Genomic DNA, 164,376 nt, shown 5'->3' on the forward strand with positions numbered 1-164,376 from the left:
ATTCTTTTAATCCTTTGCGGATCATCTCTGCAACCATAATGGCGCAGGCTGCAGAATCTGCACCGCCGCTTAAAGAGAGTACAAAACCTTTGCTGTGACTTTTACGCATGTAGTCAAAAAGTCCCAACGACGTAGCTTCCCAGAATTCAAATTCTTTTTGCAGATCGTCGTGCGTGAGATCAACTTCAGGTGCGATGTCCGAATCTATGTCGATATCGACATAGATAAGATTGACATCTTTAAAAGACAGACGATCGTTGCGCTGCACAAGTTTTCCTCTGTGTGCGATCAGTACTTCACCATCGTATATCATTCGGCCTGCCTCATTGCCCAATAGATTTGAGTAGATGTAGGTACAATTGAAGCGTTCCGAACCACCGATAACCAGATCGTAACGGATGCTTGATTTACCAAATGCAAAATGACTTGCACTTGGATTTAATATTAGAGTAGCTCCTTTTTCGTAATTGCGAATACCTACACGATCTACACGCCAGGCATCTTCACAGATCTCAAATCCGATGCGCGCACCTTTGACATTGTAGAGCACATCACCTAATGGATAGGGTGTGTCATTGTATTTGAAGGTAGTAATGTGATTGCGCATCCAGGCGGTAAACCACCGTGTTTCGTAGTGGACGCCTTCATTAGCCAGGAATTGTTTTGCAGTAAATCCTTTTACTTCGCCATCTTCGATCAGACAGGCGCAGTTGTAGGTATTGCCATTAAGTCGAACGGGTAAGCCGATGGAGACAATAATATCGCTGCATTCTTCAGCAATTTTAAAACAATAATGTAAAGCAGTTTCGCAGACCCAATCCGTTAAAAATAGATCTTCACATCCGTAGCCCGTAATACATAATTCAGGCAAACATAAAATTTCTACGTTCGCATTTTTAGCGTCCTGTATTGCCTGTAAGATATTCTTAACATTGTTATCCCAGTCGATCGGGGTTTGATTGACCGCTGCGCCACCTATCCGTATAGTACCCATAGTGATAAAAAGAAGTAATTGAAAGGTAAGAAAAAAAGTTCAAAGTTTAAAGTTCTGTATTTTATGAAGGTTTATACACTTTCCAATAAAAAGGTGACTAAAGCGACAAGCTTAGAGCTTTTGGCTTTCGGCGTTAAGCTTTTTGCCTTTCGTTTTTTTCAACTACATTTACAAGATGTTATCAGTGAAAAATTTAAGCATGCGTTATCAGGAAGCTACTTTTGATGCCGTGCACGACATATCTTTTGATCTTCCCAAAGGTTCGAAATTGGCCATCGTAGGAGAGAGCGGCAGTGGCAAAACAACCTTGTTAAAATTGCTGGCTGGTTTATTTGATCCAAGTGCAGGAGAGATCTCTCTAAATGAATCGCTGGTACTGGGGCCTTCTCATAATTTAGTGGCAGGTCACGAACACATTCGTATTGTGCTGCAGGATTACGGCTTGAAAAAAAATCAGTCGTTGAAAGAAAATCTGGAATATCCGTTGCGCTATTTTACACCGGAAGAACAGCAACAGAAAATTGCAGTTTTGGCAAAAACGTTTCACATACAGAATTTGCTAGATCGTAAATCGTATCAATTGTCGGGCGGACAGCAACAGCGCGCTGCCATTGCTACCTGCTTTGCAGCGAACCCTCAGGTGATGCTGATGGATGAACCATTCAGTAATCTGGATGTATTGCTTGCGGATCATATACGTATGCATATGATGAAGGAAGTGAAGAAAAATAAAACAAGTCTGATCTTTGTTACACACCAAACAGATGATGCGCTTGCATTGGCAGATACCATATTGGTGATGCGCAATGGCGAACGGGTGCAGCTTGGTACAGTTGAAGAAATTTACGATCAGCCGGTATCGCCGTATGTTGCCGCATTATTCTCGGATATTAATTTCTTCCGTTTTTCTAAATTAGAAGATTTGAAGTTGAAAGGATATAAGCCCTGTGAAAAGGAATTGGGTAATAATTTTGTTGCCGGTATCCGTTCACACGATATAGAAGTAATCACAAAAGGAAGAGGTTTGACAAAAGCAGTTGTGATCCGCAAAGAATTTCACGGAGATCAATATAAATTATTTTTGCGCTTACCAAATAAATTGCAGCTGAAAGCTTTTACAACGGACATATCCATACAGGATGGAGATGTTGTAAAATTGAATTTCACCTTTGATGATGTGTTGCTGTTCCCGAATCAAACGAGTCTGGATGTTTAATTAATCGTAGAACAGGTGTATGAATATTCGCTGGAAAAAACATCGGTTGGATTTTACATTTCAGGCAGGAACTTCAAGAGGTGTATTGACGCACAAAGATACGTGGATCCTGATCGGTTCTGAAGGTGGAAAAGAATTTTACGGAGAATGCGGGCCATTAAAAGGTTTGAGTATAGATGACCGTCCGGATTTTGAAGCCAAGCTGGATGCTGTATGTGCGCATGCCAACACACGTTCTATACATGCCTGGAATACGTTAGGGTTCATTGATTCATTGGTACCTGAATTGGGATTGATCGGCTTTCCTTCTATTGTAATGGGATTGGAAACCTTACAGGCTGATTTTTTAAATGGGAGCAAACAGGAGATTTTCGAAAGCAGTTTTTATAATTTTGAATCACCGATTGCAATCAATGGTCTGGTGTGGATGAATGAACCTGAACACATGCTGACGCAGGCATTGCAGAAAATTGAATCCGGGTTTTCCTGTATTAAGCTGAAAGTTGGCGCCATTGATTTTGAAAAAGAATGTTGGGTGCTTGAAAAAATAAGAGAGCAGCATCCGGAAGATAAAGTAGTATTACGCGTAGATGCGAACGGTGCATTTACCGAAGAGAATGTATGGCAAAGGCTGGAAGCGCTTTCTGCATACGGTCTTCATTCCATCGAGCAGCCCATCAAAACCAAGCAGATCGAGTTGATGCGTCAACTCTGTAAAGACTCCGGTATTGATATTGCATTGGATGAAGAATTGATTGGTATTCATACGTTGGAAGAAAAAGAAAATCTGCTGGAGGAAATTGATCCGCCGTTTATTATTCTGAAACCAACCTTATTGGGAGGTTTCAGAGAAACGGATGAATGGATCAAAGCTGCGGAGTACAGAGGTATTGAATGGTGGATGACATCAGCGCTTGAATCCAACATTGGTCTGAATGCGATCTGTCAGTTTACTTCTACATATTCAATTTATATGCCGCAAGGCTTGGGTACAGGCAGCTTGTATCACAACAATATCCCTTCGCCATTAACTGTTTATCGTGGAGGCATTCATTACGACAAAGATAAAAGCTGGGATTTTACTGTTCTTAAATAATAATCCCCTAAACCTCCAAGGATTTTCAAAATAAAGCCAAATAGTTTAATAGAAATAAATCCTTGGAGGTTTTAAAATAATTGATTCCAATGAATACACAACAACCCAATATAAGCTCTATAAACTTTTTTGCACTAGCATTGCAAGCAGCTTTTCTATTTTTGCTATATATAGGTTTTGACTATTCCGGTTCGGATGAATCAGCATTGTGGGCGGGAATGATATACTTAGTGCTTGCGTATGGTTTGCGTTACTTCGTACCCATTCATCATCGTAAAGGTTTACGCGAATTGAAGCAAGGGAATTATGAAGAAGCGCTCAAGCATTTTGAAAAAAGTTATGAATACTTTTCAGCACATCCCTGGATCGATTTTTTCAGAGTGTTTACAATGTTTAGTGCGTCGAAATTATCGTACCGTGAAATGGCTATGATGAATAAATATATTTGTTTAGAAGCGTTAGGTCGGGTAGAGGAATTTTATAAAGAGTTTTGACGATCTGCTATCTAGCAAGTCTTTTATTTTCGATGATTTCAAATCAAAAACTACCCTATCGCTGTTGTTGGTGTTTCCGCAAGAACTAAGTTATTTTAATGAGTAGAGAATAACGCGGATCACCAACAACCAACTGCTCTCAGTATTGTCTGCCTAGATTGTTGGTGATCTGCGCAAATGCGCTTCCTCTAACGTCACATGTGCTCAGGCAGAAACACCAACAATAGCCAAGAAGAATTTTATAAAGAGTTTTGACAGTTATTATAGTTCTAATCAACATAGCCGTTATATACTATTCGTGATAGAATATTATTTTTAAGGATCAACATAACATCCGTATTGCCTTCAAAATCTGTAACGGTTAACGTATCTCTACTTGATTGTGCATTCAATGTTTTTAATAATTCATCTCTGGAAATTCCCACTTTAATTCCTTTGGAAAGAGAAATTTCAGCATTACGAATATCTGAACTGATTAAAATGTTTTTATCAGGTGTGCGATAAATTGTTATGTTTGATTCTTTGAAACTTAAACGTTCAATTGTATCTATTTGTCCGGCTACGAACCTATTTGCTTCAGTTGTTTTTTCAGAACTGAAATTGAAATCAACATCCGTAGTAACCTTAATTAAATCATCAGACCACGTCAATAGCAACGAATCATCTTGCAGCCAACCATCAATATCATTATCTATTGTGTCGTTCAAATCATTTTCTGGTAACGTAGTTATCGTATCAATCAGTGCATTTTCTTCAACATGTTGTTTGGAACAGCTGCAAAGGAGTGCTATTAAAATTAAAGTGATAATTTTTTTCATGATTTTAAACAAGTTTATTGTTCGTTCATATTAAAAATCATAAACCATCTGGATGATTTGAAAGCCAATCTTTGTATTTGGTTTTATACAGATCACGGGTTTTAGTATCCGGTAATATTATGTCCATTCCTCCATCGTATGGAACAACAATAATATTTCTTATTGTATTTATGAACATTGCCCTTGTTTCGCCATCTGCAATTTTTATTAGTAATTCATTAAAATTTCCAGATTTCCAGATTTCGTTTTTTATACATACTTCATAATACATTGTGTAATCGCTATATTCTAACGGTCTGATTTGATGTAATGCTAAGGTATCTACTTTTATAAAATCATTTAAATTAAAATAAGAATAATCATCGTTCACTTGTGCTGATAGATCAGATTTAAATAATCCTAGGGTAATAATAAAATCATCCGTATGAAATAAGTCTGTAATTAATGTGTTTTGTCTGTTTAATATACATTCATACTCCGCTTTATTTTCGGCATATCTTTTTGAGTCTGGTAAATAATGAATGCGAAACCACCTATCTTTAAAATAGGTTTTTAATTCATAATCTATTGGATATGAATCGGGATAAATTGTATTCCAGTATTTTATAAAATTAGCCGATGTCATATTTACACAATTCCATTATCCGCCAACTGCTGAAACATCTCTGTAATGGATTCTTCAATCGGTCTGTAATGCACACCAAGTTCCTGTATACTTTTGCTGTTATCTACTTTCCATTCATGACCAACATTCCGACTGATCATCTTACGCTTAAATCCTGCCAGCGGTGCCAGCAACCATACAAGTGGCTTTGGTAAATAACGGCTTGGAAAAGGATATGCCGTACCGTATTTTTTCTTTAAGATGTTTGCTAACGGAAGCAAGCCTGTATTTTCTGCAGATGTAATGTAACGGCCTTTTGCCTGCGGAGTAAAGCCTGCTTTGAAATGTACTTCTGCCACATCGCGGACATCTACTACACCAATATAAAATTCCGGAATACCGAATTTCATACTGCCATCACCGATCTGCCGTACAATGTTGAAACTTTCGGATGTTGCAAACGCATTCAAACCCGGACCGATCACCAAAGATGGATTGATCGTTACCAGATCCCATCGATCCTGTTTTTTATTGATCTCCCAGGCCGCACGTTCTGCGACAACTTTAGAATAATTATACGGTTGATGCGTTACGCTTGAAGTCGTATTCCAATAGGCTTCTGTTGCCAGTCCATTTGGAAACGATTCGCAATCTATGGCATCGCCTATGATGGCTACACTGCTGCTGGTTAATACCACACGTTGTACAGAAGCTGTTCTGTTTACAGCATCCAATACATTCTTCGTTCCTATTAAGGCTGGATCTACTAAATCGCGCTGTGGGTCTTTTACTTTATTGATAAACGGAGAAGCTGTATGAAACACCAATTCACAGTCTTTCATCGCTTCATCAAATGATCCCGCTTCTAACAGATCCGCCTTGAAGAATTTTAATGTGCCGGGTGCTTGTGCAGCAATGTTCTGAAGGTATTTTAATTTATCTGTATTGTGTGGATCCCTTACGGTAGCATGCACGGTTAGCCCTTCGTTCAGTAATTTTTTTACGATCCAGCCCGCTACATACCCTGTTGCACCTGTTACTAATACCGGTTTTTCTTTATCAATGACCCTCATCTATACGGTTTGTTAATTGTTAAAAATTATAGTTATAAAAGATATACGAAAACAATGAAGAAGCCGATTTATTCTATCTCAGAAATTTCAGCTTTTGTTTTTTTAGGTAAAGCATTATACACTAAGTTGTATGAATCATCGATCCATTCTTTGATAAGAGATTCCCGTACACTTCCATCGCATATAATTGTATTCCAATGCTTTTTGCTCATGTGATATCCCGGTACTACGCAGGAGTATCTTTCTCTCAGTTCAACCGCTTTTTCCGGATCACTTTTAACATTGAATTGTACCGGAGAACCGGTTAACGAAAGCAGTAAAAATATCTTACCTCCAACTTTAAAAACGAGTGTCGTATCATCAAACGGAAAACTTTCCTCCACTGCTTTTTTACTGATGCAATAATTTCGTAATACCTCAACATCCATATGATTCAGGATTTTATTAGACGTGTTTTCTATGTTAAAGGTAGTAACAGTTCAATCAAAATAGTAACAAAAAAATAATTTTATAAAATAATTGCTGATCGGGTCCATATTGTTTGGTTCTACGCCAGATTTGAACTAGTTTAGTTTAGTATTTATATTCATTATATGTCAACAATTTTAGTTACTGGCGGGGCTGGTTATATTGGTTCGCATGCTGTAAGAGCACTTGCCAATTTGAATTACGAAGTAATTGTCTTAGATAATTTGGTTTACGGACATAAAGAATCCATTCTTAATAAAGAAGTCCGGTTTATCGAAGGAGATATCGCAAATAAATCTTTGGTTGCGGACATTCTGAAAACATATAAAGTAGATGCGGTCATGCACTTTGCTGCCTATGCCTATGTTGGAGAGTCGGTGACCGATCCTGCAAAATATTATTCGAACAATTTAACATCTTCGATTGCATTATTGGATGCGATGCGTGAAGCAGGTTGTAAAAACATTATATTCTCATCTACCTGTGCATCCTATGGTGCACCGAAATACATTCCCATTGATGAATCGCATCCGCAGGATCCGATCAATCCGTATGGCGCCAGTAAATGGATGCTGGAGCGTGTGATAAAAGATTACCATCATGCCTATGGGATCAATTATGCATTCCTGCGTTACTTCAATGCTTCCGGTTGTTCTGCAGATGGTTTGATCGGTGAAGATCACGATCCGGAACCGCACTTGATTCCGTTGATACTAAAAGCGGTAAAAGGTGAGCGTGCTGCGATCACGGTATTTGGTACAGATTACGAAACGCCGGACGGTACGTGTGTGCGGGATTACATTCACGTTGAAGATTTAGCAGATGCACACATCAAAGCGTTTGCCTATTTATCGAGTGGTAAAGGTCCTGTTATTTGCAACCTCGGTACAGGCATCGGATATTCGGTGAAAGAAATGATCGATGCTGCCGAACGTGTTACAGGCAAACCGGTTCCTGTTATCTACGGAGATCGCAGAGAAGGTGATCCATCTTTCCTTGTAGGAAATCCTGCGAAGGCCTTAGCAGAGCTAGGCTGGAAGGCAAAATATACCAGCATTGAAGATATTATTGCTACTGCCTGGAAGTGGGAGAACGGCGAGCGTAAGGGGCGCTACTAGACATTCTATTGGCCAAATTATTTCACATCGTTTTAGCGATGTGCTTTATATCATATTAAAAGAAGGAGTCACTACATTTTATTTCAGTAAAGTGTAGTGACTCCTTCTTTAATAACCAAAGTACTCTAGGAATAAAGTGGATGTATTATTTTTGAAACATCTCAAGCAATGCACCTGCGCCTAAATATGTGCAGTATGGTATTGCTGTTAAGTCAACTTTAAAATCTCCATTATGATTGTAGTAAGGAAACATTTTACCAGCTTTGTTAGCATTAGCTACATCAGTTGGATTCGCTATGCCCACTAAAAAATAATCATATACTTGTTTTTTTGCAGGAATAACTAAATGTTGAAAATCTTCAGAGCCCATTACTGGAGGCATTCCCAATATGTTTTTTCCTGGTCCTGCCATATCTTTAAGAGCGATATTTATTTTATCAACCATAAAGGTGTCATTCTTTAAAGGGATAACCAATTGCTTCATTTTTATTGTTGGATATAATTCTTTTGGTAGATTATTTGCAACAGCAATACCAGTATTGATTTGATTTATGCCATCAAGCATGAGTTTTCTATCAGTTTCATTAAACCAACGTAAGTTTAATTTTAATGTAGCTGAAGCAGGAATTACATTGTTGTCAGTACCAGCTTGTACTGCACCAACTGTAAGTACCGCCGCTGCCTGGGGATCGATGTTGCGGCTTATAATTGTTTGATATTGTAAAATTGCATTTGCAGCCATAACTATAGGGTCAATCGCTCCTTGTGGAGTTGAACCATGTCCACCTACACCATGGAAGGTAACATCTAATTGATCAGCACCAGCCATTCGATAGCCTGGAGAATTTAAGTAATAGCCAACAGGTAAAGGGGCTGTATGCATACCGAGTAAATAATCTGGTTCAGGGACACCTTTTTTATACATTTCTGCTGCCATAGCATTAGCGCCACCACCTGGTTCTTCTGCAGGTTGTGCTACCATAACTAGCGTTCCTTTCCATTCGTTTTTGAGCGTAACCATAATTTTAGCAATACCCAGCATCCATGTAGTGTGCGCATCATGACCACAGGCATGCATAACTGGAACTTCTATGCCTTCATCATTTTTTGCATTTTTTGTGCTAGCATAAGGAAGGCCTGTCGTTTCTTTTACAGCGTTACAGTCCATATCTGCACGATACATTACAATCGGACCTTCACCATTTTTTAATATGCCCACAACACCTGTTTTCCCAATGCCTGTCATAACTTCATATCCTAATGCCTTCAATTCTTTAGCAACGATGGCTGAAGTTCTGAATTCCATAAAACCCAATTCAGGATTTTCATGGATGTCCTGAAATATTTTTACAAGCCTAGTAGAATCTGAATACGCTAATTGTTTGATTTTTCTAAAATCAATCTTGGAACTTTTAGATATATGAGAACTAGTTAAAAGTAGGGATATTAAAAGTAGAAATACAAAACGTATTGATGTATGTATCATAATACATAGTATATAGTGATGAAAAACTTGAGTAAAATATGAATGAATGAATGAATGAATTGATTTGGAATCAATAAATATAAATTATTTCTATGAAAAATGAAATATGATTATCGTCAATTGTTTTGTGAGATACTTTGTGTATATGAATGAATAATGTTAAGATTTATTAATGATGATTTTTTAAAAAGGTTTTAATTAAATAATGGAAATTTTAAAATATGATAATTATGATAAAAGTTAGTGGAAAGATGTAACAAGCTTAGTTTATATAAGCATACTTTTAGCATTGATATATAATTTATTCGAATTTCTTTTATTCTCTATTACATTTAAATATAGTACATATGCTAAACGGGATCATGATGCAATTTTTTCACTGGTATTCCTGGGAAGGTGGTAATTTGTGGAGTTATTTGAAAAATGAAGCACCACGGCTTGCAGACCTTGGTGTTACTGCAGTATGGCTCCCACCTGCATATAAGGGAACTGGCGGAGAAAATTCAAGAGGTTACGATGTATATGATTTATATGATTTGGGCGAGTTTGATCAGAAGGGTAGTGTTAAAACCCGCTTTGGGACGAAAGATGAATATTTAGATTGTATTAAAACCCTTCAAGAGCATGGTATAACTGCTATTGCAGACATTGTATTGAATCATAAAGGTGGTGGCGACGAAATTGAAAAGGTATGGGTTAAAAAAGTTAATCCCGAAAATCGAAATGAGTTTATAAGTGACCGTTATGAAATCGAAGCGTATACCAAGTTTACATTTCCAGGAAGAAATAAGCAGTATTCAGATTTTATCTGGACCTCACAATGTTTTTCAGGTGTAGATTATGATGCAGGAAATAAAGAGACTGCAATCTATAGCATTCAGAATGAATATGGCGATGGATGGGAAGAAGTGATTGATGTAGAAAAAGGAAACTTTGATTATTTGATGTGTTGCGATATTGAGTACAGAAATCAAGCAGTGCGTGATGAAATAAAAAACTGGGGTAAGTGGTATCTTGAAACAACTGGTTTTAATGGTATGCGCTTAGATGCAATCAAACATATCTCACCTAGATTTATTATTGAATTTATTGATTACATGCGTAGTCTTAAAAATGATTTGTTTGTTGTTGGTGAATATTGGGCTCCTGGAGATTTGCCTTTGTTGAAAAAATATATAGATGTTACTCAAGGTCGCATGACCATATTTGATGCATCCTTACATCATAATTTATACGCCGCTTCGGAACAAGGAAAGGCGTATAATATGTCAACTATTTTTAATGGAAGTTTGGTACAGGAAATTCCGGACCTGGCTGTAACCTTGATTGATAATCACGATACACAACCTTTGCAAGCGCTTGAAGCACCCGTAAATCCATGGTTTAAGGGGCTAGCGTACGCATTAATTTTGTTGAGAGAAAAAGGATATCCCTGTGTATTTTATCCAGACTTATATGGTTCATCTTATAAGGATAAAGGCAAAGATGGAAATGAGTATGAAATTTTTATGCCTAAGTGTGAACCTTTGGAAGGCTTGTTAAAAGCACGAAAAGAAATGGCTTACGGATACCAACGTGATTATTTTGATCACCCAAATTGTGTCGGCTGGACACGTGAAGGTAAACTGGACGACGATAAAACCGGCTGTGCTGTATTGATTTCGAATGGTGAAGATGGCTATAAACACATGGAGATCGGAAGCAGGCATGCAGGTAAAGCCTTCTATGATTATTTAGGAAACATTCAGGAAGAAGTTCATATCGCAGAAAATGGTTGGGCAGAATTCAAATGCAAAGGCGGAAGTGTTTCTGTTTGGGTGCAGAGAATGTAAAGGAATGGCTCTGTGTGATCAAGCTAAATACCGCTCTTTAATAATTTCGATGTGATGCACCTCATGACCGATCGTAGCTTTAAGAAAATCTTCTACCGTCATTTCAAATATCCATGCTTTTCCTGTAAGCTTTAATTGCTCCGAAGATAATGTATGAATAAAACTGATGCTGGCATTGCGTACATTTTCAAAGTCTGCAAGTAATTGTTTGTACGGCAGTTCATCAAAACGGCTGTTCTCCATAAAAACATTCTGATCATAACCGGGTAGGAGTGTAGGGTCTTTTTTGCTGAACCGTAAGATGCGGTATATCATGATGCGCTCGTGATCGGTGATGTGACCAAGGATCTGTTTAATGCTCCATTTACCGGGAGCATATCTGTACGTAGATTTTTCTTCGTTAATTGAATGGAGTAATTTCATGTTCTCTTTTGACAGGAAGAGATCCATGTAATTCTGATCGCCGGCGCATTCAATGTAATAGGGGAAGCCATCGTTAACGGAGTATTTCATCATACTTATGGTTTAATTTGAAAAATGATTACTAATCTTCAAGTGCAGCAAAGGGTTTGGGTATATCTTACAATAATGTATAATTGAATGCTTCAACTACATCTTTATCCAAATGCTGATTTATATATGCAATTTCCGTATCAGATAATTCAGTTCTCCAGTTTTCGTTTAGATAATAATCCTGATAAAATGAATGCGATTTGGCATCACTCTTTGTTGATTGGAAGAAGTTTTCAAAAGACTTCTGTTGATTCATCTTTAAAAAAATAAAAACTTTTTTTAATTCAGATTCATAATCTTCAAGTACTGCTTCGTACGTTAAGGTTAGTGTTTGATCGGGAAGCTCTTTTTTTAATTTTAAATACGAACGATTTTTTTCGTTCCATAAATGGATCGGATTTGTGTAAAAATCTTTACCACTCATATCTCTGCCTTGTGCTTGCCATTGCATCTTCAGGAAATCAATGAAGGTGTCCGGTTTTTCTTTTTTGTATTTATAATGATAGGGTCTTTTATATAACGAAAGTAAAAATGAGTAGGGGTTTTTGGAGATTGTTATAAAATGAATATCCGCTAAATGCCTATGATTTAATACGTGTTTCATTTTCACTTCTGCATGTTTCCATCCCAGGTTGTATCTGGCTGTAAAAAAGAAGAACAGATCTTTAGTAAATTCTGAAAACTTGAAAAGTTTGCGTCTGGGAACACCGCTTCGCATCCATTCGATCTTATCAGCAGCATTTATGGTTATTAATTTTGCTACGTAATTGGTGCCGGTATTTCTTTCTCCAAACAGTTTTATTTTATTCATTATTAAAAACAAATCAGTTCAATAAATGTACAAAAAAGCTTGTATCCTGTTTGCTTAAAGAGCAGGAAATTTTAGCTGAAAATACTGAAACAAAAAAAGGCCACGCGAATTCGCATGGCCTTTTAAAATCTATAAGAGTGTGTGTGAATTAACGATCACCTCTGCTGTTGCGTCCGTTTCCGCTTCCGCCGAAACCACGGCTGTTGCCGCCACCGCCACCGCCGTAACCACCGCCGCCACCATAGCCACCGCCACGGTTACCGCCGCCGTAGCCACCGCCACCGCTGTTTCCACCACCACTGAATCCACTTCTTCTTGGACCATCTTTTTTCTCTTCTGATTTGTTAACAACGATTGTACGTCCGTTAACTTCAGCACCGTTTAGTTCGTCGATTGCTTTTTGTGCTTTTGCATCATCCGGCATTTCAACAAAACCGAAGCCTTTGCTTCTTCCTGTGAATTTGTCAGAGATGATTTTCACTGAACTTACTTCACCATACTCTTCAAAAAATTCTCTTAATTCGTTTTCTTCTAAACTGAATGGAAGGCTTCCAACAAAGATGTTCATAATTATAAATTACCTAGTGTAAATTGATTGTACTTATTTATACAAAAATAACCTTATTTTATTCAAGTACTAGAAATTATACTTTTTAATTTTAATCCGCACCTCAAAATACGTCCAATAATATTAAAAATCTGATTCGGAGATTTGAAAAGAGGTATATTTAATTCTGATAGTGGGTATAAATGCCTTTTAATTAGCTTTTTATATTTTAAGAAATACCTGTTTAATCGGTACTTTTAGCAACCTTTTTGTTTTCTGAACTTTTGCTGACCAGATACACCCCCAGTAAAATAGCTACAGAACTGATCAATTTCTGTCCGTCCATTTTGTCTGACCCGAAATACAGGGCTACTAAAGTAGTAACGATGGGCTGTATATAGACATACATACTGGAAACTGCCGGACTCACATCTTTCAATACATCTACACCGATATAGTAATTTACGATCGTTGCAAACACCACGATAAAGCCCAATGAAAGCCATGCATACGTTGGGATGTGCAGCCAATCGGTATCGATATATCTTGAATAACAATAAGGGAAACTCAGGAAGGTTCCCATTAAAAAAATCCAGAAGATTACCGTAACGGAATCATAGGTCCGCATGAGCTGGCGCGCAAGAATTAAGAAGATGCCGTATGAAATTGCATTTACTAAAATAAATACATCGCCGATAAATAAACCTTCAAATTTCCCTTTCGAATCCAACAGCAGAATGACCGCGCCGGTTGCACTTAATAACAATCCCGCAACATTCCAGAAGGTCATTTTATCTTTCAGAAAAATAATAGACAATACAAATACCGTGATCGGTATACCTGCCATGATCAACGATGTATTAATGGGTGAAGTAAGATTCAATCCTTCAAAGAAAAAGATCTGATTGATGGTAATGCCAAAAACAGCACATAAAAAAAGTCGTAGATAATCCTTTTGTTCGATTTTAAAAGAACGTTTGCTCAGAAAAATAAACGCAAAAAAGAAAAGCGATGTACAACTCATCCGAATCCAGATGATGCTGGAAGGTTGAATGAACTCCGGCATTACTTTTTTTGCAATGGTATAATTGAAGCCTGAAATAATCGTAAGTATTGCTAAAAAAATATGTGCACGCAGTATTCGATTCATTGTTGATTTGTTGAAATATTGGGAATTCCCTAACTATTTAACCGTTGGCTTTAGCCAACGGCAATGAAAGCAAAACATCTCTTTGGGTAAGAGAAGTCCGGCTTTCATTGCCGACACATTTATGTGACGGATAAGTAATGATTATCTCTATTATTGATAGACAATTTTATGTAAATTTACTAAAGCTAGCTTGCAGTAGCTAAGAAAAGATTTAATTCCGGCTTTAATTCACAACACAACTATGCAATTGATTCCTTTGGCAGAACGCATGCGTCCTAAAAATATTGAGGATGTATATGGACAACAACACCTTATCGGTGAAGGTATGGTTTTCAGACGTTTTGTGGAAGAAGGGAAAATTCCATCGATGATCTTGTGGGGACCGCCCGGTGTGGGTAAAACCACGCTTGCACAATTGCTGGCTACAACGGTCGGACTACCATTCTATACACTTTCTGCCATCAGTTCGGGTGTGAAAGAAGTACGTGAAGTAATTGCCAATGCACAGCAGGAAGGTAAAGCTGTTCTTTTCATTGATGAAATTCACCGCTTCAGCAAATCGCAGCAGGACGCCTTGCTGGGTGCAGTTGAAAAAGGGATCATTCAGTTGATCGGTGCTACTACAGAGAATCCGTCCTTCGAAGTAATTCCCGCTTTGCTATCACGTTGTCAGGTGTATGTATTGCAGCCCTTGAGTGAAGAAGAGCTTGTAACTTTATTGCATCATGCATTGGCAACAGATGAATATTTAAAAACAAAAAAAGTTGCCATAAAAGAACACGAATCGCTGCTGCGTTTATCCGGTGGCGATGCACGAAAGCTCTTGAACTTACTGGAACTTGTGATCGATGCATCGGGCAAAGGAGACATAGTTATTACCGATGAATATGTACAGAAGATCGCGCAAAAGAAAGTAGCCTCTTACGATAAGAATGGAGAGATGCATTACGACATCATTTCGGCATTCATTAAATCCGTTCGCGGAAGTGATCCCAATGCAGCAGTATACTGGCTTGCACGTATGATCGAAGGGGGAGAAGAAGTGGAATTCATTGCACGCCGGTTGTTGATTTTAGCTTCCGAAGATATTGGTAATGCCAACCCTACAGCACTTGTGATGGCTACTACAGCCTTTGATGCCGTACGTTTTATCGGCTGGCCCGAATCCAGAATTATTTTATCTCAGGTTACAACATACCTTGCCTCTTCACCGAAAAGCAATGCCTCCTACATGGCCATCGGTGAAGCGCAGCAGTTGGTGCGATCTATGGGAGATCTTCCTGTGCCATTGCATCTACGCAATGCACCAACCAAACTCATGAAAAATCTGGATTACGGCAAAGAATATAAGTACGCACATTCCTACGATAATAATTTTGTAGAACAGGAATACATGCCCGACAAACTATCCGGCAAAAAAATCTACGAACCCGGCAACAACGCAAGAGAGCAGGAGCTGAGAACGTTTCTGCAAAAGAGATGGAAGGAGAAATACCGCTATTGAATTATGAGTTATGAATTCAATAATCTGCTAGCTATATTCTTGGGGCGATGCCCCAAGTTTTGTTATTACAGACTTACAGTCTGTGGCGACCAATAACGATCCGCTGTTTTGCGGGTAACATAATTCATATCATGACAAAATTTTTATAGTACAGATATAAAGTCATTGAATAATTTGTAACTGTATTTAAATAAAAATTGTCAGATTGTTTTTTCGTCGGATATAGGCTGTAAGCCTATCATATTATAACTTGGGGCATCGCCCCAAGGGTGACCGTGCGTAGGCTAGCGCAAGCATTCGCTTGTGCTTTTTATTGCACTTATCATTCCATAGTTTTCTAACTTTATATTTAACCGTTGGCTAAAGCCAACGGTAACGAAAGCCCAGCATCCCTTTGATTAAGAAATGCTAGGCTTTCGTTGCCGTCACATTTATGTGACGGTTTTATTTTATTTGCTTTAAGCAGTACGAATAACTAATTAACATTCCAGTTACTTTTTCGTTATATTTACCATATAAGTTTTAACTAGTATCTAACCGTAGCTGTGATAAAACGCCTGATTTTTCTTATTGGAATTCTTTGCATACAGTACCCTTCTTTCGCTCAAAAGAAAGGCAGGGGAGCAGACTATTATTCCTTTGGAGTAAATACCATGGGCACGTATTTTTTCGGAGATGTATCTTCCGGTATTCAGACAACCCGCTGGGGACTTGGCTTGCAGTACCTCAATAAACTTACCGCACACATTGCTTTTACTGCCGATATCAATTATATCCGTCTGGTTGCAGACGACGATCTGGTTGTTTCTCCCGGAGATAAATTGCATTCAAATGCCTATGTCCGCAATCTACACATGCGCAACGATGTGGTAGAACTGGGTGTGCACGGGCGCTATGAGTTTTTGCCTTGCAACGATTATTTTGCAAAACGCAAAAAGTTCAATGGCTTTGCAACATTTGGTGTGGGTTTGCTGTATTCCAATCCGCAGGCGAAAGACTCTGCCGGATATTGGCACAATCTTCAACCCATGCATACCGAAAACAAATCCTATTCATCCTTTACCGCATACATTCCGGTTTCGTTGGGGGTACAATATAAAATTAGCAACCACTTTGATGTTGAATTTGAATTGGGCTACCGGTTTACGTTTACCGATTATCTGGACGATGCCAAGGGAACCTATGTCGATCCTTCGACTTTGGAAAGCAAGGATGCTAAATACTTCTCAAACCGCTCTGCCGAAGCAACCGATTCATATACAGGGAAAAACAGAGACCTCAACTACATTCAAAACGAGCTCGGATATCCCATTTTAACCACTTCAGACGGGTATTCCTATGTTTCGTCCACTGCACCCGGTCAGCTTCGGGGAACCCGCTTCGGTCTGGATGGGTATTTTGTGGCCATGGTCCGGGTCGTCTATATTATCCCTAGAAGGCACTAAGTTGTCCACGAAAAGAAGATTCACAGTAATTTTAATCGGGTTCGGCTTTTTTTACCCCCAAAAAATTTTATTTTTGTAATACTTAATCCTTTAGCTATACAAAAAATGAGCGTTCTAGTTAATAAAAATTCAAAAGTTATCGTACAGGGTTTTACTGGTACGGAAGGAAGTTTCCATGCACAACAAATGATTGAGTATGGAACAAACTTAGTTGGTGGTGTGACTCCAGGTAAAGGCGGTTCTTTGCACTTAGATAAACCGGTATTCAATACAGTAGCAGATGCAGTTGCTAAAACAGGTGCAGATGTTTCGATCATCTTTGTTCCACCAGCTTTTGCTGCGGATGCAATCATGGAAGCAGCAGATGGCGGCATTAAAGTTATTATCTGTATCACGGAAGGTATTCCGGTGAGCGATATGATTGATGCAAAAGCATACGTTACAAAAAGAAAAGTAACATTGATCGGGCCAAACTGTCCGGGTGTTATTACTCCAGGCGAAGCGAAAGTTGGTATCATGCCGGGTTTCATTTTCAAGAAAGGCAGAATCGGTATCGTATCTAAATCAGGTACGTTGACATACGAAGCAGCAGATCAGATCGTGAAATCAGGTTACGGTATTTCTACTGCAATCGGTATTGGTGGTGATCCAATCATTGGTACTACTACGAAAGAAGCGGTTGAATTATTGATGAACGATCCGGAAACAGATGGTATCATCATGATCGGTGAAATTGGTGGTCAGTTGGAAGGCGACGCTGCGAAGTGGATCAAGGCACACGGTACAAAACCGGTAGTTGGTTTCATCGCAGGACAAACAGCTCCTCCGGGACGTCGTATGGGTCACGCAGGTGCAATCGTTGGTGGTGCAGACGATACAGCAGCAGCGAAGATGAAGATCATGGCTGAGTGCGGTATTCACGTTGTACAATCTCCGGCTGATATCGGTGAGACAATGGCAAACGTTATGAAGAAACAATTGGCGTAATTAGTAAACGCTTTTTAATATTAGAAACCCCGGTGTGTTAGAGCAGCGGGGTTTTTTGTTTTTAACATTGGTTGTTTATTTGGGGAAAGTTGGGGTATTTAGAGACTTAGAAATCATTATGAAGACATTAATAAAAAAATGCCCAACAAATAATTATAAAAATATTTTTGAATCATTAGAAATACTAAATGAACTGCGAAAAGATCATTACGTTTTTGCAGGAAAGCCCGATAGTCCATTAGATAAAGTTCTAGGTAACTTTTCAAAGGATAACAATAAAGGTTTTATTTTCTACTGTTGTTGGTGCTCCCCATTCTTACCTGAGCCACCACTCAACTCGTTGTTGTGCCTTTTCTGGCCAACAACCAACTGCTGTGTGATGTTAAGTCTTTTATTCAAATATTATTTAACTTTTGATAATTTGAATAAAATGAAGCAATAAGTAATTTTCTTATCCTATGGAAAAGATTATTTATTACCCAGTATTTTTTACTGCTACGGTTCGAGATTGGAAAAAATTATTAAAACCAGAAAAATATAAAGACATTGTTTTAGTACAATTAAAAGAGCAGGTAAACAAAAAACAATTGATTGTATACGCTTATTGTGTAATGGACAATCATATTCACATTATCTGGCAGGTGAAAGGAGATATTGATCCGTCAGAAGTTCAGAAACAATTTTTGGAAGGATGTAGCAAACAAATAAAAAGAGATTTAGAAATACATCATCCTAATGTATTATTAATTTTCAAATCTACTCAGAAGGACAGAGCATATCATTTTTGGAAACGGAATGGCAGGTCGATTGAATTGTATGATGATGTTATATTTCAACAAAAGTTAGATTATATCCATTTCAATCCAGTAAAAGCAGGTCTTTGTAACTTACCAGAAGAATATATATATATTCAAGCGCGATACATTATTTAGAGGATGATTTCAGTGATGATTTGTTAACTCATTATAGAGGATAGAGTAGTGGGCTGTTGGCCAGAAAAGGCACAACAGCGAGTTGATTTGTGGTTAGTTTAAAGTGATGGATACCATCAAGGAGTGAGAGTTAGTACAAACAGGGCGGAAATTAATACCTTGCAGTCGCTGGCCAAATGTTCACTCTCACACCAACAAATACGAAGTCGTAATATAAACGAGCTTTAAATCATAAAACATGAATAGATATTTCTTTATATGCATCGTATGTTTTCTTTCAATAAGTAGTTTAAAGGCGCAAACCGGAAAATATGTATATAAGGATAGTGCTGGATATATTAGCGGATGGATTGAACTCTTTGATAGCGGCAGGTTTGAAATAGTGTATGGTGATGCATGCTTTAATACCTGTACTTCGGCAGGTATGTATGAAATAATGAAAGATTCAGTTCAACTAAAATTCTTTCAGATATTTCCTTCACAAAAAGAAGTTATAGAGGAAAAAAAATCGGATAAAAAAGTACATGTGTCTGTACAAATATTTTGCCTTCAAGATAGTAGCATTGTTACATCGGCTACTATTTTTGCAAGAGATTCGTTAGGCAGAGCGTTTAAATTGGATCATAAGATTGATGCGGACGGTATGAAATCTTTAGCTATTCCAAAAGGAAAAACCATTCGATATGTCCGTGTATCTGCGCTGAATTATATAGATTGTGAGATAGTATTTCCAGAAAAATACGATACTGATTTTTCAATAAAAATTTATTTAAGTAAAAATCCTTTACTTGAAAAATCATATAGTGGTCCAATAGAAACTCAAGGTTGTCTGTATACAAATGGGACAAATGAAATACTATTTGGCGAAGCTTTATTGATAAAATATTAAATGATTCTTCGCCCTTTCCGCCGAGTTTGGTAACCATATCAGATTCCTTACCTCACAACCACGGCGAACTTAATGGGAAGTTTAGAGTTCGTACAAACAGGGCAGAAAATTATACAGGTAAGGCAGTTATTAGATAGGAAAAAATACTATTATATAAATTTTTGTGAATTTTGTGTTTATTGAAATAAAAATATATATTATTAGTTCACATACACTTTGTTCATTTATTCAAAGATTATAGTGGCATACTATTAATAACAACTGTTAAACCTGCAAAAAATGTTCGTTTATTTACCATCCAAGTCTTCTTTTTTTCTTTTTCTTTTTTCGCTTGTTACGTTATATTCTTTTGGACAAGGGTATATAAAAGACAATAAGAATAATTGTCAGGTTTATATGATGTCTGAACTTGATATCCGTACGTGTAGTTGGGATGGATCCTGTCAAGATGGATACGCAGAAGGCTCAGGAGAACTTGATGTGTATGAAAATGATACGCTAATTTTTCACTTTAAAGGGACACTACAAAAGGGGAAATATGTTAAAGAATGTGAATATTTTTATCCGAATGGTACTTACAGGAAATCATATTGTGATACTATTACACATAAGGCTGGAGCCACTTATATAAAGAATGAAGATGGCACTATTTTTATTGGAGAATTTGATGCCTGCATATCAGGCAATGGTGCATACACAATGATAGATACGGATGGTAATAAATATGAAGGATGGTTTGAGAAAAGTATTTTTGCTAATGTTAACAATCCCAGTATTATAAATTCAATCTATTATACAAACGGAACTATTTTTAAAGGCATTACTAAAAATGATGGATATTATTTTCTTCAATCAGGTGTAGTTTATTATCCAAATGGGGATTCTCTTGTTCTGGGAATGGTTGCCAATTCAATTGACAACATCAACAAAGGGACGTATTATTTTAAGAATGGGAATATGATTTCCTTTAATTCTAGGGATAAATATTATAACAATACTATCAGCGAATATTCAGGTATTGCGCAATTAAAAGATCGTTCTACGGTGATTGTTTTGGAGAAGAAGCAGGAGTTCTATTTTGGATGGAGAACATATCCGAATGGTACTAGGTATATAGGTTGTATGAAAAACTTGGAACCATTTTATTTGGGTATGATTATGAATCCAGATGGTACTTCTAAAATAGCATATTTTGATGGAATTAATAGCAGAAGTAACCTGCCGAATAAAATCTCAATTGCAGAGAAAGGATATATAAATGCAATCGATCATTTTGATTATTTGAAATTATTTCTGCAAATAATGAAAGAATCTAAGAATCCTTTTTTTGATGTGTTAATTACTCTTCAGAAAATAAAAGACGATAAAAAGTTTACGCATCAACTAGAAGATTCATTGGTTTCATTAACTACTCATTCGGGATTTGATTTTAATACTTATAAGAATTACTATTTTTTCAAATATCCTTTAGATACAACTGGATTTATACAGGCAATAGATTTTGAGTATTGCTTTGACGTTTATAAGAAACAAACGGAAGGTTACATTTTAGAATTAGTTTCTCAAAACAATAATCGTTTTTTTGAATTATTAATAGCTGCTCAAAAAGAAGGTTCTTCGAGTTGTCTGTTAGAATACTTGATTGGATTAACAGGAAAATCTAATTTTAGCATTTCGGATTTTGAACTATATTATAAATTAAAATATCCTACTAATACAACCGGATTCTCTAAGATATTGGCTAATCTGTATTTTAAAAATAAAGGTTTTTATAGTATGCATAAATATTATTATTTAAAAACTAAGGATAATGAAGTGAGGCATATTTTCAATAATCAGATAAGGGAGTATTTTTTTAATAATAAACTTCAAAATTCGAATTATTATTCAACACTTAATGATGATATTTTTTCTGATAGCATTTCTGGAATGTTAATCGATATGAGAAAGGATCTCAATAATATGAAAATGGATGGAATTCCAGAAAAAATTAATTTTGCCAAACAATTGACAACCAATTTTAAAGATCAAGATTTACGATTACAATACGACTACTTAATTCATATTTTCCATTCTGATTTCTATTTTGAAAATTATCAGTTTGAAGAATCAGAAAAATTATTGATTGAAATATATCCATTTAAAAATGATCATTTTATTATTGGAGGTAGGTTGTTACGAATCTATGCACTCATGAACATGTATGCTGCAGGTGATACTATTTTAACATCATTCAGAAAAACGTATTGGATTGATTTTAATGGAATACCTGAATTTATAGTGTTGCAAAATTTTGAATCATTATCGGGATTTATGTATTTTCTTAAACAGAAAGACCTTAGTTTTATTGGACTTGACCGTTATATTCTCTATCCAGAACCAACCAATGGAGAAATGACCACCAATTTTAATATATATACAATAAAAAATCTATTATTATCAATGGAACTTGATAACAATAGGAGAGATGATTCCAAATTTGTTCGACGCGTTTCGAATGTGTGTCAGGCAGAATTGGGCGTATATCATCCATTAAGTATTGTGGCGCTGGAAAATGTAATTTTTTACAACGGTGGAAATTATGCACCAGATGCTACTTATAGCCCAGAGGAGTGTCAGCAGCTTCTGGATACTACCTTGCAAATGCTACTTGATTATTATCCCATGTATTCTGAGCAACTGCAAAAATCGTTGTTTAAACGTGCCATGTATGCAAGTACTTCAGCTGAAACAAAAAAATGTTTTGATTTGTATTTTCAATCTAAACAAGCACAAATAGATAATGTATTTCCACATCTGAGTAGTTACTCGAAGCGGATGTATTTTTCGAAATATCAAAAACAAGCACAAGGATTTTATGCCAAGTGTTATACCTTTTCTCATGCCGGAAATAATCCCTATTCTTCTACATCTGAATATGAGGATCCGGAACCTATAAAAATAGATTTTCAATTTTTAGGAGATTTTTACAATGAAGTTATTCGCAATAAAGGTTTTTTACTTGGAAATGAAATTGCTTTAAAACGGAAAATAGTAGCGTCAAAAGATACTACTCTCATTTCTGATTACAAAAAACTTATTGCCCTTAAAAATGCATTTTCCAGGTATACACTATTTTCGCCTGAAGAGTTAACATTAAATAATATATCAATTGATCAGATTGAAAAAGAAATTAATGAAAAAGAACAACTGCTGGAACAGCATGTTGGAATGAATTCAATGTCTCCAATGATAAAAGCTACATGGAAAGACATTCAGAAAAAATTAAAAGGAGGACAGGCAGCGATTGAAATTGTTAAAGCAGATAGTGGTACAGATTTTTTATATTATGTATTGTATATGGATGCCAAAACCAAAGATCATCCTGTTGTACTTTATTTGAAAGATTCTATATATACGGAAAAGCATATATATGCTTTTTATAGAAATTCGATTACTGCGCGATTGAAAGATACCTTGAGTTATTCAATTATGTGGAATCGAATTGATAGTCTACTTACGAGTCGAAAAATAAAAACACTTTATTTTTCACCTGATGGAATTTATCATTTAATGAATGTACAGACCTTCCTTTCGAAGGATGCCTATATTGCAGATAAATACAAGGTTGTTTATCTGAATAATACAAAAGAAATTTTAGATTCGAAGCAGCAATCATCCAATACAAGGATTGCGTTATTTGGCAATCCAGATTATAGCGCTTTAGGTGAAGAAGTGATTCAGCAAAATTGGGAATCTGCACCAACAAGAAGTTTTCAAGGTGCATTACAAGATGCTACATTCACGCCACTTCCGGGTACTGCAGTTGAGATTAAAAATATTTGTGAAAATTTTCAATCACGAAATATTTCAGCCACAATTCTGGAGGAAGACTCCGCTACTGAATCAAACTTTAAGAAGACCACAAATGTATCTATTTTACATGTAGCAACACATGGATTCTTCATGCCTTCTACGAGCGGAAGTTTTGACGCTATGTTATATTCAGGTATTGCACTTGCAGGAGCAAATAATGCTTACAGAAATACCAATGGAGAAAATGGTATAGTGACAGCTTATGAGGTAAAAGATATGGATTTAGAAGGTACATCTATGGTAGTTTTATCAGCATGTGAAACTGGACTTGGAGAGAACGCTGGTTTTGAAGGTGTATATGGATTGAAACGTGCACTTCAAATAGCAGGTGCTCATTATGTAATATCTTCTCTATGGAAAGTAGATGATCATACCACTCAGTTGTTAATGTCGTATTTCTACAAAAATCTGGGGGAGGGCAAAACTATACATCAAGCATTCCTTCTTGCACAGAACATGGTTCGTAAAGAGTATCCTCATCCATATTATTGGGGAGCATTTGTAATTACAGGGTATTAACCTTTCTTGTTGTAATTTGTATTCATTGCGGTGAACTGTCAGCCGTTAGCGCAAGAGCAGATTGATTTGTTTAGAGGAAGGCCGCTCGGCAGCCCTGATATAAATCTATGAAGTTCTCCGTTATGTCTTTTCGGCCAACCACTATGTGCTCTATGATGTTGACATTTTTTGAATTAAGATTATTTAAATTTTGAAAAATAAATTATGAAGATATGTTACATATTTATGTACGTGCTTTATTGCAGCGGAACCTTTGCACAGACAGATAATGTCGTGAATAGTATTCGTAAGGCAGTGGAGCAAATAAATGCAGACAAATCGCTTACGACAAAGACTCTTGATAATGAGCAGTTTTTAGAACAAACAACTGATCGCGGCGGACAACTTACCGGATATTTTAAAAACGGCATTTTGGTTAAAATTGTTGAACGTATAGGTCTCTCAAGTTGCGTTGACATCAACGAATATTATATTCAAGACAATAAATTAATTTTCGTATACGCTCAGGGAAAAGAGTTTAAATATATTGACAGTTCCGCTACATTCAATTCAAGTTTTCAAACAGTGACAATGGAATGTCGGTTTTATTTTCAAGAGGATAAATTATTAAAATCTGTTTTAAGCGGTTCTACACGTTGTGAAGGAAAGCCATCAGAGAGTTGGTTCAAAAAATATCAGGATAAATATGTGCGCTATGTATTGTTGCTGACGAATGAATAAAAATTCAGATAAAAAGGATTTGTAAACCGCTTGAAGCATACTGTTGGCCGATGGCACAACAGCGGGTTGATTCGTGATTAGGTGAGAAATGTAAACACCAACGTAATTAAAAAACGATAATAGCTAGTAGACTTAAAGAATGAAAGGTACACTAAAATATGTATTTCTTGGACTTATAATGACAGGATTGTTTGTTTGGATGGTCATAGAACAGAAAAATATTTTTGCATGGTTTGGATTGATGTTGTTTGGTCTTATGTCTTTGGGATACCTGCTTAAACTTTTATTTCCCAATGCAACATTTCTAAAGGACTTAAAGACAACTTCAGTTGAGAACAAACCCTTTGATGAAATATATAACGACAATGGGTTTTTCGAATATAAGGAAAATGGTTTTAAACTTAATTCTGATGGCGGACAGGTGGAAATAAAGTGGGACGAGATACAAACCATTTTTGGTTACAAAGCTGATCTGTATACGACGGATTGTATATGCGCTGACATATTTTTAAGCAATGACAATAGTTTTAGAATAACTGAGGAAACAACAGGTTGGTTTCAGTTTCTAATTCACTTAAAGGAAAAATTTCCTGCTATTGATAGGTCCTGGGAAATCGAAATAATGTTGCCGGCATTTGACCCAAAGTTGACATTAGTTTACGATAGAGCAAACCGGACCTTAGATGAAGCAAGCAAACAGTACTACAAGGATTGATTAGATTAGAGAGGTAAGCTCCCAGATACGTTAAAATTTATAAATTCGTACAAAACAATATCAATTATGAAGCTATTTTTATACGCTATTTTATTTTTTATATTTTCAGGTTGTTGTTTAACCGAAAGTAAATGCAATAATGATTACACAACATTTAATTTAAAAATTGTGGATGCTACAAGTGGAAAGGATCTTGTATTTGGTTCAGCCAAAATCTATAATGCGGATTCAATTAAATTATTTTCTTTAATGGGTGTTGATACGATCAAATATTTTTGCCAGCCTACAATAGCCTCATATGGAACAGATAGTGCTTTATTTGTAGATGTTCATGTTCCGAGCAATTATCCTGTTTATTTACGTTTAAACAATTCTGATATAGATACGCTTCAAATTTTGTATTCAACGTATGATCAAGGAAGATGCTGTGCGGATTATAAAATAATGAATTCAATTATATACAACAATAACAATAGTCTGATTACGGGTAATGCTTTTGTGGTTATACCTAAAAATAATTAATATGAAGACTATTTACTTGCTGACTTGTATACTTATTGGGCTATACAGTTGTTCAAATGGACAAGCAAAAAATACAGACATTGATTCACCAGACTCTATTGTTAAAATTGAAATGAACCTGAGTGCATTTGGAGTGGAGTCTGACGACTTTCCTTCAATTGATGTGAAGATCGACTTTGTCAACGGTACAAGCACTTGTGTGAAGTCATTTTATGATCCTGCACATGAAGGTTCGACGTACTCCTTAACGAAAAGTGAAATGGATGCAATACTGAAATTGCTTAAGATTTCCGATCTTGAAAAACTTAAAAAAGAGTATACAACGAATAGGTCAGATCAGCCAAGATCAAAGACAAAGATTTATACTACTAAAAAAATATTTACTATTGACGATTACGGATTTGAAGGAGAGTATCCGTTACAGGAACTTTATAAAATTGTATATAGAATTGACTAATTACTAATTTAAAATACGTTAATTAAAATATGCTTTTAACTGAAAAACAAAAAAACAGAATTCATACAAACCTTGCATCCGGAAATTTTAATGTACCTGCTGAAGTTCAGCATTTGGTTGAACAAGGATTTTCTGAAGGTGAAGCAGCTCTGAAAATAAAAGAAGAAATAGGTGCGTACAGACAGAGACTTTTTGATCAAAAAATAGAAAAAGAAAAAGGAGAGGAATATGAAAAGCTTGCATATGCTCTTGTAGTAATGGTTGCAATTCTCGGTCCGATTATGGGCATTGGTTCTTTTGTGTGGTATTTAGCTGCGTGTGCCATTGCAGGTGGTATCGGCTATTGGGCGTTTAAAGATAAACCACTTGCCGGTTTGGCAGGATCTATATGTGCTGTTATTATGCTACCTCCAATTTATGAATGGTATGTGTCGGGTAGGGAAAGCATCATTAAAATAGAAATGTTAATCCCGGTTGGATTAGCATTAGTACCATCTTATTTGGTTGGTTACCTCGTTTATATAACTTTTTATTCAAATAAAAATTAAACAACACATGGCTACAAATCACATATTTAATGAAAAGCTTAAAAGATTCGAACCAATAGAAACCTCTTGTCAATTTTGTAATAAACGTTCTTCGGATAAAATGGACAGAAACTATTTTGTGCCCGTGTTTCGTGAAGAGGATCGGACAGATATCATCGTATACAGTTCGGTTAAGTTTAAAAAAGTTTTAATCGGAATTCCCAGATGTACCCAATGTTTTGTGATTCATCAAAAAAGTGTTTATAACAGCTGGATCATAAGCGTACTGACGGGTATTGTGTGTTCCGTTTTAGGGTTTGTATTTTTGGGTTTATATGGAGTTTTTGTTTTGATCCCGGCGTTTGTTTTGTCCATAGTAGCACCCATGCTTATAGATTCTGTATTGATTCGAAAGAAAGGCATATTGACACCGAAAGATGGCGCTATGAAAGATCCATTGGTTCAGGATTTGGTGATTTCAGGATGGTCCCTGAATCAGCCATCTCCGAGATAGAGTTGCATTTCCATGCACCCTTTTTCCTAAGCTCTGAAGTTCGCCGTGGTTATGCCTTTACGGCCAACCACCAATTATAATTCAAAAACATCGGACATGAAAAATAAAGTAGTATTCGTTCTTCTGATTCTCCCTCTGATCTTTAGCTCATGGACAACAGATACAAAAGATCATCTGAATGCGAATTCCTGGAACATCAGTATTGGTGAAAATGTATTGTTGGCTTCCTGGAAAAATAATAAGATGGGAGATGTTGCAATTTTTGATAAAACAAAATTTAAATCTACAGATACATTATTCGCAGGACGTTTTATCTGCGGTTCTCTTGGACAACCTACCGTGACAACAATGGAAATAAAAAATTATAAAAATGAAGTTATTAAAAAAGTTGTAAACAAGAATTATCGTCGCTGGGGAACAACAGCATATGTACCCCTGTCGCAGATTGTTAATTTAACTGACTTCAAATCCGGACAAACAATAAGCATCTTTTTAACAATTGATTTTCTGGACGGCGAAAGTGCTCAACCGATGTTGCTTGGGAGTCTGAAGGTAAAGTAAGCTTTATTTATAGTACTATGGGAGTTCAATCAGAAATAAATAATTAAAATGAAAATGTTGATTGAGAATTTCCTGAATGAGGATTCTGAATTGAAATAATTTTTGATAGTTAGTTGGTTAAGCGGTGTCAATCAGATTGAAAAATATAATACTATGAGATATTTATATACATTAATAATTATCATTTTAATTGGATGTGAAACGAAACAACAAGGATATTCGGACTTAGATTTATTATATTCGGATTTTGTGAAAGTGTTAAAATCAAATAACGAAGATGATTTGAAACAATATTGTTATAAGATTACTCCAGATGTAGGGACAATAGATTATATGAAAAAAAATAATTTTTCATATCGGGGTTTATTGGAACAAATAAATAATTCAAAAGATAGTATAGATAAAAAACAAGAAATATATTTCCAACAAATCTCTCAATACAAACAAAATCTAATACTTACGCATCAATTGAATGATCTAACATATATTGGTAGAGAAAGAGAAGATGAAGAAATGTTGTATAAAGATTTAAACATAATGATAACAGAAACATTTATAAAGATGCGTTCAGGAAATGATACAATACAATTTAAGTTAGGTGAAATGCTAAGGATTGATGGTGTTTGGAAAACTTTTACAGAACCTAGATAATGTTAATTATGTAATCAGCTCTTCGGAATTTGTAATTCCGAAGTCAGATATAAAGGATTTGTAATCCTGTTGCAGTGGGCTGTTGGCCGCTGGCACAACAGCGAGTTGAGTAGTGATTAGGGTAGATAGGTAATTACCAACATAAGTTAGAATTGTCATTAAGCACAGATAAACAATGGAAATAACATTACAGATCATTTTAAGTCTCGTTGCATTGATATGTTTCACAGTAGGTACAAACCAACTGCTAAAAGGTGCAGCAGGTTTTTTACCTGAAACTATTCCGCCTCAACCGGCTTTAGATAATCCATTTCGGTTTTTGAGTGCCATGTTTTTAAGTTTTTCTTTTTTATTGATCTGGGTTGTCATTCACATTCATGAAGTACACGATCTTATTTATTTTATAGGTATTGTTGTCAGTTTTGCCGGTTTAGGTAGATTGTATTCCAGAATAAAAATTGGTTCTGCAGGAACGTATTTGTATTATGTAATGTGGTTTGAAATTGTTCTGGGTATTGGTATTATGGTGCTGCAATATTTCAGATAAAGAATTGACTGTATATAATTGAAATATAAAATGAAAGACACAGATATTGAAAAAGTCATCCGTCAACTTATCAAAGCTCTAAACGCATTTGATGTAAAAACGGCACTTACATTATTCGCAGCAGATGCAGTGATTGATGACATTTCAGTAGGAGAAACATTTAGAAATAAATCCGGTGTGCGTCACTATCTCGAGAAGTTTTTTGTTGGTTACAATACGGTAACTAAATTGGAGTCTCTGGAAATTATTAGTAGTAAACAGGCCAATGCACAGGTTGATTTTACCGGCAATTTCGGACATGAGACCGGTGCCTTGAATGTACTCATTAATGCCGATGGACTTATTATAGGGATTGATGCACATTTAGATTAAGGCTAATGTATAACCTTTGAATATTATTGAACAACATATTAATAAATGAAACAATTATGAAAAAGTCAGCTTATCTAATTGTATCTATTTCATTGCTCATTTTTATTTCTTCCTTTCAACAGAAAAAAGAAATCATTCAAGGCGATCTGTATTTTGGTTTTTTTCGATTTGGAAGTTTTTATAACCAGCCGGACAGTGTAGTGAATGCCTTTAAAATATATGCAGATACCGTTGACCGAACGAATATACGAGACTTGGATAAATTGGTATTAGAAATGTATGATACCTTAAAGAAGGAGAATTTATTATTCAATCCTTTTATTGAGTTGTATATGGGCAATGACTCAATCATCAAATTATATCTTGCTAAATCAGATTACGATAAAATAAAAATATATAAACGAAAAGAATTACAAGATCATAATAAAAAAGTCAGAATAGAAGCGGAAGCCAGATACCTGGGCAATGGCATGTTTGTGTGTGAAAAACTTATTTCAGTTAAGAAGGTTCATGGAGATACATTTCAGACTCAAAGTAAATTTAAAATAGAAGACTATTATTAAATCATAAGATAAACAATACGAATGGAATTCTTTCCTATAAAATCATTGCTTATGGACAACCCTATGGAACTATTTTAAGAAGTAATCTGGGTCAACAATCATAAAATTGCAATCAAAACAAGTACAAGAGAGGATAATAAAATCACTAAAAAGATGGATGAAAAGATTCGTTATGAAGTTGCTGAAATTCCTCTGAAATAATAAAAAGCTTAATATTAATGGCTTTCGTTGCTATACTATGTTATTGAATTATTAAGAAATAAATTGCCCTGAGAAGTCTTTCGGATTATTTTTTACATTTGATTATTGAGTTAAATGATTCTTCATACATCAAAATCTAAAATCATGAAAAGAATATTTTTAGTACTGTTTATTTGTGTATTTTTTTCCTGCAAAAAAGAGGACGTTAAAGTTAATGAAGAGTCTCCTTTAATAGGCCAATGGGATAGCTATTATTACATTTGGGGCAACCAAAGTACTGGCACGAGTTCTCCAGCATACAATGTGTTATTCAATTACGAACAAGGTTTTGAAATTTTTACGGATAAAACCTATGTATCTCGATATATTTCAGCACATACTGATTTAAATCCAGGCACATGGCAAAGTGTAGGAGACTCAATTACCTTTACACATATTAATATTGATGGCAATAAGGAAGCGCTTACTTTTGCTATTACTAAGGTTGATAAAAGTGAGCTGATTATGAAAAGAAAGGATGGTTTGTCTATCTATTTAAAAAAGAATTAATACTTACTGTACCGTGCGATTTACCTTGCATACATCGTGTATAAACGATAATTTTTCTACAACTTTTTCAGAGATCACAAATGGATAGAAGTCTGGGTGACCCATACTGCGATTCAGATTATTCACCATAAAAGTTAAGGGAACCCACAGATCAAATAATTTCTTGAAATCGGCAACTGTATAAGGATCTACATTAATTGAAGTTGTAGTATTTGCTGTATTTAATCCGGCACCAAATGAATAAGCTGTTTCAAGTGTATCCATGATGTGCATGTAATGCGCCCAGGATTCGGCCCAGTCTTCCCATGGATGTGCAGATGAATACACGCTGATGAATTGATCTTGCCAATTGTTGTTCGGAGTTGAATTGTAATACTGCTCTAGTGCCTGATCGTAATCGACTGTTTCGTCACCAAATATTCTTCGGAACTGATTCAGCAGCGGACTGTTTTTGATCAGTTGATCCCAATAGTAATGTCCGATCTCATGACGGAAATGCCCAAGCAGTGTCCGGTATTTTTCTCCAAGATCAAGTTTATGTTTGGTGCGTTGGGCTTCATCCGCTTCATCAATATTTAAAGTAATAACACCCAGATCATGGCCGGTCATTATTTTTTCTTCCGGATTGGAAGAAAGATCAACCATGAAATCGAATGCAATACCATCAATACTTTCATTTATTTTTTTTCGAATCGGTAAATTCAATCGCAGTAAAGCATACACAAGTCGATGTTTTGCAGATTCTATTTTATCCCAGCGTTCTTTATTTTCTGGATTAATCAAAGGCGGGATGGTTCTGTTTAAATCACACGCAATGCAATAGGTGAAAATGCTATTTGCCGGAAGGAGCCAGTTACAATTTCCTTGTTGCGCATTCAAACAATATTTATAGGTGTTGTTTGTTTTTATATTGACATGTATAGGGCCGGTTGGTTTTTTTTGAAGTGTAATCATAGATAATTGAAGACTATCAAAACCAACGGACTGACTGCATTTCAAGCAAACCGTATTTTCAAAGTATAATGCGTTGTTGCAATTGCTGCAAAAATATAGTTTCATAAGATGTACAAAGGATATAGTATACTCATATTCGGGGGATAATAGTATATATGCAAAGTAGCAGTAAAACAAGGAATTATGTTTTACACAAAAAGTAAAAATGATTATATATTTATAAGATTTGGTTTATAATAAAAAACCTCGGTGAGTGCCGAGGTTTTAAATTGTATAGCTGTTGTTTACAACGATTATTTTTTACCAAATAGAGATGATAGTATTCCAGGTGTCTTTGATTCGTTGGCTTGTGTACCTCCTTGTGTTTGTGATTGTATTTGCTTTTGCGGTGCTTGGATCGCTTCTTCGGCAGCCTTTTGAATCTGGTCTGCAGCAATGGTTGCTTTTTCTTTATCTGTAAGAGTACCATCTGTACTTTCATCAACCATACGATGCTTTTTACAGATCTTATGGATAAAGGAAAGTTTTTCTATAATCTCTTCTGAAATTACAAAAGGATAAAACTCCGGATGCCCCATACTTCTGCTGAGTGCATTTACAGCGAATCCCAAAGGTACCCACATATTAAAAATGTCAACGAATTTTTTTATTTCGTAAGGGTTTGAAATTTTAGGAGCAGTAATATTTCTACCTTGCAACGAATCTGTATCCAGCTGAATACCAAAATTAAATGCCGTTTCAATGGTATCCATCAAGTGCATATAATGCGCCCACGATTCCGCCCAATCTTCCCAAGGGTGAGAAGTTGCATAAATGCTGATATAATGATTGCTGGTATTTTTATTCGGATTGCTGTAATAAGCCCGAAGCGATTGCTCGTAACTTACCATTTCATTTCCGAAAAGTTCACGGAATTTTTTTAGCTGTTTTGGATTATTTTTAATCAACACATCCCAATAGTAGTGACCGATCTCATGTCTGAAATGTCCCAATAAGGTTCTGTATTTTTCGTTTAGATCGTATTTGTGTTTTGCACGTTCAGCCTCATCCGCTTCTTTGATATTGATTGTGATCAAGCCGGATTGATGCCCTGTCATTACGCTTTTCGCATGATTGTCGGCCGTAAAGTCAAATGCAATACCTTCAATACCATTGCCGATTTTCTTTTTAATGGGTAATTGAAGTTTTAACAACGAATAAACCAAACGGTGCTTTGCGATTTCGATTTTGTGCCAACGTTCTCTGTTCTGTGCAGTTGCAAGAGGAGGGATGGTTCTGTTCAATTCACAAGCCACGCAGAATGCTGGAGTATGTGTCGAAGGAATTAGCCAGTTGCATGTTGCCTCTTGTGCATTCTGACAATACTTGTAAGTTTTTTTTGTATGAATATCTGTATAAAATGCATCGCTTTTATTTTTTTGAAGTGTAAGCATGCTTAATTGTGTGCTATCAAAACCGATGGGATTCTGACAGCTCAGGCAAACACTATTTTCAAAGTACAAGGTGTTGTTGCAGTTTTTACAGATAAACAATTTCATCTTGTTACAATCAAATAAATAAAATCAGTACAGTTATCTCAGTTAAATTGAAAAATATGCATTATACATTCTTTAAAAGTACCTTAATTCAGGTAAAAAGAAAAGTCAGAAAGCCATAGAAGCTTACATAGGACTTATAAAACATATAATTTATTGAATATTTTTATAAAATAGGATTGTTGCATAGGCACAATCATATCTGGTAGGGGAATTATCCTATGCTGCCAGCAATCCGGTTATACATTTTAGTGAAATCAATTTCTCTGAATTCTCCCAGACGCATACGTTTAGCTGTTTTGAAAGGTACATATCCATGAATGTTCATATATGCTGTAGCGGTAGTATTATTTATCGGGAATGCAGCATTTTCTTTTGATTGCAATCGCAGATGCATTAATTCAACTCCGGCTTTTGATGTGTTTGCTACAATGACTCCTTCATGAAAATCGGGAATATAATATCCTTCTATACGTGCATGTGATACATATACAAACGCAGTTGAAAGATACTTTTCAAAATGAAAAAATCTGTCCTCACCTGAAACAGATTGATCCAATTGCTTGATCTGTTCATTGTAGGTTTTATTATAAGGAACAATGTTGGAAGAAGGAGCAAAGGAAGAATCTTTTGTAAAGTTATGATAAAACAGATATTCGGTTTCAGTTTCGAAGCCCAGCTTTTCATAGACGGGTTCGCCAAGAGCCGTTGCTACCAGATAAATGGTTTTACATATTCTCGGATCAATGCTTTCGATCAATGAGTCTGTAATATGTTTGCCGATGCCTCTGTTTCTGTAATCCGGATGGACAATGATGTGTGCGAGCCAGGCTACATCATCGTGTATTATGGTTGTACCAATACCTATGAGTTCATTTGAAATTGTTATTTTAATCGGGTAACAAAAAGACGATGTAGTATAAAATTTATAAACAGGAATAACATCCGGCCAGCCTTCGGGTTGAAGGAGCGTGAGAAAGGGAATATCGCTTGATGTGAAGGGCTGGATCTGCATCATTCATAAATATATGAAATTTAATTAAATGCAAATGTGTGAGGTAGATTGAAAATTATTATAAATCCCATCGTTCGAAACCTTTGGAAATATGCGCAAATATTCATTTGATTTGATGGGCGATGCATGTTATTTTTCCCATGGATGAATCTATGAGCTATGCAGATCGTTTGTTAATGGTTTGCATAGCCCACGGTTTTAACCGCGGGAATGATGAAGAGTTATTGAAATGTGTTTGTGTGTGGAATTTATAATTAAAAATATTGTTGTATACGTATAAAATGTTTAATTAAAATTTTATAGAATTTGAATGCTTCACAAGCAGTTCATCTACGATCTTTTTTGCAATGTTAAATTCCAGTTCCAATGCAGTAGTTAAATAGGATGCAATCTCTTTTTCTTTTTGAAGGAGTTTTCCATCAGCAAGCAGGAGCTTCATGATCAGTTCGAACAACAATGCTTTTTGTTCTTCTTTAATTAGTGGTACACTGCCATCGATGAGATTGTAACTGCCGACTTTTCTATTGGCAAGCAGGGCAGGCTGATAATAATCGGCAATGTTTTTTCTTTTGAATAAGGGCAATTTTCCAACTACATCAAACATTTTCTGTATTTCAGCATCTGCGATGTGGCCATCGATGTGCATGCTTGCATACATGATCGCGATCCATGCTTCCTGTTCGCTTTGAGGAGTATAGGTTTTAGCAGATGCCGGAGCACCGAATAATTTGTTTAATATTTTCATTCGCGTTCATCCGAAATTGTTTCAGAATACCATACATACGTATTGTCAAACAACTTCGGATTTATTAGGTTATAAAATGCTATATATTCCTTCTGAAACGGGTTCAATTTGAAATATAAGATGTACGATTCGTATACTTCAACGCTCTGTAAACTACATTCACGGAGCTTAGTTAACAATAATAAAATTCCCTTTGTTTTTAAGCAGCATAACATCCACTATTTTTTTAGCAAGCTCGTCGCTGAGCTCAAGTGCAATAGATAGATATTCTGCAATTTTCTTTTCATTGTCGCCCAGGATACCATCTGCCAATAAGATTTCCATTGTTAATGCAAACAGGGTAGGTTTATTTGATACATCGATCTTTGAAACACTGTTGTCGATGATCGATCTGCTGCCTGAAAGATTATGTGCTTTCATTACCGGCTCATAATAATCAGCAATTTCTTTATTATTGAATAGTTTTTTTACAATAAGTAACTCACACATTTTATCAATCTCCGTATCCGATATTTCACCATCTACCGCCATACACGCATACATAATAGCAACCCATGCTTCCTGTTCGCTTTGCGGAGTGTAAAGAATTGCAGAAGTGTCTGATTGAACGTTTGTGTCGAAAATACTCATTTGTTGCTGTGGTTTATAAGATCCTACTCATATGGCTTTTCGGCATCGCCCCGTTTGTGGTTACTGGTCTCCAGTAGCCCTGTACGGTAAATGGTATGACTAAGTTGTAGCAGAATACATTTAAAATAACAAACATCCGGTAATCATACCTACAGCTAGTTCTGTTTTTTAATAACTCATCTCTACGATTTTATAAACATCCTCCGGCGTAATATCTTTGCGTTCGCCCAGTGCCACCCATCCGCGGCTCTTTAAACGTTCTGCAGCAAAGGCTGCACAGCTTTTATAATCGTTGGTGTATTCCGAAAGTTTTGTTTTAATATTCAAGGAGTGGAAGAATTCTTCCGTCTTTGCAATTGCTTGTTCTGCTTTTTCTTCAATGGTTCCTGTCTTAATGTTCCAGATCCGTTCGGCGTATTGAGCAAGTTTTTCTTTTTTGCTGTTGAACTTATAACGGTATACACTCGGAGCAATAATAGCAAGCGTGCGTGCGTGATCGATGTTGTATAGGGCTGTTAACTCGTGACCGATGGCATGCACCGACCAATCCGTAGGCACACCTTTTTGTATCAGTCCGTTTAGTGCCATGGTACAGCTCCACATAAAATCACAGGCTGCATCGTAATTTGATTTGTCTTTTAAAATAACCGGTGCAATTTCGATCAGCGTCTGCATGATGCTTTCTGCAATGCGGTCCTGCAACAGCGCATGGGCAGGATAGGTCATGTATTGTTCAAGTACGTGTGTGAATGCATCGGTGATGCCATTCGCAATCTGCCGATCGGGGATGGAGTGGATCACCTGCGGATCTAAGATGGAGAACTGCGGGAACAATCCAGGTCCGCCCATACCCAATTTTTGTTGGGTGGAACGACGTGTTATTACAGCACCTGAATTCATTTCAGATCCTGTTGCAGGTAAGGTTAGCACTGTTGCGAAGGGCATGCCTTTTTCAGTGCGAATGGGCTTCGCTAAGATATCCCAGGGCTCGGCGCCCTCATACAGTGCAGCCGAAGATAAAAACTTTGTACCGTCGATCACAGAGCCTCCGCCAACGGCCAGCAGATAGGTGATCTTTTCTTTTTTGATGATAGCCAATGCATCCATCAGTATTTCATATTCAGGATTGGCAGGAATACCTCCAAACTCAATCACATCAAAAGATGCTAAGGCTGCTTTTACCTGTTCGTATACACCATTTGTTTTTATACTGCCTCCGCCATACAGCATGAGTACTTTCGCATTCACAGGAATCTCTTTGGCAAGCTGTGCGATCTGTCCTTTACCAAAAAGGACCTTTGTTGGATTTTTATAGTCGAAGTTTAACATACGTTAGTGGTCAGTAAACAGTGGTCAGTTGTCAGTAAGAAAATAATTATGAATTATGTTGTATTGTTTTTTTGGGGCGATGCCCCAAGTTTTAACATGATAGGCTTTCAGCATATGTTTGACTAAAAATAATCAATGCATCTAAATAAAACCAAAGGGATGTGATTTATAAAATGAATCTGCATTAGTCGGTGTAAAAGGCTGAAAGCCTTAAATACCAGAACTTGGGGCGATGCCCCAAGAAAAAGATATGAATGGGTACAAATAAAAAAGTCACGCTGTGAGGCGTGACTTTTAAAATGCTTAAATGATTGGTATATATTAAAACTAAACTAGTTTAACATTTACTGCATTTAGTCCTTTTTTTCCTTTTTCAAGTTCGAAAGTTACTTCGTCATTTTCTCTGATCTCGTCAACAAGACCTGAAACGTGTACAAAATATTCTTTTCCTGATTCTTTTTCGATGATAAAACCAAAACCTTTGGCGTTATTAAAGAATTTAACTGTTCCGTTATTCATTATTGTGATGTTATTAATTTGTTCAAAAATACAGAAATTATTCCTAATAATACTGAACCGCTATAACTTTTTTTTCTATAGGTGTCCGGTCTTGTAATATTCCGTGAAATAGTCCAGTATGTATCGTCTTATTTGTACTTTTCAATTAATTCATCTACAATTCGTAGCGCTCCCGTACTCGCTTTTTCAGCAATTAAAGTTAATAATGGATGTTTCTTAACTGCCGGCAAGTTCGGATCGATCACAATTACTTCTGTATCTGCACCAACATAATCAATCAGACTGGCAGCCGGATATACCTGCAGCGATGTTCCGATCACAATGAAGATGTCAGCCTTTGCAGCCAATGCAGCTGCGGGTTCCATCATGGGTACTGCTTCGCCAAACCAGACAATGTTGGGGCGGAGCTGTGAACCTCTCGGACATTTATCTCCCAGATTCAATTCCCATCCTTCGATCGGATAGATGTGGCGTGGATTTAAGGTGCTTCTGCTTTCAAATAATTTTCCGTGTAAGTGCAGTATATTTTCTGAGCCGGCACGTTCGTGCAGGTCGTCTACATTTTGTGTAATGATCTCCACATGGAAATACGTACTCAATTTCACTAAGGCTTTATGCGCGTCATTGGGCTCAGCCTTCAAAGCATCCTTTCTGCGCATGTTATAAAAATCGAGCACCAGCTGCGGATTCTTTCTCCAGCCTTCCGGCGAAGCCACTTCCATTACATCATGACCTTCCCATAAACCACCGCTGTCGCGGAATGTATTGATACCACTTTCGGCAGAGATGCCGGCACCTGTTAGGACTACTATGTTTTTCATATGAGCTTAAAGCTTAAAGCTGAATGCCTAAAGCTTTTGTAAAATTAAGATACGATAAAATATTTATTACGAATGTTTGCTAAACTTTTTTACGTTAGGCCTTAAGCGTTCCGCCTTAGGCTTTATAAAAAACAAAAGGAGAGTACGAGACTCTCCTTTAAGTAAATATTTGCAAGAGCAACAACTGTTACCAATCGTTTCCTACGTTTACTGGTTTATCTTCCGGATTGCCCATCACTACTTTCATGTTTGCGATCAGCTTCTCCATTTCGGCTGCAGTTAATTTTTTGATGTCGCCCCAACCTTGCATAGACAATACATACTTGTTACACGCAGGTATAGATTTTTCAAGTTCACCACCGTTGCCTTTATCAGATGAGTGTACAAAACCAGTGATCACATATTTGTAACGACCGTCTTTACAAGCGATCACTACAGTATAAGTAACAGTTCCGTTGTGCATTAAACCCGGCTGTGGTGCATGATATGTAACCGGGAACTGACCTTTATAACTGTAATATCCGTCCGCCGGTTTGTCTGCAAGAATACCGCTTCCGGATACATTCAAACTATGTGTACGTTTAAATAACACAGCTTGTGTTGCGCCATCTACGGTAACAACGCCACTATATGTAATTTTTTTAGTCGTTGTATCAATAGGAGGTAATGTTTGCGCTTGAGATGCAAAAGCCATTGCCAGGCCTATAATGAATGAGAAAACAATTTTCATAATACGGTTAATTTAAATGAATACTCAATTTGATTATACGTGCTTTCAAAATCGTGCCAACTATTTTTTAGCGGCTGCTTTCTTGGCCGCTTTTTTAACGGTAGCCTTTTTAACAATAAGTTTCTTCTCAGCCGGTTTCTTCGCCGCTGCTTTTTTAGCTGCAGGCTTCTTCGTTGCAGCTTTTTTCGCTGCCGGTTTTTTTGCCGATGCTTTCTTAGCTGCCGGCTTTTTAGCTGCGGCAGTTGTTTTCTTCGCTGCTGCTTTACCTTTTTTCGCTTTTGCCAAACCAGCATCTACCTCGGTAGGGTCGTGATCTAAGCCTGCAATAGCAAGACATTCCGCGTATGTTAAGGAAGCAGGTTCTTTGTCTTTCGGTAATTTGAAATTGTTTTTACCGATTGCTAAATAAGGACCCCATCTGCCTTTCAATACTTTTACGTATTCGCTTTCCGGATATTCTGCAATGAGTTTTTCAGCATCCGATACACGTTTTGCTAAGATCAATTCAATCGCACGGTCTGTATCGATGGTCATTACATCATCGATCTTCGGTATTGAAATGAATTTGCTATTGTGGCGGATATACGGACCGAATCGGCCAATTGCTGCAACCATTGGCTTCTCTTCAAACACACCAATTTCTCTTGGCAGTTTAAATAATTCCAATGCTTCTTCCAGCGTAATGTTTTCGATCAGCTGACCTTTGCGCAAACTTGCGTATTTCGGTTTTATGTCTTTCTCTTCATCTGCTTCACCGATCTGTACAAACGGACCGTAGCGGCCCAGACGTGTACTGATCTGTTCACCAGTTTCCGGATGCACACCTAAAACACGTGATGTATTTACACTTGAACGTTCAATGTTTTCTGTTTTCAAAACCTGCTTATGGAAATCTCCATAGAAGTCTTTCAACATGGTTTGCCATTTGATCTTACCTTCAGCAATGTCATCAAATTCTTTTTCTACCATAGCGGTAAAATTAAAATCTGTTACACGCGGAAAATGTTCAACAAGGAAATCGTTGGTGATCATGGCAAGATCGGTCGGGAATAATTTCGACTTTTCCTGTCCTGTATTTTCAGTGATAACAGCTGTTTGCACAGCATTATCTTTTAATGTTAATTGAGTAAGCTTACGCTCTCTGCCATCGCGGTCTTCCTTGATCACATAACCTCTTTTCTGAATGGTAGAAATTGTCGGTGCATACGTAGATGGTCTACCAATGCCCATTTCTTCTAACTTCTTAACCAAACTTGCTTCGGTGTATCTCGACGGTGGACGAGTATAACGTTCAACCGCTACAATCTGATTCAAGCCTAATTTCTGATCTACTTTCAACGGAGGCAATGTTGCTGTACCGCCCGTTTTTGCTTCGATCTCTTCGTCGTCTTCATCTTCGTCGTCTTTCGATTCAAGATACACTTTTAAGAAACCTTCAAACGTAATTACTTCGCCAGATGCAATGAAATTTTCTGTAGACTTATTATTACCGATTGTTACAACCGTACGTTCCAGACGTGCATCGGCCATCTGCGAAGCGATTGCGCGCTTCCAGATCAGGTCGTATAAACGTTGTTCGTTGCGGTCTGCACTTGCCTGCTGCACATTGAAATCCGTTGGACGGATTGCTTCGTGGGCTTCCTGTGCATTTTCGTTTTTGCTTTTATATTTTCGGGTGAAAGAATATTCAGCTCCGTAGTTATTAGTGATGGTTGTTTTTGCTGCGTCAATAGCGAAGTCCGATAGGTTTACCGAATCCGTTCTCATATACGAGATCTTACCTGCTTCGTACAAACGCTGTGCAACCGTCATGGTTTGTGCAACTGAAAAACTTAATTTTCTGGAAGCTTCCTGCTGCAAGGTAGACGTAGTAAATGGGGCCGAAGGAGATTTTTTTGCCGGCTTCTTCTCCAGATCGCGAACAAAGAAATCTGCACCGATCAGTTTTGTTAAAAAGGCCTGAGCTTCCGCTTCGGTATCAAATCTTGAAGGCAGTTCCGCTTTAATGCTTTTGCTGCCATCTTTAAATTCTGCTGTTACCTTATATAAAGCAGTAGGATGGAACTGCAATACTTCGCGTTCTCTGTCTACTACAATACGCACGGCTACTGATTGTACGCGACCGGCAGATAAACCAGCTTTGATCTTTTTCCAAAGTACCGGAGACATTTCAAAACCTACCAGACGATCCAGAATACGACGTGCCTGCTGTGCATTTACCAGGTCAATATCGATGCCTCTTGGAGTTTGTACGGCATTTAATATAGCGTTCTTGGTAATTTCTCTGAAAACAATTCGACGTGTTTTTGCATCGTCCAGATCCAAAGATTCCTTTAAATGCCATGAAATAGCTTCTCCTTCGCGGTCATCATCGGTTGCTAACCACACAACATCTGCTTCTTTTGCTAACTTTTTTAACTCCTTTACAACCTCTTTTTTATCGGGAGAGATCTCGTATGTGGGCTTAAAACTATTCTCTATATCGATGGCCTTATCGCCTTTCTGTAAGTCTCTTACGTGACCGTAGCTGGATTTAACCGTAAAATCTTTTCCGAGATAACCTTCAATGGTTTTTGCCTTTGCAGGGGACTCAACTATGACTAAATTCTTGGGCATTTGCCTGTTTATTTTATAAATGAAGAAGACAAAGATGAATATTTTTTTTTCTAAAATGCAAGGAATGCAATTCAATCAATTGAATTTAAATGGGATTTATCAAAGTATTAATATGAATTCAATATTTTGAATGATTAATTCCCGTTTATTTTGCGTAATATGCTTCTTTTAAGACGATATGGCCAAAACACTTATATTAATACGTCACGCGAAGTCGGATTGGTCTGAAAGCGGACAACGGGATTTCGACCGGGAGTTGAACCACCGCGGGCATTCTGATGCACCCAGAATGGGCGCTAAGCTTTTTGAAATGGACCTAAAACCCGATCTGATCGTTTCTAGTCCCGCCAGAAGAACCACTCTTACGGCAGAATACATCTGCGAGCAGATTCATTACCCATTTGAGCAGGTACACTTTGAAGATGATATTTACGAAGCTTCTGTGCGCACCTTATTAAAGGTAGTGAACGAATTAAACGACACTTATAATACAGTTATTATTGTAGGACACAATCCCGGGTTTTCCTATCTGGCAGAATACCTTACGGGCAGCGAAATAGGAAATATTCCTACTTGCGGGATCGTGGAATTAAACATCGAACTGGATAAATGGGCGATGGTTTCTCAGAATACGGCACACCTGAAAAGTTTTATTTACCCGAAAATGTTTTTTGGCGGTGGTGGAGAAAAAGTAGAACAAGAGTAGATAATTATGAGTTATAAATTATGAATGCATAATAAAAAAAGACCTGTCCCGATAGCTATCGGGACAGGTCTTTTTTTATGGAATGAATATTGATAACTTATCAATCATGAAAAAGTTTTTTATAATCGCATTTTTATTCATTTCAATCTATGCATCCGCACAGCCTGGTCCGTATGGAGGCACGCTTGAATTTCAATTTACAGATGCAAACGGGAAAACGTTAAAAAAGAAATCGGGCTTAACTGTTTGGCCGGAGTTCACAACAGATTCGGATACGCGGTACTATATGGAGGGCTATCCATTAAAAAAAATAATCTGGGAAAACGATAGTATACTTTCATATGATTCGGCACCAACTCCTTCAGGAGGATTTTTACCACCTAACTTTACTGTCGTAGCAGTATACAAAAAGGATACCATGCGTATCAAAGGATTCCCTGAACCCCACTACCGTTTTACACCCATTGCCAGAATCACGTTCTTAAAAGGAGCATTCACTATTCCGAAAGAATCTTATCCATATTTAACGATTAAGTGCAAACCGGAACAAATTCCTGCAGCACTGGAGTGGAAAAATTTTGAAGGAAATAAATCATACCATCCATCATCTGCTGTTTTAGAAGCAGTCACAGCTGCACCAGTTTCGGGTGTAATAGCAAATGGATCGTATAAAGTTTTTTGTAATACGAAAGGTGTAAGTGCAGTTGCACGTTATGCTGAAAACAGTAATACATGGGATACAATTCTTTCAGGTATTACTCAATATCCTGTGAGGGTTACTGCTGACAAAGAACAGGTAATTGTAACACTGGGAAGTTCTGCTTTCCTGTATTCAACAGTCCCATTAAAAAAGTGGGAGCTTGTTTTTTTAAAAGATGTGGTTAGGTATCCATATACCAGAGGTAATGAGCTGCGGATCGATTCTATCTGGTTAAAAGATAAATCTTTTTTTATAAGAGGGAAAAAGACGTATGCATTCATGTATAGTAATTATGAATGCAAAGAGTCCATTTTTAAGGTGCATATAAATCTTTCGGATACGTCATCGTTATATCGAAAAATAAAAGCGGATTCGGAAAAGCAGGTAGAAACAGCATTGAAAGAATGGACGGTCATTTATATAAAGAAACAGGCGAATGCATCCAGAACGTACAACAAGGAACATTATCCGGAACGCTTGTCTCAGTATTTGCAGAAGGGAACGTTTTATGATCCGGATGGTGGAAGATTAAACCATTTACTGTTAACATTAATGAAAGGTAGGTTTGCCTATACAGGTCGTAATCAGATTGACCTTAGTGATAAGGATTTTGCTGATTATAATTCAGAAGGAACATATACATACACGGATTCTACAATCACCTTTTGGGAAGGATCTCAATATGCGCAAACGGTTTTTAATAAATATGGAATTGATTTTGTTCCCCGAGGAACGTACTACTGGTATTTTCATGACAATCTGCTAATCTTAACGCAACACGAAATAGATGAAACAGAGATGTCGTACCATATGTATAGTGTTGGATTATGGATTGATAAAAAGTAATGCGCTTATAGAGCTAGTAGTTGTAGGATTCCATAAATCATAATTCAAATTTATTTCTCCGCGGCGAATCATCATTCAAAAAGGTTATATTTGTATCGAATTATCGGAACAGATGCGTAGCACATTTACAGCTCTTATTTTTATTATTACTTTGGGAATCACTGTCCGCTCGCATGCTCAGCTGCTTGTGCCATTGAAACCCCGCCAATATGCATTCACCTATACCAATGGATTCTATGGCAATGTACCGGTGTTTTCTGTCAGCGTAGCCCGTACATTTCATATACATATCGGTAAATTGATAAATGAACATGCAACCTTGTTTCTGGATTTTGCAGACCGCACAAACTTTCACGACAATACCTTTCAGTTTATTTACGGCGGACAAGGTTATTTATTCCGTGTGCATAGTTTTAAATTCATGTTCCGCAAAACATTTACCTTGAACCGGTATGTTTCGGATGAATTTAAGGGAACATTTCTCGGCGGCGAACTGGATCTTTGTCCGGGTTTTTATAAGAAAAAATATTTTGTAGCTGCTGATTTGTATTTTGGAGATAGCTTCACCGGGCACGTCGTTGCGGATCCCAATGTACAACATGTATTAAAAGATGTTGAATCCGGATGGATCACACCACATTTTGCAACACTTAAAACAGGCATTAATCTGGGCTATTACATCAAAGAAAAATTCCTGATCCAGGGGCATGTGGATTATACCGTACTTAAACCGGAAAAGCTGGTGTATACACCTAGCGTATACTGGACGATCGGTTTTACATACATCATCAACAGAAAAAATGCTGTTGAAAAAGCGAAGACGCCGGCAGTGTTTGAGGACGTAGATTGATAGTTTGTCTGAACCACTGATTTATCTGATGTATATGATGAAAAATGATTTTTTTACAATTACAGACTTGCGTATATATTTACTTGTGCTTAACCAACAGTTTAAATAGAAATAGATATAAAATGAAAAGACCTGTCCCGATCCCGATAGCTATCGGGATCGGGACAGGTCTTTTCATTTTATAATCATCTACATCAGATGAATCAGTGGTTCAGACAATTTACTTCTTCTTATTCTTCGACTTTACGTAGCTCTTTTTCTTCTTCGTCGTCTTTTTCTTCGCACCGCTCAAACGTTTTGCTGCACGTTTATCTGCTTGTTTACGGGTAATCTTGTTCTTTTTATCTTTCTCCTTTTTCGCCTTTGCCATTTTCTTTTGATAGGCTATGGCTTCCGGAGTCATTTGATTTTTTGTGCCTTCTGCGTTTTCAGCATCCAGATCGGCCTGAGTTTGTCCTTTTTTGCCTTTTGCCTTTTTGACCTTAGCAGGTTTACCGCCGCCGCCGCCGTTATCACCACCACCACCGCCATTATCTGCCGGTGCAGGTGTAGAACCACCGTCTGTTTGTGCATAAGAAGTCTGTTGTGATGCTACTAAGCACCCCAGACTCAGGAGTATAATAAATGCAAGTTTTCTCATAGTATTTCATGCACAATATGCTAAAAAAGTAGTGGGAAAAAAAATCTTAATTTACTTCTCTATCCACTCAGGAATAAACATTTTTGTTTAAATGAAAAACCGTTCCCGTATCGTCCTTCTTTTTATTCTGTTCACAGGCTTTCTTACCGAAGCCCAGGCGCAGAATAATTCCTTATTGTGGGAGATCACAGGCAAGGGTTTAAAAGATACCTCTTACTTATTTGGCACCATCCACATCCGCGACAAACGTGTATTTGATCTGGGCGATTCAACCTATTATGCGATCCATCGTACAAAGGCATTATTCGGTGAATTGAATCTGCAGGATAAAGCTGTCATGAAGCAGCATGCATCCGAATTGCTGATGCCGGCGGGTAGTACACTTCAATCGCTTATTTCGGCTGAAGATTATGAGCTGGTGAAAAAATACTGCAAAAAACACATCGGTATGTATGCCTTATTGATCAATAAGATCAAACCGATTTACATCTCCGCGATCGTTTCAGAGGATCTCTTAAAGAAAGAAAAAAAGAAACCGTTGGATCTTTATCTGCAGGATTATGCAGCGAAGAGAGGGAATAGCATCGGTGGGATAGAAACCTTTGAAGAACAGCTTGCGGTGATCAATTTGTTGAGTGTGCAGGAGCAGGCTGATATGCTTGTGGAACAGATCAAACATATTGATGAAGAAAAAAAGTTGATGGAGTATATGCTGCAGCTGTATCTGTCGGAATCGCTGGATAGTCTGGAAATACTTGTTCAGGAAGATACACTTTCACAGGAATTTAATGAAGCCATTTTAGATTCGCGCAACATGGTTATGGTGCAGCGCATGGAAATACAAATGAAAAAACAGTCTACTTTTTTTGCAGTAGGTGCCGCACATCTTCCCGGAACTAAGGGCTTGATCGCGTTGCTGCGGAAACAAGGATATACCGTACGACCAGTTAAAAGAAAATAATAATCAGTATACAAAATGAGTAAAGTGGAAATTTCTGTACTGCATGTACATGTAGTGGCGGCTGAATTAAAAATCAGTACCAAGCAAGTAGAAGCAACGATCGAGTTGCTGGATGAAGGCGCTACCGTTCCATTCATTTCCCGTTATCGTAAAGAGATCACCGGAAGTATGGATGAGGTGCAGGTTGCAGCGATACGCGATCGTTTTGAGCAGTTGCGCGAATTAGACAAACGCAGAGAAAGCATTCTGAAGTCCATTCACGAACAAGGCAAACTTACTCCGGAACTGGAAGAGAAAATTAAAGTAGCTGGTACCATGACCGAGCTGGAAGATCTTTACCTTCCGTACAAACAAAAACGCAAAACACGCGCAAGCATTGCAAAGGAAAAAGGACTGGAGCCATTGGCGCTGCTTATTCTGGAACAAAGCATTTCAGACGTGGATGGCGAAGCAAGCAAGTTCATCGATACGGAAAAAGGGGTTGCTACCTTTGAAGAAGCCTTGTCCGGTGCACGCGACATCATTGCTGAATTGATCAACGAAGATCAGCAGGCACGTGCTTCGGTACGTAAACTGTTCAACGAAAAAGGAACCATTAAATCGAAAGTATTTCCGGGTAAAGAAAACGAAGGACAGAAATACAGAGATTATTTTGAATGGGAAGAACCGATCGGTAAAACACCGTCGCACCGTTTGCTTGCGATGCGTAGAGGCGAGAAGGAAGGTTTCTTAATGTTAGACATTGCACCGCTGGAAGAAGATGCGGTTGATATTATAGAACAGCAGTTTGTGCAGGGTAGAGGCGCTGCTGCAGATCAGGTGAAGCTTGCTTCGAAAGATGCCTACAAACGTCTGTTAAAACCTTCCATGGAAACAGAAGTGCGTATGGGTACAAAGAACAAAGCCGACGAAGAAGCGATCCGTGTATTCTCCGACAACTTAAAACAATTGCTTCTTTCTTCTCCGCTTGGACAAAAGAATGTACTTGCGCTGGATCCGGGCTTCCGTTCAGGTTGTAAGCTTGTATGTTTAGACCGCCAGGGAAAATTACTGGAAGAAACGGTTGTGTATCCGCATGAGCCGCAACGTCAGACACAACAGTCTGCAGCAGTAATCATGGCCCTGTGTCAGAAGCATTCGATCGAAGCCATCTCTATCGGGAATGGTACTGCCGGTCGTGAGACAGAAGCATTCGTAAAAGGCTTAGGCTTACCAACAGAGATCCTGATCGTAATGGTGAACGAAAGTGGTGCATCTGTGTACTCCGCATCGGACGTAGCGCGCGAAGAGTTTCCGGAATACGATGTTACGGTTAGAGGTGCGGTCTCTATCGGCCGTCGTTTGATGGATCCATTGGCAGAGCTTGTTAAGATCGACCCGAAAGCAATTGGTGTTGGACAATATCAGCACGACGTAGACCAGACTGCTTTGAAGAAAAGTCTGGATGAAGTAGTGATCAGTTCGGTAAACTTAGTAGGTGTGGAAGTAAACACCGCAAGCAAGCAGCTGTTGACCTACGTTTCCGGACTTGGTCCGCAGTTGGCACAGAATATTATTGATTACCGCAATACAAACGGTCCGTTCAAATCCCGTTCAGATATCAAGAAAGTTGCACGTATGGGTGACAAAGCATTTGAACAGTCGGCAGGTTTCTTGCGTGTACGCGATGCAGAAAATCCATTGGACAGAAGTGCGGTGCACCCCGAAAGTTATCCGGTGGTAGAGCGCATGGCGAAAGACCTTGGCGCTTCGGTAACGGATATCATGAAGAGCAAAGAACTGCGTCAGAAAATTGTATTGAAGAATTACGTAAGCGAAACCGTTGGTTTACCAACCCTGCAGGATATCTTCCAGGAATTGGATAAGCCGGGCCGCGATCCACGTCAGACCTTTGAAGTGTTTGAGTTTGCTGAAGGTGTGAAGGAAATGAAAGACCTTCGTCCGGGTATGAAACTACCGGGTATCATCACCAACGTAACCAAGTTTGGTGTGTTTGTAGACATCGGTGTGCACCAGGATGGCTTGATCCACATCAGTCACTTAGCGGACCGCTTTATTTCAGATCCGTCTGAGGTAGTTAAGGTACAGCAGAAGGTTCAGGTAACCGTATTGGAAGTAGACGAAGCACGCAAGCGTATAAGTCTTTCTATGAAAGGCGATGCAGGCGGAGTAACGAAACCGAAAGCAGGAGGCGCCGGTGGTGCGAAGAAAGAAAAAGAAGTAGAAGGCGACATGCAATCGAAACTGAATATGTTGATGTCGAAGTTCAAGTAAAACACGATTTGAACACGATTGCCAGGATTAAATAAGAGATAACAGGAGATTACTTGCAACTCTTTGTCTGAACCGCTGATTCAACTGATTTAAATGATGGATCTGATTGGTAGCGGATCGGTATCTAATTGAATGATTAAATGAATAGAGAACTCGTCAGACCACTTTTTGTGGTCCGACGAGTTTTTGTTTTTTGTCATGTCAGCTTCTTGGGACGCTGCCCCAAGTTAAGATATGTCAGGCTTACAGCCTGAAAGTTTGTTACGTGACGATAAAGCCTGAAAGGCTTTAATACCATAGCTTGGGGCATCGCCCCAAGAATAATCCCGTATCGTCCTGAATATCATGAATAATCATATAAATCTCTAAAATCATACGAATCATAGTTCAGACCACCTTCATCATTCATAATTCATATTTTATAATTAACTTTACCTCATGAACATTGATTTTCAAAAAGGCAACGGCTTAGTGCCCGTGATCATACAAGACGCAACAACCAGAAATGTGTTGATGTTGGGTTATATGAACGAAGAAGCCTATACCAAGACAAAAGCAGAAGGTAAAGTAACGTTCTTCAGCAGAACGAAAAACCGCTTATGGACAAAAGGTGAAACTACTGGTAATTTTTTAAATGTTGTTGATATTAAACTCGACTGTGATCAGGATACTTTATTGATAAAAGTTACTCCGGATGGTCCGACGTGCCATAAAGGCGATGATACCTGTTGGGCAGAAGTGAACAATGGTAGAACCTTCTTCATTGAAAAGCTTGCAAGCGTTATTAAAGACCGTAAGAACAATCCTACGGACGCGTCTTACACAGCATCGTTGTTTCGTAAGGGAATTAACAAGGTAGCGCAGAAAGTAGGCGAGGAAGCAGTTGAAATTGTAATTGAAGCAAAAGACAACAACGACGATTTATTCAAAGGCGAAGCAGCCGATCTTTTATACCATTACCTGATTCTGTTGGAAGCGAAAAACATTCCGCTGGATGATGTGATCAAGGTGCTGGAGTCAAGACAGAAATAATTATAAATTATGAGTTATAAATTATGAATTCATAATCATTAAGAAAGGCTCGTAGAATTTCGATCATAAAAGCGTTTTGCATGAAAATGTGAAGCGCTTTTTTTATGGTGAAACATAATTGTAGTTTACAAAGTAAATAATTACCTTCCTCATGTTTTTTAGGCAAGCAAGCTAATGTATTCCATAGTATTACTTTTATGTTATTTATATTGCTATATCTCTGATGGAAGAATTGGTCGTCTCTTTAATTATCTACCGGCTTATGGTCAATGGAAAGGAATCGTAACGGTAGTATTATTTCTTTGCCTGCAATTAATATTATACATGCTTTTGCCATAGATCATGAATTATTATATTCACTACAGAACGATATTGAATTTCTGTTTTTATTGATTGTTTGTGAAGGCCACAAAAAATCAATAGTTTTATCGGAGGCAACTACTTTAACAATGAAACAAATTCATCTTTTAATAATTCTCCTGCTTTTTTCGTCTTCATGTACTGATAAGGAGGTATCGACTGAAAGTAATGCTCAAGTAGCAGATTCAATAAAATCAGCAAAAAACAAAAGCTCCAATAATCATACGATGTTTGCTTTCGATAAGGTTCAGGATTTTTTTATTCATTCAAACATAAAAAACATTGACAGTTTGAATGATTTTGATCCGACTGTATGCAGACGTATGACTGAAGAAGAATATTACTCCGCTTTTCAGGATGAATCAGATGGTGCATATGACGCGGACTATAACGGTGCCTATTATTATTCCAATCAGGGTGTTTGGGATGGATTCAGCAGGTTTATTTTTGTAAAGAAAGATGAAACATGCTGCACCATGTATCATTACAAGGTGTATGATTCAAATGGAAAGCTGACGGGTACCTTTGTGGCTGCCGCAGAAGGTGGAGATGGCGGCTGGGTAATCAATAAAGAACCGGTGTTTCTAAATGATTCAACAATAAAAACCATTACTGTTGAATGTGAATATGGTATAGATGAGACACAAAAAGAAACGGGCGATTGTGATTCAACCATTACGTTGTATCATCTGTTAAAGGATGGTTCGATCAAAGAAGTGAAACAATCTACATATAAGATTACGAAGTGATTTTATATGTCAATACAGAAATTATAAAAGCAAAGCGCGTTTTTGCTTACTCAATAATCAGGCTACTTTTAATTGAACCCGTTACTTTTGCACAACTGTGTAAGCCATACAATAAGAACAACAACGTCGAATCTATTCATTAAATATACATACATGTCAAAATCATTTTTATCTAAAATCGGCAAACGAATCATTCAAATCATCGTTGTGAATGTTATTCTTTATTTCATCGTTTGTTTCGTTCTTGTTTATTGGCCTGCGCCAGAGAAAAAAGAAATTAAAAATTACGATTTCAGTTCAATTGATACATCCGCACAAGAAACCGGAACAGCTGAAGAACATTGGATCAGCATGCGGGATGGTAAAAAACTATTTATGCGATTGTATCCCGGAAGCAGCAAGGAAGTTATGATTCTGATTCACGGATCAGGGACGGAAAGCCGGTATTTAAAAGAGTTAGCGCAGAACTTAGCTGATTCTCAAATGATCACTGTTATTACGCCCGATTTGCGCGGACACGGCGCGAGTGAAGGACAAAGAGGTGATATCGATTACATTGGTCAACTCGAAGATGATATTGAAGACATCATTGCTTACAGCAAAGAAAAACTAGGTGCAGAAAAAATTATATTAGCCGGACATTCTTCCGGTGGAGGTTTTGTTTTGAGATTTATTGGCAATTCGACAAATACAAAAATAGATAGAGCTATTCTGCTCGCTCCCTATCTGGGTTACAAAGCACCTACCGTTAAAGCCAACAGCGGCAATTGGGTAACAGTTGCTGTGAAACGATGGGTTGGGATATCGATGCTGAATCGTATTGGAATAAAAACATGTGATGCGTTACCGGTTTTATTTTTTAATCTTCCGAAGGCTTACAGCGACAGCCTGCAGGTATCGTCGTATTCCTATCGTATGGCAGTAAATTTGGCACCGGAAGATTATAAGAAAGATATCGAGCAAATAACGATTCCCTGTTTGGTATTGGTAGGTGGAAAAGATGAAAGCTTTTATCCGGATCAATTTAAGGTAGTGTTTGAACCAGCGAAGAATTTTGTCAAAACGGATGTTTTATCGGATGTGAACCATCTGAATATTGTAAAACAAACAGAAACCATGGATCAAATCCGAAGATGGTTAATAAAATGAATTATTGTTTTTTATTGATATTTTTAAATTCGAACATAGTCAACAATATAGAACTATGAGAAAGATTGGTGCAATCATTCTTTATTATACACGTGCGTAAATAAAAACTGATCGGGAAAATTTCGTAAACTCCTAACAATCGGGAATGTTTGCTGTTACCTAAAAAACACATATGAAATACATATTCAACTTTGTTTTTGTTTCAACACTCTTTATCTGGAATAGTAGTCAAGCCTATTCTCAGGATAACGAAAATATAACGTGTATAAGGGAACATAAAATTAAGGCCAGAAAAAGTTATTATCTGTCAGGTTCTGCAGATTCTATTACTGCATTATATGTTTTAACCTATATGGAAGAATACGATCAGCAAGGCAGACAAATACGTTGGAGACAATATGAATATGCTGATTCCAATAAATACTCAGATCGGAATTTTACATATAAAATTTCTGGCAGAAAGGGAGCGCACAAAAGATTATTAGATTCCGTGGGTATAGACAAGAATGGTTTTGTAAACTACAGGGTATTGCATAAACTTTATTCAGAAATAGAACTGGAAGCATCACTAAAAACTGAAATAGCTGACAAAAGCCAACCTATAAAAGTTTGTTTTCCGAATAATAATAAGTTTCAGGTATATATGGTATTTTTTTACAACGATAAAAATAACATCACAGAAAAAAGATTTTGTTTTGATAATGACTCAATCTTTGAGGCAACCTTCTATTCGTATTATGATGATGGAGCGATAAAGGAAATTAAAAAAATAAAAGGCACGAATACAATCGAGGAAATAAAACTATTCAGCAGCACTGGACTTTTGCTGGAAGAAATTCATTATAGCGAAGAAGCTGAAAACGAGATCAGCTATAAAACAGTATATTCCTATAACAGCGCAGGATATGAAATTGAAAACATAACCTCTACAATGGTCATAGGTATGTTAAGGCCTTCCAGAAGAGAGACCTCTGAATATGATGGATGTTTAAAATCAAAAACCATTATTTATTCCATAGATTCATTTTCCGGTCAGGAAGACAATTATACGATTGTGAAATACAGATACGAATATTTTAGTAAATGAATCTAATCAATGGAATGTTATTAATACATAGATACAGTTATGGAGAAAAATAAATTACTACGCATGGACAACGTCAGCATCGTTGTGGAATCTCTCGATGATGCAATTACTTTTTTCTTGGAGATTGGGTTAAAGCTTGAAGGGCGTGCTGTGATCGAAGGAGAATGGTCCGGGCGGGTTACAGGAGTGCACGGACAACGTGTTGAGATCGCGATGATGGTTACACCGGATGGACATAGTAGAATCGAACTTTCTAAGTTTCTGACACCACCTGTAGTTTCAGATCATCGCAATGCACCTGTAAATGCGCTTGGGTATTTGCGCGTCATGTTCACGGTTGCTGACATTGACGAGCTGGTAGCGAGGCTTATTGAAAAACATGGAGCTCAACTTGTAGGTGAAGTAGTTCAGTACGAAAACTCCTATAAGCTTTGTTACATACGCGGCACCGAAGGGCTTCTGATCGGACTTGCAGAAGAACTTGGTAAAAAATAAGCGGTATCTATGAATATGCGACTGCAACATATTGAGCCACATCCTATGCTTAAAGCGTACATAGAAAAAATGTGGCTTTTTGAAAGCAGCGGAAAAATGCCTGTTGAAGATTTGAAATTGGTAGTACCTAATGGCAACATCAAATTATCTGTAGCGTTCCGGAACGGCATTGTTGCTGCAGTCAACGGACGACCATTTATTTCCAAAGAACAGAATATCAGTCTGACCGGATTGGTTGATGTTCCGGTAATATTAGATGCAGAGGACAATGTTGCCACAGGAACAATTGTAGTTGAATTTAATCCGCAAGGTGCGTATCGTTTTTTTCGTTTATCCCTTAACGATATTAAAAATCAAATTCATTCCCTTACAGATATTTTGGGAACGGTTGCTAAACAATTAGAAGAACAGATTTCCAATAGCGAGCGTGTAGAAGCTAAGGTTGCTTTGCTGCAACAATTCTTGCTCAAACAATTTGCGCTGCAGTCAGAAGATGCTGTTTTTGAATATTGCGTAGCCCAGATCACGGCATCCAAAGGTAGAATGACTATTCAGGAATTGGAGAAGAAAACAGGATACAGCAGCCGATGGTTAAATATGAAATTTAAAGAGAAGCTTGGTGTCAGTCCGAAGAATTTATCAACCATTATCCGTTTCAATCAATATTATAATGCTGTTGCGAACAATAGTGAAATGGATTTTATGCAGAATGCCTTCTACGATTACTATTACGATCAGTCGCATTTTTTGAAAGAATTCAAACGCTTTACCGGAATTTCTCATGCGGGTTTTCAATACACTACCAACGATTTTGGAAAACTATTTTATAAAGAATAGTACTTCCGATTTTTACAATACAAACCGTAAAACTCTTCCGTCCTTTACAGAATAATTTAAAAAGACAAAAACATGGAAAAGGAAAATTATACAGCAACGATTGACGTTGCTCAATCAGCAAAAGAAGTTTTTAATGCAATCTGTAATGTTACACACTGGTGGAGCAAGGATTTTCAAGGTAATAGTAATAAACAGGATGATGAATTTGTCATTAACCATCCCGGTCAGCATTATTCAAAACAGAAATTGGTTGAAGTTATTCCCGATAAAAAAATCGTCTGGCTCATTACAGAAAGTGAACTTAATTGGCTCAAAGGAAATACGGAAGAATGGACAAATACCCGAATGATTTTTGAAATAGATTCATCAGATAATAAAACTACGCTTCATTTTACTCACGACGGACTGATACCTGAAAAAGAATGCTATGCCATGTGTGCGAAAGGCTGGGATATTGTTATAAAGGATTGGCTACTTCACCGGATCACTTTTGGTGAGCCTTCAGATGGAATGTCTAAAGCTGCAGAAATCCGAAATAAAAGTCTGGAAAATAATGCTAAAAATTATCACAGAACAATTGCCGTGAATGCTTCTCCGCAAGATGCAATGAAAAAGATCTGTCAGATTGATCGCTGGTGGAAGCACGATGTTGCAGGTAGTACCGAAAAAATCAATGACACGTTTTGCGTTCCTTTCGGAGATCTTAATGGAGAGAATTCTTTTGTAGATTTTGTTGTCAGCGAATTTGTTGCAGACAAAAAAATAGTATGGAAAGTTACCGATTGTAATTTGCCCTGGTTCAAAGACAAAAAAGAATGGAACAATACCGAAGTTGTTTTTGAAATCGCATCAGAAAAAGATAAAACAAAAATTGATTTCACACATATTGGATTGGTTCCCGGAATTGAATGTTACGATGCTTGCGAAAAGGGTTGGGATGGACATGTTACAAAAAGTTTGTTGAGCTTCATGAATGAAGGAATGGGAAATCCGCAATGATCCGCACTGCAAATATTTCCGCATTCTGCCACCTGTATTGTCGCATTCGCACCCTACAGGTATGGTATTTTTAACGACCTTTGTATCGAAACAACAACACAGCTATGAGAAAAATAATTGTTATCTCCATGATTACCATAGATGGTGTGATGCAGGCGCCGGGCGGACCGGAGGAAGATTCATCCGGCGATTTTAAATACGGAGGCTGGGTGGCACCGTTTGACGGCGATGAAACATATGGCAAGGCGATGCAGATAAACATGCAGCCTGCTGATATTTTATTAGGCAGAAAAACATTTGATATATTTGAATCCTACTGGCCCGCGCATGCAGATGGCTGGCCGGGCATCAATGAGGTTACGAAATATGTATTGTCTGCTACGCGTAAAACATCCGACTGGAAGAACACGGTGTTTCTCCAAAACGTGGAAGATATTAAAAAGCACAAAAACACGGAAGGTATGGATATTGTCGTCTGGGGAAGTGCCAGGCTTGTACAGCTCCTGCTGCAGCATGACCTTGTAGACGAACTCAGACTTATCATTCATCCTCTGACGCTGGGTAAAGGAAAGAAACTGTTTACAGACAGCGCCAGTGCTGCAGGCTTTGTGCTGACACAAAGTACCGTCACATCTTACGGTGTGATCCTTGTGAATTACAAACGCGGAGGAGAAGTCAAGACCGGTACGGTTGGGGAATAATGAGCATACTCTTTACATGTATTATAAAATAATTTAACTAAAAAAATAAAAACCATGGCACGTATCGATCCACACATCAACTTTAACGGCAATGCCGAAGAAGCATTTACATTTTACAAATCCGTATTTGGCGGCGAGTTTACAAGCCTTGTACGCATGAAAGATATATCCACTGCGGAGCATCCGGTAGCAGAAGAAGATATAGACAAGATCATGCACATTGCTTTGTCTATTGGGCCAAACCTGTTAATGGGCAATGATGTTCCGTCGTTTTTGGGAAAAACAAATGAAAATGAAAACAGGTCCAAGATCTCTGTGTTTGCAGAAAGCAAGCAAGAAGCCGACAAGATCTTTAACGGACTTTCAGCAGGCGGAAGCGTTGAATATCCGATTGGTGATAGTCCGTGGGGCTCGTATTTCGGGATGTTCCGTGATAAGTACGGAATTGAATGGATGGTAGATTTTAATCCCGCAGCGAAGGGTTGATAAGTATATAAAAGCCCCATCGGGCGACATATCTGTAGCAAATATTATTTAATCTAAATATAAAACGTACGGAGCTCCGATTAGGAGCGACTAGCAGAAACATTATGAAACGCCTTTGGCGTTGTGCGTGTTTATTTATTGGGTTAAATATTCTACAGATATGTCGCCCCGATGGGGCTTTTATATGGTTGATTAAAAAACATATGAATCTGACGACTGTCGCTTTCATTCTATCCCAACAAATCCAATCACCGTATTTTTGTTGAAACTAAAACATACCACACATGAATAAGACATTACTTAAAAGCATCGGAGCAATTCTTTCAGGATTTTTATTGGGAGCGATCCTTTCTATCGGAACAGATTTCCTGATGGAACGGTCCGGTATGATGTCACAGGAACATTTCAAAGAATCTCCGTTATACATCATTCTGCTGGTGATCGCGTATCGCTTTGTTTTCAATGTGACAGGCTGCTACCTTACCGCGCGCCTGGCACCGAATAAGCCTATGAAACACGTGATCATCATCGGGATTATTGGTACGGTGCTGAGTATACTGGGTGCAATTGCCATGTGGGAATACGCCATTCCACTTTATAATATCAGCATCATTCTTATATCGCTGCCAAGTGCATGGCTTGGCGGGAAGTTGTTTTTGAAGACGCAAAAGAATGGGGAAGTAAATGGTTAAACTATTTGCACAGTCGTCAGACCACTTTTTTGTGGTCCGACGACTTGTTTGAGTAAGCTCTACTAAAAAAAACAAAAAGCGCTTTACATGGAAATGTAAAGCGCTTTTTGTTTATAGAAAGAAAAGATTGATCTTTAGGTGTCGCCCAATTTTGAATACATGCAGGAACCAAACGAAAAACCGAAGAGCTCACAGAAGGATACATTGAAGATTCAGATGAACTCAACGGACAATCCGTATCCATCTACGGATCTTCAGGAAAAGCTGCTTCAGCCTCGCAGGCTGAGTTCGTATTTTATTGTATTGATCGATAGCGGATCCATCACCTATAAACTGGACTTGCAAGATATTACTGTTTCTGATGGAGACGTACTTTTTGCAATGCCCAATCAGATTTTTGTACCTCCTGTTAAGGCAGATAATCTGAAATACTTTAAAATACTCTTTGATGAAAATACATTGGCTTTGCTGCCACAACGTTTTGCATTTTTGGTGAACCCATTAAATGCACAAACGATCACGTTAGACAATGCTGCAAGGGAAAGAGTACGGAAAGTTTTTGAGATTCTGAATCAACTGCTTCATACAGACAAACAATCGACCGACTCAGAAATACTATTGGCTTACCTGAATTTACTTTTATCCGAATTGAATAGTGCGTATTTTAAAAATGAACCGGTTGATCTTGTAAACACGAACTTGTCAAAGTTTGTTGAGTTTAAATTAATGGTGGAAACACAACTTACAGAGCAACCATCTATACATACCATTGCCGAAAAAATGGCATTAACGACCAATAGCTTATACCGGCTGGTAAAAGAGCATTCAGGTACATCGCCAAAAGATTTTTTCACGAATCGTCTGATGCTGGAAGCTCAGCGAAAATTGCGTCATTCCAATATTTCTGTAAAAGAATTGGCCTACGAATTGGGATTTAATGATGCGGACTATTTTTCAAGGCTGTTCAAAAAAAGTACAGGCAAAAGCGTAAGTGATTTTTTAGACAATCAGGATTTGTCGGGCAAATAAATCGATTTGTCCATCTCTTCTATTTTTTTACGCTCTACTTTTGTTTCATGAATTTAACAGAGCAAAAGATGAAGACAGCATTGGTAACAGGAGCAAATAAGAGCATTGGTTTTGAAGTAGCAAAGCAACTTGCGCAACAAGGAATGTATGTGTATCTCGGCAGTCGCACATTGGAGAACGGTATAGAAGCCGTGAACAAATTGAAAGCGGAAGGAATAACGAATGTTGAAGCCATTCAACTGGATGTAACAAATGATGCATCGGTAAAGCAAGCCCGCAGTGCAATAGGGAAAAAGACAACATCATTGGATATCCTCATCAACAATGCAGGAATTTACGGTGGCTATCCGCAAGCTGCATTGGACGCAACAGCAGAACAATTTAAAGTAGCATTTGATGCCAATGTCTTCGGAGTGGCACGGGTTACGCAAGCATTCATTGATCTGTTGAAAAAATCTTCTGAACCCCGTATCATCAACGTAAGCTCAAGTCAGGGTTCCATTACCTTGCACAGCGATCCATCTTACAAGTATTACGACTATAAAGGTGCTGTGTATCTTTCTTCAAAAGCAGCCTTGAATATGTACACCGTTGTATTGGCGTATGAATTGAAAGACACGTTATTTAAAGTAAATGCAGTTTGTCCCGGTTACACTAAAACAGATTTTAACGAACACCGTGGACCCGGCACGGTTGAGGAGGCCGGAAAACGAATTGTGAAATATGCACTGATCGATAAAGATGGTCCAACAGGAAAATTTTTCAGTGAAGAAAACAATCCTGAAACAGGAGAGATTCCGTGGTAATTTGCACAGTCGTCAGGCCACTTTTTTGTGGTCCGACGAGTTGTTTGAGGAGCCTTCCTATTTTATTCTTTGAGCGTCCCGCATTTTACGGGACGCTTTGTCTTTATGCGTTGTTGAAAAGATTTTAATATAAATTGGATACAGTAAACCGCTGTTTAATTTGAAATAAGCAGAAAATTTTAATAATTAATGGTTTGAAGTGTATGTGCAAACAATTATTTTATAACTATTCCGATGTAAATATTTTTTATAGTTGGGATTTTATGGTATAATGAAAGGAAATTTTAAGAATCAGTAAAAACATTAAATTTTTTAACTATGTCTCCAGCTATCACAACAGAACAAGAAAAACTTCAAAATATTCTTATTAATGAAAATGCTTATATTTTTTGTAATTCAGAAAATATAAATATTTCGAGGAGTAAAATTGAACAAGTTTTTAGAGATGTATCTACAGGGAAATCCAGTAATTTTTTATTAAAACAAGTGAAACAAATAGTCACAATAAATAATGAGCAAGTATTATATTCAATTTGTGTTTTTAAATACATCTCTCAGCCAACTTTTCTTGAAGAATCAGTAGATAATTGGATTGAGACAAAGTTAGCATATCTTTTGATTGTTGAAATTGATGATTATATAATTATAAGTAGGAAAAATATTTCTAAAATACAAGATTTTATAAAGCTGTTCGACCCTATTGACTATAAAATATTATCTACTCTTTTCATTAAAGATGAAACTCAATTTGAAAAATTTCATCTTAAAAATCTTAATGTTTCAAATAAGGCAGTACGTGAAAAAAGTATAGAAGCTATAAATTTAAAAGAAAATTTTTCTGCTTTAGGTGCAAATAATTACATGTTAAATTCATTAAGATTAAAAAATGCCAACGAAAAAGTTTCATTGATTTTGAATTCTTCTAGAGTAAATAAGTTTGGAAGGAAAAATTCTATTGAAGAATTTTGTCATTGGGCAGAAAAATTGGTTACTCAAATTAAACATCATACTGAAAAAGAAACATTTCTATCTATTTTCGCTGAACCTCAGGATTATGAAAGTCATAAAGATACTTTAGTACCAATTTCGATTCTTTTTACATTTAGTGAATTGTATACAGATTTTGAAAACGGAGTAATAGCTAATTGTGTTATTCGCTTTTTAGACGAGGACTTAGTATTAGAGAAGAATATTGATATAATAAAATATTTGGAAAATTTTGAAAGATTGTCCAAAGTTGTATATGATGAGGATAATGAAGTATTCAAAGTAGAAAATACGATTGTTAATGATATCGAATTAAGGTTCAATGAAAAATCAATTACTCTTAGATCTTCGAAATTAAAACATATTGTTTTGATAAAGGATAATGGAACAGAAGTTTCTATTATAGATTACATAAGTGTTGCTAGTAGTTTTATAATTAATTTTGATAATATTGATTTAGCTTATACAAATCGTAAGTTATTTAAGGATAGTAAATTATTAGGCAACATAGATCATTTTATGAAAATTTTTGTTGCTCATGAAAATTTAAGTTTGTGCGTAAGCGAGAAGGGGAGATTAACTTCTCTTCAAACTCAATTTGATGATTTATCAGTTTTTAATTTTGTTGAGCAGGAATTTTTAAATGATGCTGAATATTTTATTTGTGATGATCTAGAAAAAGAATGGGCAGATCATATAGCAATATTTGAAAGTAAAATAATTTTCTATCATTCGAAACACGATAATGCCCAGTTTTCAGCTTCTGCTTTTCAAGAAATTGTTGGTCAAGCACAAAAAAATTTAGGTAATCTCAGCCCTCAAAATTATCAATTAATTGAAAAAAGAAATTTCTGGAATTCTACTTATAATAATGATGGAGTTCGGAGTAGTATTAGTAGAATAAGGAAAGGGAATAATATAGATGATATAATTAATCAATATCAATCTGCAATTAATAATCCTCATTATAAAGGGGAAGTTCATTTGGTAATTGATTTTATTTCAAAAAATCTTTTAGAAGAAAATTTAAATAAATTAAAAAATGGAGACGCTTTTGCTAGAAGGAGTGAAGCAATTCAAATTCTATGGTTTATATCCTCTTTGATATCAAGTTGTCAAGAGGCAAATACTGATGTTTATGTACATTGTAAAAGATAATTAAATACTTAATATTAAGTTGAACTGTCTGTTTAGTTAAATGAAAGATAAGATGGCAAATACAAAAAAAAATCAAGTAGAAATAGATTTTGAAAAATGTGCAGATATTTTTGGGGATTTGATTTATCCAGAAGAAAATAATCTTGATGGGTTAATGTGTAAAATTCATGATGCATTTGGCTCAAATAAATCAAAACATCATAATTGTCTTGGATGTAATTTAGATAGATCTACACATCAGATATTTATGTTTTTATATAGGAAAGATAAACACGATGATTTAGAGCTTTCTGCTACAACATATTTGTTATTAATGTATTTAGTTATCGAAAGACTCGAAACAATTTTTGAAATAATTGGTTTGCCTGATGCCTATAGAGATAAGCACTTTCATATTTTTAAAATGATTAATAAATGGGCAAATTTTATAAAACATCCTAAGGCATTTGTCCTTTGTCATCATCCGACATTTGTAACTGAAAATGATAAAAAAATAATAGAACTTAAAAGGCAATCAAAAATTATTATAGATACACAATTCGTGTTTAAATATTATTCAACAGATAATAATAAAAAAGAACTTTTTAAAGAACTAGCTAATAAAAGTGATGTATTAGTATTATATCCTGACTTTAAACAAATAACTAAAGATTTTTGTGATGGGCTTATAAAATTTGTTAGACTTATAGAGAATAATGAAGTATATAGAGAAATTTTAAGTGACAAGACAACTATTCAGGATTATTTTACAGAAGAACTTGAAAATAGTGAAAAGTAAAATATTTGTTTTTTCGAATCATATATTCTAAAGAGCTCGTAAATAATTACAATTTGTATTGAAATTTATTAAACCATATGATAGATATTTTAGATAAAAAATGTTTTGTGATTATGCCAATAAGTGATCAATTAGGGTATAATGAAGGTCACTTTGATAGAGTTTATGAATACATTATTAAACCAGCTTGTTTAGCTGCAGGATTCAAACCAATACGTGCTGACGAGGTTATGACAACAAATCATATAGCTATTGATATAATTAGAAATATAATCAATTGTGAAATGGCTGTGTGCGATTTAAGTTCAAAAAACCCTAATGTTTTATATGAACTTGGGATAAGGCAAGCATTTAATTTACCTGTAACTCTATTAAAGGATCATAAAACTGAAAGAATTTTTGATATACAAGAATTTAGAGATGTAGGATATGATGAATCTTTAAGAATTGACAATGTACAAGATGCAATAGAAAATTTAACAGAAACAATTAAAAATACTTATAATAATAAGAACGAAGTAAATTCATTAGTATCATTACTTGGAATTGAATCTGCTAAAATTACTGAAAAGACTATAATAAGTGTTGATACTACTTTAATATTAAAGACCTTGGAAAGTCTTGATCAAAGGCTTTATAATATTGAAGGAAAAATTCCTGCTAGTCAAAACGTGATTATTACGAAGGAAATTTTACCAGCAAATCTTGGAGAATATATTAGGAAAGATGATGCAAAATCATTAAAAAAGGGTGATGAATTATATCATACTAAGTTTGGCATTGGTGTTGTAGATAAAATTCATATTAGAAATAACGGCGACGTTACTATAGAAATAGATTTTAGTGTTGGAAGAAAAACTTTAATTTTAGAATTTGCTAGACTTAGAAAAGTTATGCAATAATATTATTTTCAGTTCTTCTGGCTTTGTAATCCCCAAGCCCAAAAAAAGGAATTATAACCCTATATACAGGGATTATAAATAGCGAATCCAATTGCCTTCTAACATTTCCGCCGAGGTTGATAATACCTCTCTTTTATCCGCTCTTCGGGATTTGTAATCAGTATTATTATAAAGAGAATAAAAAGCCACAAATTCCACAGATGAAAAAAAGAAAAAACATAGTATTTACTTTGGGCGGATTGTTAACAATGCTTGTTGTTTATGTGATTGTTCGGCTTGTTATAAATGACAGTGAATATGTTGTTCGGGGTTGGCATACCACTATTTATCCACCAGAGATTATTTCGTTGGTTTTAACAATAATAATTATTGCGATATGCATTATGGTTTACTTTATTTTCAGAGGTGCCATAGAACTCTTGACATTACTATTGAAGAATAAATAATCTGCTCTAGCTGTTTGGGACTGCAAATCCCGAACGCTCAGAGCATACATATCCACCATCTTTTTCACAGCAACCAAAGCGAGAACAGGTTTTTAAAATCTACAAATAAAAAGATCATATGATAGTAGGAATCATTTTCGCCGTGTTGTTTTTTGGAGCAGCCATTTTTATATCCATTCACAAGCTATTGGAGATTCGTAAAATAGCCTCGATGCAGGGCTGGACAAAAATAAGCGGGAAGGTGCTTTCAAACGATTCGTCGCGGGAAACCGATGGGGATGGCGGAAGTAATCTCATGCAAACATTAACCTATAGCTATACCATCAAAACCCAGGATTATACAGGAGTGGTTACCTGGTGCGCAGACAATCATCCGGGCAATGAAAAGTTTACGAGGCATACAGCCGGACAACGTGTAGATGTGCTGTACAATCCGGTAAATACAAGTGAAAGTGTGCTTGGTAAATTCGATCAGAAAAAAGTTTTTAACAGCATGTGGTTTGCGGGATTTTTCCTTGTCATGGGAATCGTATTTTTGCTGTTTGATTTCTATGAAGTTTTATAAAAGATTTTATGGATTTGATTCCCAGTTCTTCCGAATGTATAATCAAAATTCGCACAGGTGCAACAAAAAACGTACATTGAAGTTCATACAAAGCAACTGAAACGGAATGTTTAGACATCAGGGGAAACGAAGAACCATCAAACATAACCTACGCATTGCAATGGTGCTGTCTTTTGTAGCAGGCATTGTAAATGTTGCCGGTTTTTTGTCCATCAAACAACTCACGACAAACGTAACCGGTCACTTCGCTTTATTCATCAATGATGTTGCTGATCTGGAATTTTGGAAAGGAACAATTTATTTTCTGTATATTCTTTCCTTTCTTGTAGGTTCGTTTTTGTCCGGCTTTTTGATTGAAAAATTCAGAGGCGAAGGCAAGCTGAATATTTTTGTGATTCCGATCATCATTGAAAGTCTGATTTTGTTATCCGTAGCACTGTTGGGAAACATTGTGGGCATCCAGTATCCGGACCTGATCGCCTGTTTATTGCTATTGGCAATGGGCATGCAAAATTCTTATGTAACCAAAATTTCAAATGCGGTAGTCCGTACCACGCACCTCACAGGGCTTTTTACGGATCTTGGAATTGATCTTTCTCAATTGCTGTTTCCGAAATTATATCCCGATAAAGCAACACTAAGGTCAACCATAAAATTAAGAAGCTCTATCATTCTGTTCTTTTTTTTCGGTGGACTGGCAGGCGGCTTTTTATATTCCAAACTGGATCTGAAATTAAACACGTTAATACTCGGTGCAGTGATCTTACTGACGAGTTTATTTTACGATGAAATCCGGTATCGCTTTATAAAAGCGAAAAGAAGAAGCAGCACGAAAAGGAGAACCGGTAACCAATCCGTATAAAGCGGGCACTGTTTTTTTTTTCTGCGTTCTAAAAAAAAAAACTATTTTTAGAAGGTGATACTTGCATCTCGAATTGCACTTATATAAAAAAGGATCGATATGACAGAAATTCTTGAAGCCCATTTCGTACAAGAGAAAGATGTTTTGTTAGGTGAAATCTATCAATCTGTTTTTCCACCGCTTTGTAAGTATATCAGCAAAAGAGGAGGTTCGTTGGAAGAAGCAAAAGACATCTTTCACGATGCGTTGATCATCTACGTTGAAAAGAATGTTACATCGATTGCTGTGAACGATGAAAAAGCCTATGTATTCGGAATTGCCAAACACCTTTGGAATAAAGAATTCAAAGAGAAACTGCGCTACGCAGCACTTGACTCCGATGCATTAACAATACCTTCCGAACGTACAGATACCATATCTTCCAGACTGCTGTTGTTTTTAAAACAAACGGGAAGTAAATGCATGGACATCTTGCAGGCCTTTTACTACGAGAACCAGAATGCTGAAAAGATTGCCGAACAGTTTGGCTATTCGAGTGTTCGCTCTGCTACCGTACAAAAATTCAAATGCCTGGAAAAAGTAAGAGACCTTGTAAAATCAAACGCACAGACCTATGAGGACTTCATTGAATAAGCTGTTTGAAACGGAACAATTCCTGAACAAGCAATTGGGTCCGGAAGACGAGCTGGTTTTTCAGGCCAGGCTGCTTGTTGAAGCCGATCTGAACGAACAGATGCTGTGGCAGCAACGAACGTATTCCGTAGTGCGTGCGTATGGACGTATGCAGCTCAGGGATAAACTTGAGCGCATGCACAATCAGTTCATGACAGCACCTGAACACACAAGTTTTAGAAATAACATTCTTCAATTCTTTTCCCGATAATCATATGATACCACAAGCACATGTTATTCCCATGGTGATCGATCAGAGCAGCCGTGGAGAGAGAGCCTATGATATTTATAGCCTGCTTCTGAAAGAACGTATTGTTTTTCTGGGTACAGCCATTGATGATCAAGTCGCTAATCTGATTGTGGCGCAGCTGCTCTATCTCAACAGCCAGAGTCCTACCAGTCAGATCGACTTATATATACAGAGTCCGGGTGGGAGTGTATATGCAGGACTGGCGATTTATGACGCCATCAACATGATCTCTGCTCCGGTGTCCACCGTTTGTGTAGGTTTCTCCGGAAGCATGGCTACTGCTTTATTAACCTGCGGACAAAAAGGAAAGCGCTATGCCTTGTCGCACGCTACGGTTCACATGCATCCTACCAGCAGCGGTTCTAAAGGGTATACAGAAGATGTACGCATTGCCACCCGAGAACAGGAGAGGATTCAAAGTCAATTGTTTCATATCATCGGTAAGAATACCGGACATAGCTGGAAGGAGATCGAAGAATTTTTCCTTCGCGACCGCTATCTGAATGCCGTGGAAGCAAAAGAATACGGACTGGTAGATGAAGTGTTGGGTGATACGACAGATCTGATCAAAGTAACGAATTTTGATCCTGAAATTTTATATCCTAATAAGTAAGAATTAACTGTTCGGGATTTTCAAATCCGGAAGAGCTCTAACGAACAACCACCTACAATATTTTCACTTTCCCACTCACATGTGAATCATGTAGTTCTTTTTAGAAAACGTGTAACCCTTCTACGACAATTCTTTTCCAATTTTGTTTTGTATTAAATGACACAGAACTGTTTTCTGATTCTATTACATCAAAACAAAAATGAAAATGAAAAAATATTTGATCATATTCGGCGCATTGGCACTTGTTGCCTGCAACAATACAAAACAAGCAGAAGAGCGTGGCCGTGAGGCTGCAAATCGTGAGAACGAGATTCGTGAGAGAGCAATCGATTCAATGGAAACGGTAAATGAAAATCGTCGTCAGCATCATGCTGCAAACACTTCTTACCAATCAACTGACAACAACAGTTCATCCAATAGCAATAACAATAATACCACTGAACCTGCTAAGAAAAAAGGAATGAATAATAAAACAAAAGGCGCCTTGATCGGAGCCGGATCCGGTATTGTAGGCGGAGCATTGACAGGTGCGGCCGTAAGTAAAGATAAAGACAAAGGAAAAGGAGCGTTGATCGGTGGTGCTGTTGGCGGAGCTGTGGGCACAGGCGTGGGTTATGGCATTGGCGCAAACGAAGATAAAAAGGCGAAAGCAAAACAGGATTCTATTAATAAAAGCAAGTAATTGTTTGGCTTTATGGCCGACATCATTCATCTTTCTTAAACACCAAACGGTTCGCTGTGATTGCATTTTGTCTAATCACAGCGAACCGTTTGATGTTTATTTTTTAGAATAGATTTTATAAGTACATGGATTTTTTTTGTAATATGCATTGTCATGTTGCTATTTGGAAAGACATACAATTTTCTGTCGATATAGATAAGACCAGGCCGTAGAAATACAAATTCCATATAATAATAATTTCACTACAAAAGCGTACACATTTATTAAAATAAGATAAATCATGTCAGAAAATGAATTCATAACCTATCAAAAATTTATAGATCTGGCAGAAGTGAAAGAGCTCTCAGATCTATTGAAGGAGCATAACATAGAATTCTTAGTTGAAGATGAATCTACAAGTTTAGATGCAACTTTTGGGAACAGTGCATTCAATAAAGAATACAGGATAAAATTAAAAAAAGAAGACTTTGAAAAAGTTAATAATCTGAAGTTACAGATTTCCGAAAATGAAATAGCAGCAATCGGTAAAGACTATTACTTATTTCAATTTACTGATTTGGAGCTTATCGAAGTAATTACACAAAATGATAAATGGAGCACCTTTGATTTTTTGTTGGCTCAACGAATTTTAAAAGAACGCGGGAAAGAAGTAAATGCAGAAGCACTGAATACGTTAAGAGCAGAACGGATAGAAGAACTTTCAAAACCTGAAAAAAATCAAACAGTTTGGATCGTTGTAGGTTATGTAACTGCTTTTCTGGGCGGGCTTCTTGGATTCTTTATTGGATGGCATTTATTGTCCTATAAAAAAACACTACCCAATGGAAATCGGGTTTCCGGGTATTCAGAAAAAGATCAAAAGCACGGATTACGGATTTTAATTATCGGAATAATCTCTGTTATTGTTACAACGATACGGTTTGTTGCATTCGATTAAATTGAAAATCATAAACTCTTCCGGATGATTAATATATTTGTGTCTGATATTCCGAAGAGCATCAACAGCAGCATCGAAGCAACAACCACGAGGGAAGTAGTTGTTACGAACCAAACATACACATGAAATACATCATTCTCTTATTTACCTGTTTTTTTCTTTCCTGCATGCATAGCAGATTGGATAAGGAAACAATTTCGAAGCATCTGAAAGATATAGGAAGTGATACTACTTATTCCTATTTGCCTGCAGCAGGATTTATAGCGAATGAAGATGCAGCCGTTGAGATTGCAGAACCCATTCTTTTCAATATTTATGGTGAAGATCATGTTACAGATCAAAAACCATATCAGGTAAATCTAATTGATTCGGTGTGGGTTGTTAATGGAACACTTCCGATAAATTATACTAATGGTGGTACATTTTTTATTGCATTAAATAAAAAAGACGGAAAAGTTTTACATATAAGTCACGGTAAATAAATTCAAGCTATGAACCCCACCGACACCCACAACGCACGCATGGCGAACATGACCTTTGCTTCCGTCTATCCACTATATCTTACAAAGGTAGAGAAGAAAGGCCGTACAAAAGAAGAACTGGATCAGGTGATCGAATGGCTTACAGGTTTTGATAAAAAGAAACAAGAACAATTGATCAAAGACAAGGTGACGTTTGAAACATTTTTTCAAAAAGCTACACTGCATCCCAATGCATCGCTCATTACCGGTATGATCTGTGGGTACCGCATTGAAGAGATCGAAAATCCGTTGACACAACAGGTGCGTTATCTGGATAAGCTGGTAGATGAGTTAGCGAAAGGGAAGAAGATGGAAAAGATATTGCGTACAACGTAAAACCTACGATTATGAAGCATGCATATCATAGTCCACCCAAAGAATTAAGCGCGTACATACGTACGGTTCTGACCTTAGAAGGTACAGGCGATGGAAGTATGAACGAGCTTCCCGCTTTCACAAACGGCATACCTGCTTTGTGTTGTAAAACTGAAAAAGATGCAAACGGATCAGAGCAGGTAGTTACAGCGGCGTTATTCGGAGGCAACATTCCTGCTGACTTCTGGAATGTGCAGGATGCAACGACAATCGTTGTATATTTTTTTAAGCCTTTTGCACTGACAAGTTTATTTCATGTTGAAGCAAACAAACTTGCCAAACATCCCATTGAATTGCGCAGCTGGAGTCCACATGTATACAATGCCTTACACACCCAACTGGTTTATGCCGGTACGCTTGTTCAGAAAACAGACATACTGGATAATCTACTTCTTCAGCAGCATCTGAAGAACCATGAAACGTTTGCGATCATTCAATATGCAACGGATGTGATGATGACTGATCCGTCGAATGATATTCTTGCTGAAATTTTAACGAAATTAAATCTGAGCGAACGAACGTTTCAGCGGATCTTTAAAAAATATGTAGGTGTTACTGCTACACAATACCGCCGGATCTGTCAGTTTCAGGGTTCCTTCGATCAATTGCGGTCCAAGCAATTTGATAAGATGTCGGATGTGGCTTTTGACAACGGCTTTTCAGACCAGAGTCATTTTATCCGTTCCTTCAAAGAATTTACGGATACTACACCAAACGATTATTTGAATAAGGGATTAAAGGGTAAAAAATAGAAATGTCGTTTTTGTTCTATGGAGCCAGGTTGTGCATCTCTATTTTTACTTCCATAAAATTAATTATACGCATATGAAAAAAAATATCACACCTTGTCTGTGGTTTAACAATCAGGCAAAAGAAGCGGCAGCAATGTATTGTTCCGTTTTCAAACAATCTAAAATTACAACGCAGTCGGCCATTGTAACCGAGATCGATGTTGCCGGACAGAAATTTATTCTGCTGGATGGAGGCCCTATGTTCCAACCAAACGCGTCCATATCTTTTTATTATATCTGCGAAGATGCACAGGAACTTGATCTGATCTGGAATACATTCAGCAATGAAGGTGTTGTTATGATGCCGCTGGATTCTTATCCGTGGAGCGAAAAGTATGGCTGGATCACAGATAAGTTCGGGATCTCCTGGCAGCTTGCTCTGGGCAAGATCAGCGATGTGGGACAGAAGATCACGCCTTGTCTTTTGTTTACCGGAAAGCAGTATGGCAGAGTTGACGAAGCGATCGCGCATTATGCATCGGTCTTTGAGCATACAACGGTAGATGGCATTCTGCGCTATGGTGTAAATGAATTGCCGGATGTGGAAGGCAAGGTAAAACATGCGCAGATTTCTTTAGACGGACAGAAGCTGATGCTGATGGAAAGTGCAGCAAGCGATTTTACGTTTACCGAAGGTGTATCGCTTACGGTGTATTGTGAAACACAGCAAGAGATCGATTACTACTGGTCTGCTTTTACAGCAAGCGGCGAAGAAAGTATGTGCGGATGGCTGAGAGATATGTTTGGCGTATCCTGGCAGATCATTCCGGTGATGTTGGGCAGCATCATGAGTGATCCGGCGAAAGCAGGTAAAGCAGCCAAGGCATTTATGTCGATGCGCAAGCTGAATATCGAACAGATTGTGCAAGCTTCTATTTCATGATTTTTCACTTCTTCGTTTGTAGTTTTCAAACGAAGAAGTTTTTTGACGAATTAAAATTAGTAATACATAATTTAGTTATTTAGAATTTGTATTTTCCGCGGGGAACGTAAGCCGGATAAAAAGTAAGCAAAGTTATAAAATGAGACTATTATCTTTTTTAAAAGCATTTTTTAAAAGCAATATCCAGGCAAATGCATCTACGCCTGTTTTTTGGGAAGATGATTATTGTCAAATTGAAATTGTTCCGTTTGAAAACCGTGACTTTATTTTAGCGCAATCAACCAAAATAAATACTGTAATTGAGCAATCAAAAATACAATTTGGTTTTACTGAAATTTTTGGTAGAGAATCTATGCCTGCCAATACTGTATCAAAGGAAATTAGAATTGATTATTTTGAAAATCTTTTAGTTGAATCCGGATTTCAAAAAAGTAGATATATACAATATGAAACAAGTAAAATGCTTGATAGCAACGTGAGCAAAACAAAAGCATATACCTGTTCAAATTTTATACTTTTTTTTGATGTTGAAGGTGAATTTATAAACAATATCTGGCTTACATTTGGACTTATTGTATCTGTAACACAATATAATTGTATAGAAACACTTTTACATTCTTTAGGAAATGAATGTGATATGATTCTTATAGATTGGAACTCTACCATGTTAATTGATTTAAAAGAAAAAAATCAAATTAATGAATATTTAATGAGATCTTGGAAATAGTAAAAACATACACTACAAATGACTCATACTTCAGACACCTCTTTTATTTTTCCCTATTCAGAAAACAAAGAAACAAAGCGTCAGCAAGTATGGAGCAATCTTGAAAAGGGAATTCTATTTGAAGATGCAAATCGTTTTATTCCCTGGACAATACCGTTTGCAGACCTTGATTCGTTTGCTGAAGAACGGAAAGGCAGCGGCGATCGTACCAATTGGTTCTTAGGAAAACATCAGATCCTTGATGGATATGAAAGTGCAATAGGTGTTATGAAATGGTCGTGGGTAAATGATACCAATTCTTTTTCTGAAATTGAAGAATGGCTTGGTTATGATGATGAGGGTAATAAAAAGTTTTTGTTATTAAAAGGTAAACTAACCGATTTACTTGGAGAACCGACTTTGCTTGAGTTAGAAAAATTCGGTGGTCTTGATTTAGGATCTATTGAATGGACAAATCAGAATGTTCGGATTGCATTGACAGGTATCGAACAATTTGCCTGTAAATACAGAATGTACATTGGACTGAAGGAAAATAAAAATCGTTGATTCTGTCATCAGCTCTTCGAAATTTTCAATTCTGAAGTCAGAAGGATTTGCAACGAGAATTCAGTTAATAAAAATTACAAATTTTTATTAACTGAATTCCGGATTATGAATATGCAATATAGATTCAGTATATTTATACCAGCACTTCAATAGGCACCTTCGATGCAGGAATTACAAAACATAACAGATAAAAAAATACACGAATTCAGCTATTCTGATTTTTGGATAGAAGATGAAATTTTGCATGGGACTTATAAAAAAGACAATTCCATTATATCGTTGGAGACAGCTAAAGAAATTGTTAAAAAAAGATTAGAGATTCAGCAAGGAAAACCGTATTTGGGGCTTGTGTTTCTTCATGATTCAATCGTAATGTCTGCAGAAGCCAGAAAATATATGGCAAATGAAGGTTATGCAGGAGTTATAAAAGCAGCGATTGTTATAAGTTCTTCATTAAAAGCAATTATGGCGAATGTCTTTATTATGGTAGATAGGCCTTTGAAACCAACCAAAATTTTTACAAGCTACGCAGATGCAATCAAATGGCTTAAATCATAAATCACGTTTTATAAAAACAGATAAATCTTGTTCCGAATAATATGATTGAAAAACAATTATACGAGTTTAATGCTGTCTCCGAGCAATCTCAAATGGCAGTATATAATCTTCAGGGAGAAAAAATGGGAGAATATTTTATTGAAGCAAAGAGGACTACTGTTGATTTAAGTAGTTTGCCTGCAGGAATGTTTAATCTGGTATTTTCAAGTCAGAATGTTTCTTACAGTCCGGTAAAATTTATAAAAGAGTAAAATCAGTCTGTTTTTTTTAAAAATTTTTCTAACGCCAGTCTTCAATTTGCAGGACTGGCGTTTATTAGTATAATCTTCTAAAATCAATTCATTTGGATTTACATTCTGTGAAATCTGATTTCTACTACATTATTTATGCAAAAACGGTTTGTATAAATGAATAGTTTTGCTGTATTTTAACTATGGTCAGATGTATTATAGTACTCATTGTAAGTATACTTTTTTTATCCTGTTCCGGTAATGATACAACAGGTGAATCTGTTACAGTTATAGGTCAGGATACAACCTCACAAGACACTGCCGCAACACATGCAGACTCTGCTTTAACATCTAAACAATACAACGGATCTGTAAAGCTACAGGAGTTTCAGATGCAATATAAAAGAATTGTCGGTCCGGTTACATTTTCTGAACATACACCTGTTTATAAAAGACCCGACACATCCAGTATCATTCTTAAGATGTATGATTTTAATACATCGGTACAGCCTATAGAAGATAGTTATATTGATGAATGGATGCAGGTAAAACTGAATTCAGATACGGTTTATCTGCGAACGGAAGATTTTGCAGTATATTCATTCACTTCACTTACCAATAAAAGTCTGAAATATTATATCGTTGAAAAAGGTGAATCTTCGCTGATCTATAAATACAACATCACCCAACATAAATGGATTGATACATTTGAAGTTCAATATTTCATAGCAGATCGTATCAGTCAGCTGGATGTATCGAAATGGCAGAATACAGATCTGCTTATTTGCATGAATTATAATGGAAACTGCTGTGGCTGTTCGGATAATCAGTATTATGTTATTGATGCAAACGGAAAATTTGAAATTCTGTTTAAAACTTTTCAAAGAATGGATGACGGAGATATAGAAGGAGGATATGAAGCTCATGTAAGTTTGCCTGCAGATCCTCAAACGGAAGATATCATTTACAGCGATTATGAATATGGTGCACTTCATAATAAACGCGGTGAAGTTATTGTAGATAGGAAAGGTGTTGTTCAGACCGGAACCTTAAAAGATGTTAAGATTCATTACAAGTGGGACGGACAACAATTGATTGAGCAAAAGAAATAAGAAAATGAAATGATTATATTAATAAACTATTATATAAAATTATGTTAAAAAAAATTGTTTTAGTAGTTGCAATATGTGTTGTTGGTTTGCTTGCTAAAGCCAGTAGTCCCATTTATGAGTTTGATTACAACCAGTCAATTATAGATGTTTATAAGCCAAGAGTTGTTGATATGGGAGCCAGGTATGAGTATAGACAATACATATCCAAACTTCAAACAGATATTGACAATAACGCTAGAACGTATACCAGGATTGCTCGGACGACAGAGAATTATAAAAAAATATTTGAAAGCATATTAAAGAGCCTTGCATTTGTAGATGCAAACTATGACTTTAAATTCACGGATCAAAGTGAGTTTGGGACACCTTTTTCTTCCATGACCTATATTCATCAATTGTATAAATATAAAATTCCAACGCATGTTATATATGAAATTCTATTGTATCGGTTTGCTTATTATACAAATACACATCATCCTACAGATTATTCGATAGATTCATCGCATTATGCAAGTCTGATAAAACCTACTTTTGATCGATTCACTTCATGCGTGTATGAATTAAAAGATGAACATCCCTTTTTAGTGAAACGATTGTATGAATATCAGCTGTATTTTAAAAATTTAACATTGATATCCGATATTGAAGTAAAGACTGTTATCAAAAAGTATATGCTGACAAATAAGAATAAAGATCTTGAAAAGATTTATACATTGTGGCTGTCAAACGGAGATTCGTATGCACAGGAGCAATTGTATTATGTTGCTTCTACGAAACAGCCTTTAAATACTTTTCCTGTAGATGAAGGAGCTGTTTATGGCAACGGATATCTTCTGAATTTTTATAAAATAACTTCAGAACAATGTCAGGATGCCATGCCTGTTGGAAATCTGTCTGTAGACATATTGAAATTTAATTATTATTCGACAGATAGTTTAGCACACAGTTTTAGCAACCTCTTGCATTATTCAACGGCTATAGATCAGCACTATGCTGCCTTGATCCTGTCTAAAGATAGTATTTATTTTGAAACGCTTCCATCTGCATCTGTACTTGAAAAGAAACAATATAGTTTTTATCGGAACGCCATAAAATTTCAGCAGACTGATACGTTATCGTATCATGTTTACTGGAGCAGCATTGATAAAGTTCTGCTTGAAAATAAGTGTACCAATGTAATGGTATGTCCGGATGGGATATATAATATTATTAATTTGAATACATTAGAAAGAACTCCCAAACATTATGTAGTAGATAAATACAACATAAGCAGGGTGATTAATTCCAAAGCATTGCTGCACCCTTTAGCAGTTACGAAGGTTAAAACAAATAAACAGCCTGTTATCTTAATGGGGTATCCCAATTATAATTTAGGTCAGGATCAATTTGTTGATTCTGCAACTGTTAAATCTTCATTGACACGTGATATTGAATTGAGTTTTAACGGAGGAACTATCCCCTTACTGCCTGCAACAAAAGAAGAGATAGAAACTACTTCGGGTATTCTAAAGAAATATAAAAAACATGTTTACCTGTATGACGATTCAAAAGAAAATCAATTGTACTCGATACAAAGTCCTTATCTGCTGCATATAGCAACGCATGGTTTTTTTCTGCCGGATGATAAAACAGATTCTATTGATAATCCTTTATCACGATGTGGTTTGCTGTTAGCCGGTTCAACTAAAACATTGCAGCAGGGCATACGTTACACAGACAGTCTTCAGGCAGATGGGATTTTACTTGCTTCTGAAATTATATATTTGAGTTTGTATAATACAAAGCTGGTTGTATTGTCTGCATGTGAAACCGGATTGGGTCAGATACAGGATGGTGAAGGTGTATATGGATTTCAGCGTGCCTTAGGTATTGCTGGAGCAGAATACATTGTAATGAGCCTCTGGAAAGTTGATGATGCCGCAACAAAAGATTTTATGATTATGTTCTATTCGAATTTAATTGCTACTCAATTTAATGTTGAATCAGCCTTTGAACAAACGCAAAAGACGATGATGCAGAAATATCCTCTGCCATTTTATTGGGGTGCATTTATTTTAGTGAGAAATTAATTGTTAGTCGCCGTAATTTGTAACACACAAAACACCTAAAAAACGAAGATATGAGAAAAATCGTTGCAGCAATCAATATGACACTCGATGGGTTTTGCGATCACACCGCAGGAATACCCGATGAAGAATTACACGACCATTATACAGAACTTGTACGTAATGGGGATGCAATGCTGTATGGTCGGATCACCTATGAACTGATGAAGTTCTGGAAGCCACTTCTAATAAATCTTTCCGGCGAAAAATCAATGGATGACTTTGCTATCGCTATAGATGCAATTCCGAAAATTGTTTTTTCAAATACACTGCAGCAAACAGATTGGGGTAGTGCAACATTGGCAACCCAACCAATCGAAGAAGTGGTTGCTGAATATAAAAAACAATCCGGCAAGGATATTTTAATTGGCAGTCGTAGTTTGATCTTACAGCTGCTGAATCTTAATTTAATTGATGAACTTCAGATCTGTATTCATCCGGTTGTTATAGGAAAAGGCTTGCCCTTATTTGATAAAATAAACGATCGGACAATTCTGAAGCTATTAAAGACTAAAACATTTGACTCCGGAGCGATCATACTGTATTACACCCGTGCTGATAAGGAGTAAAAGTAATTTTGATAGTGGTTGGTTGATCTACTGCTGCAGAGATACTGTCTCTGCGAGAAGACAAAGAATTATATTACAGGAAAAACAATAAGTAACATACATCTCATGAAAACAATAATTACTTTTTTAATTCTTCTTATTTTTACTTCCGCATACGGACAAACAGATACCTATCAGGCATTGGTGGATAGTGCCAAGGCCTTATTTAAACAAGACGGTCGGTTGAGTCAGGAGGAACTTGATGCGTTTGATTACAAAAAGGTCGTAGCGCTTTGGGAAGAAGTTGTTCGTCTGAATCCTAATAATGCAGAAGCCAGATATTTTTTAGGCTATGCGTACGACCGTTTAAATTCCAGAGACGGGCGCGGCATCATTGGCATGGATGTACAACTGGTTTTAAAAACAAGTGCGGAGTTTGAGAAGGTGATAGAACTCTCACCAAATTACACCGGTGAAAAAATTGTGCTCGATCCGTATTCTAAATTGACAGCTGTATGGGGAACGCTGGCAATGAAGTATATCTACTACAACAAATCAGATTCGGCTTTGTGGGCTTTCAGAGAAGGGAAGAAGCGTGGAGGATTCAGCGATGTGATCCTTGCATTGAACAGACTTCCCCTGGATCAATGCAGCCCGAATGCGATACTGATCTCTTCGGGAGATAATTTTACAGTTCCCTTATGGTACTTACAGTATGTTGAAGGATATCGCAAAGATGTTTCTATAGTAGATGTAAATATGCTGAATGCTGGCTGGTACCCACGTTTCGTTGCTGAAAAAAATAATGTGTCTTTTGATATGTCCCTTGTCGATCTGGATACCATAGAGTATATCCCATGGAAGTCAACAAGGGTAGACATCAAAGGATTTACGTGGTTTGTAGAACCCACTTGTTATGATCGATATTTATTGCGTGGTGATCGGATCTTATTGAGTTTGTTGAAACAGAATAAATTTAAACGCGATATTTTTTTCACGGTTAATTTTCCGGAAGAAGCACGCTTGAGTTTGAAGGAGTCGATCAGTTCGTATGTGTATGCAGATAAACTGACACCCAAAGGAAAACAAACACTGCCCTATCAGACTTATAAAAATACTATCACCAAGGTATTGTCGATGGCTCCTCAACTGAATTCAAACAGGCACGATGAAATGCGGATCTTTGAATATTATCGCTACGATCTGCTGTTGCAAGCCTTAGAGTTGTATGATGAACGAAGTACAGATTCGAAAGCGCATGCAAAAGAATTGCTTAGAATCTTAGACACCTATTGCAAGGAAGATAAAATTCCATATCAGAATAAAGAAGGGAAGGCCTTTGCCGATCAGATAAGAAACCGCGTTGAGGAGTAATAAATAAATCCTGTATAGCTTAGCCATAGAAGATTCAAATAAAAGAAAATATTTATTTATCTTAATGCATATCTTACTATGCTATGGAGAATAAAAAGCGAATTATTTTATTGGATGTATTGAGGGGTTTTGCCTTGGTATCCATTATGCTGTTGCACAGCATCGAACATTTTGATATTTATCATTTTCCGGAAACATTACCTGCATGGATGAAAGCATCGGATTCTGTTATATGGGATACGATGTTTTTTTTATTCGGAGGTAAATCCTATTCTATTTTTGCATTACTATTTGGTGTAACCTTCGCCATTCAACTTTCACGACAAGAAGAATTGGGGCAATCATTTGGTCCACGGTTTGCCTGGCGTATGTTATTGCTGCTGGGTTTTGGAATGATCAACTCCGCATTTTTTCAGGGAGATATCTTAAGCATCTATGCCGTGATTGCTTTGTTGCTGATTCCATTATCGAAATTGCCGGAGAAAGTACTATTCGGTATTGCTGTTTTTATGATGTTGCTGCCTTACGAATGGATTCATTTAGCGTATGCAATTCAGCATCCGGATGAAAAAATAAACGATCCGGTATCGTGGAGTTATTTTGGTAAAATGTTTGAATACATTGACAATCCTTCCTTGTGGAAGATCATGGTCGGAAATTTAACGAATGGGAAAGTGGCAGTATTGATCTGGAATTGGGAGAACGGTCGTTTCTTTTCCATACTTGGTTTGTTCTTATTTGGGTATTTAATGGCGAAACGCAATTTGTTTGAATGGAATGAAACAAGTGAACGTTTCTGGAAAAGAACCTTGATCATTGCTTCGATTGCATTCATTCCGCTCTATATTATTCAGATTCAAATGGAATCGATCATTACCAGTGCGATCATCCGCAGACCTGTATTAACCATGGAAACAGCCTGGACGAATTTCGCTTTTATGCTGATTCTTGTGTCAGGGTTGACATTGTTGTTCTACAAAACAAAAGCGCATAACGCGCTTCTGTATTTTTCCTCGTTTGGAAAAATGAGCTTGTCGAATTACCTTATTCAATCTGTTATAGGCGGAGCAATTTTTTATGGATGGGGTTTGTGTTTGTATAAGTATACTGGTGCTACATACGGCATATTAATCGGACTTGCAATGACTGTAGTGATGGGTATATTTTGCAAGTGGTGGGCGAAACATCATAAGCAAGGTCCGCTTGAAACGCTCTGGCATAAGGCTACCTGGTTTTAATCAAGGATTTTAAAACATAGTATGGCAACCGAATGAGATGCAGCCGAATTCGTTGAGAATTTTTGAAGACGTATGTTACCGGGAATGTAAATAGATTCGATGCAATCCACGAGGATAAGGATACAAGCACATTGATTTTTACTTAAAGAATGAATATCTTTAGATCGTTAATATTTTAAACATATATTTATGGCATGGTTTTTTGAAATTCCGGAGTGGTTATTTTTTACAATTGCGAATAGTATTTTTGTGGTTTTTTGTTTGATTGGTCCATTGTTGTTGGGTAAAAAAATCCGAACAAAATTTGGCTTAACGGATTCTCACAATGAAGCGATCGGAGTAATTGTTTCCATCAGCGGTGTGTTGTATGGCGTAACTCTGGGCTTGATTGCAATAGGAACGTATGATAATTTTAATCATATTGGAGAATCTGTAAACACCGAAGTTAGTGCGATCAATGCAACGTACCGTGACATAACATTCCTGGAAGGTGACGAAGAAAAAGAAATACTTAAGAATGATCTTCGCAACTATGTGATATATATTATTGAAAAGGCATGGCCATTGCAGCAGCAGGGGATTGTACCTACAGAAGGAGGAATTATAATTGATACGTTTGCACAACACATGAGTGCATATCAACCCAAAAATGAGCATGATTATGTGATCTATTCGGAATTGTTTGACCAGTTTAATGTGCTCATTGAAGCAAGAAGAGCGCGATTGAATACGATCGATTCGAACATGCCTTTTGCTGTATGGATGGTAGTGATCACAGGTGGATTGATTAACATTCTTCTGGTTTGGCTGCTGACTTTTGAAAATATGTTTTTGGAAATCGTTTCGAATGTGTTGATTGGAGTGCTGTTTGGGTCGGTCATCTTCCTGATCATTTCAATGGACTATGCCTACAGCGGTAAGTTTAGCGTAAGCTCTCAACCTTATAGTATGCTTTTGGAGACCGTCATGAAATAAAATCTGGTGATTCGTTATTTTGAAGCTCAGTCCTTCGGAAATAAAATTATCAAACGATGCAACCGGATTGCATTCGAATAAGCAGTATCTTTGTGTATGCCCTTAGCACGAATTCAATATCCTTCTCCCGGTTTTTCGCAGCACTGGAAAGAACCTGCAGGAAAAAATATGTTGAAGCGTGTCTCTTCGTTGCCAACCGTAGAAGAGATACAACAGTTTAATTCCTTATATCTGAAGTGTGATACACTGGCAGACAAAGTTGTAGTAGATCTCTTCGAAGGGCTTGGACATAAGCAGGGACATGCACTTCTCAATACATTACTGGAAAAAGGACTTGAAGCGGTGCCAGAAATTCCGGATTCATTAAGAAACGTATACACCCAATCATACAATCTTCCTTCCTGGCTGGATGATGATCTCATGCAGACAGGAGCTGAATTTTGTCAACGCGCAGGCTTGTTCAGCCTCGTTACACTGCGAAATTATTCACTGATGGGTGGGTATGAATCAGCTGCTATTAACAAACCGTTAATTTTTACCGGTGCTTTAAAAGCGGGGCCTGCAAAACGTTTGTCGGACACCCTTGCCTTTTGGGTGGATGCAACCGGCACGGGTGCTATGAAGCCCGGCGCTGTAGGTTTTAATGCTACAATAAAGATCCGTATTGTGCATGCACTGGCGCGTTACTACACACGCAAGTCGCCCGAGTGGAGCGACGATCAATGGGGCATCCCCGTGAATGAAGGAGATATGATCGCAACGTATCTTGGTTTTTCATTGGTGTTTTTAGAAGGCTTATACATGCAAGGCTTCCAGCCGTCTGAAGAAGAAGTGAAAGGTATTTTTCATTTGTGGAAATACATCGGATATATGTTGGGGATTCATGCAGATCTGCTGCCTGAAAATAAAGAACAGGCTATTCAGACTCTGTACAAGTGGACAATGACTCAACCGCCTGCTGATGGGGATACATTGGCATTGGCACATGCATTGATGACTGCTCCGCTTACGGTAACGTTTCCCGAAAAAAACTGGCAGAAAAAACTACTGGTTAAAATCTATCTGGGCTTTAATTATTTTTACCTGGGCAAACATGCCTGCAAACGCATGAAGCTTCCATTTACAGTGTTTGTATGCGTTCCGTATATAAGCGCATGTATAAACAGCATCAATGAATATAAAATCAAGTTGTTTCCAAAGCTGCGCCAGCGTGCTGTTCAGAAAGGAAGGGAAGCTCAGGTAAAAATTACCGATGCATTTTTGCTTTCAACGGGATATGGTAAGTGATTAAACATTGAGGAAATTAATTTGTTGACATTCTATCTAAATGATATGATAAAATACACATTCATAATCCTGATTTTTATCTCTGTATCTTCTTTTGCACAAACAGCAGAAGATTATTTGTATGTAAATAAGGTATTGAATAAACCAAGACGTACTAAACTTCCGTTTTTATTTGGAGGTGATTTATTATCGAAAGAATACAATGGTGAATTGTATAATGAAAATGAAGAAGAGGTATTAGAGCATTATGCATTTTCAATAAATGAATTGTTTGCAGATACGCTCAAACAGTATATCGGAGTAATTGATAAACAAAAAATAAAAAACTCATTTGTTGCCTGGGATAAAAAGCGTATAAATAGTAACACATTTACGGAAGATGTAAAGAAAGATTTTTGTTATATAACCAAGCCGATTGTATTAGATAATGGTTTGTTTGTAATCTTACAATTTGATGAATGTGCTATGGGAGGTATTACGGCATGCTTATATCAATACAATAAGGATAGCAAGTCGGTTAATATGATAAAGCTTCATACCATGAGATTATATGGATTTAGTAATGAATGGTAACTTTTAGAAATTGAATCCTCAATAAATTAATTTCAATGAAAAACTTAATCATACTCTTATGCGTATGCATAATTACTTCCTGTAACCGCAGATCAGATCCCGATGAGATATGGAAACACATGGATGAAGTGCGGGCCGACATGAAAGTAAGCACCGTTCCCGATGCTTTAGTATTTGACCAACAGGATTCTATTTCGTTTGTAATCAATTGTTCGTATAAAGATTCAGCGTTTTGTTGTGGTGGTACTGAAATTTATTTCGTGCTGGATTCAATACTTGATTTCGAACGGATCTATCAAGATTCTACGTATGATACTGAGTACTGTGGCTGCGGCGATACCATTTATCTGAAACATCTGACAGTTGGAGAACATTCTATAAACGGCAATCTGCAATGGAATGCAGGCGACTGGACCTACGGGAAAGATTGGAGAAAAAAACTAATCATAAAATAGGTCAATTGCTTATATTAAATAATTCAATGTAGTTTAGTTAACGATAAAAATAGGTTAAACTTAAATTCTTGTTGTGATTTAGTAGCGCACCCAACGGCCTCATTTCAAATTGCGTTAAGAAATTTTGGTTCATGGAGTTTTTTGAACGCTACAACTAGTCCTTTTCCCAGGACGGTTTTGTAGCGTTCGCGGAATGAACCAAAATTTTAGCTTATTTGAAATCAGTCTTGATTTTTTGGTTCTTTTGTATCAAGACAAAAGAACGGAAATATCAAAAAGAAAGATAATCACAGGTAAGTAAGGAAAACTGTTGTATCTAATTAAAGCTTAACTAAACGACACGTTTAATAATTTATAAAATTAGTTTATGAGACACGAGATCAGTGAAACAAGTCGTTTGTGGTTGACTAAAGATACAGTCACCTTGCAGATCCATTATTCCACGACTAAGATGCTTGTAGGTTGGTTTAGTATGACTGCTGGGATATCGGTTTTTATTATACGTCAGTTTTATGAACTCAGCATGTTTTATGTTGTACTGGCGGCTATCTTATTTTTGTACGGCATCATATCTTTTGGATACAAACAATTTGTTGTAATAGATGTAAAACGAAGAATGATCCAACGGAAATCAGATATTCTGAATGTGAATTTTTATAACACGTCTGTTTTTTTTGAAAAAAGTTCAAAATTTAAATACATCATTTCGTTTAATTCACTTGAACGCATTTCTTTTATTTCATTGGTCATTTATTCGGATGGTAAAGAAGAGCCTAGGTTCGTAATGGACTTTCCTGAAGAGAAAGCTTTTTTTGCATTTAAAAAAATAGTTAATAAGGCATTTCCTGATTATCAAATTACAGAAACGTACTTGTCAAAAAAAGAATTTGACGCAGCAGAAGTACATCGCAAGCAAATCAAAAGCAGTCACAATAGGGTGCTGCGTCACAAGGATCATTTGCTGTAAGCTTAACAAAAATATTTTTTCAGCTGCAGCATAAAGTACAAAATCACTGCTGATACTGTTAGCAGAACTGTAATCAAAATAAGAGATATTGCTTTAAGCAATGCAGGCGAACGAAACGTTCGTTCAATCTGCTGTTGCGCCTCTTTTTTGTATTCCGTTTTGTTGATCTTTCCGGTATAGGAAGCATCTACAGTAGAAGCGTATTCGATGTAATCCAGAATGGAATTGATTTCCTCATCCTCTAAAAAATCCATGCTGGTCATTACATGCCGGTCAAACTGTTGATATAAATTTTCTGCATATGGATCTCCTCCTTGAATTACTTTTTGAGAATTGTGAATGAAAGCAATGATCCATGCTCTATCATGCCTTTTGGTTACACTTCCAAGAGCAGGCGCAAAAGAACTTTCTTTATGAATAAAATGACAAGCAGAACAATGCTCAGTAAATTCGGACTTACCTTCAAGGATGCTGCTGTTATTTGTAGATACAGTGGTGGCATCATTTAAATGTGCACTTGGGTGGATCGATTCGTATTCCAGATAATATAAGATGGCTTTGATGTCTTTTTTACTCAACTTTTCAAACGTCGGCATTACCTGATTGTTGAATTTTTCGAATAAGGCCTTGGCATACGGATCGCCTGATTTAATAACCTGTTGAGAGTTTTGTATAAAAGAAATGAGCCAAGGCTCGGTTCTCTTTTTAGAGATGCTTCCAAGCATTGGCCCATAAATTTCCTGATGTGTACTGTGGCAGGAGCTGCAATACGTTCTGAACTGATTTTTTCCGGATGTGTAGATTAGAGAATCTTTCTGTGCAACACACAAAAAAGAATTCAATAAGCAATACAGAGAAAATAAGATTGTATGTGCATGTATTTTATGTGCATGTATTTTTAACATGCTGCTGCCCATTAAATGTCCCACACAACCGTTGATTTTGTATTGCGCTCATATTTGTTGACGTTCAAATGATCGTCTGTATTCATAGCACTTATAAAATCGAACAGGTGTTTATTGAATTCCAGAGGGTGTTCAAGATTGGATACATGCCCTGCGTGATTAATGATCCGTAGCGTTGATCCTTTAATAACCGAGTGCATATATTCCGATTGCTTCATTGGTATCACGGCATCTTCTCTGCCACAAATGATCAAGGTCGGAATGTTTACAGCCTGCAATGAAGAACATGCTTCTGAACGGTCTGCAAGTGCGCTTAAACCCATCTGTATACTTTTTTTAGAATTTGAGAAGATCATGCCGCGTACCGCTTCAACCGTTTCTTTTTTATTCAAGAATGAACCTTTATAAAAAATGCTGTTTACAAATTGTTCATTGAAAGGCGTTACACCGTTTGCATCTATATCTTCTATGGCCTTATATCGTTTTTCTTTTCCTTCTTTGGTATCCGCACTGCATTGAGTGTTGCATAAGATCAATCCGCTAAAGCGACTCGAAAAGCGTTGCACCGCATTTAAGGCAATATAACCACCCATGGATAACCCACAAATGATTGCTTTATCAATGCATAAAGCGTTCATGAATTTAATCAGATCGTCTGCAAATAAACCTATGCTAAGAGAAGTATCTTCATCTTTCGATGCGCCAAATCCCCGGATGTCAAGAGCGATCACACGGGTTATTGTTTGTAGCGAAAACAGCTGTGATTGCCACATGGTTTTGTTGAAGGGAAACCCGTGTAAGAAAATAACCGGTGTGGCGCCTTCTCCAAGATCATCGTATGATATGTTGAAATTGTTTACCGTGATGTTCTGATTATATCCTTTGGTTCTCATAGCTGGTTGTATTTAATTTTAAACGAATATTTATATAGGATTTAATACGTGTAAACATAATTATGCTGTTGCCCGAATGCCTTACATAATTTGAAGAATGCGTTGTAGAATTCACATGTTGATAAGTCTGCAATTAAATGGCAATCACTTTTGGTAGTCTTATCAAATGAGGCTATTTTGTATTATAATTAAAATTTCAACATCAAAAGATGAAGCAGAAACTTGCAACGGATGCTCCCTATATGAATAACCATGACTTACCAATCTGGATTGTACCAATCAGCGGGTGGGGAAGTGATGCGATGGAGGAGGCATATACACGTATGGAAATCTATAAAAATGTAGCCAAAGAACTGAACATTAACATTGAGTTTTCAAGTCGCTTAGGAACTTTTCAAAGCTATAAAAGAGCACCTGCTGTTGCTGCACAGATTGAGGAGCACAATGAAAAAACGTTTGCGGTGTATGAGGAAAATCTTGGTAAAGATTGGCGACAGAAATTTAGCGAAGAAGTGCAAAAACAATTAAAGAAATAAATATGAATAACGATTCCTGGACACAGCGGTGGAACGAACGCTATAGCAACGAAGCCTTTGCTTACGGAGAAGAGCCCAATGCATATCTGAAAGAACAACTGGAAAAATTAAATCCCGCAGTAATACTTTTTCCCGCTGAAGGTGAAGGGCGCAATGCGGTGTTTGCAGCGCGGTTGGGCTGGGATGTTTCCGCATTTGATATCAGCAACGAAGGGAAAAAGAAAGCGCTTCAGCTTGCCGAAAAAAATAAGGTGAAGATCGATTATAAAGTAGGGGAATTGTCGTCGTTGAATTATAATGCAGAACAGTTTGATGTTCTTGCTTTGATATACGCACATTTTCCTGCTGCTATTAAATCTGGATTGCATAAAGAACTCAGTACCTATCTCCGTAAAGGCGGCATTGTTATTTTTGAAGCTTTCAGCAAAAATAATTTGCAGTATGTTGCAAAGAATCCTAAGGTTGGTGGGCCCAAAGAAATGGATATGTTGTTTTCTATCGATGAAATCAAATCTGATTTTTTGGATTTTGAAATTATTGAATTAGAAGAAAAAATAATTGAATTGAACGAAGGCGAATTTCACAACGGGACTGGTTCGGTCATACGATTTGTTGGACGAAAAAAATAAATCGGTTTCTTATCTATTTAAAATGTTTGGTACCTTATTGCACCAAACATTTTAAGATCTCACCTTTATTGTTGCTTGCGTGTTCAATTTTATCCAATGTCTTTTTCCTGAAAGCCCACACTGTAGCTTCTCTCAAGTCGATCTCTAATGCAATTTGTTTAACCGAAATAGAATCGCGGTTGATCACCGTTGTTAAGCTTATATACAAAGCTTTTGTAAGCGGAAATTTTACTCCGTGAAATAAGGTATTTGCTGTAACGGATTCTTCATACTTACATTGATTACACTTGCGTGCATAGTATTGGGTTCCTTCAGACCAATCGGTTGATCCGCACTTTTTACAGATATACCCATCCTGCCATTTCAGATCGGCAATAAAACGAAGTGCATTTTTGTCTGCCGGAAATGTTTGAATAAATTCAGCAAAACTTATTTTTTTACCCCACATCAGTTTTATCCGGTCGCTCGATAGTTCCTGGTTCAGCGACCAATTTTGTTTGTCTAAACTGCTGCTGATCTCATTCAGACGAATGTTTAATTTCTCTAAGTCTTCATTCTTCTTTGCTAATTCCTGCGTGCGTTCCGCAATTTTTATTTCTAATTCTTTATTGATTTCTTTTTGTATGCGTTCTTTTTCTTTGACCTCGTTTATAAGTTTATCTTTTAAAACTGTAATTTCAGTAAGCGAAATAATTTCTGAAACCTGCAACTTGTTTTTTTCATCGCTTAAGAATTTGAAGCGTAAGGCCAATGCCAGCAAACCGATCAGCAATTCCAGTGAACCGCCCATGGCAAGTGAGTTGTAGGCCAAAAATCCACTTGGAATAATGTGGTAATATGCTAAAATAAAAATCAGGTACGACGATAATAATAAGCTAATGGAAGTAATAAACATCTTTCCATGGAGTGTTTGGAAGAGTTTTATTTTGAGCAATAAAAATAACAAATAAGAGAATGTGAAAAAGTCGAACATGAAATACCATTCAATAAAACCGGTATTGAAGATGGAAATTGTAAGGATCAGTATGCGCACCAGAATGACTCCGCGTATATACCAGTTGTTGATGGGAATTAAATTTTTAATGTAGGAGCGAAAGTAAATGAACTGCATACTTAACATCAAAAAAGAAGAATAGATGTAGGCATAACGATTCCAGATCGTTAAGTTTGGCCATATCCATTGAAAGCCAATTCCGGTATACGACCAATGAAAGATGCCTAATGAAATTGTATATAATGCATACCACAAAAACGTTTTGTCTCGCAGTATTGCAAAGAATAAAACATTCAATGAAAAGATGATCAGAACCATTCCTGAAAATATTCCATACCAGGAATATTCCTTGATGAAGCGGTTTAAAAATGCATCGATATTTCTGGCCCAGCAAATAACATACGCGGGATTGTGTGAAGAAAGTTTATAATACAATTTATAGGTTTCATTCGTATCGGGATGATGCAGGATCATTACCTGATTTTTTAAGAGCAATTGTGCATGATACCCATCGATGTCATTAAAGTTTAGATACGCACAGGTGTCGCCTTTGGAATTTGTAACATAAGCGTCAAGTTTTTCAATCTTGTTATCCGGCCATTCAAGTACCAGGCTTTTGTCTGATGCCGATTTGAAAAATGCTTTTCCCTCAAAAACAGTTAATGGCTTTAAGATCGTATTTTCGAAATGGATCGTGCGCCAAATTGTGTCTGGCTGATTGGAGGTTCTGAAAGATAAGTGCGGCTCATAGATCTGTGTGTGGTCGGCTCCATTTATGCGTAGTGTGTCTCTTCCCTGAACGGAAAAAGTTAATGCGTATAAAAAAAAGCAAACCAAGTATCGAACCATTACTTAATTATTTAACTATCAATGTATTACTGAAGCGTATAAAATGCTTATTTATAGGCTTTATTTTATATTTTTTTATACTAATTCTAGTTACACTTCTGCAAAGTTATCCATAATTAGGCCTAATTTTTCATTATATCTTTAAAAAATATAATTATTTCATTAGGAAAATGCGATTTAGCACAGAATCAGGATGCCTTTAAATGAAAATATGAAATTCATTTATAATAAAGAAAAGCAGCATATCTGCATCCCGATTCCGGCTCTTTTTCCAAGCGGAATTACTGATACGAATCCATACCGCATTTAATGAAATGAAATTTGATAAAGAGTAACTGGTATAACTAAACGATAAAAAAAATGAAACAACTGAAATTAATCCTCCAAGTTTTTATCATTCTATGTTTGTTTTACAATGAGACATGTGCCCAGACATTACCCTATACATTTCAAAACAGTTCGCGATATGCAGACAATGAAATTTATATAGGCTTGGTGGGGCAATTCCCGGGGATGGGGAATGTGTGGATGGATATGACGCAAAGCCAATTACAGGTAATGAGTTATAATAACAATACCGTTCCCGGTCCGGCATGGGGAAATACTCCGGATGGCAAAAATAAATATGCTGCGATGTTTTTTAAACTAAGTGATATTCCAAATAAAACCATTCAGATTCCACAAGGGCTTTTTGGTTGCCGGATTTTGATCTCGTTTAAATCGCCGATGTATATTTATTTTCATCAAACTGGCGGTTATGCAGGTGCGGATCTGCAAAACCCCACTGATCCCAACGATGGTATACGCTGGGAGTTAGTTGAATTGACATGGGGGAATGCCGGTTTATGGACGAACACCAGTAGAGTCGATTCCTATCAATATCCAATGGGGTTGGAGGTTACAGGTTATACAGGAGGTATCAGCGGTTCGTATTCGTCGTCGTATAATACCAGAGTACATGATGGTTCTGCACCGAATGTAAATAAGAAAATTGGTGAAGTTATTTCACATCAAAACATTTTAAATTCATGGACAACAAAAGTAGAAACCCCTTTCTATGGTTGTAAAGTTGTGAAAACACATTCCATGGATGGAGAAGCAATCATTGAACAGGCTTCTAAAATTCCTGACTTCAAATCAAATGGTGCGTATAAAGATTATTTTGCTGCTTACATCAACGATATCTGGAACACCTATAGCAGTAAAGATCTATTGCTCAACATTGGCGACAGAGGTACGTGGCGAGGTCGAGTTACAGGTAATCGATTTGATTTTTATGATCCGGCTGATAATTCTCAAGCTACAATTTATTGGAAACCTACTACACAAGATGCCATTGAAGGAGCAGGGGCTTTGGCAACAACATATGCAACTGCACCAAGCGCTAAGTACGATGAAGATTTAATGATCCAGGCGCAGGTATGCGCAGCTATCAACCGTCATGCGATCTATACGAACGCGGCTGTAGGTGAAGTACAATACAATTCGGATGCAACACGCTTTTTCAAAGTTGCTCCTTTTAATCAGTATGTAAATTTCTTTCATAGTACAGATATCAGTTATCAATCTCAAACCTATGCGTTCGCTTATGATGATGTAGGCGATCAGTCGTCTACCATTCAATGTACATTTCCAACCAATGTTAAAGTCATCATTGGCGGTTATGGCGAACGGGTAGCAGCGCCGATTCCTGTTCCTGGTATCATAGAGGCAGAAGCATTTAGTAATATGTTTGGTATACAAACTGAAACTACTTCCGATATTGGATTAGGTTCGAATGTGGGTTACATTGATACAAATGATTGGCTGGAATTTGATATCAATGCAACAAAAACAGCGTCCTATGATTTTTCATTCCGTTCAGCAAGTTTAGCAAACGGCGGTGTGTTATCATTATTAATTGATGGAGTACCTGTTTCTCAATCCTTGTCATTGCCTGTTACTGGTGGTTGGCAACAATGGATGAGTACTACGTTGCAATCCGTTCCATTAACACAAGGTGTTCACAAACTGAAAGTGCTTTTTGTGGATGGTGGATTCAATCTGAATTATATGAATGTAACAGAACATGTGAACAGCAATTTGGATTTTCTTCATACAAGTGGTAAAAATATTGTAAATAATGCTGGGAACTTTCAGATACGTGCTATCAACATTGGTAATTACATGGTGCAGGAAGGATACATGCTAAACTTAGGCGGAGGGTATCAACATGTGATGAAACAAAAGATTGCAGATGTGGTAGGTACTGTTAATATGGAAAAGTTTTATGATGATTATAAAACAAATTTTTTAACAAAAGCAGATATCGATAGTATTGCAAAATGGGGCTTTAATACAATCCGTTTGCCGCTGCATTATAATTTGTTCATCCAACAAGGAGCTTCCAATGTATTTATTGAAAAAGGATTTGAAACAGTTGACCAGATCATTGCCTGGTGCAAAGCAAATAATATCTATGTGATACTGGATCTGCATGCAGCACCTGGCGGACAAAACAGCGGTGATATCAGTGACTATGTAGCAGGCCAGTCTTCCTTGTGGGAAGATGCGGCAGGTAGCACATATACCAGTGCTCAAAACAGAGATCGGACTATTGCACTTTGGAAGGAACTTGCCAGACGTTATGCAAATGAAGAAACTGTTGGTGGCTATGATTTGATTAATGAGACAAACTGGACAATTCAGAATAATACATTATTACTAAATCTTATGAAGGATATTACTGCAGCTATCCGTTTGTTTGATCAGAATCATATTGTATTCATTGAAGGTAATAGTTATGCAAACGACTATTCAGGACTTACTCCGAAGTGGGATAATAATATGGTTTACAGTTTTCACAAATACTGGAATGATGTTACAGATGCTTCACTTGATTTTGTATTTCAAATTCGTGATGCGCAGAATGTGCCAATTTGGATGGGTGAATTTGGAGAGAATTCCAACCATTGGATACGCAATACAGTTGATTTGATGAACAAACATAATATTGGTTGGGCTGTTTGGCCGTATAAAAAAATGGCTAGTGTATCGGGAGCCGTTTCATTTAAAGAACCAACTAACTGGACCGCATTAGCTGACTATATCAACGGAGGTGCAAAACCTTCTGCAACCGTCGGGCAATCTATTTTGGATGAAATGGTAAACAATGTTAAGTTGGCTAATTGCTCCATTAATCAAGGCTATTTGTTTGCATTATTTGCAGCAGATGGAAATAGTACAAAACCGTTTCAGTCCATCACATTACCTTCAAAAATCAAGGCAACACAGTATGATGAAGGAAGAAATGGAATTGCATATAATGATGTAGTATTTGAAACAAAACAATACGGTGCAGCTGGTGGCAACTATACAGCATGGAATACAGGCTGGTATTTCCGTAACGACGGTGTAGACATTCAATATTCAAATGCCGAACAAACATCCATTGTAGGATGGGCAGATGATAATGAGTGGATGAATTATACGGTAAAAGCAGACGTAACTACAAACTATACTGTTGCGGCACGAGTAGCAGGACTTGGAGGTAAATTAACCGTGATGCTTGATGGTGTAACAGTTATTGATCGTGCAACAATACAATCTACGGGAGGTTGGGATACCTGGAGTACTGTAAATTTGGGTAATGTTACGGTAGCTGCAGGTTCACATGTAATTAAAGTTGTTATAAGCACGGGTGGTTACAACCTTAATTATTTAGATTTCAAGTTGGCATGTGTATCAACGATCACATCACCATCAACATCATTCTGTCAGGGTGGCAATGTAGTGCTTACATCAAGTGCGGGTTCTTCTTATAAATGGATGAACGGAACAACTCAGGTTGGTACAGGACAAACCTATACTGCAACAGCAGCGGGTTCGTATACGATAGAAGTTACAGACGCAGCAGGCTGTAAAGCAACATCACCTGCAAAAGTGATAACTGTAAATACTTTGCCAACAGCTACGATCACATCTCCATCAACTTCTTTCTGTCAGGGTGGAAATGTAGTTTTAACAGCGAGTACAGGTTCCTCGTATAAATGGATGAATGGAACAACGCAGGTTGGAACAGCACAAACCTATGCAGCAACAGCAGCGGGTTCGTATACAGTTGAAGTAACAAATGCAGCAGGTTGTAAAGCAACCTCTGCTGCTAAAGTAATAACTGTAGATGCATTACCGGCAGCAGCGATCACGTCTCCGTCCACATCATTTTGTCAGGGCGGAAGTGTAGTACTTACATCAAGTGCGGGTTCTTCTTATAAATGGATGAAGGGCACAGCGCAGGTTGGTACAGCACAAACCTATGCAGCAACAGCAGCGGGTTCGTATACGGTTGAAGTAACAAATGCAGCAGGTTGTAAAGCAACATCATCGTCAACGACAATAACAATGACTTCATCTGTTGTGTGGTATGCAGATTTGGATAACGATGGAAAAGGAGATGCAAATGTTACACAGTCTTCGTGTGTACAGCCAGCAGGTTATGTATCAATAGTAGGCGATGCATGTCCGCTCGATGCCAACAAAGTTGATCCGGGTAATTGCGGTTGTGGAAATACAGAACAAAGCTGCCTGGATTGTGCAGGTGTAGCAAATGGTACTGCATCCTTGGATGTATGCAACATCTGTTCGGGTGGTACTACAGGTATTACGCCCAAAGTAAATCTAAGCGAATGTACAGCTACTGCAGTAACGAATCCATCTGGAATCGAATTGGTTTCTGTTTATCCGAATCCATTTGAAAATAAGGTTACCATTGATACGAAAGGCGAATTGGTAAGCTTTTATATCTATGACGCAGCGGGTTCTTTAGTTGAAACAGTTTTGCTGGATAGCGAAACGCAAATAGGTGAAGAATTGAAGAGCGGAATTTATCTGGTGAGATATAAAATGAACGCTGACTGGTATCAGTTCAAAATAATAAAAATGTAGTAGTTCGTTCAGGCCAGCCGATTAGATTTCTATGAAATTGGATTGGCTGGTTAAATTGCTAAAAACACTGGAGTCATTTTAAACTAAAAATCCCCGCATTCAATCTTTTGTTGAATGCGGGGATTTTCAATTTTGATGTGTAGATGAATGCGTTTTTGCTGATGTATTCAAGTCATTATTTTTGAACTCAACCGGATAATCTCCCATGTTAGGGATCATTTCGTATACTTTTTGATCTTTTTTTGATGTGAAAAGTTAAAGCGTATATAAAAAGTTCAGTCGAGTCCTAAATAGTCATTTAACAGTTTAATATTCAGTGTGTTATTGAAGCGTATAAACATCCTTTAAATAGGGTTTATTTGATATTTTTTTTAACAATTTCAAGTCCTATTGTATCGATGGTGAATATATTAAGTTCTAATTTTGAATTATATGAACAAAAAATATAACTATTTCATTATGAAAAAGCGCCTAAAACTTGAAAAAACAACGGACTTTGTCGAATGTGTAAAATCTGTCTACCCAATAGACATTCTAATTTATTTATTAAAAATTGGAATTGTATTGTTATTTATTGTTTCATCTCATATGACTTTTGCTCAAGTCGTTTCTATGAACGGAGCTTTATCTGTTAGCGGAAATAAAATAGTGAATAAGAATGGTGTGCCGGTAAGTTTTGCGGGTAACAGCTTTTTTTGGTCGAATACAGGTTGGGGTGGAGAAAAGTATTACAATGCAAATGTAGTTTCCTGGTTAAAGAGCGATTGGAATTCTGCGATTGTTCGGGTTGCTATGGGTGTTGAAGATGGTGGTGGGTATTTAGATAATCCAAATGGAAATTATTCAAATCAGACCGGTAATAAAGCACGCATAAAAGCGGTGATCGATGCGGCTATTGCAAATAATATGTATGTGATCATTGATTGGCATACGCATCACGCAGAATGGAATACAACAGCAGCAATTGCTTTCTTCCAGGAAATGGCACAGACCTATGGTCATTTGCCGAATGTGATGTATGAAGTATACAATGAACCGTTGAGTGTATCGTGGAGCGGTGTTATCAAACCGTATGCGATTCAGGTGATCGATGCAATCCGCACAATTGATCCGGATAACATTATTATTGTTGGTACTCCTAGTTGGTCTGCCGATGTAGATCAGGCTGCAAATGATCCCATCAATAGAAGCAACGTTGCCTATACGGTACATTTTTATGCAGGTTCTCACGGACAGACAAACAGAGATAAATGTCAGTATGCGCTGGATAAAGGCTTAGCTGTTGTTATAACAGAATGGGGAACAGTGAATGCAGATGGTAATGGTGCAGTAAATGTAACTGAAACCAATGCATGGATTGATTTTATGAAGCGGAATAAACTTACTAACTGCAACTGGAGCATCAATGATAAAAATGAAGGAGCTTCTGCAGTAACGGGTGGTGCTAGTACTAGCGGCGGTTGGCCGTCGAACAATCTTACCTGGTCAGGTTCGGTAGTACGTGATTTTTTAAGATCGTATGATTATGGATCGTTAAAAGATGAAATTAATTTTGTGAATTCACCAAATCTTACAACATCTAAAAATACATATAGTGTTCAGGTGAATTATACGGTAACGCAGAAAAGAGATCTGGTAATTTCTTTCTGTGATAGTGTAAATACGGTGCTTCAAACCAAAACAGTTCAAGTAGAAACAGGTGAATCAGTAGACGTATCTTTCCCCATGAATGCATTGCCGGAAGTTGGTAAAAAATATGCATGGAAAGCAGAGTTAAGACCGGTAGGCGGAAATGCTTCAACCAATCTGGCCAGTCAGAAAAATGCAACAGTACTTATGTTACCACAGGCTCCGATTATTGTTCTTGAAGCAGAGTCTTACGATGCAATGTCGGGTGTACAGAAAGAAGCATGTAAAGAGAGTGGTGACAATGTCAGTTATATTGATGCCAATGATTGGTTGAGTTATGCAAGTATTACGATACCAACAGCAGGGAAATACAGAGTGTTTTTCAGAGTTGCGTCTATGAACAATACAGGTGTGATCTCATTGGAAAAAGATGCAGGTGCTACCAAGTTGGCAACATTTTCTGTACCGAATACGGGTGGCTGGCAAACCTGGACGACCATCTCTAAAGTGGTCGATCTGCCGCAAGGTACCTATTCTATTGGTCTGGGAATTCCAACGGGAGGTTTCAACATTAATTGGATTGCGGTCGCAAATGAAATATGTACAGCAACTGCAACGATCACTTCTTTAGCTAATTCATTTTGTCAGGGTGGAAACCTGTTATTGACAGCAAGTGCAGGCGCTTCGTATAAATGGATGAATGGTACCGCACAGGTTGGTACTGCGCAGACGTATACAGCAATAGTTGCGGGTTCGTATACCGTAGAAGTAACAAATGCTGCGGGCTGTAGAGCAACGTCTGAAGCGAAAGTAATTACCGTAGATGCTTTACCAACAGCAACGATCACTTCTTTGGCTAATTCATTTTGTCAGGGTGGAAGTGTAGTGCTTACATCAAGTGCGGGTTCTTTGTATAAATGGATGAACGGAACAGCACAGTTGGGTACTGCGCAGACGTATACAGCAACAGCTGCGGGTTCGTATACCGTAGAAGTAACAAATGCTGCGGGCTGTAAAGCAACGTCTGAAGCGAAAGTAATTACCGTAGATGCTTTACCAACAGCAACGATCACTTCTTTAGCTAATTCATTTTGTCAGGGTGGAAACCTTTTATTGACGGCAAGTACAGGTTCTTCTTATAAATGGATGAATGCTACCGCACAGGTTGGTACTGCACAAACGTATACAGCAACCGCAGCGGGTTCGTATACGGTTGAAGTAACAAATGCAGCGGGCTGTAAAGCAATGTCTGCTGTAAAAGTAATTGCCGTAGATGCTTTACCAACTGCAACGATCACTTCTTTAGGTAATTCATTTTGTCAGGGTGGAAGTGTAGTGCTTACATCAAGTGCGGGTTCTTCGTATAAATGGATGAACGGTACCACACAGGTGGGTACTGCGCAGACGTATACAGCAACAGCTGCGGGTTCGTATACGGTTGAAGTAACAAATGCAGCGGGCTGTAAAGCAATGTCTGCAGCGAAAGTAATTACCGTAGATGCTTTACCAACTGCAACGATCACTTCTTCGTCTACTTCATTTTGTCAGGGCGGAAGTCTTGAGTTAACAGCAAATGTAGGTTCTTCTTATAAATGGATGAACGGTACCACACAGGTGGGTACTGCGCAGACGTATACAGCAACCACTGCGGGTTCGTATACCGTTGAAGTAACAAATGCTTCAGGCTGTAAGGCTACATCGACTGCAAAAGTTATTACACAAACTTCTTCCATTATATGGTACGCAGATACCGACAGCGATGGCAAAGGTGATCCGTCTGTTACCCAGTCTGCATGTACCAAGCCATTGGGTTATGTATCGGTTGCAGGTGATGGCTGTCCGGCTGATGCAAATAAAACAGCACCGGGTAATTGCGGTTGCGGTAAGACAGAACAAAGCTGTGTGGATTGTGCGGGTGTTGCAAATGGAACTGCGTCACGCGATGTGTGCAACATCTGTTCAGGAGGTACAACAGGCATCACACCAAAACTTTATTTGAATGAATGTATATCAACAGGAATAAACGATCCTTCCGGAATCGAATATGTTTCCATCTATCCGAATCCATTTGAAAGTAATATTACGATAGATACCAAAGGCGCATCGATCCGTTTTTACATCTACGATGCATCTGGCGCCTTGGTCGAAACGATTACAGTAGATAGTGAAGCACAAATCGGAGAACAATTAAAAAGTGGTCTATACCTTGTTCGTTATAAAATGAATGAAGATTGGTATCAGTTTAAGATGATAAAAAAATAGTTGGTTTAATTTCTTTCAAGCCGGCAGATTGTTTTCTATGAAAGTGAGTCTGCCGGCTTTTTATTTATAAATAGATATTTTTTTGATTTTTTTCAACCATAGAGGAACCGGAATATTTTACTATCTTTCATAATCGTTGTTACATACATTTTGTAAAATTGATAAATAAATATTTTTATGAGAAGCGGTTATCTATTTATTATTTTTTGTTTTCTTAATTGCACGAATTCAACAGAAGAAAAGAATTCAATGGTTCTTACCGATTCAGTTCCGTCTCCGACAGAATATGCTGCAGACACATTAAAGGTGGAGGAGCGTCAGTTAACAGCAGATGATACAATTGCAGCATCAAAAGTTGTATATGTATCACCTGTAGATGGTGAATTCATGTATGAGTCAATGGATAAAACCATTGAGCCGCCAAATCGGGTAGATTTTTGCCAATATCTTGAAGTACTTACAGAATATCCGCAGTGGTATAAAGTGCGGAAAGGATATAGGTATGATGCTTCGGTTTTTTATATTCCTGTTTCGTCCACTTCATCTCAATTTCCGGCATCGTTTACACTGCAGTATCCTTCTTTCACTATTTGTTTGAAAGGGATTTTAGTAGATTTTGATGACGATTACAATTATGTTGGTACAGACGAAGAGATAGCTGTTAATCCTATTGTAAATGTCAAAAAAGATACGATTTTCATTTCCGAACAATTTGATTCATATCAATATCCTAAACTTATTCAGATCATCCCTAAAAATAAAAATGATCAGTTTAAAATTTCATATACGTATACACATAGCATCGTTGAAGCCCTTGATCATCGTTCAACGAAATTAACACAAGAGCGACAGAATAAATATGACTATGAACAGTTGTCGGATGTTTTGCCATATACTGCATTGTCAGATTCTTTACGTTATTATTTCAGATTGCCATTAGATTCAGATGTTTCAATAAGCGAAGACCAACTCAAAACATATAAGCAAATCATGAAAAAGAAGTATCAATTAAAAGATACGATTGTTAATATTCCTTATGAAAGTGAATATGGGGATGATACCATCTATATTCAATTCACCCGCAATTCAAAATTATTTCAATATGGTCTTAATGATACCAGATACATTCGTATTGATAGAATTGAACAAGGAAAAATAAAAGAGTCTAAATATTTTGTGATTTTAAATATAAATGGAGGATGTTGATCTATAATTAGTCACACGAAAATAATAATGTTATTACATTACTGTAGCATATTTCGATTTGTATTCCAGCGGGGACAAGCCTGTTATTTTTTTGAATACTTCTCTGAACGCTTTATCATCCGCATATCCAACATCCTGCATCACTTCAAAAATACTTTTACGTCCTTTTTCCAAGGTACCTTTTGCAACTTCAACTTTTACACGTTGCAGATATTCTACCGGAGTATTTCCTGTCGCCTTAATAAAACGTCTGTCGAAATTACGTCTGCTTGTTGCAAGTTTTGACGCCAGTTCTTCAAACGATATTTTTTCACTAAGGTGTTCTTCAATATAGGTTTGAGCCTTGCTGATCACCGCATCGCCGTGATTTTTCTGTACCTGAAAAATGGCAAAAGGAGATTGCGAAGTACGATCAATTTCAATCTGAAAAACTTTTGAACAATAGATGGCCGTTTGTCTGTCAAAATATTTTTCAACCAGAAAAAGTATGAGATTCAGAAACGAGTAGGCACCACCATTTGTATAGATGCCTTTTTCTGCGGCAATGAGTTTGTCAACCTGAAGATCAATGTTTGGAAACATACGTCTGAAATCGTTTGCAGCATTCCAATGTGTGGAACATGTTTTTCCATCCAGCAATCCGGTTGCAGCTACTAAAAAAGAACCCGTACAGATACTCGCGATTTCAGCACCGTTCTTATATTGTTCTTTGATCCACTGAATCAATTTTCCATTATCTTTTAACACGGTATCGTAATCGTAGGAAAGAGAAGGAATAACTATGATATCCGTTTTGATGATTGAATCGATCGGAACAGGATGAAGCGAAAAATATCCGACGCTTGTTTTTAACTCCGTTTCGAAACTTGCTATCTGTACGTCGAACAATGCTTTGTTTCCGATGCGTTGCCAATAGGCATTTGCGCGCGTCAGAATTTCATAAGAGCCTGTAATGCTGCTTAGGTTGATGTTACCTGTGGGAACTACGATTGTTACTTGCTTCATACGAGTGAATTTTTACAAAGGTAGTCAGTTGTGTTGTCCAAATCAACCCTGAATAATGTCCATTTGATGCCCTGTTTATCTTAAATTGAGACAGTATTTTTGTTGGATTCAACTAAGAATCAATTATTGTTCATATATTTTAATAAACTAAATAACAAACAGCATGGCAACGAAAGATTTAAGCTACACAATATCTGTAGACCAAACACCCAAAGAAGCATTCGATGCAATCAACAATGTGCGCGGCTGGTGGTCCGAAGAAATTGAAGGCAGTACCGATACATTGAATGAAACATTTGTGTATCAATACGAAGATATACATTATGCGCAGATCACCTTGATCGAAAGCATTCCGAACGAACGGGTTGTATGGTTTGTAAAGTACAATTATTTCAAAATGACAAAAGACAGAAGCGAGTGGACAGGTACAAAGATCAGTTTTGATATTTCTAAAAAAGGGGGCAAGACAGAGATCTGTTTTATACATCATGGTTTGGTGCCTGATTTTGAATGCTATGAGATCTGTTCAAATGCCTGGGCACAATACATTCAGCAAAGTTTAAAAGATTTGATTGCTACAGGAAAAGGAAATCCGAATGGCAAAGGCAAGCCTACCACTGCAGACGAAGAACGCCTTTCTTCTAAAAAATAAATAATGAGGTATTTGTACCCGCATAATTTTCTGCATCGGAAAATTGTGCGGGTACATATAGTTCGTACATAAACTTTTTAATGCAAATGAAAAATAAAGATTATTCAATAGAGCTTATAGTCGATAAACCCATTCATGAGGTATTCAATAGTATCAATACTGTTGCAGCATGGTGGACAGACGACATTAAAGGCAGTACAGAAAAACTAAACGATGTATTTACAGTTCAGTTTGCAGATATGCACATATCAACTCAGAAAATTATAGAACTTATTCCCGATAAGAAAATTGTTTGGCTTGTTACAGATAGTCATCTTAGTTTTCTCAAAGATAAAAGTGAATGGACAAACACTGAAATTCATTTTGAATTAAGTCGTTCGAACAATCAAACTCATATTCTATTCACACACGTTGGCCTGGTTCCAAACATTGAGTGTTATAAAGATTGTACAAAAGGCTGGGATTATTATGTAAAAGGAAGTTTGTATAAGTTTCTAACAGAAGGAAAAGGAACACCAGGTTTGTAGTGAACAACGTGGGGTATATTATATTTGAGAAGCATTGTGTTGCTTTAATTTCGGATGAATGATTTTTTGCTGAATTTTTTTGAATGCTGTTTTTTTCTCCGGATCTTCTGAAGCAAACAGGATCGCATATTTATTCCATTCCGGATTGCTTTCAATCAAAGCTTTTGCAATACCTAAGAACGGTACAAACAATACCATTCCGGAGACTCCCCAGATAATAGCGCCCAGCATTACAGCTGATAACACAAGAAAAGCATTGATCTCCATTTTATCTCCAACCAATTTGGGACGTAAAATATTTTCCTGAATCATATTAGAGAAGTATAAACAAACAGTTATATAAATAACTGTTGATCCGGATTCTTTTGTGATCCAGACAAAAGATAAGATACCAACGTAGGCAATTAAATTTCCGATGTAGGGAATGATATTTAAAACAGCAAGGAAGATACTGAAAAAGAGTGCTGATTTAATTCCAAACAGCATTAGAATAATATAGGTCATGACTGCAGTAACCAAAGTCAATATCATGGTTCCCCAGAGATAATTTTTAACGCTGGTTAAGGATTTTGTTATGAAGTTTTGTATGGTTTCAAGATCTTCTCCTTTATAATTTTTTTGGTAAAAATCTTTAATCAGACCTCGTAAATTTAAAATGAAAAATAAAAAAACGGGTGTAAGTGCAAGTGTTAAGATATTTGTACCAACGCTACTTAATTGCAGCGATAATAGACCAATGCCATTTTTAAGCATATTGGATAAACTTTCTTTTAAACTATTGGGTTCATAAAAATGCAAACCGCTTTTTGATTGCAAATATAAAATAGACGATTCGATTCCTTCTTTGATTTTATGCAATACATTATCATTTGTTTGTATGATCACCAAAGCCTGTGTAATTAAAAAATATAATGTAAAAAACATTAAAACGCAGAATAACATTGTAACAAGAATAGATGTGATTGTTCTGTTCAATCCCTTACGTTCCAGAAACGTACAGACTGGATATAATAAACAAGCAAATAAAAAAGCCCAGGATACCGGTATCAACCAGGTGCTGGCAAAAATCATCACGGCAATCAATATTACACCGATCAATAAATTCTGAAGTACTTTTGAATTGTGTATTTGTTCCATAAGGAGATAATTTTGTTAGTCAGCTTCCCTTATCCGTGCGAAATATGTGTTTTATGAATAGGTTGATTTTGTAATTCACCTTGAATGGAATCATCTAATGTTATCCCTGTTGCAGCGCCGATAAGTATTTTTATTCCTGCGATAAAATTGCCATGTTTTGTATCCCAGTAATATCCATGAGCTGGTATAAATTTTATAATTGAAATACGTGGATCATTTTGACCTTCTGTAAACCATGTTTTTAAAAATGGATTCCATAATTCTGCTATCATGCGCTTATCTTTTAAAACTTGTGCCTTTCCGGACAAGTGCATAAAATCTGAATGCTGGTTATTTTGAAAATATAAATAAATGAAACTATTTTCTTCGATTTCTTTATTTTGATTGCTGTCGCTTGCACTCAGAAACCAAATAGCACCTTCTTTATCTACCCGCTGAACAGTCATAGGTCTTGAACCTGCGGATGTACATAAAAAACATGTTTGTCCATCTGCTAATTCAATAATTTTTTTTATGGAAGCTGCATCTGTTAAATCCTGATGATTTTTTTCCCGTTGATTTTTGTCTATGCTGTTCATATGGCTAAAATTTGGTGAAAGATATATGCAAATAGGTCAAATGCAAATAAAAATTATTACACTAAAAATGCTAAAAATTACAATTTACACAGATACAGAATTTCGACCATTTATGTAAATGATATAATTTTATTCTGAAAATCTGTAAAACATCTTTATACATAATTATAGATTTTTGTTATACATAATAATTAATAAAATAAATATGCTTGAACAAGTCTTTTGGCTGTTTATTCTGGCAATTCCCATTGCATGTATTTCATGGACAGTAACACATGAAGAGGTGTTTAAAGAACCCCGTGAATATTGCATTCATAAAAGTAAAACATGTAAATCTTTATTGCATCGTAAGTTCTTTTACCTGTTTACCTGTGAATATTGTTTCAGTCATTATGTAACCTTATTTATTCTGTTCATTACAGAATATAAATTATTTTATTCGGATTGGCGTGGGTATTTGCTGGCAGGTTTTGCATTGGTTTGGATTGCGAATTTATATATGAGTCTTCACTTGTTGCTTCGCCAAGCAATCGTAAAAGAGAAGAGCGAAATTCAGGTATTAGAGAATAAAACAAACAATTGATCTTTCAATCAGCTGAATCTTTCAACGAGTTATGGAAATTAAAAGCTGTATTGTTCAACTGTCCAAATAAAATAATATGGCAAAGTATTCTAAAAAAGCACAGGAATATGTTGAGAGTGCGATGCATCGCATGCATGAAGGAAAGTTAAAATCCAGCAGTGGCGATAAAGTTGTAAATCCGAAACAAGCCATAGCTATAGGCTTATCGGAAGCAAAAGAAAAGGGAGCTAAAGTGCCTACGAAAAAAACTGTATCTAAAAAATCAACAACTAAAAAATAAAAAATATGAAAGACATTACTTTAGAAGAAGTTTACGAAGTGGATTTCTTGTTTATTTAAAATGAACTGTGGCAGTACAGATTCTAACGATCGATAAGAGTTAAATAGATAATTTTATGACGCTAGCGCAAACAGCAGTTTCGGAATTTATTATATCAAAAAGTAAGATTGCCAAATGTGTCAAAGATTACGAAGCAAGTGCAAAGCTTGCCAATTTGATATATGTAGGTGATAATGAAGAGGGGATTATCCGTAAAAAGAGAGGAACTGCATTTTCGTATTACTACAAAGATGAAAAAATTTCGGATAAAAAGATCCTGAAACGTATTAAGCAATTGGTTATTCCGCCTGCTTGGGAAAACGTATGGATTTGTTTGAAAGAATATGGACATATTCAGGCAACAGGAATTGATTCTAAAAAAAGAAAACAATACCGCTATCATCCCAATTGGTCCAATTTTAGAGATCAGACAAAATATTACCGATTAAAAGAATTTGCATCTGTATTGCCTGCAATACGATCTAAGATAAAAGAAGACCTTGCTCAGCGTGGATATCCGCGTACGAAGGTGTTGGCAGCAATCATCAGCATTATGGAATCAACCAGCATTCGTGTTGGTAATAATGTATACGAAAAGCTCTACGGTTCTTATGGCTTGTCAACGATGCAAGATAAGCATGTTAAGATCAAAGGAGATGAGGTACGCTTTCTGTTCAAAGGTAAAAAAGGCGTGTATCACAGAATTAGTCTGAAGAGCAGAAAGCTTGCTCATATTATTTCTCAATGTAAGGACATTCCCGGAAAAGAATTGTTTCAATATTTTGATGAAGCCGGCAACAACCACTGTATTGATTCAGGTGATGTAAATGCGTATATCCGTGAAATATCGGGAGGAGATTTTACAAGCAAAGATTTTCGCACCTGGACAGGAACAGTGAAATGTTTACAAGCCTTTAGAAATTTGGGTTACGGTGAAAATAAAACACATGTAAAACGGTTGATGAATGAAGCAATGGACATTGTTGCACATCAATTAGGAAATACCCGTAGTGTTTGTAAAAAGCATTATATACATCCCGGCATTTTAACAGATTATGAAAATGGAAAACTGGAGAAGTATATTAACAAAATTCTGGAGATGGAAACAAAGATGGAAACAAATAATAATTCAAGTCCTTTAATTACACCTACAGAACTGGTGTTGGTCGATTTTCTCAAAAAATAAAATATCCATATGAAAAATAAAATACTTTTAACAGCGATTTTGTATTGTGTTGGCATACTTGCTTTTGCTCAACGAACATCTATAGGTATAACTGTCGGTTCCGGGACAACATGGATGTCTAATAGCGGACAGCATGTTGTTCATAAAGAATCATGTAATGTTGGTGCTGCTTTTGTATATAGCACTCAAACTCATTGGGGTTTGGGTATTGATGTTAAATATTCACGAGAAGGTTATAAACATACTTATAATGGAACATTAGCTTATGAAGGAAAAAAGATGGATGAACGTGTAAGTAGTGATTTCATTCGGATACCTATTCGTGCGATTTATTTTTTTAATGACAATTCGCACAACGTAAGGCCAAATATTTCTTTAGGTCCCAGTTTTGGTTTTCTTACCGGAGGTAAAATCAGAAATGAAGATGATAATACCATTTATACAAAAACTCCGGTTAAAGATGCTTACAATTCATTTGATTTCGGAATACAAGGGACGATCGGCTTAAGCTTTAAATTAAGAGAAACGCTTTGGTTAAGTACGGATATAGCATATTATCATGGATTGATCGTACAAAATACATATGGTTCCAACAATATGATGAATAGGAATTTGGTTTTGAATTTGGGCTTACGAATTGGCATAAATAAATAATATTGAACTCATTAAATTCACTGCAAAAACAGACTTTTTTGCAGTGAATTTTTATTATATTCTATTGAATAATGTAAGTTCATTTCGAATCTCTTTGGCCAGTTCTTCTGTGAATGGGGCTTGGGAATGCAGCCTCCATTGCCAGTTTCCATGCAGGCTTCCTGGTCGATTCATTTTTGCTTCCGAACCTAAGTTTAATAAATCCTGTACGGGAAGTATTGCAAGTACTGCAACAGATGAAATTGCTTTTCGAATAAATTCTTTATTTACATTCGAATGATTTATTTCTTTGTTTAAATAGGTTGAAATGTTTTGTCGGGTTTCATCTGATATTTCTTCTGTATACCAGCCAAGCAACGTATTGTTATCGTGTGTTCCCGTATATACAACATTATTTTGTTTGTAATTATGCGGACTGTGAATACTGGTTGCAGTATGTTCGCTGAAAGCAAACTGTAATAATTTCATTCCCGGTAGTCTGAATTTTTCGATCAGATCAATTACTGGCTGATCAATTTCTCCAAGATCTTCCGCAATAAAAGGCAGATCGTTGAGCATTTTCTTTAGCGTATTAAAAAAAGAATTACCAGGCGTTTTTGTCCATTTTCCATTCACCGCCGTATGCTCGGAGGCAGGAATTTCGTAGTATGCAGAGAATGCACGGAAATGATCCAGGCGGATAATATCACACATAAGCAAGGTGTGTTTTACACGTTTAACCCACCAATCATATTGCGTTTTTTGTAAAGCACTCCAGTTGAATACGGGCATGCCCCATAGTTGTCCGGTTTCTGAAAACATATCTGGCGGAACGCCTGCAACTTTTGCCGGACTGCCGTCTTTCGATAATTTAAAATACTCCCGATGTTTCCATACATCACTGCTATCGTGGCTTACATAAAAAGGCATGTCGCCAATGAATTTTATGTTTTTGTAGTTGCAGTAATTTTTTAATGTATTTAATTGTTTGAAAAACTGATATTGAATAAACTTCTGTTTTTTAATATCATGCTCAAGCGTTTTTTTTATTTTGGTGATCGCACTTGCTTCTCTGTTTTTTAATTCCTTTGGCCATTCAAGCCACCAGGCACCTCCGTGAAAATTTTTAATAGAAAGAAATAAAGTAAAATCATCTAACCAATAAGCATGTTCGCTGCAAAAGGTATTAAATTCGGATGCATCCTTTTTTTCAAAACGTTCAAATGCTTTTGTAAGCAAGCCCATTTTATAAGCATATGCTTTATCAAATTCTACGTGGTGTTCTTCAAAGATAGGATTTGTGATGTCTTCCGGTAGTAGTAAATCTTCTTTTAATAAAATCTCAGGACTAATGAATAATGGATTTCCGGCAAAGGCGGATAAACAGCTATAAGGAGAAAATCCCCGTCCGCCGTCTGTATAGTTCAATGGCAGCGTTTGCCAATAAGTCATTCCGCAATTGGATAGATAGTCTGCAAAGGAATAGGCAGAAGGGCCAAAGTCGCCAATACCCGATGAATTATATAAAGAAGAAATATGCAAAAGTGCTCCACAGCTACGATTGATTTTCATATGTAATGCGTTTGAAATAAATAATTAAATTGCCCTTATTAAAGATAAGAAATATCAGGACTTTATGAAGTAAAAGATGAATTAAGTATATGCAACCAATGAATTGCTTAGGCAGCAGTGTATCACAATAGAATATGTTCTTGTAAGAATTTGATTTTTTTCCACACCATGCTTACTTTTTGCTCTTTTGAATGTCTTTATTATAAAGTTGGTGGTATGCCAACAGAAAAAGTGAACGATAAGGCTTCTTCAGGAATAAAAAATAAAGAGGAAGTGTGTTGATTAGACACCGCTTCCTCTTTATTGGGGGAGATTAAATGTTTGTTAACAGTCTAATTGAGGACATTCGTGTTTCTTTCTATGCTTTTGCTGCTTTTTAATGCGCTTTTCAGTGGACGACTTTTTCGGTTTGCCAGGACCGGAAGCAGAAGTACCGCCTAAGCAGCCAACAGAAATGAATCCGCTTAGTATAAATAAAATAATGAGTTTTCTCATAATGCAATAAATAATATGAATTCTTCAATTCAATATACAAAAAATAGATTAAATTAGAACTATAATTTTAATTCCTAAGAAATTGAAAATCATACATAAAAGGACTTTTTCGTATTTTTTATTATTGGTGGCATTTACATCAATCACTTTTGGTTGCTACAAAAGAGATTTTGATAAATTAAAAGTCGCCAATGCAACTCCAGAATATCTATATCCCTTGATTGATGCAGATTTATCATTGAAGGATATTGTTGATCCCAATAAAAAGCAACTGAATATTACGGAAGATATAAATGGCTTTTATACGTTCATTTATTATCAGGATTTATATACCCAGCTTATTACAGATCTTTTAAAGATTACAGATCTTGCTATTACGCAGTCTGTGGCGCTTACAACTACTGAAGTTGCAGGCTTACCAGGTTCCGGAAGTATTTCACATGCTTTTACGAAATCTGTTACGCTAACAACCACACATGGAGAAAGATTGAAAACGGTTCTTGTTAAATCAGGAACAGTACCACTAAAAATATCTTCCACTTTCAAACACAATGTGGACGCAACCATAACATTTCCCTACATCAAAAAGAACGGGGTTGCTTTAACAAAAACAATTTCGCTGACTTACAATGGAGCATCTCCGGTTGTTTCAACAACTTCCATTGATTTGACAGGTTACACATTGGATTGCAGTGAAGGCAATACAAAGTTTAATACAATTACCTATACAGGTAATTTAAAGGTGACATATAAAAGCGGCAATGCAATTACTACCGCACAGAATATTGCGATCACTACAGGCCTTACAGATATTCAATATTCGTATGTAGATGGATATATCGGTCAGTATGCACTTTCGGTACCAAAAGATTCTGTAGCAATTGATATTTTTGATAATGCATTCATAGGGACTGTATTTTTTACAGATCCCAAAGTACGCGCAATCATTACGAATTCAGTAGGAGCAGAGTCTACAGTAAAAATTAATAGTTTAATTGCACAATCAAAGATTACAGGAAATACTGCCATTACAGGTTCAATTATCAATACAAACATTCCGATCTTATATCCTTCACTTGCAGAGATTGGCCAATCAAAGTCAACAACCATACAGCTGGATAAAACGAATTCAAATGTTCAAACAGTTTTTAATCCAGCTCCCAATAAAATAATTTATCAAATGTCTGCTGCTATTAATCCATCCGGAGTATCGGCTAATTTTGCTACAGATAGCAGCTATGTAAAAATTCGTGGTGAAGTTGAAATTCCTATGGAAGGCAAAGTAACAAAGTTCGTTTTATTGGATACAATAGAAAATATTTCTTATCCGGATATTGTTGTTGGCGGTAAAGCAGTTACTATAACACGCGCTGCCTTTAATGTTGCATTGTCCAATGGTTTTCCGATGAATACAAGTATACAGATGTATTTTATGGATGATGCAAATGTGATCCTGGATTCGCTGTTTGCGGCACCACATGTAATACCATCGGGATCTATCGACGCATCAGGGAAAGTGACAACACCTACAGAAATCTTTATCAAGGAAGTGTATGACGAGGCTCGTTACAGCAGAATTACTGCATCAACGAAAGCCGTTATGTATGCATACTTCAGTACTGCAAACAATGGTACGGTCCCTGTTAAAATATATTCTTCTTATAAATTAAAATCTAACATTAGTATAGACGTTAAAGCCAATGTTAGTTTCTAAAAAAATACTCACCATTATTTATATTTTTTTGTTGGGCAGCGTTTCGGCTTTTGCTCAGCAGGAAATGACTTTGCAATTTTTGACCTGGGTACCTCAGGCAGGATACACTGATCTCACACTGCAGCCCGATCATTATAAGAAGAGCATTGGCGTGCCTTTCATTAGCTCTATTCAGTTATATTATTTAAACCCGGCATTCAAATATAATGGCCTCGTGCACGACAATGTAGTGCAACCAAATAATGTTATCCCAAAACTGAAAAAATACAACCAATTATATTCGGGCGGAAGTATTGATCTGTTTAGCATGCGTTTTAAAACTGAGAAGACTTATTTTCAGGTAAGTCTGCGCGATGTATGGTCACAACGTTTTGTATATACGAGCGATCTTGCAAACCTGGTCTGGAATGGGAATGCTTCTTTTGCAGGGAAGTCAGCTAATTTGAATAACATACGTGTGGCAATGAACTATTACAGAGAGTTGGCTTTCGGAGTAACAAAGTCAGTTAATGATCGTTTCATCATTGGTGTGCGTGGTAAATTTTTAATGGGCTTGACAAACGTTACAACTCAAGATTCGAAGAATACGTTGTATACCGCTCCCGATGGCCTTTCTTTAAGCGGCCATTCACAGTTTACATTACTTACTTCAGGTTTGATAAATGATGATCAGATCAAAGCCGGAGATTTATTCGGGTTTCAAAATCTGGGTGCAGCAGCGGATGTCGGAGGTAGATACAAATTCTCAGATAAATTTTCTATTGCAGCTAATGTAACCAATCTTGGTTTTATTAACTGGAAGAAGGATGTGAAGAATTACAGAGTGAATGGTGACTATACATATACCGGCTACATCATGCACGATAGCGCAGATATAGCAAATGCAGACTGGCAAAATATCGTAGATACACTTGAAACAATTTTCAAACCGAAAGAAGATAAGAAATCTTATAAATCATGGCTTACACCAACGGTTTATGTAAGTGGTAATTATCTGCTGCGTCCAGATTTGAATCTATATTCTTCTGTTGCCCTTGATATATATCATGGGGTACGACCAACATTTACATTGGGAGCTACACAATCATTCGGACAACGGATACAGGCTACACTAAGTTATTCGCTTACACCCAGCAGTTATTTTAATCTTGGCGGAGGATTTGTTGTGCGGGGCGGACCTGTACAGTTTTATATCGTAACGGATAACATTATTGGTGTGTTTGATCCCTATGCTGTTAAGTATGCTAATGTACGTGTAGGTATAAACCTTTTAATGGGTAAGGCTGAAACTGCCGATTAAAAAATATCGTTAAATTTGCATCTGGTTCTGCAGAAACAAAAAGCTTTTTGTATTTTTGAACCAAGCAAATAAAAACTATGATTCATACACTTTTAAAAATTGCATTTAGCGTTGCAGTTGTATTGGGCTGCACCTATTTGTTTTGGTTTGTAGAGGTAGAAAATGTGCGTTCAGCCATTCTCTTTGTAGCCGTGATCGGTTTACTGAATATCTTTGTTAAGCCCTTACTAACAATTCTTACGATTCCTATCACCATATTTACCCTGGGATTCTTTCTTTTAGTTATCAATACCATTATTGTACGCATTGCAGATTATTTCATTGATGGCTTTCATATCGAAACCTTCTGGCATACATTCCTGTTCAGCTTAGTATATTCGTTATCAAATGCAGTGTTTGAATCATTTTTTAAGGAAAAGAAAAAGGGGGATGCTTAAAGCGGAAGGCCTATAAGATATAACCAATAACGTTATTAGATAACTGAAAAAATAAACATTATTAAAATAACATAAAAAAGGTATTGTCGCATATGACAATACCTTTTTTATGTTATTAGATAAGATGAAATTATTTACAGTTGTATGTATAATGAACATCGCTTTGAGTAACACCAGAGATTAGTTCTTTCTTACGTGTAGTATAACCTTCTGAATTCGATTCATAAATATATGAAGTAGTAGTTGAACCTTCAGTTGTTGATGCTGGTAGTTTATCACTTACATCTCCATAAAGGTTTGCTACGATTGAACTTTCAGGAGCAAGGAATTCGCTTTTTGCATCATCAGAACCATAAGAATAAACAGTTGTTGTAGTTGTGCCGTTGTTTATTTTAACTTCTTTTTTTGTTAAATTTTCTCCTGTATATGTATACCATGTTGTGTCATATGTTGAAACAGGTAATACAACTACAGTAGTGTTTTTAGTAACCCTTCTTGTATTGTGTTTGCCTGAATCGTACGTATACCATGTAGTATCTGCCGAATTATAATCAACGCCATTTATAGAATATACAGAATAAGCTACATTGTTATTTGAATTCAAATGATAATCTACCTGAGATGTTAAAGCACTGCTGCCATCATAATTTTTCTCAACAATTTTACTTGAAGAATACGTATAAAGCGTGTATTCCTGAGAACTGCCGGCATTGTTAAATCTCTGTAGTTTGATGATGCGGTTGTCAGAATCATAGGTTGCTTGAGAAGAATCGGCACTTGTTGTTTGGTGATTTAACGTACAAGCTTGAGCAGGATGGACGGCATCGTCGGTGTCTTTTTTACAAGATGTTAAAGCTGTAAATCCGAATAATACTAGAGCTGATAAAAAGATTTGTGTTTTCATTGTAGTTAAGTTTTTTAATGTTAGTTGAATTTTAATAACATAAAACTACTTGCATACATGTTGTATTATTTTACATGAAAATATGAAATGCTTATATAAATCGTATAATGGAAATCGTGTAAAAATAAAATGAATGTGTGTATATCAAAATAAAAAATCTCTGCTATTTTCTAACAGAGATTTTTTAATAAATAATCCAATATGTTTATATATTACATAATTTCTTCACCGGGCTTTGTTTTAAAGCGGTCGTGCATCCATACCCATTGCGATGGATCTTTGCGGATGAAAGCATCAACAGCCTGATTCATGCGAAGCGTATTGTTTAATAGATCCTGTTCAGCATCCCCACTCTTAGTGACTTCTAATGCAGGCATACACGTAATGGTTTGGTTGTCGTGTTCATCCATCTGCACAATTACAGGAACAATGTCTGCACCGGATTTCAATGCGATCATTGTTGCGCCAACCGGAGTAGCTGCTGGGACACCCATAAATTCTACAAAACGGCTTTTTACTTTTGTGTCCTGATCAATTAAGATGATCATTACACGACCTTCTTTCAGACTGCGCATCAACTGCAAGGTGTTTTCACCACGATGTACATATTTGCTGCCACCTTTTGAACGCGAGCGTACAATCAGATCATCCAGACGTGGATCTTTTAATTTTGTACCCACCATGATGGATTTATAATTTAATCCGATAAAGGTACCAAGTATTTCAAATGCTCCGATGTGTGCAGTAAGAAGAACAACGCCTTTACCTTTAGCATAAGCTGCATCTAAATTTTCTTTACCAATGATTCGAACCTGCTTATAAAACTGATCCAGATTTTCCATCGGGAAAACGCGCAAAACTGTTGCTAAGTTTTTTCCCAGATTCATAAACATCTTTTTTGTAATGGCTTTGATCTCGTCTTCTGTTTTCTCATTGCCAAATACAACCGTTAAATTTTTAATGGCTCTGCGTCTGGGTTCACCAGCAAAATAATAGGCAAGTTTTCCCAGACCTCCATATACAAAGTATACCACAGGGCGCGGTAATTTCTCTGTTATGAAAATCAATGATTTTACAAGCCAGTATAGGAGGGTATATTTTAATCTTTTTAAGAAAGGACGGTTATCTACTTCTTTCATTCGGTTCAATGAATATTAGGTATGATGAAGCAATGCTTTACATTGGAGTTCAAAATTACAAAAAAAACAGAGGCTTTTCAAGCCTGCTAATTTTAATGATAGGATATTCAGAAGGTTACAGCAATAAAAAAGTCCCGCCATAAGCGGGACTCTCTATTTTTCGAATATGAAAGTTTTACAACAATTCGTTTGCAAGATTTGCCAGCTCTGAACGTTCGCCTTTTTCAAGGGTGATGTGTGCATATAGATCCTGATCCTTTAAACGGTCGATCAGATAGGAGAGACCATTCGATTCTGAATCTAAGTATGGCGTATCAATCTGGAAGATATCACCTGTAAAGATGATCTTGCAATTTTCACCCGCACGGGAGATAATTGTTTTTACTTCGTGCGGAGTAAGGTTTTGCGCTTCATCCACAATGAATACAATGTTGGATAAGCTTCGGCCCCTGATGTACGCAAGCGGTGTAATTACAAGCTTCTCTTTGTTCACCATATCGGTGATACGCTGATAATCCTGATCGGTTTCGTTGAATTGATTCTGAATGAATTTCAGGTTATCAAACAACGGCTCCATATATGGATTCAGTTTAGACTTTATATCACCCGGCAAGTAACCGATATCTTTGTTACTTAATGGAACAATCGGACGAGCAAGGAAGATCTGTTTGAAATCTTTTCTTTGCTCAAGTGTTGCTGCAAGAGCAATAAGCGTCTTACCTGTACCAGCCACACCTTGTATCGAAACCAGTTTAATGTGAGGATCCAATACCGCATGGATTGCAAATGCCTGTTCTGCATTACGAGGCTTGATGCCATATGCAGGGGTTTTGCCTACATGTTCCAGACGTTTGTCTACAGGATTGTAATAGGCAAGAGCCGAACTTTTTACACTTTTTAAAATGTAATAGTGGTTCTTGGAAACTTCCTCAGCGGGTATTGCATCGATGTCGCAATATCCTTTTTCGTATAATTCATTTATTTTTTCAGGTGCAACGTTTTCAATAGTCGTATGGCCTGTATACAATAGATCAATGTCTTTAACCTTGCCGGTATTGTAATCTTCCGAAGGAATATTCAGTGACTTGGCTTTTAAGCGCAGGTTGATATCCTTACTTACTAGGATTACTTTCTTATCCGGGTTCTCAGCTTGGACAGCAATGGCTGCATTTAAGATCTTGTGATCATTTTTGCGGTCGTCAAAAATCTTTTCCGCATCGGTTTCTTTTGTGCCATGGGTATTCATGACTACTTTAAGTTTGCCTTTGTTGTTTCCATCAAGTGGAATCCAGTCTTGAAGACTTACGCTATCGGCAGCCAGTTCATCCAGAAAACGGGTAAATTCGCGGGCTTCAAAGTTCTTGATGTCATTCCCTTTTTTAAAATTGTCCAGTTCTTCCAGTACAGTAATCGGGATGGCTAAATCATGTTCTTCAAAATTCTTAACCGCGTTGTGATCGTAAATGATCACCGATGTGTCCAACACGAAGATTTTCTTCTGTGTATCCTTGGTCTTTTTCTCCTTAGCCATAAAATCAAATTCGTTTGAACGATACGAAATCGTTTGTGAGTTTGTAAACTGTTAATAAATTGGACATGTATCTTTTACGTTTTGAATATACACGTTCCGCTGAAATTATGGATGGAGTATTACATGATTTTATCGTCTTGTTAATAAGTTTTCTAACGAGTATGCGATATCAAAGTTTTAAGATTTGCTAACAAATTTCAAATGCCTAACTTCGTTCTCACAATATTGTCTGATTCAGAATTAAATAGAAACGTATATGCCTTCATTTGATATAGTTAGTAAAGTTGATCCGCAAACGCTTGATAATGCACTTAATGTAGCCCGCAAAGAGATCACTACGCGTTATGATTTCCGCGATTCTAAAACAGAAATTGATCTGGATAAAAAAGCGTCGATCATCAAAGTTACCACAGAGAACAGCATGCGCATGAATGCAATCGTGGACATTATCATCACCCGTATGGCTAAGCAGGGCATTGATGCTAAGTCGCTTGACATGTCTAAGGAAGAGTATGCTTCCGGGCCGATGATCAAACGTGAGCTGCCTGTTAAAAACGGAATCGATAAGGAAAGCTGTAAAAAGATCATTAAGATTATTAAAGATTCGGGTTCGAAAGTTACACCTGCACAAATGGACGATCTGATCCGGGTTACGGGCAAGAAGATAGACGACCTTCAGGAAATTATAGGCTTGCTTCGCACCAAAGACGTTGGGGTAGCATTGCAATTTATTAATATGAAATAATTGCAGAATATTGCAATATGTGCAGGCTTTTTGCGACTTATAGTTATATTAGTACTTTAATAATCCAATGTCCGAAATTAGTTTAGATGATATAAAACATGTTGTGCAAGACGACATGAAGGACTTCGAAAAGAAGTTCCGTGATTCGATGAAGTCCAAAGTTATGCTTCTGGATAAGATCATGTCTTATATCGTTAAACGTAACGGCAAACAGATGCGCCCGATGTTTGTTTTTTTATCGGCTCATTTGGCAGGGGAAGTAAATGATTCTACACAGCGCGGTGCAGCCCTTATCGAATTACTGCATACCGCTACGCTTGTACACGATGATGTGGTAGATGATTCGGATTACCGTCGTGGTATGTTCTCCATCAATGCGCTCTGGAAAAATAAAATTGCTGTTTTGGTAGGCGATTATCTGCTGTCAAAAGGTTTGCTTTTATCGATTAACAACGGAGATTTTCATTTGCTGAAAATTGTATCCAATGCGGTGCGTGAAATGAGCGAAGGAGAGTTGCTGCAGATAGAGAAAGCCCGCAACCTGAATATCACCGAAGAAATTTATTTTGAGATTATACGCCAAAAAACAGCGTCCTTGATTGCGTCATGCTGTGCGGTTGGTGTGGCTTCTGTCAGTTCAGATGAGACACTGATTGAACGTGCGAAACTGTTCGGAGAAAAGATCGGGATGGCTTTTCAGGTGAAAGATGATCTGTTCGATTACGAAACATCTGAAATGATCGGCAAGCCGGTTGGTATTGATATCAAAGAACGCAAGATGACGCTTCCCCTGATTTATGCTTTGAATAAAACAAGCTGGCTGGAGAAGAAACGCATCATGTTCATCATAAAAAATCAAACACATAAATCTGCTAAAGTGCGCGAAGTGCTTCAGTTTGTGCGTGAGTCGGGTGGCATTGAATATACCCGTGCTGTGATGGAAAAATTCAGAACAGAAGCATATGCATTTTTAGATGAATTCCCGGATTCTATATACAAAAAAGCGTTACGCGATCTGGTTGATTATACCATTGCCCGTAAACACTAAGCCGCTTCGCGGAAATTTCAAAAAACAAAAAACAAATTTCAAAGATCGCTTAATAGTCTTCTGTGTAAATACATAGAAATAATAAGTGATTGCACTTTTAACTAATCAAAGACCGCGCTTCATTACCGTCCCTTTTAAGTGGCAAACTCATAAGAATAAAGAACAACATGATTAATTTTCTTATTCGTAATAAAAAGTCTTTAGGTGCTATGTGGGCGGTAACGACCATCGCTTTTACTGCAATGTTTTTTATTGCGATCCCTTTTTTAAATGGCCCACAACCAAGCGGTGATGAAAAACTTCTGTTAATTAGTATTACTGCAATCGGCCTGCCTTTATTTTTTTGTCTGATCATGTACATCAAGTCGGGTATATACAATTATAAGCTCAACAAAAACATAAGGTTCGAACCCTATACGGAATTTTTTAAACGAAACGGTTTTGTGCAGACATGGATTGATACAGACAGTTATTCAACCATTGCAGAAAAAGCGGTAGTTGGTAAACTACTTGATAAAAACATCATTTGTCGTATAGATGAAAAGCACATGGATCGTATGGATTTTGTGATATATGGACTAAACTCCGATAAAACAAAAGCAAATAGGAGTTATATACGCAATGTGTTTGATCTACAGGAACCCCGATTTTATGAAGGCATTATTTACAAAAGTTTCAACAAAACCAAAATATTAACTGCAGAATCAATTTCTTCAGAACTGGAAACATTGATCAAAAAGTACGAATAATTTCCAATGCCAAAGTGGGATTTGATGAGAAGAATTCTGCCCTTGAACTGTCGAAAGATTACATTCATTACGGTCATTTTTTAAGTAATAGACTGCTCATTTTTATAAATCAAAAGCCAATCATTCAAGTGGTAGCTTACTTATAATTAATTGTGTTTAGTTACCACTCACATATTCTGTGAAATTGTATAATCTATTAGTAATATGTGGTTTAATGGATTTATACGTATAAAGAACTGCAGAAAATTTATATTTTTCTTATATACCTTTAATTGATACCTTTTTCCCCGCCTGCTTCTTTGGCAAAACCTTAAAAAAGTTGTATTATTGAAAGATATTCCGTTGTTAAAACAACATGGAATACAATTCAACGCGTATTAAAATTTAACACATAAACGATGAAAAAAACAGTTTATCTTTTTGGTGTCCTTGTTTCGCTTTGGGCTTTTACTGCTTGTAATAAGACTGAAAAGAAAGAAACAGAGAGCACTGCTACGTCTGATAAAGACAAAGAAATTGATGCGAAAGTGGATGCACTTATAGCAAAAATGTCTGTTGAAGAAAAAGTGGGTCAAATGACTCAGGTAAATTTAAATACCATTCTTTACTCTGGCAACGGCAGCGGATACGATAACAACTATGGTATCATCAATCCTGCATTACTTGATACTGCTATCGGTACATACAAAGTTGGTTCGTTATTGAACGCGATCAACCGTGCGTACTCTCAGGATCAGTGGATTTCTATCCTTACTCAGATCCAGGATAAAGCTACCAAAACAGGTAATGGCATTCCGGTTATCTACGGTATTGATGCGATTCACGGTGTAACGTTTACATTGAATTCTACATTATTTCCGCACAATATTGGTTCTGCAGCATCATGGAATCCAGCGGTTCCGGCAGCTTGTGCTGAAGTTACTGCATTGGAAGCAAGAGCTTGCGGACTTCGTTGGAATTTTGATCCGGTTTTGGATCTAGGTCGTAACCCGCTTTGGCCTCGTTTCCCTGAAACATTCGGTGAAGATCCATTGATTGTTGAGCGCATGGGTGTTGCAGCAATTAAAGGATATGAAACTGCAGGTTTGAACAGCACAAAATCAGTGGCTTCTTGTATGAAGCACTTCATCGGTTACTCAGCTTCAAGAACAGGTCGTGATAGAACTCCTTCATTTATTCCTGAAATTGAATTGAGAGAATATTATTTACCTCAGTTCCAGGCAGCAGTTAAAGCAGGTGCTTCAACCATCATGATCAACTCTGGTGAATTAAATGGTGTACCTGTTCACGCAAGTAAATATTTGTTGACAGACATCCTTCGTAACGAATTAGGTTTCAAAGGCCTTGTAGTTACTGACTGGGAAGACATCAACCGTTTATACGAACGTCATAATACAAGTCCTTCATTGAAAGATGCTGTAAGAGTAGCTATTCTTGCAGGTATTGATATGAGCATGACGCCAAACGATTTCAAGTTTCCTAAATTATTAATTGAATTAGTAAAAGAAGGTTCAGTTCCTGAAGAGCGTATCAACGAATCAGTAAGAAGAATCTTACGTTTGAAATTTGCTTTAGGCTTATTCGAAAATCCGGTTGTTGAAAAAGATGCAATCGCTAACTTCGGTAAACCTGAGTTTGCTGAGAAAGCATTGTTTGCAGCAAGACAAACATTGACATTGTTGAAAAACGATAACAATGCTCTTCCATTGAAAAAATCTTTGAAGATTGTTGTTGCCGGTCCAAACGCAAACAACATTCCTTCATTACACGGATGCTGGTCATACACATGGCAAGGTGCTGATGCTACTGCTACACTTTCTAAAGCAGGAGATAAGCCATTCATTCCTGGATTTGATTTCGCTGAAGACAGCGTATTGTCATTATTCCCTGCATCTACTTTATCTATCAAACAAGCATTAGAAGCTAAGATCGGTGCAAACAAAGTTGTTTGTCAATCTGTATCAAACTACGAAGATCCTAAGAACTATACATTACCATCTGTTGCAGGTGCGGATGCGATCGTTCTTTGTTTAGGTGAAAATTCGTATGCTGAATCTCCGGGTTCTATCAGAGACTTAACATTAGATGCTCGTCAGTTAGCGTTAGCACAAGCTGCGATTAAAACAGGTAAGCCTGTTATCTTAGTATTGGTTGAAGGTCGTCCGCGTGTGATCTCTTCTATCGTTGATGGTATCCCTGCTGTAGTAGATGCATTCTGGCCAGGTAGCCAGGGCGCAAATGCAATTGCAGATGTATTGTTCGGTGATTACAACCCAGGTGGTAAATTGCCATTCTCTTATCCAAGAAGTACAGGTGATATGGTAATGTACGATCACAAATGGACAGAAGTAAATATCGAAACAACTCCGGGTGGTTTCGGTGATACGGGCTACTTGCCTCAATGGCCATTCGGTCACGGTTTGAGCTATACTACATTTGAATATTCTGACTTCAAACTTAGCACAGATACATTGGTTGGTGATGCGAAGTTGACTGTTTCAGTAACGGTGAAAAACACTGGTACTGTAGACGGCGACGAAGTAGTTCAATTGTACTCTCGTGATATGTTTGCTTCAGTAGTTCCAAACTTGAAAAGATTAAGAGGTTTTGAAAGAGTTTCAATCAAAGCGGGTGAATCTAAAACAGTAACGTTTGAAATTACTAAAGCAGATCTTTCATTCATTAAAGAAGATCAATCTGCACACACGTTTGAGCGTGTGACAGAAGAAGGTGACTTCAAATTGATGGTAGGTGGTTCATCTGCATTCGAATTGGTTGCTCCTGAGTTCCCATGGATGGCTTACCCATACAGAACGTACAAAGGTGCATTGAACTTTTACTACAAAAAATAATACCTATCTGAAAAGATAAATTGAAAAGAGTGGTGCTGAAAAGTGCCACTCTTTTTTTTGTATATTTAAAAAACAAAAGTACCCTATGATTAAAAGATATTTATTTTTAGTAATGATAACTTTTCTTTCTTGCACACAAAAGCAAGAGAATCCATACATTCCTTTGGTGGATACAGGATATGTTTATGTAGATGAAATTAAGTCGGGAAAAATAAAAGATTTAGATTCTCTTTTCATACCTTCTGAAATGCCTATAGATATTTTTTGTGATTTAGACGGTGATAAAAAGAATGATACGATTGGTTTAAGATTAGATACATTGACATTAAAGTATGGACTTGTTATTCAATATGCAGCTGGTAGATGTGATACCTTAGGGATGGGGAAAGATTTTTTGGATAGAGGTTTTAATGATTTTAATTGGGTAGGCATTATGGAAGTTGCTCCCAAAGGAAAGTTTTATTGGAATTATGTCAACTACGAACATAATATATCCATGGATCAGGTTAAGAGCGAAGATAAAATTACATTGGAACAGGATGGTATTTTTTTACATGAATCTGAAGCTTGTGGTGGTGGAGTTATTTACTTAACAGATAAAAATGAATATGCATGGATGCAGCAGGAGTAATTTCGAATTCAATATATAAAATATGATTTTAGAAAAGGCTGTATTAAACGTAAAACCTGAATTACAGAAAACATTTGAAGATGCATTCAGACAAGCGTCTGTTTATATTTCTTCTGTTAAAGGGTATGTGAATCACGAATTACACATCTGCCTGGAACAGGAAAATCAGTATCTATTACTGGTCACTTGGCAAACAGTAGAAGATCATACAATAGGCTTTAGGCAATCAGAAGCTTATAACGAATGGAAACGTTTGTTGCATCATTATTATGAGCCGTTTCCAATAGTTGAACATTATAAGAAAATAGAGTTATAGAATGAATATGAAAAATACATTCATCCACATCAGTACATTTCTTTTTGTATTTACTGCTACTTGTTTGGTCTCTGTTTCCCAAACTAAAATTGATACAATATATATCAAATATCTTTCATCTACTATTAGTACAACAAAGGATAGTGCATCTTACTATAGAGTCAGAACTTCCATTAATGGTATATTAAAAGCTTCCGATTATGATATAGAAGATGGCATGAAAGAATGTTCCGGTTATTACAAATCGTTTGACCCGGATGTGAAAAATGGATATTTTATTTATTATTTCAATGATTCGGTTATTAGTTCTGAAGGTAATTATGCAGAAGATAAAATGATGGGAACGTGGAAAGAATATTATTCAAGCGGCGAACTTTGGTATACCAAAACATTCGTTAACGGAATTACAAACGGCATGTTGAAAAGCTATTATAAAACAGGAGAAGTTAAACGCATCGAACAATATAAAAAAGGGAAACGGATAAAGGCACAATGTTATACCAGGAGCGGGAAAGATACCGCTTATTATGAAGTGCAAATTCTGCCTGCTTTCCCGGGAGGAGAAAAAGCGAAGATGGATTATTTTAAAAAAAATATAAAATATCCGGAACAAGCTAAAATAAATAACATAGAGGGGACAGTTTATGTGTCGTATAGTGTAAACAAAGATGGAAGTATCAGTGATGTTGAGGTTGTTAAAGGGAAAGGTGTTGATCCCTTGCTTGATCAGGCTGCTCTGGATTGTGTTAGGAATATGCCAAACTGGACACCGGGGTATAATGATGGAGATCCGGTAAAAGTGAGACTGACACAACGGATAAAGTTTACAATTTCTCCAAATGGAAAGTGAAGTTTGAATAAGAATCTGAAGAAGAAATATTAATGAAGAACATGAAGCAGATCGTTGGATATTTTATAACCCTGTTTTTAATAGGTTCATCTTATATGGGATTTTCCCAAACTAAAATTGATACCGTGTACGTAAAATATCATAACGCTGAAAATAATACTACGAAAGACAGCGCCTCTTTCTATAGAGTGAGAACAATAGCTGGTGGTGTATTAAAAGCAGAGGATTATAGTATTGAGGATAGCTCGCTAGAATCTTCAGCTCATTATAAATCCTTTGATCCATATGTGAAACAAGGGTACTGTATCTATTATTTAAATGACTCGGTTGTCTATTCCGAAGGAGATTATATGGAAGGTAAGAAGTCTGGTATATGGAAGAAATATTATTCCAGCGGCGAACTTTGGTATACAGAAACAGATGTTGAAGGAGATCGAAACGGTACATTAAAAGGGTATTATAAAACAGGTGAAATTAAGCGGATAGAAGAGTATAAAAATGATACGCTCGTAACAGGAAAATGTTATACAAAGTCAGGTAAGGATACGGCTTATTATGAAATGTATATTATGCCGGCTTTTCCCGGAGGCGAACAAGCAAAGATGAAATATATTCAGAATCATATAATATATCCTAAAAAAGCCATGCGTGAGCATATACAAGGGACGGTATATGTTTCCTATGTTGTAACTGCAGACGGGAGTATTGATGATGTGAAAATTTTAAAAGGAAAGGGAGTGGACGAATTGCTTGATGCTGAAGCTATACGATGCCTAAAAGCTATGCCAACCTGGACCCCTGGATATATTGAAGGCAGCCCGGAAAAAGTGAGAATGATACAACGGATAAAGTTTTCACTTACCCAATAACGATTTTATCAATATTGAGGAATCAATTCCAGGATCTGGATTTTATTTTAGATATATAATTATGCCGTTCATCTTCATAAATCGGCTGATGGTCTATTTTATTATTTTTTGAAATGAATAAGTTGAATATTGTATCAAATCAGCTACAGTACAGATAACCTACTATGAAATTATCAGCGCTTATAATACTTTTTCTCATCACCATTGTTACCTATGCTCAAAGCGTTACGGGCAAGGTGGTTGATCCGGGCACCGGAGAAGAAGTTATAGGAACAATTGTATTGCTGATGGACAAATCCGATACCACAAAGGTGCTTGATGCAGCAGCAGATGATCGGGGTGTTTTTAAATTTGATAATGTTAAAGCTGGCACCTATATTTTTAAAGCACTTTTTGTTGGGTATAAGATCAATCGCTTTGAAATCAAAGTTGCGGCTGAAGATGTTGATCTTGGAACAATAAAAATGGAAGAGGATATTGAGCTGACAAGTCAGGTTGAAATCAAGGCTACCATACTGATGCAGCGGGTAGAGCAGAAAGGGGATACAACCGTTATCAATGCAGATGCTTATAAAACCAATCCCGATGCTACCACCGAAGATCTGGTTACTAAAATGCCGGGCGTTACCGTGCAAAGCGGCGAAGTAAAAGTGAATGGAGAATCGGTAAAAAAAGTAACGGTAGATGGAGAAGAATTTTTTGGCAACGATGCCTTGCTTGTACTTCGTAATTTGCCTGCAGATGTAGTAGATAAAATTCAGATTTACGACAGACAAAGCGATCAGGCGAAGCTTACAGGTTTTGATGACGGCAATTCGCAGAAAACGATCAACATTGTAACCAAGGCAGAAAAGCGAAACGGTCAGTTTGGTAAAGTATATGCCGGCTATGGTACGAACGACCGATACAACGCGGGCTTAACGCTGAACTCGTTTAAAGACAAACAACGCATCTCTTTGATTGGTATAACAAATAATATTAACATTCAGAATTTTTCTGCACAGGATCTTACAGGCATGGGTTTATCTTCGGGCAGAGGTGGACCTGGCGGCACAAGTGGCAGCGGTGGTGGTCCACCGTCAAACCAATCAAGTAATTTTCTTGTCGGACAACAAAGTGGGATCAGTGCAACTAATTCAATCGGATTAAATTATACCGATACATGGTCGCCTAAATTAAAAGTGTCGTTAAACTATTTCTTCAACAATACCAACAACGATAACAGCAGTGTTATCAGCAGACAGTATTTTATAAATGATACAGCAAGTACCATTTACAATGAGAAGAATATAAGTACTACAAAGAATTATAATCACCGCATTTCCGGACGTATTGAATACATGATGGATTCATCGAATACATTCACGTATATTCCAAGCATCAGTTATCAGAAGAGAAATGTATATCAAAATTTGTTGGGTGAAAACCGCTATGTAACCGATACATTGTTAAGCACAACAAACAATGATAACAGCAACAAAAGCAACAACTATTCTATTTCAAACAATCTGGTATACATGCATAAGTTCCTTAAAAAAGGACGGACATTTTCTGCAGATCTCGGATCAACCATTAATGTAAACGATGTAAATACGACACTCTATTCAAACAATCAATATTCAGATGGACTTACCTCCACACGTTTGATCGATCAGCAAGCGATTAACAATACGCATTCCTATACGTATAAGGCGCGCCTCATGTATACAGAGCCTATATCTAAAACAGGTGTGCTGCAATTTAATTACAGTCCAACGTATGCAAAGAACGACGCAAACAAACGTACTGTAAACTACAATCCGTCAACAGGACAATATGATTCAACCGCTCTCTTCTTATCCAATCAGTTAGATAATTATACCTTAACACAAAAAGGAGGCGTTGGATACCGCTACAATAAAGGAAAGTTAAATTTTATGGCTGGTGCAGATTATCAGAATGTAAAACTATCCAGCTCTCAGATCTTTCCGTATTCCAACGAAATTGAAAAGCAATTCAATAATGTATTGCCTATGGCAATGATGCGACTAAAAATTTCAGACAGCAGCAATATTCGCATGTTCTACAGATCCAGTACATCCATTCCCGGAGTAAATCAATTGCAGAATGTAGTAGACAATTCAAATACCTTGTTGCTAACAGCGGGTAATCAAAATCTGAAACAGGAATTTACAATTTCGTTGATGGTAAATTACGGCAGGACAAGTTCGAAGAAAGGTACCAATTCAATGGTGTTTTTAAATGTAAGTCAAACCAATAATTACATTGCCAGCTCAAGTTTTATAGCTACAAAGGATACGGTTATTGATAATACCATTACGTTAAATGCCGGTTCTCAATTACGTCGTCCTGTTAATTTAAGCGGCTACTGGAATGCCAATACATTTTATACCTATGGCTTTCCTGTACCAAAAATTAAAAGCAATCTAAATCTGAATACAGGTATTACCTATGTTCGAACACCGGGGAATATCAATCAGGTGATCAATATATCAAATGCATACGGACTGAATGCAGGCGTGGGGATAGCAAGCAATATAAGTAAGAAGGTAGATTTTAATGTAACATACAATGCCTCGTATAACATTGTAGAAAATTCCATCCGACCGGAGTTGAACAATAATTATTTCTATCATTTAGCAGTAGCAAAAGTAAACGTAATGCCCTATAAAGGTTTGGTACTTTCAACGGATTTAAACGAACGTTTGTATTCGGGACTTTCTTCCTCTTTCAACCAGCAATTTTTATTGTGGAATGCTTCGATCGGATACAAATTGTTAAAAGATCAAGCGTTGGAAGTGCGAGTAAGTGTATTTGACTTGTTGAATCAGAACAGAAGTATTTCCCGGACAGTTACGGAAAGTTATATACAGGATACCTATACAACGGTATTGACACGCTATTTTATGTTTACCGTAACGTACAACATCAAGCACTTCAAAGCGAGTGAGTGAGGTTCCAAAATAGAATAATGAAAATATTGTTGTATTTTTCATTATTCTAAACAATTTCAGCCATGCTTGAACAAGATTATTCTATTGATACGTTGTCGGAAAAAATATACAGTCCAAAGACAAAATCTTATTTTAAAGAAGTACTTCAAACCTATTCATCCGGTTCTTATCGTTCATGTATTGTAACACTTTATACAGTAGTAATATGTGATTTGATTTTCAAACTTGAAGAACTCAGTGAAATATATAATGATGAAACTGCTACAAAAATTTTAAAAGAAATAGCTGAAAAACAAAAAGATAATCCTAAACTATCTGAATGGGAAACCAATATTATTGTTTTGATTAAAGAAAAAACATCTATTTTGGAATTATATGAAATCGAAGCTATATATCAACTTCAAAAATTAAGACATCTTTCTGCTCACCCTGTTTTAACAGAATCTTCAATTTTATTTACACCTAATAAAGAAACTATTACAGCACAGATAAAGAATATGCTTTCTTTTATCTTAACTAAACCATCATTTTTCTCTAAAAAACTTGCAACTAATATCATTATTGATATTTCAGAAAATAAAGATAGACTCCTTATTAAGGAAGATTTGAAAAGATATTTAGAAGCAAAATATTTTAAAAATGCAAAACAAGATTTGTTAAATCAGCTATTCAAAAAACTATGGAAATTTACTTTTAAGCTAAATAATCCAGACTGTGAATCAAATAGAGAAATTAATATCTCAACACTTAATATTATTTTAAACAAAGATTATGAATCAATATTACAATTAATAGGTTCAGAGCAGGCGTCATTTGATTTTATTAATGATGGTGAAGTAGTAGACTATTTTATTATATTTCTTTTTAAGTATCCTAAAATATATGCAAAATTAAACCAATCTACTAGAGTATTACTAGATGCTGAAATCTCTGCGAACCAAAATTATAAATTTTTATCATGGTACAAATACGATTCATTTGATGGACACTTTGAGGTTGTGACAGAATTAGTTAAACAGAGGTTTTGCCCACCTAAATTATATTTTGATTGTCTTTTAGAATTATTTACTCAATTTGATAAAAGAACAAAATATTTAGATTTATCAATAGATATGTTTGGTTATAGTAGTGATTTTAATTCTGCTGATAATAGATTCTTATATTTAATCGAGCCTTTTTTAAATGAATATACTGAAGATCAATTATTAAAAATTATTGTGAAAATTAATTCAAATTCACAAATTAGTAATAGAAATAGAGCTCGAGTTGATAATCGAAAAATTGTTGAATCAATTCAAAATCTCAATCCAGCAATAGATTTGTCTACCTATGATAGTTTTAGATATTGATCTTTATAAGTGCCGAATTTTAAATATCGGTAATATTAATATTTCAATCATATTAAATCCCTTAGCCCATAGTTTTTAAACATTTTTTATGGGTAACAAAGCGTATCAACTGGACTGTAAATTCCCCTAAAAATGCTCTTATAGATTCATAAATGCCCTTTTTTAATATAAATTCCTTTCCGTTCGCCGTAATATTGGAAACGATTTCACCTAAATCTTTCCAATATGAAAAAAATAACCGTATTGATTTCTATCTGGCTTAGTGCAGCAGCTTTCTACTCCTGTGATAAAAAAGCAACTGTCAAAAACCAACCTGAAGTATTCGATCAGGAAGTTCACGCCTTATTAAAAAAAATGTCACTGGAAGAAAAAGCCGGACAGATGACACAGATCGATATCCGTAATTTATTAACCAACGGATATGGAAATACTGATGAAAAATTAGATACCGCGCGATTAAAAGAAGCGATCAAAACCCATCATGTTGGTTCTATTTTAAATTGTATTCAGGCATACACCCCTCAGAAGTGGATCGAATTAATTTCTCAGATCCAGAACGAATCATTGCAATCTCCGAATAAGATTCCGGTGTTGTATGGAACCGATGCTGTACATGGCGTAGGTTTTATGAAGGGCGCAGTTATACTTCCCCATAACATTGGATTGGCAGCAACGCGCAACAATAAATTGGTTACGCAGTCGGCTACCGTAACTGCAACAGAAGCACGTGCGGTTGGCCTTACCTGGAATTTTGCTCCCGTGCTTGACGTAGGCAGAGAACCTTATTGGTCGCGCTTTGAAGAAACTTTTGGGGAAGATGTATATATCGCAACACAAATGGGACGTGCTGCTGTATTAGGTATGGAAGGCACCGATCTTACGTCTAAAAATACGGTAGCTTCTTGTATGAAACATTTTATTGGGTATTCAGCACCAAAGAATGGGATAGATAGAACGCCATCTCATATTCCGGAAATTATTTTACGTGAATATTATTTGCCGCCATTTAAAGAAGCGATTGAAGCCGGTGCATCTACAATCATGATAAACTCTGCTGAGATCAACGGGGTGCCTTGTCATGGAAACAAATGGTTGCTGACAGATCTGCTTCGTATAGAGCTAGGCTTTGAAGGACTGGTGTGTTCAGACTGGGAAGATGTGATCCGTTTGCATACGTGGCATAAAATTGCTGCAACGCCAAAAGAGGCTGTAATGATTGCAGTGAATGCAGGAGTAGATATGAGTATGGTTCCGAATGATTATTCATTCACGAAATTTTTGATTGAATTGGTTCATGAAGGGAAAGTTTCGATGGCGCGTATCGACGAAGCAGTGGGGCGTATCTTGACCTTAAAACTGAAATTAGGTTTGATGAAAAAACCATTACCATCCATTTCAGATATTGGTGTGGTAGGTTCGGACAAGCATCAGCAGATTGCATTGGATGCGGCGCGTGAGTCAATTACTTTATTAAAGAATGAAAATAATATTCTTCCTTTAGCGAAGAATAAAAAAATATTGCTGGTTGGTCCAACGGCAAATAGTTTGTCTGCGTTACACAGTTCCTGGTCGTATACATGGCAAGGAATCAATCAATCCGTGTATCCTGGAACAATCCAAACGATCAGACAAGCTTTAGGAATTGTAGCTGGTGCATCTAATATTATTAGCAATGCCACATTCACTTTTGAAGACGCTGCAAATTATGATCTTACATTCATTCAAAAAAATGCTGCCGCTTCGGATGTAATTGTAATCTGTATCGGTGAAGACGCCTATGCGGAACAGCCGGGTGTGATCAAAGATCTGAACTTGCCGGATGCACAAAAGCAGTTGATTGTTGCAGCAAAGAAAACTGGCAAGCCTGTTGTTGTGTGTTTGGTAGAGGGCAGGCCGCGATTGTTTCCGGTTGAAGAAGCATTGACCGATGCCGTTGTGATGTGCTACCGTCCAGGTAACAAAGGCGCACAAGCCATCACAGAAGTGTTGTATGGCGACGTAAATCCAAGTGGTAAATTGCCGTTCACGTATCCAAGATATAATGGCGACATCACCACATACGATCATAAATTCAAAGAAACAGAACAGCAATTGAAAATTGGTGTAAGTGAATTTAGTGCATTCAATCCGCAGTGGGAGTTTGGGTATGGTTTGAGCTATACTACGTTCACCTGTTCCAATTTGAAAGTGAATCAAACAAGTTTTACAAAATCAGATAGTATACTTGTTACGGTGGATATTGAAAATACTGGTGCACGCACAGGTAAAGTTGCAGTTGAATTGTATTCTCGCGATCATTATGCATCTATTACACCTTCAGAAAGACGCTTACGTAAATACACAAAGATTGAATTGAAAGCAGGAGAGAAGCAGACGGTTTCATTTACAATCAAAGCAGCTGACTTGCAATTCGTAAATAATGATTTGAAATCTGTTACTGAAGCAGGAAAATTTGATCTAATCATTGGTGATCTTCGTACAGAAATAACTTTTAATGAGTAACTTGTTGTAGATATTTTCGAGGCATATCTTCTGTATATCAGAAGATATGCTATTTTTAAAAACGCGGATCTGTTTTAACCGTATAACATTATATTAAAAAATAATAAAATTTAGTATGATTGAAGTAGATAGACATATCACATTTTATGAAAAATATGGTGATAAATTAGTCGGAGAAATTTTAATTAATGAAATCGAATTAAACGATCTTCTAAATTTAATTACAGAGTCGAAATATAAAGACGATCATTTACTTTATGATTGTTATTTGCTTAACAAAGAACAGCTGGATAAAATTGAATCGATTCTTAATAAAAAAATAGAATATGATTTAGGGAAATACGCATATTTTATTGAAGCATCATCTAAATAAGTGTTACAAATAGTTATAGACGATTTCATTACATGCTTAAAAGAATCTTCCAATTTCTTATTTGTCTTTTATCAGTACTTCAGGTGAGGGCACAGCTTGTTCTGGACGAACATGCGGGGGATATTTTTTTGACAGATAAAAATTCTTCTTTTGGTATTCATACGAACGATGCAAGTTATTATTGGATCGAAACAAAGATTGAAAAAACTACTTCTTCTGATTTTTTAATTGAGTGTCTGGCTCCGCAACTGAAAGAAGTAAAAGCGTATGTGTTAACTTCAACAGGGGATACCGCCCGTTCGTTTGTAACCGGTTCAGATTATCCGTTTACACAACGGTATCTGCATCATAAAAATTTTATTTTCCCATTGAATATGGAACCCGGTATGTATACCATTCGCATTGGTGTACGTGATATTCAGCCAGATGAATTATATTTTAAAATACGTTCCGATCATTTTTTTACAGAATATGCCATCTCTGAATATTTCTTTTTAGGCTGCTATTACGGGATACTGTTGATTGTACTCCTGTATAATTTATTTCTGTACATGAAAGGTGCTTTGCGTGTACATATTTTATATGTCTTATATATCATAGGTTGCATCGCATTATCTGTTCGGGAAGATGGAATGGCATATCAATATGTATTTCCTTATTTTCCTTCTTTTAATTTTGTCTTTAATAGTTATCTGGCAAAGCCGATATTCTTAAGTACGTTTATTGTTTATTCGGTTTCTTTTCTTGATATCAAAAAATATGTGCCAATAGTTAAAAAAATATTGTTAGGCTTATTGGGTGTATATGCGTTTTTATTGCTTGTCTCTATTATAGTTCCTGCTGCTGTAAGCTTTTTAGAATACATTTTCTTCTCCGTGTTCATTCTTGTGTATGTTACATCTTTTATCATTGCTAAAAAAGGAAACCATTTCGCTTATTATTTCTTTGCAGGTTTTTCCATGGTCATGTTAAGCGTACTGATCAATCTGCTGCGTTCCTTTAATATCATTCCATCAACAATACTAACGGTCTATAGTTTTAACTATGGAATTATTTTGGAAGTAATTATTTTCTCTGTTGCTTTGGCTGATAAGATCCGCATTATTCAAGAAGAAAGAGCGCAGCATAAAGAAGCCTTGATTGTTCAATTGAGTGAAAACGATGTGTTGCAACATCTTTTGATTGCTGAGTTGAAAGAAAAGAAAATATTACAGGAAAAAGTAAATCGTGAATTGGAAACAAAAGTCCGGGAGCGCACGATTGAACTTCAATCTGCCAACGAAAAGTTAGCAACATTTGCAAAAGAAACGGATCGGTTGAATTCAGAATTAGATCGTTTTAATTACGCATTGCAAAAAGAAATTAAAGAAGAGAAAGTTTCTCGTATTTATAATCAGGATGTTTCGTACGTAGAATTTTTAACGACCTATCCCGACGATGACAGCTGTTTGAAAGTGATACAGCAGTTGAAATGGCCGGAAGGGTTTGTATGCAGAAAATGCGGTAATGCCAAAGCCAGTGAAGCAGGAGTATGGTATCGTAAAAAATGCAGCAAATGCGGTACGATTGAATCCATAACTGCAAATACGTTATTTCATCATTTAAAATTTCCATTGAATAAAGCATTTTATTTAACCTATGTGAAATTTTCAAACTTGAAACAGACGGATGAATCCTTGTCTGATTTAATTGATCTGCGAAAGCCTACAATCTGGGCGTATCGTAAAAAGGTTGAAGAGCGTATGCTGGAAAAAAAATATGCAAAAGCTAGCAACTGGAAAGATATTGTGTTGGATCTACCTAGTTAAACCTATGAGGTTTTGTTAATTTTAAGCGTTGATGATTCGAATGAGTAAAGATGATCGTTGTAAAACCTCATAGGTTTCGGTCATAAATGTACTCAAATCTCTTCCACAATCCCGATCAGATAATTTGCCATTGCTTCACTGTATTTTTTTACTTCTGAAATTAATTTCTTGTCAGTATTGTTCTGTGATAAGCCAATGGCTGCTACTTTTGCGCGTATACACGCTCTGTAAGCCTTAAAATAATTGAATAGTAATTTTTCATTCTTGCCAAAATCGTAATTGGTTTTATTCAGATACGTAGTTAAGAAAGCATTACTGAGTTTTTTATGTCCCGAACATTCCAGATCCATACATAAAAAAGCAATTTCATTTAAAACATCGATCTCTCTGAATTCTTTTTTAAACTCAATGCAATCAAAAATAATCGGAGGAGAAGTCATAAAAATATTTTTACTGTGTAAATCACCATGACAGTCTTTGAAAAAACCATTTTGTACACGGACTTTTATGAAGTCTTGTAAAAGTAGAACTACTGCATCCGATAACTGAATGGATTGTTCGATCAGATTAAAATGATCCATGCCAACAATCTTTTTTATCGTTGGTTGAAAGCTTCGTATATCAGCAAATTCTCTTGAAAGAAAAAAGGGATCGTAATCCGGTTTGATCACTTTTTCTTTTAAATGAAATGCAGCAATCTGTGCGGCAATTTTTTGAATATGTTTTTTATCTACTCTGTTCTTTTTTAATTGCAGATCTAGTTGCAAAGAGGTGTCAATGCGCTTCATACGTACTGCGTAGTCGTGTGGGACGGCTGCTCTTTTTTTGATCTCCCACTGCTTACCCTTCTTTACGATAGGCAATACATCCAGGTATATTTCTTTTGCCAGACGCATGTTGAGCCTCAGCTCTTCGTAGCAATACTCTTTTCGTTTTTTGAGTGTTGAGAAATCAAGGAACGAAAGCTTGATATCTTTTTTAATTTTATATGCATATTTTCCTTTGAGAATAATAAAAGAAATAGGCGTTTCAATACAGGTTATTTTTGCTTCTTGATCATATGGAAATAATCCATGTTGTATCAGCTGTTCTATTTCATTTTTTTTCATGCAACAAAAAAGTTTGAGCTGTTGATAACAAAGAATCAATGTTGGTATTAGTAGATTGAAGTGTTAAAAAGGGTTTGTCTATTGGTTCAAAAAGATCTTTCAATTTTAAATAAACCGAATAATTGGCCTCGCTGTCTTCTCGGGTTTTTGAAGTGCGTTCTTTAACAAGCGACTCTTCTGCATTCAGATAAATAATTTCACAGGTACAATTCAATTGCTTGGCAAGTTTGTAAAATGGAATACGAAGATTATTCTTATAAAATGTGGCATCCAGTACAACAGAAGTATGATGGATCAGATTGGTTTCAGTACTGGCAAGCAATGCATCGTATACGCTTTGTTTTTCTTTTTCAGAGTAGGTTCTGTGATTGGGGTACAACTCTTTTCTATAAATATCGCTGTTTAAATAAGCTGCCTTTAGTTTTTCGCTCAGTTGTTTTGCGAAATAACTTTTTCCGGATCCGGGTAAACCACAAACGATTATAAGTCTTGTTATCATGGAAGTAGGGGTTGTTCCATGATTAAGTTAAAATACTTAAAGTGAAAAAGCAACGTATTGATAAATACCTTTAGCCTATTTGTTTAATAACTACGGATTTGCTTCAATTTTTGCTCAAAGTAGCTACAGAATCGGTTTTTATATTTGAGTTATACAAACAGTAATAGCTGTTGATGTACTTAAAATACACAGAATTATGAAAAAGATCGTATTTACAATTGCCTTACTCGCTTTATTGACTGCTGTATCCTATGCTTCAAATAATAAACAGCAATCTGCTGGTAAAACACATAACCATGTTCATCATACGCATATTGTAGTTCCGGTAGATCATTACAATATGTAATATCGACGGTCTAAAATAAAAATGGTCACGCATTGAAAACGTGACCATTTTTATTTTAGGAATCTTGTATAATTAAGATCCGCAACCTTCACAGAAATAATTGATAGAACCATATGGTTTTACACCATTTAAAATCATGGTCATATTATGGATTTTATCTTTTAATTCTAATTTTTCTCCAAAATCTGAAGTCTTAGCAACTGCTTCGTTCAATTTATCCAGTTCCAGTTGAACATGTTCTTTTTCTAAAAGTGTTAATTCTGCCATATGTTTAAATTTTATTTTAGTCTCCTTGGTAAAGTTAACAAAGTGCGTCAAAAAATAATTCCGTGTGGAAAAAACTTTTTTTAATGTTTAATCTATTCGCTTTAGGATCAATTCAGCAGAATGAATTATTGTTTTAAAAATGAAATCGAAACCGGTGGATTATTACTCAAAATAAAGAAATACATACCGGGAACAAATGCAGTTGTTGGCAATGAAGTTACAGTATGATCTAAGGTACCACTTGCCTGGACTCTTCCCAGTACATCTACAATAAGGTATGGAGTATGTAAATAGTTGTCAGAGATTTTTATTTGCAGAATATCGGTAGATGGGTTGGGGTAAAGTTGAATAGATGTTTTGTCTAGGGAAGATTTTTTTATCGAAGTAGTAGTTGTACAATTCCTAATTAAACAGATTCCTGTTGCACCATTTGTCAAGCCGTTATTAGTACCTGTAATAATATTTGTAGAACACACGATATTATGTGTGGCAGTACCTTTAGAGGAAGTTGTAGTGATCAAAATCCCGTATCCGGAACTGTTGACGCTAAGCATATTATTTGAGAATGTATTGTAATCTCCCCAGCCAGCTACGAGTATATGTGTTTGAAAACCATCGGCTATCGTATTACTCCCCGTGTTGCATTCAATAGTATAATAATTGCCTTTCACATCGATCCAGGAATCGGCTGAGTTTTGATTGTTTAACCCTGTTCCGTTAAAGGTATTAAAAGCAATGCGGCCACCTGTTGTACCTTCTTTAATATCTATGTTTTCCGAAGAGACATGGTTGCCAAATGAATTATTGGTAACTTCATTATAATTGCAGGTATCCGCGTTTCCTTTGGAATAGGTAGGCCAGTTGCTGACAGCAGAGCCTATGTAAATAGCTTCTCCAAAACCCGGAGATGTTTGTCCGGTTGAGTCAATAAAACAATTGTCAATAGTATTATAGGAACTGTAAGAGCGAAGGTGGATGCCTTCATCACCAATCCTGTTTACATGAATATTTTTAATGGTATTGTGATGACTGCTATCTAATACAATGCCTTTAGCTGACATGTAAATAGTAAATCCATCCAGGATCCAATAGGTATTTCCTCTCAGTCCTAAGCCATAGCCCGAATTTAAGTTATTCGAAGTTAGAATTGCCAGAGCGCTTCCTTTTAACGTAATTGGATTGCTGCTTGTACCGTTTATATTGGCAGGAATAATGAAGCCTCCCGACTTTGAATAAATTCCATCTGCAAGTACAATGGTTTGACCGGCTGTTGCAGTGTTTAATGCACTCTGCAATTGAATTGCAGTACTGACATTGATTGTTTGTGCTTGTAAAGCAACAATGTTGATTATAAAAAGGGAAATGAATACCGCGATTGATTTCATAAATAAAAGAAATATAGAATGAATTCAAATCCAATATATATCTTATTTATGAAATTCATTTGTATAAAATCTTCCAAATAATGTATTGAAAGATTTTATACTTCTACTTTATAATTCAGATCAAGTTCGTCGCCGCTTTTTCCTCGTATCCCCCAATTATGTTTCGGTGATTCAAATAATGTAATTTCAAGATCCATGTTTGAAATACCTACTTCAGTCTCAAAGCGATCAAATAACAATTGATACAATTTCTTTTTCGCTTCAACAGACCTCCCTTCAAATAGATTGATCTCAATAATGGTGTGTTTTCTTGTTCGTGTTTCAAAATAGAAATAGCTGTCTGCATCGATGTAAATGAAACGATGTGCTTTTTTCTCTTTCGGATATTGAAATGCTTCCATTATACATTCGTGTAGAATCGCAGAAAGTTTTTCTCGTATCGGATGCAGTTCTTCTTTTATTCCGAATATCTTGATTTGTCCCATAGTAATTGAGTTACGCTGTATCAAGTTAAGATATTGAATGGAAAAATGAAATAGTCAGGCTTTTAGATTGCGTTTCGCTTGTTCTATATGCCGTTCATTATGCGCAATAATAAATTGAAATACATCTCCCAGTTTTAACTTGATAAAAGGTGAAATAGAAATGGGAATTTTAATTCTGTTTAAATCCTGACTGTGAGCAATTCTTAAATACGACAGCAGTAGCTCTTGTTGATGAATGAATGTGGATACAACAGCTGCGGCATCTAAGTCAGATTCAGGTACATGTTTTTTAAAGGCCTTGTATTTTTTACCCGAGCCGGGAAGCATCATTTCTATAAAATACGAACCGATCCAACCGCTTCTAAAGCTTTTGGAATACATAGAGTTATCTTTCTTTAAAGCTGTTTGAATTTTGGGTAAATAAAAATCACCATAACTGTTTAAATGTTGCAGACATTGCGCAATGCTCCATCCACCAGTATTAGATCGTTTGAGTAAAACATCGGTAGAAAGGTTCTGAAATGTTTCTACCGCATTGCAAATCGATGTTTCTACACGTGTTTCAAGATCATGCAGAAGTCTTAAGGAATCAATTGTTTTCATAGGAATCAATTTTTATAAATCAAAATTGCATCTATGTTTAGTATTAAATATTGGTATTTACCAAGATTTTAAATTTTCACCTTATTTATCAATTTGCTGAAATTGGTTGGGTCTATACCCAGGTAGCTCGCCAGATATTTATGCGGAACCAATTGCAAGATATGCGGACTGCGTTGCAATAGCTTTTTAAAGCGTTCTTCAGAAGTAAATGACTGTACTTCAACCAATCGTTCCAACACACCGGAAAGTGCTTGTACAGTTCCTTTACGGATTAAAATTTCAATGCCAATGATTTCTTTGCTCAGCACTTCAATTTCAGAAAAAGATGCACGTAAAAAAGTAGAGGGGGTAAGTGTTTCGTAATAATATTTAGATGGCGACTCGTGTATCATAGAGTCTAATACACCTCCGAAGGATGGTGCATACGTAAATACCAATGTTGCTTCTCTATTTTGATCATCGAAGTAAAATACACGCTGCACGCCTTCAACTACAAAATATAAATATTTTTCTGTTTGTCCGGGTATGGTTAACTGCTCTTTTCGTTTTGCTTCAAAGGGTTTCCATAAAGAAGCAAAACGATTCCATTCCTTGTCTGTAAACGGATGAATGGAAGTTACAAGTTGACGTAATTGATCGATGGAAGAAATCATTTATTTCAATGGAATAATTTCACCGACACATACATATAAAATTTCTCCCGCTACATGTTGTTTTTCCTGTTCTTTCTTCAGCACGTGTATTGGGTCACCTATAGGTTCGTCGGCTAGATCAAACGTGCCGTAATGCATGGGTATAAAGTTTTTGGCTTTTGTATCGTGGAATGCTTTGATGCCATCAATAGGCGAGAGGTGACTTTGTCCCATGAAGAATTCAGGCTTATATGCACCGATTCCGATCATTGCATAATCGACAACAGGAAAGATGTTGGCGATGTCTGTAAAGTGGCTTCCATAGCCGCTGTCGCCGCCAAAGTAAATGGTTTTCCCTGCAGCTTGAATAACAAAACCTCCCCAGAGCCGTACGTTGGTATCTGTTAAATATCTTCGGCCCCAGTGTCTGCTGGGAACATAGGTGATCTTGATTTCAGGTTTGGTCTTGTATTGCTGATACCATCCGGCTGCTTCAATCGAAGTACTTTTGGTTATTTTTTTAATGACAGTATCAACGTTTAAACCTGTAAGATAAATTGCATTTGGATTGTTTTTAGCAAGCAACTCCAGACTCTTTTTGTCGCAGTGATCACGATGATCGTGTGAGATGAGTATGTAATCCATATGTTTTAATTGATCTGGATCAATCGGTAGTTTGCTTTTACGTTTGATAAGCGATACATCAAAAAGTACCGGATCGATAAGCAACGTTATTCCCGCTATACGAATAAAAAAAGAAGCATGTCCAAGCCATACAATACAGTCTTCTGATGATGTTAGAAAGTTGCTGTCGGTGATGCAAGTTAATTTCCAGGTACTTTTTTTCTTTTCTTCTTTCTGAGGATTTTTGGTTGTTTGCCATTTCAATACTTCTCTGAAGGAATTAATGAATGCAAATTCATGATTTAAAAACCTTCCTTTGGAATCAAGCGGAGTTCCTTTCCATTCGAATGGTAAAGCTATTGTTGGTAAGTCCGGATTGGATGTATAATTACTCGGTACAGAATGTTTTGCTGTCATGCTATTAGTACTTCTTATAAAATAAAAAAGAGGGACTGAATTAGTCCCTCTTTAATACTACGAATTTTTTAAAACTTACTCAATAGTGAGCATGCGTTTTATTTTTTAGGCTCAACAGGAGTAACATCCTTCGGTGTATCTTCTCCTTTTAAATAGGTTGGTAAATTCAAACCAGCCATGTTAAACAGATCGTTCAATGGAGGTACTGTTTTCATCATACCGGAAACAAAGTTTGCAGTAGAGGAGTTGCCATTGTCTGAGCCGCCGTTACCTGAATCCCAAACAGTGATCTTGTCGATCTTGATGTTTTTAACAGCTTCAACTTGTGTACGAACCAATTCAGGAAGTTTTTCAAGTAACAATAACTGGAACGCTTTTGTTGGATCACCACCTGCAGCAGCAACTACATCTTTGTAACCTTCTGCTTGTTTTGTTAAGATTTCATACAAACCTTTTGCTTCCGCTTCCATTTTTGCATAGATCGCATCCGCTTCACCTTTTGCATTCTCTCTGATACGTTCTGCATCTGCTTGCGCTTCGATGATTGCACGTTGTTTAGCGATCTCTGCGGGGATTACAATGTTGGCAATCTGTGTAGAACGTTCTCTTTCAGAACGCGCCAATTCGGCCTTCTGTTCTGCAACATACGATTCTTCTAATGCCTTAGCCTGTTGAACTTTTTCAGCAGTAATCGCAATACGTAAAGATTCCGCTTCTTTTTCTCTTCTTAATGCTTCCGAATTTGCAATCGAAATTTTAGCTGCGTTTTCCCCTGTAATTGCAATCGCATTTGCTTCAGATGTTTTTACACGGGTATCACGTTGCGCTTCCGCTTTACCGATTGCTTCATCTTTAGCAGCAGCAGCAATACTGATCTCTCTGTCTTTTTGTGTGATTGCGATCTTAACATCACGGTCTCTGTGTGTTTCCGCAATCTGTGTATCTTTTTCTCTGTCGGCTAATGCTTTACCAGTTTCACCTATTTTCTCTTGCTCAGCAACACTCACTTTCGCTTCGTTGATCGCTTTTGCAGCCGCTTCTTTACCCAACGCTTCAATGTAACCTGATTCGTCTTTGATATCGGTTACGTTTACGTTGATTAATTTCAAACCGATTTTCTTTAATTCGCTATCAACGTTTTTAGAAATGTTGTCAAGGAATTTATCACGGTCGGAGTTGATCTCTTCAATAGTCATCGTTGCAATAACCAAACGCAACTGACCGAATAAAATATCTTTCGCCAACTCCTGAATGTTTTCATAAGAAAGACCAAGCAATCTTTCTGCAGCTGTATTCATTGTATCTGCTTCTGTAGAAATAGCAATTGTAAAGCGACAAGGTACATCCACACGAATGTTTTGTCTACTCAATGCATTTGTCAGATTTGCTTCAATCGACAATGGCTTTAAATCCAAGAACGCATAATCCTGAATTACCGGCCAGATGAAAGCACCACCACCGTGCACACACTTTGCAGAAGAGCCACCGGTGCGACCATAAATAACGAGGATTTTGTCCGAAGGACATCTTTTATATCGGGCTACTAAAGCTGATATGGTAACAAATACGACAATCGCCGCTACAACAATAATTAGAATTTGTGTCATGGTTGGGTTTTATTTGAATTAAAAAGTTAAAGTGTTTCTACTAATAGAATATTATCATGTTCAATGCGTACAACTTTTACAACAGAGCCTGTTGGTATTTTATCTTCATTATCAGTCATCGCGTCTAGTTCGCGCACAGAGCCTCTTACACTGATCAATATTTTACCTTTACCTGCTTTTTTACCTGGTATGGTTAAATATACATCCGCACTTTTATTTACGGTTTCTTCGTATGTAAAGCTATTGTCTTCAGCTAATTTTTGTAATTCTCTGATAATTACAAAGAACATGTAAATGAACAACGAACCTACAGCAATAGAAACGACAACTAGCAATGCGTTTGGTATTCTGTTAAAGAACGAGATACCTGTCCAGCTAAAACCCAATAGAAAGTTTATTAAGTTTCTGAATGAGAAGAGTTGAAAATGCGAATCTCCATGTTCAAGATCGCCATCAAAGTCTGCATCTATGCCATCAGCGCCATCCGCTCCGATAAAAGTCATGATTGTTTGAATCAGAAAAATAATACTGGTTGGTATGGCAATATACCACAATGTCCTTAAAAAAGGGTCCAGATTTTCGAGTAATTCCATGGTTGTAATTTAGTTAAATTTTAATGAATACAGGCGGTATTCGTTATTGAAAAAGTAATAGTTATAATGGGGAAAATTATATCCTTGCAATCGTTTTTACTCTTATGCCTTTCTATGGATATATACGATAAAAATTATGCCAATGTTGATTGTTGTTGAAAAGATATTTTTATAAAATTTCGTCAGACCATCTTTTATGGCCTGACGAATAATGACTTCTGTCAATTTTAAAATTAAAAAATGAATACAATTAAAACGTAGGAGTGAAGGTTGCTTTTGATGAACCTTTTCCCAGTTTATAGGCAAAGCCAACCAGCAGACTTGTAGCATTGCTTCGGAATGCATAATTACTGTTTGTGCTAGTACTAATATTTGTGAGTCCCAAATTATCTCTGATTTCAAAAGACAAAGAGAATTTTTCTTTAATAGGTAAGGCTACACCAATACCGCCTGTAATACCGAAATTTAATGTTTGATAATAATCAGTACGATTGGTTTTTCTGTCAGGTGTCCAATCTGAAATAACGCTTTGGTTTAATAAAAAACTGAAACTTGGACCTACATTCAAAAAATACTTTAACTTGTTTCCAATGCTAGCTCTCACTAAAACAGGTATTGTAATATAATCATAATGAAAATGCGTTGTGCCTGGGCCAATCATATTGTCATTTTGATTCGTATACGTTATTTTATCTGTCTTATCAGCCAGCCGTTCAAAGGCTGGATCGATTCTTAATGCAAAGGTATTGTTGATATTGTATTGAACGAAAAGCCCGGCAATTCCGGCAACTTGCGGATACCTATTTGCTTGAAGCATATCAGATGCATACCGCATGGCTGTTAGATTGGGTCCGGCTTGTAAACCGATTTCAAATTTTGAATCCTGGGCAATAACAGAATAAGATAAAAGAATAGCGGTAAATAAAATTGAAAGAGTTTTCATGATTGTTTAATGTGAAATATTTAAAAAAGGTGAATAAGGGTTCAATATAGTCATTTTACAAAAGTATAAATGAAATTTGATAGGGAAAAAGAATACCTAAAAGTAGTGATAAAGAATATTTCATAAGAATAAAAGTTACTGGTTAATGATAAAATACATGAATTGATTAACCCTAATGGGTTTTCAATTACCTACAGTAAACTAATTTTTAAATCTATTATTTTTCTGTAGCTTTCTTCCATGATTTCAATGAACGAAATTTATAATGTATTGCTTTTAGAATTTCCATATTTTAAAAAGATAAACGAAGAAAAAAGGCAGCTGCTTTGTAAGCGCACGCAGCAATTTATTGATGGGACAGATTTTATTCCCCGTAAAGGAATGATGTTGACCAATCGCATGCAGATCCTGATTGCAGCGTGTTCCCAACAACTTACACTTGGTTTTTCCCGTCATTACAATTATGCATACTTTGAAAAAATTATCGTGTATCCTGAAAAATATTTATCTACCTATACAGATAAATATCACACCGGAGAAATGAATACAGCAGGTATCATTGTCCTTTCATGGGAAGATTTTTATAAAGGAATTTCAATAGATAACGATACACATAATGTAGGATTGCATGAGTTTGCCCATGCATTGGAGTTTATGGACATTGCAAATAAGGATGTAGATGAAATATTTTCAGCATGTTTAGATAAGTTTACAGCACTTGCAGATCATTACTTACTGCATCAACCCGATAAGCCTTTGTTTCGATCGTATGCTACAACAAATCTTTCAGAGTTTTTTGCGGTTGCTACAGAGTATTATTTTGAAGCACCAAAAGAATTTGCAGAAAGAGAGCCGGAGTTGTTTGATATTTTACGGAAGGCCTATCAACAAAATACTGCATCTGGTATTTCTGTAGCCAAAAAAATAAATACCACAGGTAAGAGTTATTTATCCGACAATGTATCATCTTCAAAATATTCAGCTGTCCTTTTTTATCTTATTATTGGCGCAATGTCTCTAACGATAACCTATAATGGTAGCATCATTGGAGCATTGGGTTTGGTGTGTTTCATATTGGTTATGGATATTTTTGGAACACCACGGAGTATATTTTCATTATATGAAGATTATGTACATGTTAAACTAGGTCAAATACGAGTAAAACGATTGATTCAATATTTTTTTCCGGCTAAAAATAGGTATAACCCCATTGTTCCATATTCCGAAGTGTTATATGTGAATGCACGGTATCATCAGGATGATGAAGGTGGCGGTGAATTTTATTCGTATGTATTATGTTACCTTCAACAGAATACTTTAGTAGAAGTAAATTGCGTAACAACAGATTTAAATTACGAGCGGGTGTTACGGTTTTTATATTTAGAGAAAAAGGTGGGTACGCGTTTAGATGGAAAATATAAAAAATATAAATAAGCTATCTTCAATAGATATTAAAAAAAGAGATGAAAATTACCCGTCTCTTTTTTTAATATCTTATTTCTTAACGGTTCCTTATTTAATTAAGTTTGCGGAAAGTGTAATCTCAACTGCCGACAATGCCTGACTTACAGGGCAGTTCTTTTTTGCAACATCAGCTAATTCTTTAAATTTTTCTTCACTGATATTGGGAACGGTACCTTCTAAATGAAGATGTATTGATTTAAATTTAAATCCCCCATTTTCCTGAACCATTGTAATGCTGGCTTCTGTAGATAATTTTGTAGGAGGGAAGTTAGCGCCTGTTAGCTGAAAGCTCAGTGCCATGCTAAAGCATCCTGCATGTGCCGCCGCAATTAATTCTTCCGGATTAGTTCCTGACTTACCATCTTCATTTTCAAAACGTGTTTTAAAAGAATAAGGAGTTTCATTCAAAACAGTACTTGGAGAAGTAAGAGTGCCTTTTCCTTCTAATCCCGTTCCTTGCCATACGGCGTTTGCTTTACGAATCATATACGTAGTTGATTAAAGTTGAAAAGATTTCAAATTCTATTTATTTAATAAGATAAATAAAAATTAGTAAACTGTATACTGAAATTGATTTTAATAACAAAGAAATAATCTTCCGCATCTGTTGATTGGCCTATTTTTAATTGGCTTATGAAAGTTTTAATTTCTTTTAACATAATTTTTTCTATATTAATAGTAGAGCGATTCATTTTAGTTTTATTAATTTATCCGTATGCCAATTTTAGTTATTGTTCGTCACGGTCAATCCGAGTGGAATCTTAAAAATCTTTTTACAGGCTGGGCGGATGTAGAGCTTACACCTACCGGTGAACACGAAGCAGAGTACGCAGGCATTGTATTGCGTCCATATAATTTTGATCTTGCTTATACATCGGTTTTAAAGCGTGCTATTCACACCCTTCACATCATTCTGGATGAAATCGGTGTATCCATTCCCATCATTGAAAATAAAGCCTTGAACGAGCGAAATTACGGAGAACTTCAAGGTTTGAATAAAGCTGAAGTAGGGCAGAAGTATGGTGCGCAGCAATTGATCGCCTGGCGCAGAAGTTTTACAGAAGTACCACCCGGCGGAGAAAGTTTAGAGAATACCTATCAGCGTGTAATCCCATATTTTCAGTCGGATATAGAACCTCAGCTGCGTGCAGGAAAAAATATATTGATTGTTGCACACGGGAATAGTTTACGTGCCTTGATGATGTTTTTAGAAAAGGTCACGCCCGAAGACATTGCACATATTGATCTGGCAACTGGTGCGCCAAGATTGTATGAATTTTCAAGCAACTTAGATTTAAATTCTGTATCTTATGTAAAGCTTCCTGAAACATCTTCGGATGGTTCAACGCTTTTGTAAATCGAAAATAATAAAACAGCTATGTCTTCAAAAACAGTTTCCGATCAGCTTGTGACCATGTTGGTGCAGGCCGGTGTCAAAAGAGTTTATGCCGTAACAGGTGATAGTTTGAATTTTGTCAATGATGCCATCCGCAGAGATGGACAGATCGAATGGATACATGTACGCAATGAAGAAACAGGTGCTTTTGCTGCGGGGGCTGAAGCACAATTGAATGGCATTGCATGTTGCGCTGGCAGCAGCGGTCCCGGGCATGTGCATTTGCTGAATGGTTTATACGACGCACACAAATCAAACGCTTCCGTAATTGCCATTGCCTCCACATGTCATTCTACAGAATTCGGCACAGATTCTTTTCAAGAAACCAATACCATAAAATTATTCGACGACTGTAGCTGTTACAATCAGATTGCGGTTACTCCTCAGCAATTTCCACGCATGTTTCAGGCTACCATTCAACATGCGATCCATAAGAAAGGAGTTGCTGTGCTAGGCTTACCCGGAGATATAACGGACATGCATGCGGTAGAAAGTCCTACCGCGATGCAAATCTATCATACCAATCCGGTCATCCAACCTTCTAACGACGAACTGCAGGCATTGGCGGATCTGTTACAAGAACATTCAAAGATTACTATTTTCTGCGGTATTGGTGCAGCACATGCGCATGATGAAGTAGTACAGCTCTCTAAATTGCTGCATGCACCCGTTGGGTATTCGTTTAAAGGGAAGATGGGGATTCAATACGACAATCCCAACGAAATCGGAATGACGGGCTTGCTGGGCTTGCCTAGTGCCTTTCAGAGCATGCATGAATCCGATCTGGTTCTATTATTGGGCACAGATTTCCCGTATTCGGATTTTATGCCGGTGAAAAATAAAATTGTTCAGATCGATACAGCTCCTGAAAAATTGGGCAGAAGAGCGAAGCTGGATATGGGCTTATGCGGAAATATTAAAGATACCCTGATTGCATTACTTCCTTTGCTTTCTCAACAGCCCGATGGTTTCTTTTTAAAGAAACAATTGGATGGGTATGCGGAAGTAAAAGAACATTTAAAAAGTTATGTGAATGATCCGGGTAAAAAAGATCTTATTCATCCTGAATATCTGGCATCACGAATCGATGCACTTTCTGCAAACGATGCGATTTATACAGTTGATACAGGTATGACCTGTGTATGGGCCGCACGTTACTTAAATGCTACTGGGGAACGTACGCTGTTGGGTTCATTCAATCATGGGTCGATGGCAAATGCAATGCCTCAGGCGATTGGTGCTGCCTTGGCTTGTCCCGATCGACAAGTAATTGCGATGTGTGGAGATGGAGGGATCTCGATGATGCTGGGCGATATCATGACCATCGTTCAATATAAACTACCGGTGAAATTAATTGTGTTTAACAACCACAGTTTGGGAATGGTAAAATTGGAAATGGAAGTTTCAGGTTTGCCCGATTGGCAGACCGATATGGTGAATCCGGATTTTGCTAAGATCGCAGAAGCAATGGGTATGCGTGCGCTTACCGTAAATGATCCGGCAAACGTGGATGAAGCTCTTAGCGAAGCCTTCGCGTACAACGGACCTATGCTGTTGAATGTGATCACCGATCCGAATGCATTAGCAATGCCTCCTAAAATTACGTTTGAACAAATGAAAGGAATGGCTACATCCATGACCAAGCTTATGCTAAGCGGACGGATGGATGATGTCTGGAAAACAATTGAATCAAATAAAAAGCATTTGAAAGAGTTGCTATAGTCTTTCAAAAACGAGCTATCTTATTTTACCGCAAGGAACGCAAAGGTTTTTCGCAAAGAACGCAAGGAAAAAAACTTTGGTACGACCCACTATGCAGATTTCCCATTTCTATATTGATTGAAATTTTATTGCTTTAAATATGAGTATATGATTATGTCAGAAATTTTACCCTTGCGTTCTTTGCGAAAAAGCTTTGCGCCCTTTGCGGTAAAAATCAGTTCTTTTTATTGAAGCTCAACAATACGATCGTAATCAATATACATACTGTCCCCACCCAATCGCTCCATAAAAAAGAAACATTCAGCCATAAGACTGCAAGAAAAACTGCTGCAAGAGGTTCTGTACAAGCAAGGATACTTGCCATTTGCGCACCGATTTCTTTAACCGCACTGATGTACATATAAAAGGCTACGAGACTTCCTAACAGTATAATGAATGCAACAGCCAGCAGTGCGTCTGTATCCCATGTACCGCTTATGTTCCATGGTGCTGCTACAAAGCTCGACGCAATTCCTCCAATCAAAAAAGCCCAGCCGATAACGGAAAGTGTTGAATATTTTTTTAATAAGGGAATGGGCAATAAGGAGTAAAGCATAGCAGCGATTGCTGATGCGATGCCCCAGAAGAAGGCTTCAGCTGAAATAGATAGACTGGAAATATTTCCTTGTGTAACCAAAAAGAAAACTCCCGTAAACGCTAATAGAATAGCGAACACTTCAAGAGCTACAGGTAATTTTTTATTTTGTATTGAAAAATAAATGGCAATGAATACCGGACCTGTATACTGCAGTACGGTAGCTGTTGCTGCGTTGGATGCTACGATGGCTGCAAAGTACGTATACTGAATGGCATACATACCCAAGACTCCGGCTAATACAAGCTGCAAGACATCACGTTTGTTGCACCAGATTGCTAAAACGTCTTTATCTTTTTTAAATCCTGCAAAAGATATCAGTAATATTCCTGCAATCAATAAACGCATGGTTACAAGCCAGGCAGCATCAATGTTTTTTTCTTCGAATACATATTGAGCGCAAGTACCTGAAACACCCCATAACATAGCTGCTGTTAGCGCCTGAAATATTCCGTTGATAGATACGGTTGTTTTCATTATTATATATGAAGGAATATTATATCGGGACTAAATTAAAAAGCGGACTGTAATAATTAAATCACATATCCGCTTTTTTGTGCACCCGACGGGAGTCGAACCCATATCGTCAGAATCGGAATCTGAAATACTATCCATTATACTACGGATGCAAAATTGGTTTGCAAATCTAGGGTATTATATGTGGGTACGCAAGTTCTTTTTTAGTTTCTAGTGACTAGTTTTCAGTTGCTAGATGCCCTTGATTAAGATTGCATCAAAGCCTTTAATTCCGATCGTCTTTGTACTCCGTACTCTATACTTTGTACTCCGTACTCTATACTTAGTACTTTAGTCTAGTACCTAGCAACTAGAACCTACTAACTAACTAACAAACGTTACCAGCGTAACTCCATCGCCCCAGCCGCCTTCTTCGTTCTCCAGTTTTTCAACTTCTTTATATTTCTTCAGAAAGGAGCGGACTGTATCACGTAAAATACCATTACCTCTTCCATGTATAATTTTAGCCTTTGTAGCACCAATCAGAATTGCATCGTCTGCCCAGATAGTAAGAAGATGGATAAGTTCATCACGCATCTTACCACGCACGTCTAACTCAAACTGGAAAGATTGCATCTTCGCTTTGGTGTCAACACCTTCGTATGACGTTTCTTCCACTTCATCTTCTTCCCATTCATCATCGCCCGCCGGACTTAATTGCTCCAGCTTTACTTTCATCTTCAGAATACCCATCGCAACTTCAGCATTGGTGCCTTTGATCGCAATGATTTCGCCTACACCTTCGTAGCCGTCTATGTGTACATGGTCTCCTATATTCATAATGTTTTATGTAATACGTTTTAAGTAATAAGAAAGCTAGTTTTAAGAATAGCTAAATAACGCATATAAATTCTAAAGTTCAACATCTTAAAACATAATACTTATTACTTAGAACATAAAAAAAGCGCCTGACAGTTTACACTACCAGGCGCTTTCAATTAGAGAAACAAACCTTACGCTAACGCTTCTGTTACTAATTTAGCAGCGTCTTTTAAGATAACTGCTGAACGAACTTTTAAGCCAGATTCGTTGATGATCTTAGCACCTTCTTCCGCATTTGTTCCTTGTAAACGAACAATGATCGGAATATTGATTGTGCCGATATTTTTGTAAGCTTCAACAACGCCATTCGCAACTCGGTCGCAACGAACGATACCACCAAATACGTTGATCAAAATAGCTTTTACATTTGGATCTTTTAAGATAATACGGAAACCAGCTTCAACAGTCTTCGCATTTGCTCCACCTCCAACGTCAAGGAAGTTAGCAGGCTCACCACCGGCTAATTTAATAACATCCATCGTAGCCATCGCAAGACCAGCACCGTTAACCATACAACCTACGTTACCGTCAAGTTTTACATAGTTTAAGTGACTTTCCGCAGCTTCAACTTCCAACGGATCTTCCTCCGTAACATCGCGGTAAGCCGCTAGGTCAGGATGACGGAACAATGCGTTATCGTCGATAGATACTTTAGCATCAACTGCTAAGATCTCATCACTTGTACTTTTTAACACTGGATTGATCTCAATCATTTCAGCATTTGTTGCTTTGTAAGCAGCATACAAACGTGTTACAAACGTAACCATTTCTTTAAATGCTTTACCTGAAAGATTTAATCCAAATGCAATTTTACGAGCTTGGAAACCTTGAAGACCAACTGCCGGATCAATAAATTCTTTTGTAATTAAATGAGGCGTGCTGTGTGCAACCTCTTCAATGTCCATACCACCTTCAGTAGAAGCAATGATCACATCTCTGCCTGTACCACGGTCAAGTAGGATAGATAAATATAATTCTTTAAGCTCTGATTCACCTTTTTGATATACATCAGCAGCAACAAGCAAACGATTTACAACTTTACCAGCTGGACCAGTTTGGATTGTAACAAGCGTATTGCCTAACATCTGTGTAGCTTTTTCTTTTACTTCATCATACGACTTAGCAATCATTACGCCACGGTGCTCTGTACCTACAAATTTACCTTTACCACGACCACCAGCATGTATCTGCGCTTTAACAACGAAGATGTCTGTTCCAGTTTGTTCTTTTAATTTTTTAGCTGCTTCTACTGCAGACTCAGGCGAATCGGCATAAATACCTTCTCCGATCTTAACGTTGTATTTCTTAAGAATTTCCTTCGCTTGATACTCGTGAATATTCATATTTCAGTGAGATATAAAATGGTTATATTTTAATTAATTCAAGGGCAATCCACGAATCTAGTCGTTTTAGCGGGGAAATTCAAATCTGGCAGGTAATTAAATCGGCCTTGTGGGGAAATCCCTTTTCTGCAATATCCATTCAATCCGTAAAAAGCTGTTTTTGAGGAGGTATGTTGAATTTTAAATGATAGATAGTCAGATATTTTACATGGATTTATTGCAATTCAATGGAGCTGAAATAATAGTTTGATGTAGACCTCTTGAAAGAACGAATACGGTTGTATCGTAAATAAAAACTATCTTTAAAATATCAAAAGAGAACTTTTATTATGAAAAAATTGATCCTGGGTGTATTTGTGATTGTTTTAACTTCAGCAACAAATAAATCACAAAAGCTTAACTTGAAATTTGTCGAAATCGGATACGGAATTTGCGAAACAGAAGAGGTATTCACGAAAAAAAACAAAGAGGCACCAACAGGCACACAAGCATTTTCAGATGGATTTGTATTAATTAAACAAACAGATACAATTCCTGCGATACTTGGACAACAATTTGGAGTTACATATGAAATTCAGTCTGCCAATGATAAAAGTATTGATGTGGAACAAGCCTGGATTTTTCCACAAGAAATGATCAATAATGAGGGACAAAAATTTAAAGAGATTCGTTATACCCTTAAAAAATCTGTTAATCGGATGTCTTTCTCGACGTATTCTTTTGATAAAAAATACGAGATTGTTAAAGGGCAGTGGACTTTTCAGATGTTGCATAAGGGTGTAAAAATATATGAACGTAAATTTTTTGTTGAATAGTGTAGTGGAATGTGCTGCTCTAGATAGAATGAAATTTTACGATAAAGAAAAATTTATATATGCACCAATACACAGGATTAAAAGATCAATATGCAAATGAGTTATCGGCATTAAAACAAACTCATGCATGGATCAGCATGATCCGTATTGCACTTGTTTTGATCGCACTCGTATGTTTTTATTTTTTCATTACGAGTCTTGAATTTATTCCTTTTGCTATTGGCATCGTGTCAATTATTGTTTTTCCATTTATACTGGTTTGGCATAGAAAAAAAAGCTCAGAAATTTTATTTAAAGAAACGCTTAGTACAATTCTATTAGAGGAGATAGCGTATGTAGAGCATAAAGAACTTCCTTTTAAAAGCGGTATAGAATACAACGACATCAGTCATCCGTATACATTTGATTTAGATATATTCGGAACCAAAAGTTTGTTTCAGCATCTGAACAGAACAGCAACGTATCTTGGACAAACAAACCTAGCGGAATCTTTACAAAATATTTTACCAAATACTGAAATTCAACGCAATCAGGAAGCAATAAAAGAACTGTCAGGTAAGCTTGAATGGAGACTGGAAATTTTAGCACGGGCAAAAATAGCGAACGATAATAAAGAAGTATATAACAGCATAGTTGGTTGGACTTCAGAAAAAGCTGCCACCGTGCCGCTGTATATTCGGATCGCTTCTTTTGTACTGCCCGTAGCATTGATTACGTTACTTATTGTATCAGCTTTTTCAGACTCCGGAATTTATTTAAATATTGTTGAAGCCTTATTTGTTGTAAACCTTATGATCATTGGCTTTCAGCATAAAATAATTAAATCAGAATTGGTACATGCAGACAAAATTGAAACGCTGTTAAAACAATACAGTCTGATCTTGCAGAAAATCGAAACGGAAGAATTCGATTCTTCTAAATTGAAAAATCTCAAGCAAAACTTGATACACACAGATAAATCTGCGAGCGAACACTTAAGTATATTGTCAAAATTATTTGCACGGGTTGAAACAATTCAGAATGCAGTTGGTTCGGTATTTATGAATGGGTTTTTTCTGTATCATATTCATGGTTTACATGCTTTGTTAAAATGGAAAGCTGCACATGCAGACAAAGTTGTACAATGGATCTCTGTTATAGCTGAGATTGAAATGCTAAATAGCTACGCCAATCATGCATACAACAATCCCGGTTTTATTTTTCCTGAGTTAAATGAAGAACATAAAATAGAACTGAAAGAAACAGGGCATCCATTAATTGACGAAAAGAAACGTATCTGTAACGATGTTTCTTTCCATGATGGAAGTTTTATAATACTTACAGGTTCTAATATGTCGGGTAAAAGTACGTTCCTGAGAACACTTGGCATCAACATGGTGTTGACCGGAGCAGGTGCTCCTATATGTGCAGCATCCGCAACGACACATCCATTATCTGTTATTGTTTCTATGCGCTTGTCGGATTCTTTGTCGGATAGCGAATCGTATTTCTTTGCAGAAGTAAAGCGTTTAAAACAATTGATGTCTGCGCTTGATCAGCAAACGTGTTTTGTATTGTTGGATGAAATTTTACGCGGAACAAATTCAGATGATAAACGCAGCGGTACTATTGAAGTGATTAAAAAAATCCTTGCGAAACGAGGCATAGGCATCGTGGCAACACACGATTTAGAGGTATGCAATACCACGCTTCAATATCCCGAACAATTATCCAATAAATGCTTTGAAGTAGAAATTACAAACGATGAATTGGTTTTTGATTACAAACTTCGTGAAGGCATCTGTAAGAATAAAAGTGCTACCTTTTTGATGAAGAAGATGGGAGTGATTTGATTTATTTTCCGTACATGTTGTTTACTAAAGTAAAGAAATATATTCCATCGGCCATACCGCCAATGCTTGTTTCCATACACTGGAAATCTGAATTGTAGTCGTAAAATACTACCGATGTTGTATTGAATGATTCAAACGCATTTGTTTTTGGTATGTTAAAGTATTTCATCAATTCATCGTGTGTTTTTTTATCACCCGGACCTTCAGCAATAGCTCCATTAGCAGATAATTCGGGATGTAACGTATACATTTGAGAGAAGATATTTTTCACACTGCCTGGTATTTTATCGGTAATGATCAGTGATGTTCCCCAATTGTTTTGCCCCAGTGTGTAGTTCAATACATCTGTATCCATACGTTGATAAGGAGACGTTCCTCCATTCCATTTAGAATAAACCATACTTGAAGAGGCCACACCCATAAAGCTGTATAAGGTTGCCCAGGTATATGTATGTGGCAGTCTCCATATGTTTCCGTTCTTTGTTGCAATACTATTGAAATGAGTTAAATCAGTCGTGATATAAGGTTGTACAATGGAAGGTGCATATTGCAATAATCGTAAATGTGCAGTGAGATTTAGATTACCCCATGAAACCCAATAAGCGGGTCCGGCCTTTTGTGCATATATTTTCGCCTGGTCTAAATAGAGCTCATCTTGTGTCAGTCGGTAAATTTCTACGGCTGCAAGTTCCATATTGTCGTAACTGGATTCGTCGCTATAAAATTTTTCCCAGCCTTCTTCAAACCATGCAGGTGCTTTATTGGTAGCCATTGCTTTCTTATATATCTGTATAGCCTTGTCTCTATATGGCTTCGATTTTATTTTCAAAGAAGCATTTGATTCGAATATGTTTGCTGCTAGGGCGAGTGCTGCTGCAGTTAAGCCCATTTGAGTCGGACTGAAATCACAGTAGGCAGGACGTGATCCATTTAAGGCATCATCGTATGGCATGCGCTTACTTTGCTTGTGATCTGCTGCATTGCCAACCTGAATGATGAAAGTAGAATCATCGGGCATTGTTTTTAATAAATACGCCAGTCCCCAAAGTGCTTCATCCAACAGTGCTTTTTTGTCCTCATCTGCATGTGTATGTATGGGATATTCTTCATACGTGCGCAGTAAAAAATAGGTAGTATATGCAGTTGTTTGGGTGAATTTTAGATAATCGCCGGCGTCATACCATCCACCAAGCATATCTACATAACGTTCTGTTTTAGCGGTATCCCAACTGGTATTTGTACTTTTTTTCTTTTCGTAAACCCGACATTTATTATCTCCATCATGCCCTATTTTATTATCAGGTAATATAGGTTGGCCACTGCGCTGTTTTTTTAAGAAGCCAACCATTTCAGGTATAAGAAAACCAGTAGGATTGTTCTTAATTTCAATTGAAAAATCTTTAATCGAACCAATAGATATAATATAAACACCTTCTTGTTTCAATGAAGAAAATTCTACTTCATAATTAAATGGTTTCGGTGTATGTTCACTGATGCCGCTAATGGATATTGAAAAGATACCTTTTAATACAATTGCAGATCCTGCGTTTTTTATAGACCATTGTTGTCCGCTTAAATTTTCATCCGATAAAATCATACATGACTTGGTTGCTTTGGCTGCATAACCCGCATGATTGTATCGAGGATATATTTCTGCACGTAAAAATGTATGCTGAATCAGAAACAAGAAGACGAGGGTTATAATACGATACATGTGTCTGGTGAATTAGTTGTTATTTCTAAAGTACTTACAATTCTCTTAAAATGGAAATATTCCGTTTTAAAGGGCTTGGATTGCGCCATAAATCTATTCCTACATCATTTTATTTTGTTATCTTTAACTATTCAATACATACGATTATGCAGGAAATTCTGAGGGCAGAGAACATTCACAAAAAATACGGCACAGTAGATGTTTTAAAAGGCATTGATTTTTCAGTACAAAAAGGAGAAGTCGTTTCTATTGTTGGGGCTTCCGGAGCCGGTAAAAGTACCTTGTTGCATATCTTAGGTAGTCTGGATAAATCCGATGCAGGTTGGGTGAAGATCAAGGATGAGGAAATTTCTTCCATGAATGATAAAACATTATCTACATTCCGCAATCAGAATATTGGTTTCATTTTCCAGTTCCACAATCTATTGCCTGAATTTACAGCCGTTGAAAATGTATTGTTACCAGCAATGATTGGTAAAAAAAATATAAAAGAAGCTGAAGCACGTGCAAAAGAATTATTAAGTTTTTTAGGTTTGTCGCATCGGTTCACGCATTATCCAAATCAATTGTCCGGCGGAGAGCAGCAGCGTGTAGCAGTAGCGCGCTCATTGATTAATGATCCGTTGATTGTATTTGCCGATGAACCAAGTGGTAATTTAGATACGCACAACGCAGAAGAATTGCATCAATTATTTTTTGATCTTCGCCAAAAATACAATCAAACGTTTGTGATTGTAACACACAATGAAAAACTGGCCGACTTATCTGATCGTAAAGTGGTGATGCAGGACGGTGTAATCATTTAACAATAGGATCAGGTATGAGTACTTCTATACATGAAATTCTCAAAACCTATTGGGGGCATTCTGCTTTCCGTCCGCTTCAGGAAGATATCATCAATTCTATTTTAGCAGGAAATGATACTGTTGCGCTGTTGCCAACTGGCGGCGGGAAATCCATTTGTTATCAGGTGCCGGCATTGGCAAAAGACGGACTGGCATTGGTGATCAGTCCTTTAATAGCATTGATGAAGGATCAGGTAGAACAGCTGCGCAAGCGGGGAGTATCTGCTGCTGCGATTCATTCAGGCATGCGTAAATCAGAAATTGATATCGCACTGGATAATTGTATTTACGGTTCCACTAAATTGTTGTACGTTTCGCCTGAACGTTTAAAATCAGACTTGTTTAAAGAACGTGTTCAGAAGATGAACATCAGTTGTATTGCAATTGATGAAGCGCATTGCATCTCTGAGTGGGGGCACGACTTCAGACCGGCATACAGAGAGATTGCATCCATACGCGAATTGCTTCCTGATGTACCCATGATTGCTTTAACAGCAACGGCAAATGAAATGGTGTTGAGTGACATCATGGAGCAATTGGCACTGAATGATCCGCAAGTTTTTACACAAAGTTTTACACGAAAGAATTTGTCGTACTCCTGTTTGTACGAAGAAAATAAAGAGAAGCGTTTGCTTTCTATGCTGCAAAAGACTCCGGGTATTTGTATTGTATATGCGAATACACGTGCACGTGTGGTGCGCATTGCAGAATTTTTAAATCGTCAACGTATTCCAACTGAATTTTATCACGGTGGCTTAGATCATAAGCAACGCAGCGTTAAACAGGATGCGTTTATGAAAAACTCCGTGCGCGTAATGGTTGCTACGAACGCGTTTGGTATGGGCGTTGATAAACCCGATGTTCGGCTTGTTGTACATATGGATGTGCCGGATTCGCTGGAAGGATACTTTCAGGAAGCAGGTAGGGCAGGACGCGACGGGAATAAAGCTTTTGCGGTATTGCTGCATACAAAAAAAGATGAAGAGGAATTGCTGGCTAAAATTCCGGTAGCACATCCTTCTGCAGATGTGATACGCAAAATGTATCAATGGCTTGCGAACTATTATCAGCTTGCAGTAGGAAGCGGTTACATGGAAAGTTATCCGTTTGACCTGGATGAATTTTGTAAAAAATATAATCTGAATAAACTGGAAGTTTTCTATTCGTTGAAGCGAATGGAACAGCACGGGATCATTCAATTGAGTGAAGCGTTTTATAATGCACCTAAGCTTCGTGTAATAGTGGATCACGATCAACTGTATGACGCACGTTTAAAGATGCCTAAACACGACGAATTCATCAAACAGGTCTTACGGATCTTTGGAGGAGAAATTTACACAACATACAGAGAATTTTCTTTTTCGGGTTTAGCCAAATCTACACTGACACCTGAATCAGAAATTAAAAGTAAAATACAGTTCTTAGCACAACAAGGAATTATCGATTTTATTGATGCCAGCGATGTTCCTCAATTGACGTTTTTATTACCACGACAGGATGCTCTGAAATTGCAACTGGATCTGCAATGGCTGGAGGATCGTAAAGATCACGATCAGGAAAGTGCGGAAAATATCATAGGCTTTTTGCATACCGAAGGATGTCGTGCAAAATATGTACTGGAATATTTTGGTGAATACGATGCAAAGCCTTGCGGAATCTGTGACCGTTGCATACGTAATACACGCAACAAAGAATATTATGATCATGCAGCGATGGTTGTGCAGCAGACATTACAAGCTAAAAATGTCCCGATAGAAGATCTTGAAAAAGAATTTGTAGGGCTTGATAAAAATATTGTCCTTGAAATCATTCGTACATTGATGGATACAGCGAAAGTAAAGATCGATGATACGGGAAGATATTTATGGGCAAAAAAGTAATCAGTTTTCGGAATCTATTGCAAGTACTGTGATGAGGTTGTTATTCACAGTCGTTATTCAAAAAAAAATCTTATAGATAAACGTTAATTTTTATTCAATGTTAAATGACAAATCAGAAAAATTAAGACTCGAGGAAATTTGTATTGCAGCTTTTGAAGGAAAAGTAGATGTATTACAAAATCTATTGGAAAATAATATTGATTTAAATAATGTTGGAAAGAATTGGTCTCCACTTCATTCAGCTATAGAAAATCTTAATATTGAATGTGTGAGATTATTACTCCAAAAAGGAGCTAATGTAGAGTATTGTGGTGAAGGTTGTAGATTAACTCCATTGGAGCATGCGATCGATATATCAGTTCAAAGTAATAATAATACTGGAGGGAAAGATGGCGAGGAATCTATCGAAATTATTTGTATTTTATTAGAAGCAGGTGCGGACCCAAGATCAGGTCTTCAAATTGCTAATTTATATCAAGCGAATAAAATTCTAACAATTCTTAAGAACTATATAGTAAAAAATGAACGTTAGTAGAAAAAATTTCTTCTTGGTATGCTACAAATATTTCTGCTACTTTTTCTTAAAACTTAATACGTAAAACTTATTATGAATATCGTTTTCCTCGATGCCCTTACGTTAGGCGACATGCCTGAGCTGGAAAGTTTCAATGAACTTGGAACGTATACGCAATATCCTGAAACTAGTCCGGAGCAACGACTCGAACGTTCTTTGTCTGCGGATATTATCATTACCAATAAAGTAAAGATTGATTCAGCATTGATGGAACAACTTCCGAAGCTTAAACTGATCTGTGTGGCTGCTACTGGTACAAATAACATTGATCTGGATAAAGCTTCCGCATTAAATATTCCGGTGAAGAATGTGAAAGGATATTCAACCAATAGCGTTGCTCAGCTTACCTTCGGTTTTATTATTGAATTATACATCGTATTTCTTTTTATGATACCTATGTAAAAGAAGAAATGTATTCTTCTCAAAAGCTCTTCACGCATATTGGGCCGGGCTTAGAAGAAATTGCTGGCAAAACAATTGGTATCATAGGGATGGGTGATATAGGCAAGGCGGTTGCTAAGATTGCAACGGCTTTTAACATGCAGGTGCAGTATTATTCTACCAGTGGAAAGAATATGGATGCCGGTTATTCTTCTGTTTCGTTAGAGGCTCTTTTAAAGACGTCTGACGTAGTTAGCATACATGCGCCACTCAATCCTCAAACGAATCAATTGATTAGCGCTAAGCAGCTTGCAATGATGAAATCCGATGCGATACTGATAAACGTTGGAAGAGGAGGGATTGTCGTGGAAGCAGATCTGGTTCATGCCTTAGAAGAAAAGCAGATTCATGCAGCAGCTTTGGATGTCTTTGAACAGGAACCGTTACCATTGCATTCACCTTTGCTGCAATTACAGGATCACGGACAATTGATCTTAACACCTCATATTGCTTGGGCCAGCAGACAGGCACGCCTTACTTTGTTAAAAGGAATTCAAACAAATATCAAACAATTTCTTTCCTGATCTATGTTCAATAATATTAAAAATACAACCCAGCTTGCCCCGACGAGTGTCTATTTAAAAAGAACACTTGTTTTGTTTGCAATATCTTTTACTTTCTTAGCCTTGTCGCTTGGTTTAGGAGTATGGGGCTATCATTATTATGCAGGTTTACCCTTTATTGATTCGTTATTAAATGCAAGTATGATCTTAACAGGCATGGGACCGATAGATCCGATGAAAACAAATGCAGCAAAGCTCTTCGCTTCATTCTATTCGATTTATAGCGGCGTAGCTTTCTTAACGTCTATTGGTGTCTTTATTGCACCTACGTTACATAGACTGTTGCATAAATTTCATATTGAAGACTCGGAATAGTTACCAGTTACTAGGTACTAGTTGCCAGATGAAGGAAAAGTACAAAGTATAGAGTACGGAGTACTTAGTACAAAAAGAAAAGTATTCAAAAACTTAATAAATAATTATATAAAAAAGGGATTTAGATAACAATCTAAATCCCTTTTACTTTTTGAGTACTAAGTACTCTATACTTTTGTCTAGAGACTAGTACCTAGCAATTGGAAACTATTGCTCTAATGCTGCAACACCCGGAAGTGTCTTGCCTTCGAAGTATTCAAGCAATGCACCACCACCTGTAGATACATAAGATACATCGTTGCCGAAACCTAGGTTGTTGATCGCAGCAGCTGAATCACCACCACCGATCAATGAGAAAGCACCTTTTTGAGTTGCTTCTTTAACAGCTTTTGCAATAGCAATTGTGCCTGTAGCAAAGTTTGCAAATTCAAACACGCCCATTGGTCCGTTCCATAAAACAGTTTTAGAGTTTGCAACTACATCGCTGAATATTTTAACTGTTTCAGGTCCGATATCTAAACCTTCCCAGCCATCCGGAATTTGACCTGTTGCAACAGTTTGACGATTTGCGTCATTGCTGAAATCATCTGCTATCACATTGTCTACAGGGAAATATAATTTAACATTTTTTGCTTTTGCTTTTTCAATTAAAGAAAGTGCAAGTTCTAATTTATCCGGCTCGTTGATTGACTTACCAATCTTGCCACCTAATGCTTTTGTGAATGTATAAGACATACCACCACCAATGATCAGGTTGTCAACAGTGTCTAATAAATTCTCAATAACCATGATCTTGTCAGAGATCTTAGAACCACCCATAACAGCTGTTACTGGCTTCTGACCGCTTTTTAATAATTTATTAGCATTGTCAAGTTCAGCCTGCATTACATAACCGCAAACTTTATCTTTGAAGAATTGTCCGATAACTGCAGTTGAAGCGTGTGCTCTGTGTGCTGTACCAAATGCATCGTTCACCCAAACATCTCCCAATACAGAAAGTTTTTTAGCAAATTCAACATCTCCTTTTTCTTCTTCAGGATAGAAACGTAAGTTCTCAAGTAACAATACTTGTCCTGGTTTTAAAGCTGCTGCTTTTGCTTTTGCATCTTCACCAATACAATCAGCTGCAAACAATACTTCCTGGCCAAACATTTTGTTCAAATAAGGAAGTATGTGTTTTAAAGAATATTTTTCTTCCGGTCCACCTTTTGGTCTACCTAAGTGTGACATCAAAATTGCTGAACCACCATCTTTTAATACTTTATTAACAGTAGGAAGTACTGCTTTTAATCTAGTATCATCTGTAATTTCAAAACTCTTGTTAAGAGGTACGTTAAAATCAACGCGTATCAGGGCTTTTTTACCTGAAAAGTTAAAACTGTCTACTGTTTTCATGGTGGTTTTTTAAATTATCTCAATTCTTCTCCTAAAATAGTAATACCTTTTAAAATAAAAAAGGCGACTGATAGCCGCCTTTTTTACATTATTGATTAATACTTGATAATGAGCTTATTCTCCGTGGAGCCAAGCTTTCTTAGCAGCTAATTCTTCTGTAGTTTCAACATTATCCGGATCGTCAACACAACAATCAACCGGACAAACGGCTGCACACTGCGGTTCTTCATGAAAACCGGTGCATTCAGTACACTTGTTTGGAACAATGTAATAGAACTCGTTTGATACCGGTTCAATTGGATCTTTAGCATCAATAGATGTGCCATCTTCCATTTGGATTTCAGTCAAACTAGTACCTGCTGCATAGTTCCATTCAACTCCACCTTCATATATTGCTGTATTCGGACATTCAGGTTCGCATGCACCACAATTAATGCATTCATCGGTTATTATGATAGCCATATTTCTTTATTCTAGTAATTGGTTTACAAAATTAGATACAAAATCCTTAGGTTCAAATTATATTTGCATTTAATACACCAACAAAAAATACGAATGAAAGGTTTACATACAGATTTACAGACGTTTGCTTCATTGCATGATTATCTGAAAAATATCCATTCTGAAGAATTAAATGAATGGATCTATCGTGCAGAAGCAAATAATCCTTGGTTTACAGCTGAAAATGTAAAATCTGCAATAGATGGAATTATTGATTTAATAGAGCCTGTTGCTCTTGAAAAATTTTATTCGAGCTACACAATTTCTTCTCAAATGAAGAAAGTCGGAGTGATTATGGCCGGAAATATTCCTGCCGTAGGTTTTCACGATCTGCTATGTGTAGTGTTGTCGGGGAATATTTTATATGCAAAACTGAGTTCAGATGATTCTGTTATTCTGAAAAAAATCACAGAAGTTTTAGTTAAAATAAATTCATCTTTTCAAGAACGAATCTTTTTTGTTGATCAGTTGAAAAATATGGATGCCTATATCGCAACTGGAAGCGATAACTCGGCAAAACACTTTGAGTATTATTTCAGAAATACACCAAACATTATTCGTAAAAACAGAACGTCTGTTGTTGTAATCAATGGAGATGAGGATACTGAAAAATTAATCTTGTTGGGTGAAGATGTATTTAATTATTTTGGTTTAGGATGTAGAAATGTTTCACACCTGTATTTGCCTGAAGGATATTCACCCACTACACTGTTAAGAGCGTGGGAGGGGATATACAACAAACTTCAGAATCATCATAAATACATGAACAATTATGAATACAATAAAGCTGTTTTATTGATCGATCAAGTCCATCATTTTGATTCAGGTTATGTATTGCTAAAAGAATCAGATAGTATTTTTTCGCAGATTGCAACGTTGACGTATTCATTCTATCGTTCAAAAGAAGAACTTGCATCAAAACTTGTTGAGTTAGAAAATCAATTACAATGTATTGTGTCTTCTAAAGAAACATCTTTATTTCCAACGGTTAGAATAGGAAAGGCGCAACATCCATCAATATCTGATTTTGCGGATGGCGTAGATACCATGAAGTTTTTAATAAATATATAATCTGTATAAAAGCAAAAAGGTCCCGTCACACTAATTAGCATGACGGGACCTTTTTGCTTTTATATATTCCTTTATCGCGTGACTTCTATCCAGCCTTTATATTTCGTTCCGTTTGGAAGTTTTAACTCATAATAATATACACCATCACTATCTTCATCTGCATCCCATGAGTTATCATAATTGCTGCTTAGGTAAACTCTGTTACCCCATCTGTTTACAATTAATAATTCACTACCAACAGGTAAAGCCATAATTTCAAAACGGTCGTTTTTACCATCTTTATTTGGTGTGATCAGATTCGGAATGAAGAAGTCAACATAGATTGTAATATCAAATGATGCGCGACAGCCATTTGTATCAACAACAAAGATCGTGTGATTGCCTTTTGCTAAACCATTCAATAAAACGGTATCACTTGTAACAGGTTCAAATAAGGTGTTGTCTGAACTCCATAAGTAGCCTGGTGTACCTCCTGCAATGTTGTATATGCCTGCAGTTCCTGAACTTGCATAACGATCTGCATTTTCAGAAAATACTTGTGCTGTAATGACAGCAGGTTCTCCAACTGGGATTGCTATTGCTGAAAGCGTATCGTATTTAAGTGTTGTTTTGTTGTAAACATAGAAACTATCAATGCTGTAAGTACAAGCTTGATCCGTAATATTAAGCAGATATTGTCCTGCTGTTAAATTCGAATACACTGTTGAAGAACCTACGTTGATACCATTGAAGTTGTATTGGAACAAAGGTATTCCGCCGGAAACAGAATCAATAACAATAAAGCCATTATCACTTCCATTACATAATGGTTGGTTTATTCTGATATAAGGTACCGGAGCTGGTTTTGTTGTTACAGACACAACTTTACCATAGTAGCAATTGGCGTCGCTTACGCGGACGTCATATATTCCGGGAGCAAGACCTGTAAATAGCGTATTAGATGTGTAAGTAGTACCAGCATTGATACTATACTGATAAGGAGGTTGACCGCCCGTTACATTTAGAAATTCGATAGTACCATCTGATGTATTACAGGAAGATGGAGTTGTCGGAGCACTGTAGGCAATTGATGGTGGATTTGTTATTGTAAATAAATAATTTGTCATACAATTATTGTTATCTGTAATAATCATTGTATAAGTGCCAGATAATAATTGATCAAACTGTGATGTCGTATTTGTTACTCCATTTAGTGTATATGTATACGGGCTCACACCTCCTGTAACATTGCTTAATCGAATACTTCCTTTTAAATCTCCAGGACAAGGATTGTTAACAATTGTTTTAACAATTAAAGATGTGTCAATACCTGAAGGTTGTATAATGGATGCAGTAGTAGAAGCAGAACAGCCATTGGCGTCCGTCAGGCTTATAGAGTAATTTCCTACAACAAGATTGCTGAACGTACTATCTGTTTGAGTCAAACCGGATGGTGTTAATGTAAAGTTATATACTTTACTTCCTCCATTAGCAGTTATGGCAATAGAGCCATTGTTTCCACCGGCACAAGGCGAAACATTCACAATTGTTTTTATTCCGATTGTAATAGGAGCAGGATCAATTAAAGATGCTACATAACTTGAGTTACAAGTTGATCCGTCATTAATAACAATTGTATAGATTCCTGCAGAAAGGTTAGAGAAGACAGGAGAGGTTTGGAATGTACCTCCGTTTATAGAATAAGTATATCCTGTCAAACCACCAACAACTGTTAATTCACCATCGGTATTACCTGTACATGTAATGGATTTACTTTCACTTATAGTTACATTGATCTTGCTGGTTGTTACAGCAACTGTAATTGGATTGCTGGTACATCCATTAATATCTTTTAAGAGTACGTTTATAGTTGTATCACTTAAAATACTGGATATTGTTAAAGATGAACTTGCCTGGAATGTAAGACCTCCATCAAATGAATACGCATTTGCAGCAGGTGTAAATGCAGGATCTATAGAAGCAGTAATAGTCGTGCTTTGTCCGGAGCAAACTACTGTAGGGCTTGCTGTTGCTGTACCTGTTACAACAGGAGCGTTATTAATTACAATGGTTAATGAATCTTTACAGCTTTTACTATCTGTTACAATAATTTTGTATGTGCCTGCAGTAAGATTGATCAGATCCTGATTGGTACTACCGTTAGACCATAAATAAGTAAATGGTGCGACGCCGCCTGATACACTTACATCAATTGCTCCAGAAAGAGGATTTGTACAATCAATCGGAGTGTTTGATGATGTAATAGCAATCGGACTAGGTTGAGAAACCGTTGCATTAACACTTACTGAACAACCTTTAGAATCCGCTACCGTGATGGTATAGCTATTTGCTGCCAGATTAGTAAATAAACTGTCTGCTTGAGATAGGCCTGATGGATTGATCGTAAATAATTTACCTGTATTTCCACCATTTGTTGTAACTGAAATTGAACCGCTGTTAGTTAATTGACAAGGGTTGTTATCGATAATTTGTTTGATACCGATTGTGAGCAATGCAGGTTCGGCAAGTGTAATTGTATAGCTCGATTGGCAGGTAGTTCCATTATCTACTAAAACTACATAAGTACCTTTTGCTAAGCCTGAAAATACATTAGAAGGTTGCGCCGCTCCGCCATTAAGTGAATACGTATAACCAACAGAGCTGCCTGTAACATTTAATGTTATTTCCCCATCACTGGATCCAAAACAGGAAATAGCTTTCGTTTCAGTTAATGTTGCATTTACATTGTTGGTAGAAATTGTTACCAGTATAGGATTACTTAAACATCCGTTTATATCTTTTAAAACTACACTTATTGTTGTATCGGCAATTATTTGAGCAATAGGAAAGGACGATGCATTCTGGAACGTTACACCACCATTGAACGAATAAGCATTTGCTGCGGGAGAATATGCTGGATTAAGCACTGCAGAGATTGTAGTACCTTGTCCTGAACAAATAAGTGCTGGTGCAGCAGATGCTGTTCCTGTAATAGGTGCACCATTAACCAGTGTAAATGAAATCGGGGTAGAGTTTGAACAGCCTTTACTGTCTGTTACAGTTACTGTATAAGTTCCGGCGATTATGTTACTCAGGTTTTGAGTTGTAGTACCATTGCTCCATGCATATGTATAAGGAGCTGTACCACCCGTAGGAGTGCTCAGGGAAATAGAACCGGAAGCAGAACCGTTACATGAAGGATCTACTGTTGTACCCGTACTTGATATGGACGTAGGCTCTGTAATTGTATAGGGCCCGAATGTCTGAGAACATCCTTTGGAATCTGTAATGGTAAGTGTGTAGATTCCTGCAACTACATTTGTTAGGCTTTGTGTTGTTGCTCCATTACTCCATGCATACGTATAAGGTGCAGTTCCTCCGGTTGGATTGGAGATGTTGATCGAACCGGTTGCTGTACCGCTGCAGGTAGTATTAGAAGGAGTTGCTGTTGCAAGTATCGCGTTTGGTTCTGTAATTACAAATGGTAAGGATAATGTACATCCACTCGCATCTTTTATAACAACACTATAACTTCCTGCTACAATATTTATTAAATTTTGAGTAGTTGCACCAGTATTCCAAGTGTATGTATACGGCCCTAAACCACCTGTTGCAGCTGTAATATTAATAGCGCCTGTTGCAGTTCCATGACAAGTAACGTTTGTTGTTGCACCTGTACTTGATATTGGTGTTGGTTGACTGATTGTAAAAGGAGCTAACGCTTTTGAACAACCATTTTTATCTGTAATGGTAACNGTATATGTTCCTGCAGCTACCCCTGAAAGATTCTGTGTAGTAGC

General features: G+C 36.8%; 159 protein-coding genes and 1 tRNA gene (1 of these 160 running past the window's edge). 108 read left to right on the forward strand and 52 right to left on the reverse strand.

Annotated elements, in window-relative coordinates; all coding sequences use genetic code 11:
- Positions 1 to 994, reverse strand: partial view of an NAD(+) synthase gene (gene nadE, locus A3EE_RS0111805; protein WP_018343655.1) — the 5' portion only. Its footprint begins 887 nt before the window's first position; only the first 994 of its 1,881 coding nucleotides appear in the window; the start codon lies at positions 992 to 994; its stop codon lies beyond the left edge, outside the window.
- Positions 995 to 1,169: 175 nt separating this feature from the next.
- On the opposite strand from nadE, the gene A3EE_RS0111810 reads away from it, so the two are divergent.
- The 3 genes from A3EE_RS0111810 (at position 1,170) to A3EE_RS0111820 (ending at position 3,800) form a co-directional block, all read left to right on the forward strand.
- A complete protein-coding gene (locus tag A3EE_RS0111810) occupies positions 1,170 to 2,210 on the forward strand; it encodes an ABC transporter ATP-binding protein (protein WP_018343656.1) in 1,041 nt (346 codons plus the stop codon).
- 19 nt (positions 2,211 to 2,229) lie between these two features.
- The gene (locus tag A3EE_RS0111815; RefSeq protein ID WP_018343657.1) at positions 2,230 to 3,306 is read left to right on the forward strand and encodes an o-succinylbenzoate synthase; all 1,077 of its coding nucleotides are present in this window, start codon (positions 2,230 to 2,232) and stop codon (positions 3,304 to 3,306) included.
- 89 nt (positions 3,307 to 3,395) lie between these two features.
- A complete protein-coding gene (locus A3EE_RS0111820) occupies positions 3,396 to 3,800 on the forward strand; it encodes a tetratricopeptide repeat protein (protein ID WP_018343658.1) in 405 nt (134 codons plus the stop codon).
- 269 nt (positions 3,801 to 4,069) lie between these two features.
- Here A3EE_RS0111820 and A3EE_RS0111825 read toward each other — a convergent pair whose 3' ends face one another.
- The 4 genes from A3EE_RS0111825 to A3EE_RS0111840 all read right to left on the reverse strand — a co-directional run bounded on the left by A3EE_RS0111825 (position 4,070) and on the right by A3EE_RS0111840 (position 6,723).
- On the reverse strand, positions 4,070 to 4,618 hold the full coding sequence (locus tag A3EE_RS0111825; RefSeq protein ID WP_018343659.1) for a hypothetical protein: 549 nt from the start codon (positions 4,616 to 4,618) through the stop codon (positions 4,070 to 4,072).
- 37 nt (positions 4,619 to 4,655) lie between these two features.
- Positions 4,656 to 5,243: a DUF3885 domain-containing protein gene (locus tag A3EE_RS0111830; protein WP_018343660.1), complete on the reverse strand. Its 588-nt coding sequence runs from the start codon at positions 5,241 to 5,243 to the stop codon at positions 4,656 to 4,658.
- Positions 5,244 to 5,245: 2 nt separating this feature from the next.
- Positions 5,246 to 6,295: an NAD-dependent epimerase/dehydratase family protein gene (locus A3EE_RS0111835; protein WP_018343661.1), complete on the reverse strand. Its 1,050-nt coding sequence runs from the start codon at positions 6,293 to 6,295 to the stop codon at positions 5,246 to 5,248.
- 68 nt (positions 6,296 to 6,363) lie between these two features.
- On the reverse strand, positions 6,364 to 6,723 hold the full coding sequence (locus A3EE_RS0111840; RefSeq protein ID WP_018343662.1) for an MmcQ/YjbR family DNA-binding protein: 360 nt from the start codon (positions 6,721 to 6,723) through the stop codon (positions 6,364 to 6,366).
- Positions 6,724 to 6,888: 165 nt separating this feature from the next.
- Here A3EE_RS0111840 and galE point away from each other — a divergent pair, with 165 nt between their 5' ends.
- The gene (gene galE / locus A3EE_RS0111845; RefSeq protein ID WP_018343663.1) at positions 6,889 to 7,881 is read left to right on the forward strand and encodes a UDP-glucose 4-epimerase GalE; all 993 of its coding nucleotides are present in this window, start codon (positions 6,889 to 6,891) and stop codon (positions 7,879 to 7,881) included.
- 145 nt (positions 7,882 to 8,026) lie between these two features.
- On the opposite strand, the gene A3EE_RS0111850 is transcribed toward galE, so the two are convergent.
- Positions 8,027 to 9,367, reverse strand: a complete 1,341-nt coding sequence (locus A3EE_RS0111850; RefSeq protein ID WP_026209743.1) for an amidohydrolase — start codon at positions 9,365 to 9,367, stop codon at positions 8,027 to 8,029.
- A gap of 347 nt (positions 9,368 to 9,714) precedes the next feature.
- Here A3EE_RS0111850 and A3EE_RS0111855 point away from each other — a divergent pair, with 347 nt between their 5' ends.
- Entirely contained in the window at positions 9,715 to 11,199 is a 1,485-nt protein-coding gene (locus A3EE_RS0111855; protein ID WP_026209744.1) for an alpha-amylase, read from the forward strand.
- 18 nt (positions 11,200 to 11,217) lie between these two features.
- On the opposite strand, the gene A3EE_RS0111860 is transcribed toward A3EE_RS0111855, so the two are convergent.
- The 4 genes from A3EE_RS0111860 to A3EE_RS0111875 all read right to left on the reverse strand — a co-directional run bounded on the left by A3EE_RS0111860 (position 11,218) and on the right by A3EE_RS0111875 (position 14,220).
- Positions 11,218 to 11,715 (reverse strand): DinB family protein, encoded by a 498-nt coding sequence (locus tag A3EE_RS0111860; protein ID WP_018343666.1) that lies wholly within the window; start codon positions 11,713 to 11,715, stop codon positions 11,218 to 11,220.
- Positions 11,716 to 11,779: 64 nt separating this feature from the next.
- Positions 11,780 to 12,523, reverse strand: coding sequence for a sulfotransferase domain-containing protein (locus tag A3EE_RS0111865; RefSeq protein WP_018343667.1), 744 nt, complete (start codon positions 12,521 to 12,523; stop codon positions 11,780 to 11,782).
- A 148-nt stretch (positions 12,524 to 12,671) separates the two neighbouring features.
- The gene (locus tag A3EE_RS0111870) at positions 12,672 to 13,091 is read right to left on the reverse strand and encodes an RNA recognition motif domain-containing protein (RefSeq protein ID WP_018343668.1); all 420 of its coding nucleotides are present in this window, start codon (positions 13,089 to 13,091) and stop codon (positions 12,672 to 12,674) included.
- Positions 13,092 to 13,314: 223 nt separating this feature from the next.
- Positions 13,315 to 14,220, reverse strand: a complete 906-nt coding sequence (locus A3EE_RS0111875) for a DMT family transporter (RefSeq protein ID WP_018343669.1) — start codon at positions 14,218 to 14,220, stop codon at positions 13,315 to 13,317.
- Between the two features lie 241 nt (positions 14,221 to 14,461).
- On the opposite strand from A3EE_RS0111875, the gene A3EE_RS0111880 reads away from it, so the two are divergent.
- The 18 genes from A3EE_RS0111880 to A3EE_RS0111970 all read left to right on the forward strand — a co-directional run bounded on the left by A3EE_RS0111880 (position 14,462) and on the right by A3EE_RS0111970 (position 31,250).
- On the forward strand, positions 14,462 to 15,724 hold the full coding sequence (locus tag A3EE_RS0111880; RefSeq protein WP_018343670.1) for a replication-associated recombination protein A: 1,263 nt from the start codon (positions 14,462 to 14,464) through the stop codon (positions 15,722 to 15,724).
- Between the two features lie 545 nt (positions 15,725 to 16,269).
- Entirely contained in the window at positions 16,270 to 17,169 is a 900-nt protein-coding gene (locus tag A3EE_RS0111885) for a DUF6089 family protein (RefSeq protein ID WP_018343671.1), read from the forward strand.
- A gap of 105 nt (positions 17,170 to 17,274) precedes the next feature.
- Positions 17,275 to 18,156, forward strand: a complete 882-nt coding sequence (sucD, locus tag A3EE_RS0111890; protein WP_018343672.1) for a succinate--CoA ligase subunit alpha — start codon at positions 17,275 to 17,277, stop codon at positions 18,154 to 18,156.
- 458 nt (positions 18,157 to 18,614) lie between these two features.
- On the forward strand, positions 18,615 to 19,088 hold the full coding sequence (locus A3EE_RS0111900; RefSeq protein WP_018343674.1) for an REP-associated tyrosine transposase: 474 nt from the start codon (positions 18,615 to 18,617) through the stop codon (positions 19,086 to 19,088).
- Between the two features lie 238 nt (positions 19,089 to 19,326).
- Positions 19,327 to 19,977: a hypothetical protein gene (locus A3EE_RS0111905; protein ID WP_018343675.1), complete on the forward strand. Its 651-nt coding sequence runs from the start codon at positions 19,327 to 19,329 to the stop codon at positions 19,975 to 19,977.
- A 480-nt stretch (positions 19,978 to 20,457) separates the two neighbouring features.
- On the forward strand, positions 20,458 to 24,351 hold the full coding sequence (locus A3EE_RS0111910; protein WP_157446997.1) for a CHAT domain-containing protein: 3,894 nt from the start codon (positions 20,458 to 20,460) through the stop codon (positions 24,349 to 24,351).
- A 225-nt stretch (positions 24,352 to 24,576) separates the two neighbouring features.
- The gene (locus tag A3EE_RS0111915) at positions 24,577 to 25,071 is read left to right on the forward strand and encodes a hypothetical protein (protein WP_018343677.1); all 495 of its coding nucleotides are present in this window, start codon (positions 24,577 to 24,579) and stop codon (positions 25,069 to 25,071) included.
- A gap of 139 nt (positions 25,072 to 25,210) precedes the next feature.
- Positions 25,211 to 25,786, forward strand: a complete 576-nt coding sequence (locus A3EE_RS0111920) for a hypothetical protein (RefSeq protein WP_018343678.1) — start codon at positions 25,211 to 25,213, stop codon at positions 25,784 to 25,786.
- Positions 25,787 to 25,852: 66 nt separating this feature from the next.
- Complete coding sequence (locus tag A3EE_RS0111925) at positions 25,853 to 26,308, forward strand: hypothetical protein (RefSeq protein WP_018343679.1); 456 nt, start codon at positions 25,853 to 25,855, stop codon at positions 26,306 to 26,308.
- A gap of 1 nt (position 26,309) precedes the next feature.
- Positions 26,310 to 26,765 carry a DUF6438 domain-containing protein gene (locus A3EE_RS0111930; protein ID WP_033417881.1) on the forward strand — a complete coding sequence of 152 codons (456 nt, stop codon included), beginning with the start codon at positions 26,310 to 26,312 and terminating at the stop codon, positions 26,763 to 26,765.
- 29 nt (positions 26,766 to 26,794) lie between these two features.
- On the forward strand, positions 26,795 to 27,313 hold the full coding sequence (locus A3EE_RS0111935; RefSeq protein WP_018343681.1) for a hypothetical protein: 519 nt from the start codon (positions 26,795 to 26,797) through the stop codon (positions 27,311 to 27,313).
- Between the two features lie 7 nt (positions 27,314 to 27,320).
- Entirely contained in the window at positions 27,321 to 27,806 is a 486-nt protein-coding gene (locus tag A3EE_RS0111940; protein WP_018343682.1) for a hypothetical protein, read from the forward strand.
- A 96-nt stretch (positions 27,807 to 27,902) separates the two neighbouring features.
- Complete coding sequence (locus tag A3EE_RS0111945) at positions 27,903 to 28,367, forward strand: hypothetical protein (RefSeq protein WP_157446998.1); 465 nt, start codon at positions 27,903 to 27,905, stop codon at positions 28,365 to 28,367.
- A 153-nt stretch (positions 28,368 to 28,520) separates the two neighbouring features.
- Entirely contained in the window at positions 28,521 to 29,018 is a 498-nt protein-coding gene (locus tag A3EE_RS0111950; protein ID WP_018343684.1) for a hypothetical protein, read from the forward strand.
- A 175-nt stretch (positions 29,019 to 29,193) separates the two neighbouring features.
- Entirely contained in the window at positions 29,194 to 29,565 is a 372-nt protein-coding gene (locus A3EE_RS0111955) for a DUF4345 domain-containing protein (protein WP_018343685.1), read from the forward strand.
- A gap of 30 nt (positions 29,566 to 29,595) precedes the next feature.
- The gene (locus A3EE_RS0111960) at positions 29,596 to 29,937 is read left to right on the forward strand and encodes a nuclear transport factor 2 family protein (RefSeq protein ID WP_018343686.1); all 342 of its coding nucleotides are present in this window, start codon (positions 29,596 to 29,598) and stop codon (positions 29,935 to 29,937) included.
- 56 nt (positions 29,938 to 29,993) lie between these two features.
- Positions 29,994 to 30,500 carry a hypothetical protein gene (locus tag A3EE_RS0111965; RefSeq protein ID WP_018343687.1) on the forward strand — a complete coding sequence of 169 codons (507 nt, stop codon included), beginning with the start codon at positions 29,994 to 29,996 and terminating at the stop codon, positions 30,498 to 30,500.
- A gap of 345 nt (positions 30,501 to 30,845) precedes the next feature.
- A complete protein-coding gene (locus A3EE_RS0111970) occupies positions 30,846 to 31,250 on the forward strand; it encodes a hypothetical protein (protein WP_157446999.1) in 405 nt (134 codons plus the stop codon).
- A 3-nt stretch (positions 31,251 to 31,253) separates the two neighbouring features.
- On the opposite strand, the gene A3EE_RS0111975 is transcribed toward A3EE_RS0111970, so the two are convergent.
- The 10 genes from A3EE_RS0111975 to topA form a co-directional block, all read right to left on the reverse strand.
- Positions 31,254 to 32,309, reverse strand: a complete 1,056-nt coding sequence (locus A3EE_RS0111975) for a zinc-binding metallopeptidase family protein (protein ID WP_018343689.1) — start codon at positions 32,307 to 32,309, stop codon at positions 31,254 to 31,256.
- Between the two features lie 188 nt (positions 32,310 to 32,497).
- A complete protein-coding gene (locus A3EE_RS0111980) occupies positions 32,498 to 33,742 on the reverse strand; it encodes a zinc-binding metallopeptidase family protein (RefSeq protein ID WP_018343690.1) in 1,245 nt (414 codons plus the stop codon).
- Between the two features lie 211 nt (positions 33,743 to 33,953).
- The gene (locus A3EE_RS0111985) at positions 33,954 to 34,757 is read right to left on the reverse strand and encodes a GNAT family N-acetyltransferase (RefSeq protein ID WP_018343691.1); all 804 of its coding nucleotides are present in this window, start codon (positions 34,755 to 34,757) and stop codon (positions 33,954 to 33,956) included.
- A 286-nt stretch (positions 34,758 to 35,043) separates the two neighbouring features.
- The gene (locus A3EE_RS0111990; RefSeq protein WP_018343692.1) at positions 35,044 to 35,499 is read right to left on the reverse strand and encodes a tellurite resistance TerB family protein; all 456 of its coding nucleotides are present in this window, start codon (positions 35,497 to 35,499) and stop codon (positions 35,044 to 35,046) included.
- 168 nt (positions 35,500 to 35,667) lie between these two features.
- A complete protein-coding gene (locus A3EE_RS20450; protein WP_018343694.1) occupies positions 35,668 to 36,129 on the reverse strand; it encodes a tellurite resistance TerB family protein in 462 nt (153 codons plus the stop codon).
- Between the two features lie 168 nt (positions 36,130 to 36,297).
- Positions 36,298 to 37,458 (reverse strand): iron-containing alcohol dehydrogenase, encoded by a 1,161-nt coding sequence (locus tag A3EE_RS0112005; RefSeq protein WP_018343695.1) that lies wholly within the window; start codon positions 37,456 to 37,458, stop codon positions 36,298 to 36,300.
- Positions 37,459 to 37,785: 327 nt separating this feature from the next.
- Complete coding sequence (locus A3EE_RS0112010; RefSeq protein ID WP_018343696.1) at positions 37,786 to 37,977, reverse strand: cold-shock protein; 192 nt, start codon at positions 37,975 to 37,977, stop codon at positions 37,786 to 37,788.
- A 128-nt stretch (positions 37,978 to 38,105) separates the two neighbouring features.
- A complete protein-coding gene (locus A3EE_RS0112015; protein ID WP_018343697.1) occupies positions 38,106 to 38,798 on the reverse strand; it encodes an SIR2 family NAD-dependent protein deacylase in 693 nt (230 codons plus the stop codon).
- Positions 38,799 to 38,985: 187 nt separating this feature from the next.
- On the reverse strand, positions 38,986 to 39,528 hold the full coding sequence (locus A3EE_RS0112020; RefSeq protein ID WP_018343698.1) for a DUF4468 domain-containing protein: 543 nt from the start codon (positions 39,526 to 39,528) through the stop codon (positions 38,986 to 38,988).
- Positions 39,529 to 39,588: 60 nt separating this feature from the next.
- Positions 39,589 to 42,144, reverse strand: coding sequence for a type I DNA topoisomerase (gene topA, locus A3EE_RS0112025; protein ID WP_018343699.1), 2,556 nt, complete (start codon positions 42,142 to 42,144; stop codon positions 39,589 to 39,591).
- Between the two features lie 178 nt (positions 42,145 to 42,322).
- On the opposite strand from topA, the gene A3EE_RS0112035 reads away from it, so the two are divergent.
- The 3 genes from A3EE_RS0112035 to A3EE_RS0112045 all read left to right on the forward strand — a co-directional run bounded on the left by A3EE_RS0112035 (position 42,323) and on the right by A3EE_RS0112045 (position 45,246).
- The gene (locus tag A3EE_RS0112035) at positions 42,323 to 42,850 is read left to right on the forward strand and encodes a SixA phosphatase family protein (RefSeq protein WP_026209749.1); all 528 of its coding nucleotides are present in this window, start codon (positions 42,323 to 42,325) and stop codon (positions 42,848 to 42,850) included.
- Between the two features lie 106 nt (positions 42,851 to 42,956).
- On the forward strand, positions 42,957 to 44,396 hold the full coding sequence (locus A3EE_RS0112040) for a hypothetical protein (protein WP_157447000.1): 1,440 nt from the start codon (positions 42,957 to 42,959) through the stop codon (positions 44,394 to 44,396).
- Positions 44,397 to 44,508: 112 nt separating this feature from the next.
- Entirely contained in the window at positions 44,509 to 45,246 is a 738-nt protein-coding gene (locus A3EE_RS0112045) for a hypothetical protein (RefSeq protein ID WP_018343703.1), read from the forward strand.
- A 220-nt stretch (positions 45,247 to 45,466) separates the two neighbouring features.
- Here the strand turns inward: A3EE_RS0112045 and A3EE_RS0112050 are convergent, their stop codons facing one another.
- Positions 45,467 to 45,886 (reverse strand): hypothetical protein, encoded by a 420-nt coding sequence (locus A3EE_RS0112050; protein ID WP_018343704.1) that lies wholly within the window; start codon positions 45,884 to 45,886, stop codon positions 45,467 to 45,469.
- A 91-nt stretch (positions 45,887 to 45,977) separates the two neighbouring features.
- On the opposite strand from A3EE_RS0112050, the gene A3EE_RS0112055 reads away from it, so the two are divergent.
- The 42 genes from A3EE_RS0112055 to A3EE_RS0112270 all read left to right on the forward strand — a co-directional run bounded on the left by A3EE_RS0112055 (position 45,978) and on the right by A3EE_RS0112270 (position 83,660).
- Positions 45,978 to 46,847: a TraB/GumN family protein gene (locus A3EE_RS0112055; RefSeq protein WP_018343705.1), complete on the forward strand. Its 870-nt coding sequence runs from the start codon at positions 45,978 to 45,980 to the stop codon at positions 46,845 to 46,847.
- 15 nt (positions 46,848 to 46,862) lie between these two features.
- On the forward strand, positions 46,863 to 49,121 hold the full coding sequence (locus A3EE_RS0112060) for a Tex family protein (RefSeq protein WP_018343706.1): 2,259 nt from the start codon (positions 46,863 to 46,865) through the stop codon (positions 49,119 to 49,121).
- 438 nt (positions 49,122 to 49,559) lie between these two features.
- The gene (hisIE, locus tag A3EE_RS0112065; RefSeq protein WP_018343707.1) at positions 49,560 to 50,153 is read left to right on the forward strand and encodes a bifunctional phosphoribosyl-AMP cyclohydrolase/phosphoribosyl-ATP diphosphatase HisIE; all 594 of its coding nucleotides are present in this window, start codon (positions 49,560 to 49,562) and stop codon (positions 50,151 to 50,153) included.
- 449 nt (positions 50,154 to 50,602) lie between these two features.
- Positions 50,603 to 51,262, forward strand: a complete 660-nt coding sequence (locus tag A3EE_RS0112070) for a hypothetical protein (RefSeq protein WP_157447001.1) — start codon at positions 50,603 to 50,605, stop codon at positions 51,260 to 51,262.
- Positions 51,263 to 51,415: 153 nt separating this feature from the next.
- Positions 51,416 to 52,411 carry an alpha/beta hydrolase gene (locus A3EE_RS0112075; protein ID WP_018343709.1) on the forward strand — a complete coding sequence of 332 codons (996 nt, stop codon included), beginning with the start codon at positions 51,416 to 51,418 and terminating at the stop codon, positions 52,409 to 52,411.
- Between the two features lie 172 nt (positions 52,412 to 52,583).
- Positions 52,584 to 53,498 (forward strand): hypothetical protein, encoded by a 915-nt coding sequence (locus A3EE_RS0112080; protein WP_018343710.1) that lies wholly within the window; start codon positions 52,584 to 52,586, stop codon positions 53,496 to 53,498.
- A 63-nt stretch (positions 53,499 to 53,561) separates the two neighbouring features.
- Entirely contained in the window at positions 53,562 to 53,993 is a 432-nt protein-coding gene (locus A3EE_RS0112085) for a VOC family protein (RefSeq protein WP_342661999.1), read from the forward strand.
- A 9-nt stretch (positions 53,994 to 54,002) separates the two neighbouring features.
- Positions 54,003 to 54,830 (forward strand): helix-turn-helix domain-containing protein, encoded by an 828-nt coding sequence (locus A3EE_RS0112090; protein WP_018343712.1) that lies wholly within the window; start codon positions 54,003 to 54,005, stop codon positions 54,828 to 54,830.
- Positions 54,831 to 54,902: 72 nt separating this feature from the next.
- Positions 54,903 to 55,829, forward strand: a complete 927-nt coding sequence (locus A3EE_RS21375; protein WP_018343713.1) for an SRPBCC family protein — start codon at positions 54,903 to 54,905, stop codon at positions 55,827 to 55,829.
- A gap of 104 nt (positions 55,830 to 55,933) precedes the next feature.
- The gene (locus tag A3EE_RS0112105; RefSeq protein WP_018343714.1) at positions 55,934 to 56,530 is read left to right on the forward strand and encodes a dihydrofolate reductase family protein; all 597 of its coding nucleotides are present in this window, start codon (positions 55,934 to 55,936) and stop codon (positions 56,528 to 56,530) included.
- A 54-nt stretch (positions 56,531 to 56,584) separates the two neighbouring features.
- The gene (locus A3EE_RS0112110) at positions 56,585 to 57,016 is read left to right on the forward strand and encodes a VOC family protein (protein WP_018343715.1); all 432 of its coding nucleotides are present in this window, start codon (positions 56,585 to 56,587) and stop codon (positions 57,014 to 57,016) included.
- 284 nt (positions 57,017 to 57,300) lie between these two features.
- Positions 57,301 to 57,708, forward strand: coding sequence for a hypothetical protein (locus A3EE_RS0112115; protein WP_018343716.1), 408 nt, complete (start codon positions 57,301 to 57,303; stop codon positions 57,706 to 57,708).
- A 159-nt stretch (positions 57,709 to 57,867) separates the two neighbouring features.
- A complete protein-coding gene (locus tag A3EE_RS0112120; RefSeq protein WP_018343717.1) occupies positions 57,868 to 58,737 on the forward strand; it encodes a helix-turn-helix domain-containing protein in 870 nt (289 codons plus the stop codon).
- A gap of 47 nt (positions 58,738 to 58,784) precedes the next feature.
- The gene (locus A3EE_RS0112125) at positions 58,785 to 59,543 is read left to right on the forward strand and encodes an SDR family NAD(P)-dependent oxidoreductase (RefSeq protein WP_018343718.1); all 759 of its coding nucleotides are present in this window, start codon (positions 58,785 to 58,787) and stop codon (positions 59,541 to 59,543) included.
- Positions 59,544 to 59,861: 318 nt separating this feature from the next.
- A complete protein-coding gene (locus A3EE_RS0112130; RefSeq protein ID WP_018343719.1) occupies positions 59,862 to 61,688 on the forward strand; it encodes a hypothetical protein in 1,827 nt (608 codons plus the stop codon).
- Positions 61,689 to 61,740: 52 nt separating this feature from the next.
- Positions 61,741 to 62,466, forward strand: a complete 726-nt coding sequence (locus A3EE_RS0112135; RefSeq protein ID WP_157447002.1) for a hypothetical protein — start codon at positions 61,741 to 61,743, stop codon at positions 62,464 to 62,466.
- Between the two features lie 77 nt (positions 62,467 to 62,543).
- The gene (locus A3EE_RS21380) at positions 62,544 to 63,368 is read left to right on the forward strand and encodes a hypothetical protein (RefSeq protein WP_018343721.1); all 825 of its coding nucleotides are present in this window, start codon (positions 62,544 to 62,546) and stop codon (positions 63,366 to 63,368) included.
- A gap of 564 nt (positions 63,369 to 63,932) precedes the next feature.
- Entirely contained in the window at positions 63,933 to 64,379 is a 447-nt protein-coding gene (locus A3EE_RS0112150) for a DUF3592 domain-containing protein (RefSeq protein ID WP_018343723.1), read from the forward strand.
- A gap of 106 nt (positions 64,380 to 64,485) precedes the next feature.
- Positions 64,486 to 65,241, forward strand: a complete 756-nt coding sequence (locus A3EE_RS20465; RefSeq protein WP_033417885.1) for a YoaK family protein — start codon at positions 64,486 to 64,488, stop codon at positions 65,239 to 65,241.
- A gap of 99 nt (positions 65,242 to 65,340) precedes the next feature.
- A complete protein-coding gene (locus A3EE_RS0112160; protein WP_018343725.1) occupies positions 65,341 to 65,874 on the forward strand; it encodes an RNA polymerase sigma factor in 534 nt (177 codons plus the stop codon).
- Positions 65,855 to 66,124 (forward strand): hypothetical protein, encoded by a 270-nt coding sequence (locus tag A3EE_RS0112165; RefSeq protein ID WP_157447003.1) that lies wholly within the window; start codon positions 65,855 to 65,857, stop codon positions 66,122 to 66,124. Before A3EE_RS0112160 ends, A3EE_RS0112165 begins: the two co-directional genes overlap by 20 nt.
- 4 nt (positions 66,125 to 66,128) lie before the next feature.
- Complete coding sequence (locus A3EE_RS0112170) at positions 66,129 to 66,776, forward strand: ClpP family protease (RefSeq protein WP_018343727.1); 648 nt, start codon at positions 66,129 to 66,131, stop codon at positions 66,774 to 66,776.
- 205 nt (positions 66,777 to 66,981) lie between these two features.
- A complete protein-coding gene (locus A3EE_RS0112175; protein WP_157447004.1) occupies positions 66,982 to 67,458 on the forward strand; it encodes a YMGG-like glycine zipper-containing protein in 477 nt (158 codons plus the stop codon).
- 280 nt (positions 67,459 to 67,738) lie between these two features.
- Positions 67,739 to 68,395: a hypothetical protein gene (locus tag A3EE_RS0112180; protein WP_018343729.1), complete on the forward strand. Its 657-nt coding sequence runs from the start codon at positions 67,739 to 67,741 to the stop codon at positions 68,393 to 68,395.
- 122 nt (positions 68,396 to 68,517) lie between these two features.
- Positions 68,518 to 68,877, forward strand: a complete 360-nt coding sequence (locus tag A3EE_RS20470; protein ID WP_018343731.1) for a YbbC/YhhH family protein — start codon at positions 68,518 to 68,520, stop codon at positions 68,875 to 68,877.
- A 9-nt stretch (positions 68,878 to 68,886) separates the two neighbouring features.
- Positions 68,887 to 69,252: a DUF2200 domain-containing protein gene (locus A3EE_RS0112190; RefSeq protein ID WP_018343732.1), complete on the forward strand. Its 366-nt coding sequence runs from the start codon at positions 68,887 to 68,889 to the stop codon at positions 69,250 to 69,252.
- Between the two features lie 11 nt (positions 69,253 to 69,263).
- On the forward strand, positions 69,264 to 70,043 hold the full coding sequence (locus A3EE_RS0112195; RefSeq protein WP_018343733.1) for a helix-turn-helix domain-containing protein: 780 nt from the start codon (positions 69,264 to 69,266) through the stop codon (positions 70,041 to 70,043).
- A 73-nt stretch (positions 70,044 to 70,116) separates the two neighbouring features.
- Positions 70,117 to 70,965, forward strand: a complete 849-nt coding sequence (locus A3EE_RS0112200; RefSeq protein ID WP_018343734.1) for a VOC family protein — start codon at positions 70,117 to 70,119, stop codon at positions 70,963 to 70,965.
- Between the two features lie 139 nt (positions 70,966 to 71,104).
- Complete coding sequence (locus A3EE_RS0112205) at positions 71,105 to 71,692, forward strand: hypothetical protein (RefSeq protein ID WP_018343735.1); 588 nt, start codon at positions 71,105 to 71,107, stop codon at positions 71,690 to 71,692.
- 18 nt (positions 71,693 to 71,710) lie between these two features.
- Positions 71,711 to 72,238: a hypothetical protein gene (locus A3EE_RS0112210; protein WP_018343736.1), complete on the forward strand. Its 528-nt coding sequence runs from the start codon at positions 71,711 to 71,713 to the stop codon at positions 72,236 to 72,238.
- 162 nt (positions 72,239 to 72,400) lie between these two features.
- Positions 72,401 to 72,796, forward strand: a complete 396-nt coding sequence (locus tag A3EE_RS21385) for a DUF7793 family protein (protein WP_018343737.1) — start codon at positions 72,401 to 72,403, stop codon at positions 72,794 to 72,796.
- Between the two features lie 41 nt (positions 72,797 to 72,837).
- The gene (locus A3EE_RS0112220; RefSeq protein ID WP_018343738.1) at positions 72,838 to 73,047 is read left to right on the forward strand and encodes a T9SS type A sorting domain-containing protein; all 210 of its coding nucleotides are present in this window, start codon (positions 72,838 to 72,840) and stop codon (positions 73,045 to 73,047) included.
- 182 nt (positions 73,048 to 73,229) lie between these two features.
- Positions 73,230 to 74,138, forward strand: coding sequence for a hypothetical protein (locus tag A3EE_RS0112225; RefSeq protein ID WP_018343739.1), 909 nt, complete (start codon positions 73,230 to 73,232; stop codon positions 74,136 to 74,138).
- Between the two features lie 41 nt (positions 74,139 to 74,179).
- Complete coding sequence (locus A3EE_RS0112230; RefSeq protein WP_018343740.1) at positions 74,180 to 76,207, forward strand: CHAT domain-containing protein; 2,028 nt, start codon at positions 74,180 to 74,182, stop codon at positions 76,205 to 76,207.
- Positions 76,208 to 76,257: 50 nt separating this feature from the next.
- Positions 76,258 to 76,812, forward strand: coding sequence for a dihydrofolate reductase family protein (locus tag A3EE_RS0112235; RefSeq protein ID WP_018343741.1), 555 nt, complete (start codon positions 76,258 to 76,260; stop codon positions 76,810 to 76,812).
- Positions 76,813 to 76,917: 105 nt separating this feature from the next.
- Positions 76,918 to 78,165, forward strand: coding sequence for a tetratricopeptide repeat protein (locus tag A3EE_RS0112240; protein ID WP_018343742.1), 1,248 nt, complete (start codon positions 76,918 to 76,920; stop codon positions 78,163 to 78,165).
- A gap of 83 nt (positions 78,166 to 78,248) precedes the next feature.
- The gene (locus tag A3EE_RS0112245; RefSeq protein ID WP_018343743.1) at positions 78,249 to 79,403 is read left to right on the forward strand and encodes a DUF418 domain-containing protein; all 1,155 of its coding nucleotides are present in this window, start codon (positions 78,249 to 78,251) and stop codon (positions 79,401 to 79,403) included.
- 189 nt (positions 79,404 to 79,592) lie between these two features.
- A complete protein-coding gene (locus A3EE_RS0112250) occupies positions 79,593 to 80,378 on the forward strand; it encodes a bestrophin-like domain (protein WP_018343744.1) in 786 nt (261 codons plus the stop codon).
- A gap of 96 nt (positions 80,379 to 80,474) precedes the next feature.
- Positions 80,475 to 81,665, forward strand: coding sequence for an oxygenase MpaB family protein (locus A3EE_RS0112255; protein WP_018343745.1), 1,191 nt, complete (start codon positions 80,475 to 80,477; stop codon positions 81,663 to 81,665).
- Positions 81,666 to 81,710: 45 nt separating this feature from the next.
- A complete protein-coding gene (locus tag A3EE_RS0112260; RefSeq protein WP_018343746.1) occupies positions 81,711 to 82,238 on the forward strand; it encodes a hypothetical protein in 528 nt (175 codons plus the stop codon).
- A gap of 35 nt (positions 82,239 to 82,273) precedes the next feature.
- On the forward strand, positions 82,274 to 82,693 hold the full coding sequence (locus A3EE_RS20480) for a hypothetical protein (RefSeq protein WP_018343747.1): 420 nt from the start codon (positions 82,274 to 82,276) through the stop codon (positions 82,691 to 82,693).
- Positions 82,694 to 83,060: 367 nt separating this feature from the next.
- Positions 83,061 to 83,660: a hypothetical protein gene (locus A3EE_RS0112270; RefSeq protein ID WP_157447005.1), complete on the forward strand. Its 600-nt coding sequence runs from the start codon at positions 83,061 to 83,063 to the stop codon at positions 83,658 to 83,660.
- Positions 83,661 to 83,662: 2 nt separating this feature from the next.
- On the opposite strand, the gene A3EE_RS0112275 is transcribed toward A3EE_RS0112270, so the two are convergent.
- Both A3EE_RS0112275 and A3EE_RS0112280 read right to left on the reverse strand, forming a co-directional pair.
- A complete protein-coding gene (locus tag A3EE_RS0112275; protein ID WP_157447006.1) occupies positions 83,663 to 84,565 on the reverse strand; it encodes a c-type cytochrome in 903 nt (300 codons plus the stop codon).
- Positions 84,566 to 84,576: 11 nt separating this feature from the next.
- Complete coding sequence (locus A3EE_RS0112280; RefSeq protein ID WP_018343750.1) at positions 84,577 to 85,458, reverse strand: alpha/beta fold hydrolase; 882 nt, start codon at positions 85,456 to 85,458, stop codon at positions 84,577 to 84,579.
- Between the two features lie 209 nt (positions 85,459 to 85,667).
- Here A3EE_RS0112280 and A3EE_RS0112285 point away from each other — a divergent pair, with 209 nt between their 5' ends.
- Both A3EE_RS0112285 and A3EE_RS0112290 read left to right on the forward strand, forming a co-directional pair.
- Complete coding sequence (locus A3EE_RS0112285) at positions 85,668 to 85,994, forward strand: hypothetical protein (protein WP_018343751.1); 327 nt, start codon at positions 85,668 to 85,670, stop codon at positions 85,992 to 85,994.
- A 2-nt stretch (positions 85,995 to 85,996) separates the two neighbouring features.
- Positions 85,997 to 86,623, forward strand: a complete 627-nt coding sequence (locus A3EE_RS0112290; protein ID WP_018343752.1) for a class I SAM-dependent methyltransferase — start codon at positions 85,997 to 85,999, stop codon at positions 86,621 to 86,623.
- Between the two features lie 34 nt (positions 86,624 to 86,657).
- Here the strand turns inward: A3EE_RS0112290 and A3EE_RS0112295 are convergent, their stop codons facing one another.
- Positions 86,658 to 88,466 (reverse strand): 7TM-DISM domain-containing protein, encoded by a 1,809-nt coding sequence (locus A3EE_RS0112295; protein ID WP_018343753.1) that lies wholly within the window; start codon positions 88,464 to 88,466, stop codon positions 86,658 to 86,660.
- 360 nt (positions 88,467 to 88,826) lie between these two features.
- Between A3EE_RS0112295 and A3EE_RS21390 the strand changes: the two genes are divergently transcribed.
- From A3EE_RS21390 to A3EE_RS0112325, 3 genes are all read left to right on the forward strand, one after another.
- A complete protein-coding gene (locus A3EE_RS21390; RefSeq protein ID WP_083921267.1) occupies positions 88,827 to 93,389 on the forward strand; it encodes a beta-1,3-glucanase family protein in 4,563 nt (1,520 codons plus the stop codon).
- 459 nt (positions 93,390 to 93,848) lie between these two features.
- Positions 93,849 to 97,280, forward strand: coding sequence for a cellulase family glycosylhydrolase (locus A3EE_RS21395; protein WP_157447007.1), 3,432 nt, complete (start codon positions 93,849 to 93,851; stop codon positions 97,278 to 97,280).
- A gap of 177 nt (positions 97,281 to 97,457) precedes the next feature.
- Complete coding sequence (locus A3EE_RS0112325) at positions 97,458 to 98,486, forward strand: hypothetical protein (protein ID WP_018343758.1); 1,029 nt, start codon at positions 97,458 to 97,460, stop codon at positions 98,484 to 98,486.
- A gap of 33 nt (positions 98,487 to 98,519) precedes the next feature.
- On the opposite strand, the gene A3EE_RS0112330 is transcribed toward A3EE_RS0112325, so the two are convergent.
- The gene (locus A3EE_RS0112330) at positions 98,520 to 99,491 is read right to left on the reverse strand and encodes a GlxA family transcriptional regulator (RefSeq protein ID WP_018343759.1); all 972 of its coding nucleotides are present in this window, start codon (positions 99,489 to 99,491) and stop codon (positions 98,520 to 98,522) included.
- 163 nt (positions 99,492 to 99,654) lie between these two features.
- On the opposite strand from A3EE_RS0112330, the gene A3EE_RS0112335 reads away from it, so the two are divergent.
- Positions 99,655 to 100,143 carry an SRPBCC family protein gene (locus A3EE_RS0112335; RefSeq protein ID WP_018343760.1) on the forward strand — a complete coding sequence of 163 codons (489 nt, stop codon included), beginning with the start codon at positions 99,655 to 99,657 and terminating at the stop codon, positions 100,141 to 100,143.
- Between the two features lie 86 nt (positions 100,144 to 100,229).
- On the forward strand, positions 100,230 to 100,670 hold the full coding sequence (locus A3EE_RS0112345) for an SRPBCC domain-containing protein (RefSeq protein ID WP_026209754.1): 441 nt from the start codon (positions 100,230 to 100,232) through the stop codon (positions 100,668 to 100,670).
- Positions 100,671 to 100,688: 18 nt separating this feature from the next.
- On the opposite strand, the gene A3EE_RS0112350 is transcribed toward A3EE_RS0112345, so the two are convergent.
- Together A3EE_RS0112350 and A3EE_RS0112360 are read right to left on the reverse strand one after the other, a co-directional pair.
- Positions 100,689 to 101,807 (reverse strand): AI-2E family transporter, encoded by a 1,119-nt coding sequence (locus A3EE_RS0112350; protein ID WP_083921268.1) that lies wholly within the window; start codon positions 101,805 to 101,807, stop codon positions 100,689 to 100,691.
- 29 nt (positions 101,808 to 101,836) lie between these two features.
- Complete coding sequence (locus tag A3EE_RS0112360; protein WP_018343764.1) at positions 101,837 to 102,385, reverse strand: pyridoxamine 5'-phosphate oxidase family protein; 549 nt, start codon at positions 102,383 to 102,385, stop codon at positions 101,837 to 101,839.
- A gap of 205 nt (positions 102,386 to 102,590) precedes the next feature.
- Between A3EE_RS0112360 and A3EE_RS0112370 the strand changes: the two genes are divergently transcribed.
- The 4 genes from A3EE_RS0112370 to A3EE_RS0112385 all read left to right on the forward strand — a co-directional run bounded on the left by A3EE_RS0112370 (position 102,591) and on the right by A3EE_RS0112385 (position 105,127).
- The gene (locus A3EE_RS0112370; RefSeq protein ID WP_018343766.1) at positions 102,591 to 102,968 is read left to right on the forward strand and encodes a hypothetical protein; all 378 of its coding nucleotides are present in this window, start codon (positions 102,591 to 102,593) and stop codon (positions 102,966 to 102,968) included.
- Between the two features lie 76 nt (positions 102,969 to 103,044).
- Positions 103,045 to 103,248 carry a DUF6496 domain-containing protein gene (locus A3EE_RS0112375; protein ID WP_018343767.1) on the forward strand — a complete coding sequence of 68 codons (204 nt, stop codon included), beginning with the start codon at positions 103,045 to 103,047 and terminating at the stop codon, positions 103,246 to 103,248.
- 115 nt (positions 103,249 to 103,363) lie between these two features.
- Positions 103,364 to 104,473 (forward strand): DNA topoisomerase IB, encoded by a 1,110-nt coding sequence (locus tag A3EE_RS0112380; protein WP_018343768.1) that lies wholly within the window; start codon positions 103,364 to 103,366, stop codon positions 104,471 to 104,473.
- A gap of 9 nt (positions 104,474 to 104,482) precedes the next feature.
- On the forward strand, positions 104,483 to 105,127 hold the full coding sequence (locus A3EE_RS0112385) for a porin family protein (RefSeq protein WP_018343769.1): 645 nt from the start codon (positions 104,483 to 104,485) through the stop codon (positions 105,125 to 105,127).
- 54 nt (positions 105,128 to 105,181) lie between these two features.
- Here A3EE_RS0112385 and malQ read toward each other — a convergent pair whose 3' ends face one another.
- Together malQ and A3EE_RS21955 are read right to left on the reverse strand one after the other, a co-directional pair.
- The gene (gene malQ, locus A3EE_RS0112390) at positions 105,182 to 106,678 is read right to left on the reverse strand and encodes a 4-alpha-glucanotransferase (RefSeq protein ID WP_018343770.1); all 1,497 of its coding nucleotides are present in this window, start codon (positions 106,676 to 106,678) and stop codon (positions 105,182 to 105,184) included.
- Positions 106,679 to 107,002: 324 nt separating this feature from the next.
- Entirely contained in the window at positions 107,003 to 107,173 is a 171-nt protein-coding gene (locus A3EE_RS21955; RefSeq protein ID WP_018343772.1) for a hypothetical protein, read from the reverse strand.
- Between the two features lie 82 nt (positions 107,174 to 107,255).
- Here A3EE_RS21955 and A3EE_RS0112400 point away from each other — a divergent pair, with 82 nt between their 5' ends.
- From A3EE_RS0112400 to A3EE_RS0112410, 3 genes are all read left to right on the forward strand, one after another.
- Positions 107,256 to 108,887 carry a hypothetical protein gene (locus tag A3EE_RS0112400; RefSeq protein ID WP_245553838.1) on the forward strand — a complete coding sequence of 544 codons (1,632 nt, stop codon included), beginning with the start codon at positions 107,256 to 107,258 and terminating at the stop codon, positions 108,885 to 108,887.
- Positions 108,874 to 110,187: a DUF5723 family protein gene (locus A3EE_RS0112405; protein WP_018343774.1), complete on the forward strand. Its 1,314-nt coding sequence runs from the start codon at positions 108,874 to 108,876 to the stop codon at positions 110,185 to 110,187. The genes A3EE_RS0112400 and A3EE_RS0112405 overlap by 14 nt, the downstream gene beginning before the upstream one ends.
- Positions 110,188 to 110,264: 77 nt before the next feature.
- Positions 110,265 to 110,624 (forward strand): phage holin family protein, encoded by a 360-nt coding sequence (locus A3EE_RS0112410; RefSeq protein ID WP_018343775.1) that lies wholly within the window; start codon positions 110,265 to 110,267, stop codon positions 110,622 to 110,624.
- 130 nt (positions 110,625 to 110,754) lie between these two features.
- Here A3EE_RS0112410 and A3EE_RS0112415 read toward each other — a convergent pair whose 3' ends face one another.
- The 3 genes from A3EE_RS0112415 to A3EE_RS0112425 all read right to left on the reverse strand — a co-directional run bounded on the left by A3EE_RS0112415 (position 110,755) and on the right by A3EE_RS0112425 (position 114,198).
- The gene (locus A3EE_RS0112415) at positions 110,755 to 111,528 is read right to left on the reverse strand and encodes a hypothetical protein (protein WP_018343776.1); all 774 of its coding nucleotides are present in this window, start codon (positions 111,526 to 111,528) and stop codon (positions 110,755 to 110,757) included.
- 212 nt (positions 111,529 to 111,740) lie between these two features.
- Positions 111,741 to 112,667 carry a lysophospholipid acyltransferase family protein gene (locus tag A3EE_RS0112420; protein ID WP_018343777.1) on the reverse strand — a complete coding sequence of 309 codons (927 nt, stop codon included), beginning with the start codon at positions 112,665 to 112,667 and terminating at the stop codon, positions 111,741 to 111,743.
- A gap of 175 nt (positions 112,668 to 112,842) precedes the next feature.
- Positions 112,843 to 114,198, reverse strand: coding sequence for a PhoH family protein (locus A3EE_RS0112425; protein WP_018343778.1), 1,356 nt, complete (start codon positions 114,196 to 114,198; stop codon positions 112,843 to 112,845).
- A 256-nt stretch (positions 114,199 to 114,454) separates the two neighbouring features.
- Here A3EE_RS0112425 and A3EE_RS0112430 point away from each other — a divergent pair, with 256 nt between their 5' ends.
- The 13 genes from A3EE_RS0112430 to A3EE_RS0112490 all read left to right on the forward strand — a co-directional run bounded on the left by A3EE_RS0112430 (position 114,455) and on the right by A3EE_RS0112490 (position 131,244).
- Positions 114,455 to 114,943: a YajQ family cyclic di-GMP-binding protein gene (locus tag A3EE_RS0112430; protein ID WP_018343779.1), complete on the forward strand. Its 489-nt coding sequence runs from the start codon at positions 114,455 to 114,457 to the stop codon at positions 114,941 to 114,943.
- Between the two features lie 67 nt (positions 114,944 to 115,010).
- Positions 115,011 to 115,991 (forward strand): polyprenyl synthetase family protein, encoded by a 981-nt coding sequence (locus tag A3EE_RS0112435; protein WP_018343780.1) that lies wholly within the window; start codon positions 115,011 to 115,013, stop codon positions 115,989 to 115,991.
- 167 nt (positions 115,992 to 116,158) lie between these two features.
- A complete protein-coding gene (locus tag A3EE_RS0112440) occupies positions 116,159 to 116,740 on the forward strand; it encodes a hypothetical protein (RefSeq protein ID WP_018343781.1) in 582 nt (193 codons plus the stop codon).
- Between the two features lie 398 nt (positions 116,741 to 117,138).
- Positions 117,139 to 119,592 carry a glycoside hydrolase family 3 N-terminal domain-containing protein gene (locus tag A3EE_RS0112445; RefSeq protein WP_018343782.1) on the forward strand — a complete coding sequence of 818 codons (2,454 nt, stop codon included), beginning with the start codon at positions 117,139 to 117,141 and terminating at the stop codon, positions 119,590 to 119,592.
- A 112-nt stretch (positions 119,593 to 119,704) separates the two neighbouring features.
- Positions 119,705 to 120,223, forward strand: a complete 519-nt coding sequence (locus A3EE_RS0112450; protein WP_157447008.1) for a hypothetical protein — start codon at positions 119,705 to 119,707, stop codon at positions 120,221 to 120,223.
- Between the two features lie 22 nt (positions 120,224 to 120,245).
- A complete protein-coding gene (locus tag A3EE_RS0112455; protein ID WP_018343784.1) occupies positions 120,246 to 120,539 on the forward strand; it encodes an antibiotic biosynthesis monooxygenase family protein in 294 nt (97 codons plus the stop codon).
- 7 nt (positions 120,540 to 120,546) lie between these two features.
- A complete protein-coding gene (locus A3EE_RS21400) occupies positions 120,547 to 121,389 on the forward strand; it encodes an energy transducer TonB (protein ID WP_157447009.1) in 843 nt (280 codons plus the stop codon).
- 41 nt (positions 121,390 to 121,430) lie between these two features.
- A complete protein-coding gene (locus A3EE_RS21405) occupies positions 121,431 to 122,258 on the forward strand; it encodes an energy transducer TonB (protein WP_245553839.1) in 828 nt (275 codons plus the stop codon).
- Positions 122,259 to 122,422: 164 nt separating this feature from the next.
- On the forward strand, positions 122,423 to 125,212 hold the full coding sequence (locus tag A3EE_RS0112470) for an outer membrane beta-barrel protein (RefSeq protein ID WP_018343787.1): 2,790 nt from the start codon (positions 122,423 to 122,425) through the stop codon (positions 125,210 to 125,212).
- 62 nt (positions 125,213 to 125,274) lie between these two features.
- Positions 125,275 to 126,561 carry a hypothetical protein gene (locus A3EE_RS0112475; RefSeq protein WP_018343788.1) on the forward strand — a complete coding sequence of 429 codons (1,287 nt, stop codon included), beginning with the start codon at positions 125,275 to 125,277 and terminating at the stop codon, positions 126,559 to 126,561.
- A 225-nt stretch (positions 126,562 to 126,786) separates the two neighbouring features.
- Positions 126,787 to 129,063 carry a glycoside hydrolase family 3 N-terminal domain-containing protein gene (locus A3EE_RS0112480; protein WP_018343789.1) on the forward strand — a complete coding sequence of 759 codons (2,277 nt, stop codon included), beginning with the start codon at positions 126,787 to 126,789 and terminating at the stop codon, positions 129,061 to 129,063.
- Positions 129,064 to 129,178: 115 nt separating this feature from the next.
- Positions 129,179 to 129,436 carry a DUF7683 domain-containing protein gene (locus A3EE_RS0112485; RefSeq protein ID WP_018343790.1) on the forward strand — a complete coding sequence of 86 codons (258 nt, stop codon included), beginning with the start codon at positions 129,179 to 129,181 and terminating at the stop codon, positions 129,434 to 129,436.
- Positions 129,437 to 129,468: 32 nt separating this feature from the next.
- Positions 129,469 to 131,244 carry a 7TM diverse intracellular signaling domain-containing protein gene (locus tag A3EE_RS0112490; protein WP_018343791.1) on the forward strand — a complete coding sequence of 592 codons (1,776 nt, stop codon included), beginning with the start codon at positions 129,469 to 129,471 and terminating at the stop codon, positions 131,242 to 131,244.
- A 92-nt stretch (positions 131,245 to 131,336) separates the two neighbouring features.
- Here A3EE_RS0112490 and A3EE_RS0112495 read toward each other — a convergent pair whose 3' ends face one another.
- Both A3EE_RS0112495 and A3EE_RS0112500 read right to left on the reverse strand, forming a co-directional pair.
- The gene (locus tag A3EE_RS0112495; protein WP_018343792.1) at positions 131,337 to 132,353 is read right to left on the reverse strand and encodes a hypothetical protein; all 1,017 of its coding nucleotides are present in this window, start codon (positions 132,351 to 132,353) and stop codon (positions 131,337 to 131,339) included.
- The gene (locus tag A3EE_RS0112500) at positions 132,340 to 132,852 is read right to left on the reverse strand and encodes a P-loop nucleotide/nucleoside kinase family protein (RefSeq protein ID WP_018343793.1); all 513 of its coding nucleotides are present in this window, start codon (positions 132,850 to 132,852) and stop codon (positions 132,340 to 132,342) included. Before A3EE_RS0112500 ends, A3EE_RS0112495 begins: the two co-directional genes overlap by 14 nt.
- A gap of 196 nt (positions 132,853 to 133,048) precedes the next feature.
- Here A3EE_RS0112500 and A3EE_RS21840 point away from each other — a divergent pair, with 196 nt between their 5' ends.
- Positions 133,049 to 133,198, forward strand: coding sequence for a hypothetical protein (locus A3EE_RS21840; RefSeq protein WP_018343794.1), 150 nt, complete (start codon positions 133,049 to 133,051; stop codon positions 133,196 to 133,198).
- A gap of 72 nt (positions 133,199 to 133,270) precedes the next feature.
- On the opposite strand, the gene A3EE_RS0112510 is transcribed toward A3EE_RS21840, so the two are convergent.
- From A3EE_RS0112510 to A3EE_RS0112550, 9 genes are all read right to left on the reverse strand, one after another.
- Complete coding sequence (locus A3EE_RS0112510; RefSeq protein WP_018343795.1) at positions 133,271 to 133,465, reverse strand: hypothetical protein; 195 nt, start codon at positions 133,463 to 133,465, stop codon at positions 133,271 to 133,273.
- Positions 133,466 to 133,590: 125 nt separating this feature from the next.
- Positions 133,591 to 134,850, reverse strand: a complete 1,260-nt coding sequence (locus A3EE_RS20515; protein ID WP_018343796.1) for a T9SS type A sorting domain-containing protein — start codon at positions 134,848 to 134,850, stop codon at positions 133,591 to 133,593.
- A gap of 95 nt (positions 134,851 to 134,945) precedes the next feature.
- Positions 134,946 to 135,335: a tautomerase family protein gene (locus tag A3EE_RS0112520; protein WP_018343797.1), complete on the reverse strand. Its 390-nt coding sequence runs from the start codon at positions 135,333 to 135,335 to the stop codon at positions 134,946 to 134,948.
- Between the two features lie 54 nt (positions 135,336 to 135,389).
- The gene (locus A3EE_RS0112525) at positions 135,390 to 135,938 is read right to left on the reverse strand and encodes a DinB family protein (protein WP_018343798.1); all 549 of its coding nucleotides are present in this window, start codon (positions 135,936 to 135,938) and stop codon (positions 135,390 to 135,392) included.
- Positions 135,939 to 136,006: 68 nt separating this feature from the next.
- The gene (locus A3EE_RS0112530; RefSeq protein ID WP_018343799.1) at positions 136,007 to 136,591 is read right to left on the reverse strand and encodes a Crp/Fnr family transcriptional regulator; all 585 of its coding nucleotides are present in this window, start codon (positions 136,589 to 136,591) and stop codon (positions 136,007 to 136,009) included.
- Positions 136,592 to 137,611 carry an MBL fold metallo-hydrolase gene (locus A3EE_RS0112535; protein WP_018343800.1) on the reverse strand — a complete coding sequence of 340 codons (1,020 nt, stop codon included), beginning with the start codon at positions 137,609 to 137,611 and terminating at the stop codon, positions 136,592 to 136,594.
- Between the two features lie 98 nt (positions 137,612 to 137,709).
- The gene (locus A3EE_RS0112540; protein WP_018343801.1) at positions 137,710 to 139,218 is read right to left on the reverse strand and encodes a flotillin family protein; all 1,509 of its coding nucleotides are present in this window, start codon (positions 139,216 to 139,218) and stop codon (positions 137,710 to 137,712) included.
- Positions 139,219 to 139,244: 26 nt separating this feature from the next.
- Complete coding sequence (locus tag A3EE_RS0112545; protein ID WP_018343802.1) at positions 139,245 to 139,811, reverse strand: hypothetical protein; 567 nt, start codon at positions 139,809 to 139,811, stop codon at positions 139,245 to 139,247.
- A gap of 250 nt (positions 139,812 to 140,061) precedes the next feature.
- Entirely contained in the window at positions 140,062 to 140,754 is a 693-nt protein-coding gene (locus tag A3EE_RS0112550) for a porin family protein (protein ID WP_018343803.1), read from the reverse strand.
- A gap of 249 nt (positions 140,755 to 141,003) precedes the next feature.
- Between A3EE_RS0112550 and A3EE_RS0112555 the strand changes: the two genes are divergently transcribed.
- Positions 141,004 to 142,188, forward strand: coding sequence for a zinc-dependent peptidase (locus tag A3EE_RS0112555; RefSeq protein WP_245553840.1), 1,185 nt, complete (start codon positions 141,004 to 141,006; stop codon positions 142,186 to 142,188).
- 78 nt (positions 142,189 to 142,266) lie between these two features.
- Here the strand turns inward: A3EE_RS0112555 and A3EE_RS0112560 are convergent, their stop codons facing one another.
- Positions 142,267 to 142,704 (reverse strand): OsmC family protein, encoded by a 438-nt coding sequence (locus tag A3EE_RS0112560; RefSeq protein WP_018343805.1) that lies wholly within the window; start codon positions 142,702 to 142,704, stop codon positions 142,267 to 142,269.
- A 229-nt stretch (positions 142,705 to 142,933) separates the two neighbouring features.
- On the opposite strand from A3EE_RS0112560, the gene A3EE_RS0112565 reads away from it, so the two are divergent.
- Together A3EE_RS0112565 and A3EE_RS0112570 are read left to right on the forward strand one after the other, a co-directional pair.
- On the forward strand, positions 142,934 to 143,575 hold the full coding sequence (locus tag A3EE_RS0112565) for a 2,3-bisphosphoglycerate-dependent phosphoglycerate mutase (protein WP_018343806.1): 642 nt from the start codon (positions 142,934 to 142,936) through the stop codon (positions 143,573 to 143,575).
- Positions 143,576 to 143,596: 21 nt separating this feature from the next.
- Positions 143,597 to 145,336 carry a ubiquinone-dependent pyruvate dehydrogenase gene (locus A3EE_RS0112570; protein WP_018343807.1) on the forward strand — a complete coding sequence of 580 codons (1,740 nt, stop codon included), beginning with the start codon at positions 143,597 to 143,599 and terminating at the stop codon, positions 145,334 to 145,336.
- A gap of 214 nt (positions 145,337 to 145,550) precedes the next feature.
- Here A3EE_RS0112570 and A3EE_RS0112575 read toward each other — a convergent pair whose 3' ends face one another.
- The 4 genes from A3EE_RS0112575 to sucC form a co-directional block, all read right to left on the reverse strand.
- Positions 145,551 to 146,447 (reverse strand): DMT family transporter, encoded by an 897-nt coding sequence (locus tag A3EE_RS0112575; protein WP_018343808.1) that lies wholly within the window; start codon positions 146,445 to 146,447, stop codon positions 145,551 to 145,553.
- 80 nt (positions 146,448 to 146,527) lie between these two features.
- Positions 146,528 to 146,599: transfer RNA gene (locus A3EE_RS0112580), tRNA-Arg, on the reverse strand.
- 211 nt (positions 146,600 to 146,810) lie between these two features.
- The gene (locus A3EE_RS0112585) at positions 146,811 to 147,266 is read right to left on the reverse strand and encodes a Smr/MutS family protein (protein ID WP_018343809.1); all 456 of its coding nucleotides are present in this window, start codon (positions 147,264 to 147,266) and stop codon (positions 146,811 to 146,813) included.
- A gap of 173 nt (positions 147,267 to 147,439) precedes the next feature.
- Positions 147,440 to 148,651: an ADP-forming succinate--CoA ligase subunit beta gene (gene sucC, locus A3EE_RS0112590; RefSeq protein WP_018343810.1), complete on the reverse strand. Its 1,212-nt coding sequence runs from the start codon at positions 148,649 to 148,651 to the stop codon at positions 147,440 to 147,442.
- 329 nt (positions 148,652 to 148,980) lie between these two features.
- Between sucC and A3EE_RS0112595 the strand changes: the two genes are divergently transcribed.
- The gene (locus A3EE_RS0112595) at positions 148,981 to 149,466 is read left to right on the forward strand and encodes a DUF3859 domain-containing protein (protein ID WP_018343811.1); all 486 of its coding nucleotides are present in this window, start codon (positions 148,981 to 148,983) and stop codon (positions 149,464 to 149,466) included.
- A 59-nt stretch (positions 149,467 to 149,525) separates the two neighbouring features.
- On the forward strand, positions 149,526 to 151,298 hold the full coding sequence (locus tag A3EE_RS0112600; protein ID WP_018343812.1) for a MutS-related protein: 1,773 nt from the start codon (positions 149,526 to 149,528) through the stop codon (positions 151,296 to 151,298).
- 1 nt (position 151,299) lies between these two features.
- Here A3EE_RS0112600 and A3EE_RS0112605 read toward each other — a convergent pair whose 3' ends face one another.
- A complete protein-coding gene (locus tag A3EE_RS0112605; protein ID WP_033417894.1) occupies positions 151,300 to 153,012 on the reverse strand; it encodes a glycoside hydrolase family 9 protein in 1,713 nt (570 codons plus the stop codon).
- A gap of 50 nt (positions 153,013 to 153,062) precedes the next feature.
- On the opposite strand from A3EE_RS0112605, the gene A3EE_RS0112610 reads away from it, so the two are divergent.
- The 6 genes from A3EE_RS0112610 to A3EE_RS0112630 all read left to right on the forward strand — a co-directional run bounded on the left by A3EE_RS0112610 (position 153,063) and on the right by A3EE_RS0112630 (position 157,630).
- Positions 153,063 to 153,818 carry an ABC transporter ATP-binding protein gene (locus tag A3EE_RS0112610; RefSeq protein ID WP_018343814.1) on the forward strand — a complete coding sequence of 252 codons (756 nt, stop codon included), beginning with the start codon at positions 153,063 to 153,065 and terminating at the stop codon, positions 153,816 to 153,818.
- A 14-nt stretch (positions 153,819 to 153,832) separates the two neighbouring features.
- Positions 153,833 to 155,737: a RecQ family ATP-dependent DNA helicase gene (locus A3EE_RS0112615; protein ID WP_018343815.1), complete on the forward strand. Its 1,905-nt coding sequence runs from the start codon at positions 153,833 to 153,835 to the stop codon at positions 155,735 to 155,737.
- Between the two features lie 97 nt (positions 155,738 to 155,834).
- A complete protein-coding gene (locus A3EE_RS0112620; RefSeq protein WP_018343816.1) occupies positions 155,835 to 156,269 on the forward strand; it encodes an ankyrin repeat domain-containing protein in 435 nt (144 codons plus the stop codon).
- Between the two features lie 75 nt (positions 156,270 to 156,344).
- The gene (locus A3EE_RS22120; protein ID WP_245553841.1) at positions 156,345 to 156,713 is read left to right on the forward strand and encodes a hypothetical protein; all 369 of its coding nucleotides are present in this window, start codon (positions 156,345 to 156,347) and stop codon (positions 156,711 to 156,713) included.
- An 8-nt stretch (positions 156,714 to 156,721) separates the two neighbouring features.
- Entirely contained in the window at positions 156,722 to 157,276 is a 555-nt protein-coding gene (locus A3EE_RS22125) for an NAD(P)-dependent oxidoreductase (protein ID WP_018343817.1), read from the forward strand.
- A 72-nt stretch (positions 157,277 to 157,348) separates the two neighbouring features.
- Positions 157,349 to 157,630: a hypothetical protein gene (locus A3EE_RS0112630; protein WP_245553842.1), complete on the forward strand. Its 282-nt coding sequence runs from the start codon at positions 157,349 to 157,351 to the stop codon at positions 157,628 to 157,630.
- Positions 157,631 to 157,837: 207 nt separating this feature from the next.
- On the opposite strand, the gene A3EE_RS0112635 is transcribed toward A3EE_RS0112630, so the two are convergent.
- Positions 157,838 to 159,025: a phosphoglycerate kinase gene (locus tag A3EE_RS0112635; RefSeq protein ID WP_018343819.1), complete on the reverse strand. Its 1,188-nt coding sequence runs from the start codon at positions 159,023 to 159,025 to the stop codon at positions 157,838 to 157,840.
- A 114-nt stretch (positions 159,026 to 159,139) separates the two neighbouring features.
- Positions 159,140 to 159,487, reverse strand: coding sequence for a 4Fe-4S binding protein (locus A3EE_RS0112640; protein ID WP_018343820.1), 348 nt, complete (start codon positions 159,485 to 159,487; stop codon positions 159,140 to 159,142).
- A gap of 93 nt (positions 159,488 to 159,580) precedes the next feature.
- Here A3EE_RS0112640 and A3EE_RS0112645 point away from each other — a divergent pair, with 93 nt between their 5' ends.
- Positions 159,581 to 160,597, forward strand: a complete 1,017-nt coding sequence (locus A3EE_RS0112645) for an acyl-CoA reductase (protein ID WP_018343821.1) — start codon at positions 159,581 to 159,583, stop codon at positions 160,595 to 160,597.
- A gap of 71 nt (positions 160,598 to 160,668) precedes the next feature.
- On the opposite strand, the gene A3EE_RS0112650 is transcribed toward A3EE_RS0112645, so the two are convergent.
- Entirely contained in the window at positions 160,669 to 164,325 is a 3,657-nt protein-coding gene (locus tag A3EE_RS0112650; protein WP_425386829.1) for a T9SS type B sorting domain-containing protein, read from the reverse strand.
- Between the last annotated feature and the right edge of the window lie 51 nt (positions 164,326 to 164,376).

Source organism: Cytophaga aurantiaca DSM 3654 (genome assembly GCF_000379725.1).
GTDB lineage: Bacteria > Bacteroidota > Bacteroidia > Cytophagales > Cytophagaceae > Cytophaga > Cytophaga aurantiaca.

Excerpts from the sequence above, each read along its gene's own strand:
- A3EE_RS0111820 (WP_018343658.1), top strand. The coding sequence starts at position 3,396 with ATGAATACACAACAACCCAATATAAGCTCTATAAACTTTTTTGCACTA.
- A3EE_RS0112530 (WP_018343799.1), bottom strand. The coding sequence starts at position 136,591 with ATGATTTCTTCCATCGATCAATTACGTCAACTTGTAACTTCCATTCAT.
- A3EE_RS21385 (WP_018343737.1), top strand. The coding sequence starts at position 72,401 with ATGCAGGAATTACAAAACATAACAGATAAAAAAATACACGAATTCAGC.
- A3EE_RS0112010 (WP_018343696.1), bottom strand. The coding sequence starts at position 37,977 with ATGAATAACGGAACAGTTAAATTCTTTAATAACGCCAAAGGTTTTGGT.
- A3EE_RS0112560 (WP_018343805.1), bottom strand. The coding sequence starts at position 142,704 with ATGATTCGTAAAGCAAACGCCGTATGGCAAGGAACGGGATTAGAAGGA.
- A3EE_RS0112160 (WP_018343725.1), top strand. The coding sequence starts at position 65,341 with ATGACAGAAATTCTTGAAGCCCATTTCGTACAAGAGAAAGATGTTTTG.
- A3EE_RS0112005 (WP_018343695.1), bottom strand. The coding sequence starts at position 37,458 with ATGTTAAACTTCGACTATAAAAATCCAACAAAGGTCCTTTTTGGTAAA.
- A3EE_RS0112520 (WP_018343797.1), bottom strand. The coding sequence starts at position 135,335 with ATGGGACAAATCAAGATATTCGGAATAAAAGAAGAACTGCATCCGATA.
- A3EE_RS0112485 (WP_018343790.1), top strand. The coding sequence starts at position 129,179 with ATGATTGAAGTAGATAGACATATCACATTTTATGAAAAATATGGTGAT.
- A3EE_RS21955 (WP_018343772.1), bottom strand. The coding sequence starts at position 107,173 with ATGAGAAAACTCATTATTTTATTTATACTAAGCGGATTCATTTCTGTT.
- A3EE_RS0112225 (WP_018343739.1), top strand. The coding sequence starts at position 73,230 with ATGGTCAGATGTATTATAGTACTCATTGTAAGTATACTTTTTTTATCC.
- A3EE_RS0112645 (WP_018343821.1), top strand. The coding sequence starts at position 159,581 with ATGAAAGGTTTACATACAGATTTACAGACGTTTGCTTCATTGCATGAT.
- A3EE_RS0112405 (WP_018343774.1), top strand. The coding sequence starts at position 108,874 with ATGTTAGTTTCTAAAAAAATACTCACCATTATTTATATTTTTTTGTTG.
- A3EE_RS0112480 (WP_018343789.1), top strand. The coding sequence starts at position 126,787 with ATGAAAAAAATAACCGTATTGATTTCTATCTGGCTTAGTGCAGCAGCT.
- A3EE_RS0112370 (WP_018343766.1), top strand. The coding sequence starts at position 102,591 with ATGCTTGAACAAGTCTTTTGGCTGTTTATTCTGGCAATTCCCATTGCA.
- A3EE_RS0112350 (WP_083921268.1), bottom strand. The coding sequence starts at position 101,807 with ATGGAACAAATACACAATTCAAAAGTACTTCAGAATTTATTGATCGGT.
- A3EE_RS21380 (WP_018343721.1), top strand. The coding sequence starts at position 62,544 with ATGATAGATATTTTAGATAAAAAATGTTTTGTGATTATGCCAATAAGT.
- A3EE_RS21375 (WP_018343713.1), top strand. The coding sequence starts at position 54,903 with ATGGAAAAGGAAAATTATACAGCAACGATTGACGTTGCTCAATCAGCA.
- A3EE_RS0111900 (WP_018343674.1), top strand. The coding sequence starts at position 18,615 with ATGGAAAAGATTATTTATTACCCAGTATTTTTTACTGCTACGGTTCGA.
- A3EE_RS0112410 (WP_018343775.1), top strand. The coding sequence starts at position 110,265 with ATGATTCATACACTTTTAAAAATTGCATTTAGCGTTGCAGTTGTATTG.
- A3EE_RS0112165 (WP_157447003.1), top strand. The coding sequence starts at position 65,855 with ATGAGGACTTCATTGAATAAGCTGTTTGAAACGGAACAATTCCTGAAC.
- A3EE_RS0112170 (WP_018343727.1), top strand. The coding sequence starts at position 66,129 with ATGATACCACAAGCACATGTTATTCCCATGGTGATCGATCAGAGCAGC.
- A3EE_RS0112040 (WP_157447000.1), top strand. The coding sequence starts at position 42,957 with ATGAAAAAGTTTTTTATAATCGCATTTTTATTCATTTCAATCTATGCA.
- A3EE_RS0112120 (WP_018343717.1), top strand. The coding sequence starts at position 57,868 with ATGCAGGAACCAAACGAAAAACCGAAGAGCTCACAGAAGGATACATTG.
- A3EE_RS0111880 (WP_018343670.1), top strand. The coding sequence starts at position 14,462 with ATGCAATTGATTCCTTTGGCAGAACGCATGCGTCCTAAAAATATTGAG.
- A3EE_RS0112290 (WP_018343752.1), top strand. The coding sequence starts at position 85,997 with ATGAATAACGATTCCTGGACACAGCGGTGGAACGAACGCTATAGCAAC.
- A3EE_RS0112045 (WP_018343703.1), top strand. The coding sequence starts at position 44,509 with ATGCGTAGCACATTTACAGCTCTTATTTTTATTATTACTTTGGGAATC.
- A3EE_RS0112230 (WP_018343740.1), top strand. The coding sequence starts at position 74,180 with ATGTTAAAAAAAATTGTTTTAGTAGTTGCAATATGTGTTGTTGGTTTG.
- A3EE_RS0112615 (WP_018343815.1), top strand. The coding sequence starts at position 153,833 with ATGAGTACTTCTATACATGAAATTCTCAAAACCTATTGGGGGCATTCT.
- A3EE_RS0112235 (WP_018343741.1), top strand. The coding sequence starts at position 76,258 with ATGAGAAAAATCGTTGCAGCAATCAATATGACACTCGATGGGTTTTGC.
- A3EE_RS0111975 (WP_018343689.1), bottom strand. The coding sequence starts at position 32,309 with ATGAAACTATATTTTTGCAGCAATTGCAACAACGCATTATACTTTGAA.
- A3EE_RS0112295 (WP_018343753.1), bottom strand. The coding sequence starts at position 88,466 with ATGGTTCGATACTTGGTTTGCTTTTTTTTATACGCATTAACTTTTTCC.
- A3EE_RS0112500 (WP_018343793.1), bottom strand. The coding sequence starts at position 132,852 with ATGATAACAAGACTTATAATCGTTTGTGGTTTACCCGGATCCGGAAAA.
- A3EE_RS0112015 (WP_018343697.1), bottom strand. The coding sequence starts at position 38,798 with ATGAAAAACATAGTAGTCCTAACAGGTGCCGGCATCTCTGCCGAAAGT.
- A3EE_RS0111855 (WP_026209744.1), top strand. The coding sequence starts at position 9,715 with ATGCTAAACGGGATCATGATGCAATTTTTTCACTGGTATTCCTGGGAA.
- A3EE_RS0111930 (WP_033417881.1), top strand. The coding sequence starts at position 26,310 with ATGAAGACTATTTACTTGCTGACTTGTATACTTATTGGGCTATACAGT.
- A3EE_RS0112260 (WP_018343746.1), top strand. The coding sequence starts at position 81,711 with ATGATAAAATACACATTCATAATCCTGATTTTTATCTCTGTATCTTCT.
- A3EE_RS0112325 (WP_018343758.1), top strand. The coding sequence starts at position 97,458 with ATGAGAAGCGGTTATCTATTTATTATTTTTTGTTTTCTTAATTGCACG.
- A3EE_RS0112565 (WP_018343806.1), top strand. The coding sequence starts at position 142,934 with ATGCCAATTTTAGTTATTGTTCGTCACGGTCAATCCGAGTGGAATCTT.
- A3EE_RS20450 (WP_018343694.1), bottom strand. The coding sequence starts at position 36,129 with ATGAGTATTTTCGACACAAACGTTCAATCAGACACTTCTGCAATTCTT.
- A3EE_RS0112190 (WP_018343732.1), top strand. The coding sequence starts at position 68,887 with ATGAACCCCACCGACACCCACAACGCACGCATGGCGAACATGACCTTT.
- A3EE_RS20470 (WP_018343731.1), top strand. The coding sequence starts at position 68,518 with ATGAAATACATCATTCTCTTATTTACCTGTTTTTTTCTTTCCTGCATG.
- A3EE_RS0112620 (WP_018343816.1), top strand. The coding sequence starts at position 155,835 with ATGTTAAATGACAAATCAGAAAAATTAAGACTCGAGGAAATTTGTATT.
- A3EE_RS20465 (WP_033417885.1), top strand. The coding sequence starts at position 64,486 with ATGTTTAGACATCAGGGGAAACGAAGAACCATCAAACATAACCTACGC.
- A3EE_RS21395 (WP_157447007.1), top strand. The coding sequence starts at position 93,849 with ATGAAAAAGCGCCTAAAACTTGAAAAAACAACGGACTTTGTCGAATGT.
- A3EE_RS0111865 (WP_018343667.1), bottom strand. The coding sequence starts at position 12,523 with ATGAATAAAATAAAACTGTTTGGAGAAAGAAATACCGGCACCAATTAC.
- A3EE_RS0112570 (WP_018343807.1), top strand. The coding sequence starts at position 143,597 with ATGTCTTCAAAAACAGTTTCCGATCAGCTTGTGACCATGTTGGTGCAG.
- sucC (WP_018343810.1), bottom strand. The coding sequence starts at position 148,651 with ATGAATATTCACGAGTATCAAGCGAAGGAAATTCTTAAGAAATACAAC.
- A3EE_RS0112490 (WP_018343791.1), top strand. The coding sequence starts at position 129,469 with ATGCTTAAAAGAATCTTCCAATTTCTTATTTGTCTTTTATCAGTACTT.
- A3EE_RS22120 (WP_245553841.1), top strand. The coding sequence starts at position 156,345 with ATGAATATCGTTTTCCTCGATGCCCTTACGTTAGGCGACATGCCTGAG.
- A3EE_RS0112575 (WP_018343808.1), bottom strand. The coding sequence starts at position 146,447 with ATGAAAACAACCGTATCTATCAACGGAATATTTCAGGCGCTAACAGCA.
- A3EE_RS0112475 (WP_018343788.1), top strand. The coding sequence starts at position 125,275 with ATGCTTGAACAAGATTATTCTATTGATACGTTGTCGGAAAAAATATAC.
- A3EE_RS0112425 (WP_018343778.1), bottom strand. The coding sequence starts at position 114,198 with ATGGCTAAGGAGAAAAAGACCAAGGATACACAGAAGAAAATCTTCGTG.
- A3EE_RS0112110 (WP_018343715.1), top strand. The coding sequence starts at position 56,585 with ATGGCACGTATCGATCCACACATCAACTTTAACGGCAATGCCGAAGAA.
- A3EE_RS0112495 (WP_018343792.1), bottom strand. The coding sequence starts at position 132,353 with ATGAAAAAAAATGAAATAGAACAGCTGATACAACATGGATTATTTCCA.
- A3EE_RS20480 (WP_018343747.1), top strand. The coding sequence starts at position 82,274 with ATGAAAAACTTAATCATACTCTTATGCGTATGCATAATTACTTCCTGT.
- A3EE_RS0111945 (WP_157446998.1), top strand. The coding sequence starts at position 27,903 with ATGAAAAATAAAGTAGTATTCGTTCTTCTGATTCTCCCTCTGATCTTT.
- A3EE_RS0112550 (WP_018343803.1), bottom strand. The coding sequence starts at position 140,754 with ATGAAAACTCTTTCAATTTTATTTACCGCTATTCTTTTATCTTATTCT.
- A3EE_RS0112035 (WP_026209749.1), top strand. The coding sequence starts at position 42,323 with ATGGCCAAAACACTTATATTAATACGTCACGCGAAGTCGGATTGGTCT.
- A3EE_RS0111940 (WP_018343682.1), top strand. The coding sequence starts at position 27,321 with ATGGCTACAAATCACATATTTAATGAAAAGCTTAAAAGATTCGAACCA.
- A3EE_RS0112135 (WP_157447002.1), top strand. The coding sequence starts at position 61,741 with ATGGCAAATACAAAAAAAAATCAAGTAGAAATAGATTTTGAAAAATGT.
- A3EE_RS0112335 (WP_018343760.1), top strand. The coding sequence starts at position 99,655 with ATGGCAACGAAAGATTTAAGCTACACAATATCTGTAGACCAAACACCC.
- A3EE_RS0111870 (WP_018343668.1), bottom strand. The coding sequence starts at position 13,091 with ATGAACATCTTTGTTGGAAGCCTTCCATTCAGTTTAGAAGAAAACGAA.
- A3EE_RS0112640 (WP_018343820.1), bottom strand. The coding sequence starts at position 159,487 with ATGGCTATCATAATAACCGATGAATGCATTAATTGTGGTGCATGCGAA.
- A3EE_RS0112440 (WP_018343781.1), top strand. The coding sequence starts at position 116,159 with ATGATTAATTTTCTTATTCGTAATAAAAAGTCTTTAGGTGCTATGTGG.
- A3EE_RS0112380 (WP_018343768.1), top strand. The coding sequence starts at position 103,364 with ATGACGCTAGCGCAAACAGCAGTTTCGGAATTTATTATATCAAAAAGT.
- A3EE_RS0111950 (WP_018343684.1), top strand. The coding sequence starts at position 28,521 with ATGAGATATTTATATACATTAATAATTATCATTTTAATTGGATGTGAA.
- A3EE_RS0112360 (WP_018343764.1), bottom strand. The coding sequence starts at position 102,385 with ATGAACAGCATAGACAAAAATCAACGGGAAAAAAATCATCAGGATTTA.
- A3EE_RS0112085 (WP_342661999.1), top strand. The coding sequence starts at position 53,562 with ATGGACAACGTCAGCATCGTTGTGGAATCTCTCGATGATGCAATTACT.
- A3EE_RS0112545 (WP_018343802.1), bottom strand. The coding sequence starts at position 139,811 with ATGGAATTACTCGAAAATCTGGACCCTTTTTTAAGGACATTGTGGTAT.
- A3EE_RS0111830 (WP_018343660.1), bottom strand. The coding sequence starts at position 5,243 with ATGACATCGGCTAATTTTATAAAATACTGGAATACAATTTATCCCGAT.
- A3EE_RS0112535 (WP_018343800.1), bottom strand. The coding sequence starts at position 137,611 with ATGACAGCAAAACATTCTGTACCGAGTAATTATACATCCAATCCGGAC.
- A3EE_RS0111860 (WP_018343666.1), bottom strand. The coding sequence starts at position 11,715 with ATGATGAAATACTCCGTTAACGATGGCTTCCCCTATTACATTGAATGC.
- A3EE_RS0112075 (WP_018343709.1), top strand. The coding sequence starts at position 51,416 with ATGTCAAAATCATTTTTATCTAAAATCGGCAAACGAATCATTCAAATC.
- A3EE_RS0111920 (WP_018343678.1), top strand. The coding sequence starts at position 25,211 with ATGAAAGGTACACTAAAATATGTATTTCTTGGACTTATAATGACAGGA.
- A3EE_RS0112430 (WP_018343779.1), top strand. The coding sequence starts at position 114,455 with ATGCCTTCATTTGATATAGTTAGTAAAGTTGATCCGCAAACGCTTGAT.
- A3EE_RS0111965 (WP_018343687.1), top strand. The coding sequence starts at position 29,994 with ATGAAAAAGTCAGCTTATCTAATTGTATCTATTTCATTGCTCATTTTT.
- A3EE_RS0112275 (WP_157447006.1), bottom strand. The coding sequence starts at position 84,565 with ATGTTAAAAATACATGCACATAAAATACATGCACATACAATCTTATTT.
- A3EE_RS0111905 (WP_018343675.1), top strand. The coding sequence starts at position 19,327 with ATGAATAGATATTTCTTTATATGCATCGTATGTTTTCTTTCAATAAGT.
- A3EE_RS0112250 (WP_018343744.1), top strand. The coding sequence starts at position 79,593 with ATGGCATGGTTTTTTGAAATTCCGGAGTGGTTATTTTTTACAATTGCG.
- A3EE_RS0112070 (WP_157447001.1), top strand. The coding sequence starts at position 50,603 with ATGAAACAAATTCATCTTTTAATAATTCTCCTGCTTTTTTCGTCTTCA.
- A3EE_RS0112330 (WP_018343759.1), bottom strand. The coding sequence starts at position 99,491 with ATGAAGCAAGTAACAATCGTAGTTCCCACAGGTAACATCAACCTAAGC.
- A3EE_RS0112470 (WP_018343787.1), top strand. The coding sequence starts at position 122,423 with ATGAAATTATCAGCGCTTATAATACTTTTTCTCATCACCATTGTTACC.
- A3EE_RS0111935 (WP_018343681.1), top strand. The coding sequence starts at position 26,795 with ATGCTTTTAACTGAAAAACAAAAAAACAGAATTCATACAAACCTTGCA.
- A3EE_RS0112200 (WP_018343734.1), top strand. The coding sequence starts at position 70,117 with ATGAAAAAAAATATCACACCTTGTCTGTGGTTTAACAATCAGGCAAAA.
- A3EE_RS0112020 (WP_018343698.1), bottom strand. The coding sequence starts at position 39,528 with ATGAAAATTGTTTTCTCATTCATTATAGGCCTGGCAATGGCTTTTGCA.
- A3EE_RS0112080 (WP_018343710.1), top strand. The coding sequence starts at position 52,584 with ATGAAATACATATTCAACTTTGTTTTTGTTTCAACACTCTTTATCTGG.
- A3EE_RS0112210 (WP_018343736.1), top strand. The coding sequence starts at position 71,711 with ATGACTCATACTTCAGACACCTCTTTTATTTTTCCCTATTCAGAAAAC.
- A3EE_RS0112245 (WP_018343743.1), top strand. The coding sequence starts at position 78,249 with ATGGAGAATAAAAAGCGAATTATTTTATTGGATGTATTGAGGGGTTTT.
- A3EE_RS0111835 (WP_018343661.1), bottom strand. The coding sequence starts at position 6,295 with ATGAGGGTCATTGATAAAGAAAAACCGGTATTAGTAACAGGTGCAACA.
- A3EE_RS0111955 (WP_018343685.1), top strand. The coding sequence starts at position 29,194 with ATGGAAATAACATTACAGATCATTTTAAGTCTCGTTGCATTGATATGT.
- A3EE_RS0112525 (WP_018343798.1), bottom strand. The coding sequence starts at position 135,938 with ATGAAAACAATTGATTCCTTAAGACTTCTGCATGATCTTGAAACACGT.
- A3EE_RS0112270 (WP_157447005.1), top strand. The coding sequence starts at position 83,061 with ATGAGACACGAGATCAGTGAAACAAGTCGTTTGTGGTTGACTAAAGAT.
- A3EE_RS0112050 (WP_018343704.1), bottom strand. The coding sequence starts at position 45,886 with ATGAGAAAACTTGCATTTATTATACTCCTGAGTCTGGGGTGCTTAGTA.
- A3EE_RS0112455 (WP_018343784.1), top strand. The coding sequence starts at position 120,246 with ATGATTTTAGAAAAGGCTGTATTAAACGTAAAACCTGAATTACAGAAA.
- A3EE_RS0112150 (WP_018343723.1), top strand. The coding sequence starts at position 63,933 with ATGATAGTAGGAATCATTTTCGCCGTGTTGTTTTTTGGAGCAGCCATT.
- A3EE_RS0112130 (WP_018343719.1), top strand. The coding sequence starts at position 59,862 with ATGTCTCCAGCTATCACAACAGAACAAGAAAAACTTCAAAATATTCTT.
- A3EE_RS0112435 (WP_018343780.1), top strand. The coding sequence starts at position 115,011 with ATGTCCGAAATTAGTTTAGATGATATAAAACATGTTGTGCAAGACGAC.
- A3EE_RS0112450 (WP_157447008.1), top strand. The coding sequence starts at position 119,705 with ATGATAACTTTTCTTTCTTGCACACAAAAGCAAGAGAATCCATACATT.
- A3EE_RS0112600 (WP_018343812.1), top strand. The coding sequence starts at position 149,526 with ATGCACCAATACACAGGATTAAAAGATCAATATGCAAATGAGTTATCG.
- A3EE_RS0111850 (WP_026209743.1), bottom strand. The coding sequence starts at position 9,367 with ATGATACATACATCAATACGTTTTGTATTTCTACTTTTAATATCCCTA.
- A3EE_RS20515 (WP_018343796.1), bottom strand. The coding sequence starts at position 134,850 with ATGAAATCAATCGCGGTATTCATTTCCCTTTTTATAATCAACATTGTT.
- A3EE_RS0111875 (WP_018343669.1), bottom strand. The coding sequence starts at position 14,220 with ATGAATCGAATACTGCGTGCACATATTTTTTTAGCAATACTTACGATT.
- A3EE_RS0112415 (WP_018343776.1), bottom strand. The coding sequence starts at position 111,528 with ATGAAAACACAAATCTTTTTATCAGCTCTAGTATTATTCGGATTTACA.
- A3EE_RS0111915 (WP_018343677.1), top strand. The coding sequence starts at position 24,577 with ATGTACGTGCTTTATTGCAGCGGAACCTTTGCACAGACAGATAATGTC.
- A3EE_RS0112385 (WP_018343769.1), top strand. The coding sequence starts at position 104,483 with ATGAAAAATAAAATACTTTTAACAGCGATTTTGTATTGTGTTGGCATA.
- A3EE_RS0111825 (WP_018343659.1), bottom strand. The coding sequence starts at position 4,618 with ATGAAAAAAATTATCACTTTAATTTTAATAGCACTCCTTTGCAGCTGT.
- A3EE_RS0112115 (WP_018343716.1), top strand. The coding sequence starts at position 57,301 with ATGAATAAGACATTACTTAAAAGCATCGGAGCAATTCTTTCAGGATTT.
- A3EE_RS0111840 (WP_018343662.1), bottom strand. The coding sequence starts at position 6,723 with ATGGATGTTGAGGTATTACGAAATTATTGCATCAGTAAAAAAGCAGTG.
- A3EE_RS0112345 (WP_026209754.1), top strand. The coding sequence starts at position 100,230 with ATGAAAAATAAAGATTATTCAATAGAGCTTATAGTCGATAAACCCATT.
- hisIE (WP_018343707.1), top strand. The coding sequence starts at position 49,560 with ATGAACATTGATTTTCAAAAAGGCAACGGCTTAGTGCCCGTGATCATA.
- A3EE_RS0112220 (WP_018343738.1), top strand. The coding sequence starts at position 72,838 with ATGATTGAAAAACAATTATACGAGTTTAATGCTGTCTCCGAGCAATCT.
- galE (WP_018343663.1), top strand. The coding sequence starts at position 6,889 with ATGTCAACAATTTTAGTTACTGGCGGGGCTGGTTATATTGGTTCGCAT.
- malQ (WP_018343770.1), bottom strand. The coding sequence starts at position 106,678 with ATGAAAATCAATCGTAGCTGTGGAGCACTTTTGCATATTTCTTCTTTA.
- A3EE_RS21405 (WP_245553839.1), top strand. The coding sequence starts at position 121,431 with ATGAAGCAGATCGTTGGATATTTTATAACCCTGTTTTTAATAGGTTCA.
- A3EE_RS0111960 (WP_018343686.1), top strand. The coding sequence starts at position 29,596 with ATGAAAGACACAGATATTGAAAAAGTCATCCGTCAACTTATCAAAGCT.
- A3EE_RS0112280 (WP_018343750.1), bottom strand. The coding sequence starts at position 85,458 with ATGAGAACCAAAGGATATAATCAGAACATCACGGTAAACAATTTCAAC.
- A3EE_RS0112255 (WP_018343745.1), top strand. The coding sequence starts at position 80,475 with ATGCCCTTAGCACGAATTCAATATCCTTCTCCCGGTTTTTCGCAGCAC.
- A3EE_RS0112125 (WP_018343718.1), top strand. The coding sequence starts at position 58,785 with ATGAATTTAACAGAGCAAAAGATGAAGACAGCATTGGTAACAGGAGCA.
- A3EE_RS21400 (WP_157447009.1), top strand. The coding sequence starts at position 120,547 with ATGAAAAATACATTCATCCACATCAGTACATTTCTTTTTGTATTTACT.
- A3EE_RS0112420 (WP_018343777.1), bottom strand. The coding sequence starts at position 112,667 with ATGAAAGAAGTAGATAACCGTCCTTTCTTAAAAAGATTAAAATATACC.
- A3EE_RS0111925 (WP_018343679.1), top strand. The coding sequence starts at position 25,853 with ATGAAGCTATTTTTATACGCTATTTTATTTTTTATATTTTCAGGTTGT.
- A3EE_RS0111980 (WP_018343690.1), bottom strand. The coding sequence starts at position 33,742 with ATGAAATTGTTTATCTGTAAAAACTGCAACAACACCTTGTACTTTGAA.
- topA (WP_018343699.1), bottom strand. The coding sequence starts at position 42,144 with ATGCCCAAGAATTTAGTCATAGTTGAGTCCCCTGCAAAGGCAAAAACC.
- A3EE_RS22125 (WP_018343817.1), top strand. The coding sequence starts at position 156,722 with ATGTATTCTTCTCAAAAGCTCTTCACGCATATTGGGCCGGGCTTAGAA.
- A3EE_RS0111970 (WP_157446999.1), top strand. The coding sequence starts at position 30,846 with ATGAAAAGAATATTTTTAGTACTGTTTATTTGTGTATTTTTTTCCTGC.
- A3EE_RS0112060 (WP_018343706.1), top strand. The coding sequence starts at position 46,863 with ATGAGTAAAGTGGAAATTTCTGTACTGCATGTACATGTAGTGGCGGCT.
- A3EE_RS21840 (WP_018343794.1), top strand. The coding sequence starts at position 133,049 with ATGAAAAAGATCGTATTTACAATTGCCTTACTCGCTTTATTGACTGCT.
- A3EE_RS0112585 (WP_018343809.1), bottom strand. The coding sequence starts at position 147,266 with ATGAATATAGGAGACCATGTACACATAGACGGCTACGAAGGTGTAGGC.
- A3EE_RS0112055 (WP_018343705.1), top strand. The coding sequence starts at position 45,978 with ATGAAAAACCGTTCCCGTATCGTCCTTCTTTTTATTCTGTTCACAGGC.
- A3EE_RS0112285 (WP_018343751.1), top strand. The coding sequence starts at position 85,668 with ATGAAGCAGAAACTTGCAACGGATGCTCCCTATATGAATAACCATGAC.
- A3EE_RS0111815 (WP_018343657.1), top strand. The coding sequence starts at position 2,230 with ATGAATATTCGCTGGAAAAAACATCGGTTGGATTTTACATTTCAGGCA.
- A3EE_RS0112610 (WP_018343814.1), top strand. The coding sequence starts at position 153,063 with ATGGAAATATTCCGTTTTAAAGGGCTTGGATTGCGCCATAAATCTATT.
- sucD (WP_018343672.1), top strand. The coding sequence starts at position 17,275 with ATGAGCGTTCTAGTTAATAAAAATTCAAAAGTTATCGTACAGGGTTTT.
- A3EE_RS21390 (WP_083921267.1), top strand. The coding sequence starts at position 88,827 with ATGAAACAACTGAAATTAATCCTCCAAGTTTTTATCATTCTATGTTTG.
- A3EE_RS0112540 (WP_018343801.1), bottom strand. The coding sequence starts at position 139,218 with ATGACACAAATTCTAATTATTGTTGTAGCGGCGATTGTCGTATTTGTT.
- A3EE_RS0112445 (WP_018343782.1), top strand. The coding sequence starts at position 117,139 with ATGAAAAAAACAGTTTATCTTTTTGGTGTCCTTGTTTCGCTTTGGGCT.
- A3EE_RS0112595 (WP_018343811.1), top strand. The coding sequence starts at position 148,981 with ATGAAAAAATTGATCCTGGGTGTATTTGTGATTGTTTTAACTTCAGCA.
- A3EE_RS0112090 (WP_018343712.1), top strand. The coding sequence starts at position 54,003 with ATGAATATGCGACTGCAACATATTGAGCCACATCCTATGCTTAAAGCG.
- A3EE_RS0112180 (WP_018343729.1), top strand. The coding sequence starts at position 67,739 with ATGTCAGAAAATGAATTCATAACCTATCAAAAATTTATAGATCTGGCA.
- A3EE_RS0111810 (WP_018343656.1), top strand. The coding sequence starts at position 1,170 with ATGTTATCAGTGAAAAATTTAAGCATGCGTTATCAGGAAGCTACTTTT.
- A3EE_RS0111985 (WP_018343691.1), bottom strand. The coding sequence starts at position 34,757 with ATGATGCAGATCCAGCCCTTCACATCAAGCGATATTCCCTTTCTCACG.
- A3EE_RS0112605 (WP_033417894.1), bottom strand. The coding sequence starts at position 153,012 with ATGTATCGTATTATAACCCTCGTCTTCTTGTTTCTGATTCAGCATACA.
- A3EE_RS0112105 (WP_018343714.1), top strand. The coding sequence starts at position 55,934 with ATGAGAAAAATAATTGTTATCTCCATGATTACCATAGATGGTGTGATG.
- A3EE_RS0112175 (WP_157447004.1), top strand. The coding sequence starts at position 66,982 with ATGAAAAAATATTTGATCATATTCGGCGCATTGGCACTTGTTGCCTGC.
- A3EE_RS0112205 (WP_018343735.1), top strand. The coding sequence starts at position 71,105 with ATGAGACTATTATCTTTTTTAAAAGCATTTTTTAAAAGCAATATCCAG.
- A3EE_RS0112510 (WP_018343795.1), bottom strand. The coding sequence starts at position 133,465 with ATGGCAGAATTAACACTTTTAGAAAAAGAACATGTTCAACTGGAACTG.
- A3EE_RS0112555 (WP_245553840.1), top strand. The coding sequence starts at position 141,004 with ATGAACGAAATTTATAATGTATTGCTTTTAGAATTTCCATATTTTAAA.
- A3EE_RS0112635 (WP_018343819.1), bottom strand. The coding sequence starts at position 159,025 with ATGAAAACAGTAGACAGTTTTAACTTTTCAGGTAAAAAAGCCCTGATA.
- A3EE_RS0112240 (WP_018343742.1), top strand. The coding sequence starts at position 76,918 with ATGAAAACAATAATTACTTTTTTAATTCTTCTTATTTTTACTTCCGCA.
- A3EE_RS0112375 (WP_018343767.1), top strand. The coding sequence starts at position 103,045 with ATGGCAAAGTATTCTAAAAAAGCACAGGAATATGTTGAGAGTGCGATG.
- A3EE_RS0111990 (WP_018343692.1), bottom strand. The coding sequence starts at position 35,499 with ATGAAAATATTAAACAAATTATTCGGTGCTCCGGCATCTGCTAAAACC.
- A3EE_RS0112195 (WP_018343733.1), top strand. The coding sequence starts at position 69,264 with ATGAAGCATGCATATCATAGTCCACCCAAAGAATTAAGCGCGTACATA.